The organism is Variovorax sp. Soil_C_39 (assembly GCF_057656815.1).
In genome coordinates this window covers 391,488-554,349 of record NZ_JBDGJQ010000002.1, presented here as the reverse complement: position 1 = coordinate 554,349, position 162,862 = coordinate 391,488, and the positions used below count along the sequence as shown (strand labels likewise).

Here is a 162,862-nt window from a genome sequence, read left to right as displayed (position 1 = left end):
GGTCAGGATGCCCGAGAACGAAATGTAGAACCCCAGATCGAGTGCCGCGCGAGCGACCTCGGCCGTCTCGGTGAAGCAGTGGAACACGCCGCCCGCCGCCCTGCCGCTGCCGTCCTCGCCCTCCTCCTTGAGGATCGCGAGCGTGTCGACCGACGCCTCGCGCGTGTGGATCACGAGCGGCATGCGCGTCTGCTGCGCGGCCCGGATGTGCACGCGGAAGCGGTCACGCTGCCATTCCATGTCGGCAATGCTGCGACCGCCCTTGCGCGCGTCCATCTGGTAGTAGTCGAGCCCGGTTTCGCCGATGGCCACCACGCGCGGCATGGCGGCGCGCCGCACGAGATCGTCTACCGTGGGCTCGGCGATGTCCTCGTTGTCCGGGTGCACGCCCACGCTGGCCCAGAAGTTGTCATAGCGCGCCGCGAGAGCCTGCACGTCGTCGAATTCCTCGAGCTTGGTGCAGATGCACAGCGCGCGGTCGACCCGCGCTTCGGCCATGGCGGCACGGATCTGCGGCATCTGGTCCGCGAATTCGGGAAAAGTGAGGTGGCAGTGGGAATCGGTGAACATGAAATATCGGAAGCCAAGACGGCCAATGCCAGGAATACCGCGGAACCGGCTCGGCCGGGCCGCTGGTATTGCCCCCGGTAGGGGGAGGGAGAAGCGACACGAAGTGCGCGCAGCCTGGGGGCGAGCCTAAATCGTTTGGGTCGGCCGGTCGGAGGCCATCGAGCCGCCGAGCGCCGCTTCGATGCGGGCCTTGAGCTGGCGCGACTTTTCGTCGGACGGAAAACGGATGCCCACGCCCGGCGCCCGGTTGCCGGCGGCGCGCGGCGGCGTGATCCAGGCGACCTTGCCGGCCACCGGATAGCGCTGCGGATCTTCGGGCAGCGTCAGCAGCACGTAGACGTCGTCGCCGAGCCGGTATTCGCGCGTGGTCGGAATAAAGATCCCACCCTCGGCAAACAGCGGGATGTAGGCCGCATAGAGCGCGCCCTTTTCCTTGATGGCGAGCTGGATCACGCTCGGCCGGGGCGGCATCGCGGCAGCAGCAGGTGCGGCGGGTCCAGCGGGGGCGGCAGGTTGGTTCATGGGCGGCGAGCGGCAGAGTTTAGGGTGGTTCGCGCTTCGCTCACAAGCGCTTCGAGCATGAGCCCCGCGTTGAAGGGGTGTTCGGCGGTACGCGCCGCGCTCGCGAGCGACTTCGACCAGCGCGCGAGCGCCAGGTGCGAAGGCACAGCGGGCGGCAGGTCTACAGCCTCGAAGAACCGAGGCGCGGCGCCGCTGCCGACCGCCATCAGGTCGTGGCACAGCTTCTGCAGTGCGCCGATCGCCTGGGCCGGCGCCTGGTCGGCGAGCGCGGCCACGTCGCCGCGTGCGATGGCCTTGGGCAGCAGCGACCAGGCCTTGGGCGACTGTCCGGCGCGCGCGAGCCGCAGGGCGTCGCTGGGCCGGCCGCCGGCCGCGCGGAGCAGCGCAGGGGCATCGGCGGCGGGCACATCGCGCGCGGCGAGCCAGGCTTCGGCCTCGGCGGTCGCGGGCCACGGCATCGTGAAGCCCAGGCAGCGGCTGCGGATGGTGGGCAGCAACTGCCAGGCCGCCTCGCTCGCGAGCACGAAGCGCACGTCGCCGACGGGTTCCTCGAGCGTCTTGAGCAGCGCGTTGGCCGTGATGTTGTTCATGCGCTCGGCCGGGTACACCAGCACCACCTTGCCGCGGCCGCGCGCACTGGTGCGCTGGGCAAAGCCGACGGCCTCGCGCATCGCCTCGACGCGGATCTCGCGGCTCGGCTTGCGCTTCTTGTCGTCGATGTCGGACTGAGCCTTCTCGTCGAGCGGCCAGCCCAGCTCCTGCATCGCAACTTCCGGCATCAGCACACAGAGGTCGGCATGCGTGCGCACCGCGATCGCATGGCAGCTCGGGCAATGGCCGCAGGCGCTGCCGCCCTCTTCCGCCGGCTGTTCGCAAAGCCAGGCGGCCGCGAGCGCGAGCGCCAGTTCGTACTGGCCCAGCCCCGAAGGGCCCTGCAGCAGCCAGGCATGGCCGCGCTGGCGCAGCAACTCGGCGAGCGGCCGGCGCAGCCAGGGCGACAGTGCGGAGGGAGCGCTCATTGGTGCACCCTTGGCGCTGCGCGCCTTCCCGCCAAGCGGGAGCGAGCTTGCTTGGGGCGGCCCGGCGCAGCGCTCATCGCCCGACCCCCACCGATGCCGGCGCGAACACCCCGCGCGCCACGAGCAACGCCTCGACCTGCTGCCAGACCTGGTCGCGGGTCTGGCTGGCGTCTATGCGGGCAAAGCGCGCCGCATCGGCGGCTGCGCGGGCCGCGTAGCCGGCGGCCACGCGGCGAAAGAACTCGACCGGCTGCGATTCGAACTTGTCGGGCAGCCGCGCGCCCGCGAGACGCTCGGCCGCGATTTCGGGCGCGAGGTCGAACCACAGCGTGATGTGCGGCTGCAGCAGCTGCCCTGCCGCTCCCCTGCCCCCCTGCACCCACTGTTCGAGCGTCGAGAGCACGGCGGCGTCGAAGTCGCGCCCTGCGCCTTGGTAGGCAAAAGTGGCGTCGGTGAAGCGGTCGCACAGCACCACATCGCCGCGCGCGAGCGCCGGCACGATCACCCGCACCACGTGGTCGCGGCGTGCAGCGAACACCAGCAGCGATTCGGTCAGCGGGTCCATCGGCTGTTCGAGCACCAGGCCCCTCAGCGTTTCGGCCAGCGGCGTGCCGCCCGGCTCGCGGGTGCGCACCACCGCGCGACCCTGGGCCCGGAAACGCGCCTCGATGGCGTCGAGGTGGCTCGACTTGCCGGCGCCATCGATGCCCTCGAGCGTGAGAAAAAGTCCTTCCCCGCGGCTCATTGGGGGGCCTTCGGCGGCTTGGGTTCGACACTGTTGCCACCACCCCCGCGCTGGTAGCGGTTGACGGCGCGGTTGTGCTCGTCGAGCGAATGGCTGAACTGGCTGGTGCCGTCGCCGCGCGAGACGAAGTAGAGCGACTTGCTCGACGCCGGCTGCACCGCGGCCAGCAGCGCGGCCTTGCCGGGCATCGCGATCGGCGTCGGCGGCAGGCCGCCGCGGGTGTAGGTGTTCCAGGGCGTGTCGGCCTGCAGGTCTTTCTTGCGCAGGTTGCCGTCGAAGGCGGTGCCCAGGCCGTAGATCACCGTCGGATCGGTCTGCAGCGGCATCCCGACGCGCAGCCGGTTCGCGAACACGGCCGAGATCTCGGCGCGATCCTGGGCCTTGCCTGTCTCCTTTTCGACAATACTGGCCAGAATCAGCGCGTCATCGGGCGATTTCAGCGGCAGGTCGGACGCCCGCGCCGCCCAGGCGGCTTCGAGCTTCTTGTCCATGGCCCGCATCGCGCGCTGCAGCAGCGCGATGTCGGTCGAGCCCTTCGAATAGGTGTAGGTGTCGGGAAAGAAGCGGCCCTCGGGATGCACGCCGGGCCGGCCGAGCCGGGCCATCAGTGCGTCGTCGGGCAGGCCGACGGTCTCGGGCTTGAGCTGTTCGGCCTTGGCGAGCGCGGCGCGCACCTGGCGGATGTTCCAGCCTTCGACGAGCACCACGCTCCGCGTGGCCTCTTCGCCGCGTACCAGCACGCTGAGCAGCGTCTGGGGCGTGATGCCGCGCGCCAGCTCGTAGCTGCCGGCGCGGATCTGCCGGTCTTGCCCCGAAAGACGGAACCAGAGGTAGAGCAGTTGCGGCTCCACGTCGGCGCCCGCATCGGCCACGGCCTGCGCGACGCCGCGCGGCGTGGTACCGGGTTCGACCGACAGGTCGAGGCTGGGCGCGGACAACTTGAGCGGCTGGTGCACCCACCAGAGGCCGGCGGCACCAAGGCCGAGCACGGTGAATGCGGCCAGCAGGAAGAGCGTGAGAAAGAAGCGGCGCACGGGTCCGTTGCAGTAGCGGGAGTTGGAAGAATGGGCGAGCGGATCGGAACCAATGGCCAGTGGCCTTGCGGAAACCGGGGCGGGATTCCCTGCAGGCGCGACGAAACGGCCGCGACCATGATAATTCAGCGATGACCCCTGTCGTTCTCAATGGTGTTACCGCTCTTTCACACCTCGGCGTGATCCGCGCCGAGGGTCCCGATGCCGCGAGCTTCCTGCACGGCCAGCTGACGCAAGACTTCGCGCTGCTCGGCCCCACCGAGGCCCGCCTGGCGGCGCTCTGCACGGCCAAGGGACGCGCGATCGCAAGCTTCATCGGCATCCGGCCGCAGCCCGACCTGGTGCTGCTGGTCTGCAGCCAGGACATCCTGGCGGCCACGCTCAAGCGCTTGTCGATGTACGTGCTGCGCGCCAAGGCCAAGCTCAGCGATGCCACCGGGCAGTTCGCGCTCTACGGCGTGGCGGGCACCGCGTTGGCGGCCAACGGCCTCGACGCTGCAGCCCTGCCCGGCCAACGCTCCGCGGTGGGCGAGGATGCGAGCGCGGTCTCGCTCTACCCGGCCGACGGCGTGCCGCGCGCGCTCTGGATCGCGCCGGTGGACAGCCCCGCGCCCACCGGTGCGCCGCTGGACGCCGCGCTCTGGCTCTGGAGCGAGGTTCGGAGCGGCATCGCGACCCTGACCACGCCGGTGGTCGAGGCCTTCGTGCCGCAGATGATCAATTACGAATCGGTCGGGGGCGTCAATTTCAAGAAGGGCTGCTACCCGGGCCAGGAGGTGGTAGCGCGCAGCCAGTTTCGCGGCACGCTCAAGCGCCGCACCTACATCGTGCGGGCTGATGCGCCGCTCGGCGCGGGCCAGGAAGTGTTCGCCGCAGGCGACGCCGAACAGCCCGTCGGCACCGTCGTGCAGGCCGCCGAGGCGCCCGCCGGCGGCTGGGCGGCGCTGGTGTCGGTCCAGATCTCGGCACTCGAGGCCGGCGGCCTCCGCGCGGGCGGTGCCGACGGGCCGGCACTCACGGTCGAACCGCTGCCCTACCCGCTGCTCGAAGACATCTAACTTCAGGAATGTTCCCGCGCATCCTTGCGCGATGCGATGGCTGGCGCTGCCCCGACAAGGCAGCGCCATTTTTTTTGCCTGCGCCTTGACCCCGTCTCGATCCCCGGCCCGTAGAAGCCGGACCGATCCACTACGGCCCAAGGAAATCCACCATGAAACGCAGACGCCTGCTTCCGATCGCCCTCGCCATTGCCATGGCCCCGCTTGCCGCCTCGGCCGAAAGCCCCCTGTGGCCGTACCCGGCGCCACCGGTTGCCCACCGCCTGGGCGCGCTGATGCAGGTCAGCGTGATCGACCGCGCCAGCGGCCGCGAACTTCCGCTGTACCGCCACCGGGGCGACCACTGGGTCGCCGGCCGGCCCGGCGCGCGCTATGCGATCCGCGTGCGCCATCCAGGCGGCGAACGCATCATGGCCGTGATGTCGGTGGACGGCATCAACATCGTCACCGGCGAAACCGCGGGCGTGCTGCAGAACGGCTACGTCTTTTCGGGCGGCAAACGCAGCGACATCGCGGGCTGGCGCAAGAGCGACTCGCAGATCGCGGCCTTCGAGTTCACCTCGGTCGGTGCGTCGTACGCGAGCCGCACCGGCCGGCCCGACGACGTGGGCGTGATCGGCGTGGCGATGTTCCGCGAGCGCGTGCCGCATCCGCCTGTGCCGGACGAGCCCGTCGTGCCGCAGGCCCGCGCTGCCGACAGCGCGGCGGAAGCCGCAATGCCGGGCGCCTCGGCCAAGGGCGGCCTCGCGCGGCAGGCGGCACCTGCTCCCAGCCTCGGCACGGGGCACGGCCGGCGCGAGGCCTCGCACGTGGGCCACACCACCTTCGAGCGCGCAGGTCCGTCGCCCAACGAGATGGTGCGCATCCGCTACGACAGCCGCGAAAACCTGGTGGCGGCCGGCATCATCCCCGTGCCGCCGCCGCGCTGGCCGCGCCCAGAAGGTCCGTCGGCCTTCCCTAGGTCGGACACGGGCTACGTGCCCGATCCGCCGCCGCGGTACTGAGACTTCTCAGTTCAGCGCCCGCCGCATCTCGATGTGCGGGATGCCGGCTTCCTCGAAGGGCTCGCCATGCACCTGGTAGCCCCGCCGCGCATAGAAGCGCTCGGCGCGGCGCTGCGCATGCAGGCCGATCTCGCGGTCGCCCCGCGCGCGGGCGGCGTCCTCGAGCGCCTGCATGACGGACGCGCCATGGCCGCCGCTGCGCAGCGTGCGGTGCACCGCCATGCGGCCGAGCATCGCGGTGCCGTCGACGGCGTCGAGCAGGCGGCCGGTGGCGATCACCTGGCCGAGCCGGTTGCGCACCACCGCATGCAGCACCACTTCATCGTGCGCGTCCCACTCGAGCTCCTTGGGGATGTTCTGTTCCTCGATGAAGACCGCGCGGCGCAGCGCGCCCGCACCTTCGCCGAGCGTCTTCCAGTCGCCGGTCTCCACCGTGCACATCGGCTCGCCGGCCTCGAAGCCCAGCAGCGTCTCACGCAGCGCCGCGGGCACCGGCTTCGAGGTCTGCGTGGCCGGATCGGCGAACACGTAGACCAGTTCGCAGCCGACCAGGTACTGGTCCTGGCGGAACAGCGCGCCCTCGAACACCATCGACGAATTGCCGACACGCGCGCATTTCATGCCCACGTCGATCACGTCGTCCATGCGCGCCGAGGCGCGGAAGTCGATCGTCGCGCGGCGCACGTACAGGTCGCCGCCCAGCGCCTGCATGGCCTCCTCGTACGGCAGCGCGAGCGCGCGCCAGTAGTCGGCGACGGCGGTGTCGAAATACATCAGGTAGTGCGCGTTGAATACGATCTTCTGCATGTCGACCTCGGCCCAGCGCACGCGCAGCCGATGGAAGAAGCGGAAGTCTTTTCGCTGGGGAAGGGTCGTTGTTGTCTCGGTCATGGTTTCAATGCTTCTCGGAGTGCGCGCGCGGCATCGTCCTGCGCCTGCAGTGCCTCGGGAATGGCACGCCCCATCTTAAGAAATTCGTGGATGACGCCGCGGTAGATCTCGAGGTCGACCGGCACGCCGGCCGCACGCAGCTTGTCGGCATAGGCGATGCCTTCGTCCACCACCGGATCGCATTCGGCCAGCCCGATCCAGGCCGGCGCCACGCCGTCGACGTCGTCGGCCAGCAGCGGTGCGAAGCGCCAGTCGTCGCGCTCGGCCGGTGTGTTCACGTACTGGCCGAAGAAGTAATCGATCATGGCCTTGGTCAAGAGCGGCCCGTCGGCGAAGCGCCGGTGCGAGTCGGTGTCCTGGTGCGCCGTGGTGCCCGGGTAGATCAGCATCTGCAGCGCGAGCGGCAGCCCCGCGTCGCGCGCGAGGATGGCGCACACCGCCGCCAGCGTGCCGCCTGCACTGTCGCCGCCCACGGCGAGGCGGCCGGTGTCGAGGCCGAGCCGCGCGCCCTCCTTCGCCACGAACGCGAAGGCGTCCCAGGCATCGTTCGAGGCGGTCGGAAACTTGTGCGCGGGCGCGAGCCGGTAGTCGACCGACACCACCGCGCAGCCGCTCTTCACGCTCAGCACGCGGCACAGCGTGTCGTGCGTGCGGATGCTGCCCACGGTGAAGCCGCCGCCGTGAAAGTACACCAGCGCCGGGAGCTTCTGCGCCGACGGCATTGAAGGTGCATAGAGCCGCGCCGGCAGTTCGGCGCTGTCGCGCGCGGCAATCGCGAAATCCTCGATGCGCGCCAGCTCGGGCTTGGGCACCTCGAGCACGCCGGCGCCTTTCTCGTAGGCGGCTTTGGCCTCGTCGGGGGCGAGCTGGTCCAGGCTCGGGTGGCCGGCACGCGCCATGCGTTCGACGACGCTGGCCATCTTGGCGGTCAGCGATGTGCCCGACGCGACAGCGCCAAGGGTTTTGTTCATGTGCAAGACTGGCTGCTCTTGATAGATTCGATGGTCGGCAATCGTACTGCCCCACGCACTCACGCCCATGGCCCTGATCCAATACCTCACCCAGATCCAGTTCGAATTCGGCGCGATCAAGCTGCTCGCCAGCGAGTGCGCCCGCATCGGCATCCAGCGCCCGCTGATCGTCACCGACGCCGGTGTGCGCGCGGCCGGCGTGCTGCAGAAGGCGCTCGACGCCCTCACCGACATTGAAGACGTCGCCGTGTTCGACCAGACGCCCTCCAACCCCACCGAGGCCGCGGTGCGCGCTGCGGTCGAGATGTACCGCAGCGCGCGCTGCGACGGGCTCATCGCCGTTGGCGGCGGCTCGGCGATCGACTGCGCCAAGGGCGTGGCGATCGCGGCCACGCACGACGGCCCGCTCAAGACCTACGCCACCATCGAAGGCGGCTCACCGAAGATCACCGAGCGCGTGGTGCCGATCGTCGCGGTGCCCACCACCAGCGGCACCGGCAGCGAAGTGGCGCGCGGCGCGATCGTCATCGTGGACGACCACCGCAAGCTCGGCTTCCACAGCTGGTTCCTGATGCCCAAGGCCGCAATCTGCGACCCCGAGCTCACGCTCGGCCTGCCGCCCCGGCTCACGGCCGCCACCGGCATGGACGCGATCGCGCACTGCATGGAAACCTTCATGTCGGCGGCCTTCAACCCGCCGGCCGACGGCATCGCGCTCGACGGCCTGGAGCGCGCCTGGGGCCACATCGAGCGCGCCACCAACCACGGCAGCGACCGCGAGGCACGCCTCAACCTCATGAGCGCGTCGATGCAGGGCGCCATGGCGTTCCAGAAGGGCCTGGGCTGCGTGCACTCGCTGAGCCACAGCCTGGGTGGCGTCGACCCGCGGTTGCACCACGGCACGCTCAACGCCCTCTTCCTGCCCGCGGTGATCCGCTTCAACGCGGGGGCCGAGTCGGTCCAGAAAGAGCAGCGCTTGCAGCGCATGGCGCAGGCCATGCACCTCGATTCGGCCGGCGACCTGGCCGAGGCGATCCGCGACATGAACGCGCGCCTGGGCATGCCCAAGGGCCTGGCCGAAGTGGGCGTGACGCCCGCGATGTTCGAGAAGATCATCGACGGCGCCATGGCCGACCACTGCCACAAGACCAATCCGCGGCTCGCGTCGCGCGACGACTACACGGCGATGCTCGAAGCGTCGATGTAAGCGTTTTGTAGCTGCGCTGTTCGGGGCGGCTGTTCAGGGCGGCGACCACGCCGACGGGGTACCTTGCTCCGCGAATGTCCCCCGGGCTTCGCCCTCCTCCTTTATTTCGCTGCGCAAGGCACCCCATCGGCGTGATCGTTGCACGGAGCGGGGGTTGATCAGCGATGCACAACGAGCGTGCCCTGTGCCCAGGGTACCGGGTGCTCCCCGCAGCGAAATAAAGGAGGAGCCGAAGGCGGGGGACATTCGCGGAGGGGAGTACCCGGTACCCTGGGCACCCGCCCTGAACGACAGCCATCACCAAAGCCCGCACGTCATCCACATGACATAAGCATTTCCTAGACTGTTTCCGAAGGCCTGCAACCGCAGCAGCCCCAGGTAGCCAGGGAAATCCGAATGACGCGTACCGTCCAGGTCCACACCGCACTGACCGCCGAGCAGCTCAGGTTCCGCGCGATGCGGGGACGGGAAGGCCTCTCGCAGCTGTTCGAGTTCGAGGTCGACATGGTCAGCCCCAGCTTCAACCTCGATTTGAAGAAGCTGCTCGGCACCTCGCTCACCCTCGAGATCACCGATGGCGCCACGCCGCGCCACCTCAACGGCATCGTGGTGCGCTTCGAGCTCGTGGGCCGTGCCAACGAAACCGGCCGCCACTACGTGTACCGCGCGCTGGTGCAGCCGTGGCTCTGGTTCCTCACGCGCACCACCGACTGCCGCATCTTTCAGAACAGGAGCGTGCCCGAGGTGCTCGACGAGGTGCTCGGCAAGTACGGCTTCGAGTTCGAGAAGCGCCTCACGGGCAGCTACCGCCCGTGGGAATATTGCGTGCAGTACCAGGAGAGCGATTTCGCGTTCGTGAGCCGGCTCATGGAGCACGAAGGCATCGCCTACCACTTCGAGCATTCGCGCAACACCCACATGCTGGTGCTGGCCGACGACACCGGCAGCTACGGCAAGCTGCCGGCCTACCCGCGCATCGCCTACCGCTCGCGTGACCGCGTGCTGCATGCGATGGAACCATGCATCGACAAGTGGCGTGTCGCCGAGCAGATCACCGCGGGCCGGGTGATGCTCGACGACTTCGATTTCAGGAAATCGCGCGCCTCGCTGCAGAGCGTGCGCCAGGACCCGAAGGGCCACGACCATTCGAGCTACGAAGTCTATGAATGGCTCGGCGGCTACAGCGAACACCAGCAGGGCGACACCTACGCCAAGATCCGGTTGCAGGAGCTGCAGGGCGCGCACGAACTCGCCGCGGGCCACACCAACGTGGTCGGCATGGCACCGGGCTACCTGTTCGAGATGACGCACTGCCCGCGCGAATCGGACAACCGCGAATACCTCGTCACCGAGACGCGCTACGACCTGCAGGAACCCGACTATTCCACCGGGACCACCGAGTCGATCTGCCAGTTCGACTTCACCGTGCTGCCGTCGAGCGTGCCCTTTCGCCCCGCGCGCAAGACACCGAAGCCGCGCACCAACGGCCCCCAGACCGCCACCGTCGTCGGCCCCGAAGAGATCTGGACCGACCGCTTCGGCCGCGTGAAGCTGCAGTTCCGCTGGGACCGCTACGGCCAGGCCGACGAGAACAGCTCGTGCTGGGTGCGGGTGTCGAGCAGCTGGGCCGGCGCCAACTTCGGCACCATGCACATGCCGCGCGTGGGCCAGGAAGTGATCGTCGATTTCATCGGCGGCGAGCCCGACCGGCCGATCATCACCGGCCGCGTCTACAACAACGACCAGATGCCGCCCTGGGAACTGCCCGCCAACGCCACGGCCAGCGGCATCCTCACGCGCTCCAGCAGCGGCGGCGCGGCCAACCAGGCCAACATGCTGCGTTTCGAGGACCGCACGGGCGCCGAGCAGATCCTGCTGCATGCCGAGCGCAACCTCGACGTCGAGGTCGAGGCCGACGAGACGCACACCACCGGCGGCACGCGCACCACGCGCATCGAGGGCCACGAGTCGTCCACCTACCTGAGCGGCGAAACGCGCGACATCACGGCCGGCGCCAAGGAGACCATCACCGGCGGCGACACCCGCGACGTGACCGGCGGCTTCAGCGAGACGGTGAGCGGCGGCGTCACGCAGAGCATCACGGGCGGCAAGACGCGCACCCTCAGCGGCGGCCTGAACGACACCATCAGCGGCGGCGTGAACCTGGCGATCTCGGGCGGCTTCAACGGCACCATCGACGGCCAGGAAATCCGCTTCGTGAGCGGCGGGCGCAACGACACGGTCAACACGATCAACAACGTGACCGTCAACGGCCCGTCGAACACGGTGGTGACCGGGCCCACGGTGCACACCTCGCCCGACGTGATCTTCAACACCACGAACCACATCCACAACACGACGCAGCACGTCATCAACACCAACGTCTACAACACCACGTCGAGCACCTACAACAACACGACGAACAACTACACCAACAACTCGACTGTCTACAACAACAACTATGCGACCAGCGGCGACTGGCGGCTCCATCGCATGGGTGGCGTGGGCTTCCGGTTGAGCCTGGTCGGCATGTCGCTCGACGTGTGGGGCGCGCGGCTGCAGTACTACGCGGCGCTCAACGCGCAGATCGCCACGGTCAAGATCGATGTCGCGCTGTTCTCGCTCAAGAACGAGCCGCTCGAGGTCACCGCCAGGGGGCTTTCGATCGCGAACAAGGGCATGCTCATCGCTACCGGCGGCCTGGCGGCGAAGTTCAAGGTCCTGACCTTGGTGGCCTGAGAGGCCTGGAGCGAATCGGCAACGATGGAAATCATTCTCTGGATCGTCTTCGCGGTGCTGATGGGATCGATGCTCGCGGTGGCGGCCTCGGTGGTGATCGTGGCCACACACGAGAACCGCATCTATTCGGCCGAGGCAAAGACCTGGGAGCGCCTGGCGCAGACCGGCGTGCCCGCCGAGGCCGTGGTCGAGTCGCTCAAGCGTTCCGAGAACGAGCTGACCCGCGGCGGCACGCAGGGGCAGAAGGTGTGTGCCGTCGAGCTGGCGTTGCGGCTGGTCGACAACGATGCGGCCTGGGCCGAACGGCCCGCCGTCGTGCGCACGCTGATCGACGAGAGCCTGCTGCCGCAGTTCGCGGTGCCCGGCAAGCCGGTGCACCTGCTGCGCGACCCGAACGACGCCTCGATCCTCGCCATCGACCGCTCGCGCACGCCGCTCGAGATTCCCCGCGCCTCCGCGTGAAAAGCGTCAAACCCCTGCGGCTGAGCGTGATCACGCGGCCTTTCCTGCGCTCGGGCCGGCAGCGCCTGGCGCTCACCGTGATGGGCATGATCTCGATGGACGAAAAGCCCGTGCTGCTGCCCGAGACCGAGTTCTGGAAGACGGTCTCCGAGGAGCTCGGCCCGACCGGCGCCATCGATCTCGGCATGCCCAAGCCCTGCGCCGAGTTCCTCGCCACGGGCCATGCCTATACGCACCACCAGGCCGAGAAGACCGCCTGCGCGGTCGAACTCCAGGTGGGCGCGCTGGTGCGGCAGTTCGTGGTCTTCGGCGACCGCTACTGGATCGACGGCCGCGCGAGCGCGCCGCAGCCCTTCGAATCGATGCGGCTGGACTGGACGCGCGCCTTCGGCGGTCCCGCCTGTGCCGACAATCCGTTGGGCATCGGGCACCAACCCGAACTCGTCCAGGGCCTGCAGGTGCAGCGGCTGCCCAACGTGGAGCATCCGAACCGCCGCATCGACCACCCCGGACGCGCCGTCGAACCGGCCTGCCCCGGCGCCATCGACGTGAGCTGGCCCGCACGCATGCGCCTGATCGGCAGCGACTACGGCACGCACTGGCGTGAGAACCTCTTCCCCGGCTTTGCCGAAGACATGGACTGGCGGCTCTTCAACGCCGCCGCGCCCGCGCAGCGCTGGCCGCAGGACGACCGCATCGCCGGCGGCACGCCCTACCAGATCCTCAACATGCATCCCGCCGAGCCCGTGCAGCGCGGGCGGCTGCCCGACTGGCGCGCCCGCGGCTTCATCGCGCGCCGGACCGGCGCGGGCGCAAGTGCAGAGCCCGAGCGCTTCGAGGAGATCGACCTGCGGCTCACCACCGCCTGGTTCTTTCCGCACCGCGAGCAGATCGCGCTGATCTTCCATGGCGAGACCGACATCGCGGAAGACGACGCCGCCGACGTCACGCACGTCATGCCGGCCATCGAACAGGCCGCCGAGCCGCCCCGCCCGCTCGCGCACTACCTCGAAACCCTGCAGCGGCGCAGCAATCCCGAGACGGGCGCGCTCTACACCTTCCGCGACGAGGAGCTGCTGCCGGCCGAATGCATCGGTCCGTGGATCGACCGCACCGAGCAGGACGAAGAAGAATCGCCGCTCATGCGCAACATGCAGGAGCGCGCCCGCCTGCTTCGCGAAGACATCGCACGGCAGGGCATGGCCGCGGGCCACAAGGCGCGCCACTTCAGGGAGCGCCCGGTGCCCGAGCCCTTCACCCGCATGCCCACGCTGAGCGAGCTGCCCGAATTCATGGCGCAGGCCAAGGCCTACGAGCGCGAACAGACGACCAGGCTCGAAGAGGCCCGACGCGAACTCGCCGAGCACGGCAAGGCCAATGCGGTGCAGTCGCGCAAGGTCGGCTTCGACACCGGCGAGATGGTCGAGAACGCCGGCCGCACCCAGGTCAAGGGTCCGCCGGCATTCGACGCGAAGAGCGTGATGAAGGGCATGCTCGGCATCGCGCCCGCCACGCGCAGCGCGCAGATGCCGCCCGAGCAGCAGCACGAACTCGCGCAGGCGGCCGAACGCGGGCGGCGCGGACTGATCGACATGTACCGGCTCGGCGCGCAGCACCAGACCGCGGCCGATGCGCTGGACGGCGAGCGCGCCGCCGAGGTGCGCGAGCGTGTGCGCGACATCATGGCCACCACGCGCGACCTCTCCGGCATGGACCTGACCGGCGCCGACCTCTCGGGCATGGACCTGCGCGGCGCGGTGCTGCGCCGCACCCTGCTCGAAAGCGCCAGGCTCGTGGGCGCGCAGCTCGACGGCGCCGATGCGACCGAAGCCGTGCTGGTGCGCGCCGACCTGTCGCGCGCGTCGCTGGCCGGCTGCGTGCTGCACCAGGCCAACCTGAGCCTCGCGCACTGCGCGCACACCTCGTTCACCGGCGCGGCGCTGCACGAGACCACGATCGAGAAGACCCGCTTCGACCACTGCGACTTCAGCGGCGCGCGGCTCGCGCACCTGAACCTCTTCGGCATGCATTTCGAAGGCTGCCGCTTCGACGCCGCGCAGCTCGACTACGTCACGCTGCTCGAAGGCAGCCGGCTCGTCGACTGCAGTTTTCGCGAGGCGCGGCTGCACAAGTTCGGGCTCATCTCGTGCCACGTCGAGCACCTCGATTTTTCGGGCGCTTCGCTCGAAGCCTGCGCCTGGGCCCACACGCCGGGCGACACCGGCGTGGTGTTTCGCGGCGCCACGCTGCGCACCAGCTGCTTCGTCGGCACCAGCAGCCTGCGCAATGCCGACTTCGAGGGTGCCACGCTGCTGCACTGCAGCCTGCGCGAGATGCCGCTCGATGGCGCGCGCTTCGTCGCCGCCACGCTCGACACCTGCGATCTCTCGTCGTGCGCGCTGGTCGGCGCCGACCTGAGCGCCATCGACGCGCCCGACAGCCTTTTCATCCGCGCCGACTTCACGCACGCCTCGCTCTCTGGCGCCAACCTCATGAATGCGCATCTGCAGAAATCCCGCTTCGTCGGCACCGATCTGCGCGACGCCAACCTGTTCCGCGCCGACGTGTCCCAGTCGGTGATCGACACGGTGACCGAAACCCGCGGCGCCTACCTCGAGCAGTCCAAGACCCTCCCACGCCGCGCGGCGGATCCGGTGCAATGACGCCGGAGACTCTTGCGCAGAAACTCCGCACCGGCGAACACATCCAGGGGCAGGACTTCAAGGGCATGAACTTCGACGGCCTCGACCTGCGCGGGGGCGCGCTGCGCGAATGCGACTTTTCGGGGGCCAGCCTGCGCGGCGCGCGCCTCGGGGAGTCGGCTTTCGACGCCTGCCGGTTCGAGGCCGCGGTGCTCGACGGCGCCGACCTGCAGCGCGCGGCCTTCCACCAGTGCGCATTGTCCGGCGCGCGCCTGCGCGGCGCCGCGATGGGCCGGACCACCTTCAGCGGCTGCGACCTGCGCGAAGCCGATTTCGCCGAGGCCGCGGCCGGGCTCGCCACCTTCCACCAGAGCCAGCTCCAGGCAGCAGACTTCCAGCGCGCGGACCTGACCAAGGCGGTGTTCGGCGAATCGAATCTCGCGGAGACCCGCTTCACAGAGGTGGCGCTGAACACCACCGTGTACTACCGCGCCGAACTGCGCGGCGCGCACTTCGCGGGCGCCAGCTTCCACAACGTCATCTTCAGCGAGGCCGACCTCGCGGGGCAGGATTTCTCGGGACAATCGTTCCACCTGTGCCAGTTCATCGATGCCGACCTGCGCGGCTGCAACTTCGATCGGGCGCAGTTGAGCCAATGCAACTTCAAGGGCGCGAAGCTGGCGCGCGCGGTGCTCACCGGCGTCGAGGCACCGCAGTGCCTCTTTCCCGAGGCCGACCTGCGGCATGCCGACGCGCGCGGCGCGCGGTTCGATCAGAGCCTCTGGGTCGATGCCCTGCTCGACGACGCCGACCTGTCGGATGCGCAGCTCACGCAATGCGTGTTCCACCGCGCGCACTGCCGGCGGACCTCGTTCGCGCGCAGCCATCTGGTGTATGCCGACTTCGCCTATGCCGACCTCAGCGACGCCGACATGCGCGGCGCAATGTTCCAGCGCACCCAGACCCATCGTGCGCTGCAGGCCGGCACGCGATGGAGCGACCGCCTCGGCGTGCTCGACAGCGACCCCGCGCTGTTCGAGGCCGAGCGCTTCTCGGCGGCACGGCGGCTGCGCCCGCAGCGCGCAGGCCGCGACACCTTCGGGCGTCCGCTGCCGCCTGGCGCCGATCCTTCCGGCCCTTCCGGCCCTTCCGAGGAGACCATGCCATGAACCAACGCACCGCTCGGCAGCCCGAAGCCGACCCGGCGCCCGCCGAGGCCATGCCCGACGAGATGCACGTGCTGCTGCGCCGGCCGCTGCCGGCGGCGGCATCGACCGCCTGGAACGGCAGCGCCCTCGGCACCGTCGTCGAGGCGCTCGGCAGCGACGGCTATCGCGTCGCCGCGCAGGCGGGCGGCGAGCGCTGGCGCTGCACCCGCGCCGCGAGCTGCCTGCTGCAGCCGGCCATCGGCGACACCGTGCTCGTAGCGGGGCCGGAGCGCGAGCAGCTCTACCTGATCGCGGTCGTCGCCCAGGCCGATCCGGGCCGCTCGCAGCTCGTGGTGAACGGCGATCTGACGCTGCACGCACGCAGCGGCGGTATCGCGCTGCAGGCCGACACGCAGCTCGACCTTCGCGCGACCGAGTTCAACCTGCAGGCACGGAAGGCGCAGGTCGAACTGACCGACCTGGACTATCGCGGCGCCGAGGTCCGCGTAACGACGCTGGTCGCACGCTTCGTCGGCCGCACGCTCGAGACGGTGCTCGACCGGCTGAGCGTGCTCACGCGCTCCAGCTTCCGCCTGACCGAAGAGGTCGAACAGGTGCGCGCAGGCCAGATCGACATGCAGGCGACGGAGACGATGCGCCTGCACGCGAAGAACACCCTGGTCAGCAGCAAGGCGCTGGTCAAGGTCGACGCCGAGCAGATCCACATGGGCTGAACCCGCCCCGCAACGAAGGAGCAACGACACATGTTCGCCAATGCACAGATGATGGGCGTGGACCTCGCCTTCCCCGACGTCTGCAAGACGCCGCCCGCGCTGCCGATCCCCTACCCCAACTTCGCACTCGGCCCGACCGCGATTCCGAACGCGTGGAACATCCTCTACGGCGGCACCCCGGCGCACAACATGGCCACGGTCACGCCGATCACCAACGGCGACAACGCGGGCGTGCTCATGGGCGTGGTATCGCAGACCGTGATGGGCCCCTCGCGCCACATCACCGGCGCCTTCACCGTGCTGCTCAAGGGCACGCCGTGCACGCGGATGACGAGCCTGTCGGTGCAGAACCGCTGCAACATGGTCGGCATGCGGATCGTGCCGAGCCAGTTCAAGGTCTTGGTTCTCGCCGCATAGCCCGGCGGCGCTACTCGAGCTTCACGCCCGCGCTGCGGATCACCTTGGCCCACTTGGTGGTCTCGGCGACGATGAACGCGTCGAACTCCTCGGGCGTGCTGCCCGCGGGAATGGTGCCCATCGCGTCGAGCTTTGCGCGCGTCTCGTCGCTCTTGATGATGCGCGACACCTCGTCGGACATGCGCTTGACGATCTCACGCGGCGTGCCCGCGGGCGCGATCATGCCTGCCCAGGTGCTGCCGGTGAAGCCCGCGAAGCCCTGCTCGATGAAGGTCGGCACCTCGGGCGCCGCGGCCAGGCGCTTGTCGCCCGCCACGCCGATGAGCCGCACCTTGCCCGCCTTGGCCTGGTTGATCAGGCCGGTGGGCGCGTCGAAGAAGAGCTGGATCTGCCCGCCCATCAGGTCGGTTAGCGCGGGCGCGGCACCGCGGTATGGGATGTGGATCATGTAGGTCTGCGTGAGCGACTTCCAGAGCTCGGTCGTCAGGTGCGCGGCCGAGCCGTTGCCCGACGAGCCGAAGCTCACCTTGCCCGGATTGGCGCGCGCATAGGCGATCAGTTCGCGCGCGGTCTTGAACGGCGCGTCGCTGTTGACTGCGGCCAGCAGCGGCGACACGCCCATGAGCGACACGCCCGTGAGGTCCTTCTGCGGGTCGTAGGGCAGCTTGGGATAGAGCGTGGTGTTGGCGGCATAGGCCGCGATCACCACGCCGAAGGTGCTGCCATCGGGCGCGGCCTTGGCCACCGCGTCGACGCCGATCAGGCTGTTGGCACCGGGCTTGTTGTCGATCAGCACCGGCTGCCCGAGCCGGGCCTGCAGGCCCACCTGCACGAGCCGCGCCATCTGGTCGGTGAAACCGCCCGGCGTGTACGGCACGACGATGCGGACCGGCTTGCTGGGCCAGGCAGATTGGGCGAAGGCAGGAACGGCGAGGCTGCTGCTCGCGGCGGCTGCGGCAGCGAGCGTGAAATGGCGGCGCGAAATTCTGATCGAGGACATGAAGGCGGCTTTCTCTGACGGAAGTAAACATTCATTCTCGAAGCGCAACCACGGCGCCGCGCTCAGGGTTTGCCCGCCGCGCGCAGGCGCGGTTTTCTCTTCAGAGCGGCAGCACGTCGCGCACGCGTTCCGCACCTGCGTCGAGCCAGGCCTCGAACTCGTCCGAAAGCCGTTGGGCCTCGCGCGTGGCCTTGTGCCACGCGGCCACGCGCGCCGGCGTGTCGTGCGCAAAGTGAATGAAGTCCTTGCGGTCGGGCAGCTTGCCGTTGGGCAGCGAGCGCACCCACGCCGGGTCGGGCGCGAGCACCACCATGCGGTCGAGGAAGCCGGTCGCCCGGTGGCGCCAGCGCAGGCCCTTGTCGAGCCAGCCCGGCACCACCGCGCGCTGGAAATGCGGGTACAGCACGATGCCCTCGTCCGCCGGCTGGTAGTCGAGGTGCAGGTGGTAGTCGGTGATGCCGCCGTCCCAGTAGGCGCCGCGCGGCGCGCCCGGAATGTCGTGCACTGCGGACAGCAGGAACGGGATCGAGCACGAGGCCTGCAGCACCAGGTTGAAGTTCGCTTCGCTGAGCGCATGCTGGCGCGTACGGAAGTCGCGCGTGCCGAAAGGCAGCGCAGCGCCCGGCGTCGAGAACACGCAGCGCTCGAGCCATGCGCCCAGGCCCTTGCGGTACACGCTGTTGGTGGCAAAGGCGCCCAGGTAGCCGAAGGGCGTGCGCGCCCTGCCCTCGCGCCCGAGGATGTGGCGCCCGCGCGAGGTCACCACATGGAGCCGGTAGCGCGAATGCCCGAGCACCTCGCCGATGCGTCCGCCATAGAACGTGGTCAGGCTTTCCGCAAAGCGTTCGCTGAGTTGGTGCGGACTGAGCCGCTTCTGCCCCGGCGGAATATCGAACTGCTGGCGCACGTAGTCGTGCTCGAAGCGCTCGAAGGCCGTCTGCGGATCGGCCAGGCAGGCCGTCGCGAGCCGCCAGGCGCCGATCGATGCGCCCACCAGGTCGACCGGCTGGCTCGACCGGGCAAGCCAGCGCCCGAAGATGAAGCGGTCGAGCGGCCCGAGCACCAGCCCCTTGGGCCCGCCCGCCGCGCCGGGGATCGTGCGCACGTCGTTCGGGCGCAGGCCGTGCTGTTCGATGTGCCTGCGGGCCGTGGGACCGGCGTAGATGCGCAGGGCTTTCATCGTTGCGCGAAGGGATCGAGCACCTCGACACCGAAACCCGCGAAGTCGCCGACGTTGCGCGTCACGACGATCAGCGCGTGCTGCTTGGCCGTGGCGGCGATCATCGCGTCCTCGTACAGAGTGTTCGAACTGCGATGCATCAGCTTGGCCCAGAGCCTGAAGGTTTCGGCATCCATCGGCAGCACGTTGTAGGACGCGGCAACCAGCGCGGCCCACTGCTCGATCTCGGTGGCCTTCGCGGAATCCTGTTCGCGGGTGAGTTCGATGCCGGCCTGAATCTCGCCCAGCGTGACCGCCGACAGGTGCAGGTCGGCGTCAGCGATCGGCGTCAGCCATGCGAGCACCGCGCCATGCGGGCGGGCTCTGCGCAGTTCCGAGATGACGTTCGTGTCGAGCAGGTACATGGCCGCTCTCAGCGCATCGGCGCGACCCGGCGCCGGCGCGCGTTGCCGCGCGGCGGCACCAGGAAATCGGTGCGCGCTTCCGCCGAGAGCAGCAGATCCTTGAGCGATGGCTGGGCCGTGGCATGCAGCCGCCGCCATTCCGCCGCAGGAACCAGCACGGCCGCTTCGGCGCCGCGCTTGGTCACCATCTGCGGCCCTTCGGCGAGGCATGCATCGAGAAATTCACTAAAACGCGCCTTGGCGTCTTGTACCGGCCAAGTCTTCATTGCGACCCTTCAGACTAGTTATCTGACTAGTTTAACACGGCCCGTTGTGGGGCCAGCGCCAAGTGCCGGCGTCGCTCCCAGGAAGCGGCACAAATGCACAGTTGCGATGGATGTCGCTCGGCGAAGGCGGCGCGCGCGGAATCGGTCCCGCCACCATGTCGGACCAACCACAAACACCCTCCCAGAGAGTCCATTCCAATGACCCGCTTCAGTCGCTTTCATCAAAAGGTCTATTTCGGCACGGCGAGCCATCGCACCGCCTTGCAGCATCTGCAGGACGAAGGCATCGGCCGCATCTCGCTCATCAGCGACGAAAGCGCGCAGTCCCAGGGCTTGCTCGGTGTGCTCGAGGAAAGCCTTCAGTCGCTGGGCTTGCAGTTCGATACCCACCTGGCCGATCCCACCGCCAAGTACGAAGATATCGTCACGCTGGCCGGGCGCATCAACACCCAGTCCTATGGGTGCTACATGTCGCTCGGCGGCAATTTCCTCAACTTCGTCGCCAAGTTCATCTGGATGCTGGCCGAGGATCCGCAGTTCGACGTCCGGCGGCTGAGTACCGACTTCGTGCAGGCGCAGCACGTGTCGGTGGTCCGCCGCACCGGACGGGCCATCCATGTCGCCATTCCCGCGGCCTACATGCTCGGCGGCGAGTTCGGCCATTTCGTTTTCGCAAGCTTCCGCGACGGCCTCACCAACGCCTACCTCGACGATGCGCTGCTGCCGACGCGCCTCGTGCTGGATCCGGCGCTGCTCACGACCGTAACCGCCGACGACCTGGCCGCCCAGGGCTTCGACTCCTTCACGCACTGCATCGAATGCTTCGCTCACGACGTCGACCTGCCGATCGTCAAGGCCGCGTGCCTGCAGGGCGCCAAGGCCCTGCACGACCACCTGCCCGCCCTGCTCGCCGATCAGGGCGACGTGGCCGCGCGGGCGCAGGTCCAGGCGGGCATCTGGGGCGGTAGCGTGGCGGTCAGCAACCTGTTCTCCGGCATCGTGCATTCGATGACCTCGATGTATTCGGCGAAGCTGGGCGTGCTGCACGGCGCGGCGCACGCCCTTACGCTTCCCGCCGCGATCGAATTCCTGGCCGAAGATCCGGCAACGGCCGCGCGCCTCGGCGAGATGGCGGCCCACCTGGGCATCGCCGCCGCGACGGACCCGCAGGCCGCGCACGAGCTCGCCCGCGCCACCGAGGCCTTCGCGCAGCGCATCGGGCTCGCCACGACGGTCAGCGGCGCGGGCATCGCACTCGACCGGTTCACGCGACTGCTGCCGGAGATGGCACGCGGCGCAGCCGCCTACCAGTCGACGCGGCTGATCTCGCGCCCCGCGGACGCCGCCCAGTTGCAGGCGATCCTCGAGGCTGCCGCCCGATGACGGCATGTGCTTGAATTGGTGCCATCGATCGTCACCTACCCATTCCGGCCGCCTGTGTTACGGCGGCCGGTCACGCAAGGAGCACCACCATGAGTTCGACAGAATCCGCCATCCTCGCAGGAGGCTGCTTTTGGGGCATGCAGGACCTGATCCGCAAGATGCCCGGCGTCCTGCACACCCGCGTCGGCTATACCGGCGGGGACGTGCCCAATGCCACGTACCGCAACCACGGCACGCATGCCGAAGCGATCGAGGTGGTGTTCGACCCGGCGCAGACCAGCTACCGCGCGCTGCTGGAGTTCTTCTTCCAGATCCACGATCCGAGCACCCGCAACCGGCAGGGCAACGACCTGGGCACTTCCTACCGCTCCGCTATCTATTTCACGTCGCCCGAACAGAAGGCGGTGGCGCTGGACATCATCGCCGACGTCGATGCCTCGGGCTTGTGGCCGGGCAAGGTCGTCACCGAACTCGAGCCGGCCGGCCCTTTCTGGGAGGCCGAACCGGAGCACCAGGACTATCTGGAGCGCCTCCCGAACGGCTACACCTGCCACTTCGTGCGGCCCGACTGGAAGCTGCCGCGCCGCGACAAGGCCGCCGCGCGGTAGCCTCACCTCGCCGGCTCAGGGCCTGCGCAACCCCTGCAGCTTGGCGAACGCGCTGGCCATCTGCCCCGCGGGCTGCGGCGAGTTGTCTCGGCGCGGCCCCTGCTGGCCGCGGCCTGCGCCCTCGAAGCGTTTGTCGCGCGGGCCGTCGCGGCGCGCGGGCGCAGCGTCGAGCTTCATCGACAGGCCGATGCGCTTGCGCGCCACGTCCACTTCCATCACCTTGACCTTGACGATGTCGCCGGTCTTCACGACCTCGCGCGCATCGTTCACGAACTTGTGGCTCAGCTGGCTCACATGCACCAGGCCGTCCTGGTGCACGCCCAGGTCGATGAAGGCGCCGAACTGCGCCACGTTGCTCACGGTGCCCTCGAGGATCATGCCTTCGACGAGGTCGGCAATGTCGTCCACGCCGTCGTTGAAGCGCGCCACCTTGAAGTCGGGACGCGGGTCGCGGCCGGGCTTCTCGAGCTCGCCGAGGATGTCCTTGACCGTGATGACGCCGAACTTCTCGTTCGCGAACAGCTCGGGCTTGAGCGTCTTGAGCATGTCGGCGCGGCCCATCAGCTCGGCGATGGGCTTGCCGGTCTTGACGATGATCTGCTCGACCAGCGGATAGGTCTCGGGGTGCACGCCGGTGATATCGAGCGGGTCGGCGCCGCCGCGAATGCGCAAGAAGCCCGCGCTCTGCTCGAAGGCCTTGGGACCGAAGCCCGTCACGTCGAGCAATTGCTTGCGCGTGGAGAACGCGCCGTTCGCCTCGCGCCAGCGCACCACCGCCTTGGCCACGCTGCCCGACAGGCCCGAGACGCGGCTCAAGAGCGGCACGCTCGCGGTGTTGAGGTCGACGCCGACCGAGTTCACGCAATCCTCCACCACCGTCTGCAGCGTGCGCGCAAGCTCGCTCTGGTTCACGTCGTGCTGGTACTGGCCCACGCCGATGCTCTTGGGGTCGATCTTGACCAGCTCGGCCAGCGGGTCCTGCAGCCGGCGCGCGATGCTGGCGGCGCCGCGCAGGCTCACGTCCACGTCCGGCATCTCCTGCGAGGCGAATTCGCTCGCCGAATACACCGAGGCGCCGGCTTCGCTAACCACCACCTTCTCGACTGTCATCTCGGGTGCGCCGGCCTGTGCGGCCATCTTGGCGATCAGCTTGATCAGGTCGGCCGCGAGCTTGTCGGTCTCGCGGCTCGCGGTGCCGTTGCCGATGGCGATCAGGTTCACGCCATGCTTGGCGCAGAGCTTGCCGAGCGTGTGCAGCGAGCCTTCCCAGTCCTTGCGCGGCTCGTGCGGAAACACGGTCGCGGTCTCGACCAGCTTGCCGGTGGCATCGACCACGGCCACCTTCACGCCGGTGCGGATGCCGGGGTCCAGGCCCATCACCACGCGCGGGCCGGCCGGTGCGGCCAGCAGCAGGTCGCGCAGGTTGTCGGCAAACACCTTGATCGCGACCTTTTCGGCCTCTTCGCGCAGCCGCGTGAACAGGTCGCGCTCGGTCGACAGCGCGAGCTTCACGCGCCAGGCCCAGGCCACGCACTTGCGGATCAGGTCGTCCCCCGCGCGGCCGGCATGGCTCCAGCCCAGGTGCAGCGCGATCCGGCCCTCGGCGATGCTGGGCTTGCCCGGCTCGGGCTCGACGGGCAGCGCGAGCTTGGCGTCCAGGATCTCGAGCGAGCGGCCACGGAACACCGCAAGCGCGCGGTGCGAAGGCACGCGCCCGATCGGCTCGTCGTAGTCGAAGTAGTCGCGGAACTTGGCGACGTCGGGGTTGTTTTCGTCCTTGCCGGCCATCAGGCTCGACTTGAGCAGGCCTTCGCTCCAGAGCCATTCGCGCAGGCGCTGCACCAGCACCGCATCCTCGGCCCAGCGCTCCGACAGGATGTCGCGCACGCCGTCGAGCACCGCCGGCACCGTCGAGAAATCGGGTCCGGGCTTGCCGTCGTCGAGCGTGGTGGCGGGCTGCAGGAAGGCCTTGGCCTCGGCGGCGGGATCGAGCGTCGGGTCGGCCATGAGCTTGTCCGCGAGCGGCTCGATGCCGAACTCGCGCGCGATCTGGCCCTTGGTGCGGCGCTTCTGCTTGAACGGCAGGTACAGGTCCTCGAGCTCCTGCTTGGTCGGCGCGAACTCGATCGCGGCGCGCAGTTCGGGCGTGAGCTTGCCCTGCTCGTCGATGGCCTTGATCACCGCGGCGCGGCGGTCCTCGAGCTCGCGCAGGTACGAAAGCCGGGCTTCGAGTTCGCGCAGCTGGGTGTCGTCGAGGCCGTCGGTCGCCTCCTTGCGGTAGCGCGCGATGAATGGAACCGTGGCGCCCCCGTCGAGCAGCTCGACGGCGGCCTTCACCTGATGCTCTCCCACCTTGATCTCGGCGGCGAGCTGGCGAATGATTTTCTGCATTGCTGAGTGGCGTCCCTGTCGCTGCGATCGGCCGGGCCGGTCGCGTTGGTCGAATGAAGCGCGGGAGTTTGCCATAGCGAAAAACGGCGACCCCAGCATTTTGATTTTTACCCGGGTATATTGACTGCGTAGTTTTACCCGGGCAAAATTTCGGAATGATGCTTTCACACGACTCCCGGCGCGCGCTGACGCGCCAGTACAAGGAAACGGTGCGCCCCGCCGGCGTGTTCGCCATCCGCAACCTCGAGAGCGGCCGCGTGCTCGTGCTGGCGAGCCTCGACCTGACCAGCATGATGAACCGCCAGCGCTTCCAGCTCGACCAGGGCAAGCACCCCAACCGCGCGCTGCAGCAGGACTGGACCGCACTCGGATCCGGCGCCTTCCGCTTCGAGGAATTCGCGCGCGTGAAGGAGCGGGACGATCCCACGTTCGACCGCGCGGCGGAACTCGAAGCGCTGTTCGCGCTGTGGTGCGAGGAATGCGACTGCCACGGCACGCAGGGCTACAACGGCCCCGCCAAGCGCAAGCCCTGACCGCATGCCCGCCGCGCCCATTGCGCTGTTTTTCCTGTCGCCCCGCGAGAAGCGCGGTCGGCGAAATTGTTCCCGGGTAAATTACCTCGCCACCGCCATGATTTCCAAGACCCCCGATCCTTCGACCGCCGCCTTGCCGGCCACCTTCACCGCCTTCTGCGGCTTCGAGCGCATTGCCCGCGGTTCGCGCGCCGAGGTGATCGCCGCGCTGCGCACCCGCGGCGACGCTGCAACCTGCCTCGTGTTCGACGACCACACCGGCATGCAGGTCGACCTCGACCTGCGCGACGCTGCACAGCCGCCCGAGGCCGTCATGACGGGCGAGCCGCCGCGCGGCGTGGGCCGGCCGAAGCTCGGCGTGGTCGCGCGCGAGGTCACGCTGCTGCCGCGCCAGTGGGAATGGCTCGCGCGCCAGCCCGGCGGCGCCTCGGTCGCGCTGCGCCGGCTGGTCGACGACGCGCGCCGCGTGCATGCCGGGCGCGATGCCGCCCGCGGCGCGCGCGAAGCCGCCTACGGCGTGATGACCGGCCTGGCGGGCAACCTGCCGGGTTTCGAGGAAGCCACCCGCGCGCTCTTCGCGGGCGACCGCGCCGGCTTCGAAGCGCACCTGGCCGCCTGGCCCGACGACCTGCGCACCCACCTGCACGAACTGTCCGGCCCGAGCTGGCCCCAAGAATGAACGACAAGACCGAGAACGCCCCGTCCAACCCCAGCGGCCTGCAGGGCACACCGGTGGCACCCGTCGGTGCGCCGCGCGCGCTCTGGAAGACCTTCCTGTTCTTCCTGGCGCCGATGCTGCTCAGCAACATCCTGCAGTCCCTTTCGGGCACGCTCAACAACATCTACATCGGCCAGATGATCGGCGTCGGTGCGCTGGCCGCGGTCTCGAGCTTCTTTCCGGTGATGTTCTTCTTCATCGCCTTCGTCATCGGCCTGGGCGCCGGCGCCTCGGTGCTGATCGGCCAGGCCTGGGGCGCACGCGATGCGGCCAAAGCCAAGGCCATTGCCGGCACCACCCTCACTGTCGGCGTCCTCATGGGGTTGGTGATCGCGGTGTTCGGCGGCGCTTTCACCACACCGATGCTCGCCGCCCTGGGCACGCCGCCCGACGTGCTGGCCGACGCCACGAGCTATGCCCGCATCATGCTGATCGCGATGCCGGGGCTGTTCGTCTTCCTGCTGTCCACCGCCATGCTGCGCGGCGTCGGCGACACGGTCACGCCGCTGCTCACGCTGATCATCTCGACGGCGATCGGGCTCGTCGTCACGCCCGCACTGATCCGCGGCTGGGGCGGGCTGCCGCAGCTCGGCGTGGCGAGTGCCGCCTGGGCCAGCGTGCTCGCCTTCATGCTCGCGACGCTGTGGATGGGCTGGCGCCTGCACCGGCGCAAGAGCCCTCTCGCGCCCGACCTGGCCTTCCTGCACAGCATGCGCATCGATCCGAAGCTGCTCAAGGCAGTGCTCAAGGTGGGCGTGCCCACGGGCGTGCAGATGATCGTGGTGGCGCTGTCCGAACTGGTGCTGCTCTCGCTGGTCAACAGCCACGGCTCGAGCGCGACGGCGGCCTACGGCGCGGTCAACCAGGTGGTGGCGTACGTACAGTTCCCGGCCATCTCGATCGCGATCACCGCGTCGATCCTCGGCGCGCAGGCCATCGGCGCGGGCCGGGCCGACCGACTCGGCGCCATCGCCAAGACCGCGATGCTGATGAACCTGGCGCTGACGGGCGGGCTGGTGCTGCTGGGCTACCTGTTCTCGCGCCACCTCATGGGCTTCTTCATCACGAGCGCGCCCGTGATCGAGATCGCGCAGACGCTGCTGCACATCATGCTGTGGAGCCTGGTGATCTTCGGCATGGCGTCGGCCCTGTCGGGCATCATGCGCGCGAGCGGCTCGGTGCTGGTGCCCACGCTGATCTCGATCGTCTGCCTGCTCGGCCTCGAGGTGCCGGTTGCCTGGTTCCTCAGCGACCGCATCGGGCTCAACGGCATCTGGTACGCGTACCCGGTGACCTTTAGCGCAATGCTGCTGCTGCAGACGGCCTACTACCGCTTGGTGTGGCGCAAAAAGGCGATCGCGCGGCTGGTGTAGCTGCCCCGCCCTGCCGCTCACGGGCCGCGGCGGCTCAGTCGCCGTCGAAGGCGCGCTGCACCTCGGCGATGTCGAGCTTGACCATCTTCATCATGGCCCGCATCGCGCGCGCGGCCTTGGCCGAGTCCTTGTCCTGGAACATCCGGATCATCGGCATGGGCACGGTCTGCCACGACACGCCGAAGCGGTCGGTGAGCCAGCCGCATTGCACCGGCTGGCCGCCGCCCTCGAGCAGCTTCTCCCAGTAGTGGTCGACCTCGGCCTGGGTCTCGCAATGCACGGCCATCGAGATCGCCGGCGTGAACTTGTACTCCGGCCCGCCGTTGAGCACCATGAACGACTGCCCGTCGAGCTCGAAGGTTGCCGTCAGCAGCGTTCCCTGGCGCTCGGGGTTGGTCTCGCCCCAGAGCAGCGTGTCGGTCACCCGCGAGTTCGGAAAGATCGCGCTGTAGAACTTCAGCGCGTCTTCGCCGTTGCGGTCGAACCAGAGGCAGGGAACGATCTTCTGCATGGGAATCTCCTGGACTGTTGATGATGAACCGATGAGTTCAGTATCAACAGCCTACGCGCGCTTGTCAAGCGCGGTCGCCGCGTGCGCCTTCGATCATGCGCCACGCACTCAGCGCACTGAGCACCGCGAGCCCGGCGCTCAGCAGCATCACCCAGCGAAAGCCGGCGACGAAGGATTCGGCCACCAACCGCTTGAGCGCGGCCGCGGTGTCGGCGTCGATGCCGGGCGGCAGCGCAGCGCCCGCAAGCTTGCTGCGCTCGGCCTCGAGGAAGGCCGACACCTCGGCCGAGGCGCCCATGCCGCGCAGCCCCTCGGTCAGGGTGGCATCGAAGGCCCAGGCCATGACCACGCCGAACACCGCAATGGCCAGCACCGCGGCCGCGCGCGACACCGCGTTGTTCACGCCCGAGGCTACGCCCGCCTGCTCGGGGCCGACCGCGTTCATCACCGTGGTGGTGAGCGGCGCCACGGTCACTGTCATGCCGAAGCCCAGCACCACCACGGCGGGAAAGAACCCTTGCCAATAGCTCGCGCCGACCCCGGGCAGCGCGAACAGCGCAAAGCCCACCGCCGCGATGGCGGGGCCGACGACCAGCGGCAGGCGCGGCCCGAAGCGGTCGACGAGCTGCCCGGCCCAGCCCGAGAGCGCGAACATGATGAGGATGAACGGCAGCAGCGCCGCGCCTGCCGCGGTGGCCGAGTAGCCCTGCACCTGGATCAGGTTGAGCGGAAAGAAATACAGCCCGCCGCCGAGTGCGGCGTACAGCAGCAGCGTCAGCAGGTTGGCGCCGCTGAAATTGCCGATGCGAAACAGGCCGAGCGGCAGCATCGGCGTGCGCGTCCTGTGCTCCACCACGACGAAGCCCGCGCTCGCGGCCAGGCCGATGCCCAGTGCCGCCAGCACCATGGGCGAATCCCAGTGCTGCGTCGGCGCTTCGATGAAGGCGTAGACGATGCCGCCGAGCCCGGCGGTCGCGAGCAGTGCACCGGCCATGTCCAGCCCGCCGCCGGCCGCGGCACCGCGGCTTTCGGGCACGTGGCGCCAGGCGATCCACAGCACCAGCAGCGCCATCGGCAGGTTGATGAGAAACGCCCAGGTCCACGAGAAGTGGTCGACCAGGAAGCCGCCGAGCACCGGGCCGGCGGCGGCCGTGACGCCACTGAAGCCCGACCAGATGCCGATCGCGCGGCCGCGCTCCTTCTCGGGGAAGGCAGCGCTGATCAGCGCCAGGCTCCCCGGCACCAGCAAGGCGCCGCCGATGCCCTGCACCGCGCGCGCCGCGATGAGCTGCTGCACGGTGCCCGCGAGGGCGCAGCCGACCGAGGCGAGCGCGAAGATCGCGACGCCCACGGCGAAGATGCGGCGCCGTCCGAAGCGGTCGCCGAGCGCGCCGCCCACGAGCAGCAGCGCGGCCAGCAGCAAGGCATAGGACTCGACCACCCACTGCGCCTGGAACGCGGTGGCGCGCAGATCGGCCTGGATCGCCGGCAGTGCGACGTTGACGACGGTACCGTCGATGAAGGCCATGCTCGAACCGACGATGGCCGCGGCGAGCACCCAGGGCTTCGACGCCTCGGGACAGGCGTCTTCGCGCGCGGCGGCGCCGTGCAGGATCAGCGCGTGGTCGCAGGGTGGCTTGCCGATCTGGGCCATGGGGAGAGCCTCTGCTTTACTCCTTCCCCCTCTGGGGGAAGGTTGGGATGGGAGCTCCCTGCTTGCCACCGCGCGCCGCGCCTCGATGACCGCCGCCATGCCGCCCCCCCTGCCCTCCCCCGGAGGGGGAGGGAGAAAGACTCAAGCCGGGCATGCGGTGGCGGCCGGATTCGACCGTGCCGCGTTCACGCTGCGCGCCATCGCCGCCGCCGCGGCCGCGGTCAGGCGCTGTGCGCCCTGCGCCACCGCGTCGATACCGCTGGCGACCCCCTCGCCCACCTCGAACTGGCAGGACATCGAGCGCGCCTCGTCGGAGCGGCGCAGCGTCCAGCTGAAGGCCGCGTCGACGCGGCCGCCGTCGACCGCATCGAAGCGGCGCACCTGCACCGCGATGCGCCACGCGGGCTGTGCATTCGGCCGCCCGCCCTTGGTGACGTCGACCGCGCCGAGCCGGTCGGCAATGCCGCTCGCCAGCGCATCGCGCAATTCGTTCTCGAACGACGAGGCCCAGCGGTGCTGCTCGAGCACGTCGACCTGAACGCTGCCGGCCGAGCGCCCCACCACCATCTGCGGCCGGGCGAGCCGCTCGGGCACGGCAACGGGCGCGAGCTCGACATAGATCGGCGCGGCGGTGCCGAGCGTCGAGGGCGCGGCCTCCGCGGCCGGCACCGGGCTCGCCAGCGTGTAGTAGCTGTCGGACTTGCTCGCGCAGCCGGCAAGGGCAAGCAGCGCGGCGGCCGCCGCCAGGGCGGCGCGCGAGGCGAAGGGTCGGCCTGGTTTGCTGTTCTTCATCATTTCTTCTTGTCGTCCGGTTTGCCGCGCAAAAGCGATTCGGGATGGCGTTCGAGGTAGTCGGTCAGCACGCGCACCGAGCCCGCGGCGCGCGTCAGTTCGCGCAGCGTCTGGCGCATGTCCTGCTGCAGCGGCGAGTCGTCGGCCAGCGTGCGCTCGGCCGTGTTGACGGTCTTGCGCACGTCCTTCATGGCGGCCGCGAGCTCGGGCGTGACGTCGTTGTTGATGCGGCTCACCGCCTGCTCGGCCGTGGTCAGCGTCTTGTTGAGCGTGTTCAGCGTGGTGCGCAGGTCGGCCGCGATCTGCTCGTACGGCACCTTGTTGAGCTTGCTCGCGATCTCCTGCACCTGCGACTGAATCTCGTCCAGGCTGTTGGGCACGGTGGCGAGCTCGATCGGGCTCTTCTCGAGGTCGATCTTCGCGGGCGGCGCCTTGGGGAAGAAGTCGAGCGCCACATACACCTGCCCGGTCAGCAGGTTGCCGTTGCGCAGCTGGGCGCGCAGCCCCTTCTCGGCCAGGAAGCGCAGGCGCTCCTGCTGCGAGAAGCGTGACTCGGTGCCGCGTTCGCCGGCCCGGCGCCGCAGCCGGTCGGGGTAGACCTGCACCAGCACCGGCATGCGGAACTCGCGCGCATTGCGGTCGAACTCCACGCCGATCGACTTGACCTCGCCGATCACCACGCCGCGGAAGTCGACCGGCGCCCCCGGTGTCAGGCCGCGCAGCGACTGGTTGAAGTACATCAGCAGCGTCTGCGACGGGCCATCGGGCTCCTTCATCGCGGTGGTCTCGTCGCTCGCGAGCGCGAAGGCCGCGTTCTCCTCGGCGCGCGGCCCCATGGCGTCCTCGGGCGCGCTGAAGGCAATGCCGCCGAGCAGGATCGTGGCAAGCGATTGCGTGCGCAGCGTGAAGCCGCTCGCACTGAGCTGCGCGTCGATGCCGCTGGCCTGCCAGAAGCGGGTGTTGACGCCCACGAACTTGTCGTATGGCGCATTGACGAACACGCGCATCGTCACGCCGCGGCCATCGCCATCGAGTTCGTAGGTCGCGACCTGGCCCACCTTGATGCGCCTGAAATACACCGGCGATCCCACGTCGAGCGAACCCACGTCGGCGGCACGCAACAGGAACTGCCGGCCCGTGGCGTCGCGCGTCACGATGGGCGGGTCTTCCAGGCCCTTGAATTCGCTCGCGGTCTCTTCCGACACGCCCGCATCGGCACCGATGTAGGCACCCGACAGCAGCGTGCCCAGGCCCGAGATGCCCGAGGTGTCGAGCCGCGGCCGCACCACCCAGTAGCGCGAATCCTCGGCGGTGAAGCTCTCGGCGTCCTTGCCGAGCTGCACCGTGACCCGCACGTGCGAGCGGTCGCGTGCGAGCCGCAGGCTCTGCACGGTGCCGATCTGCACGTCCTTGTACTTGACGGCCGTCTTGTTGGCCTCGAGGCCTTCGGCGGTCTCGAAGGTGAGCACGATCTCGGGTCCGCGCTCCATGATGATGCGCACCACCAGCATCACGCCCACCAGCGCGGCGACGATGGGTATCAGCCAGATCAACGATGGCAGCCATTCGCGCCGGCGCACCACGCGCGGCGGCGGAAGGCCCGGCGGCGTCGTCTGGTCGTTGGCTCTGGCTTGGTCTTCGTCACTCATGCTGTTCTTGCTTCCCGGTCGTCACTGGTTGGTTCACGTCGTTCCCGATCGGCCTGCTGCTGCTGTCGGCTGTCCCAGGTGAGCCTCGGATCGAAGCTCAGTGAGGCCAGCATGGTCAGCACCACCACCGACCCGAAGGCCGCGATGCCCACGCCCGCGTGGATCACCGCAAAGCCCTGGATCTGCACCAGTCCGGCCAGCAACGAGACGACGAACACGTCGAGCATCGACCAGCGGCCGATGATCTCGACGATGTGATAGAGCTTGGCGCGCTCGGGCCGGCGCCAGTCGCTGCCGCGCTGGGCCAGCACGGTCAGCAGGAGCAGCACCGTCAGCTTGAACAGCGGCACCAGAAAGCTCGCGATGAAGATGATCGCCGCGAGCCCGTAGGAGCCCGAGATCCAGAAGTAGATCACGCCGCTCAGGATGGTGTCGTACTGCGCGCCGAACAGCGAGCGCGTGATCATCACCGGCAGCAGATTGGCCGGGATGTACATGATGCAGGCCGCAATGAGGAAGGCCCAGGTGCGGCTCAGGCTGTAGGGCTTGCGCCGGTACAGGTGCGTGCCGCAGCGCTCGCAGCGCTCGCCTTCGGCCGCATCGCGCCACACGGCGTCGCAGTGCGGGCAGGCCAGCAGTCCCATCGAGGCGGCGGTCGCGAGCGGCGTGTCTTCGCTGTCGTCGGGTACTTCGCGGTAGAAACCCTTCACGCGCCCTCCTCCCGCGGCTCGCCGGGCGGGCGAAAGGTCATTTCCCAGAAGGCGTTGGGGTTGAACGACAGCACCGCCGTGAGCATGACCGTGAGCGCCATGAAGGCCCAGAGCGCCGGCCCGGCCACCACCGTGGCCATGCTCGAGAGCTTGACGATCGCCACCAGCACGCCGAGCAGGAACACCTCGACCATGCCCCACGGTCGCAGCATCTGCATGGCGCGCACCAGCATCGCGAAACCCGCGGGCCGGCGCTGATGCCGCAGCGGCACAAGCAGGTAGGCCAGGATGCACAGCTGCAGCAGCGGAAAGAGCAGCGTGGTGGCCAGCACCAGCAGCGCCACGATCGACATGCCCTCGCTGCTCAGCACCACCACCGCGCCGGCCAGCGTGGTCTGGCTGCGCAGGCCCTGCAGTTCGATCTCGACGATCGGGAACAGGTTGGCGATGGCGAACATGATCAGGCTTGCGAGCGTCAGCGGCAGGATGCTGCGCTGCAGGTCGCCCGGGTGCCGGTAGAGCTCGGTGCCGCAGCGCGCGCAGCACGACACCTCCCGCCGCGCGAGGCGCGCGCGCTGGAAGACCGCGTCGCAGCCCGGGCACACCACGGTTTCAGGTACTTCCGTCATGGGGTCGTACCCTAACCGATTCAGCCCGCGTGCCCCGTCGTCTTTAACCGCAGAGTGCTGAAAACTGCCGCTGCGCCGGCAAAACAGGCGGCCAGCACCAGCGCCACCACCGGCCCATGGCCGCCGTGCGGGCTCCAGATGCTGAAAACGCCGGCCAGCACCACGGCGCCGAGCGTCTGGCCGGTGAGCCGTGCGGTCCCGAGCATGCCGCTGGCCGCACCGCTTCGGTGCGCGGGCGGCGAGGTCACGATCGTGTGGTTGTTCGGCGACTGGAACAGGCCGAAGCCCAGGCCGCAGACCGCCATGCGCCAGGCGATGTCGACGTTGCCGGGATCCGCGGGCAAGGCGGCCAACAGCGCCAGGCCGAGCGCGAGCAGGCCCAGGCCGATGCCGCCGAGCAGCCCGTCGGGATAGCGCCCGATCAGCCGCCCCGCGAACGGCGCCATGGCCACGATCGCGAGCGGCCAGGCGGTGATCAGCAGGCCGGCCTCGAGGTGGCTGCGGTCATAGGCCTCGAGCAGCAGGAAAGGCAGCGCGATGTAGGCCAGCATCTGGGCGCAGAAGGCGGCCACCGAAGTGCCCATCGACAGCGCGAACACCGGGATGCGCAGCAGGTCGATCGGAAACAGCGGCACCGCGAGCCGGCGCTGCCGCCGCAGGTAGACGAAGCCGACCGCCACGCCGGCCAGCAGGATCGCCCAGGCCGACCAGTGCGCGCCGCCGCCTGCCGCTGCCGGGTCGCGCACGCCGAGCCGGTCGACGCCGAGGAACACCAGCGCGAACATCAGCACGTTGAGCGCCACGTCGATGGGCGAAAAACGCAGCCCGGCCGCCGGCGGCACGCGGTTGAACGGCAGCGACTTCAGGCCCAGCGCGAAGACCAGCACCCCGAGCGGCACGTTGAGCGCGAACAGCCACGGCCACGAGGCCACCGACAGGATCGCCGCCGCCACCGACGGCCCCGCCACCGAGGACGTGGCGACCACCATCGAGTTGATCGCCATGCCGCGACCGAGCAGCGCAGCAGGAAACACCAGCCGCACCAGCGCCGCATTCACGCTCATGATCCCCGCAGCACCGAGGCCCTGGAAGGTGCGCGCCGCGATCAGCGTGGCTAGCGAATTCGCGAACATGGCGCCGACCGAGGCCACGGCAAACACTGCCATGCCCACCAGGTAGACGCGCCGGTAGCCGACCAGGTCGCCGAGCGAGGCCAGCGGCAGCAGCATCACGAGCGTCGCGATCTGGTACGCGTTGACCACCCAGATCGCATGCGAGGCGCTGGTCTGCAGCTCGTGTGCGATGCCCGGCAGCGCGAGGTTGACGATGGTGCCGTCGAGCACCGCCACCATGATGCCGAGGATGATGACCAGCATCGCGTTGCGGCGCGCCGGCTGGGGCAGCCCGTCGACGACCTGCGGCGCCTCGCCGGCCGGTGCTTGCGTGCCTGCGGTGCCCCTCACGCCCCCTGCACCCTGCGTCCGGGCTCGGAGCGCACGCGGCCCAGCGTGAGCCAGGTGAGCACCAGCGAAACGAAGGCGCCGGTCGCCATGCCGGTGACCATCGGCAGCGGCCGTCCGTCGCTGAACAGGCCCACCACGGCCATGGCCAGTGCGCCGGTCAGCATCTGCAGCGTACCGAGCAGCGCCGAGGCCGTGCCGGCGATGGCGCCGTGCATCTCGAGCGCGAGCACCCCGGTGGTCGGGATCACCAGGCCCATGAAGCCCGAGGCGATGAAGTACAGCACGATCAGCACCCAGAGGCTGTCGCCGCCGGCCGCGAAGTAGACGAACATCGCGAGCATGGTGACGCTCGACGCCACCACGCCGAACTTCACCAGCGCCACGAGGCCATGGCGCTCGCCCAGCGGGCCGGTGAGCTGCGAGGCGCCGATGAAGGCCGCCGCATTCACGCCGAAAGCCACGCTGTACATTGCGGGCGAGAGGCCGTAATGGTCGATCATCACGAACGACGAATTGGCCAGGTAGGTGAAGAAGCCCGCCATCGCGAAGCCGCCGATGAACACCAGGCCGAGATAGTGCCGGTCGCGCAGCAGCAGCCAGTACGCGGCAAGCGCGCTGCCAATGCTGCTCTCGACGCGCTGCGACGGCGGCCGTGTTTCCTCGAGCTGCGCGGCCGTCATCGCGAGGCCCGCGACCGCCGCGATCGTCACCGCCCAGAACACGCCGCGCCAGCCTGCGACCGCGATCACCGCGCTGCCCACGAGCGGCGCAAGGATCGGCGAGACGCTGAACACCAGGATCAGCAACGACATGAGCCGCGCGGCGTCGGTGCCGGTGTGCAGGTCGCGCACCACCGCACGCGGAATCGCCATGCCCGCTGCCGCGCCCAGGCCCTGCAGGAGGCGCAGCACGATCAGCGTCTGGATGTCGGTGGCGAGCGCGCAGCCGATGCTCGCCAGCGCGAACAGCGCCAGCCCCGCATAGAGCGGCGGCTTGCGCCCGACCATGTCCGAGACCGGCCCGAACAGCAGTTGGCCCGCGCCGAGCGAGAGGAAGAACGCCGTGAGGCTCATCTGCACCGCACCGATGTCGGCGCCGAGCGTCTGGCCGATGGCCGGCAGCGCCGGCAGGTACATGTCGATGGCGAAGGGGCCGATGGCGGACAGCAGGCCCAGCAGCAGAGCCATCTTGAAGAACGGAGAAGAAGGAGAACGAGAACGCATCGCGGCAATTGTCGCCAAGCGCGGCGATCGCTGCAGGCGTGGGGTCGTCGCCGGCGCGTTCAGCTTTTTTCAGTACAGCGTGGCGCTCAGAACAACGGCAGCGTCCCGTTCGGCGTGGCGCCCTCGATGTCGAGCATCTTCAGCTTGGTCAATGCCCCGCCGCCGGCCGAGAAGCCGCCCGGCCTGTTGCCGGCCGCGAGCACGCGGTGGCACGGCACCACGGGCGCGAACGGGTTGAGGCCCATGGCCTGCCCCACCGCGCGTGAAAGGCCAAGGTCACCGAGCTCGGCCGCGATCTCGCCGTAGGTGCGGGTCTGGCCCGGCGGAATGCGGCGCGCGATCTCGTAGACGCGGCGATGAAAATCCGACACGCCGGCCATGTCGAGTTCGATGTGGCGCAGGTCGTCGTGCGTGCCGTCGAGCAGTGCCTGCACCGCAGCGATGGCGCGCAGTGCGCTCGCGGGCGGCGCGGCCTCGGCCAGCGCGGGAAAGCGCTGCCGCATGCGCCGCCGCGTGGCCTCGGCGCCGGAGTCATCCTGCGGCAATTGCACGCCGACGATCAGCCCGCGCGGTCCCCAAGCGAGGCCGCAGGCGCCGATCGCCGTGTCGAACACGGCAAAGCCCGGCGCGTTCGCGTCGTCGATCGGCAAGGCGGTGTCGTCGATGGCAGCGGTCATGGGCGCCATTCTCCGCCCTCGCGCAGCGGACGCTGGCGCGCGGCCAGCAGCGCCCCTCCCCACAGCACGATCGCCGACGCCACGAGGCCGCGCGCCAGTCCGCCCGGCCCATCGGAGATCCAGCCCGTCACGGTCGGCCCGACGATCTGGCCGAGCGCGAAAACGACCGTGAAGGCGCTGATGCCCTGCGCCCACTGCGCGTGCGGCAGGTTGTGGCGCACCAGCGCGGTGGTCGAAGCCACCACCGACAGGAACACCGCGCCGAACAACAGTCCCGAGGCCAGCGCCACCGGCACCGACGCGCTGAGCACCGGCAGCAGCGTCGCGATGCCGAGCAGCCCGTTGAGCAGCGCCTGCGGCCGCCCGCCGCGGTGGCGCTCCAGAAGCCCGGCCCAGAGCCGCGAGGACGCGATGCAGGCCAGGCCGAGCAAGGCATAGAACAGGGTCACGAACGCGGTGCCCGCACCTTGCTCGCGCAGCAGCGCAATCACGAAGGTCATGTAGCCGATGTAGCCCACGCCGAACATCCCGTAGCCCGCAAGCGCCCAGCCGAAGCGGCGCAGCGTGGCGGCGTCGCTGGCCGAACCCGGATGCGACGCAGCCGCTGCGGGTGCCGCAGGCCGGACCGGCATCGCACGCGCCGCCCAGCCCAGCAGCCCGGTGCCCGCCGCACAGGCCAGCGCCAGCGCCCACCACGCCCAGGCCCAGCCGTGCGGCTGGTCGGCGGCAGCACGCAGCACCTGCGGCACCAAGAGCGCCGACAGCACGATGCCGAAGCCGGTGCCGCCGTAATAAATGCCCAGCAGCAGCCCGCCGCGCGCGGAGCCAGCCTCGCCGAGCCGCGCGGCCATCAGCCCGCCGGCCACGAAGACCCAGGCGCTCGCGATGCCGGCCAAGAGCCGCTGCAGCAGCAGCGCGGGCGCCGCGCTCACGAAGCCGCTGCCCGCCATGAACAGGCTCGTGAGCACGGCCCCCACCATCAGCAGCCGCACCGTGCCGAAGCGGCGCATCAGCGCTGGCGTGGCGAGTGCCCCGAGCAGGTAGCCGATCGCGTTGGCGGTGTTCATGCCGCCCGCCAGCGCATAGGTCCAGCCCAGGTCGTCACGCATCGGCGGCAGCAAGAGCGCATACGAGAAGCGCGCGATGCCCAGCGAGACGGCCGCGCCCATCGAGAGCGCGAACGCGAGCCGCAGCGTGGGCGGGTCGTTCACCCCGCGTCCGGCAGCAGATGCCGCTCCAGCAGCACCGCCACATGCACCGCCTCGCGGGCCGCGCCATCGGCGATCTGGTGCCGGCAGCTCGTGCCGTCGGCCACCACGATGGCCTCGGGCCGCGCGCGGATCGCCGGCAGCAGGCTGGCCTCGGCCATCCGCATCGAGACGTCGATGTGGCGCGCCTCGTAGCCAAAGCTGCCGGCCATGCCGCAGCACGAGCTCTCGATCAGCTCGGGTTCTGCGCCGGGGATGAGCCGCAGCACCTCGAGCACCGGGCTCACCGCGCCGAAGGCCTTCTGGTGACAATGGCCATGCAGCAGGATCGGGGCGGTGGCGGGCGTGAGTGCGAGCTGGAAGCGGCCGGCCTTCAGCTCGCGCGCAATGAACTCCTCGAACAGCAAAGCCTGCTTCGCCACGGTTTCGGCCTTCTTGCCGAAGCCCATCACCAGGGCTTCGTCGCGCAGCGTGAGCAGGCACGAGGGCTCGAGGCCGACGATGGGAACGCCGGCCTCGGCCAGCGGCCTGAGCGCGTCGAGCAGTGCTTCGGCACGGCGCTTGGCCTCGCTCACCATGCCGCTGGCCAGGAAAGTGCGGCCGCAGCAATGGTGCCCGCCGCGCTTCTCGACCGTGTGCAGCGTGTAGCCGGCGGCCTTGAGCACGCGGGCCGCCGCCAGCGCGTTCTCGCTTTCGAAGGTGCCGTTGAAGGTGTCGACGAAGAGCACCGCCGCCCGGCCGCCGTTCGCCTGCACCGACAGCACGGCCTCGCGGCTGGCGAACATGCCGTGCAGGTCGGCCTTGGCGCGCCAGAAGGTGTCGGAGCGCCATTCGGGCAGCGAGCGGCGGGCCGAAAAGCCCAGCAGTTTCTCGCCGAGCCAGGCCGCGCCGGGCACCGTGTTGCGCAGGTTCATGAGCCACGGCACGCGGCTCGCGCGGTGCGCGTAGTCGGGCATGCGGGCCACCAGCCGGTCCTTGAGCGTGTGGCCATGGCGTTGTTTGTAGTGGTCGAGGAACTCGATCTTCATCTTCGCCATGTCGACGCCGGTCGGACAGTCGCGCTTGCAGCCCTTGCAGCCAACGCACAGGTCCATGGTCTCGTGCATCTCCTCGCTGGTAAAGGCGTCGGGTCCGAGCTGGCCCGAGAGCGCGAGCCGCAGCGTGTTGGCGCGGCCGCGCGTCAGATGCTGCTCGTCGCGCGTCACGCGGTAGCTCGGGCACATGGTGCCGGCATCGAACTTGCGGCAATGGCCGTTGTTGTTGCACATCTCCACGGCCTTGGCCAAACCGCCGGTGCTGTCGCCACCGGTGCCGGGCGCGGTGGTTTCCTCGGTCACCGGGTCGGCGTTCACGTTCCAGGCCGACCAGTCGAGCACCGGCTTGAGTTCGATGCGGCGGTAGGGCCTGGGTGCCGTGGGCGGCGCGAAGCGGAACAGCGAACCGTCGTCCATGCGCGGCGGATCGACGATCTTGCCGGGGTTGAAGAGGCCGATCGGGTCGAGCGCCTGCTTGATCGCGCGGAAGGCCTCGTTGATCGCCGGGCCGAACTGCCACTCGATCCATTCGCCGCGGCACAGGCCGTCGCCATGCTCGCCGCTGAAGGCGCCCTTGTACTTGCGCACCAGCGCCGCGGCCTCCTCGGCGATTGCGCGCATCTTGGCGGCGCCATCGACGCGCATGTCGAGGATCGGCCGCACATGCAGCGTGCCGACCGACGCATGCGCATACCAGGTGCCGCGGCTGCCGTGGCGCGCGAACACCTCGGTCAGCGCATCGGTGTATTCGGCCAGGTGCGCGAGCGGCACCGCGCAGTCCTCGATGAAGCTCACCGGCTTGCCGTCGCCCTTGAGGCTCATCATGATGTTGAGGCCGGCCTTGCGCACTTCCCACAGGTTCTTCTGGCGCGCCTCGTCGGGCATCTCGACCACGCTGCCGGGCAGGCCCAGGTCGCCCATGAGCTCGACCAGCCGCGCGAGCTGCGGCAAGAGCGGCGCCTTCTCGGCGCCCGAGAACTCCACCAGCAAAATCGCCGCGGGCCGGCCGATCAGCGCGGTTTCGACCGTGGGCTTGAAGGCCGGGTTGGCAAGGCTCAGCTCGATCATCGTGCGGTCGACCAGCTCGACCGCCGTGGGGCCGAGCTTCACGATGTGCTGGGCCGCGTCCATGGCCGCATGGAAGGTCGGAAAGTTGACGACGCCGAGCACCTTGGCGCGCGGCAGCGGTGCGAGCTGGAGCTTGAGGCTCTTGGTGTAGGCCAGCGTGCCCTCGGCGCCGATCAGCAGGTGCGCGAGATTGACGCTGCCGTCGGCGGTGTAGGGCCGCTCGCTCTGGTTGTCGAAGATGTCGAGGTTGTAGCCCGCCACGCGGCGCATCACCTTGGGCCAGTGCTGCGCCATGGCGTCGTGGTGCTTGCGCGCGAGCCCGTGCACGAATTCGGCAATGCCCGCCGCGCGCGCACCGAGCGTGCGCTGCGGACCGAACTCGACCAGCTCGCCGTTCGACAGCCAGGCGCTCGCGCCCAGCACGTTGTGCACCATGTTGCCGTAGGCGATCGAGCGCGAGCCGCACGAGTTGTTGCCGGCCATGCCGCCCAGCGTGGCCTGCGCGCTGGTCGACACGTCCACCGGATACCAGAGGCCGTGCGGCTTGAGCTGCGCATTCAGGTGGTCGAGCACCAGGCCGGGCTCGACGGTGGCGGTGCCCTCTTCCACGTTCAGCTCGAGCACGCGCCGGAAATGCTTGCTGTTGTCGATCACCAGCGCGGCGCCGGTGGTCTGGCCGCACTGGCTGGTGCCGCCGCCGCGCGCGAGCACCGGCACCTTCAGCTCGCGCGCGATGTCGATCGCGCAGGCGACGTCGGTGTCGTTGGTCGGCACGAACGCGCCGACTGGCGCGATCTGGTAGATCGAGGCGTCGGTGGCGTAGCGGCCGCGCGAGCCGCTGTCGAACAGCACCTCGCCCTGCGTCTCGGCGCGCAGCCGGCGGGCCAGCGCTTCGCAGGTCTCGTTGGGCGGCAGGACGGTTCCGGCTGGCTGCATGTGGCTGGCGGGATCGATGCGCATGAAGGGGGTCTCAGCTTGAAGTGGTTCGTGGATAGATTTCGCCGGCGCGCATGAGCTCGAGCACCGTGTCGCGCTTGCGCATCAGGTGCGAGACCAGCACCCGGCGCATTGCGGCCGCGTCGCGCGCGGCCAGGGCCGCGATCATCTGTTCGTGCTCTTCGACGGCGTGCTTCCACTTCGCGTCATCCTGGTTGGTGCGAAAGCGCAGCGACTGCACGCGGGCATTGATCGAGCGGTAGGTGCCCGCGAGCACCGGGTTGCCGGCGGCCTCGTTGATGGCGGTATGGATGCGCGCGTTGAGCCGGTAGTAGCCCGATAGGTCGCGCCGTGCGAAGCAAGCCATCATTTCGTAGTGCAGCGCACGCACCTCGGCGAGTTCTTCCTCGGTGATGCGCTTGGCCGCGAGCTCGCCCGACATGCCCTCGAGCATCGCGAGCACCTCGAAGGTGTTGAGCACGTCGGCCTCGGTGAGCTTCACCGCCACCGCCCCGCGGTTCGGCAGCAGATCGACCAGCCCCTCGGCCGCGAGCAGCTTGATGGCCTCGCGCAGCGGCGTGCGCGAGACGTGCAGCTGCAGGCAGAGCTCGCGCTCGTTGAGCTTGGCGCCCGGCGCGATGTGGCCTTCGACCAGCATCGTGCGAAGGCGCGAAGCAACCTGGTCGTGCAACGCGAGGCGCGAGATCTCGATGATGTCTGCGGTCATGTGTGTTTCCCTTGAATGCATTTTGAATGCAAAAAACAACAGCAACAAGCCCGACGTTTAAGGGTAAACCACAACGTCAAATCATATTTTGAATGCAAAACTTGCGGCGAAAGGACCGCCCATGCTGCAACTCGACATCCATCCCACCGGCCGCCACTTCCTTCAGATTCCTGGCCCAAGCCCAGTGCCCGACCGCATCCTGCGGGCCATGAGCCTGCCCACCATCGACCACCGCGGCCCCGAGTTCGGCGTGCTCGGCCTGAAGGTGCTGGGCGGCATCCAGCAGATCTTCAAGACCCGGCATCCGGTGGCGATCTATCCCGCCTCGGGCACCGGCGCCTGGGAGGCCGCGCTCTGCAACACGCTGAGCCCGGGCGACCATGTGCTGATGTACGAGACCGGCCACTTCGCATCGCTGTGGCAGAAGATGGCCGCGCGGCTCGGCGTCTCGACCGAGTTCCTCGCCTGGTCGGGCAAGGACGAGCAGTTGCCCACGGCCCCGAGCTGGCGCCGCGGCGTGCAGGCCGAGCTGATCGAGGCGCGCTTGCAGAAGGACACGGAGAAGAAGATCAAGGCCGTCTGCGTGGTGCACAACGAGACCTCCACCGGCGTCACCTCCGACATCGCCGCGGTGCGCCGCGCCATCGATGCGGCGGGCCACCCCGCGCTGCTGATGGTCGACAGCATCTCGGGCCTCGCGAGCGCCGATTTCCGGCACGACGAATGGGGCGTGGACGTGACCGTGAGCGGTTCGCAGAAGGGCCTCATGCTGCCGCCGGGCATCAGCTTCAACGCGCTGTCGCCGCGCGCGCTCGAGGCTTCCAAGACCGCGAAGCTGCCGCGCGCGTTCTGGGCCTGGGACGAGATCGTGGCCATGAACAAGGACGGCTACTGGCCCTACACGCCCAACACCAACCTGCTCTACGGCCTGTCGGAATCACTCGACATGCTGCTTGGCGAAGGGCTCGACAACGTGTTCGCGCGCCACCAGCGCTGGGGCGCCGGCGTGCGCGCGGCAGTCAATGCCTGGGGCCTGCCGATCCAGTGCGCCGACCCGGCCGTGTACTCGCCCGTGCTGACCGGCGTGATCACGCCCGAGGGCGTCGATGCCGATGCGCTGCGCCGGCTGATCCACGAGCGCTTCGACCTGTCGCTCGGCACCGGCCTGGGCAAGCTCAAGGGCCGCATGTTCCGCATGGGCCACCTCGGCGACAGCAACGACCTCACGCTGGTGGCGATGGTCGCGGGCGTCGAGATGGGCATGAAGCTCACCGGCATCCAGCTCGCGGGCAGCGGCGTGCAGGCCGCGATGGACCATTTCGCCAGCCATCCGGCGCCCACCGCCCAGACGATGAAGAAGGCCGCCTAGCGTCGGCGGCGCCACAGGGACCCTGGCCGGCCGCAGCGCATCGCTCGAACGATGCGGCGGCCACCACGCATCGACGACACCCAACCCCCAACGGAGACAAAGATGATGCAGAGACGTTCCCTGATCCAGGTCGCAGGTGCCGCGGCCGCGACGCTCGGCGTGCCGCGGCTTTTTGCGCAGGAGTGGCCTACCGCGCCGGTGCGCATCGTGGTGGGCTTTCCGCCCGGCGGCGGCACCGATGCGCTGGCGCGCGTGGTGGCGCAGAAGCTCGGGACGATGTGGAACCACCAGGTGGTGGTCGAGAACAAGGCGGGCGTGGCCGGCGTGCTGGCGGCCGAGTACGTGTCGCAGCAGCCCAGCGACGGCAGCACGCTGCTCATGGCGCACATCAACAGCCACGCGCTGGCGCCGAGCCTGCAACCCAGGCTGCGCTACAGCGTGGAGCGCGACTTCGTGCCGATCGTGCTGGTCGGGGTCACGCCCAATCTGCTGATCGCGAGTCCGGCGCAGAAGGCGCTCTCGGCCAAGGACATCGTGGCGTTGTGCAAGGCGTCGCCGGGCAACGTGAGCTTCGGCTCGGCGGGCGCGGGCTCGGCGCAGCACCTGGCGCTGGAAATGTTCAAGCTGCAGGCCGGCGTGGATGCGATGCACGTGCCCTACAAGGGCAGCGGGCCATTGCTCGCCGACCTGATGGGCGGACAGATCCAGTACAGCTTCGAGACCATGACCGCGGCCACGCCGCATGTGAAGAGCGGCCGCGTGCTGGCCGTGGCGCAGACGCGCGCCAAGCGCGCCAAGGGCCACCCGAACGTGCCGACGATGCAGGAACAAGGCTTCGCGGGTTTCGAGGCAACCACCTGGTATGGCCTTGCGGGCCCAGGCAAGCTGCCGCAGCATGTGGCCGACAAGGTCAACCGCGACGTCAACACGGTGCTCGCGATGCCTGACGTGCAGGAGAAGCTCGACACCTATGGCGCGGAAGACGGTGGCGGGTCGCAGGACAAGTTCAAGCAGTTCATCTCGACCGAGATCACGAAATGGGCGAAGGTAGTGAAGGACGGGAAGGTTCAGGTGAACACATGAACGCCCCCCGAAGCGCCTGCGGCGCCTCCCCCCACTGGGGGGCGCACCCGGCGGCCCGGCAAAGCCGGTTCCACGGGTGCCTGGGTTAAGAAGCTGAGAAGATCGACGACATGAACCACTCTCCCACTGCCCTCGCCGAGGCGCTCACCAATGCGCGCCGCTCCGACCAGACCCTCGACGCCACGCCCTGGCTCGACACGCTGGAAAACGCCACAGAGGCCTATGAAGTGCAGGACGCCGTCGCCGCAGCGCTCTGGTGGTTCGCCGACGAGGCCGCACCTCGCGCCTGGAAATCGGGCGGCGCCTCGCGCAGCGCGACCCTCACGCATGCGCCGCTGCCACCCGCCGGCGTGCGCACCGCCCCGGCCGATTTCGGCGACATCCACTTCCATGCGCCCGGCATCGAGGCCGAGATCGCGCTGCGCCTCGGCCGCGACGTCACGCCAGCGATGGCCGCCTCGCTCGATGCCGCCGGTGCCACCGCGCTCGTCGATGCCATGGCGGTCTCGGTCGAGATCGTCGATTCGCGCTGGCAGGACCTGGCTGCCACGCCCGCGCTGCTGCGCCTGGCCGATTCGCAGGTGCACGGCGCACTCGCGCTCGGCGAATGGAAGCCCTTCGCCGCCGTCGACTGGGCCTCGCAGCGCTGCGAGACCACCGTCGGCAGTGCCGAACCCGTGGCGCGCCAAGGCACGCATCCCCTCGGCGACCCGGCCTGGCTGCTGCCGGCCTGGCTGCGCCACCTCACGCGCCACGGCCGCACCGTGCCGGCCGGCAGCATCGTCACCACCGGCTCGTGGGTCGGCATCCTGCCGTGCGGTCGCGGCGATCAGGTCACGGTGGCGTTCGACGGCATCGGCGCGCTGCGCCTGAGCGTGTAGCGCCCACCGCCCACGCTCGCATTCGCCACCAGGAAGTCGAGCACCGCACGCACGCGCGCCGGCAGCGTGCCCGCCTTGCCGATGTAGACCGCATGGATCGGCTCGACCTCGCCGGGGTTGAATTCCTCCAGCAGCGGCACGAGCCGGCCCGCTTCGATGTCGTGCTGGACGTGATACAGCGACAACCGCGCCACGCCCGCGCCCGCGATCGCCAGCTGGCGCAGCGTCTCGCCGTCGCCCGCGCGCACCGGGCCGGCCACGGGCAGCGCGATCGCGCGCCCGTCCACGCGCAGCGGCCAGTCGGGTGTGTTGCGCCGGTAGCTCCAGCCCAGGCGGTTGTGCGCCTCGAGCTCCTGCGGCGTGCGCGGCGTGCCATACCTTTCCAGGTAAGCGGGCGCGGCCACGATCGACTGGCTGGTCTCGCCCAGGCGCCGCGCCACCAGGTCGGACGGCGGCAGCTGGCCCCAGCGGATCGCGATGTCGGCGCGCTCGTCCATCAGGTCGACGATGCGGTCGGTGAGCGCGATGTCGAGCGTGATCTGCGGATGCTGCTCGAGCAGGCGCGGCACCAGCGGCACCAGCTTGTGGTGCCCGAAGGACACGCTCGCATTGATGCTCACGCGCCCGCGCGGCGCGGCGCCCGCGGCGGCGCAGCGCTCGGCCTCCTCGAGGTCGGCCAGCACGCGCGTGCTGCGCTCGTAGAAGTGCAGCCCCTCGGGCGTGAGCTGCAGCTTGCGCGTGGAACGATGCACCAGCTGCACCCCGAGGCGCTGCTCGAGCCGCGCCACCAGCTTGCTCACGGCCGAGGGCGTCATGTCGAGCAGCCGCGCGGCGGCCGAGAAGCCGCCGGCCTCGACCACCTGCACGAAAGCTTCCATTTCGCCGGAGCGGTTGACGTCGATGCGAGGCATGGCGGGCTCTTTCTGTGAATTCAGTTCACAAGTGCGTGTAGCAGCGGCATTCTAGTCACAAGCGGGAGATGGCCGCACAGTACGTGCATCATGCCCATCGCCCTTCTCGCCCTCACCGCCGGTGCCTTCGGAATAGGCACCACCGAATTCGTCATCATGGGCCTGCTGCTGCAGGTCTCGAGCGACCTCCACGTCTCCATCACGGCCGCCGGCCTGCTGATCTCGGGCTATGCGCTCGGCGTCGCAGTGGGCGCGCCGCTGCTCACCATCGCCACGCGGCGGCTGCCGCGCAAGACCGTGCTGCTCGCGCTGATGGCGATCTTCACGCTCGGCAACCTGGCCTGTGCGCTGGCGCCGAACTACGAGATGCTCATGGCCGCGCGCGTGGTCACCTCGCTCGCGCACGGCACCTTCTTCGGCGTCGGCGCGGTGGTGGCGACCGGGCTGGTCGCGCCCGAGCGCCGCGCCTCGGCCATCGCGATCATGTTCACCGGCCTCACGGCCGCCATGCTGCTCGGCGTGCCGGCGGGCGCCTGGCTCGGGCTGCACCACGGCTGGCGCGCCACCTTCTGGGCCGTCGCGCTGATCGGCGTGCTGGCCTTCACGGTGCTCGCGCTGTTCGTGCCGCGCGTCAAGGCCGAGGCCGCGCCGGCCAGCGTGCGCGACGAACTCGCGGTGCTCGCGCGCGGCCAGGTGCTGCTCGGGCTTGCGATGACGGTGCTCGGCTATGCGGGCGTGTTCGTCGTGTTCACCTACATCCAGCCGCTGCTGACCCAGGTGACGGGCGTTGCCGAATCGGCCGTGTCGCCGATCCTGCTGGTGTTCGGCGCGGGCCTGGCGGCCGGCAACCTGCTCGGCGGCCGGCTGGCCGACCGGGCGACCATGCCCGCGGTGCTCGGCACGCTGGTGGCGCTGGCCGCGGTGCTCGGTGCGATGCAGTTCGCCATCGGCACGCCGGTCGCCGCGGTGGTGTTCGTCGGCCTGCTCGGCCTCGCCGCGTTCGCCACGGTGGCGCCGATGCAATTGCGCGTGCTCGAAAAGGCCACGGGCGCCGGCCAGAACCTGGCATCGAGCCTCAACATCGCGGCCTTCAACCTCGGCAATGCGCTCGGCGCCTGGATCGGCGGCGTGGTCATCGACCACGGGCCGGGGCTGCGCGCGCTCGGCTGGGTGGCCGCGCTGCTGACGCTCGCGGGGCTGGCGATCGCACTCTGGAGCCGCGCGCTCGACCGCCGCGAGAGCGATGGCACGACGGCGGACTGCGCCTCGGCGCGGGCCTGACGAATCCTTTTCCCTTTTTCTTCTCTCTTCCAACCACTCGAAAGCCAACACCATGGAACAACGTTTTCTCGGCCGCTCGGGCTTCAAGGTGCCCGCACTCGGCTTCGGCGCCGGCACCTTCGGCGGCCAGGGTCCGCTCTTCAGCGCCTGGGGCAACACCGACGTCGAAGGTGCGCGCAGCATCGTCGACCTCGCGCTCGGCGCTGGTGTCACCTTGTTCGACACCGCCGACGTGTATTCGAACGGCGCGTCCGAATCGATCCTCGGCGCGGCGCTCAAGGGGCGGCGCGACAAGGCCATCATCTCGACCAAGCTCTCGCTGCGCGCGGGCGACGGGCCGAACGACGTGGGCGCCTCGCGCCACCATCTGATCGCCGCGACCGAGGCCGCGCTCAAGCGGCTCGGCACCGACTACATCGACATCCTGCAGCTGCACGCCTTCGACGCGATGACGCCGGTCGAGATGGTGCTCGACACGCTCGACGACCTGGTGCGCGTCGGCAAGGTGCGGCTCATCGGCGCCTCGAACTTCTCGGGCTGGCAGCTCATGAAGTCGCTGGCCGCCTCCGACCGGCTCGGGCTGCAGCGCTTCGTGGCCAACCAGACCTACTACTCGCTGATTGGCCGCGACTACGAATTCGAGCTCATGCCGCTGGGCGTCGACCAGGGCCTGGGTGCGATCGTCTGGAGCCCGCTGGGCTGGGGCCGGTTGACGGGCAAGGTCCGCCGCGGCCAGCCGCTGCCCGAAGGCAGCCGCCTGCACGAGACCGCCGGCTTCGCGCCGCCGATCGACGACGAGCGCCTGTACCGCGTGGTCGATGCGATGGACCAGGTGGCCGAGGAAACCGGCAAGACGCTGCCGCAGATCGCGCTCAACTGGCTGCTGCAGCGGCCCACGGTGTCGAGCGTGCTGATCGGCGCGCGCAACGAGGCGCAGCTTGAACAGAACCTCGGCGCGCTCGGCTGGCAGCTCAGCGACGACCAGCGCCGGCGGCTCGACGCGGCGAGCGCGGTGCCGCCGCCCTACCCCTACTACCCGTACTGGAACGGGCAGTTCGCCGAACGCAGCCCGGTGGCGGTGCAGCAGTTGCCGGGCTGAGCGGCTCGGCCCTCAAGCGGCGACGGGCTCCGGCGCCGGCATCGCCGCCGCAGCCGCGAGTTCGTCCACCAGCCGGTCGACCGCGGCTTCGGCCTTGGCGAGCGACTGCGCCAGTTGCTCGCCGCCGAACTCGTCGCATTCGACCGCGGCCTCGTGCATGTCGGTGACGCCGATGTAGCCGAACACCGAACGCACGCTGCTTTCAGTGTGGTTGAGGTGCGCGATGCGCCCGCCGGGGTCGTAGCCGTGGTCGCCGCGCGCGCCCAGCAGGACCATGCGCTTGCCCATGTCCGCGAGCATCGGCCAATACGGCACCGCACCGCGCGCGCGGTCGAAGCCGAAGGTGCGGCCCACGCGCACGATGTTGTCGATCCAGGCCTTGAACTGCGCGGGCACGCTGAAGTTGTACATCGGCAGGCCGACCACGATCAGGTCGGCCGCGACGAGCTGGTCGACGAGCCGATCGCTTTCGGCCAGCACCTCGGCCATCCACGATTCGCGCGCCTCGGGCGGCGTGAAGGCCGCGTGGATCCAGCGCGCATCGACATGCGCGGGCGGATGCTGCCCGACGTCGAGGTAGTCGACACGGTCGCCGGGGCGCACGGCTTGCCAGCGCTCGACGAAGCGTGCGGACAGGCGGCGCGTGTGCGAGCCATGCGGATCGATGCCCGAGCGGCCCGGACGGGCGCTGGCGTCGATGTGGAGGAGGTTCAGGTGGTCGGATTTCATGGATGAGGTTCCTTGGTGCATGGGGCGCTGCCACAATGGCGACGCAGGCCTTGAATCTAGGGACGAAGTCCTTCCGCCACAAACGATCGTTTTTCCACCTATGCAAGAGATCAGCTCACCTGTTCGGCCCGGCCGCCGGTTGCCGCCGCTGCTGTCGCTGCGCGCCTTCGAAGCCGCTGCCGCACACCGGAGTTTCCAGCGCGCCGCGCAGGAGCTGTCGGTCACGCCGTCCGCCATCAGCCACCAGGTGCGCGCGCTCGAAGACTCGCTGGGCCAGCCGCTGTTCCGTCGCCTCACGCGGCAGCTGGTGCTGACGCCCGCCGGCGAACGGCTGTTCGACGACCTGCGCATGGGCTTCGACCTGCTCGAGGCCGGCATCGACAGGCTGCGCCGGCCCGCGGCCTCGCCGGCCGTCACGCTGACCACCAACACCGCGTTCGCGGCGCGCTGGGTGCTGCCGCGCATGGAGGCCTTCCGCAAGGCCTGCCCCGATGTCGAGCTGCGCCTGCACGCGAGCGACAGGCTGGTCGACCTTGCACGCGGCGATGCCGACATCGCGATCCGCTCGGGCCGCGGCAACTGGCCTGGGCTGGTGGCGCGCGAACTCATGCACGAGCGCTACGCGCCGCTGTGCAGCCCGATGCTGAAGCTCCGGCGCGTCGCCGACCTGCCGAAGCACCAGCTCATCCATTGCGACTGGCAGCCGCATGCGCTCGCGCCTGCGGTGTGGCCGCGCTGGTTCCGCGAGGCTGGCATCGCCCCGCCGCGCGGCCGCGCGATGAAGTCGCCGGGCCTGTCGTTCTCCGACGAGACGCATGCCATGCTCGCCGCGCTCGGCGGCCACGGCGTGGCGCTCCTGAGCCTCACGCTCGCCGCCGAAGAGATCGCGAGCGGCGCGCTGGTGCAGCCCTTTGGCCCCGCGCTCGACACCGGGAGCTATTTCCTTGCGGTGGCTGAAGGGCGGGAGAACGAAGCGCCGGTGCGCGCGGTATGGGACTGGATTGCGGCCCAGGCTGCGGAAGGATGAGGCTGGCTGGCGAGACGCGGTGCGCGAGAACAGCGCCAGACGCTATATTCTGGCCGCACCTCGCTTTCGCGAGGCGCGAGAAAGGATGCCCGTGCTACCGTCCGTTGTGCTCGAATTGAAACGAAGTGCGGTGCGCGAAGCGGTCGGCCGCTTCCGCACGGCGAATCCGCGCGTCTTCGGTTCGGTGCTGCATGGCACCGACCAGGAAGGCAGCGACCTCGACCTGTTGGTCGACGCGCTGCCCGGTGCCACATTGCTGGACCTGGGCGATCTGGAGGAAGAGTTGAAATCGATGCTCGGCGTCGACGTCGACTTGCTGACACCCGGCGACCTGCCGCCGAAATTCCGCGCCAAGGTGCTCGCGGAGGCACAGCCAATATGAGCGAGAGCCGCCTGCCCGACTACCTCGATCACATACAACAAGCTGCAGCCGATGCACGCAGCTTTGTACAGGGAATGGCCAAGGACGATTTCCTGACCGACAGACGCACCCAGCAGGCCGTCATCATGAGCCTCATCATCATCGGAGAAGCGGCCACGAAGGTGATGGACAGCCACGCCGAGTTCACCATTGCCCACGCCGAAGTGCCGTGGCGCAGCATGCGCAACATGCGCAATCGCATGGCTCACGGATACTTCGACGTCAATCTCGAGGTGGTCTGGGAGACGGTGCAAAAATGGCTGCCGGCTTTGCTCGAGCAGTTGGCCGCGGTGCGGCAGAAAGCCGGCACCACAGACGGCGACGGCAAAGGCGCGCAGCCGTGACCGACAGGCGCCGCACGTTGATTCGCCCGCCTTTCACCGTTCGCCCCGCCACCGCAGCCGACGCGCACGCGCTCGCCGCGCTGGCAATCCAGGTGTGGCTCGACACCTACGCGACCGACGGTGTGAACGACTTGCTCGGGCGCTATGTGCTCTCGACCTTCACGCCCGCAGCGTTCGCTGCGTGGTCGGAAGCTTCCGATGTCGAACTGCGGGTCGCGCAGGCCAATGGCCATCTCGTGGGCTATGCGCTGCTGCAGTTCGGCGCGGTGCAGCCGCTGGCACCGGCCCGTGAAACCGAACTGCGCACGCTCTACGTGCAGTCGCCGTTCGCTCGCAGCGGTGTCGGGTCGATGCTGCTGCGCGAAGCGCGCAGCGCCGCCCACGAACGCACGGGCAACGACGGCCTGTGGCTCACGGTGAACGTGAAGAACCTGCGCGCCCGCGCGTTCTACGAAAAGCACAGGCTGGCCGTGACGGGGCTGACACAGTTCGTGCTCGGCGACGAGCGGCACGACAACCACGTGATGGCCACGCCGACCCACTGATCAGCCCAGCGGCAGTTCGATGCACGCCGCCAGCGGCACCGCCGTGATGCGCTCGCTGCTGGCCACGACCACGGCCCGCCCCGGTTGCGCGACACGCCGCTCGATCGCCTGCCACAGGCCGTGGATCGAACGCGCGTCGAGCGCGGCGACCGGATCGTCCAGCAGCACCACGGGCCGCCCCGACGCGAGCGCGGCAGCCAGGCCGACCTTGCGACGGGAGCCGGTCGACAGCATGAACATCTGCTTCTCCAGGTGCGGCACGAGCGAGAAGGCCTCGGCAAGGCGCTGCCACTCGGCCTGGTCGAAACCCGCATCGCCCTCGCCCAGCAAGGCCGTGCAGGCCTGCACGCCGAGCGGGTCGAAGGCTTCCGACGCCGGCTCGCAGAAGAAGACCTGGCGCCGGTAGGCCTCGGGTTCGGCGTCGAGTGCCACGCTGTTCACGCACAGTTGACCGGCCGATGCAGGCAGCGCACCCGCCAGCACGCGCAGCAAGGTCGACTTGCCGCTGCCGGTGTCTCCGTAGAGCTGCGTGACGCCATCGCCGACGGCGATTGACCAGCCGTCGGCCAGCGCGGGCTGGTCGGGGTAGGCGAAGTGCAGGTCCTGGATCTGCAGCATGGAAGAAGTCGGGGAAAGTCTCATGGGGAACAGCGGCATCGAAAACGGCATTGAACGCGATTGTGTCGCCGCCGTCGCTCAGCGCACGCCGCCGTCCAGCGGCGACAGCCCCTTCACCCACTCGAACACCGCCGCCACGTTGGGATCGTCGCGCCGCGCCTGCGGGCACACGAGGTAGAACGGCGAGCCCTGCAGCACCGGCCCGAAGGGCTGCACCAGGTTGCCCGCGCGCAGCTCGTCGGCGATGAGTGCCAGGCCCATCAGCGCCACGCCCTGCCCCTGCAGCGCGGCCGAGACGGTGTGGGTTTCGTCGGAGAACACGGGACCGGCCGTCACGTCGAGTCCCGGCACCTGGGCCACCTGCTGCCAGGCGGCCCAGGTGCCCGGCTGGTTCCTGCTGTTCGGAACCGCGAAATGCAGCAGCGTGTGCTTCGCGAGGTCGGCCGGACGGCGCAGCTTGAGCGTCGGGCTGCAGGCCGGCGCGAAGACGGTGTCGAAGAGCTTCTCGGCCACGAGGCCCGGCCACTGGCCCTTGCCGTAGCGGATGGCGACGTCGGCCGTGAGCCCGTCGAGCGGCACCGCATCGTGCGAGGCATGGATGCGCAGGTCGAGCCGCGGGTGCGCCGCGCGCAGCGCACCCACGCGCGGCAGCAGCCAACGCGCGGCGACCGCGGGCGTGGTCGACAAGGTGATCGCGCTGCGCTCCGGCGGCGCCCGCAGCCGCGCCACGGCCTGTGCCATGGCGGCGAACGAATCGCTCAGCACCGCCTGCAGCTCGCGGCCCTGCGGCGTCAGCACCAGCTGGCGCGGCAGGCGGATGAAGAGCGCCACGCCGAGTGACTCTTCGAGCTGCCGCACCTGATGGCTGATGGCCGTGGGCGTGACCGAGAGCTCGTTCGCGGCGAGCTTGGCGCTGCAGTGCCGCGCGGCAGCCTCGAAGGCGCGCAGCGAAGCCAGGGGCGGGAGTGAGTGCAGTCGGTTCATGGATGAATTGATTTTTTAGCAGCGCAAATAAATCGTCGTTTGTCGCGCTTTTTATGCTTGGATAAATTGCAAAGCATGTCAAGAGACAGCTGAATTTCCTTCATCCACCTAGACCGGAGAACCACCATGACCACCACCCTGCTCCACATCGACGCCAGCGCCCGTCCCGGGCGTTGGGGCACCCACCTGCACGGCTCGCATTCGCGCCGGCTCGGCCACCACTTCGTGAGCGCATGGCGCGCGGCACGCCCGGACGACGAAGTGATCTACCGCGACATCGGCGCCGCGCCGCCCGCGAGCATCACGGGCGAATGGATCGCCGCGGGCTACACGCCGGCGGACCAGCGCGAACCATGGATGCATGCGGTGCTGGTGGAAAGCGATGTGCTCATCGACGAGATCCGCCGTGCGGACGTGCTGGTGATCGGCGTGCCGATGTACAACTTCGGCATGCCGGCGCCGCTCAAGTCATGGATCGACAACGTGGTGCGCATCGGCGCCACCTTCGACTACGACCGCGAGCGCGAGAACCCGTACGTGCCGCTGCTGGCCGAGCGCCACCGCCGCACGGTGCTGTTGACATCGTGCGGCAGCAGCGGCTACGGCCCGGGCGGCTGGCAGGCGCACCGCGATCTGCTGACGCCCGGCATCGCGAGCCCGCTCGCGCTGCTCGGGCTCACCGAGGTCCACAGCGTGGCGATCGAGCATGCCGAGGACCGCGACGAGGAGCTTGCGCGCTCGATGAACGCAGCGCTCACGCGCATCGAGACGCTGGTGAGCACGCTGCAGGCGCCGTGACGTGACGCGCGCTCAGCCCGCGCGCAACTGCTCGCGCAGCTTTTGCCCGATCTCGGGCCGCTCGAGGAAGGGATCGGCGGGGTTGGTGATCGACACGATGTTCTCCATGCGGCTCTTCACGTTGCCGAGCGCCTTGGGATGGCTGAACACGTAGAACTGGTTGGCGCTGATGGCGTCGAACACCTTTGCCGCCACCTCGGCCGCGCTGATCTTGCCGCTGCTCACGGCCTTGTTGCTCATGGCCTGGCCGATGAGCTGGCTCTTGGTGAGCTCGCTCTCCTTGGGCGCGTTGGGACGGTTGCGCTCGCTCGTCGTGATGCCGGTGGGCACGAAGTACGGGCACAGCAGGCTGGCGCCGATCTGGTCGGTCACGAGGTTCAGGTCCTGGTAGAGCGTCTCGGTCAGGCTCACCACGGCGGCCTTGGCGGCGTTGTAGATGCCCATGTTGGGCGGCGTGAGCAGGCCGGCCATGCTGGCGGTGTTGGTGATGTGGCCGCGCCAGGCCGGGTCTTTGGCGGCGGCTTCGAGCATCATGGGCGTGAACAGGCGCACGCCGTGTATCACGCCCCAGAGATCGACGCCGAGCACCCATTCCCAGTCGGCCACGGTGTTCTCCCACACCAGGCCACCCGCGCCCACGCCGGCATTGTTGAAGACGAAATGCGGCGCGCCGAAGCGCTCTTTCACGGCGGCGGCCAGGGCCTCCATCTGGGCGGCGTCCGAGACGTCGACCTTGCGCGCGAGCACCTGCGCGCCGGCAGCCTCGGCCTCGGCGCGGGCCTTGTCGAGCGCGTCCTGCTGCACGTCGACCAAGACGAGGTTCATGCCGCGTGCGGCGCCGATGCGTGCGCATTCGAGCCCGAAGCCCGATCCCGCACCGGTGAGAACGGCGGTCTTGCCCTTGAAGTCCTGAATCATTGCCGGTGTCCTTCTTGCGTTGAATGTCTCTGAAGCTGGAGGCGCTATTGAAATACGGAACGCGCACCGGCGCAGTCACGAAGGTGCCCGCGGATGTCCCTCGCTGCGCTTCAGGCCTCGGCCTTCTTCAGCACATAGCCGATGCGCGGAAAGTGCACATGCACCGTGCCGACGCGCTCGCTGCTGCGCGCGAGCGTGTAGTGCGTGCGCGTGGCCGCCACCAGCGTGCCCGGGGTTTCCTCGAGGCCGAAGCTCTCGGCGCGCACGGTGACGGCGCTGCCGAGCGGAATGCCATGGTCGTCCTGGAAGGTGCTGTCGGTCAGCAGCGTGTGCGGCACTGCCGCCTTGGCCGCGGCGATGGCCTCGTCGGCGGTGGACTTCTCGGGCGCGCCATGGCCGATGGCGGCCATGCGGTCCATCCAGTCGACCACCGCGGGCGTCAGGTCGAGGATGCCGCGCACCGCGTCGATGCGCCGGGTGTACCAGAGCGGGTGGTAGGCCGAGAAATCGGCGATGCACGGAACCTCGCCGAGCAGAAAGGGCTTGTCGTCGAACATGTCCGACAGGCGGCGCAGGTACGACTTGTAGGCGCTGGTGGCATCGGCCGGGCGCAGCCGCGTCATGTTGCCGGCGCTCATCTTGCCGCGGTCTTCGCCGAAGGCCTTGGCCGCTTCGGGCGGCGCCTTGGCGAACACCTCGGCCACGCCGCGGGGCTGCATGTTCCAGGCCATCGCGGCCCAGAACAGCGTGCTGTCGGCCCACTGCGCGAGGATGCGCGACATGCCCTTCTCGGGCTCCGGGTAGAGCGATGGCTCGGGCTGCAGATGCTCGAGCACGTCGGCGATGAGCGCGGTGTCGCAGTACATGTCGGCGCCGATCTGCAGGAACGGCGTCTTGCGGTAGCCGCCGGTGAGCGTCTCCACCTCGGGCTTGGGCATGATGGCCGGGATCAGCACCGATTTCCACGGCAGCTTCTTGGCCCCGAGGATGAGCCGGACCTTCTCGGAGAACGGCGAGGTGTTGTAGTGGTGCAGGATGAGTTCGGCCATCGGGGTTCCTTGTGTGCGGTCGAGCCGCGGGTGTCGAAATGGGGTGCGGAGGGTGCGCTCAGCGCGGACGCGCGCGCGCGATGATCGCGTCGAAATCGGTGCCCGTGCCCAGCATGCCGAAGGCATGGCCCCAGTCGCCGCCGAGCCGCGAGGCGCAGAACGCCGCAGCCACGGCGCCCGGCGCGGTCTGCACCAGCAGCGCAGCCTGCACCGCCAGCGCCACGTCCTGTGCCAGGCGGCGCGCCTCGGTCTCGGAGGCCATGGCCTCGATGCGCGCGGGCAGCGCGTCGGCCAGGCGGTCGAGTGCGCCCTGCTGGCCGCGCGCGGGCGCGAGTTCGGCGGCCAGCGCCGCCACCGCATCGCCCTTGCGCAGGCCGCGCAGCAGGTCGAGCGCCATGATGTTGCCGGCGCCCTCCCAGATCGAATTGAGCGGCATCTCGCGGTAGATGCGCGCCATGGTGCCCTGGCCACCCTCTTCCACATAGCCGTTGCCGCCAAGGCATTCCATCGCCTCCTGCGCCAGGTGGCTGCCACGCTTGCAGATCCAGAACTTGGCGACCGGCGTAAGCAGCCGCGCCATCAGGCGCTCGTGCTCGTCGTGCTGCCGGTCGAAGGCGCGCGCGAGGCGCAGCGCGAGCGCGGTGGCGGCCTCGCTCTCGAGCGCCAGGTCGGCCAGCACGTTCTTCATGAGCGGCTGGGCGATCAGCGGCTTGCCGAAGGCGCTGCGCTGCACCGTGTGGTCGATGGCGAGCGCCACAGCCTGCCGCATGAGCCCGCTGGTGCCGAGCGCGCAGTCGAGCCGGGTCATGGTGCCCATCTCGAGGATCTGCGGAATGCCGCGGCCCTCTTCGCCCACGAGCCAGGCGATGGCGCCGTGGAACTCGACCTCGGAACTCGCATTGGCCTTGTTGCCGAGCTTGTCCTTCAGGCGCTGGATGTGCAGCGCATTGCGGCTGCCGTCGGGCAGCACGCGCGGCAGGAAGAAGCAGCTCAGGCCGGCCGGCGCTTGCGCGAGCACCAGGAAGGCATCGCACATCGGCGCCGAGAAGAACCACTTGTGGCCCGTGATGCTGTAGCGCTCGCCCCAGGCGTCGCTGCCGTCGCGCGCCGCCTGCGTGGTGTTGGCCCGCACGTCCGAGCCGCCCTGCTTCTCGGTCATGCCCATGCCCATGGTGACGCCGGGCTTGTCATTAAGGCGCTTGAGCGCGGGGTCGTAGTGCAGGCTGGTCAGCTTGGGCCCCCAGTCGGCGTACACCGCCGCATTGCCGCGCAACGCGGGCGTGGCGGCATAGCTCATCGAGATCGGGCACAGGATCGACGGCTCCAGCTCGGTGAAGAGCATGAAGCCCGCTGCGCGCAACACATGCGGCGAGGCCGTCGGCCCGGGCGCGTCGCCCCACGGCACGCCGTGCAGGCCCGCGCCCACCGCGGCGGTCATCAGCGCGTGGTAGCTCGGATGGAACTCGACCTCGTCGACGCGCCGGCCCTGGCGGTCGTGCGTGTGCAGCGCGGGCGTGTGCGTGTTGGCGAGCCGCGCATGCGCCTGCATGCCGGCGGTGCCGAGACTGGCGCCCAGCGCCTGCAAGGGCGCCACGTCGAGCTTCGGCGCGTTGAACTTCAGCGCATCGCGCAGGGGCCGGTGGGTTTCGAAGAGGTTGTAGCCCGTGAGCGGTTCAGGTTGGTTGAACACCTCGTGCGTCATTTCCATCAGCGGCCTCCTTGCCGTGCGTTCATTCAGTGCATGTCAGATCAGCTTCACCAGTTGCTTGCCGAAATTCTTGCCCTTGAGCAAACCCAGGAAGGCATCGGGGGCGGACTCGATGCCCACGGCCACCGACTCGCGCGGCCGGAGCTTGCCGCTCGCGACGAGGCCGCCGAGTTCGGCCAGCGCCTCGGGCCAGACCTCCATGTGCTCGCTCACGATGAAGCCTTCGATCTTGAGGCGGTTGATGAGGATCAGCGACGGGTTCGCGAGCGGCAGCGGCTGGCCGTCGTAGCCCGCGATCATTCCGCACAGCGCCACGCGCGCGAAGGCGTTGGTGCGCAGCAGCACGGCATCGAAGATGTAGCCGCCGACGTTCTCGAAGTAGCCGTCGATGCCGTCGGGGCAGGCTTCCTTGAGCGCGGCGCCCATGCTCTTGACGTCGGGGTGCTGGCGGTAGTCGATGCATGCGTCGAAGCCCAGCTCGTCGGTCACGTACTTGCACTTGTCCGGGCCGCCGGCGATGCCGACCACGCGGCAGCCGCGCGCCTTGGCGAGCGCACCGAACGCGCTGCCGACGGCGCCGCTGGCAGCGGTGACCACCAGCGTGTCGCCGGCCTTGGGCGCAATGATCTTCACCAGGCCGTACCAGGCGGTGACGCCCGGCATGCCGACGGCCCCCAGGTAATGCGACAGCGGCACCTGCGTGGTGTCGACCTTCTTGAGCGCACCGGGCTGCGAGGCGTCGACCACGCTGTATTCCTGCCAGCCGCCGAAGCCGACGACCTTGTCGCCCACGGCAAACTTGGGATGCCGGCTCTCGACCACCTCGCCGGCAGCACCGCCCTGCATGACCTGGCCGAGCGGCTGCGGCTGGGCATAGCTCTTGGCATCGTTCATGCGCCCGCGCATGTAGGGGTCGAGGCTCATGTAGTGGTGGCGCACGAGCACCTGGTTCTCTGCCAGCGGCGGGGTTTCGGCGGTCACGAGCTTGAAGTTGCTCGCGACGGCTTCACCCTCGGGGCGGTTGTCGAGATGGATCTGCTTGTTCGTGGGCATGGGAAGGGTCTCCGTGGTATCGAGAACGGGATCGGGGTCAGTCGGTGGAAGGCGGACGCATTTCGTTCGCGCTCGCGGGGCCGGTGGGCAGCCGGCGCTTTACGTACTTGAAGGTGCCGGTGGCGTGGGCGCACACGCGTTCCTGGGCGTCGTAGATCTTCGCCTCGGTGAAGGCCAGCGTGGCGGTGCGGTGGATCAGCGTGCCGCGCGCATGCAGCGGGCCGACCGAGGGCTGCATGAAGCTGGTCTTCATCTCGATGGTGACCACGCCGCTTTCGGGCGACACGCTGCGCGCGGCGGCCGCCATGGTGATGTCGAGCAGCGTCATGCAGGCGCCGCCGTGGGTCACGTCGAAGGTGTTCAGGTGCTCCGGCTTGGCGGTGTAGCGGATCTCGGATTCGCCGCCCTCGAACTTCGTGAGCTCGAAGCCGAGATGGCGTGCAAAGGGAATCTGGCTCGTGTAGGAGCGGATGTTGATGTCGTCTTTGGAATCAGTCATGTCGTTTCAAATTGCCCGCGGATTTCGCGTGTGCACCCGCGGAACGGGCTCCGCCCGGCCGCTGGGTGCGCCCCCCAGTGGGGGGAGGCGCCGAAGGCGCTTCGGGGGGCGTCTCATCATGCTGCGCCCAGCACCACGCTCACGCCGCCGTCCACCGCGAGCCACTGGCCCGTGATGTGCTTGCCGGCATCGCTCGCGTACAGCAGCGTCAGCCCCTTGAGGTCTTCGTCGTCGCCCAGCCGGCCGAGCGGCGCCTGCGCCGCCATCTTCTCTTCGCCGAGCGACTTGATGAGGCCGGCGGCCATCTTGGTCATGAAGAAGCCCGGGCAGATCGCATTCACGTTGATGCCGTAGCGGCCCCATTCGGCGGCCAGCGTGCGCGTGAAGCCGATCACCGCGGTCTTCGAGGTGTTGTAGGCCAGCGTCTGCATCTCGGGCGGGTTGCCGTTGAGGCCGGCGATCGACGCGATGTTGATGATGCGCCCGGCCTTCTTCGGGATCATGTACTTTTTGGCCACCTGCTGCGCCAGGATGAAATAGCCGCGCACGTTGAGGTTCATCACCTTGTCCCAGGCCTCGACGGGATGGCTCTCGGCCGGTGCGCCCCAGCTCGCGCCGGCGTTGTTCACGAGGATGTCGATCGCGCCCATGCGCTCGAGCGTCTCGTCGGCGAGGCGACGCGTGTCTTCTTCCTTGGCGCAGTCGGCCGCGATCCAGCGCGCGTCGATGCCCGCCGCCTGCAGCTCGGCCGCGGCCTGCTCGAGGTCGTCGGCCTTGCGCGAACTCAGCATGATCTTCGCGCCGGCCTCGCCGAGCGCATGGGCCATCTGCAGGCCCAGGCCGCGCGAGCCGCCGGTGATGAGGGCGGTCTTGCCGGTGAGATCGAAGAGTTGGCGCGTGGTGCGGGCGGTCATGGGGTGGTCTCCGGTGTCGTTCGAGGGGGTCGGGGTCAGACGGTGTAGTCCATGCACTGGCGCTCTTCGCGCACGGCGCCGAGGAAGGGCTTGAGCGCGACGTGCTGCGGATGCTCTGCATAGGCTGCGAGCGCCGCCGCGTCGGCGAATTCCGAATAGAGGATCAGGTCGTAGGTGGCCTCGAGCCCGGGCTGGGCCGTGGCCACCTCGAAGCGCAGCGTGCCGGGCGAGAGCTTCTCGCAGGCGTCGAGCAGCGCCTTGGCCTTGCGCAGGTTGGTGGCCTTGTCGGCGCCTTCGGCATGTTCCTTGAACTTCCACATCACGATGTGCTTGAGCATGGCGTCTTTCGTTCCTTCGTTCTTTCGTTTTACTTGCCGTCCAGGCGGGATCGCACGTAGATGAGCACGATGCCCACCGCGGCGGCCACGGCGCCGGGAACGCCCATCGACCAGCCGATCGCCGGTTCGGTGCGGCCGATGGCAAGGCCGAGGATCACGGCGAAGAGCCCACCGTAGATCAGGATCCAGATCCACTTCTCCAGGCGGGCGTGCGGGTTCTGCGGGGTCGGGGTCGGAGTCGGTTGGTTGTCGGGGGTGGCGTCGGCCATTGTCAGAAAGCGTCCTCGGGCAAAACGGTACAGGTGGAGTCGCGGCGTTCGACCACGTTGAGCCAGGCGCCTATTTTCGGCAGCTCGTAGTGGAAGAAATAGTCCGTGGCCCCGATCTTGCCAGCAGTGACCGCCCTCGCCTTCTGCGCGTCGATCTCGAGCGCGCGGCACGCCACGTCGAGCCAGATCCAGGCCAGCACCGTGTGACCGAAGGCCTGCATGTAGGGCACGGCATTGGCGAGCGCATCGGCCGGGTCGCCCGTGGCCCAGGCCGCTTCGGTCGCGCTGCCGATGCGCTGCAGCGCGGCGCCGAGCGCCTCGGCGTGGGCGGCCAGCGCCGGCACCGCGGCCGCGCGGCCGATGGTGGCGGTGATGCGGCCGGCCAGCAGTTGCAGGCCCCGGCCCTTCTCCATCAGCACCTTGCGCCCGAGCAGGTCGGCGGCCTGGATGCCGTGGGTGCCCTCGTGGATCATGTTCAGGCGGTTGTCGCGCCAGTACTGTTCGACCGGAAAGTCGCGCGTGTAGCCGTAGCCGCCGTGCACCTGGATGGCGAGCGAATTGGCCTCGAGGCACCACTCGCTGGGCCAGCTCTTGGCAATGGGCGTGAGCACCTCCAGCAGCAGCCGGGCATCGTCGGCGGTCTGCGCCTCGCCGGTCTTCTGCTCGTCGACCAGCCGGGCGCAGTACAGCTCGAGCGCCAGCGCGCCTTCGCAGTACGCCTTCTGCGCAAGCAGCATGCGGCGCACGTCGGCGTGCTCGATGATGCGCACCTGCGGGCTGGCCGAGTCCTTGACGACGGCCGTGCCGGGCTTCTCGGGCTTCTTCACCAGGCGGCCCTGCGGCCGGGTCTTGGCGTATTCGAGCGAGGCCTGGTAGCCGGCCATGCCGAGCATCGTGGCGGCGGTGCCGACGCCGATGCGCGCCTCGTTCATCATGTGGAACATGCAGTGCAGGCCCTTGCCGGGCTCGCCCACCAGGTAGCCGACCGCGCCGGCCTTGCCGTCGACCGGGTACCTGCCCTCGCCGAAGTTCAGCAGCGTGTTGGTGGTGCCGCGCCAGCCGAGCTTGTGGTTCAGGCCCGCGAGCGCGACGTCGTTGCGCTGGCCCGTGAGCTGGCCCTGCGTGTCGACCATGCGCTTGGGCACGATGAACAGCGAGATGCCGCGCGTGCCCGGCACCAGCTTGCCGTTCTCGTCGGGAATCTTCGCGAGCACGATGTGCACGATGTTCTCGGTCAGCTCGTGGTCGCCGGCGGAGATCCACATCTTGTTGCCGGTGAGGCGGTAGCGCGGGCCGAGCGGGTCGCTTTTGAAATCGTCGCCATCGGGCACCGCGCGCGTCGCCACGTCGCTCAGCGACGAGCCGGCCTGGGGCTCCGACAGGCACATGGTGCCGGCCCAGCGGCCAGCGAATTCGTTCTTTGCGAACACTTCCTGCTGCATCGGCGTGCCGTGCACCATCAGCAGGTTGGCATTGCCGCTCGTGAGCATGTTGGAGCCGATGCTCACCGAGGCCATGGCGAAGAAGCTGTTGGCCGCGGCCTGCAGCGTGTAGGGCAGCTGCATGCCGCCGATGTCGTAGTCCTGCGCCGCACTCATCATTCCCGATTGGACGAAGGCCCGGTGCGCATCGTGCGTGGCCTGCGGCAGGATCACCTTCTCGCCGTCGAAGTGCGGCTCCTGGGTGTCGACGATGCGATTGGCCGGCGCGTACTTCTCGCGCGCAATGCGCTCGCAGGTATCGAGCACCGCGTCGAAGGTCTCGCGCGAGTGGTCGGCGAAGCGCTCGCGCTGGTTGAGCGATTCGGCGTCGAGCCAGTCGTAGAGCAGGAAGTCGAGGGTGGGACGCAGCGTCATGTCGGTGGGCGGGCAGTTCGTCGTACGGAAGAGTCCCAGCGCATGGGCGCGGCCGTGCGCAGGTTCGGTGGAGCCGCCTCAATGTAAATCAATCGTCCCCGGCGCCGTGACTCCTTCATGACAAGGCGGCCGCCGGGCGCCGGGGCCGCGGTGCTTACGCATGCGAGTCGCGCACGTGACGGAGTTGGGGCAAACCTCAAGGGCCGGCGATGCCGCGCGCACCCAGAATTTCCGCTGCCCAGCCGCAATCGCTGGCACACCGGCCCGTGACGGGCTCACAAGGGGAAAGACAAGAATGGAAATCTTCTTTCAGCAGCTGCTGAACGGCCTGACCGTTGGCGGGGTCTACAGCCTCGTGGCGCTGGGACTGACGCTGGTCTACGGCATCCTGCACGTGCCCAATTTCGCGCACGGCGCCTTCTACATGACGGGGGCCTTCGCGGGCTACTACCTCATGACGGCGCTGGGCCTGAACTACTGGCTCGCCATGCTCGGCGCAGCGGCCACGGTGGCGGTCATCGCCATGCTGGCGCAGGTGCTGGTGTTCCACCCGCTGCGCAACGCGCCCGAGCTGCACGACATGATCGCGGCGATCGGCATCCTGCTCTTCCTGGAGGCCGGCGTGCAGGCGCTCTTCGGTGCGGAGTTTCACCGCATGCAGACACCCTATGGACAGATCGTCGAGATCTTCGGCCTGACCTCGCCGCTGCAGCGCCTGCTGATCATCGCCGGCGCCTTCCTGCTGATGGGGCTGCTGCACCTGTTCTTGAACCACACGGTGCTGGGCTCGACCATCCTCGCGATGGCGCAGAACCGCGACGGCGCCGCGCTGGTGGGCATCGATGCCGGCCGGGTCACGCTGCTGGTCTTCGCCATCTCGGGCGCGCTGGCGGCGGTGGCGGCCATGCTCTATGCGCCGATCAACCTGATCTATCCGGCGATGGGCAACCTGGTGATCACCAAGGCTTTCGTGATCATCATCCTGGGCGGCATGGGCAGCTTCCCGGGCGCCATCGTGGGCGGGCTGATCATCGGCATGGCCGAGGCCTTCGGCGGCTTCTACTTCTCGACCGACTACAAGGACATCATCGCCTTCGTGCTGCTGGTGGTGATCCTCTCGTTCCGGCCGCAGGGCCTGTTCACCGGCAAGGGGGCACGCGCATGAGCAAGCTCGCCACCCGCTGGCCCTGGTTCGCGCTGCTCGCCGTGGCGCTGGTCTTTCCGCTGTTCGCCAGCGACACCTACATCATCTCGGTGGTGTCGCTCGCCTTCATCATGGCGCTCGCCGCGCTGGGCATGAACCTGATCACCGGCTACACCGGCCAGTTCAACCTGGCGCACGGCGCCTTCATGGCGGTGGGCGCGTACACCGTGGGCATCCTCACCACCGACTACGCGGTGCCCTTCTGGGTGGCCTTCGCGCTGGCCGGCGTGGTGACCGGCGTGCTGGGCTACTTCGTCGGCCTGCTGTCGCTGCGCCTGAAGGGCCATTACTTCTCGATCTTCACGCTGTGCGTGAGCTACATCATGTACCTGCTGATCGAGAAGTGGGAAAGCCTCACCCACGGCACGGTGGGGATCATGGGCATCCCGGCGCCTACCGGCATCGGCAGCCTGCAGTTCGAGACGCCGGTCGCGCAGTACTACCTGGCGCTCGCGTTCCTGGTGCTGGGCACCTTCCTGATGTCGCGCATCGTCAACTCGCTGCTCGGGCGCGCCTTCATGGCGGTGCGCAACGGCGACATGCTGGCCGAGGCGCTGGGCGTCGACCTGATGCGCACCAAGACGCTGTCGTTCGTGCTGTCGGTGATCTACGCCGGCTTTGCGGGCGCGCTCTATGCCGGGCAGGTGCGCTTTCTCGGGCCGGACGTGGCCAGCGAGGTCGTGACCTTCGACCTGATCATGTTCACGCTCGTCGGCGGCATCGGCACGCTGATGGGGCCGCTGGTCGGCACGCTGCTGGTGACCTGGATGACGCAGAGCCTGCAGTTCCTGCAGGACTACCGCATGCTGGTGTTCGGCCCGGTGCTGGTCGCGCTGGTGATCTTTTTGCCCGACGGCATCGTCGGCACCTGGCTCAAGCACAGGGCGCGGCGGCGCGCGCGCGCGTCGGCGCCACCGCCGCGCGCGGCCGGCGGCATCGAGGCCGCGGACGGCAAGTCGGAGGCACGCGGCCATGCTTGAAGTCGAGGCACTCACCAAGAAATTCTTCGGCCTCACCGCCGTGGACCAGGTATCGACGCGCATCGCCGAAGGCCAGATCACCGCGATCATCGGCCCCAACGGTGCCGGCAAGACGACCTTCTTCAACCTGATCGCCGGCACGCATGCGCCGACCTCGGGGCGCATCGTGTTCAAGGACCAGGACGTGACCGGCATGCGGCCCGACCGCATTGCGCGGCTTGGCGTGGCCAGGACTTTCCAGACCACGAGCCTGTTCGACAACGCCACGGTGCTCGACAACCTGATCGTCGGACATCGCCTGCGCACCCATGCCAACCTGTGGGACGTGCTGCTCAACACGGCCCGGCTGCGCGAGGAGGAGCGGCTGTGCCGAGCGAAGGCGATGGAGGCGCTCGATTTCGTCGGCCTGGCCCACGTGGCCAACCGCATTGCCGCGGACATCACGCAGGAGGAACGCAAGCGCGTGGCCTTCGCGCTTGCACTCGCGACCGACCCCGAACTGCTGCTGCTCGACGAACCGGCCGGCGGCGTGAACCCCGAGGAGACGGTGGGCCTGGCCGACCTGATCCGCAAACTCGTGCGCCACGGCAAGACCGTGTGCCTGATCGAACACAAGATGGACATGATCATGCAGCTGGCCGACAAGATCGTGGTGCTCAACAACGGCGAGAAGATCGCCGAGGGCACCGCCGACGAAGTCCGGCGCGATCCGCATGTGATCGAGGCCTACCTGGGAGCCGACCATGCTGCGGTTTGAAGGCGTCACGCTCAAGTACGGCAGCTTCCGCGCGCTCGACAACATCTCGCTGCACGCCGAGCAGGGCGAACTGGTGGTGCTGCTGGGGGCCAACGGCGCGGGCAAGAGCTCGATCTTCCTGGCCGCCAGCGGCATCCACAAGACGGCGGGCGGATCGATCCGCATGGGCGAGCACGACCTGACTGGCAAGCGGCCGGCGCAGATCGTGCAGGCCGGGCTGGTGCACTGCCCCGAGGGGCGCAAGTTGTTCCCCGAGATGACAGTGAAGAAGAACCTGACGCTCGGCGCCTATGTGCACCGGCGCGACAAGGCCGGCATCGCCCGCACGCTCGACGAGGTGTTCAGCCTGTTTCCGGTGCTGCTGCAGAAGCAGAACGACCCCGCCGGCTCGCTCTCGGGCGGCCAGCAGCAGATGGTGGCCATCGGCCGCGCAATGCTCGGCCGGCCCAAGGTGCTGCTGCTCGACGAGCCCTCGCTCGGCCTGGCGCCGCTGGTGGTCAAGCAGGTGTTCGACGTGATCCGCCGCATCAACGAGGCCGGCACCACGGTGCTACTGGCCGAACAGAATGCCTACTCGGCACTGGCCATTGCCGACCGCGCCTACGTGATCGAGCGCGGGCGCATCGCGCTGGAGGGCGACCGCGAGGCGCTGCTCAACAACGAGGCCGTGCGCGCGGCCTACATCGGCGCCTGAACGCCCCTTCCCTTTATTTCTTTCCGCGTACCAACCCATCCAGGAGACAGACAACAATGACCGCTACCCCTACCCGCCGCCGCTTCGCACGCCTGCCGCTGGCCCTTGCACTGGCCGCAACCTTTGCCGCCGCGGGCGCCAGTGCGCAGGAGACTGTCAAGATCGGCTTCACCGGGCCGCTCAGCGGCGGTGCCGCGCTCTACGGCAAGAACGTGGTCGATGGCATGGAGATGGCCATCAAGGAGATCAACGAAGCGGGCCTCACGGTCGCGGGCAAGAAGGTCAAGCTCGAACTGGCGGCGCTCGACGACAAGTACTCGCCGGCCGAATCCGCGATCAATGCGCGCCGGCTGGTGCAGCAGTCGAAGGTGCCGGCGGTGTTCGTGCCGCACTCGGGCGGCATCTATGCGATGCAGGCCTTCAACGAGCGCGAGAAGTTCATCGTGATGGCGTACTCGAGCACGCCGAAGATCACCGAGGTGGGCAACAAGCTCACGGTGCGCATCCCGCCGAGCTTCGTCGGCTACATCGAGCCGTTCTCGAAGTACGAGATGAAGAAGTTCGGCAAGAAGGCCGGCATGCTGCCGGCCGACCACGACTATGCCAAGGCCTGGTCGGCGCTGTTCGAGCCGGCCTGGAAGAAGCTGGGCGGCGAGGTCGTGTCGAACAACCCGATGTCGTACAACAAGTCGGCCGACTTCTACAGCGGCGTGAGCCGCGTGCTGGCCGAGAAGCCCGACGTGCTCTTCATCGGCGGCCCGTCGGAGCCGACCGCGCTGGTCGCCAAGCAGGCACGCGAGCTGGGCTTCAAGGGCGGCTTCATCCTGATGGACCAGGCCAAGGTCGACGAGATGGCCAAGATCACCGGCGGGCTCGAACCGCTCAACGGCTCGGTCGGCGTGCTCCCGGTGTCCACCGACGAGCGCGAAGGCGCCAAGACCTTCTCTGCCGCCTACCGCAAGGCCTTCGGTGCCGACCGCCAGCCGACCAGTGAATCGTCCTACAACTACACGCTGACGCACGCGCTGGCCGCGGCGATGACGCTGGCCGGCACCACCACGGATGCCACCGCGATCCGTGCCAAGCTCGGCGAGGCACTGGCGAAGCTGCCGCAGAAGTACAACGCGGGCGATTTCCGCGGCATCGACAACGTGGGCGCCACCATCGTCGACCCGGTGGTGGTGACGGTCGAGGACGGCAAGATCAAGCCGGTCAGCCTGAGCGAACTCGGCAAGTAAAAAGCGGCTGTCGAAAAAAAGCCCTTCGGCGCGCACGGCGCCGAAGGGCTTTTGTTTCTTGGGCGCCCGGTGACCGGGCCCCGGGGCTTACAGCACCTCGAACACGCCCGCAGCACCCATACCGCCGCCGATGCACATCGTGACCACCACCTTCTTCGCGCCGCGGCGCTTACCTTCAATCAGCGCATGGCCCGTGAGGCGCTGGCCGCTCACGCCGTAGGGGTGGCCCACGGCGATGGCGCCGCCGTTCACGTTCAGGCGGTCGGCGGGAATGCCGAGCTTGTCGCGGCAGTAGATCACCTGCACCGCGAATGCCTCGTTGAGTTCCCACAGGTCGATGTCGCCGACCTTCAGGCCGAGCTTGGCCAGCACCTTGGGCACCGCGAAGACGGGGCCGATGCCCATTTCGTCGGGCTCGCAGCCGGCCACGGCAAAGCCGAGGAAGCGGCCGATCGGCTTCAGGCCCTTGCGCTCGGCGTACTTCTCGTCGACCACCACGCAGGCGCCTGCGCCGTCGGAGAACTGGCTGGCGTTGCCGGCCGAGATCAGGCCGCCGGGCATTGCGGAGCGGATGCCGCTGATGCCTTCCTTGGTGGTGCCGGGGCGGATGCCTTCGTCGTTCTCGATCGTGACTTCCTTGGTGCGCAGGCCCATCACGGCATCGGCCACGCCGGCCAGCACGGTGATCGGTGCGATCTCGTCCTTGAACTTGCCGGCCTCTAGCGCGGCGGTGGCCCGCTGCTGGCTCGCGGCGCCGTATTCGTCCATGGCATCGCGGCCGATGTTGTAGCGTTTGGCCACCTGCTCGGCCGTCTGCAGCATGTTCCAGTAGATCTCGGGCTTGTGCTTGGTCAGCCACGGATCGGTCAGCATGTGCTTGTTGGCTTCGTTCTGCACGCACGAGATGCTCTCGACGCCGCCGGCCACGTACACCTCGCCCTCGCCCGCGATGATGCGCTGCGAGGCGGTGGCGATGGTCTGCAGGCCCGACGAGCAGAAGCGATTGATCGTCATGCCCGAGGTGGTGATCGGGCAGCCGGCGCGCAGCGCGATCTGGCGCGCGATGTTGGAGCCGGTCGCGCCCTCGGGCGTGGCGCAGCCCATCACCACGTCATCGACCTCGCCTGCGTCGATGCCGGCGCGCGAAATGGCGTGCTGCACCGCATGGCCGCCGAGCGTGGCGCCATGCGTCATGTTGAAGGCACCCTTCCAGCTCTTGGCGAGCGGCGTGCGGGCGGTGGAAACGATGACGGCGCTGGTCATGGTGATGTCCTTTGAAGATGGAAGGGAAACGGATGGGTTGTCATTGCGCCGGCGCGCCACTGGTGTTGCGCAGGAGCTGGTGATAGAAGCCGATCATCTCGCCGTAGTTGGCGATGGCGAGGCGTTCGTTGTTGCCGTGAAAGCGCGCGAGGTCCTCGCTCTTCATGCGGTAGGGCGAGAAGCGGAACACCGCGTCGCTCACGAGGCTGAAGTGGCGCGAGTCGGTGGCCGCTGTCATGAGGCCTGGTGCGACCAGCGCGTCGGGGAACGACTCGCGCACCGCCTGCGCGATCGCGCGGTAGCCGGCGCTGTCGGTCGGCGAGACCGGCGAGGCCTCGGCGTTGCCCGGGTAGCGCTTGATCTGGATGTCGTCGTCCGCGAGCTGGCTGCGCAGGTGCGCCTCGACGCTCTCGAGGGTGTCGCCCGGCAGCACGCGAAAGTTGACCGCCGCCTCGGCGCGGCCGGGCAGCACGTTGTCCTTGTTGCCGGCGCGCACGATGGTGAGCGCCGTGGTGGTGCGCAGCATCGCATTGCTGCTCGGGCTTTTTTCGAGCTGGCTGCGCACCAGCGGCTCGGTGAGCCAGAGGTTCGACAGCAGCACGCGGTTGATGCCGCTCATCTCGGGCGCGAGCGTGCCGAACATCTCGCCCGCAACGCCGCGGATGCCACCGGGCATCGGATGCGCTTCGAGCCGTGCGAGCGCAGCGCTCAGGCGGCCGATGGCGCTGCGGGCCGGCGGCATCGACGAGTGGCCGGGCGCGGTGTCGAGCGACAGGAAGAAGGTGGCATAGCCCTTCTCGGCCAGGCCGATCAGCGCGGCCGGCTGCGAGAGCCCGGGCAGCACGCCGTCGAGCACCAGCAGGCCCTCGTCGAGCACCCAGTCGAGCCGCACACCGCGCGACTTGAGCAGCTCGGCGATCGGCAGCGCGCCGCGCAGGCCGCTCACCTCCTCGTCGTCACCCATCACGAGGTAGACGGTCTGCTTCGGCTGGAAGCCGCTCGCGAGAAGCAGCTCGATGGCCTCCAACTGCGCGAACAGGTTGCCCTTGTTGTCGAGCGTGCCGCGGCCCCAGACGAAGCCGTCCTTGATCTCGCCGCCGAAGGGATCGACGCTCCAGGCCTTTTCGGTGCCCGGGGCGATCGGCACCACATCCTGGTGCGACATCAGCGCGATCGGCTTGGCTGCGGAGTCGCTGCCGGGCCAGGTGTAGAGCAGCGCCTTCTGGCCCACGACCTCCTTCTTCAGGGTGGCGTGGACCTTGGGGTACTGCTGTTCGAGGTAGGCATGCAGCCGGTCGAACTCGGCCCCGCTGGCGGCCGGGTCGTCGAGGCTCGACACGGTGCGGATCGGGATCGCGCCCGAGAGCCGCTTGGCAGCGGCCTCCAGGTCGATCGGCAGCTTGGGCGCCGGCGCCACCGCGAGCTGGCGCGACGGCGTGGTCCAGGTCTTGACCGCCACGGCCGCCACCAGTGCCACGAGCGCCAGCAGCAGCCCCAGGAAGATGCGTTTCAACATGGGCGGTCGAGATTCCTTTGCGGTGCGCTCAGCCGAACGACTTGCCTTCGGCGACCATCTTCTGGAGCAGCGGCGCAGGCTCCCAGAAGGAAGCGTCGTCGCGCGGGTTCTTGGCAAAGCGCTTCATGGTCTCCGTCACGTTGTAGAGGCCGACCTGCGAGGCATAGTGCATCGGGCCGCCGCGCCAGATCGGGAAGCCGTACCCCGTCAGGTACACCATGTCGATGTCGCTCGGCTTCGACGCGATGCCGTCCTCGAGGATGTGCGCGCCTTCGTTGACCAGCGCATACACCAGGCGCTGCACGATCTCTTCATCGGAGATCCTGCGCGGCGTGACGCCGAGTTCCTTGCGATGGTCCTCGATCATCTTGTTGACGAGATCCGACGGGATCGCGTCGCGCTTGCCCGGCTTGTAGTCGTACCAGCCCGCGCCGGTCTTCTGGCCGAAGCGGCCCAGTTCGCAGAGCTTGTCGGCCGTGCGGCTGTACTTCATGTCGGCACGCTCGACCGCACGGCGCTTGCGGATGGCCCAGCCGATGTCGTTGCCCGCCAGGTCGCCCATGCGGAACGGGCCCATCGCGAAGCCGAATTTCTCGATCGCGCGGTCGACCTGCTGCGGCGTGGCGCCTTCATCGAGCAGGAAGCCGGCCTGGCGCGAGTACTGCTCGATCATGCGGTTGCCGATGAAGCCGTCGCACACGCCCGAGACCACCGCGGTCTTGCGGATCTTCTTGGCGATCGCCATCACCGTGGCGAGCACGTCCTTGGCCGTTTCCTTGCCGCGCACCACTTCGAGCAGCTTCATCACGTTGGCCGGGCTGAAGAAGTGCATGCCGACCACGTCCTGCGGCCGCTTGGTGAATGCTGCGATCTTGTCGACGTCGAGCGTGGAGGTGTTCGACGCGAGGATCGCGCCCTTCTTGGCCACCTCGTCGAGCTGCTTGAACACCTTCTCCTTCACGCCGAGTTCCTCGAACACGGCCTCGATGATCAGGTCGCAGTCCTTCAGGTCGGCATAGTCGAGCGTGGTGCTCAAAAGCGCCATGCGCTGGTCGTACTTGTCCTGCTTGAGCTTGCCCTTCTTGATCTGGCCCTCGTAGTTCTTGCGGATCGTGGCGATGCCGCGGTCGAGCGCCTCCTGCTTCATCTCGAGGATCTTCACCGGGATGCCGGCGTTCAGGAAGTTCATCGAGATGCCGCCGCCCATGGTGCCGGCGCCGATCACGCCGACGGACTTGATCTCGCGCTTGGGCGTGTCCTCGGGCACGTCGGGAATCTTGGAAGCGGCGCGCTCGGCCATGAACAGGTGGCGCAGCGACAGCGACTCGGGCGTGAACATCAGCGTGGTGAAGATGCGGCGCTCTTCGGCCATGCCGTCGTCGAACTTCATCTTGGTGGCCGACTGCACCGCGTCGATGCACTTGAGCGGCGCGGGGTAGTTCTTCGACATGCCGCCGACCATGTTGCGCGTGAACTGGAAGTACGCGTCGCCCTGCGGATGACGGCATGGCAGGTTGCGCACCAGCGGCAGCTCACCTCCCTTGCCGGCGACCGACTTGGCGAAGGCCACGGCCTCCTCGAACACCGATTCGGCCGACGCCGAGAGCCGGTCGAACAGCTTCTGGCCGGGCAGCGAGGCGAGCACCTCGCTCTTCACCGGCTCGCCGCTCACGATCATGTTGAGCGCGGTCTCGACGCCGAGCACGCGCGGCAGGCGCTGCGTGCCGCCGGCACCGGGGATCAGGCCCAGCTTGACCTCGGGCAGCGCAATGCCGGTGCCCGGTGCGGCGATGCGGTAGTGGCAGCCGAGCGCGAGCTCGAGGCCGCCGCCCATGCACACCGAATGGATCGCCGCGACGATGGGCTTGGGCGAGGCCTCGAGCGCGAGGATCACGCTCAGCAGGTTGGGCTCCTGCAGCGCCTTGGGGGTGCCGAATTCCTTGATGTCCGCACCGCCCGAGAACGCCTTGCCGGCGCCCGTGATGACGATGGCCTTGACGGCGTCGTCGGCGTTGGCCTTCGACAGCCCATCGGTGATGCCGATGCGGGTCGAGAAACCGAGACCGTTGACCGGGGGATTGGTCATGGTGATCACGGCGACATCGCCGAGCACTTTGTATTCAGCCGTCATGCTGCGTTCCTTGGTGTGAGAAGAAAAGTACGAAAAAGCACGAGTGTTCTTTTCCGGGGATTTTAGGCTTTTGGCGCAGCGCAACAATGGCACGCAGTCGCTGTTGGGACAAGGGGGCGAAGCCGCAAAAAGAAAAAACGGAACCTGCGCGAAAACCGCGAAGGTCCCGCTGTCTCGCCTCGGAAGCCTAGACTTCCAGCCATTCCTTGCGGATCGATGCATCGGCGCGCAGGCTGTCGGGCGTGCCGTCGAACACGATGCTGCCGTGGCCCATGACCAGCGCGCGGTCGGAGATCTGCATCGCGATGGTGAGCTTCTGCTCGATCAGCAGCACCGAGACGCCCTTGTCCTTGAGCGTCTTGAGGTACTGCGCCACGAGTTCGACGATCTTGGGCGCGAGGCCCTCGGTGGGCTCGTCGATGATGATCAGGTCGGGGTCGCCCATGAGCGTGCGGCACAGCGTGAGCATCTGCTGCTCGCCGCCCGAGAGCACGCCGGCCTCGGTGTGCTGCCGCTCCTTCAGGCGCGGGAACATCTCGTACATGTCGTCGAAAGACCAGCGGCTGCCCTTGCCCGAGCCCTTCTGACCCAGCAGCAGGTTCTGGTGCACCGTGAGCCGCGGGAAGATGTCACGGTTCTCGGGCACGTAGCCGATGCCCATGTGGGCGATCTCGTAGGCCTTCTTGCGCAGGATGTCCGTGTCCTTCCAGCGCAGCGTGCCCTCGGCATGCACCAGGCCCATGATGGCCTTGGCGGTGGTCGACCGGCCCGAGCCGTTGCGCCCGAGCAGGGCCACGATCTCGCCCGGCCCGACGTGGAACGAAACGCCATGCAGCACATGGCTCTTGCCGTAATAGGCGTGGATGTCGTGAAGCTTCAGCATGATGTCCGGTGTCAGTGTCCCGCCTGCGCATCGGCGATGGTGGAGCCCAGGTAGGCCTCCTGAACGCGCGCGTTCGCACGCACGGCGTCCGGGGTGTCGAAGGCGAGCACCTCGCCATACACCACCACCGCGATCTTGTCGGCCAGCCCGAACACCACGCCCATGTCGTGCTCCACGGTGAGCAGCGTCTTGCCCGTGGTGACGTGCTTGATGAGCGAGATGAAGTGCGCGGTCTCGGTCTTGCTCATGCCGGCCGTGGGCTCGTCGAGCAGGATCACGCTGGCGCCGCCCGCGATGGTCACGCCGATCTCGAGCGCCCGCTGCTCGGCATAGGTGAGGTTCACCGCCTGCACGTCGCGCTTGCGTTCGAGGCCGATCTGGCGCAGCAGCTCCTCGGTGCGTGCGTTGGCATCGTCGAGGTTGGACAGGAAGCGCAGGAACGTGTAGCGGTAGCCCAGGCTCCACAGCACGCCGCAGCGCAGGTTCTCGAACACGCTGAGCTTCGGGAAGATGTTGGTGATCTGGAAGCTGCGCGACAGGCCGAGCCGGTTGATCTCGTACGGCTTCTTGCCGTCGATGCGCAGGCCGTTCAACAGCACCTCGCCGCTCGACGGTGCGAGCCGCCCGCTGATCAGGTTGAACAGGGTCGACTTGCCCGCGCCGTTCGGTCCGATGATCGCGATGCGCTCGCCGGCCTTCACGGCCAGGTCCACGCCGCGGATGATTTCTGTCTTGCCGAAGGCCTTGCGCAGCGCCTTCAGTTCCAATGCATATTGCGCGCTCATTTACGCCGCCTCCCGACGCTTGATTTCTGCTTCGATCTCTTCTTGCGCCTTGCCCCAGACGCGCACGAAGCGCCGGCGTGCCACCTCGAGCGCGGCAAGGCCGATCGCCAGGATGGCTGCGGCGCCGAGCCAGCTCGCCATGCCCGAGGTGTCGAGCGTGGTGCCGAAGAACCGCAGTTCGGGGCCGAGCGCCGAATTGAGCTGGATGTGATAGATCATCTCGATCAACGCCGCGGCGCCCACCACCACCGGCACCAGCGCCACGGCCAGCGCGACGTAGAGCAGCCAGAGGCGGCGGAACTTGCCGAACTTGGCCACGCGCAGGTTCATCATCACCAGGCTCGCAATGCCGCCCGGCGCGAACATCACCATGAACACGAACACCAGGCCGAAGTACAGCTGCCACGCCTTTGATAGTTCCGACAGCAGGATCGAGGCGAAGACCAGCAGCACGGCCCCGATGATCGGCCCGAAGAAGAACACCGCGCCGCCCAGGAAGGTGAACAGCAGGTAGCCGCCCGAGCGGATCGCGCTCAGGCTGTCGGCCGCGTTCACGATCTCGAAGTTGATCGACGCCAGCCCGCCACCGATGCCGGCGAAGAAGCCGGCGATGATGAACGCGATGTAGCGCACGCGCTGCGTGTTGTAGCCGATGAACTCCACGCGCTCGGGGTTGTCGCGCACCGCATTCAGCATGCGGCCGAGCGGCGTGCCCGTGAAGGCGTACATCAGTGCCGTGCAGACGAAGCAATACGCCGCGATCAGGTAGTAGACCTGAATCTGGGGGCCGAACTTGAAGCCGAAGAAGCCCGCGCCGTAGACGCGGTTGGTGGTGATGCCGCCCTCGCCGCCGAAGAAGGTCGGGAACATCAGCGCCATGGCGGCCACGAGTTCGCCGATTCCCAGCGTGATCATCGCGAAGGTGGTGCCTGCCTTCTTCGTCGTGACGAAGCCCAGCAGGATGGCGAAGAACATGCCGGCCAGCCCGCCCACGAGCGGGATCAGCACCAGCGGCACCGGAATCTTGCCCTCGCCGGCCAGGTTCATCGCGTGGATCGCGATGAACGAGCCCAGGCCGACGTAGACCGCGTGGCCGAAGCTCAGCATGCCGCCCTGCCCCAGCAGGATGTTGTAGCTCAGGCAGATGATGATGAGATAGCCCATCTGCGAGAGCATGGTGAGCGCCAGGCTGCTCTTGAACAGATGCGGCAGGACGATGAGCGCGATCGCGAACAGCGACCAGATCAGGTAGCGCCCGATGTTCCAGGGCTTGAAGCGGTAGTAGCGCGTGGTGGGCGTGGTGGTGGTTGCGGTCATGCGTCAGTCCTCCCGGGTGCCGAGCAGGCCCTTGGGCCTGAAGATGAGGATCAGCACCAGGAACAGGTACGGCAGGATGGGCGCAACCTGCGAGATCGTGAGCTTGAGCAGCTCGTAGCCGAAGGTCTGGTCGGTCACGGTGACGCCGAGCATCTCGAGGCCGCCGGCGAACGACTGGTCCATGGCGACCGCGAAGGTCTGGACGACGCCGATCAAAAGCGACGCGAGGAACGCGCCGGCCAGCGAGCCCATGCCGCCCACGACCACGACCACGAAGATGATCGAGCCTACCGAAGCGGCCATGGCCGGTTCGGTGACGTAGGTGTTGCCGCCGACCACGCCCGCGAGGCCTGCGAGTGCGGCGCCGCCGCCGAACACCAGCATGAAGACGCGCGGCACGTTGTGGCCCAGCGCCTCGACCATCTCAGGATGCTTGAGCGCCGCCTGGATCACCAGGCCGATGCGTGTGCGCGTGAGCAGCAGCCACACCGAGATCAGCATCAGCACCGCCACCAGCATGATGAACGAGCGCGACTTGGGGAACTGGGTGCCGTAGATCGTGAACAAGGGCCCCTGCAGCTGCTCGGGAAGGCCGTACGGCACGGTCGAGCGGCCCCAGGCGAGCTGCACGAGCTCGAGGATCAGGTACGACAGCCCGAAGGTCACGAGCAGCTCGGGCACGTGGCCGAACTTGTGCACGCGGCGCAGGCTGTAGCGCTCGAAGGCGGCGCCCAGCGCGCCCACGAGCAGCGGCGCCAGGAACAGCGCCGGCCAGAAGCCGACGATGTTGGACAGGGTGTAGGCGATGTACGCGCCCAGCATGTAGAAGCTCGCATGCGCGAAGTTCAGCACGCCCATCATGCTGAAGATCAGCGTCAGGCCAGAACTCAGCATGAACAGCAGCAGCCCGTAGCTGACGCCGTTGAGCAGCGAGATGGCAAAGAATTCGACGTTCATCGGTCTTTCGCAACAGTAGAAAAGAAAAAGGCCCGAGCGGTGACGTCGGGCCTCGACCGCTCAGCGTTCGATCAGGAGGTCGGACGCTTCATCTGGCACGTGGTGGGCGTGCTGGCCACGTAGGCCTCGTAGAACTTGACGGGTGCCAGCGTGTAGCCGGTGTTCTCGGGGCTGTACGGGTTCTTGGCGTCGGCCTTCTGCCAGCGCGTGATCCACAGGCCCTGCTGCAGCTGGTGGTCGGCCTTGCGCATCTCGACGTCGCCGTTGAAGCTCTTGAACTTCATGCCTTCCATCGCGGCGGCCACCTTGACCGGGTCGGTCGACTTGCTGCGCACGAAGGCTTCGCTGAGCATGGCGTACACCGTGTAGACGGCGGTGGTGTACATGTCGTCGTTGAACTTCTTCTTGAACTCGTTCATCAGCGGCTGGACCGGTCCCGGCGCGTTGTAGTGGCTGTAGCCCACCTGGTAGACCTTGCCGTCCGAGGCCGCGCCCATGGCGGTCGGCGTGCCGTTGGTGACGGCGTAGTAGGTATAGAACTTGACGTTCAGGCCCGAGTCGTTGGCCGCCTTGATGAGCAGCGCCAAGTCGGAGCCCCAGTTGCCGGTGATGACCGAGTCGGCGCCGGAGGCCTTGATCTTGGCGATGTACGGCGAGAAGTCGCGCACCTGCGCGAGCGGATGCAGGTCGTCGCCGACGATCTCGACGTCGGGGCGCTTGGTCTTGAGGTTGTCCTTGGCGAACTTGGATACCTGCTGGCCGTGCGAGTAGTTCTGGTTGAGCAGGTAGACCTTCTTGATCTCGGGCTGCTCCTTCATGAAGGTGGTCAGCGCTTCCATCTTCATGGAGGTGTCGGCGTCGAGCCGGAAGTGCCAGTAGCTGCACTTGCTGTTGGTCAGGTCGGGGTCGACGGCCGCGTAGTTGATGTAGACCATCTCCTTGCCCGGGTTGCGGGCGTTGTGCTTTTCGAGCGCATCGATGATCGCGAGCGCCGGGCCGGAGCCGTTGCCCTGCACCACGTAGCGTGCACCCTGGTCCATGGCCGAGCGCAGCGCGGCGGTGGTTTCCTGCGGGCTCAGCTTGTTGTCGATGCCGATGATCTCGAACTTCACGCCGGCGGCGTTCTTCTTGTTGAACTCCTCGGCCAGGAACTGGAAGGTCTTGAGCTGGTTGGTGCCCACCGCGGCCATGAGGCCCGACAGCGGATCGAGCCAGGCGATCTTCACGGTTTCGCCCTTCTGGGCCAGGGCGCCGGTGGCGGCGGCTGTGAGGATGGCTGCAGTAGCGAATTTCAGAGCGAATTTCACGATCTATATCTCCTGGTCAAAACCGTTTTGAAAGCTGCACGAGCGTACAAGCGTTTAGGGCCCCTCCCCTCAGGGAATGCCCGTAAGAAGCCGGCCGCAGGGCCCGTTTTCTATCGCGCAGGCGACACTGAAAAACCAAGGGATGCTACCCGCGGGTAGGCATTTCCTACCCACGGGTAGAACCCGGCTCGCGCATCCTCAGGGACGCTTCATCTGGCAGGTGGTCGGCGTGCTCGCGACGTACGCCTCGTAGTGCTTCACGGGCGCCAGCGTGTAGCCCGTGTTCTCGGCGTCGTAGGGGAACTTGCCGCCGGCCTTCTGCCAACGGGTGATGAAGAGCCCCTGCTGCAGCTGGTGGTCGGCCTTGCGCATCTCGACCTCGCCGTTGAAGCTCTTGAACTTCATGCCCTCCATCGTGGCCGCGACCTTCACGGGATCGGTGGTTCGAGCCTTCGCGAAGGCGGTGTCGAGCATCGCGAACGCGGTGTAGATCGAGGTCTGCACCATGTCGTCGCCCATCTTCTTCTTGAACTCGCCCATCAGGCGCTGGATCTCGCCGCCCATGTTGTAGTGGCCGTAGCCGACGGCGTAGACCCGACCGTCGGAGCCGGCGCCCATGGCAGTCGGCGCACCGGTGCCGTAGGCGTAGTAGGTGAAGAACTTGATGTTCAGGCCCGAGTCGTTGGCCGACTTGAGAAGCAGTGCCAGGTCGGAACCCCAGTTGCCGGTGATGACCGAGTCGGCGCCGGAGGCCTTGATCTTGGCGATGTACGGCGAGAAGTCGCGCACCTGCGCGAGCGGGTGCAGGTCGTCGCCGACGATCTCGATGTCGGGGCGCTTGGCCTTGAGACCTTCCTTGGCGAACTTCGAGACCTGCTGGCCGTGCGAATAGTTCTGCCCGAGGATGTACACCTTCTTGATGTCCGGCTGCTCCTTCATGAAGGTGGTCAGCGCCTCCATCTTCATGGAGGTGTCGGCGTCGAGCCGGAAGTGCCAGTAGCTGCACTTGCTGTTGGTCAGGTCGGGGTCGACGGCCGCGTAGTTGATGTAGACCATCTCCTTGCCCGGGTTGCGGGCGTTGTTCTTCTCGATCGCATCCATGATCGCGAGCGCCGGGCCCGAGCCATTGCCCTGCAGCACGTAGCGCGCACCCTGGTCCATGGCCGAGCGCAGTGCGGCGGTGGTTTCCTGCGGGCTCAGCTTGTTGTCGATGGCGATCAGCTCGAACTTCACGCCCGACGCGTTCTTCTTGTTGAATTCCTCGACGAGCAGCTGCGTGGTCTTGAGCTGGTTGGTGCCCACCGCCGCCATGAGGCCGGAGAGCGGATCGAGCCAGGCGACCTTCACGGTCTCGCCCTTCTGGGCGAACGCGGCCGTCGCGGCAAGCAGGATGGCGCAGGAGGCAGCTGAGTGGATCGCAGGATGCATGACAAGGTCTCCGTTTGAGGGTGAGGCCGCAGGGTACAAGCGCGCTTTTCGCCGCCGCACAGGGAATGCCCGCAAGCCGGGCCGCAAACCCGGCCCCGCTATCGCACGCGCGACACCTGTGCGCTCAACCCATAGGCAGCTTGTAGTCCTTCAACATTTCGCGCAGCCGGGTCTTGAGGATCTTGCCGGTGGCGCCGATCGGGATCGCCTCGACGAACACCACGTCGTCGGGAACCTGCCACTTGGCGGTCTTGCCTTCGTAGAAACCAAGCAGCTCCTCGCGCGTGACCTCGGTGTTGGGCTTCCTGACCACCGCGATGATCGGTCGCTCGTCCCACTTTGGGTGTGCCACGCCGATGCAGGCGGCCATGGCCACGGCCGGATGCGCGACGGCGATGTTCTCGATCTCGATCGAGCTGATCCATTCGCCGCCCGACTTGATCACGTCCTTGCTGCGGTCGGTGATCTGCAGGAAGCCGTCGGGATCGATGGTGGCGACGTCACCGGTCGGGAACCAGCCGCGCCCCTGCGCGTCGGGCACGAGCGGATTGCCGCCCTCGCCCTTGAAGTATTCCTTCACGACCCATGGCCCCTTGACGAGCAGGTCGCCGAAGGCCTTGCCGTCCCAGGGCAGCTCCTTGCCGTCGCCGTCGACGATCTTCATGTCGACGCCGAAGATCGCGCGGCCCTGCTTCTGGCGAATGGCGACCTGCGCCTCGGCGGGCATGGCCAGGTGCTTGTTCTTGAGCGTGCACAGCGTGCCGAGCGGGCTCATCTCGGTCATGCCCCAGGCATGCAGCACCTCGACCTTGTAGAGGTCCTGGAACGCGCGGATCATGGCCGGCGGGCAGGCCGAGCCGCCGATCACGGTGCGCTCCAGGGTCGAGAACTTCAGGTCGTTGGCCTGCATGTGGCCGAGCATCATCTGCCACACGGTGGGCACGCCGGCGGCAAAGGTGACGCCTTCGGACTCGATGAGTTCGAACACCGATTTGCCGTCGAGCGCCGGGCCGGGGAACACGATCTTGGCGCCGACGAGCGCGGCCGAATACGGAATGCCCCAGGCGTTGACGTGGAACATCGGCACCACCGGCAGCACCGCATCGCGCGCCGAGATGCGCATCACGTCGGGCAGCGCCGCGGCGTAGGCGTGCAGCAGCGTGGAGCGGTGGCTGTAGAGCGCGGCCTTCGGGTTGCCGGTGGTGCCGCTCGTGTAGCACATGCTCGAAGCCGAGTTCTCGTCGAAGCTCGGCCAGTCGTAGTCGTTCGAATGGCCGCCGATCCAGTCCTCGTAGCTCACGAGGCCCGGGATGCCGCTGTCGGCCGGCAGCCTGTCGGCGTCGCACAGCGCAACCCACTTGCGCACCGTGCTGCACTTGGCATGCACCGCCTGCACCAGCGGCAGGAAGCTCAGGTCGAAGCAGAGGATCTGGTCTTCGGCATGGTTGGCGATCCAGGCGATCTGGTCGGGATGCAGGCGCGGATTGATGGTGTGCAGCACCCGCCCGGTGCCGCTCACGCCGTAGTACAGCTCGAGGTGGCGGTAGCCGTTCCAGGCCAGGGTCGCGACCCGGTCGCTGAAGAGCAGCTGCTCGCCGTCGAGCGCGTTGGCGACCTGCCGAGAACGCGATGCGATCTGGCTCCACGAACTCTGGTGGACATCGCCCTCGACCCGCCGCGAGACGATCTCGGCGTCGCCATGGTGGCGCTCGGCGAACTCGATCAGCGACGAGATCAAAAGCGGTTGGTCTTGCATCAAACCCAGCATCTACAGGCTCCTTCTTTCAGCGATTTCAGCGGTTTCGAACATGAGGGGATTCACGCAATCTTTGTGCGTTCGCACAATGCCAGAAACCCGCACTGCGCGGACACGCTGCTGTCACATGCGCGGCCTGTCTACCGAAAGGTAGGACGCCCTCGAATGCTGAGGCCCCCCGGCGCAAGGGGTCTCGCACTCTGCCGGACAATCCATTCATGACGCCCACGAGCCAGCCTGCCGGTGCAACCGGCAGCACCGACACACTCGCCTCCTCCTCCTACCACGCCGCCCACACTGCCGACCTGGGCCTGACATGGGTGCCCGGCTTTGCCACGCTGGGGCCGCGCTTCTTCACCGCGCTGCAGCCCACGCCGTTGGTGTCCCCGACGCCGCCGTACTGGGTTGGCCACAGCGAGCGCGTCGCGCGCGAGCTCGGCCTGCCCGAGGGCTGGCGCACCAGCGCGGCGCTCGAGGCGCTGACCGGCAACATCCCGGTGGCAGGCACGGCGCCGTTCGCCACGGTGTACAGCGGCCACCAGTTCGGCGTGTGGGCCGGCCAGCTCGGCGACGGCCGCGCCATCATGCTCGGCGAAACCGCGGGCGGGCTCGAAGTCCAGTTCAAGGGCGCCGGGCGCACGCCCTACTCGCGCATGGGCGACGGCCGCGCGGTGCTGCGTTCGAGCATCCGCGAATTCCTCTGCAGCGAGGCGATGCACGGTCTGGGCATTCCAACCACCCGGGCCTTGTGCGTCACCGGCTCCGATGCGCGCGTGCGCCGCGAAGAGATAGAGACCGCCGCCGTCGTGACCCGCGTGGCGCCGAGCTTCATCCGCTTCGGTCACTTCGAGCACTTTGCCGCCAACCAGCAGCACGATGCCCTGCGGGCGCTGGCCGACTACGTGATCGACCGCTACTACCCGGCCTGCCGCGGCACCGACCGTTTCGGCGGCAACGCCTATGCGGCCTTCCTCGAGGCCGTGAGCGAGCGCACCGCCGCGCTGCTTGCGCAGTGGCAGGCCGTGGGCTTCTGCCATGGCGTGATGAACACCGACAACATGAGCATCCTCGGGCTCACCATCGACTACGGGCCGTTCCAGTTTCTCGACGGCTTCGATCCGCGCCACATCTGCAACCACAGCGACACCGAAGGCCGCTACGCCTTCAACCAGCAGCCCAACGTGGCTTACTGGAACCTGTTCTGCCTCGCCCAGGCGCTGCTGCCGCTGATCGGCGACGAAGAGACTGCGGTGGCCGCGCTCGCGTCGTACAAGACGGTGTTCCCGGCCGCGTTCGAGCAGCGCATGGGCGCCAAGCTCGGCATCGGCGTGCCGGCCGGCGACGACCGCGCGCTGATCGAGGGCGTGCTGAAGCTGCTGGCCGCGGAAAAGGTCGACTACACGATCTTCTGGCGCCGGCTGTCGCACGCCATGGCCGACGGCAGCGCCGAGCCGGTGCGCGACCTGTTCCTCGACCGCGCGGGCTTCGACGCCTGGATGCTATCCTTTCGGGAGCGGCACGGGCAGAACACCGGGCCGGCGGCGGCCGATTCGATGCTGCAGGCGAACCCCAAGTTCGTGCTCAGGAACCACCTGGGCCAGCAGGCCATCGAAGCGGCAGCACAGAAGGACTTCTCGGGCGTGGCCACCTTGCTGAGCCTGCTCGAGACCCCATTTGACGAACATCCCGGCTTCGACGACTACGCCGGGTTCCCGCCCGACTGGGCCTCCACGATCGAGATCAGCTGTTCATCATGACCACTCCCACCGACAAGACCGACGCCGAATGGAAAGCCCTGCTCGCTGAAAAGGGCGCCGAGCCCGCGGCCTTCGAGGTCACGCGCCATGCAGCCACCGAACGCCCCTTCACCGGCAAGTACGAGGCGCATTGGGACGACGGCACCTACCACTGCATCTGCTGCGGCGCGAAGCTGTTCGAGTCGACGACCAAGTTCGACGCCGGCTGCGGCTGGCCCAGCTTTTCGGAAGCGGCCGTGCCCGGCGCTATCCGCAATATCGTCGACCGTTCGCACGGCATGGTGCGCACCGAGAACGTATGCGCCCAATGCGGCGCCCACCTGGGCCACGTGTTTCCCGACGGACCCACCGAAACCGGCCTGCGCTACTGCATGAACTCGGCGTCGCTCGATTTCCAGAAGAAATAATGAAACTGCTGCTCGACTTCTTTCCGATCCTGCTGTTCTTCGGCGCCTACAAGCTGGGCGACATCTACACGGCCACCGGCGTGCTGATGGCTGCCACGGTGGTGCAGATGGCCGTCATCTACGCCATGGAACGCAAACTGCAGGCGATGCAGAAGGCCACGCTGGTGTTGATCCTATTGTTCGGCACGCTGACACTGGTGCTGCACGACGACCGCTTCATCAAGTGGAAGCCGACGGTGCTCTACGGTGCGATGGCAATCGCGCTCGCGGTGGCGCTCTGGGCATTGCGCAAGAACTTTCTCAAGATGCTGCTGGGCGCACAGCTGCAGCTGCCCGACAACATCTGGCAACGCCTGAACGTGGCGTGGATCGGCTATTGCCTCTTCATGGCGGTGGTCAACGGCTACGTGGCGGCCTACTTCAGCACCGAGGCCTGGGTCGAGTTCAAGCTCTGGGGCTACATCTTCCCGTTGGTCTTCCTGGTGGCGCAGGGGCTCTACATCTCGCCGCATCTCAAGAACGACGACAAGCCCGCCGCATGAATGCCGCGAACGTCACCGCCGACGGTCACCCGCCGCCGACCGTCCATGAGCTCGAGGCGGCGCTGCGCAAGGCGCTCGACCCCACCGTGCTCGAGGTCATCGACGAAAGCGCCGCCCACGCGGGCCACGCCGGCGCCAACGCCGAAGGCCGCGGCACCCATTTCCGGGTTCGCATCGCCTCCCCGCGCTTCGAAGGAAAGCCCCGGGTGGCGCGCCATCGCCTTGTGTATGATGCCCTCCAGATTTTCATCGCGCAGGGCCTGCACGCCATCGCCATCGAGGTGCTTTGAGTCGTCTTTCCGGTCCCTCACGCCGCACTTTTCTTCACGCGCCCGTTCTGTCGTTCGAGCGCACTTCCCCTCCAGCTGATACTCATTCCATGAAAAAACAACTCTTGCAGGCCCTCGCGGCCGCAGCGCTGATCGGTGCCATTCCCATGGCGGCAGTGGCACAGAACGCAGCCATCGTCAATGGCAAGCCGGTGCCCAAGGCGCGCATGGACGTGCTGGCCCAGCAGCTGGCCGCCGCCGGCCGCCCCGTCACACCCGAAATGCAGAGCCAGCTTCGCGAAGAGATCGTCGCGCGTGAAGTCTTCATGCAGGAAGCGCAGAAGCAGGGCCTCGACGCCACCGACGACTACAAGAACCAGCTCGAACTGGCCCGCCAGGCCATCCTGATCCGCGCGCTGTTCGAAAACCACCGCAAGACAAACGCGGTGTCCGACGCCGATGTGAAGGCCGAGTACGACAAGTTCGTCGCGGCCAACGGCGGCAAGGAATTCAAGGCGCGCCACATCCTGGTCGAGAACGAAGACCAGGCCAAGAAGATCCTGGCCGACCTCAAGAAGGGCGGCAAGTTCGAGGACATCGCCAAGAAGCAGAGCAAGGACCCGGGATCGGGCGCCAACGGCGGCGACCTCGACTGGGCCAACCCCGCGAGCTTCGTGCCCGAGTTCTCGGAAGCCATGATCAAGCTCAAGAAGGGCGAGACCACGGCCGCGCCCGTGAAGACCCAGTTCGGCTACCACATCATCCGCATCGACGACATCCGCCAGGCCCAGCTGCCGACGATGGAAGAAGTGAAGCCGCAGATCACGCAGCAGCTGCAGCAGCAGCGCCTGCAGAAGTACCAGGAAGAACTGCGCGCGAAGGCGAAGATCGAATAAGACGCGGCATCACGCTGCTTAAACTTAAAGGCGGCCCGTGGGCCGCTTTTTTCATTTTCAAGACTCAATCCATGCACCAAGCCGCTACCCGTGTGTCGAGAATCTCCATCCTGCTCGTGACGGCTGTGGCCGCATGCACGGCCGCCATGGCACAGCCTTCCAACTGGGTGCCGTTGCCGGGTGTCGGCTTCGGCAAGGACGTGACCGCCATCCAGTTCGACCCGAGGGGACTGATCGATGTCGCCAACCACAACGCGGACGACGATCGCCCCTACCCGGTGGCACTGGTGCTGGTGGATTTTTCCCGCGAACGCGACAGCGGCATGCTGGGGAGCTACCGGTCGACGGTTGACACGGTGGCCGTCGACTGCGCCGGCCGACGAGCGCAGAACCTGCAGAAGCGCCTGTACGCGCAGGCCGGCGGCAAGGAGCGCACCGCCATCATGGGCACGCTGGCGCTGTGGAAATGGGATCCGGAACAGGCAACCCATCCGGCGCTGGCCCGTCCACTCTTGGCCCAGGTCTGCAAGAGCTAGCCGACCCAATTCCGGGCGTTGCGCCAGATCTGCATCCAGGGGCTGAAGTCGTTCTTGCCGCCCGCGGTCCAGCTCATCTGGATATTGCGGAACACCCGTTCCGGGTGCGGCATCACCGCCGTAAATCGGCCGTCGGCCGTGGTGACCGAGGTCAGGCCACCGGCGCTGCCGTTCGGATTGAACGGGTACTGCTCGGTCGGCTGGCCGTGGTTGTCGACATAGCGCATCGCGGCGATGGCCTTCGTGGCGTCGCCGCGGTGCTTGAAGTTGGCATAGCCCTCGCCGTGCGCCACCGCGATCGGCAGGCGCGCGCCGGCCATGCCTGCGAAGAAGAGGCTCGGCGATTCGAGCACCTCGACCATCGACAGCCGCGCCTCGAAGCGCTCGCTCTGGTTCGTGGTGAAGCGCGGCCAGGCCTCGGCGCCCGGGATGATGTCAGCCAGCTCGGCAAACATCTGGCAGCCGTTGCACACGCCCAGTCCGAAGGTGTCGGCGCGTCCGAAGAAGCCCTTGAACTGCTCGGCGAGCCGGGGGTTGAAGGTGATGCTGCGCGCCCAGCCGATGCCCGCGCCCAGCGTGTCGCCGTAGCTGAAGCCGCCGCAGGCGACCACGCCCTTGAACTGCGACAGGTCGGCCCGGCCCGTCTGCAGGTCGGTCATGTGCACGTCGAAGGCGTCGAAGCCGGCGTCGGTGAAGGCATAGGCCATTTCGACGTGCGAGTTGACGCCCTGCTCGCGCAGGATGGCGACCTTGGGACGTGATTGCAAGATAGCGGGGGCGTTGGCGCCGCCGCCCTCACCCCTGCCCTCTCCCGGAGGGAGAGGGAGAAATACATGCAGACCGGGATCGGACGGATCGCCGGCCGCGGCATGCTCGGCATCGGCGCAGGCCGGGTTGTCGCGTTCGCGCGCGATCTTCCAGCTCACTGCATCCCACACCTGGTGCAGGTCGGCCAGCGTGGCGCTGAACACCGGCTTGGCATCGCGCCAGATCTCGAGCTTGCCCTTGCCGGCCTCGATTTCCGAACTCGCAGGCCGGGTCATGCCGACGAAATGGCTGTGGGCGCTGAGGCCATGGGCGCGCAGCACCTGCATCACGTCGTTGCGCTCGGCGGTGCGCACCTGCAGCACCATGCCGAGCTCCTCGTTGAAGAGCGCCTTGAGCGTGAGCTCCTCGCGCCGCGCGCTGACCTGCTGCGCCCAGTTCTTGGCGTCGCCGGTCTCCATGCGGCTGTCGGAGATGCCGTCGCCTTCGGTGACCAGCATGTCGACGTTGAGCGCCACGCCGACGTGGCCGGCAAAGGCCATCTCGCAGGCCGTGGCAAACAGCCCGCCGTCGCTGCGGTCGTGCATCGCGAGAATCTTGCCGTCGGCACGCAGCGCGTTCACGGCCTTGACCAGCGCGACGAGCTGCGCCGGATCGTCGAGGTCGGGCACCCGGTCGCCCGTCTGGCCCAGCGTCTGCGCGAGGATGCTGCCGGCCATGCGATGCTGGCCGCGGCCGAGGTCGATCAGCACCAGCGTGGTGTCGGGCTCTTCGGCATCGAGCTGCGGCGTGAGCGTGCCGCGCACGTCCTCGAGCGTGGCGAAGGCGGTCACGATCAGGCTCACGGGCGAGGTGACTTTCCTGGCCTGGGCGCCGTCGTTCCATTGCGTGCGCATCGACAGCGAATCCTTGCCGACGGGGATCGACACGCCCAGCGCCGGGCACAGCTCGAGGCCCACCGCCTTCACGGTCTCATACAGCGCGGCGTCCTCGCCGGGTTCGCCGCAGGCCGCCATCCAGTTGGCCGACAGCTTGACGCGCGACAGCTCGATCGGCGCGGCCAGCAGGTTGGTGATGGCCTCGGCCACGGCCATGCGGCCCGAGGCCGGCGCGTCGAGCGCGGCCAGCGGCGTGCGCTCGCCCATGCTCATGGCCTCGCCCGCAAATCCCTTGTAATCGGCCAGCGTCACCGCGCAGTCGGCCACGGGCACCTGCCACGGGCCGACCATCTGGTCGCGGTGGCTCAATCCGCCGACGGTGCGGTCGCCGATGGTGATGAGGAAGCGCTTGGACGCCACGGTCGGGTGCGAGAGCACGTCGATCGCGGCCTTCTGCAGGTCGACGCCCGTGAGCTCGAGCGGCTTGAACGTGCGGGCGACGGTCTTCACGTCGCGGTGCATCTTCGGCGGCTTGCCGAGCAAAACATCCATCGGCATGTCGACCGGCTGAACCTCGGGCCCCTCGTCCGCCACGACCAGTTGGCGCTCCTCGGTCGCCACGCCAACCACCGCGAACGGGCAGCGCTCGCGCTCGCAGAAGGCCTTGAACTGTTCGAGCGACTCGGGCGCGATTGCCAGCACATAACGCTCCTGGCTCTCGTTGCACCAGATTTCCTTCGGCGCCATGCCCGATTCCTCGAGCGGCACGGCGCGCAGGTCGAAGCGCGCGCCGCGGCCGGCGTCGTTGGTGAGCTCGGGGAACGCATTGCTCAGGCCGCCCGCGCCGACGTCGTGGATCGCAAGGATCGGATTGGCGGCGCCCTGCTGCCAGCAGTGGTTGATGACCTCCTGCGCACGGCGCTCGATCTCCGGGTTGCCGCGCTGCACCGAGTCGAAGTCGAGCTCGGCCGCATTGGCGCCGGTGGCCATCGAGCTGGCGGCGCTGCCGCCCATGCCGATGCGCATGCCGGGGCCGCCGAGCTGGATCAGGAGCGAGCCGGCCGGGAACAGGATCTTCTTCGTCTGCGTGGCGTCGATGCTGCCGAGGCCGCCCGCGATCATGATCGGCTTGTGGTAGCCGCGCTGCACGGTGTCGACGTCGCTGGCCACCGCCTGCTCGTACTCGCGGAAATAGCCGAGCAGGTTGGGCCGGCCGAATTCGTTGTTGAACGCGGCGCCGCCGAGCGGGCCCTCGGTCATGATCTGCAGCGGGCTCGCGATGTGCTCGGGCTTGCCGTAGTGGCCCGCTTCGGGCCAGAGCTTCGAGACGGTGAAGCCGGTCAGGCCCGCCTTGGGCCTGGAGCCGCGGCCGGTGGCGCCCTCGTCGCGGATCTCGCCGCCGGCGCCGGTGGAAGCGCCCGGAAACGGGGAAATGGCGGTCGGATGGTTGTGCGTCTCGACCTTCATCAGCACGTGGCTCAGGGCGCTGTCCTTGCGGTAGTTCTGCGAGCCCTGTTCGGGCACGAAGCGCTCGATCGTCGAGCCTTCCATGATCGAGGCGTTGTCCGCGTAGGCCACCACGGTGTGCTGCGGGTTCTGCCGCTCGGTGTGGCGGATCATCGAGAACAGGCTCTGCGGCTGCGCCACCCCGTCGATGGTGAAGTCGGCGTTGAAGATCTTGTGGCGGCAGTGCTCGCTGTTGGCCTGGGCAAACATCATCAGCTCGACGTCGCTCGGGTTGCGCCCGAGCCGCGTGAAGGCCTCGACGAGGTAATCGATCTCGTCCTCGGCGAGCGCGAGCCCGAAGCCGGTGTTGGCCGCCACCAGCGCCGCGCGGCCGCCGCCCTGCACATCGACCAGCGCCATCGGCTGGGCCGGCAGTTCGCTGAACAGGCTCGCCGCCTGCTCGACGGTGGCGAGCACCGATTCGGTCATGCGGTCGTGCAGCGGCCCGGCCACGGCGGCGAGCGCATCGCCATCGAGAACCGGGGCCTTGCCGATCAGCGGCGCCTTGAGCTTCAGGTGGTATTGCGTGACCCGCTCGACACGGCGCAGCGCCAGGCCGCAGTTGTGCGCGATGTCGGTGGCCTTGGAAGCCCAGGGCGAGACCGTGCCCAGGCGCGGCGTGACGACCACCGAGGCGCTGGCTTTGGCCGTGGGCGCCTCGAAGGGTTCGCCGTAGGTCAGCAGCGCCGCAAAGCGCTCGCGGGCCGCCGCGTCGAGCGCCGCGTCGGTCACCACCAGGTGCACGAAGCGCGCCGAAATGCCCTCGATGCGCGGATCGATGGCCGCAAGCTTCGGCAGCAGCTGCCGCGCACGGAAATCGCTGAGTGCGCTGCCGCCCTCGAACATGGTTACGACGGGAAGGGCTTGGGGTGCGGGCTGCGTCACGGTCGAATGGTGGCCTCGAGGGCCGCGTTGGAGGTCAGGATCGAGCGGATGGCCGCTGACTGGGGTCATCCGCGTTAACCCGGAATTTTAGCCGGGGCCGATGGGATAATTCGGGCCATGAGCATTACCTATAAAGACGCGGCGGGCATCGAAGCCATGCGCGTCGCCTGCCGCCTGGCCTCCGAGGTGCTGGACTACCTCACCCCCTTCGTCAAGCCCGGGGTCACCACGAACGAAATCGACCGGCTGGCCGCCGAATACATGGTCAAGCAGGGCACCACCTCGGCCACGGTGGGCTACATGGGCGCGAGCAGCGTGCCGTTCCCGAAGTCGCTCTGCACCTCGGTGAACCACGTGGTCTGCCACGGCATTCCCAATGAAAAGCCCTTGAAGAAGGGCGACATCATGAACATCGACGTCACCGTCATCAAGGACGGCTGGTTCGGCGACAACAGCCGAATGTTCGTGGTCGGCGACGCCTCCATCGCGGCCAAGCGCCTGTGCTCGCTCACCTTCGAGGCGATGTGGCACGGCATCCTGCAGGTGCGTCCCGGCGCCCACCTCGGCGACATCGGCCATGCGATCCAGAAGTTTGCCGAAGGGCACGGCTTCTCGGTGGTGCGCGAATTCTGCGGCCACGGCGTCGGCCAGCGCTTCCACGAGGAACCGCAGGTGCTGCACTACGGCCGCCCCGGCACCCTCGAAGAACTCAAGCCCGGCATGATCTTCACGATCGAACCGATGATCAACGCCGGCCGGCGCGAGGTGAAAGAAGACTTCAAGGGCGGCCAGTACGACGGCTGGACCATCGTCACGCGCGACCGTTCGCTGTCGGCGCAATGGGAGCACACGGTGCTGGTCACCGAGACGGGCTACGAGGTGCTGACGCTGTCCGAAGGCAGCCCGCCCCTGCCCTCGTTCGTCGCCGCCACCAAGACCTGACCCGCCAGAGCGCACCCCGGCCGTGATCGAACCCGCCAAGCTCGACGTCGCGACGCTGCGCGAGAACTATCGCGCCAGGAAGCTGGCGCTCTTCGACACTCTGCGCTTCGCACGCGCGCCGACGCGCAGCGTGCATGCCGTGCTGCGGCAGCTGTCGGCGCTGGCCGACCGCACGCTCTGCACGCTCTGGAACGAGGCTGGCTTCGGCAACGCGCTGGCGCTGGTCGCGGTCGGCGGCTTCGGCCGCGGCGAGCTGTTCCCGTACTCGGACGTCGACGTGCTGCTGCTGCTGCCGCCCGACGGGCAGGACGGCGGCGTCGAGCCGTCGCGCATCGAGGCCTTCATCGGCCACTGCTGGGATGCGGGCCTCGAGATCGGCTCGAGCGTGCGCACGCTCGACGAATGCCTGGCCGAGGCCGAGAAAGACGTCACGGTCCAGACCTCGCTGCTCGAGGCGCGGCTCGTCACCGGCGACAGGAAGCTCTTCACCACCTTCTGCGGCCGCTTCGCCGGGGCGATCGATCCGCAGGCGTTCTTCATGGCCAAGTCGCAGGAAATGCGCCACCGGCACCAGAAGTACGACAACACGCCCTACGCGCTCGAGCCCAACTGCAAGGAATCGCCAGGCGGCCTGCGCGACCTGCAGACCATCCTCTGGATGACCAGGGCCGCCGGTTTCGGCAGCCGCTGGGACGACTTGGCGAAGAACGGTCTCGCGACCCCGTTCGAGGCACAGCAGATCAAGCGCAACGAGGCCCTGCTCTCGCTGATCCGCGCGCGGCTGCACGTGATCGCCAACCGGCGCGAGGACCGGCTGGTGTTCGACCTGCAGACCGCCGTGGCGGCCACTTTCGGCTACGAAGGCGAGTCGCAGCGCAAGGCGAGCGAGGCGCTGATGCGGCGCTACTACTGGGCGGCCAAGGCGGTGTCGCAGCTCAACCAGATCCTGCTGCTGAACATCGCCGAACGGCTGCAGCCGGCCGACGAGCAGCACACGCCGATCAACGAGCGCTTCTACGAGCGCGCCGGCCTGATCGAGATCGCGAGCGACGACCTCTACGAGCGCGAGCCGCATGCCGTGCTCGAGACCTTCCTGCTCTACCAGAAGACCATCGGCGTGAAGGGCCTGTCGGCACGCACGCTGCGCGCGCTCTACAACGCACGCCACGTCATGGACAGCCGGTTCCGCAACGATCCGGCGAACCACCAGACCTTCATGCGCATCCTGCAGCAGCCCTACGGCATCACGCATGCGTTCAGGCTGATGAACCAGACTTCGGTGCTGGGGCGCTACCTGCGGGTGTTCCGCAGCATCGTGGGCCAGATGCAGCACGACCTGTTCCATGTGTACACGGTCGACCAGCACATCCTGATGGTGCTGCGCAACGTGCGGCGCTTCTTCATCGCCGAGCACGCGCACGAGTACCCGTTCTGCTCGCAGCTGGCCGCGGGCTGGGACAAGCCCTGGATCCTCTACGTGGCGGCGCTGTTCCACGATATCGCCAAGGGCCGTGGCGGCGACCATTCGACGCTGGGTGCCCGCGACGTGCAGCGCTTCTGCCGCCAGCACGGCATTGCGCGCGAGGACGCGAAGCTGATCGAGTTCCTGGTGGCCGAGCACCTCGTGATGAGCCAGGTGGCGCAGAAGCAGGACCTCGGCGACCCCGACGTGATCGGCGCCTTCGCCAAGCGCGTGGGCAACGAGCGCTACCTCACGGCGCTCTACCTGCTGACGGTGGCCGACATTCGCGGCACTTCGCCGCGCGTGTGGAATGCCTGGAAGGGCAAGCTGCTCGAAGACCTCTACCGCTACACCCTGCGCGCACTCGGCGGACGCATGCCCGACCCCGACGCGGAGGTCGAATCGCGCAAGCGCGAGGCGCTGGTGCAGCTCGCGCTGCACGCCCAGCCCTTCGAGGCGCACAAGGCGCTGTGGGACACGCTCGACGTGCGCTACTTCATGCGCCACGACGCCAGCGAGATCGCCTGGCACGCCAAGCAGCTGTCGCGCTTCGTGCCGCCGGCGAAAGTACCGGTCGACCCGAAGGCGCCGCCGATCGTTCGGGCGCGGCTGTCGCCGGTGGGAGAAGGCCTGCAGGTGGTGGTCTACACGCCCGACCAGCCCGACCTGTTCGCACGCATCTGCGGCTATTTCGACCAGTCGTCGTTCAGCATCCTCGATGCCAAGGTCCACACCACGACCAACGGCTACGCGCTCGACACCTTCCAGATCGTGAACGCCTTCGTGCCCGATCACTACCGCGACCTGATCAACATGGTCGAGGCCGGCCTTGGCCAGACGCTCACCCAGGCCGGCGATCTCCCCGCGCCGAGCGTGGGACGGGTGTCGCGGCGCGTGCGCAGCTTCCCGATCAAGCCGCGCATCAGCCTGCTGCCCGACGACAAGGCGCAGCGCTGGCTGCTCAACATCTCGGCCAGCGACCGCGCCGGGCTGCTCTACTCGGTGGCACGCGTGCTCGCGCGCCACCACCTGAACCTGCAGCTCGCCAAGATCACGACGCTCGGCGAACGCGTGGAGGACACCTTTCTGATCAGCGGCCCCGAACTGCAGGGCCAGAAGACGCAGCTCGCGATCGAGACCGAGCTCATGGACGCCCTGGAATCCTGAAACGCCGCGCGGCAGAATGCGGCCCATGGATCCACTGCTGAGCCAACTCTCGACGTCCGTCTCGTCCGCCCGCACGCTCGAAGACCTGACGCGTCCCATGCTCGAGATGCTCGAGGCGGTGACGGGCCTCGAATCCACCTACCTGACCCGGATCGACTCGGCGCAGGGCCTGCAGCACATCCTCTATGCCCGCAACGTGCGGCAGATGCAGATTCCCGAGGGGTTGGCGGTGCCCTGGGGCGACACGCTCTGCAAGCGCGCGCTCGACGAGGGCCGCGTCTACACCGACAACGTGGCCGAATGCTGGGGCGACTCAGATGCCGCCCGGCAGCTCGGCATCCAGACCTATGTGAGCACGCCCGTGCGCACCGACAGCGGCGGCCTCTACGGCACTCTGTGCGCCGCGAGCGCCCAGAGCCGGCCGCTGCCTGACAACGCCTTCAACGTGCTCGGGCTGTTCGCACGGCTGATCGGCCAGCACGTGGAGCGCGAGCAATTGCTGCAGCGCCTCACCGAGGCCAACGCCGAACTCGCCGCCCGCGCCGCGACCGACGCGCTCACGAACCTGCCGAACCGGCGTGCCTTCCTCGACGAACTGCGACGCCTGCTGGCCCAGGCCGAACGCGACGGTCGCGGCGTGGTGGTCGCCTTCGTCGACCTCGACGGATTTAAGTCGGTCAACGACCTGCACGGCCACGACGCCGGCGACGAGTTCCTCGTGGCCATGGCCCAGCGGCTGCAGGGCAGCCTGCACGCCGGCGACCTGCTGGCGCGCCTGGGAGGAGACGAGTTCGTGGCGGCGTGTCCGGGACCCGCACGCGCGAACCCCGACGCCCAAGCCGACGCGCTCGCCTTCGCCGACCGCGTGGCCGCAGCCACCGCGGGTGATTTCAAGCTCGGCCACGTCGTGCTGAGCTACGCGGGCGCGAGCGTCGGTGCGGTGGCCGTCGATCCGCGCAGCACCGGCGCGGAAGACGCGCTGCGGCAAGCCGACGCCGCGATGTACGCGGTGAAACGCGCCCGCCGCGCCAGCCTGCCGCACTGATCGGCCGGCCGGCCACTTGCCGGCTGCGCTCCCCCCTGACCAACGCTGACGCAGATCGACGCCGGATGAATCCGCTCGCCCTCCGTATGCGTAAACGTTTAGGGAAAAAACTGTCTTCTGTTCGAAGCTGTTTCCAAATTCATACGGAGCGTTCAAATGATTGTCAATCGTTAACGCATCCCAGAGAATGTGCCGACATGGAAGCAATGAATGAGTTTTTGGATCACTTCGAACGCAGGGCGTGCAGCCCGCAATGGCTCGCATTCAACCGAGCTCTGGCCGCGGAACTGAGTGCCGGGCTTCCGCCCGAAGACCGCCATCAACTCTTCTTCCGCATCGGCGAAAGCGTGGCGCGCACGCTTCCCGTGCCTCCTTGCGACACCCTGAGCGAACTCGAAGCGCAATTCAACAGCCGCTGGGATGGCATCGACTGGGGCTACAGCACGCTGCGCGAAGAGCCAGATGCGCTCGTCATCCGGCATGCCTGCAGTCCGCTGGCCATGGCCTTCGGCGCGGACGCCAGCGCATGGACCACCGGGTTCCTCGAAGGCGCCTACCAGACCTGGCTGGGCAGCCAGCGCATGCCCCCTTCACTGCAGGTGCGGGCACAGCCGGACGCCGCACAGCCTGCAGCGATGATCGAACTGCGGCTTTCGAGGTTTTCCGCATGAGCATCGACAACCCCTCTGCGGAGGACGTGGCCGGGCTGTTCCGCAAATTCGGCGGCGACTCGCAAAACTACAAGGAGTTCGCGCCGCCTGAACCGACCGGGGCCGACGGACGTGCCGCATGGCCGCTGCTCGCTGGCGCACCGCTCGAGCGGGCGGCCGAGCCGCCGTCTGCCGCACCGGCACCGGTGCCGGTCCAGGCAGCACCGCCACCACCTGTGGCGCCGGCGATCTTCCCGTCTCCCACCATACCTGCGGCAAGCTCGTTGCCCCCGGCGGACCTTCAGCGCCCCACCGAGCTGCAAGCGCTTTTTGTGCGGCTCGCCACCCCCCAGCGCACCGAGCCCGCGCCCGGTCCCATGTCACGCTGGCGCAGGCCGACGTGAGCATGGTCGTCATCCCCGTCGTTTCATCCAAGGGCGGTGTAGGCAAGACGACGGTCGCGGCCAACCTCAGCGCCGAACTCGCGCAGCGTGGCCGCCCGGTGCTGGCGATCGATCTCGATCCGCAGAACGCGCTGCGCTTCCATCTCGCCACCAATCCCCACGCCTGCGTCGACGGCCTGGCCGAAGCCGCGTCGGGCCAGTTGCCCTGGACACAGGCCATGCGCCCGGGCCACGGCGGCACGGTGGTGCTGCCCTTCGGCACGGTCGACGACGAGCAGCAGATCGGGCTGGAGCAGCAGCTTGCGCGCCATCCCGGCTGGCTCGGCGAGACGCTCGCGCGCTTCGCGCTGCCCGACGATGCACTGGTCGTGATCGACACGCCGCCCGGCGCCACGGTCTACATGCAGCAGGCGCTGCGCGCGGCAAACTTCTGCGTGGTGGCCGTGCTGGCCGACGCCGGCTCGTTTGCCACGCTGCCGATCGTCGAGAAGATGATCGAGAAATACTGCCGGCCCCGCGCCGATTTCGGCGGCAGCGCCTATGTGGTCAACCAGGTGGCGCCGAGCCGGCGGTTGAACCATGACGTGCTCGAAATGCTTCGCGCGCGCCTGCAGTCGCAGCTGCTGGGCGTCCTGCACCAGGACGAATCGGTGTCGGAGGCGCTGGCCTCGGCCCTGCCGGTGCACCGCTACGCCCCGCTGAGCCAGGCGGCACACGACTTCGCCGTCTGCAGCGACCGGCTGCTGGCACGCATCGCCACCGACCGGCGCATGGACACCCTTCGATGAACCGCCCCTCACCTTCTTCCGCACCCGGCGACGAACGCCCGCCCCGCCCTGCCCCAGCGTTCCTGCGGCTGTGGCCGGTGCGTCTGGCGGGCTGGCTGATCCTGCTCGCGGCCCTGCCGGCGCTGATCATCGCGCCGATGACCTTCGAGCAGCAGCTGGTGCTCTCGGTCGGCATCTTCGCGGTGGCGCTGTTCGTGAACCGCTTCCGCGGCCACTTCGCAGGGCTCGTCATGATGCTGCTGTCGGTGATCGTCTCCTCGCGCTACACCTACTGGCGCCTGACCGAGACGATGTACATGGACAACCCGCTCGACCTGGTGCTCGGCGTGGGCCTGCTGGCGGCCGAACTCTATGCCTTTGTCGTGCTGCTGCTGGGCTACGTGCAGACAGCGTGGCCGCTCGGGCGCAAGCCGGTGCCGCTGCCGAACGACCCGGCCCTTTGGCCGACGATCGACCTGTTCATCCCGACCTACAACGAGCCGCTGTCGGTGGTGCGGCCCACAGTGCTGGCCGCACAGTCGATCGACTGGCCGCGCGACAAGCTGAAGATCTTCGTGCTCGACGACGGCCGGCGCCCGGAGTTCCGCGAATTCTGCGAGGCCGTGGGCGTGACCCACGTCACGCGCGACGACAACCGCCATGCCAAGGCCGGCAACATCAATGCCGCGCTGAAGAACACCAGCGGCGAGTACGTCGCGATCTTCGACTGCGACCACATTCCCACGCGCTCGTTCATGCAGATAGCGCTGGGCTGGTTCGGCCGCGACCCGAAGCTCGCGATGGTGCAGCTGCCGCACTATTTCTTCTCGGCCGATCCGTTCGAGCGCAACCTCGACACCTTCGGCACCGTGCCCAACGAGGGCGAGCTCTTCTACGGCCTGATCCAGGACGGCAACGACCTGTGGAATGCCAGCTTCTTCTGCGGCTCCTGCGCGGTGCTGCGCCGCAGCGCCGTGGAAGAAGTCGGCGGCATCGCCGTCGAGACCGTGACCGAAGACGCCCACACCGCGCTCAAGCTGCACCGGCGCGGCTGGAACACCGCGTACCTCGCGCTCCCGCAGGCCGCGGGGCTGGCCACCGAAAGCCTGTCGGGCCACGTGGGCCAGCGCATCCGCTGGGCGCGCGGCATGGCGCAGATCTTCCGCGTCGACAACCCACTGTTCGGGCGCGGCCTGCACTGGGCGCAGCGCCTGTGCTACCTGAACGCGATGCTGCACTTCCTGTACGGGCTGCCGCGGCTCATCTACCTGACGGCGCCGCTGGCCTACCTGTATTTCGGCGCCAGCGTGATCCATGCCTCGGCGTCGATGATCTTCGCGTTTGCGCTGCCGCACATCCTGCACGCCAACCTCACGAACAGCCGCATCCAGGGGCGCTTCAGGTACCTGCTGTGGAACGAGGTCTACGAGGCGGTGCTGGCCTGGTACATCTTCCGGCCGACGCTGGTGGCGCTGATCAACCCGAAGCTCGGCAGCTTCAACGTGACGGCCAAGGGCGGCCTGATCCGCCAAGAGTATTTCGACACCTCGATCGCCAAGGCCAGCCTGGTGCTGCTGGCGTTGAACTTCATCGGCGTGGGCCTCGGCCTGTGGCGCCTCACCTGGGTCGATCCGCAGAACATCGGCACCGTGTGGCTCAACCTGGCCTGGACGGTCTACAACCTCATGATCCTGGGCGCCTGCGTGGCGGCGGCCAACGAATCGCGTCAGGTCCGCAGCGCGCACCGGGTCACGCTCGAGGTGCCGGCGGCGCTCTACTTCCCGAACGGCCATTCGATGCGCTGCACGACCTACGACTTCTCGACCGGCGGCCTCGGCCTGGACCTGCCGGCCGAGGTGCCGCTCGAGATCGACGAGCCGGTGGAGGTGGCGCTCTACCGCGGCGACGCCGAGTCGCGCTTCCCGGCCACCGTGCGCTTCAGCAGGGGGCGCCGCGTGGGCTTGCGTTTCGCGCCGCTGAGCTTCGCGCAGGAGCGCGCGCTGGTGCAATGCACGACCGCGCGCGCGGACATCTGGGCCGCGCGCTGGGGCAACCATCCGCGGGTGGGCATTCACCGCGTGCTCGGCCATCTGGTGCGCATCAGCGGCGTCGGCTTCAAAGACATGTTTTCCCACTACTACCGTGCCACCGCGTCTCGACTGCGCCCTTCCAAGCGCACTGCCGGAACGAAGAAGGAACCTGCGTGACGAGCCCCCTGACACCGCCGCGCCACGCGCCATCCATTCCCCGTGCCGCCGCGAGAACGCCGGGCGCGCTCCTGCTGGGCGCGCTGGCCCTCGCCGCGGCGGCCGCGGCCGGCCAGGCCTGGGCGCAGGCCGCTCCGGCGGCGCCTGCCATCGCTCCGGCGGCCGTGCCCACGCTCGCGATCCCGCCCCAGCAGCAGGCCGGCGCCGCGGGCGCCGCCACGCCGATGGCCATCCAGGCCGCCGCCGGCGGCACGGTGCGCGAACTCAACCTGACGCAGCTCGGCATCGACTACGCGATCCAGCTGCGCGGCATCAGCGGCACCGTGGGCATTCCGTTCAACGTGCGCGCCGACGAACTGGTCACAGCCGCCTCGCTGCGGCTCAACTACGCCTACTCGCCCGCGCTGATCCCCGAGCTGTCGCACCTGAAGGTGACGGTGAACGACGTGCTGGTCGCCACGCTGGCGGTGAACCGCGCCGAGGCCGGCAGGCCGCAGAGCGCCGACATCCCCATCGACCGGCGGCTGATCACCGAGTTCAACCGCATCAACCTCGAGCTGGTCGGCCACTACACGCGCGAGTGCGAAGACCCGGCGCACACGAGCCTCTGGGCGCGCATCGATGCATCGAGCACGCTCCGGCTCAATGTGGCGCCGCTGAAGCTCGCCAACGACCTCGCGACTCTGCCGCAGCCCTTCTTCGACCGGCGCGACGTGCGCCGCGCGCGCATTCCCTTCGTGTTCGGCGCCGCCGAGTCGGGGCCGCTGCTCGAGGCGGCGGGCGTTGTCTCGTCGTGGTTCGGCGCGCTCGCCGACTACCGTGGTGCCGTGTTCCCCGTCTCGCGCGGAGAGCTGCCGGACGGCCATGCGGTGGTGTTCGCCACGCCCGACACCAGTCTGCCCGGCCTGGTGCTGCCTGCGATCCAGGGGCCGGCACTGGCGGTGGTCGATCATCCGCAGGAGCCAACCGCCAAGCTGCTGCTGGTGATGGGGCGCGACGCGGCCGAGCTGCGCGCGGCGGCCGCCGCACTGGCCCTCAACAGCCGCGCGCTGTCGGGCGCCACGAGCGCGATCACCGCGTTCCAGGAGCCGCCTGCCCGCAAACCCTACGACGCGCCGCGCTGGGTGCCCAGCGACCGGCCGCTCCAATTGGGCGAACTTGCCACCGCCGCCGGCCTTTCGGTGGCCGGCTACAACCCCGACGTGGTGCGTGTCAACCTGCAGTTGCCGCCCGACCTGTTCACCTGGCGCAGCCGCGGCATCCCGCTCGACCTGCGCTACCGCTACACGCCGCGCGTGCGGCCGGACCAATCGACGCTGAACATCAACGTCAACGAGAATTTCATCGGTGCGCTGCCGCTGCGCGCAGCCAATCCAACGAGCGACCGCTGGTACAACCAACTGGCCGTCAAGCTCATGCCCGACGGCACGCTGGCCGAAAGCAAGGACATGATGCTGCCGCCGCTGGCCATGGGCGCGCGCAGCCAGTTGCGGCTTCACTACTACTTCGAACCGGTGGCGGGCCGCTGCATCCCGCAGCTCGACAACGTGCGCGGTGCGATCGATCCGACCTCGACCATCGACGTCTCCGACTTTCCGCACTACATCGCGATGCCCGAACTCGCGGCCTATGCCAACGGCGGTTTCCCGTTCTCGCGCATGGCCGACCTGTCGGAAACCGCGGTGATCCTGCCCGACCAGGCCGATCCCGCCGACACCGAGACCTACCTCGGCCTGATGGGACAGATCGGCCATGCGACCGGCTACCCGGCCTTGCGCGTCAGCGTCGGGCGCTCGGCCGAGGTGTCGAAATGGGCCGACAAGGACCTGCTGGTGATCGGCAGCCTGCGCAACCAGCCGCTGTTCGCCCAGTGGGCCGAGCGCATGCCGCTCAAGCGCACCGCCGACGCGCCTGCAGGCGACGGCGGAGCGCCGCAGTTCGCGCTGTCGCGCTGGATCGACAGCGCCGTCGACTTCGTCATCGGCGCGCGCACCCGCGAAGACCTGCCGGGCACGATGCAGATCGCGGTGAGCGACGACGGCCGCGACGCGGTGCTGGCCGGTTTCGAATCGCCGCTTCGCAGCGGCCGCAGCGTGGTCGCGGCCATTGCCGACGGCAACTCGAAGGACGCGCTGCTCAATGCGCTGATGACGCCCGACCTGCTCAAGCGCGTGCAGGGCAGCATGGCCATCGTGCGCGACGCCCAGGTGAACAGCGTGCTGGGCAGCGAGACCTACTATGTCGGCCGCCTGCCACCGGTGGCTTGGGTGCAATGGAACCTCTCGCGCAGCCCGCTGCTCCTGGCCGGGCTCATCGTGCTGCTGGCGATGGTGGGCGCGGCGGTGGCCTACGCGAGTTTGCAGATCCGCGCCCGCAGGCGCCTGGAGTGACGCGGCCCACGATGTGCGAACGGAGGCAGCAGCCATGATGAAAGACCCGAATCCCACCCCGCGTACGCGCCCCCTTTCGGACACGAGGCGCCGCCTGCTGGTGGCCGCGGCGGCCGGCTCGGCATTGGCCGGGGCTGGTGCGGCGCGCGCGCAGGCTAGAACCGCGCCCTTGCCCGCCACCTGCCACCCGGCAGCGGACTGGGCTGCTTTCGTGGCCCGCCATGTCCAGCGCGACGGCCGCGTGGTCGACTTCCACACGCCGCAGCAACATTCGACCTCCGAGGGCCAGTCATACGCGATGTTCCTCGCACTGGTGCACAACGACAGGCCGCTGTTCGCGCGGGTGCTCGCCTGGGCCGAAGCCAACCTCGCTGACGGCAGCCTCGCGAAAAACCTGCCGGCATGGCAATGGGGACGGGCATCCGACGGCAGCTGGGGCGTGCTCGACAAGAACCCCGCCTCCGATGCCGACCTCTGGATCGCCTATGCACTGATCGAAGCCGCCCGGCTCTGGGATGAGCCGCGCTACGGCACGCTCGGTCGGCGCTTGCTGGCGTTGGTGGCGCGCGAAGAGGTCATCGCCCTGCCCGGTCTCGGGCGCATGCTGCTGCCATGGTCGCGCGCGGTGGCCAGCGGTCCGGCGTGGCGGCTCAACCCGAGCTACATGCCGCTGCAGCTGTTGCGCTACTTCGAGCAGATCGACACCCAGGGGCCGTGGCGCGAGGTGGCCGACAACACGCTGCGGCTGATTGCGGCCACGGCGCCGCGCGGTTTCTCGCCAGACTGGTGCGCCTGGTCGGAAGACAAAAACGCCTTCGTGGCCGACCCCGAAAAAGGCCCCGTCGGCAGCTACGACGCGATCCGCGTCTACCTCTGGGCCGGCATGGTGTCCGAGCAATCGCCCGACCGCCGCGCGCTGCTGCGCAGCCTCGAAGGCCCGAAGCGGCTGCTCGCCGAGCGGCAGCCGATGCCGGAGCAGGTCGACACCGCAACGGGCGCCGGGCGCGGCGTGGGCCCGCTTGGCTTTGCCGGCGCGCTGCTGCCCTACCTGAAGGCGCAGGGCATGGACCAGGCGCTCGCCGCCGAACTGGCCCGGTTGCCGAACTCGCGCGCCGAGGCGCCGCCCGGCGGCACCGCGACCTCGGTGCTGCCCTACTACGAACAGATGCTGCTGCTCTTCGGCCAGGCTTGGCTCGACGGGCGCTACCAGTTCGGCCCCAACGGCCAGCTGCAAACCCAATGGAGACTGCTATGTCGATCCCCCCGCGCGGCATGAAGACGCCGCGGCAACCGCTTCGGCACCGTGGCCCGCGCGGCTTCTCCCGTTCCGCGCCGTGGCTCGCCTGCCTCGGCATGCTCGGTGCACTGGGTGCCGCCCCGCAGGCGCACGCCCAGGCCGACGCCGCTTCCGCGCTGGTCGAGCAGGGTGCCTACTGGCTGGCGCAAGGCCGCGCCGACCTGGCGGAGCAGAGCTGGCGCAAGCTCTTGACCATCGATCCGCAGTCGCCGGACGCCCTCCACGGCATGGCGCAGGTCGAGCTCTCGCGCGGCAACGCCGAGCCCGCGCGCAGCTGGATCGCCAGATTGCGGACTGCCGCACCGAACGATCCGCGCATTGCACGCCTGCAACAGCAGGCGCAGAACCCGGGCCAGGGCAGCCTGCTGCAGCGCGCACGCGGCGCGGCGCGCGCCGGCCGTGCCGCCGAGGCGGTCCAGCTCTACCGCGACCAGTTCGACAACCGCCCGCCGCCGCCATCGCTCGCGCTCGAGTTCTACCAGGTGCTCAGCAGCACCCCGCAGGGCGCCGACGAAGGCCGACGCGGCATCGAGCAGCTGGTGCGCGACTTTCCCGAGAACGCCAGCTACAAGCTCGCCCTCGCGCAGCTCCGCACCTACAGCGAGAGCACGCGCCGCGAAGGCATCCGCAGCCTGGCGGAGCTCGCCAAGCAGCCTGCAGTGGGCGCCGCCGCGCGCGCGAGCTGGCGCCAGGCGCTCATCTGGCTCGATGCGCGCGCGCCCGACATCCCGCTGTACCGGGACTTCCTGGCCGGCAACGAGAAAGACGCCGCTGTCGCTGCACGGCTCGAGGCGCTCGAGGCCGGACGCACGACCGCCGCGTCCTCGCCCGGCGTGCCGTTGGGCGAAGGCTATCGCGCGCTCGACCGTGGCGACGCCGCGACCGCCGAGGCACGCTTCCAGCAGGCGCTGCGCAACAAGGCCGACGATGCGGAAGCGCTCGGTGGCCTCGGCCTCGTGCGGCTGCGGCAGGAGCGCTTCGCTGAAGCGCAGCAGTTGCTGGAACAGGCGGCGCGCGGCGGCGGCGGCAAATGGAATTCGGCGCTGCAGAGCGCCACTTATTGGAACCTCGTCGGACAGGCCCGCACGGCGCGCGAGAAGAACGACCTGCGCGGTGCGCAGTCGCTGCTCGAGCGCGCGGTCCGCATCGACGCGCGCGAGAGCGTCGGCCAGATCGCCTTGGCCGACGTCCGCACTGCCGCGGGCGACCTGCCGCAGGCCGAACAGGGCTACCGGCGCGTGCTCGAAAGCAAGCCAGCCGATGCGCAGGCCCTGCGGGGGCTGGTCGCGGTGTTGAGCCGGCAGGGTCGCGCCGACGAGGCGCTCGAACTCTCGCGCCGCCTCACGCCAGAACAGGCCGCCCAGATCGGCAGCGGCCTGCGTGACATCCAGGTCGAACAGGCGCGCGCGCGCGCGAAACAGCAAGCGGATGCCGGCGACGCACCCGGCGCGCAGCGCACGCTCGAAGATGCGATGCTCGCGGCGCCCAACAGCCCGTGGGTGCGGCTCGACCTCGCCAACATGTATCGCCGCCAGGGCCTGGTGTCCGAGGCGCGCGGCGTGATGGAGGGGCTGCTGATGTCGCAGCCCGACATGCCCGACGCCCTGTTCGCGAGCGCCCTGCTCGCCTCGGAGATCGGCGATGCCGCCAGCGGCATCCAGTACCTTGAACGCATACCCGCTGCGTCGCGCACACGCGAAATGGCCGCCCTGCAGCGCCGGCTCTGGGCGCAGTCGCAGGCCGAGCGCGCGCAGGCACTGGCGCGACAGGGACAGGTCGCGGCCGCACGCCAGGTGCTCGGCCAGGCCGAGGCCTCGCTCAGCAACGACATGCCGGCCGAGATCTGGGGCCAGCTTGCAGGCGCCTACGCCGACGTCGGCGATGCCCCGCGCGCCTTGGCCATGAGCCGCCAGTTGCTCGCGCGCACCCCCGTACCCGGCACGGGAGACCGGCTGCTCTATGCATCGGTGCTGCTCAAGACGCGGCAGGACATCGAGCTGTCGGCCGTGCTTCGGCAGTTGCAGGGCACGCAGATGACCGCCGCACAGCGTGCCGATTTCGACAGCCTGCGCGTGGCCTATGCGCTGCGCCAGACCGATGCGCTGCGCGAGGCCGGCAACCTGGAAGCGGCCTACAACGCCGTGGCCCCGGTGCTGGCCGAGCGGCCCGAAGATCCGAAGGTGCTGGCCGCGCTGGCGCGCCTCTATGCGGCCGCACGCGACGAGAAACAGGCGCTGGCGCTCTACCAGCGCGTGCTGCAACGCAGCCCCACCGACCTCGACACCCTGTTGGCGGCCGCCGCGAGCGCGAGCGCGCTGCGCGAGCATGGCGACGCCGAAAGCTACGTGATGGCCGCACTCAAGCAAGCGCCAGACGAGGCGCGCGTGCTGACCGCGGCCGGCCGCATCTACCGCAATGCAGGCGACAGCCGCAAGGCCGAGCAATACCTGCGCGCCGCGGTGCAGGCCGAAAGCCGGCTGGCCGCGGGTCCCGGCATGGGGCCGGGCACGTCGGGCGGGCTGCCGCCTTCGAATCCGTTCGCCGGCATGACGGGCGGCGCGCCGAGCGCGGCCCTGCCGCTGCCAGTCGCCGGCGGTGGCGGCAATCCGTTTGCTCAGCGGGGAATGCAACCAGGGATGCAGCCGGTGGCGTATGCCGCGGCCTACCCTGCCGCGCCCGCGAACTTCAATCCGCCGGGCCAGCCCTATCCCGTGGCCGCGGCGCCCGGCGCGGTGCCGTGGCCCACGGCCGCGCAGCCGGCCGCAGAGGCGCCGGGCGCACGCCGCCGCCGAGGCAGTGAGCCCGCGGGCGCGAGGAACACGCGGACGCCCGCGGCGAACGCCGCGCCACAGCAGGCACCGGCCTACATCCCGCAGCCGCTGCAGTCCTATCCCGTGCCCGGCGCCGCGCCGGTCGCGCCCGTGTATGCGCAGGTGCCCACGTCCTCACCCAGCTGGAATGCTCCGTTGCGCGCTCAGCAGCCGCCAGCCGATTCGGCCGCTGCGGCCCTGCGCGAGATCGAAACGGAACGTTCGGTCAGCCTGACCGCCGGCACCGTGCTTCGCAACCGCGCGGGCGAACCCGGCCTGAGCCGCCTGACCGATTTCGAGATCCCGATCGAGGCACGCTTTCCGGTGGGCGACGGCAAGATCGTCGTTGGCGTGACGCCCACGGTGCTCGATGCGGGCTCGCCCGCGGGCGACTACGCCAGCGCCAGCCGCTTCGGCGGCGGCCCTGGCCCCGCCTTCACCGCGCTCGGCAGCGGCACCTCGCCGGGCCAGCAGAACGCGGCCGGCATCGGCCTGAGCGTGGGCTACGAAGGCAAGAACTTCGGCGCGAGCATCGGCACCACGCCGCTGGGCTTCCAGGAAGTGAACATCATCGGCAACGCGACCTTCAAGGGCAACTTCGGCGATGCCTGGTCGTACAAGGCCGACCTGTCGCGGCGCCCCGTGACCGACAGCCTGCTGTCGTTCGCGGGTGCCAAGGACGAGCGCACCGGCGAACGCTGGGGCGGCGTGGTGGCCACCGGCGTGCGCGGCGACATCGGCTACGACGACGGCACCTACGGCTTCTACGGCTACGGCGCGCTGCACGGGATCTCGGGCAAGAACGTGGCGAGCAACTCGCGCTTCGAGACCGGCGGCGGAGCCTACATTCACCTGCTCGACCGTCCTTCCAACAAGCTCACGCTCGGCCTCAACCTCGGGCTCATGGGCTACGAGAAGAACCTGAGCTACTACACCTTCGGGCATGGCGGCTACTTCAGTCCGCAGAGCTTCGTGGCCCTGTCGCTGCCGGTGGATTGGAGCGGGCGGAACGACCGGCTGTCGTGGCGTGTCAATGCGTCGCTCGGCATCCAGTCGTTCACGCAGAAACAGGCGCCCTACTTTCCGACCGACAGCAGCCGCAACAGCGCCGCCGGACAGGCCGCAGCAGAGGCCTTCAGGCTCGGGCTGAGCAACGCCATCTACACCGGCGCCTACCCGAAGACCTCGAAGACCGGCCTCGCCTACAACCTGGCAGCGGTGCTCGAGTACCAGCTCGCGCCGCGCATGTTCCTCGGTGGCTCGGTCGGGCTGAACAACGCTCAGGACTACCGGCAGTTCACGGGCAGTGTCTATCTGCGCTACCTGTTCGACGGCGCCAGCACGCTGGGCGTGCCGAGCGGCACCACGCTGCGTCCGCTGACCTCGCCCTACACGCCGCTGCTCTGACGCGAGGTGCGCGCGGCGCTCAGCGTCCTGGCGACGGCACCGGCACCGCCTGCGTGCGGTGCTGGTGCGGCCCCCAGAGCGGCACGCGCTCGAAGTCCTTCACCCAGCGCGGTATCTCGCCGGCCGCCAACGGCATCGCGATGCCGTAGCCCTGCGCGAGCGTGCAGCCCATGGCGAGCAGGGCCTCGCCGTGCGCGAGCGTTTCCACGCCCTCGGCCACGGCGGTGCGGTCCAGCGCCTTCAGCAGCGCGAGGATGCCCTGCACGATCGCCCTGTCCTGCTCGTTCTCGAGCATGCCGCGGATGAACGACTGGTCGATCTTGACCGACGTCACCGGCAGCTGGCGCAGGTAGGTCAGCGACGAATAGCCGGTGCCGAAATCGTCGATCGCCACGGGAACGCCCAGGTCCTTGCAGGCCTCGACGAAGTTCGCCACCACCGAGAACTTGCTGATTGCGGTGGTCTCGAGGATCTCGAGTTCGAGCGTGCCGGCGCCAAGGCGCGGAAAGCGCGCCAGCTGCTGCGCGAGGCGATCGACGAAATCCCAGCGCATCATGTGCTGCGGACTCACGTTCACGCTGATGGCGGTGCGCAGGCCCGCGGCGCGCCACTTGTAGGCCTGGCGCAACGCCGCGCCGATGACCCAGTCGCCCATGCGCTCGGCGAGTTCGTCGCCTTCGGTGAGCGGCACGAACTGGCCCGGCTGCAGCAGGCCGCGCTCGGGATGCTGCCAGCGGATGAGCGCCTCGACGCCGACCATGACGCCGCGCTGCATGTCGACCTTGGGCTGGTAGCAAAGAAAGAATTCATCGCGCTCCAGGCCTTCCTGGATGCGCCGGCGCGCCTTCACCAGCTGCTCGTCGACGCGCGCCTGCGGTGCATCGAAGTAATGCACGCGGCCGTCTCCGGCACGCTTGGCAAGGTAGGCGGCATGGCTCGCCTGGCGCAGCGCCAGTTCGGGCGCGAGCCCGTCGGCATCGAGCAGCCGCGCGCCCAGGCTGCCTTGCAGATCGACGGTGTGGCCGCCCCACTTCCAGGGCTTGGCCAGCTCGGCGAGCATGCGTTCGAGCACCTGGTGGCACTGCGGGCTGCCGATGGCCGCAAACACCGCGGCGAATTCGTCGCCGTTCACACGCGCGAGCACGCCTTCGCGCGGCATCTGCGACCGGACGCGGCGGTGCGCCTCTTCGAGCGCCGCATTGCCGCCGGCCATGCCGAGGCGCCGGTTGATTTCGGCAAAACGGTCGAGGTCGATGAAGCACACCACCGTGCAACGCTTGCCCTCGCGCGCCCAGCCGGCGATCAGCGGGCGGAGCACTTCGTCGGGCGGGAGGCGCTTGAAACCTGCGTCGTACAGGTCCTGCGCTGAAGAGGGTGGTGGTTGGAGCGACAAAAGTCAGTGGCTGAAAAACGCAATCGATGGGACGCGGCGTGCGGCAGCCGCTTACGTTCGCATGGGACTCGCAACACCTTGACACCGGCGAGCACCGCGAAATCATATTAGAACCCTGGGTTGGCCGGGCCGCGGCGTATGCTGCGCCGGCCGCCGCCGCCGCCTTTCTTCAAAATTCCCCGAGCCCGAGAACCCAAAGATGAGCCCTGCTACCAAGGCGCCCCGTGCCGCCGCCCTTCCCGGCCAACCGGCCACTAGCGATCTGCTGGTGAACGTGCCCCGCCTCGTGGCCGCCTATTTCAGCCACCGTCCCGACCCGTCGGTGCCCGCGCAGCGCGTGGCCTTCGGCACCTCGGGGCATCGCGGTTCGTCCTTCGACAACGGGTTCAACGAATGGCATGTGCTCGCGATCAGCCAGGCCATTGCCGACCATCGCAAGAGGCAAGGCATCGACGGCCCGCTGTTCCTCGGCATCGACACGCATGCGCTTTCCACGCCCGCCTTCGACAGCGCGGTGGAAGTGCTCGCGGCCAACGGCGTCGAGCTGATGCTCTCGCAGGACGACGAGTACACGCCGACGCCGGCGGTGTCGCACGCGATCCTGCGCTACAACCACGGGCGCACCACCGGGCTGGCCGACGGCATCGTCATCACGCCGTCGCACAACCCGCCCGAGAGCGGTGGCTTCAAGTACAACCCACCCCATGGCGGCCCCGCGGGCAGCGACGTCACCTCGGCGGTCGAGGCCGCGGCCAACGGCTTTCTGGCGAACGGCCTCGAAGGCGTGAAGCGCATGCCGCTCGAGCGTGCGCTGCGCGCGTCGACCACGCACCGCCACGACTACCTCAATACCTACGTCGAAGACCTCGCGCAGGTGCTCGACATGGATGCGATCCGCGGCGTGCCGATCGAGCTCGGCGTCGATCCGCTCGGCGGCGCGGGCGTGCGCTACTGGCCCGCCATCGCCGAGCGCTACAAGCTCGAACGCCTTCACGTGCTGCGCGAGGAGGTCGACCCAACCTTCCGCTTCATGTCGCTCGACTGGGACGGCCGCATCCGGATGGACCCGTCGTCGCCCGATGCCATGCACCAGCTGATCGGCCTCAAGGAACGCTTCGGCATCGCCTTTGCCTGCGACACCGACCACGACCGCCACGGCATCGTCACGCGCAGCGCCGGCTTGCTGCAGCCCAACAACTACCTCGCCGTGATGGTCGACTACCTGTTCACGCACCGGCCGCAGTGGCCGACGCAGGCGGCGGTGGGCAAGACGGTGGTCAGCAGCCGCATGATCGATCGCGTGGCCGCCCGGCTGGGCCGCAGGCTGTACGAGGTGCCGGTGGGCTTCAAGTGGTTCGTCGACGGTCTGGTCGATGCGTCGCTCGGCTTCGGCGGCGAAGAGAGCGCGGGCGCCACCTTCCTGCGGCGCGACGGCACCGTCTGGACCACCGACAAGGACGGCATCGTGCCGGCACTGCTCTCGGCCGAGATTGCCGCGTGCACCGGCCGCGACCCCGGCGAGCGCTTTGCCGAACTGACCGAGGCCCTCGGCCGGCCGGTGGCCAACCGCGTGGATGCGGCAGCCACGGTGGCGCAGAAGAAGAAGCTTTCGGGCCTGTCGCCCGACCAGGTGAAATCCACCGAGCTCGCCGGCGAGAAGATCGAGCAGGTGCTGAGCCACGCTCCCGGCAACGCCGCGGCCATCGGCGGCCTGAAGGTGGTGACCGAGAACGGCTGGTTCGCAGCGCGGCCCTCGGGCACCGAGGACATCTACAAGATCTATGGCGAGAGCTTCAAGGGGCCGGAGCACCTGGGCCGCATCCTCGAAGAGGCGCAGCAGTTGGTCGACAAGGCGCTGGCGGGCTGAAGGCCGCGCTCCCTCCTGTCAGCGCCGGCCCTGGCCGAGGCGCATCTCGAGCCACGCGCTGTAGCGCGAGAGCCCGAAGCACAGCGTCCAGTAGATCGCCGCGATGAACAGATAGCCCTCGAGATAGAACGGCCGCCAGGTCGGGTCGCCGCCGAGCGCGAGGCCAAGAGCGCCGGTCAGCTCGAACAGCCCGACCACGGTGACCAGCGAGGTGTCCTTCAGCGTGCCGACCACGTTGTTGGTCAGCGCAGGCACCACGAGCCGCAGCGCCTGCGGCAGCACGATGTCGCGCTGCACCGGCCAGCGGCCGAAGCCCAGCGCCATGGCGGCATCGGTCTGCCCGCGCGGCACGGCCTGCAGGCCGCCGCGAATGATCTCGGCCATGTAGGCCGCGACGAACAGCGCCAGGCCCGCGAGCACGCGCACCAGCACGTCGGGCTGCCAGCCCGCGGGCCACAGCAGCGGCAGCAGGAACGACGCCATGAACAGCACCGAGATCAGCGGCACGCCGCGCACCAACTCGATGTAGCTCGCGCTCAGCGTGCGCAACACCGGCCAGTGCGAGCGGCGCCCGAGCGCCAGCAGCAGCGCGAGCGGAAAGGCCAGCGCGAGGCCCACCACCGCCAGGCCGATCGTCAGCGGCAGACCACCCCAACGGCTGGTCGGCACGTAGTCGAGGCCCATGACGCCGCCGCGCATCAGCAGCACGAACAGCCCCAGCGACACCAGCCAGAGCGGCGCCAGCCACCAGCGCCAGGTGCGCGGCCAGGCACTGAGCACGGTGACCGCCGACAGCAGCACCACCGCGATGGCTGGACGCCATTGCGCCTCGTACGGGAAGCGGCCGAACAGCATCGGGCGCCACTTCTCGGCCACCACGCCCCAGCAGGCGCCGTGCTGCAGCGCGCGGCAGGCGTCGGCGTCGGGCCGGAACACCGCATGCAGCACACCCCAGTCGACGGCCAGCCAACCACCCCATGCGAGCAGAGCGAGCAGCGCCACCGTGGCCAGCGCGCGCAACGGCGAACCCCAGAGTTCGCTCTGCCAGGCGACGGGCGTCGCGGGGTGCCTCATTGCCAGCCCCGCAGTGCGACGCGCGCGTTGTAGCGGTTCATGACGAGCGAGATCACGAGCGACAGCAGCAGGTACACCGCCATGATGATCGCGATGCACTCGAAGGCGCGGCCGTTCGAACCGATGGTGGTGTTGGCCACCGACACCAGCTCCGGATAGCCCACCGCCACCGCGAGCGACGAGTTCTTGGTCAGGCTCAGCAGCTGGTTGGTCAGCGAGGGCACGATCACGCGCAGAGCCTGCGGCAGGACCACGATGCGCAACTGCTGAACCGCACCAAAGCCCAGCGCCTGCCCGGCCAGCACCTGACCCTGCGAAACGGACAGGATGCCCGCGCGCACGATCTCGGCGACGAAGGCCGCCGAGTACAGCGACAGGCCCGCGACGATGGTCACGTACTCAGGGCTCAGCGCCGCACCGCCGAAGACGCCGAAATTCCCGAGCTCGGGCCATTCGAGGTGCGTGGGCCACCAACCGCCCTCGCCCGCCGTGGGCCAGGGCACGTTCAGGCCGCCCTTGCTGAGCCAGACGCCCGGCAGCAGGGGCACCGGCTCGGTCGGGTCGGGCAGCAGGTTGGCGATGGCGAAGGCCAGCATCAGCAGCTGCACGAGCAGCGGCACGTTACGCAGCAGCTCGACGTAGGCGGTGCAGATGCCGCGCAGCAGCACGTGCGGCGCGAGCCGGCCGATGCCGATCAGCGTGCCGAGCACGACCGAGAAGATGGCCGCCGGCACGGCCGCGCGCACCGTGTTGACGAGGCCCGCGAGGAAGGCCCGCCACGACGGCTGGCTGGCGTCGAAATCGAGCCAGCCTTCACTGATCGGAAAACCCGCGGGCTCGGCCAGAAAGTCGAAGCCCGAGCGCACGCCGCGTGCGCGCAGCACCTCGAGCGCATGGCTCACCACCCAGACGGCACCGGCCAGCACGGCCAGCACCAGCAGCGCCTGGAGGCCCCAGGCCAGCCAGACGCCGCGGCGCGATGGCCGCCCGCTCATCGCACCGGGGGTGCGTAGATCAGGCCGCCTTTGCTCCAGAGGTTGTTGGCGCCGCGCGGCAGCTTCAGCACCGACTTGGGGCCGACGTTGCGTTCGAACATCTCGCCGTAGTTGCCCACGGCCTTGATCGCGCGGTATGACCATTCCTTGTCGAGTCCGAGCAGCTTGCCGAGGTCTTCGCCGGTGCCGACGAGTCGCTGCTGCGCGGGGTCCTTGCTGTCGGCCTTGAGCTGGTCGACGTTGGCTTGCGTGACGCCGTACTCCTCGGCCTCGATGAGCGCATTCGGCACCCACTTGGTGATCGCGAACCACTCGTCGTCGCCGCGGCGGACCAGCGGCGCGAGCGGCTCCTTGGAGATCAGCTCGGGCAGGATCAGGTAGTCGTCGGGGTTCTGCGCTTCCTTGTTGCGCAGGCCCGCGAGTGCCGAGGCGTCGGTGGTGAAGGCCTGGCAGCGGCCCGAGAAGAAGGCCTTGAACGAGGCCTCGAAGCTTTCGAACACGACGGTCTTGACCGGAATGTTCTGCGCGCGGAAGTAGTCGGACACGTTCTTCTCGTTGGTGGTGCCCGACTGCGTGCAGATGGTCGCGTTCTTGAGCTGCTTGGCGCTCGTCACCTTGAGCTTCTTCGGCACCAGGAAGCCCTGGCCGTCGTAGTACGTGATGGTGGTGAAGTTGAAGCCCAGCGAGGCATCGCGCGTGAGCGTCCAGGTGGTGTTGCGCGCGAGGATGTCGATCTCGCCGGCCTGCAGGGCCGAGAAGCGCTGCTGCGAATTGAGCGGCACGAAGTCGACTTTCTTGGCGTCGCCGAGCACCGCCGCGGCGATGGCCCGGCAGGTGTCGACGTCCAGGCCCGACCAGTTGCCCTGCGTGTCGGGCGCGGAGAAGCCCGCCACGCCGTTGGTCACGCCGCACTTGAGGGTGCCGCGCTGCTTGACCGCATCGAGGGTCTTGCCGGCAAGGGCCGGCGCGGCGGCGGCGACCATGGCGGCGGCGGCGGCAAGGGCGAGTGCGGGACGGAATCGGCTTTTCATTGGTGTGTTCTCCTCAACAGTAAGCAAAAGCCAGTGTACGGGGCCGCGCGGCGGCTTGCCAAAGAACGGCCGGTTGGATGCATATGCCGGATGCGATGGGCTTCGGTTTGCCCGCCGCATTCACTAACATAGAGGCCTCTCACAACTTCACCTGGAATCTGCACATGACCAAATCCGATGACACCGGCAAGCTCGTTCTGCGCGTCGCACTCGGCATTCTCATCCTGCTGCACGGCATCGCGAAGGTCGGCAAGGGCGTCGACGGCATCGGCGGCATGCTTGCGTCGCATGGCCTGCCGGCCGCCATGGCCTACCTGGTCTACGTCGGCGAGATCCTCGCGCCCGTGCTGCTGATCGTGGGCCTGTTCACGCGGCCGGCCGCGCTGGTCGTCGCACTCAACATGCTGGTCGCGATCTGGCTCGTGCACATGAAGGACCTTGGCGCGCTCAACGGCCAGGGCGGCTGGGCGCTCGAACTGCAGGGCATGTTCCTGTTCTCGGCGATTGCGATCGCGCTGTTCGGCGGTGGTCGCTTCGGGCTCGGCGGCAAATACAACTGAACCTGCAGCCGGCGACAAGCCGGCTTTTTTTGGCCCGTACGCGCTCAGTCGTCGTCGGCGGCGTCCAGCCCCGGAAACAGCACGTCGGTGTAGCCGAAGCGCGAGAAATCGCGCACCCGCATCGGGTAGAGCTTGCCGAGCAGGTGATCGACTTCGTGCTGCACCACGCGCGCGTGGAAGCCGCTCGCCACGCGGTCGATCGGATCGCCGTAGGGATCGAAGCCGGTGTAGCGGATGTTCGAGAAGCGCGGCACCACCCCGCGCAGGCCCGGTACCGAGAGGCAGCCTTCCCAGCCCTCTTCCTCCTCGTTGCCGACGGGCGTGATCACCGGGTTCAGCAGCACAGTGCGCGGCACGGGCGGCGCGTCGGGGTAGCGCGGGTTGACGACGTCGGTGCCGAAGATCACGAGCTGCTGGTCGACGCCGATCTGCGGTGCCGCGAGGCCCGCACCATGGACCGCCGCCATCGTCTCGAACATGTCGCGCACCAGCAGGTGCAGCTCGTCGGTGTCGAAGGCGGTCACGGGCTGCGCGATGCGCAGCAGCCGCGGGTCGCCCATTTTGAGGATGTCGCGAATGGCCATGGCGCGATTATCGTGCCGGCTTTCGCAACGCCCGCGCCGCCGTTCAGGGAGGCGTCTGCTGGCCTGGGGCTTTGCTGTCGGGCGAGGTGTACAGCCGGGAACGGCCGGTGGGCGGCGGCGTACGGTAGGCCGGCACCGGCGACACGCCTGGCCGACCACCGCCGCTGCCCACGACCGGCGGCGGCGGACGACCACCACCACCGCCCCAGCCCGGACGCCCGCCACCCTGGTAGCCCGGACGGACACCAGGGTACCCAGGACGAACGCCGGGGTAGTGCGGACGGTCGTACTGGCGGCGGTCGTAGTAGCGGCGGCCGCCGTCGTAATAGCCACCGCCCTGGATGTAGACCGGCGCCGGCACCACGACCGGATCGCCGTAGTAGGGCCCATCGGAGTAGTAGCCGCCGCCCGAGTAGTACGGGTCGCCCGGCACCGCCGCGCAGCCACCCAGCAGCGCAATGCCGCCGAGAACGATGGCAATGCCGAAAGCACGATTTCTTTGCATAGTGGCTCCTTAGTCAGCCTTTGGTGTTCAACGCCACCTTGTAGTTCCTGATGACTGCGCAGGTATGAAGTGGCGTAACCGGCGGTAACCCGCCTCGCGGGCTATGCGCCGGCGGCCGGCACGCCGTTGGCGAGGAACCCCAGCATACGCGCCTCGTCGATCACTTCGACGCCGATCTCGCGCGCCTTGTCGAGCTTGCTGCCGGCCTCTTCGCCCGCTACGAGGTAGCTTGTCTTCTTGCTGACCGAACCGGCCACCTTCGCACCTGCCGCTTCCAGCTTGTCCTTCGCTTCGTCACGGCTGAGCGTAGGAAGGGTGCCGGTGATGACGAAGGTCAGGCCCGCAAGCGGCTTCGGGGCGCGCGCGGCGGGCTCGCCCTCTTCCCAGGTCAGGCCGCAGGCGCGAAGCTGCTCGACCACCTCGCGGTTGTGGGGCTGATCGAAGAAGGTGCGCAGGCTCTGCGCAACGACCGGGCCGACGTCGTTGACCTCGAGCAGGTGTTCTTCGCTCGCGTCCATGATCGCATCGAGCTTGCCGAAGTGCTTGGCCAGGTCCTTCGCGGTGCTTTCGCCCACGTGGCGGATGCCCAGCCCGAACAGGAAGCGCGGCAGCGTGGTCTTCTTCGATGCTTCGAGCGCAGCAACGAGGTTGGCGGCCGATTTCTCGGCCATGCGGTCGAGGCCCGCGAGCGTCGTGAAGCCGAGCTTGTAGAGGTCGGGCAAGGTGCGGATCAGGTTGGCGTCCACCAACTGCTCGACCAGCTTGTCGCCGAGCCCGTCGACGTCGACGGCACGGCGGGCCGCGAAGTGCAGGATGGCCTCCTTGCGCTGCGCGGCGCAGAAGAGCCCGCCGGTGCAGCGGTAGTCGACCTCGCCCTCCTCGCGCAGCGCCTCCGATCCGCAGACGGGGCACTGGTGCGGCATGGTGAAGAGCGGGCCGCGCTCGCCCTCGGGCTTGGCGAGGCTCTCGGGCACCACGCCGACCACCTCGGGAATCACGTCGCCGGCGCGGCGCACGATGACCTTGTCGCCTACGCGCACGTCCTTGCGGCGGGCCTCGTCCTCGTTGTGCAACGTGGCATTGGTCACGGTCACTCCGCCGACGAACACCGGCGCGAGCTTGGCCACGGGCGTGAGCTTGCCGGTGCGCCCCACCTGCACCTCGATGCCAAGCACCTCGGTCATCTGCTCCTGCGCCGGGTACTTGTGCGCCACCGCCCAGCGCGGTTCGCGCGAAACGAATCCGAGCTGTCGCTGCAGCGCGATGCTGTCGACCTTGTAGACGACGCCGTCGATGTCGTAGGGCAAGGCATCGCGCTGGCGGCCGATGTTCTCGTGGAAGGCGATGAGTTCGATCGCACCGCGCGCGCGCGCCGTCTGCGCCGCCACCGGGAAGCCCCAGGCGTGGAACTGCTGCAGCCAGTCGAACTGGGTCTCGAATTGGGGCCCGCCCTCGCCGGCCGGCGTGACTTCGCCGAGGCCATAGGCAAAAAAGCTCAGCGGCCGGGCCGCCGCGATGGCCGGATCGAGTTGGCGCACCGCACCGGCCGCGGCATTGCGCGGATTGACGAACACCTTCTCGTTCTTCTGGCCGGCCGCGATCTTCTCGCGCTGGCGCTCGTTGAGCGCCTCGAAGTCGGCGCGCTTCATGTAGACCTCGCCGCGCACCTCGACCACGGGCGGAGCTTCGCCCTGCAGGCGCAGCGGGATCTCGCGCACGGTGCGGATGTTCTGGGTGACCTCTTCGCCGACTTCGCCGTCGCCGCGGGTCGCGGCCTGCACCAGCACGCCGTTTTCGTAGCGCAGGTTCATGGCGAGCCCGTCGAACTTGAGTTCGCAAACGTACTCGACCTGCGGCGCATCTTCCGCCAGGCCCAGTTCGCGGCGCACGCGCGCATCGAACGCGCTCGCGCCGCCGGGGCTGATGTCGGTCTCGGTGCGGATCGAGAGCATCGGCACCTTGTGGCGCACCTTGGCAAAGCCCTCGAGCACGCCACCGCCGACGCGCTGGGTGGGCGAATCGGGCGTGCGCAGATCGGGAAACTCGGCCTCGATGGCCTGCAACCGCTGGAACATGCGGTCGTATTCGGCGTCGGGCAGCTCGGGCGCGTCGAGCACGTAGTAGAGATGGGCGTGGCGGTGGAGCTGCTCGCTCAGTGCGGCGGCTTCGCGTGCCGCTTCGTCGCGCGTCGTCATGGGATGCCTTCCGGGAATCAGCTGAAGAGACGCCGCGCCAGCGGCGAGCCGGCGGCGAGATCGCGCGACTCCAGAGTGTCGTAGAGCTGCTCGAGGTCGGCGCCGATCACGTCCATGGTTTCTTCGCGCAGCAACTGGCCGTCGCTGTCGGTCACCACGCCGTCCATTTCGCGGGCGAGCGTGGCGGCGGCATCGCGCATGCGCTGGAACGGCTGCTCGGCGCGGTCGACCTGCGGCACGTCCAGGCTCAGGCTGAGCTCGCGGATCGCCGATTGCGCGGGGTCGTCGGCCAGCGCGGCCTGGGTGTCGAACGAAAGCCCGAGGATCGGCGGCAGCCCGGCCTCGCTCGTGGGCAGCACCATGCGGCCCGGGATGATGCCGGCCACGAAGCCCAGCCGCGCCGCGTTCTGCTGCACGTAGCCGGGGCTCCAGGCCGCATGCAGCGCGCGCAGCACGAAGCCGAGTTGCGCGTCGTGCGCGCTGGCGAACTGGTCGAGCTCGCGCGCGCGCGCCACCTCGTCGAGCATCTCGGGGATCTCGAGCGCCCCGTTCACCGCATCGGCAAAGGCCTGCGCCTTGACGACGAATTCGGAGTATTCGATCTCGTTGAGCGCCCCGGTACGGTTGGCCAGCTGCACGCCGACCTGGAACGCGCTGTAGCGCTGGCCCGCCACGGGGGGCTCCCATTGGCCCGTGTGCTCGTTCTGGCCCTCGATGGCCACGGGCTTGCTGCCCGCGCGGCGCGTCGGCGGCATGGCGGCAATCGCCGCATCGCCCGAGGCCAGACCTTCGAGCGACACCGAGGCGATCACGTCGATGAGCGGATCGAGCCCGCCGCGGCGCTCGGCCGCGGGCAGCTGGTTGGGCGCCGGCGCGGGCAGGTCCGGATCGAACAGCGGCTCGTGGCGCTCGTGGCTCGGTGCCGCGTGCGGATCGGTGCGGAGCACCGGCTCCATCCCGTCGGCCGAGGATGCGCGCCGTTGTTCCGCGTCGGACGGGTCACCGCCGCCGGCCGCGTCGGGCTGGCGCGGCGCCTGGCGGCGCGAGGTGAGTGTGTTGTAGGCCACAACGGCCGCGAGGACGAGGCCACCGAGGATGGCCAGGGCGAGAGTGAGATTGCTCATGCGCTGCCCGGCTCAAGCAGCCTCGACCATCGACACGGCCGATTCCATGTCGACCGCGACGATGCGCGAGACGCCCTGCTCCTGCATCGTCACGCCGATCAGCTGTTCGGCCATTTCCATGGCGATCTTGTTGTGGCTGATGAAGAGGAACTGGGTTTCGCGGCTCATGGCGGTCACGAGTTTGGCATAGCGCTCGGTGTTCGCGTCGTCGAGCGGCGCGTCGACCTCGTCGAGCAGGCAGAACGGCGCCGGGTTTAGCTGGAAGATCGCGAACACCAGCGCAATCGCGGTGAGCGCCTTCTCGCCGCCCGAGAGCAAATGGATGGTCTGGTTCTTCTTGCCGGGAGGCTGCGCGAGCACCTGCACGCCGGCATCGAGGATCTCGTCGCCCGTCATCACGAGCCGCGCGTTGCCGCCGCCGAAGAGCTCGGGGAACATGCGGCTGAAGTGCTCGTTCACGATCTTGAAGGTGCCGCCGAGCAGGTCACGCGTCTCGGCGTCGATCTTGCGAATGGCGTCTTCGAGCGTGCCGATGGCTTCGTTCAGGTCGGCCGACTGCGCATCGAGGAAGGTCTTGCGCTCGCGCGCCACGGTGAGCTCGTCGAGCGCCGCGAGGTTGACCGCGCCGAGCGCCGCGACTTCGCGGTTCAGGCGATCGATCTCGCCCTGCAGCCCCGTGAGGCGAACCTTGTCGACCTCGATCGACTGCGCCACGGCCTCGAGGTCGGCGCCGGCATCGTCGAGCAGTTGCTGGTACTGCTCGACGCCCAGGCGTGCGGCCTGTTCCTTGAGCTGGAATTCGGTGATGCGCTGGCGCAGCGGATCGAGCTCGCGCTCGAGTTGCAGCCGGCGCTCGTCGCTCGCGCGCAGCTTCATCGTGAGGTCGTCGTACTGGCTGCGCGCTGCCCCCAGCGAGGCCTCGCGCTCCAGCTTGAGCGCCAGCGCATCCTGCAGGCCGGCCTGGGCGGCTGCGTCGGACAGGCGACCGAGTTCGGCCCGCGCGCGCTCGTCCTCGTCGGTGAGCGCGACGACCTGCTGCGCGGCAGTCTCGATCGCGCGGTTAAGTTCGCCGCGGCGTGCTTCGAGCGTGCGCTGCGAGAAGGTGGCCTCCTGCGCCTTGCGTTCGAGGCTGCGGTGCTGCTCGCGGCTGGCAGTCAGCGCGCGGCCGGCTTCGATCACGCGCTCGTCGAGTTGGGCATGGCGCTCCTGCGCATCGGCGAGCTGCATGTCGAGCTCTTCGAAGCGGCCTTCGGCCGCGATGCGCTTTTCCTGCAGTTCCTCGAGCTGCGCGTCGACCTCGGCCAGGTCGGTGGCGAGCTGCTCGCTGCGGGCGCGCGTCTGCTCGGCCAGCTGCGTCATGCGCAGCGTCTCGACCTGCAGCCCGTGCGCGCGCGATTGCGTCTCGGCCGCTTCGCGGCGCGCACTCACGAGGCGCTGGGCCGCGTCGGCATAGGCGGCTTCGGCACGGACCAGCGCGGTGCGCGCCTCTTCGTTGATGAGCGTCTGCGCGCGCAGCTGGCGCTCGAGGTTCTCCATTTCCTGCTGACGCGCGAGCAGGCCGGCCTGCTCGGAATCGGGCGCATAGAGGTTCACGCTGTGCGAGTACACGGCATGGCCGCTTTGCACGTAGATGACCTCGCCGGGCTGCAGCGCGCCGCGCTGCGCGAGCGCCTCTTCGAAGCTCTGGGCGGTGTAGCAGCCGCGCAGCCAGTCGGTCATGAGGGCCTGCAACCCCGCATCGTTGAGCCGCAGCAGGCTCGACAGGCGCGTCAGCGCGCTGCCGCCCGCGTCCGGCGGCGCACCGGCGGGTGGCGGGCTGTAGAACGCCAGCTTGGCCGGCGGCGCATCGTTGCCGAAGGCGCGCACCATGTCGAGCCGGCTGACTTCGAGCGCGCCCAGCCGTTCGCGCAGCGCGGCCTCGAGCGCGTTCTCCCAGCCCTGCTCGATATGGATGCGGCTCCAGAGGCCCTGCATGCCTTCGAGGCCATGCTTGGCAAGCCAGGGTGCGAGCTTGCCGTCGGTCTTGACGCGCTCCTGCAGCGCGCGCAGTGCCTCGAGCCGTGCCGACAGCTCGGCATGGCGTGCGCCTTCGGTATTGACGGCCTGCTGCTTCGCGCGGCGGTCGTCGTCGAGCTGGGGCACCGATTCCTGCAGTTCGTGCAGCCGGGCCTCGGCCTCGCTCGCCGCTTCCTGTGCGGCCGCATGGTCTTCCTGCATCGCCTGCAGGCGGGCTTCGTCGGGTGCGGCCAGCGCATTCTGGTCGGCACGCAGGCGCTCGCCGCGCAGCGTGAGCTGCCGTGTCTGGTCCTCGATGTTGCGCTGGTCGGCGGCCAGCACCTGGATCTGCTGCTGCACCTGCACCACGGCGGCGCGCTGCGCATTGGCCTCGTCCTGCGCGCGCTGCTGCGCTTCCTCGAGCTCGGGCATGCGGGCGTCGTGCTCCTCGAGCTGGGCAGCCAGCAGCACGGCCTGTTCCTCGGCGTCCACGCCCTGGCCAGCCAGCGTCTCGATCTCGGCTTCGGCATCGGTGCGGCGGGTGTCCCACTGGCCGATCTGTTCGCGCAGCTGGACCAGCCGCTGCTCCACGCGCTGGCGCCCCTCGACCACGAAGCGGATCTCGCCCTCGAGGCGCCCGACCTCGGCGCTCGCCTCGTAGAGCTTGCCCTGGGCCTGGTTGACCTGGTCGCCGGCCGCGTAATGGGCCTGGCGCACCGTCTCGAGCTCGGATTCGACGCGGCGCAGGTCGGCCGTGCGCGATTCGAGGTCGTTGATCGCCTTTTCCGCGTCGACCTTGATCTTGGCCTGGTCGGCGTCGCTCTCGCTGCGCTTGAGGAACCACAGCTGGTGCTGCTTCTTGGTGGCGTCGCCCTGCAGCGTGTTGTAGCGCGCCGCCACCTCGGCCTGCTTCTCGAGCTTTTCGAGGTTCGCATTGAGTTCACGCAGGATGTCTTCGACCCGCGTAAGGTTCTCGCGCGTGTCGCCGAGCCGGTTCTCGGTTTCGCGCCGGCGCTCCTTGTACTTGGAGACGCCCGCGGCTTCTTCGAGGAACAGCCGCAGTTCTTCGGGCTTGGATTCGATGATCCGGCTGATCGTGCCCTGCCCGATGATCGCGTAGGCGCGCGGCCCGAGGCCCGTGCCCAGAAACACGTCCTGCACGTCGCGCCGGCGCACCGGCTGGTTGTTGATGAAGTAGCTGCTGGTGCCGTCGCGCGTGAGAACGCGCCGCACCGCGATTTCGCTGAACTGGTTCCACTGACCGCCGGCGCGATGATCGGCGTTGTCGAACACCAGCTCCACGCTCGAGCGGCTCGCCTGCTTGCGCGTGGTCGTGCCGTTGAAGATCACGTCCTGCATCGACTCGCCGCGCAGCTCCGACGCACGCGACTCGCCGAGCACCCAGCGCACCGCATCCATGATGTTCGATTTGCCGCAGCCATTGGGCCCGACCACGCCTACCAGTTGACCCGGCAGCAGGAAGTTGGTGGGTTCGGCGAACGACTTGAAGCCCGAGAGCTTGATGGAATTGAGACGCACGACTTGTCGGCCTGGCTTGGCAAAGCGCCAAGGTATTGATTTGTAAGGAAATTTGCACGGGCCTGCCGCTCGAGGCAGGCCGCCGCGCAAGCCGTGGATGATAACGTCAGGGGCATGAGCGATTCCTCGTTGTTTCCCCCCTCTGCCGGGCGCCGCGCCTGCCTGCTCGCGGGTGCGGCGTCCCTGTTGGGCCTCGGCGGCTGCGCCGCCGTTCGTTCGACCGAGCGAGCCCAGCCCTATGGCAACCAGGAATGGCTGCAGTCGAGCGCCAACCGCATTGCCAACCTCTCGCTGCGCGACAACCTGCAGTCGATACGGCGCGTGCAGATCACGCTGTACCGCCGCAATCCGCGCGAATGGCGCAAATCGGGCGCCAGCATGGAAGCGGCCATCCAGCGCGCCTGGGATGCGGTGGGCACCAGCGAGGCCGCGTTGCCCGAACTGCGCGGCGCCACCGGCATCGACGCCATCCGCATGGCCTTCGACACCGGCCCGCGGGGTTACCAGGGCGACCGGGTGGCGGCATTGGTAGTCGGCTGGGCCACCATGCTCAAGCAGGCCAACGGCGACACCTGGGAGCAGACCATGCTCGACGGTGTCAACGCCGAGAACAGCTACCGGGCTGCGCGCAACTTCGAGATATCGCTCTGGCTGATCGCCTCGAAGACCGGCCCCGACGGCCAGCCGCTGCTGCTGGCCACCGAGATCAGCGAACGCGGACGCAACCTCGTGGCCGACCGCGAACTCTCGAAGGTGGTGGCCCGGCTCGACCTGCTGGCCGCACAAGCCGACGAGAAGTACCGGCGGGCGGCGCTCGATTTCGGGCAGAACTGGGTCATGGGCGTGGTCATGCCGTTCTTCACGCTGGTGCCGCGCTAGGCAGACAACGGAAATATGTTTCCGAAATGGCGTTTTACGGTAATATCTTTCCGTGACCAAACAAGAGTTCATCGCCGCCCTCGCCGCCCGCCGCGACGCCACGGGCCTGACCCATGCGCAGATCGCGCAGCGCTCGGGTCTGACCGAGCGGTCGGTCCGCAATGCACTGAGTCTTGCGGGAAACCCGCAGATGTCGTCCTTGCTGGCGCTGGTCGATGCCTTGGGGCTCGAACTGCAGCTCGCGCCGAAGGGGTTTGGCGGGCAGGCCGAAGCCGACGCCGGCTATCGACCGGTGCCCACGCGTATCGGCCGCGCGGTGGGGGGGGCGGTTGCGCCGCCCACATCCTCCAAGCCGGCAGGGAAGCGCTCGCCGTGAATGTCAAGATCCTGGAGATCTCACTGGGCGCCCGCCGTTTCGGCAAGCTGTTCCAGTACGCCGACCTGTGCCGCTTCGTGGCCGAGCCCGAACTCGTCGCCGACCCGCCGGCCGAAGTGCTGTCGCTGTCGATGGTGGCCAGCGATCCCTCGGCGCAGGCCGCGCTGTGGAGCGACGTGAAGAACCCGCTGTTCAATGCCCAAGGCGGGCCGTTGCCGCCCTTCTTCCAGAACCTGCTGCCCGAAGGCGTGCTGCGCAGCCACATCGCGCAATTGCGCGGCTGCCGCGAAAACGACCATTTCGAGCTTCTGGCTGCCTGCGGCGGCGACCTGCCCGGCGCCGTGAGCGCCCGGCCCGTGGCGGTCGACCGCGGCACGCTGCAGCGGCTCATCACGCAGGACCAGGACGCGCTCGCGATGTCGGTGGTCGAACTGCCTTTGCCGCAGGGCATCTCGGTCTCGGGCGTGCAGCCCAAGCTCGGACTGCGGCGCCAGGGCGGGCGCTACGTGGCACGCACCCGGGCGGGCGCCAGCACGCGCGTGATCGCCAAGCTGCCCATGGCCGGGCGGCCGCACATGCCGCAGCTCGAGATGCTCTCTCTGCAGCTGGCGGGCGCCGCGGGTGTCGAGGTCTGCCATGCCGAGCTCGCGCCGTTGTCGGCCATTTCGGCCGAGCACAGCTACGCGCTGCCCGATGAGCCCGAATTCCTCGCGGTGACCCGCTTCGACCGCGAGGGCGCGCGCCGCATCCATTTCGAGGATTTCGCGCAGGTTCTCGCGATCGATCCGATGCACAAGTACAGCGCCAGCTACCTCGACATGGCGCTCGCGATGCGCGCCTTTCCGTCGATGGGTGAAGACGCCGTGCTCGAACTGCTGCGCCGCCTGGCGGTGAACGACCTGCTCGGCAATCCCGACGCCCACCTGAAGAATTTCGGCGTGCTGTACCCCGACGGCGCAGCGCCCCGGCTGGCGCCGGCCTACGACATCGTCGCCTACGCGGCGCTGCAGGGCGTCGAAGGCCACGCACTGCCGCTGCTGCCCGATGCCCGCACGCCGCGGCGCACGGCGCTGTTCACGCCGGCGAACATCCGCGCGTTCTGCGGCTCGGCCGGCGTGCACGAGCCGTTGGCGCGGCGGGTGGTCGCGGAAACCGCGCGCCGCGCGCGCAGCGCCTGGCCCGAAATGATCGAGGCGTCGACCTTGCCTGCGGCGTGGAAGAAGCGGCTGCAGCAGCGGCTGCAGGGGCATGCGCTGCTGCAGGGGATGGCGAAGCGGGGCAAGTAGTCGAGCGGCGGCGTCATGCCGCGGCCAACCGCCTCTTAGGCGAACAACCCCTTGTGCTGCTCCCGCAACAACGCCTTCTGCACTTTTCCCATCGCATTGCGCGGCAATTCGCCCACGACGAAGCAGCGTTTCGGAATCTTGAAGTTCGCGAGCTTTGCCTTGAGCTCTGCCACGATCGCATCGGCGTCGAGCACCGCTCCCGGCTTGGCAATGACGATCGCTACGCCGACTTCGCCGAAGTCGGGGTGCGGCACGCCGACCACCGCGCTCTCGGCCACGCCCGGCAGCTCGTTGATGTAGCCCTCGATCTCGGCCGGATAGACGTTGTAGCCGCCGCTGATGATCAGGTCCTTGCTGCGCCCGACGATCGTGATGTAGCCGCGGCCGTCGATCTTGCCGACATCGCCGGTCTTGAAGAAGCCGTCGGGGGTGAACTCTTCCCTGGTTTTCTCCGGCATGCGCCAGTAGCCCGCGAACACGTTCGGGCCGCTGACCTCGATGTTGCCGATCTCGTCGGTGGTGCAGTCGCGCCCGGCATCGTCGCGCACGCGCAGCTGCACACCGGGCAGCGCGAACCCCACAGTCCCGCCGCGGCGTTCGCCCTGCGCCGGGTTGTAGGGGTTGGACGCGAGCATGATCGTCTCGCTCATGCCATAGCGCTCGAGGATCGTGTGGCCCGTGCGCTCGCGCCATTCGTCGAAGGTCTCGATCAGGAGCGGTGCCGAGCCGGCCACGAAAAGCCGCATGTTGCGCACCGCCTCGCGCGTGAGCCCGGGTTCGGCGAGCAGCCGCACGTAGAGCGTGGGCACGCCCATGAACACCGTGGCCTCAGGCAGCTTCTCGACCACGCGCTTCGGATCGAACTTCGCAAGCCAGATCATCTTGCTGCCATTGAGCAGCGCGCCGTGCAGCGCGACGAAGAGACCATGCACATGGAAGATCGGCAGCGCGTGGATCAGCACGTCGCCGCGGGTCCAGCCCCAGTAGTCCTTGAGCACTTCGGCGTTCGACAGCAGGTTGCCGTGCGTGAGCATGGCGCCCTTGCTGCGGCCGGTGGTCCCGCTGGTGTAGAGGATCGCAGCCAGGTCGTCCGCCTTCCTGTGCGCGGCGGTGTGCTGGTCGCTGCACTGGGCAGCGACCTCGAGCAGCGTGCCGCTGCGGTCGTCGTCGAGCGTGAACACATGGCGGGTGCCGGCGGCCGTGGCGATCGGCCCGACCCAGGCGGCGTTGCGGCTGGTGCACACCACCACGGCGGGCTCGGCATTGCCGATGAAGTATTCGATCTCGGCGCTCTGGTAGGCGGTGTTGAGCGGCAGGAACACATAGCCCGCGCGCAGCGTGGCGAGGTACAGGATCATGGCCTCGACCGACTTCTCGACCTGCACCGCGATGCGGGCGCCCTCCTCCAGGCCGAGTGCGTCGAGCAGGTTGGCGATCATCGCGCTCGCGCGGTCGAGGTCGCGCCACGAATAGAACAGCCCGTTGTCGGTTTCGACGGCAATGGCGTCGAGGTCGGCGGGAAAGGCCGCGCGCAGGGCGGCGAACAGGTTGGGGTTGGCTTTCGTCTTCATGGTGCAGGTACGTCGTCGAAAATTCAGTGAATGCCGGGCGACGAAAGCGCCGATGCCTTCGTCGCCCGGCGGGTCGTCACTCGAGCTTGGCGCCCGACGCCTTCACCACGGTGGCCCAGCGCTTGATCTCGGAGTTCACGAAGCCACCGTAGGATGCCATCGTCAGATTGGGGATCTCGGCGCCGTTCTGGGTCCAGATCGCCTTCAGCTCATCGGTTGCGAGCGCCTTCTTCATGTCGTCGACGATGCGCGCCTGCACGTCGGCCGGTGTGCCCTTGGGCGCCCAGAGCCCGTACCAGGTGGTCACGGTGTAGTCGGGCAGCCCGACCTCGGCCGCGCAGGGCACGTCGGGGAACGCGGGGTTGCGCTTGGCGCCTGCCACCATCAGCGCCTTGATGCGGCCACCCTTGATGTGCTGGGCCGACGAACCGAGGCCGTCGAACATCAGGTCGACATTGCCGGCGATCAGGTCCGACAGCGCCGGGCCCGCGCCGCGGTACGGGATGTGGGTGATGAAGGTGCCGGTCTGCAGCTTGAACAGCTCGCCCGCGAGGTGGTGCGAGGTGCCCGCGCCTGCCGATCCGTAGTTGAGCTTGCCCGGATTGCGCTTGACAGCCGCCACGAACTCCTGGAGCGTGTTGGCCGTCACGCGGCGCGGATTGACCACCACCACCTGCGGCACGCTGGCCAGCAGCATCAGCGGCACGAAGTCCTTCTCGAGGTCGTAGTCGAGCCGCGGGTAGATCGAGGGTGCGATGGCATGGTGCACGGCGCCCATGAAGAGCGTGTAGCCATCGCCCTGCGCCTTGGCCGCGATGCTGGCCCCGACCGTGCCGCCGGCACCGCCGCGGTTGTCGACGACCAGCGTCTGCCCGGCCACCTTAGCGAACTGGGCCGAAAGCGGCCGTGCGAACGCGTCGGTGCCGCCGCCGGCCGGGAACGGCACGACCATGTTCACCGGCCTGTTGGGCCAGCCTCCGGCCTGCGCCCGCGCGCCGGTGCCGCACAGCACGGCAGCACCGGCCGCAGCCAGCCGCAGCACGTCGCGTCGTTGAAAACTCTGAGTCATCTGTCATCTCCTGTCGTTGTGGATTGCCGCGCCATGCGGCCGCCGGCGCCTCACGCGCCGGACTTTCTTCTTTCAGAACTCAGCCTTTTTTGAAGAACAGGCTTTCAACGTCTCCCGAAACCGCCACCTTGCCGTCGGCCAGCCAAGCACGGTGCTTGTCGATCCGCTTGAGATCGTAGAGGTAATTGACCATCAGGCCATAGGACTGTTTCAGCCCCTTGGGCGACGGGTCTCCGGCCCAGTTGAGCCGCTCGACCCGTGCGCCGTTGCCGAGATGGAAGCGCGCCACCGGATCGACCGGAGTGCCGTCGAACAGCGTGTGGCCGAGGTATTCGGCCGCGGCCTGCAGCAGCCATTGGCGCAGCGGCGACTTGGCGTCCAGCTCCGGGGCGGCAGCATCCACCGCCGCCAGCAGCCGCTCGGCGGTCGGGGGCAGCGATCCCACGAGGCGGCCGAGCTCGGCCTCCCGCTTCTCGTCGAGGCGCGGCAGCAGGGTCGATGCGTTCTTTGCAAGCCAGGCGCGGAACCCCGGAATCGGCGACAGCGTGGCAAAGGTCTTCAGGCGCGGAAGCTCTTCCTGCAGCGTCTCGACCACGCGCTTGATCAGCGAATCGCCGAAGCTCACGCCGCGCAAGCCGGTCTGGGTGTTGCTGATCGAATAGAAGATCGCGGTCGTGGCCTTCGCCGGCTGGGTCGGCACCGCGGTCTCGTCGAGCAGCGGCGTGATGCCGTCGCTGATGCGGTCGACCAGCGCCACCTCGACGAAGATCAACGGCTCGTTGGGTAGCCGCGGGTGGAAGAAGCCATAGCAGCGGCGATCGCTGTCGTCGAGCCGGTTCTTCACGTCGGTCCAGCTCTTGATGTCGTGCACCGCCTCGTAGCGGATCAGCTTCTCGATGAGCGAAGCCGGGGAGTTCCAGTCGATACGGCGCAGCTCGAGAAAGGCCACGTCGAACCAGGTCGAGAACAGGTGCTCCATCTCGGCATCGAGCGCCAGCAGGCGTTTGTCCGACTTGAGGAACGGCAGCAGCTCGGCGCGCAGGTCGACCAGGAAGCGCATGCCCTCGGGCTCGGCCGCGAAGCGCTGCAACAGGCGCATGCGCGGCGACACCAACGCCCGGCGCAGCCGGAGTTCGGCCTGACCCTCGTCGGGCGTGCCCACCGCGGCCTGGTGCTGGTCGCGCGCGGCCTTGAGCTTCTGCGGATCTGCCGCGAAATGCTCGCTCATGAGCGCCCAGTAGTCGCGCCGCTCCTCGGGCGTCGCGGCGGCATATTCGCGCGCAATCGCATGCGCCCGGCGGCCGCCCTCGACCTCGCTCACGCGCGGATCGATCACCGCCTGCAGCGCCGCCAGCACGCGGCGCAGCGTTCGCGGCGACAGCGCCTCGTCGGCCTTGCGCAGCGTGGCCTGCAGGCGCTCGGCCGTGGTGCGCTCGCTCGGCTTCGCCGCCGTCTTGGGCGCGTTGCGCGTTGCGCCCTCGGGTGCCACCGGCACCTTGCTGCCGGACTTCTCGCCAGCGCGCAGCCGCGCCTGGAACCATTCGGTCGCACTCATCGACAAACTCCAATGCTGCTGGGGGCTGCGGGTATGGCCCGGCCCGCGTCGTTCTTCATGACATCACCCTGGATTTCTGTTGCCGCGCCACCTCGCGCAGGGCCTCGCGCTGCCGCGTCAGGTGCGTGCGCATGGCTGCGTCGGCGCCTTCGCTGTCGCGCGCCTTCAGCGCCGCGAACACAGCCAAGTGCTCCGACAGGCTCTGCTCGAGCCGGCCCGGCGCATGCAGTTGCTGGAGCCGCGCGAGCTTGAGGATCTTGCGCAGGTCGCCGATCACCTGCGCGAGCCACTTGTTGTCGGCCAGCTGGATGATCGCCTCGTGGATCAGGTGGTTGGTGGCGTAGTAGTCGTTGATGCGCTTCGCCCTGGCGTGGCGCACCAGCCGCTCGTGCAGCGCATCGAGCTCGCTCAGCTCCGCATCGCTCGCATTGCGCGCGGCCTCGTAGGCGCAGCGGCCTTCGAGCAGCGCGATGACGGGGAAGATCTCGTCGAGGTCGCGCTCGGTGACCTCGCGCACGAAGCAGCCGCGCCGCGGTTCGTGGCGCAGCAGCCCTTCGGCCGTGAGCACCTTGAGCGCCTCGCGCAGCGGCGTGCGCGAGATCGAGAGCTTCTCGCACAGCGCGGCCTCGTCGAGGAAGCTTCCGGGCGCCAGTGCGCCGGCGAAGATCTGCTCGCGCAGCGTGGCGGCGACTTCGTCGTGCAGGGAGTTGGGAACCAGGCGCATGGGTTGGGTGCTTTGCGTCGCGTTGCCGCCGCGTTTACGTGTAATTTCTCATAATTACGCGTAATTGTGGGCCGCCGTCTCATGAGGCGCAAGCACCGCGCGCGGTTTTGGCGCCCGGGCTTACCCTTGCCTAAGCTGGCTGCGTCGCGCGCCTCAAGCCCGTGCGGGTTGGGGCCGCCGCGCGGCCCAGAGCCACAGGCCGATGCCGAAGAGCACCATCGGCACGCTGAGCCACTGCCCCTGGCTCAGATCGAGCGCGCGCAGGCCGAGAAAATCGTCGGGCTCGCGGAAGTACTCGGCAATGAAGCGGAATACGCCATACCCGATCATGAACACCGCCGCCACCTGCCCCTGCTTGCGCTCCTTGCGCGCATAGAGCCACATGACGATGAACAGCAGCAGCCCTTCGAGCAGGAACTGGTAGACCTGCGAAGGATGGCGCGGCAGCATCGAGCCGCTCTGCGGAAACACCATGCCCCACGGCAGGTCGGGGCTGCTGAAGCGGCCCCAGAGTTCGCCGTTGATGAAGTTGCCCACGCGTCCCGCGGCCAAGCCGGTCGGCACGCAGGGCGCGACGAAATCCATCACCTGCCAGAACGGCCGGCCGCGCGAGTGCGCGAACCACAACATGGCGCCGATCACGCCCAGCAAGCCGCCATGGAAGGCCATGCCGCCCTGCCACACGTAGAGGATCTCGAGCGGATTCGAAAGATAGAACCCCGGCTTGTAGAACAGGCAGTAGCCGAGCCGCCCACCGACGATGACGCCCATCACGCCGAGGAAAAGAATGTCTTCGACGTCCTTTCGCTGCCAGGCTGCCGTGCCGGCCAGCGAGCGGTACGGCTCATGCCGCAGGCGCCGCGTGCCGAGAAAGTAGAACAGCGCGAAGGCCGCCAGGTAGGTCAGGCCGTACCAGTGGATGGCGATCGGCCCGAGTTGCAGGGCGACGGGGTTGATCTGTGGATACATGAGCATGCGCGGATTGTGCCCGCTGAACCCGGCCGCCCTGCTCCGCTTCGGCAGGTCAGCCGGCCATCGACGTGCGTTCTTGCGTGCGCTCGCGCACGAACGCGATGAAGCGCTCGAGCGCAGGGTGCGCCGCCTGCGCGGGCCATGCCAGGCTGGTCTCGCAGGCGGGCAGCGCCAGACGCGCGCGGCCCGCGGCCTTGAACTCGTGCGCCTGGCGGTAGACGACGCCCGCGCGGCGGAACTGCATGACGCTGTGCGGCACCCAGGCCATGCCGATGCCGCCCGAAACCAGGTTGACGATGGTCTGCATCTGGATCGCCTCCTGGGCGACCTGCGGCGCGAGGCCTGCCGCGTGATAGAGGCCGAGGATCGCGTCGTGCAGCGAAGGCACGATCCGGCGCGGAAAGATCACCAGCGGCTCGGCCAGCACCTCGGCCAGCGGCACGGGTTTCGCGCGCGCCAGCCGGTGCTGGGCCGGCATGGCCAGCACCAGCGACTCCTCCTCGACCACGAGCCTTTCCAGCCCGGGCGGCGCCGCGCCCGGCGAGTGCAGCATCAGCCCGGCGTCGATCTCGCCGCGCGCCAGCGCCTCGCGCTGCACGTCGCCGGTGGCCTCGACGAGTTCGAGCGCCACTTCGGGGCACAGCACGTGGAACTCGCGCACCCAGGCCGGCAGCTTCTCGAAGCCGATCGTCGAGACGAACGCAATGCGCACCCGCCCCACCTGCCCGGCCGCCGCCGCCCGCGCACGGGCGGGCAGCCCCTGCGCGCGCGCCAGCAGTTCGCGCACGTCGGGCAGCAGCGCCTCGCCCGCCGGCGTGAGCGCCACGCGCCGCCGCGTGCGGTCGAAGAGCACGACCCCGAGCGTCTTTTCGAGCTGGGCGATGGCCTGCGTGACGGGCGGCTGCGTCATGTGCAGGCGCTCGGCCGCGCGTCCGAAATGCAGCTCTTCGGCCACGGCGACGAACTGGCGCCAGGCACGCAGGTCGATCAGGTGCTCTTTCATATGCCGAGCATATCAATGCGGGCTCGAAAATGGATTGGAAGCAATCAGTGAGAAGTCGGATACTTGAGCCTTCCCCCGCGCTCCCCACGCGCTTTCCCCACGACAGAAGAGACACGCACCATGGACACCAAGCCGATCCAGATCAACCGCCGCAGCGCCAACATCGTCGAAGGCAAGAGCCGGGCACCCAACCGCTCGATGTTCTACGCCATGGGCTATGAAGAGGCCGACTTCAAGAAGCCGATGGTCGGCGTCGCGAACGGCCACAGCACCATCACGCCGTGCAACTCGGGCCTGCAGAAGCTGGCCGACGCCGCCATCGCCGGCATCGAGGAAGCGGGCGGCAACGCACAGGTGTTCGGCACGCCTACCATCTCCGACGGCATGGCCATGGGCACCGAAGGCATGAAGTACTCGCTGGTCAGCCGCGAAGTCATCTCCGACTGCATCGAGACCTGCGTCGGCGGCCAGTGGATGGACGGCGTGCTCGTGGTCGGAGGCTGCGACAAGAACATGCCCGGCGGCATGATGGGCATGCTGCGCGCCAACGTGCCCGCCATCTACGTCTACGGCGGCACCATCCTGCCGGGCCGCTACAAGGGCCAGGACCTCAACATCGTCAGCGTGTTCGAGGCCGTGGGCCAGAACGCCGCGGGCAACATGAGCGACGAGGACCTGAACGAAATCGAGAAGCGCGCCATTCCCGGCACCGGCTCGTGCGGCGGCATGTACACCGCCAACACCATGTCGAGCGCCTTCGAGGCGCTGGGCATGTCGCTGCCCTACTCGTCCACCATGGCCAATCCGCACGACGAAAAGCAGAACTCGGCCAAGGAATCGGCCACGGTGCTGATCGAGGCGATCAAGAAGGACCTGAAGCCGCGCGACATCGTGACCAAGAAGGCCATCGAGAACGCCGTGGCCGTGATCATGGCCACCGGCGGCTCGACCAACGCGGTGCTGCACTTCCTGGCGATCGCGCACGCGGCCGAAGTCGACTGGACGATCGACGACTTCGAGCGCATGCGCAAGAAGGTGCCGGTCATCTGCGACCTGAAGCCCAGCGGCAAGTACCTCGCGGTCGACCTGCACCAGGCCGGCGGCATTCCGCAGGTGATGAAGGTGCTGCTCAACGCCGGCCTGCTGCATGGCGATTGCATGACGATCACCGGCAAGACCATCGCCGAGGTGCTGCAGGACGTGCCCGACCAGCCGCGCGCCGACCAGGACGTGATCCGCCCGATCGACAAGCCGATGTACGCCGAAGGCCACCTCGCGATCCTCAAGGGCAACCTCTCGCCCGAAGGTGCGGTCGCCAAGATCACCGGCCTCAAGAACCCGGTCATCACCGGCCCGGCGCGCGTGTTCGACGACGAGCAGTCGGCGCTGCAGGCCATCCTCGACGGCAAGATCAAGGCCGGCGACGTCATGGTGCTGCGTTACCTTGGCCCCAAGGGCGGCCCGGGCATGCCCGAGATGCTCGCGCCCACGGGCGCGCTGATCGGTGCCGGCCTCGGCGAAAGCGTGGGCCTGATCACCGACGGCCGCTTCTCGGGCGGCACCTGGGGCATGGTCGTGGGCCACGTGGCGCCCGAAGCGGCGGCCGGCGGCACCATCGCGTTCGTGAACGAGGGCGACTCGATCACCATCGATGCGCATGAACTGAAGCTCGAACTCAACGTGCCCGAAGCCGAACTGGCCAAGCGCCGCGAAGGCTGGAAGCCGCCGGCACCGCGCTACACGCGCGGCGTGCAGGCCAAGTTCGCGTTCAACGCGTCGAGTGCGAGTTCGGGCGCGGTGCTCGACAAGTTCTGAGGGGCCTCGGCGCGCGCGCAGGCAGTGGCCTGCGCCGCCCGCCGCGTGCGCTTCAGCGCCGCGGCCGCTGGCCGGCCTTGCTGCTCGGCAGCCCCATGTTGCTGCGCTGCCGGTCGATGCGCGTCTGCTTGCGCTTTTCTTCGCGCTCGACGACCTTGCGCTTGGTGTAGCCCGACCAATCAGCCCAGGCCCACCACGCCGCGGCCATGGCAAAGGGCATCAGCACGAGCCACCAGCTCCACTCGGCCACCATGCCGATCTCGAAATACTTGAGGGCCACGCCTGCGAGCCCCAGCACCAAAAACCACATGGCGAACCCCTTCGGTTGTAGTCAACGCTTCCGGTCGCCGGTGCACGGCGCTACCTACAATCGCGTTGTATCGAATGTACCCCAGCCATTAACAATTACCCCATGAAAAGACTCCTGTCCTTCGCGCTCCTGGGCCTGGGCCTGGCCGCGCCGGCCTTCGCAGACCTTGCGCTGGCCACGTCCAAGAACTGCATGAGCTGCCATGCCGTCGAGCGCAAGGTGCTCGGCCCTTCCTTCAAGGATATTGCGACCAAGTACAAGGGCAATGCGGGTGCGGTCGACATGCTGGCCACGAAGATCATCAAGGGTGGTTCCGGCGTCTGGGGACCGGTGCCGATGCCGGCCAACAACCAGGTCAGCGAAGCCGACGCCAAGAAGCTGGCCGCCTGGGTGCTGGCGACGAAGTAGCACCACCCCGAAGCGCCGCTGGCGTGCAGCGAGGCGGTCGCGGCGCTCAGGCCCGCGGATTGATGTCGGTCGGGAGCGGCCGGCGCTCGATGCGGTCTTCGAGCTGGCCGATGTGCGCGGCCACGGCGTTCTCGGACTGCTCCGAACGCTGGCGGATCACGGTTTCGACCTGGCCCAGGCGCGCGAGCAGCGCGGCATGGTTCTCGGCGTTCTGTGCCATGTGCTTGTTTTCCTGCGCCGCGAGGAAGTTGCGCAGCTCGGTGAAGCGCGAGGCCTCGGCCTTGTCGGCAAGGTCGCGCTGCGCCTGCATTTCACGGTTGTGGCGCTTGGCGTCCATCAGCACCGAGCTGTGCAGGTAAAGCACGTAGACGAGGCAAAACACGCCGAGCGCGGCCGTGAGGCCCAGCATGATCAGCCCGAGCGGCGCGGACACCGTCATGAAGCCGAGCGACATCTCGACGGGTGCCGCCAAGGTGTACCAGTTGAGCGCGGCCAGCGCCGCGATCAAGAGCACGATGACGAAAAGAAAAGCAGATCGAACGCCCATTTGGCGCCTCCTTGGTATGGATCAAACACGATGAAACCGATCCCGCGCCGATGGTGGCGCAAGACGACCCGCCGGTTGTACCTCAGCCCAAGGGCCGCGATCGGCCCCGCCCCCCACTAAAGCCTACGTCCTACAAGCAGAAAATCAGTTGATCTGTGACAACTGTTCCAGAATCGCCGGATTTTCGAGCGTGGACGTGTCCTGCGTGATCGCCTCGCCCTTGGCGATGCTGCGCAGCAGGCGCCGCATGATCTTGCCGCTGCGCGTCTTCGGCAGGTTCTCGCCGAAACGGATGTCCTTCGGCTTGGCGATCGGCCCGATCTCCTTGGCCACCCAGTTGCGCAGTTCGTTGGCGATCTGCTTGGCCTCTTCGCCGGTCGGACGCGGGCGCTTGAGCACCACGAAGGCGCAGACCGCTTCGCCGGTCACGTCGTCGGGCCGGCCGACCACGGCGGCTTCGGCTACGAGGTCGGTCTTGGACACCAGCGCCGACTCGATCTCCATCGTGCCCAGGCGGTGGCCCGAAACGTTGAGCACATCGTCGATGCGCCCGGTGATGCGGAAATAGCCACGGTCGGCGCTGCGCACCGCGCCGTCGCCCGCAAGGTAGATCGTGCCGCCCATCTCCTCGGGGAAATAGCTCTTTTTGAAGCGCTCGGGATCGTTCCAGATGGTGCGGATCATCGACGGCCAGGGCCGCTTGATCACCAGCATGCCGCCTGCTCCGTTCGGCAGGTCCTTGCCGGTCTCGTCGACGATCGCGGCCATGATGCCCGGCAGCGGCAAGGTGCACGAGCCCGGCACCAGCGGCGTGGCGCCGGGCAGCGGCGTGATCACGTGGCCGCCGGTTTCGGTCTGCCAGAAGGTGTCGACGATCGGGCAACGCTCGCCGCCGATATTTCGGTGGTACCACATCCAGGCTTCGGGATTGATGGGCTCCCCCACCGATCCGAGCATGCGCAGGCTCGACAGGTCCCAGTTCTTCGGGTGCACCTTCTCGTCGCTTTCGGCGGCCTTGATGAGCGAGCGGATCGCGGTGGGCGCGGTGTAGAAGATCGACACCTTGTGCTTCTCGATCATCTGCCAGAAGCGGCCCGCATGCGGGAAGGTGGGAACGCCCTCGAACACCACCTGGGTGGCACCGGCGGCGAGCGGGCCGTAGGCCACGTAGGTGTGGCCGGTGATCCAGCCGATGTCGGCGGTGCACCAGAAGACGTCTTCGGGACGGATGTCGAAGGTCCACTCCATCGTCATCTTCGCCCACAGCAGGTAGCCGCCGGTGGCATGCTGCACGCCCTTGGGCTTTCCGGTCGAGCCCGAGGTGTAGAGGATGAAGAGCGGATGCTCGGCATTCACCGGCACCGGTGCGCATTCGGTGCTCTGACCCTGCAGCGCTTCGGCGAAGCTCTTGTCGCGGCCTTCGACGCGGTTCCATGCGCTCGGCGTGCGCTCATACACGAAGACGTTCTTGATCGATTCGCAGCCGCCGAGCGCGATGCCGTCGTCGACGATGGCCTTGAGCGGCAGCTCCTTGCCGCCGCGCAGCTGGTAGTTGGCGGTGATCACGGCGACCGCGCCGGCGTCGATGATGCGCTCCTGCAGCGCCTTGGCCGAGAAGCCGCCGAACACCACGCTGTGCGTGGCGCCGATGCGTGCGCAGGCCTGCATCGCGATCACGCCCTCGACGGTCATCGGCATGTAGATGATGACGCGGTCGCCCTTCTGGATGCCGGCGGTCTTCAGCGCATTGGCGAACTGGCTCACGCGCGCGAGCAGTTCCTTGTAGCTCACGCGGGTCACGCTGCCGTCGTCGGCCTCGAAGACGATCGCGGTCTTGTTCTCGACCGGCGTGCCGATGTGCCTGTCGAGGCAGTTCGCACTGGCGTTGAGTTCGCCGTCGCCGAACCACTGGTAGAACGGTGCATTCGACTCGTCGAGCGTGCGGGTGAAAGGCTTGCTCCAGTTCAGGTGGCTCTCGGCCTGGCGGCGCCAGAAGCCGTCGAAGTCCTGCTCGGCTTCCTTGCACAGCGCCTCGTAGGCGGCCATGCCGGCCACGCGGGCGCCGTCGGTGGCGCGGGCGTCGGGCGGGAATAAACGGTTTTCCACCAGAACGGACTCGATGTTCTTCGATGCATTGCTGCTGCTGCTCATTGTCTTGTCTCCTGAATGGGTGCGGCCGTAATGTCGACGGGGCCACTTACGGGTCACTGACGGGTCGGCCAGGTCCGATGTTAGTTCTCAGGGTTAATACGAGTCGGCCACCCGGACACCCTAGAATCCGCGATCGTTCCCTTCCGGCCTTCCGATGTCCGCACCCGAATCCTTCGATCCCCCGACCACGCCGCGCCGGAGCTCGCCGCTGCGGCCCCTGCCCAAGCTGATCTTCGCGAGCCGATGGCTCCAGCTGCCGCTCTACCTGGGGCTGATCATCGCGCAGGCCGTCTACGTGGTGCACTTCCTCGTCGAGCTGCTGCATCTGGTGGAAGCCGCCTTCGGAAGCAAGGACGCGCTGCAGGCGCTGATCACGAGCATCGGCTACAAGACCACAGCGCCTGTCACCTCGCTCAACGAAACCGTGATCATGCTGGTGGTGCTCGCATTGATCGACGTGGTGATGATCTCGAACCTGCTGATCATGGTGATCGTCGGCGGCTACGAGACCTTCGTGAGCCGCATGGACCTCGAGGGCCATCGCGACCAGCCCGAGTGGCTGAGCCATGTGAATGCCTCGGTGCTCAAGGTCAAGCTGGCGACCGCCATCATCGGCATCAGCTCGATCCACCTGCTGAAGACCTTCATCAATGCCGACAACTACACCGACCGCGTGCTGATCGCGCAAACCGTGATCCACATCGCGTTCCTGCTCTCGGCCATGGCCATTGCCTACACCGACCGCTTGATGGGCCCGGCACCGCACAGCAGCGGCAATCGCCACTGATCGCTACCTCCCCTTCTTCGATCAGCCCGCGTTCGGCAAATCCCACGCGGGCACTTCGGTAAAGCGACCGGCCAGGAAGTCGAGCATGGTGCGCAGGGTGGCCGGCATGTGCTTGCGCGAGGCATAGACGGCATACATGCCCACCACCTGCGGCTCGAAGTCGTCGAACAGCCGCACGAGGTCTCCGCGCCGCAGCAGCGGCGCGGCCAGGTAGGTCGGCAGCATCGCGATGCCTGCGCCCGCACGCGCGAGGCACATCAGGCTGGCCGCATCGTTGGCCGAGACGTTGCCCGCGACCGCCACCGACACGGGCTCGCCGCTGCCCTTGCGCGTGAAATTCCAGAGGCTGCGCCCGAAATACGAGTGCGTGAGGCAGTTGCGCTGCGCCAGTTCTTCCACCGCCAGCGGCCGGCCCTTGGCCGCCAGGTACGCGGGCGAGGCGCAGACCGCCGAGCGGCAGTCGGTGAGGCGGCGTGCGATCAGGTTCGGGTCGATCTCGGCGGCCACGCGGATCGCCAGGTCGATGCGTTCGTCGACCAGGTTCACTGCCCGGTCGAGCAGCACCAGGTCGACCGCCACGCCCGGATGGAGCCGCACGTAGTCGGCCACCGCGTCGGCCAGCTGCGCCTGCGCGAACGAGGTGCTGGTCGTGATGCGCAGCTGCCCACGTGGCGCTTCGGCCGGGTGGCGTACGGCGGCCTGCATGTCGCCCGCGAGTTCGAGCATCTGGCGGCAGCGCGGCAGCAGCTCCTCGCCGGCCGCGGTCAGGCTCAGGCGGCGCGTGGTCCGGTGCAGCAGCCGTGCACCGGTCCATTGCTCAAGCTCCGCCACATAGCGCGTAACCACCGGGCGCGAAAACCCGAGCTTCTCTGCCGCGGCCGAGAGGCTGCCCGAATCCACCACCGCCACGAACACCCGCATCGCGCTCAATCGGTCCATTCGTACGATTCTAGGAACAAACAAGCGCGAATTTCGGAGTATTTCTTTCAAAAACAGAAACCTAAGATGCGGTGGGTCCCATCCACATCCAGGAGTCATCCATGAGCCACATTGCCATCATCGGCGCCACCGGACGCGCTGGCGGCCGCCTTCTCGACGAAGCGCTCCGCCGCGGCCACACCGTGACGGCCATCGCGCGCCACGCCAGCGCCAAACTCACGGACCGCGCGAACGTCAAGCCGATCGACCTCGACGTGCTCGATGGCGTGGCACTCGAAAAAGCCGTGGCCGGCCACGACGCCGTGTTCAGCGCGGCCCACTTCGCCACCGTGCCGCCGGCCGCGATCATCGCGCCGGTCAAGCGCGCGGGCGTGAAGCGGCTGCTCGTCGTCGGTGGAGCCGGCAGCCTGTTCGCGGCCCCGGGCCTGAAGGTGATCGACACGCCGGACTTCCCCGACGCCTACCGCGCCGAGGCCTCGGCTGGCGGCGTGTTCCTCGAGGCGCTGCGCAATGAAAGCGAGCTCGACTGGACCTTCCTGTCGCCCTCGGCCGAGTTCGTCGAAGGCGAGCGCACCGGCAAGTTCCGCCTCGGCAAGGACGACCTGCTCCTGGGCGCCGAAGGCCGCAGCTGGATCAGCTTCGAGGACTACGCGATCGCGTTCATCGACGAGCTCGAGAAGCCGGCGCATTCGCGCCAGCGCTACACGGTCGGGTATTGAAAGAAAAAAGGACCGCAAGGTTCCTTTTTTCATGCTGCTGGCGCTGGATTGCTCAACGCCCCGTCATGTTCTCCGGCACCACCCACTGGTCGAACTGCTCGGCCGTGAGGTGCCCGGAGGCGATGGCGGCCTCGCGCAGGCTGCTGCCCTCTTTGTGCGCCTTCTTTGCGATGAAGGCGGCCTTGTCGTAGCCGATGTGCGTGTTGAGCGCGGTCACGAGCATCAGCGAACGCTGCACGAGCTCGGTGATGCGCTCGCGGTTTGGCTCGATGCCCACGGCGCAATGGTCGTTGAAGCTCACCATGCCATCGGCCAGGAGGCGCACGCTCTGCAGGAAGTTGTGCGCCACCATCGGGCGGAACACGTTGAGCTCGAAGTTGCCCGAGGCGCCGCCGATATTGATGGCGACGTCGTTGCCGAACACCTGGGCGGCGAGCATCGTGACGGCCTCGCTCTGGGTCGGGTTGACCTTGCCGGGCATGATCGAAGAGCCGGGCTCGTTCTCGGGAATGCTCAGTTCGCCGATGCCGCTGCGCGGGCCGCTCGCGAGCCAGCGCACATCGTTGGCGATCTTGGTCATGCTCGCGGCCAGCGTCTTGAGCGCGCCGTGCGCGTGCACCAGCGCGTCGACGCTGGCCATGGCCTCGAACTTGTTCGGCGCCGTGACGAACGGCAGCCCGGTGAGCTTCGCGAGTTCGGCCGCCACCTGCTCGGCGTAGCCCTTGGGCGCATTGAGGCCGGTGCCCACGGCCGTGCCGCCCAGCGCCAGTTCGCACAGGTGCGGCAGCGCGGCGCGCACGTGCGCTTCGCCGTGCGCAAGCTGCGCCACGTAGCCCGAGAACTCCTGCCCGAGCGTGAGCGGCGTCGCGTCCTGCAGGTGGGTGCGGCCGATCTTCACGATGTCGGCGAAATCCCTCGATTTCTGCTCGAGCGTGCCGCGCAGCTTGGCGATCGCCGGCAGCAGCCGCTGCGTGATCGCCTCGACCGCCGCCACGTGCATCGCTGTGGGAAACACGTCGTTGCTCGACTGGCTGCGGTTCACGTCGTCGTTCGGATGCACCAGGCGCCCTTCGCCGCGTTCGCCGCCGAGCAGTTCGCTCGCGCGGTTGGCCAGCACCTCGTTGACGTTCATGTTGGTCTGCGTGCCCGAACCGGTCTGCCACACCACGAGCGGAAACTCGTCGGCGTGCCCGCCAGCGATGACTTCGTCGGCCGCCGCCACGATGGCCCCGGTCTTCTTCTCGTCCTGCAGGCCGAGCGCATGGTTGACCACCGCCGAGGCGCGCTTCACCTGGGCCAGCGCCTTGATGATCTCGCGCGGCTGCCGCTCGCCCGAGATATCGAAGTTCTGCAGCGAGCGCTGCGTCTGCGCGCCCCACAGCTTGTCGGCCGGCACGTCGATCGGGCCGAAGGTATCGCGCTCGGCACGGGTCTTGGGGGGTGTGGTCATGAAGGAAAGCTCCGCAGTCGTGAAGAAATGGCGCCGCTTGCCGGGCGCGCGGGATCGAGTATCGGCGAATAGGAATAGCTCGCATTTGCCTAAGCCTTTCCCGGCCGTGAACTGCTTCACGATAGACGCCCCGGGTTGACCCGCGTCATACTCAAAAGTTATAATCTTGGGCTTCAGTCGACCAACAAGTCATGTTGGTTGCCCTTGCACTACTCGCGGAACCCGCTTCCCGTCGCGGTGCATGGATCTCTCGCCGGGCCCGCCCGGCGAACCGGCCGGGCTTCGCTCCGGCCCCGATGCCACGTCCTGCACTTGCGGCCGATGGCGCGCCTTTTCGCGTTGCCATTGGTTTGCCCAGTCCTCCCCGGCTGAACGGCGTGGCGCTGCCGCCTGCGGGCGGCACTGTGTCCAACCTTCGCACAAGGAGCTCCGGCGTATGGCCAAGGGAATTCTCATCGACCATGTCTTCAAGGTTTTCGGGGACGCCCCCGAAGACGCGCTCGAACTGGTCCGCCAAGGGCTGAGCAAGAAAGAGATCCTCGCCCGCACGGGCCAGTCGATCGGCGTGTTCGACGCCACCTTCGAGATCCAAGCCGGCGAGATCTTCGTGATCATGGGCCTGTCGGGCTCGGGCAAGTCGACGCTGGTACGGCTGCTGAACCGGCTGATCGAGCCGACCGCGGGACGCATCGTGATCGACGGCGCCGACATCAACGAGCACTCCGACGCCAGGCTGCGCGCATTGCGCCGCAAGGACATCAGCATGGTGTTCCAGTCCTTCGCGCTGATGCCGCACATGACGGTGCGCGAGAACACCGCGTTCGGCCTCGAACTCTCCGGCACCAGCAAGAAAGAGCGCCTCGCGCAGGCCGACCAGGCGCTCGCCCAGGTGGGCCTCGCGGGCTGGGGCGACAGCTACCCCGACGAGCTCTCGGGCGGCATGCAGCAACGCGTCGGCCTGGCGCGTGCACTGGCATCGGACCCGTCGATCCTGCTGATGGACGAGGCCTTCTCGGCGCTCGACCCGATCATCCGCACCGAGATGCAATCGGAGCTGCTGCGGCTGCAGCAGGAAAAGCGCCGCACCATCGTCTTCATCTCGCACGACCTCGACGAGGCGATGCGCATCGGCGACCGCATCGCGATCATGAAGGACGGCCACGTGATCCAGGTCGGCACGCCCGACGAGATCCTGCGCAGCCCCGCCGACGATTACGTGCGCAGCTTCGTGCGCGGCGTGGATGCCGCGGCGGTCTTCAAGGCGGCCGACATCGCGCGCAAGTCGCTCACGGTGGTGAGCGAGCACCCGGAGCGCGGTGCGCGCGCGGCGCTGCAGCTGCTCGAAGACCAGGACCGCGACTTCGCCTACGTGGTGAACCCGGGCAGGCGCTTCCTCGGCGTGGTCTCGGCCGACACGCTGCGCACTGCACTCGACGGGCGTGCGGGTCCGCTCGGCCTGCAGCATGCTTTTCTCGAGGGCTTGCCGACGATCGATGCCGAGGCGCCGGTGGCCGGGCTCATCGGCCTGCTTGCGCAGGCGCCATGCGCGTTGCCGGTGGTGGCGGGCGACGGCCGCTTCTGCGGCGCGATCAGCAAGACCACGCTGCTGAGATTCCTCGACCGCGACACGCCGCCGATCGAACCCGCCGCGCCCCACGCCGCCCCTGCGCTGGCCGCCGAGCCGCACTGATTTCGAACTTCCGGAGAAAACCGAACCGATGAACGACAACACGATGTCATCCGCCCCGGCCGACACCGCCGCTGCGCCCGCCTACATCGACCCGTGGGAGGCGCTTTCCGCCGCGCCCGACGCGTCGGCCACGAGCGCTTGGCTCGATGCCCCCGCAGCCCAGGCCGCGACCGCGGTCGACCCGGCCGCCGGCGGCTTCGCGCTGCACCGGCTGTGGGACGGCTCGCTGCCCGTCGAAGCCTGGATCAACCAGGGCCTGGGCTGGGTGGTCACGCATTTCCGGCCCTTCTTCCAGACCGTGCGGCTGCCGATCGACAGCACGCTCGACGGCGTGCAGGGCCTGCTGAACGGGCTGCCGCCGCTCGCGATGATCGCGCTCGTCGGCCTGCTCGCCTGGCAGTTCGCGGGCCGCGCGATCGCCATCGGCACGGCCGTGTCGCTGCTGCTGGTGGCCATGCTCGGCATCTGGCCGGAGGCCATGGTGACCCTGTCGCTGGTGCTGACCTCGCTGGTTTTCTGCATGCTGGTCGGGCTGCCGCTCGGCGTGCTGCTGGCGAGCAGCGACCGCGCGCAGCGCGTGATGCGCCCGGTGCTCGACGCGATGCAGACCACGCCCGCCTTCGTGTACCTGGTACCGGTGGTCATGTTGTTCGGCATCGGCAACGTGCCGGGCGTGATCGTGACGATCGTCTTCGCCCTCGCGCCGCTCGTGCGCCTGACCAACCTGGGCCTGCGCCAGGTGCGGCCCGACCTGATCGAGGCGGCGCGCGCCTACGGCGCCTCGCCCTGGCAGATGCTCGTGAAGGTGCAGCTGCCACTGGCCATGCCGTCGATCATGGCCGGCATCAACCAGGCGCTGATGCTGTCGCTGTCGATGGTGGTGATCGCCTCGATGATCGCGGTCGGCGGGCTGGGCCAGATGGTGCTGCGCGGCATCGGTCGGCTCGACATGGGCCTGGCGACCGTCGGCGGGCTGGGCATCGTGCTGCTGGCCATCTCGCTCGACCGGCTGACCCAGGCCATGGGCCAGTCGCGCCGCGCCGCAGGCCGCCGCTGGTGGCACACCGGGCCGGCGGGGCTCGCGCTGCGCCTGCTGCAGCGCGCCGTGGCCCCTGGCCGCCCCGCGGCCGAACCGGCACCAGCACTCTCGGCGCAGGCGCAATGACGAAGAAGGAAACAACACGCATGAAGAACCACCACGACAAGCCACGCACCGCCGGCTTCATTGCACGCGGCCTGCTGGCCCTTGCCTTCGCGGTCACGGGGCTGGCCGCGCAGGCCAGCGCCGACCTGCCCGGCGCCGGCGTGACCGTGCAGCCGCTCAAGAGCTCGCTCGCCGAAGAGGCTTTCCAGACCCTGCTCGTGATGCGCGGGCTCGAGCGGCTCGGCTACACCGTCGAGCCGATGCGCGACCTCGAACCCGCCACCGAGCACCTGGCCATCGCCAACGGCGATGCCACCTTCATGGCCCACCACTGGAGCCTGCTGCATGCCGACTTCTACGAGAACAGCGGTGGCGATGCCAAGCTCTGGCGCAAGGGCGTGTACTCGGAGGGCGCGGTCCAGGGCTACCTGATCGACCGCAAGACGGCTGAGCAGTACGGCATCAACGACATCGGCCAGCTCAAGGACCCGGCGATCGCGAAGCTGTTCGACGCGGACGGCGACGGCAAGGCCGACCTCACCGGCTGCAACCCCGGCTGGGGCTGCGAACTCGCCATCGAAAACCACCTGACGGCCTACCAGCTGCGCGACACCGTCACGCACAAGCAGGGCAGCTATGCGGCGCTGATGGCCGACACCATCGCGCGGTTCAAGCAGGACAAGCCGATCCTCTACTACACCTGGACGCCCTACTGGGTCAGCGCCGTGCTGCGCCCGGGTTCGGACGTGGTGTGGCTGCAGGTACCCTCCTCCTCCTCGCCCGGCGGCGACGGCGTCGACACCCGGCAGCCGAACGGCAAGAACTACGGCTTCCTGGCGAACGAGGAGCGCATCGTCGCCAATCGCGAATTCGCCGAAAAGAACCCGGCCGCCGCCCGGCTGTTCGAGATCATGAAGCTGCCGATCGGCGACATCAACGCCCAGAACCTGCGCATGAGCCAGGGCGCCAACACGGCCGAGGACGTGGAGCGCCACGCCGACGGCTGGATCCGGGCGCACCAGCAATTGTTCGACGGCTGGATCGCCGAGGCGCGCGCGGCGGCCGGCGGCGGCGGCGGCTGAGATAATCGGGGGGCGTTTCCACATCCAAAAAAGACCCCCCACCATGACGACCACGATCCAGCAGGCCGACCTGATCGAATCGATCAGCGCCGCGCTGCAGTACATCAGCTATTACCACCCCGCCGACTACATCGCCCACCTGGCCAAGGCCTACGAGCGCGAGCAGAGCCCCGCCGCCAAGGACGCGATCGCGCAGATCCTCACCAACAGCAAGATGAGCGCGGTAGGCCATCGCCCGATCTGCCAGGACACCGGCATCGTCAACGTGTTCCTCAAGGTGGGCATGGACGTGCGCTGGGGCGGCTTCACCGGCTCGCTAGAGGACGCGGTCAACGAAGGCGTGCGCCGCGGCTACAACCATCCCGACAACACGCTGCGCGCTTCGGTGGTGGCCGACCCGCAGTTCGACCGCAAGAACACCAAGGACAACACGCCCGCAGTGATCTTCACCGAGATCGTGCCCGGCAACACGGTCGAGGTCACCGTCGCGGCCAAGGGCGGCGGCAGCGAGAACAAGAGCAAGCTCGTGATGCTGAACCCCGGCGACAGCGTGGTCGACTGGGTGCTCAAGACGGTGCCGACCATGGGCGCCGGCTGGTGCCCGCCCGGCATGCTCGGTATCGGCATCGGCGGCACGGCCGAGAAGGCCGCGCTGATGGCCAAGGAAAGCCTGATGGACGACCTCGACATGCACGAACTGCAGGCCAAGGCCGCGCGCAAGGAGCCGCTGTCGAAGGTCGAGGAACTGCGCCTCGAGCTGTACGAGAAGGTCAACGCCCTGGGCATCGGTGCGCAGGGCCTGGGCGGCCTGGCCACCGTGCTCGACATCAAGATCAAGATGTACCCGACGCACGCTGCGAGCAAGCCCGTCGCGATGATCCCCAACTGCGCGGCCACCCGTCATGCGCACTTCGTGATGGACGGCAGCGGCGCGGTCTACCTCGATCCGCCCTCGCTCGACCTCTGGCCCGACGTGAACTGGGCGCCCGACGAGAAGAAGAGCAAGCGCGTCGACCTCGACCGCCTCACGCCCGCCGAAGTGGCGAGCTGGAAGCCCGGCGACACGCTGCTGCTCAACGGCAAGATGCTCACCGGCCGCGACGCCGCGCACAAGCGCATCCAGGGCATGCTCGCCAAGGGCGAGAAGCTGCCCGTCGATTTCACGAACCGCGTCATCTACTACGTCGGCCCGGTCGATCCCGTCGGTGACGAAGCGGTCGGCCCCGCCGGCCCGACCACCGCCACCCGCATGGACGGCTTCACCGAGATGATGCTGGCCCAGACCGGCCTGATCGCGATGATCGGCAAGGCCGAGCGCGGCCCGGTCGCGATCGAGGCCATCAAGAAGCACGAGAGCGCCTACCTCATGGCCGTGGGCGGCGCCGCCTACCTCGTGAGCAAGGCGATCAAGACCGCCAAGGTGGTCGGCTTCGAAGACCTCGGCATGGAAGCGATCTACGAATTCGACGTGGTCGACATGCCCGTGACGGTGGCGGTCGACGCCGGCGGCACCAGCGCGCACATCACCGGCCCGGCCGAGTGGCAGAAGCGCATCGCCAGCGGCGAGTTCAAGACCATCATGATGGAAGAAGCCTGAGCTTGAGCGCTGTCGGCGTCTTCGACAGCGGTGTCGGCGGGCTCAGCGTGCTTGCCGCGCTGCGCGCCGAACTGCCGCACGAGCGCTTCGTCTATTTCTCGGATGCGGCCTACGCACCCTACGGCGAGCGCGGCGACGCCTACGTGATCGAGCGCTCGCGTGCGGTGACGGCGCGATTGGTGCGCGAGCACGGCATCAAGGCGCTCGTGGTGGCCTGCAACACGGCCACGACCGCGGCCATCCACCTGCTGCGCGCCGAGCACCCGGCACTGCCGATCGTGGGCCTGGAGCCCGCGCTCAAGCCGGCGGTGGCCGCGAGCCGCACGGGCCGCATCTCGGTGCTGGCCACGCGCGGAACGCTCGCAAGCAGCAGGTACGCGGCGCTGCGCGACACCTTTGCGGCCGGGGCAACGGTCCGCGCGGTGCCCTGCGACGGGCTCGTGAAGGCCATCGAGGGCTTCGATGGGGCAGCCATCGCGGCGCTCTGCGCACGCTATATGGCCGAGGCCGGCCCGTTCGGCGATGCGCCCGGCGAGACCGACACCGTGGTGCTCGGCTGCACCCACTACCCGCTCGTGTGGCACGAACTGCAGCGCCATGCGCCGCCGTCGCTGCGCGTCATCGACACCGGGCCCCCCGTGGCGCAGCAGACGCGCCGCGTGTTGACCTCGCTCGGTCGGCTGGCCGAGGGCGGCGAAGGCGCGCTGGTGCTCGCGGGCAGCGGCAACCTGGCCGCGCTCGAAGCGGCCGCCATGCATTGGTTGCCGCTGCCGCCGGTGGCGGCGGCAGCATGAAGCCGCGCAGATGATGCTGCGTTCCAGCCTGCGCCGCGCCCTGTTGTTGCTGCTGGGCCTAGTGGCCGCTGGCGCCACGCATGCGGCGTGCGAAAGTGGGCTGGCCGAGCGCATGCATGCCAAGCTCTACCCCGATCGATCGCTCGACGAGCGCCTCGCGGCCTGCAAGCCGTGGCCGGCATTTCCAGGACGCAGCATCGTCGTGCTGCCGGTGCCGCAGGAGGTCAGCAGCTCTGGCGCGAAGGTCTTCGATCTCGAACTGCTGCTGATCCAACGCCCCGACAACGGCAACACCGATCGCGACACCGTGGTCGCGCGCATCCGCCAGTCCGAGGCGCTCGACGAGGACAGCGCCACCGCGATCCAGGACATCCGCATCGACACCTCGCGCTACGTGCTCTCGAGCGACACGCGCGCCTTCGGCCTGCGTGTGCGCTACCGCGGCATCGCGCCGGGCAATTCGACCGCGATCGAGACGCTGCGCCTCTACGTGCAGCAGGGCAGCAAGCTGCGCCAGGTGCTGCCCGAGATCGAACTCGACCACGACAGCGGCGAGTGGGACCAGAGCTGCAGCGGTCGCTTCGAGAAGCTGCGCACCATGCTCTCGGTCGCTCCGTCGACAAGCAACGGCTGGCACGACCTGCAGCTCTCGCGCACGCGAACCCGCAGTCGCGCGCTGTGGCGCGACGATGACCAGAACTGCGCCCTGGTGTCCCTGCCCGCGCGCTTCGACACGCTGACGCTGCGCTACGACGGCGAGCGCTACCGCGTGCCCAAGTCGCTGCGCGACCCGGTGCCCTGAGCGGCGCGCAGCAGCGGCTGTCTGCTTCACGGCGCTGTCATACGAAAGCAGCACGATCCGCGGTTTGCTTGCTTGCCACACCGCGCGCCATGAACAATCCCAAAAAGCCACACGCTGCCGCCATTCCCTTCAAGCCCCTGCTGCTCGCCAGCGCCCTCGGCCTCCTGCTCGCCGCGTGCGGTGGCGGCAACGATGGCGGCGCTGCGTTCTTTCCGCCGATCGTGCCGCCCGTGGCCACCACGCCACCTGCGACCGAACCACCGCCTGCGGCGCCCGAGCCGCAACTGGTCTCCGAGGCCCGGTTCACGCCGACCGCCGGCACGACCGAAGGCTCGTCCGATGCCTCCACTGCCATCGCATTGCCCGACGGCTACATGCTCGTGGCCGACGACGAGGCCAATGTGCTGCGGGTCTATCCGCGAGCGGGTGGCGCCGCGGTGAAGGAGTGGAGCTATGAAACCGATGGCCCCCAGCTCACAAAGGAACTCGACCTCGAGGCTGGCACGCGCGTCGGCGACACGCTGTACTTCACGGGCTCGAACAGCAACAAGAAGGACGGCGACGACGCACCCGACCGTTCGCACCTCTTCGCAGTGAAGCTCGGCGGCAGCGGCGCCGGCACCACCTTCAGCTACGTCGGCGAGTTCTCGCAACTCGAAAGCCAGCTCGTGGCCTGGGATGCCGGCAACGTGCATGGCCTGGGCGCCGATCGATTCGGCTTCGTGGCCTCGGCGGCGGCGGGCGTCGTTCCCGAGCAGGCCAACGGCTTCTCCATTGAGGGCATGGCCGCCGCGCCGGGCGACGGTGCGCTGTGGCTGGGCTTTCGCGCGCCGCAGACTGGCGCCTCGCTGCGCACCCATGCGTTGATCGTGCCGCTTGAGAATTACGCCGCGCTGGTGGCCCGCACCGCAACGCAGGCAAGCTTCGGCGCGCCGATCGAGATCGACCTCGGCGGCCGCGGCATCCGTTCGATCGACAAGGGCAGTGACGGCCGCTACCTGATCGTCGCCGGCCCCGCAGGCCCGGCGAGCGCGCTCGTCGACCGCAACTTCGCGCTGTTTGCCTGGAGCGGCCGCGCGGGCGAAGCCCCCGTGGAGCTGTCGAACGACCTCGACACCCTGCGCAAGGCGACGGGCGGCAGCTTCGAATCGATCGTCGAGGTGCCCGGCCCTGTGGCCGCCGGCACCGAAGTGCAACTGCTGCTCGACAACGGCGACACGGTGTGGGCGGACCAGACCGAGGTATCGAAGGACCTTGCGCCCGCCGACCAGAAATTCGACGGCTTCGTCGTGCGCCTGGGCCAGCCCTGGGTCGACACCGCCGCGCCGGTGCTCAAGAGCGCCTCGCCCAAGGCCGACGATGGCAGCGTGGGCGTGAACGCGACGATCACGCTGAACTTCAACGAGGGCGTGCGCCTCGGTGCGGGCAACATCGTTCTGCACAAGGCCGACGGCAGCGTGGTCGAGACCTTCTCTGCCGCGAGCCCGACTGCGCGTGTCCGGCGCGCCTTCAACGTGCTGACGTTCACGCCCACCGAGCCACTGAGCGCGTCCACCGGCTACTACATGACGGTGGATGCCAACGCGATCGTCGATGCCAAAGGCAACGCATTCGCGGGCATCGCCGACACGAGCACCATCGCCTTCACCACCAGCGCACCGCCCCCGTTCGGTGCCGGCGACATCCTGTTCCTGGGCCTGAATGCCGACAAGACCGACGCTTTCGCCTTCGTGCTGCTCAAGCCGATGGATGCCGGCACACGCATCGTGTTCACCGATCGCGATCGCACCGCCGACGATGAGTTCGACGGCCTGACCAACGAAAGCGCCTATGTCTGGACCACGGACCGCAACCTCGCGGTGGGCAGCATCGTGACCATCCAGCCTGACATCAAGAACACCAATCCGATCGCCGACGTCGGCACCACGCAGGGCGCGGGCGGTGGCCTCAGCGGCACCAACGAGACGGTCTACGCCTTCGTCGGCGGCACGGTCGCGAACCTGGGCGACGGCGCGGCCGGTGCGATCAGTGGCGTGGGCGCCTACCTGGCCAGCATCACGGTGGGCCCGGCCACCGGCGCTGGCAGCATTCCCGCGGCGTTGAGCAGCACGGGCGCCGCGATCCACTTTGCGGACAAGTTCGACGTGCTCTACGACGGTCCGATGCTCCCTGCCTCCCCAACGCCGGGGGACATCGCGACCTTTGCGACGAGCGTGAAGAACACAGCGAACTGGAAGTCGCAGGCCGGCACCGGCTGGCCGCTGACCAACGGCAGCCTGTTCGGCGGCTCCTGAAGCCTACGTCCGACCTCGCAGCGCAGCCTCGCGGCCGCGCCGCATGTCGATCGGCCACAGCAGCAGCAGGCCCGCGACGAACAGCACGGCGGTCGACAGGATCGCAACACGCTGGTTGCCGCCCGTAGCCCAGGTGATTGCACCGAACATCAGTGGCCCGACGATGCTCGCGAGCCGCGTGGCAAAGGACCAGAGCCCGAAGAACTCGGCCAGTTGCGCCGGCGGCGCCAAATAGCCCGTCATGGCGCGGCCGGCCGACTGGCTCGACCCCATCGCCAGCCCCGCAATGGCCGCGGCCCACCAGAAGGCCCCCTTGCTGCCGGCCGCTGCAGCGATCACGCAGACCACGATCCATGCCACCAGCGTGCCGGCCAGTGCGAACTTGTGGCCGATGCGGTCCTGAACGTAGCCGAAGCCGAAGGCACCCACTGCGGCCGCCAGGTTGAGCACGAAGATCAGCACCATCGTCTCGCTCGCCACGAAACCGATCACCTGCTCGGCATAGATCGCGGCCAGTGTGATGGCCACGGCCACGCCGCCCTGGTAGCAGACGGTGCAGGCCAGCAGCGTCATGAAGTCGCGGTAGGCGCGCGCCTCGCGGAAAGTCGCGCGCAGCTGCTGCCAGGCGTTGGGCTGCGCGGTGCTGCGCAGACGCGGCCTCGCGCGTTCGGGCAGCAGCACAAAGGTGACGCAAGCCGCCGCGCCATAGATGGCCGCGGTGATGAGCATCGTCACCGGCACGAAGTGCGCCGCAGCGAGTCCGCGGGCTTGCGCCGAGAGCACGTAGGCCAGGCACAGGCCAAGCACCAGCATGCCGCCGATGTAGCCGAAGGCCCAGCCCCATCCGCTGACCTTGCCCATGCCCTCGGCCGTGGCGAGCTCGGGCAGGAAGGCGCCCGTGAGCGACTCGCCATACGAGTAGAAGGTGTTCGACACGATGACCAGCGCCATGGCCACGGCAACCCCCGTGGCACCCGAGAAGCGTGGCGACAGCGCCAGCGCCGCCGTTGCGATCACGCAGCCCGTGGTGGCCATCGCCAGCAGCCGCTTCTTGGCCCCATGCAGGTCGGCCCAGGCGCCGATCGCGGGCATGGTGAGCATCACGATCGCATACGAGATGCTGAGCGCCACGGTCCAGGCGAACGGCGCCCATGGTGCGCCCTTCGCGATACCGCCGACGAAGTAGGCCGCGAACACGGCCGTGATCACGACGGTCGTGTAGCCCGAGTTCGCAAAGTCGTACATCGCCCAGCCGAAAACCTCGCGCTTGCGCACGCCGGCGTTGAGGGCGGTGGAAGGAAAGAGCTTGGGGGAAGCGGCCATGCGGCGATCATCGTGCGCGCGCCGCATGGCAGGCGTGTTGCGCCCGCGCTGCGGACGCTCGCATGTCAGAAGCTGTGAATGAACTGGACGTGTCCGAGCAGGTCGTCCAGGCGCGTCCGATCGAGGCGCAAAGCGCAGTCGTAGCTTGCGCTACGGCGAGCATTTGCAACGACGAGCGGGCGGGTCTGGGCGGGCTGAGCGGGCATGGCCGGTTCGTTCGCAGCTTCTCAGTGCAGGTGGCGTGGGCGGCGGCCGCCGCCATGGCCGCCACCGCTGCCGCTGCCGCCGGTGCCCCGCGGGCGCTTGCCGATCTCGAGCGAGTTGACGAGCGCGTCGAAGCGGTCGCTGAACAGGCGGTCGATCTCGGCCACCACGCCGCCGAGTTCGGCCCCGTCGAAATGCCGCTCCATGAGGTTGACCACGTCTTCGACCAGCAGGTCGCGCTGCACCTGCATGATCGCCGCCGGGTTCGGGCCGACGAACAGCATCAGGAAGTCGTCGCGCGACTCTTCGTCGGGGTCGCCCTCTTCCTCGTCGAAGTCGGTGTCGTAGAACGTGACCTCGATCGCGGCACCGCGCTCGGACAGTTCGTTCAGCGCCATGCACATCTCATCGAGCGACTGGCGGAAGTCTTCGTCGCCGGTCACGGTCCAGCACATCTGGAGCATGTGCTCCTTCTGCTCGAAGCGGATGCCGGGCTCCTCTTCATAACTGCTCGTGGCGCCGTCCGCCAGCGACTTGGCGCCGGCATAGACCCACAGCGGCTTCAGCGCTTCCTGGATCTGGTCGAAGCCGACGTCGGACCTGAGCGGCACGTCGCCGTGAACATGGATTTCGAATGGAGCGTTGTAACGAGGCATTGTGTGCTCCCTTGTCTAGATATGGTGCCCGGAACGGGGGTCGAACCCGTATGCCCCGATTAAGGAAGCGGCGGATTTTAAGTCCGATGTGTCTACCAATTTCACCATCCGGGCCTCGGGTTGGACATCGACGATAACCCAAACGAAACGAGCCCCGGCAACGCAGGTTGGCGGGGCGATTTTCTGTGCGGGTGGATCAAACTGACCAGAGAGGATGGAGGCGCGACCCGGAGTCGAACCGGGCTACACGGATTTGCAATCCGTTGCATAACCGCTTTGCTATCGCGCCACGCTGAAAACGAAATCGAACTTGCGAAAAAAAGGGAAGCAGTGCTTCCCTTTTTCAAAACTGGAGCGGGAAAAGAGTCTCGAACTCTCGACCTCAACCTTGGCAAGGTTGCGCTCTACCAACTGAGCTATTCCCGCGTTTCGAGCCTCGAATTATAGAACACTTTTTCGGGGCTCGGCAAGCTCGACCGCTCAATGTTTGACCGAGCCCTCGGACGCCCGCCCTTCGCGCTGCTTGGCAAGCTCGGCCACGGCGGCGGCCGAGGCCGCGACTTCCTCGTCGGACAGCGGCTCGGGCATCTTCTCGAGCGCGATCTCGAGCACCTTGTCGATCCACTTCACCGGCACGATCTCGAGGCCGTTCTTCACGTTCTCGGGAATGTCCTGCAGGTCCTTGGCGTTCTCCTCGGGGATCAGCACGGTCTTGATGCCGCCGCGCAGTGCGGCCAGCAGCTTTTCCTTGAGGCCGCCGATGGCCGTGACCTCGCCGCGCAGCGTGATCTCACCGGTCATCGCGACGTCGCTGCGCACCGGGATGCCCGTGAGCGCCGACACGAAGGCCGTCGTCATCGCCGCACCGGCGCTCGGGCCGTCCTTGGGCGTGGCGCCGTCAGGCACGTGGATGTGGATGTCGCGCTTCTCGAACATCTCGTCCTTGATGCCCAGGCGGCGCGAGCGGCTGCGCACCACGGTGCGCGCGGCCTCGACCGACTCCTTCATCACGTCGCCGAGCGAGCCCGTGCGGCTGATCACGCCCTTGCCGGGCATCGTGACCGCCTCGATCGTGAGCAGGTCGCCGCCGACCTCGGTCCAGGCAAGGCCGACCACCTGGCCGACCTGGCTCTGCTTCTCGGCCAGGCCGAAGCTGTACTTGCGCACGCCGAGAAAGTCATTGAGGTTGGTGCCGTCGACCACGACCTTGGGCGTGAGCTGCTTGAGCAACAGGCTCTTGACCACCTTGCGGCAGATCTTCGACAGCTCGCGCTCGAGTGAACGCACGCCCGCCTCGCGGGTGTAGTAGCGCACGATGTCGCGCACGGCCTCTTCGGTGACGAGCAGTTCCTCTTCCTTCACGCCGTTGTTCGTCATCTGCTTGGGCAGCAGGTACTTGAGCGCGATGTTGGTCTTCTCGTCCTCGGTGTAGCCCGAGAGGCGGATGACTTCCATCCGGTCGAGCAGCGCCGGCGGGATGTTCATCGAATTCGACGTGGCAACGAACATCACGTCGGAGAGGTCGAAGTCGACCTCGACGTAGTGGTCGCCGAAGGTGTGGTTCTGCTCGGGGTCGAGCACCTCGAGCAGCGCGCTCGACGGGTCGCCGCGGAAGTCGGTGCCGAGCTTGTCGATCTCGTCGAGCAGGAACAGCGGATTGCGCGTGCCGATCTTGCCCAGGCCCTGCAGCACCTTGCCCGGCAGCGCGCCGATGTAGGTGCGGCGATGGCCGCGGATCTCGGCCTCGTCGCGCATGCCGCCGAGCGCCATGCGGGTGTACTTGCGGCCCGTGGCCTTGGCGATCGACTGCCCGAGCGAGGTCTTGCCCACGCCCGGCGGCCCCACGAGGCACAGGATCGGCGCCTTGACCTTGTCCACGCGCTGCTGCACCGCGAGATACTCGAGGATGCGGTCCTTGACCTTCTCGAGGCCGTAGTGGTCGGCGTTGAGCACCGCCTCGGCATTGGCGAGGTCGTGCTTGATCTTGGTCCGCTTGCTCCACGGCAGGCTGACCAGCACGTCGATGTAGTTGCGCACCACCGTGGCCTCGGCCGACATGGGCGACATCAGCTTGAGCTTCTTGAGCTCGCCCTCGGCCTTCTTGAGCGCTTCCTTGGGCATCTTGGCGAGCTTGATCTTCTTCTCGATCTCCTCGATGTCCGCGCCCTCCTCGCCTTCGCCGAGCTCCTTCTGGATCGCCTTGACCTGCTCGTTGAGGTAGAAGTCGCGCTGGTTCTTCTCCATCTGGCGCTTCACGCGGCCGCGGATCTTCTTGTCGACGTTGAGGATGTCGACCTCGCGCTCGAGCTGGCCGAACAGGTTCTCGAGCCGCGCCTTCACGTCGTCCAGGTCGAGCACGGCCTGCTTGTTGTCGAGCTTGAGCGGCAGGTGCGCGGCAATGGTGTCGGCCAGGCGGCCCGGATCGTCGATGCTGGAGATCGAGGTCAGGATCTCGGGCGGGATCTTCTTGTTGAGCTTCACGTACTGGTCGAACTGCTGCATCACCGCGCGGCGCAGCGCCTCGACCTCCGTGCCCTTCTCGCCGCCCTCGGTCGCCGCCAGGGGCGTCACGTTGGCCGTGAAGTGGGTCTCGCCGTCGTCGATGCGGTTCACGCTCGCGCGCTGCTGGCCTTCGACCAGCACCTTCACGGTGCCGTCGGGCAGCTTCAGCATCTGCAGGATGGTCGAGACGCAGCCTACCTCGAACATGTCCTCGACCGAGGGCTCGTCCTTGGCGGCGGCCTTCTGGGCCACCAGCATGATGCGGCGTTCGGCTTCCATCGCCAGCTCGAGCGCCTTGATGCTCTTCGGGCGTCCCACGAACAGCGGGATCACCATGTGGGGGAACACGACGACGTCGCGCAGCGGCAGCAGCGGCAGGTCGATCGCTTCGGCTGGCAGGGGGGTATGACCGGACATGAAAATCCTTTGTTTGATCAGGCAAAGATGGATGGGTGTGCGGGCATTTCAACCCTGCGCGCCCGGTCTTTGTCGAAGGCGCCGGCAGCCTTGCCGAAAGGAAGGGCCGGCGCTGCGCTCACTCAGGCCTTCTTGGCCGCCTCGCGGTACACGAGCAGCGGCGGCTTGTTTTCATCGATTGTGGATTCTTCGACCACAACCTTGTCGACGTTGGTGGCATTCGGCAGTTCGAACATCGTGTCGATCAGCGACTGTTCCAGGATCGAACGCAGCCCGCGCGCACCGGTCTTGCGGGCCAGCGCCTTGCGCGCGATGGCCTTGAGCGCCGCCGGGCGGATCTCGAGGTCGACGCCCTCCATCTGCAGCAGCTTGGTGAACTGCTTGACGACGGCATTCTTCGGCTCCGTCAGGATCTGCACCAGGGCGTCTTCGCTGAGTTCGGCCAACGAGGCCACCACGGGCATGCGGCCCACGAGCTCGGGGATCAGGCCGAACTTGATCAGGTCCTCGGGCTCGACCTCGCGGAACACCTCGGTGACGCTGCGCTGGGCCTTGCTCTTGACCGAGGCGCCGAAACCGATGCCCGAGGCTTCGGTGCGCGCTTCGATGACCTTCTCGAGGCCGGCGAAGGCGCCGCCGCAGATGAACAGGATGTTGGTCGTGTCGATCTGCAGGAAGTCCTGGTTCGGATGCTTGCGCCCGCCCTGCGGCGGCACGCTCGCCATGGTGCCTTCGATGAGCTTCAGCAGCGCCTGCTGCACGCCCTCGCCCGACACGTCGCGCGTGATCGACGGGTTGTCGGACTTGCGCGAGATCTTGTCGATCTCGTCGATGTAGACGATGCCGCGCTGGGCGCGCTCGACTTCGTAGTTGCAGCTCTGCAGCAGCTTCTGGATGATGTTCTCGACGTCCTCGCCCACGTAGCCGGCTTCGGTCAGCGTGGTGGCGTCGGCCATGACGAACGGCACGTCGAGCATGCGCGCGAGCGTCTGCGCGAGCAGCGTCTTGCCCGAACCGGTCGGGCCGATCAAGAGGATGTTGCTCTTGCTGAGTTCGACGTCCTCGCCCTTGGCCTTTTCCTTGTGGCGCAGGCGCTTGTAGTGGTTGTAGACGGCCACCGACAGCATGCGCTTGGCCGGCTCCTGGCCGATCACGTAGTTGTCGAGGTTGGTCTTGATCTCGAGCGGCGTCGGCAGGTCGCTGCGCCCCTCGCGCGATTCCTCGCCGGCGGGGAGTTCGTCGCGGATGATCTCGTTGCAGAGATCGATGCACTCGTCGCAAATGAAGACCGAAGGGCCCGCGATCAGCTTCTTGACCTCATGCTGGCTCTTGCCGCAGAACGAGCAGTAAAGCGTTTTTTCGCTGGAAGAGCCTTTTTTCTCGGCCATGGACAGATGCCTCGTTAACGGGGGTGGGACAATGATAACTAAACAAAAACGGCGTTTCCTGTGGGGAAAACGCCGTTTTTGCCTTTTGGCGCATGCGGCGCCGCGGCCGGAGTCAACCGCGCTTTGCAATGACCTGGTCGACCAGCCCGTAATCCTTGGCCTCGTCGGCCGTGAGGAAATAGTCGCGCTCGGTGTCGGTCTTGACTTTTTCGAGCGGCTGGCCCGTGCGCTCGGCCAGGATGCGGTTCATCTGGTCCTTGGTGCGCAGGATATCGCGGGCGTGGATCTCGATGTCGGTCGCCTGGCCGCGCGCGCCGCCGAGCACCTGGTGGATCATGACCTTCGAATTCGGCAGCGAGAAGCGCTTGCCCTTCTCGCCGGCTGCGAGCAGGAAGGCGCCCATGCTGGCCGCGAAGCCGATGCACATGGTGGAAACGTCAGGCTTGATGAACTGCATGGTGTCGTAGATCGCCATGCCGGCGCTCACACTGCCGCCGGGTGAGTTGATGTAGAACGAAATGTCCTTGTCCGGGTTCTCGCTCTCGAGGAACAGCAGCTGCGCCACCACGAGGTTGGCGGTCTGGTCGTTCACCTCGCCGACCAGGAAGACGATGCGCTCCTTGAGGAGGCGCGAATAGATGTCGTACGACCGCTCGCCGCGGCCCGACTGCTCGACGACCATCGGGATCATGCCGAGATTCTGGATGCCCTGTGCGCTCATGAATATGCTCCGGGAAAAAGGGTTCGTTCGCTGTTCGAATGTGACTGTACGCTTGAGTGAAATGGGGCTCGTGCCGCAAAGCACAAGCCCCATTCGCCATCATGCGTGCGGTGCCGGGATCAGCCCTGCTGCGCCATCAGCTCGTCGAACGTCACCGACTTTTCCGTGACCTTGGCCTTGCCGAGCACGAAGTCGGTCACGTTGTTCTCGATCACGACCGCCTCGACCTCGGCCAGGCGGTTGTTGTCACTGAAGTACCAGCGCACGACGTCGGCCGGCTTCTCGTAGCTCGCGGCCAGTTCGTCGACGTGAGCCTTGATCTGCTCGGGCTTGGCCTGCAGGTCGTTGGCACGCACCAGCTCAGCCACCACCAGGCCCAGGCGCACGCGGCGCTCGGCCTGCGGACGGAACACTTCCTCGGGAATCGGGGCCTTGTCGGCGTCCTTGATGCCGCGCTGCTTGAGCTCGGCGCGGGCGCCTTCGATCATGCGGTTCACTTCCGACTGCACGCTGGCGTTCGGCAGGTCGAGTTCGGCATTGGCAACCAGCGCGTCCATCACCGCGTTCTTGTTGCGTGCCAGTAGGCGGAACTTCACTTCGCGCTCGAGGTTCTTCTTGATGTCGGCGCGCAGGCCCTCGACCGTGGCCTCGGGAATGCCGAGCGACTTGGCAAGCTGCTCGTTGACTTCGGGCAGGTGCGAGGCTTCGATCTTCTTCACGGTGACCATGAAGTCAGCCTGCTTGCCGGCCACGTCCTTGCCGTGGTAGTCGGCCGGGAACGAGAGCGGGAAGGTGCGGCTGTCGCCCGACTTCATGCCGCGCACCGCTTCTTCGAATTCCTTCAGCATCTGGCCTTCGCCGACGATGAACTGGAAATCTTCGGCCTTGCCGCCCTGGAACGGCTCGCCGTCGATCTTGCCCTCGAAGTCGACCGTCACGCGGTCGTTGTCCTCGGCCACGGCATCCTGGGCGCGCTGCGCGAAGGTGCGGCGCTGCTTGCGCAGGATCTCGAGCGTCTTGTCGATGGCATCGTCGCCCACTTCGGCCGAGAGCTTCTCGACTTCGGCGTTCGCCAGGTCGTTGATCTTGACTTCGGGGAACACCTCGAACACCGCGTCGAAGGCCAGCTGGCCCTCGGGCGCCTCTTCCTTCTCGGTGATGCGGGGCTGGCCGGCCACGCGCAGCTTGGCTTCGTTGGCGGCCTGCGAGAAGGCTTCACCGACCTTGTCGTTCATGACCTCGTAGTGCACCGAGTAGCCGTAACGCTGGGCCACGACGTTCATCGGCACCTTGCCGGGACGGAAACCGTCCATCTTGACGGTGCGCGCGAGCTTCTTGAGGCGCGAATCGACTTCCGACTGGATGGTGCCGACCGGAAGGGTCAGCGTGATCTTGCGTTCGAGCTTCTCGAGAGTTTCAACGGTCACGGTCATGGTGTCTTCCTTGTGAGGGTGTGGCTGGTGCGCGGGGCCGGACTCGAACCGGCACGTTCTTGCGAACGTCAGGACCTAAACCTGGTGCGTCTACCAATTTCGCCACCCGCGCTTGCCAAATTTTTCAGGTGAATGCAAAGGCGGACGGCCCTGGTGCCCCGGCATGCCGAGACCCAAAGACCGTCCGCCTGAAATCGGTCAACCGCGCATTTTAAACGCTAATCGGACCCTGTTCTGGCGCCCGCTTGACGCGGAATGCGGCGGCGTACATTGCCGGCAGCGCCAGCAGGGTCAATACGGTGCCCACGATCAGGCCGCCCATGATCGCCACCGCCATCGGGCCCCAGAACACGCTGCGCGAGAGCGGGATCATCGCCAGCACCGCCGCCGCCGCGGTCAGCACGATCGGCCGCAGGCGCCGCACAGCCGATTCGACGATCGCGTTCCAGGCCGGCACGCCGGCCGCGCGGTCATGCTCGATCTGGTCGATCAGGATCACCGCGTTGCGCTGGATCATGCCCATCAGCGCGATCACGCCCAGCAGCGCCACGAAACCGAACGGACGATTCAGCAGCAGCAGCGCACCGGCCACGCCCGCGATGCCCATCGGGCCGGTGATGAACACCAGCAGCGAACGGCTGAAGCTGTGCAGCTGCAGCATCAGCAGCGTGAACACCAGAAACAGCATGATCGGCACGCCCACCACGATCGAGTCCGAGCCCTTGCTGCTTTCCTCGACCGCGCCCGCCACCTCGATGCGGTAGCTACCGAGTCCGGCGGCATGCCAGCCGGCTTCGATGCGGCGCAGCTCGGGCAGCAGCTGCTCGGTCACGGTGGCGCCCTGCAGGCCCTCGACCACGTCGCCCTGCACGGTGATCGCGTAGTTGCGGTTCTCGCGCCACATCACGCCGGGCTCCCAGGTGAACACCGGCCGCGCGATCTGCGTGAGCGGGATCGAACGCCCCGAGGACGTGGGCAGGTAGGCATTGCCTATATCCGAGATCGCTTGGCGCTCGTCGGCCGCCTGGCGCAGCACGATGTCGATCAGCAGGTCGTTCTCGCGGTACTGGCCCACCGTGGTGCCCGAGAACATGACCCGCGACGCCTGGGCGATGGCCTGGCTGGTCACCCCGAGTGCACGCGCCTTGGCCTGGTCGATCTCGAGGCGGATCACCTTGACCGATTCGTTCCAGTTGTCGTTCACGCCGCGCATGTTGGCATTCGCCTGCAACACGGTCTTGACCTCGTCGGCGCGCGCACGCAGCTCGGCGGGGTCGTTGCCGATCACGCGGAACTGCACCGGGTACGCCACCGGCGGGCCGTTGGGCAGCAGCTTGACGCGCCCACGCACCTCGGGAAACTCCTGCGCCAGCATCGTCGGCAGCGACATGCGCAGGCGCTCGCGCACCTTCAGGTCGCTGGCCAGCACGATGAACTGCGACACGTTGCTCTGCGGAAAGACCTGGTCCAGCGGCAGGTAGAAGCGCGGCACGCCCGACCCGACCCAGGTGCTGACCGTCTTCACGCCCTCTTCCTTCATCATGCGCTGTTCGACGCGCTTGGCGACCTCCTCGTTGGCGGCGAACGAAGTGCCTTCGGGAAACCAGATGTCGACCAGTATCTCGGGACGGCTCGAATCGGGGAAGAACTGCTGCTGCACCCGGCCCATGCCCACGATGCCGAGCGCGAAGATCAGCACCGTCGCGCCGATGGTCAGCCAGCGGTGCTGTACGCACCAGTCCACGGCGCGCCGGAAGCGGTTGTAGAACGGCGTGTCGAACAGCTCGTGCGGGGGCGCATTCGGATCGTGCGGCTTCACCTTGAGCAGCAGCGTGCCCAGGTACGGCACGAAGTACACCGAGACGATCCACGAGAGCACAAGCGCGATCACCGTCACTGCGAAGATCGCGAAGGTGTATTCGCCCGTCACCGACTTCGCCAGGCCGATCGGCAAAAAGCCCGCGGCTGTGATCAGCGTGCCGGTCAGCATCGGCTTGGCGGTGATGTCGTAGGCGAAAGTCGCGGCGCGCACCTTGTCGTAGCCCTCCTCCATCTTCCGCACCATCATCTCGACCGCGATGATCGCATCGTCCACCAGGAGCCCGAGCGCGATGATCAGCGAGCCCAGCGATATCTTGTGCAGCCCGATGCCGAAGTAGTCCATGGCCCGGAAGGTCACGGCCAGCACGAGCGGGATCGTGATCGCCACCACCAGCCCCGGGCGCATGTCGATGTACCAGCCGAAGCGCCCGCCCTTGTGCAGGCCGAGCGCGATGATGCTCACCGCAAGCACGATGGCCACGGCCTCGATCAGCACGCCGACGAACTCGTTGACCGAGTTGGCCACCGCCACCGGCTGGTCCTGCACCTGCGCGAGCTTGACGCCGGCCGGCAGTTGCCGGTCGATCTGCACGGCGGTGGCGCGCAGCGCGTCGCCGAGCGCGATGATGTCGCCGCCCTTGGCCATCGAGACGCCGAGCGCGATGACTTCCTTGCCCTGGTGGCGCACCTTGACAGCCGGCGGATCGACGTAGCCGCGCCGGATCTCGGCGATGTCGCCGAGCCGCAGCTGGTTGCCCGAGCTCCCGCGGATCGGCATCTCGCGCAACTGCTCGACGCTGGTGAATTGCCCGCCCACGCGCACCTGCACCACGTCGAGCGGCGACTGGATCGCGCCCGCGCTCTCGACCGCATTCTGCGAGCCGAGCTGCTGCAGCACCACGTTGAAGTCGAGCCCGAGCTGCGCCAGCCGCTTCTGCGAGACCTCGATGTAGACCTTCTCGTCCTGCACGCCGAACTGCTCGACCTTGGCCACGTCCGGCACGCGCAGCAGTTGCTGGCGCACGTCATCGGCCATGGTCTTGAGTTCGGCGTAGCTGAAGCCTTCGCTCTCGAGCGCGTAGATCACGCCATAGACATCGCCGAACTCGTCATTGAAGAACGGCCCCTGCACGCCCGGCGGCAGCGTCGCGCGCATGTCGCCGATCTTCTTGCGCACCGTGTACCAGACGTTCGCGACCTCGGAGGCCTCCGACGAATCCTTGATCTGGAAGATGATCTGCGACTCGCCCGGCTTCGAGTAGCTGCGGATCTTGTCGGCGTACGGCGCCTCCTGCAGCGTGCGCTCGAGCTTGTCGGTCACCTGCTCGGCCACCTGCTGCGCCGTTGCGCCAGGCCAGTAGGTGCGCACCACCATGGCGCGGAAGGTGAACGGCGGGTCCTCGTCCTGGCCGAGCTGGAAGTACGCAAAGGCGCCCAGCACCATCAGCACCACCATCAGGTAGCGCGTGAGCGGCGCATGGTCGAGCGCCCATTTCGAAAGATTGAAGCCGGCGGGCTTGTGGGCGTCGGGGGTGGCCGCGGGCTGCGTCATTTGGCGACACCCGCTGCGGCTTCCTTCTTCGTCGCCGCGACGGGCACCGGCGGCTGTGGCGCCGTCGCGTTGGCGTTGGCGACCGCGGCAGCCTCTTCCTTCGACTGGTAGATCGTGACCTTCTGCCCGGGCGAGAGCACATGCACGCCCGCGGCCACCACCGTCATGCCCGGCGTCAGCCCGCCGCCGATCACGGCCTCGTTGCCGTCGGCCGTGGCCACCTGCACCGGCTGCGAGCGCACGGTCATGGTCTGCCGGTCGAGCACCCACACCGCACTGCCCTTGCCCTCCTGGCGCAGCGCGCTGGTCGGCAGCTTGATGACCGGCGTGCCCGTGCGCGCCAGCGCCTGCGGACGCGCATAGACCGTGGCGCCGAGCGGCGGCGACGCGGCCGCGTCGATCGCCACCTTGACCGCGTACGTGCGCGTGACCGCGTCGGCACTGGCCGCCACCTCGCGCACCTCGCCCGCGAGCTCGCTGCCGCCCGACCAGCCGCGCACCGTCACCGGCGAGCCCGGCTTGATCAGCCCGGCGCGGTCTTCGGGTACCGCGAACACCACGTCGCGCGCGCCGTCCTGCGCGATGCGCACCACGGGCGTGCCGGCCTGTACCACCTGCCCGGGCTCGGCCTCGATGGCCGTCACCACGCCGGCCACGTCGGCCACCAGCGTGGTGTAGCTGGCCTGGTTGCCTTGCGATGCGAGCTGGGCCTGCGCCTGCTCGAACTGCGCCTGCGCGGACTTCCAGGTGGATTCGCGGCGCTCGAGTTCGGCACCGCTGATGAAGTTCTGCGCGCGCAATTCACGGTAGCGCTTGAGATCGGCCGCGGCAAGATCGCGGTTCGTCTGCGCCGCCGCCAGCTGCGCGCGGGCCGCATCGGCCGCGAGCCGGTAGTCCTGCGGATCGAGCTGGGCCAGCGCCTGGCCCGCCTGCACGTGCTGGCCGAGCTCGGCCTGGCGCCGCGTGATCTTGCCCGCCACGCGGAAGCCGAGGCGCGATTCGACGCGCGCGCGCACCTCGCCCGAATACTCCGGCTGGGTGTCGAAGTCGCTGGCACCGACGGTCACCACCTTGACCGCACGCACGGGCTCCTCGACGGGCTCCGGCCGCGAGCAGCCGGCCAGGATCAACGCGGGAAGCAGCAGCCAGGCAGCACTGCGCACAAGAGGAGGAAGGCCGGAGGAGGCGGTCATGAGACACCCAGAAGAAGGTCGAACCGGGCCATTACTGACCCACCGGTTAGTAATCTAGGGGAATCGTCCGGCACTGTCAATCGCCACGAAGGCGTACCCGAGAACCGCCATGCGGCTCGCGGACAATCGCCGCGTGCCCGATCCTTCCGCCCTCGCCCCCCCGCCCGACCACTACGAGAATTTCCCGGTGGCTTCGTGGCTGTGTCCGCCGCATCTGCGCGCGCCGATCGCAGCGATCTACCACTTCGCGCGCACCGCCGACGACATCGCCGACGAAGGCGACGCCTCGCCCGCGGAACGGCTCGCCGACCTGCACGCCTACCGCGAGGAACTCGCCATCGCCGCCGCGCAGCCCGCGAGCCCGCGTGCCGCTTCGCGCTGGCCCGAGGTGTTCGGCCCCCTGGCCCACAGCGTCGCGACATTCGGCCTGCCCGAGGCGCTGCTCGGCGACCTGCTGAGCGCCTTCATGCAGGACATCGAGAAGACCCGCGACGGCGGCAGCTACGCCGACCGCGCCGAGCTGCTCGACTACTGCCGCCGCTCGGCGAACCCCATCGGCCGGCTGCTGCTGCATCTGTACGGCGTGCACGACGCGGGCTCGCTCGCGCAGAGCGACGCGATCTGCAGCGCGCTGCAACTCATCAACTTCTGGCAGGACCCGAGCGTCGACCTGCCGCGCGGCCGCTTCTATTTCCCGCGCGGCGACTGCGCACGGCGCGGCCTCGCACCAGAGCAGTTCAAGGTCTTCCTGCCGCTGGCCGATGCGCCGCCGCCGCAGGAGGCGATCAACCTGGTCGCCGTCGAATGCGCCTGGGCACGCGAGCTGATGCTGCAGGGCGCCCCGCTGGTGCACCGACTGCCGGGACGCGCGGGCTGGGAACTGCGCTTCGTGGTGCAGGGCGGGCTGCGCATCCTCGACAAGATCGAGGACCTGGGCTTCGACACCTTCTCGCAGCGCCCGACGATCGGCAAGTCCGATGCCCCCGTGCTGGCATGGCGTGCGCTCCGGATGCGGAGACAATGGCCGGCCATGAAAGCGCCCCACCGATGAACCCCGAGCAGTACGTCCAGGACAAGGCCGCCGCCTCGGGCAGCAGTTTCTATTACGCCTTCCTCTTTCTTCCCAAGCCGCGCCGTGCCGCGATCACGGCCTTCTATGCCTTCTGCCGCGAGATCGACGACGTGGTCGACGAGGTCAGCGATCCCGGCGTGGCCGCCACCAAGCTGGCCTGGTGGCGCACCGAGGTGGCGCAGTCGTTCGCGGGCACGCCGCGCCATCCGGTGATGCAGGCGCTGATGCCGCATGCCGCCGCCTACGGCATCGAGGCAGCCCGGCTCAACGAGGTGATCGACGGCTGCCAGATGGACCTCGACCAGACCCGCTACCTCGACTTTCCGGGCCTCGCGCGCTACTGCCATCTCGTGGCCGGTGTGGTGGGCGAAGTCGCCGCGCGCATATTCGGCCAGAGCGATCCCGGCACCACTGCCTATGCGCACAAGCTGGGCCTCGCGCTGCAACTCACCAACATCATCCGCGACGTCGGTGAGGACGCGATGCGCGGGCGCATCTACCTGCCGGTCAACGAGCTGCAGAAGTTCGACGTCAAGGCGCACGAGATCCTGAACC

Annotated in this window: 139 protein-coding genes and 4 tRNA genes (1 of these 143 running past the window's edge); 63 read left to right on the top strand and 80 right to left on the bottom strand. The window is 68.3% G+C overall.

All coding sequences use genetic code 11. From position 1 onward, the window contains the following. The 5 genes from AC3A6J_RS06615 to mltG form a co-directional block, all read right to left on the bottom strand. Window positions 1–570 (bottom strand): TatD family hydrolase (locus AC3A6J_RS06615; protein ID WP_487859109.1); only part of this gene is annotated, 570 nt, incomplete at its 3' end. A gap of 126 nt (window positions 571–696) precedes the next feature. Beyond that, window positions 697–1,092, bottom strand: coding sequence for a PilZ domain-containing protein (locus AC3A6J_RS06610; RefSeq protein ID WP_487859108.1), 396 nt, complete (start codon window positions 1,090–1,092; stop codon window positions 697–699). Beyond that, entirely contained in the window at window positions 1,089–2,111 is a 1,023-nt protein-coding gene (locus AC3A6J_RS06605; protein WP_487859107.1) for a DNA polymerase III subunit delta', read from the bottom strand. The genes AC3A6J_RS06610 and AC3A6J_RS06605 overlap by 4 nt, the downstream gene beginning before the upstream one ends. Window positions 2,112–2,184: 73 nt before the next feature. Next, window positions 2,185–2,856, bottom strand: coding sequence for a dTMP kinase (gene tmk, locus AC3A6J_RS06600; RefSeq protein WP_487859106.1), 672 nt, complete (start codon window positions 2,854–2,856; stop codon window positions 2,185–2,187). After that, window positions 2,853–3,890 carry an endolytic transglycosylase MltG gene (gene mltG / locus AC3A6J_RS06595; RefSeq protein WP_487859105.1) on the bottom strand — a complete coding sequence of 346 codons (1,038 nt, stop codon included), beginning with the start codon at window positions 3,888–3,890 and terminating at the stop codon, window positions 2,853–2,855. Before mltG ends, tmk begins: the two co-directional genes overlap by 4 nt. A 131-nt stretch (window positions 3,891–4,021) precedes the next feature. Here mltG and ygfZ point away from each other — a divergent pair, with 131 nt between their 5' ends. Both ygfZ and AC3A6J_RS06585 read left to right on the top strand, forming a co-directional pair. Next, window positions 4,022–4,948, top strand: a complete 927-nt coding sequence (ygfZ, locus tag AC3A6J_RS06590; protein ID WP_487859104.1) for a CAF17-like 4Fe-4S cluster assembly/insertion protein YgfZ — start codon at window positions 4,022–4,024, stop codon at window positions 4,946–4,948. Between the two features lie 152 nt (window positions 4,949–5,100). Continuing rightward, the gene (locus tag AC3A6J_RS06585) at window positions 5,101–5,952 is read left to right on the top strand and encodes a hypothetical protein (protein ID WP_487859103.1); all 852 of its coding nucleotides are present in this window, start codon (window positions 5,101–5,103) and stop codon (window positions 5,950–5,952) included. Between the two features lie 6 nt (window positions 5,953–5,958). Here AC3A6J_RS06585 and AC3A6J_RS06580 read toward each other — a convergent pair whose 3' ends face one another. Next, window positions 5,959–6,843, bottom strand: coding sequence for a YbgC/FadM family acyl-CoA thioesterase (locus tag AC3A6J_RS06580; protein WP_487859102.1), 885 nt, complete (start codon window positions 6,841–6,843; stop codon window positions 5,959–5,961). After that, window positions 6,840–7,814 (bottom strand): alpha/beta hydrolase, encoded by a 975-nt coding sequence (locus tag AC3A6J_RS06575; protein ID WP_487859101.1) that lies wholly within the window; start codon window positions 7,812–7,814, stop codon window positions 6,840–6,842. The genes AC3A6J_RS06580 and AC3A6J_RS06575 overlap by 4 nt, the downstream gene beginning before the upstream one ends. Before the next feature lie 67 nt (window positions 7,815–7,881). Here AC3A6J_RS06575 and AC3A6J_RS06570 point away from each other — a divergent pair, with 67 nt between their 5' ends. The 7 genes from AC3A6J_RS06570 to AC3A6J_RS06540 all read left to right on the top strand — a co-directional run bounded on the left by AC3A6J_RS06570 (window position 7,882) and on the right by AC3A6J_RS06540 (window position 17,163). Then, on the top strand, window positions 7,882–9,021 hold the full coding sequence (locus AC3A6J_RS06570; protein ID WP_487859100.1) for an iron-containing alcohol dehydrogenase: 1,140 nt from the start codon (window positions 7,882–7,884) through the stop codon (window positions 9,019–9,021). Window positions 9,022–9,417: 396 nt separating this feature from the next. Then, entirely contained in the window at window positions 9,418–11,760 is a 2,343-nt protein-coding gene (locus tag AC3A6J_RS06565) for a type VI secretion system Vgr family protein (protein WP_487859099.1), read from the top strand. A gap of 24 nt (window positions 11,761–11,784) precedes the next feature. After that, window positions 11,785–12,222, top strand: coding sequence for a hypothetical protein (locus tag AC3A6J_RS06560; protein ID WP_487859098.1), 438 nt, complete (start codon window positions 11,785–11,787; stop codon window positions 12,220–12,222). Then, a complete protein-coding gene (locus AC3A6J_RS06555) occupies window positions 12,219–14,885 on the top strand; it encodes a DUF2169 family type VI secretion system accessory protein (RefSeq protein WP_487859097.1) in 2,667 nt (888 codons plus the stop codon). The genes AC3A6J_RS06560 and AC3A6J_RS06555 overlap by 4 nt, the downstream gene beginning before the upstream one ends. Beyond that, window positions 14,882–16,033: a pentapeptide repeat-containing protein gene (locus tag AC3A6J_RS06550; RefSeq protein ID WP_487859096.1), complete on the top strand. Its 1,152-nt coding sequence runs from the start codon at window positions 14,882–14,884 to the stop codon at window positions 16,031–16,033. The genes AC3A6J_RS06555 and AC3A6J_RS06550 overlap by 4 nt, the downstream gene beginning before the upstream one ends. Next, the gene (locus AC3A6J_RS06545; RefSeq protein ID WP_487859095.1) at window positions 16,030–16,746 is read left to right on the top strand and encodes a DUF3540 domain-containing protein; all 717 of its coding nucleotides are present in this window, start codon (window positions 16,030–16,032) and stop codon (window positions 16,744–16,746) included. The genes AC3A6J_RS06550 and AC3A6J_RS06545 overlap by 4 nt, the downstream gene beginning before the upstream one ends. Before the next feature lie 30 nt (window positions 16,747–16,776). Next, window positions 16,777–17,163 carry a DUF4150 domain-containing protein gene (locus AC3A6J_RS06540; RefSeq protein ID WP_487859094.1) on the top strand — a complete coding sequence of 129 codons (387 nt, stop codon included), beginning with the start codon at window positions 16,777–16,779 and terminating at the stop codon, window positions 17,161–17,163. Window positions 17,164–17,173: 10 nt separating this feature from the next. Here the strand turns inward: AC3A6J_RS06540 and AC3A6J_RS06535 are convergent, their stop codons facing one another. From AC3A6J_RS06535 to AC3A6J_RS06520, 4 genes are all read right to left on the bottom strand, one after another. Beyond that, entirely contained in the window at window positions 17,174–18,163 is a 990-nt protein-coding gene (locus AC3A6J_RS06535) for a tripartite tricarboxylate transporter substrate binding protein (protein WP_487859093.1), read from the bottom strand. A 100-nt stretch (window positions 18,164–18,263) separates the two neighbouring features. Then, window positions 18,264–19,343: a patatin-like phospholipase domain-containing protein gene (locus tag AC3A6J_RS06530; RefSeq protein ID WP_487859092.1), complete on the bottom strand. Its 1,080-nt coding sequence runs from the start codon at window positions 19,341–19,343 to the stop codon at window positions 18,264–18,266. Further along, window positions 19,340–19,747, bottom strand: coding sequence for a PIN domain-containing protein (locus AC3A6J_RS06525; RefSeq protein ID WP_487859091.1), 408 nt, complete (start codon window positions 19,745–19,747; stop codon window positions 19,340–19,342). Before AC3A6J_RS06525 ends, AC3A6J_RS06530 begins: the two co-directional genes overlap by 4 nt. 8 nt (window positions 19,748–19,755) lie before the next feature. Continuing rightward, window positions 19,756–20,013, bottom strand: coding sequence for a type II toxin-antitoxin system Phd/YefM family antitoxin (locus AC3A6J_RS06520; protein ID WP_487859090.1), 258 nt, complete (start codon window positions 20,011–20,013; stop codon window positions 19,756–19,758). A gap of 198 nt (window positions 20,014–20,211) precedes the next feature. Between AC3A6J_RS06520 and AC3A6J_RS06515 the strand changes: the two genes are divergently transcribed. Next, complete coding sequence (locus AC3A6J_RS06515) at window positions 20,212–21,396, top strand: hypothetical protein (protein ID WP_487859089.1); 1,185 nt, start codon at window positions 20,212–20,214, stop codon at window positions 21,394–21,396. Window positions 21,397–21,485: 89 nt separating this feature from the next. After that, the gene (gene msrA, locus AC3A6J_RS06510) at window positions 21,486–22,004 is read left to right on the top strand and encodes a peptide-methionine (S)-S-oxide reductase MsrA (protein WP_487859088.1); all 519 of its coding nucleotides are present in this window, start codon (window positions 21,486–21,488) and stop codon (window positions 22,002–22,004) included. Between the two features lie 15 nt (window positions 22,005–22,019). Here the strand turns inward: msrA and AC3A6J_RS06505 are convergent, their stop codons facing one another. Beyond that, window positions 22,020–24,395, bottom strand: coding sequence for a Tex family protein (locus AC3A6J_RS06505; protein ID WP_487859087.1), 2,376 nt, complete (start codon window positions 24,393–24,395; stop codon window positions 22,020–22,022). A gap of 155 nt (window positions 24,396–24,550) precedes the next feature. On the opposite strand from AC3A6J_RS06505, the gene AC3A6J_RS06500 reads away from it, so the two are divergent. The 3 genes from AC3A6J_RS06500 to AC3A6J_RS06490 all read left to right on the top strand — a co-directional run bounded on the left by AC3A6J_RS06500 (window position 24,551) and on the right by AC3A6J_RS06490 (window position 27,019). Further along, entirely contained in the window at window positions 24,551–24,928 is a 378-nt protein-coding gene (locus AC3A6J_RS06500) for a GIY-YIG nuclease family protein (RefSeq protein WP_487859086.1), read from the top strand. Window positions 24,929–25,025: 97 nt separating this feature from the next. Beyond that, entirely contained in the window at window positions 25,026–25,607 is a 582-nt protein-coding gene (locus AC3A6J_RS06495) for a DUF2239 family protein (RefSeq protein WP_487859085.1), read from the top strand. Beyond that, the gene (locus AC3A6J_RS06490) at window positions 25,604–27,019 is read left to right on the top strand and encodes an MATE family efflux transporter (RefSeq protein WP_487859084.1); all 1,416 of its coding nucleotides are present in this window, start codon (window positions 25,604–25,606) and stop codon (window positions 27,017–27,019) included. Before AC3A6J_RS06495 ends, AC3A6J_RS06490 begins: the two co-directional genes overlap by 4 nt. A 34-nt stretch (window positions 27,020–27,053) precedes the next feature. Here AC3A6J_RS06490 and AC3A6J_RS06485 read toward each other — a convergent pair whose 3' ends face one another. The 12 genes from AC3A6J_RS06485 to AC3A6J_RS06430 all read right to left on the bottom strand — a co-directional run bounded on the left by AC3A6J_RS06485 (window position 27,054) and on the right by AC3A6J_RS06430 (window position 41,300). Then, window positions 27,054–27,530: a VOC family protein gene (locus AC3A6J_RS06485; RefSeq protein WP_487859083.1), complete on the bottom strand. Its 477-nt coding sequence runs from the start codon at window positions 27,528–27,530 to the stop codon at window positions 27,054–27,056. Window positions 27,531–27,594: 64 nt separating this feature from the next. Then, entirely contained in the window at window positions 27,595–29,184 is a 1,590-nt protein-coding gene (locus AC3A6J_RS06480; RefSeq protein ID WP_487859082.1) for an MFS transporter, read from the bottom strand. 141 nt (window positions 29,185–29,325) lie between these two features. Further along, a complete protein-coding gene (locus tag AC3A6J_RS06475; RefSeq protein ID WP_487859081.1) occupies window positions 29,326–29,976 on the bottom strand; it encodes a PqiC family protein in 651 nt (216 codons plus the stop codon). Next, on the bottom strand, window positions 29,976–31,625 hold the full coding sequence (locus tag AC3A6J_RS06470; protein ID WP_487859080.1) for a PqiB family protein: 1,650 nt from the start codon (window positions 31,623–31,625) through the stop codon (window positions 29,976–29,978). The genes AC3A6J_RS06475 and AC3A6J_RS06470 overlap by 1 nt, the downstream gene beginning before the upstream one ends. Then, window positions 31,622–32,269 (bottom strand): paraquat-inducible protein A, encoded by a 648-nt coding sequence (locus AC3A6J_RS06465; RefSeq protein WP_487859351.1) that lies wholly within the window; start codon window positions 32,267–32,269, stop codon window positions 31,622–31,624. Before AC3A6J_RS06465 ends, AC3A6J_RS06470 begins: the two co-directional genes overlap by 4 nt. Window positions 32,270–32,331: 62 nt before the next feature. Beyond that, window positions 32,332–32,964 carry a paraquat-inducible protein A gene (locus AC3A6J_RS06460; RefSeq protein ID WP_487859079.1) on the bottom strand — a complete coding sequence of 211 codons (633 nt, stop codon included), beginning with the start codon at window positions 32,962–32,964 and terminating at the stop codon, window positions 32,332–32,334. A 20-nt stretch (window positions 32,965–32,984) separates the two neighbouring features. After that, window positions 32,985–34,340 carry an MFS transporter gene (locus tag AC3A6J_RS06455; protein ID WP_487859350.1) on the bottom strand — a complete coding sequence of 452 codons (1,356 nt, stop codon included), beginning with the start codon at window positions 34,338–34,340 and terminating at the stop codon, window positions 32,985–32,987. Between the two features lie 83 nt (window positions 34,341–34,423). Beyond that, entirely contained in the window at window positions 34,424–35,614 is a 1,191-nt protein-coding gene (locus AC3A6J_RS06450; protein WP_487859349.1) for a multidrug effflux MFS transporter, read from the bottom strand. A gap of 122 nt (window positions 35,615–35,736) precedes the next feature. Beyond that, entirely contained in the window at window positions 35,737–36,327 is a 591-nt protein-coding gene (locus tag AC3A6J_RS06445) for a methylated-DNA--[protein]-cysteine S-methyltransferase (RefSeq protein WP_487859078.1), read from the bottom strand. After that, window positions 36,324–37,496: a YbfB/YjiJ family MFS transporter gene (locus tag AC3A6J_RS06440; RefSeq protein ID WP_487859348.1), complete on the bottom strand. Its 1,173-nt coding sequence runs from the start codon at window positions 37,494–37,496 to the stop codon at window positions 36,324–36,326. Before AC3A6J_RS06440 ends, AC3A6J_RS06445 begins: the two co-directional genes overlap by 4 nt. A 38-nt stretch (window positions 37,497–37,534) precedes the next feature. Continuing rightward, window positions 37,535–40,597: an FAD-binding and (Fe-S)-binding domain-containing protein gene (locus tag AC3A6J_RS06435; protein ID WP_487859077.1), complete on the bottom strand. Its 3,063-nt coding sequence runs from the start codon at window positions 40,595–40,597 to the stop codon at window positions 37,535–37,537. Window positions 40,598–40,607: 10 nt separating this feature from the next. Then, window positions 40,608–41,300 carry a GntR family transcriptional regulator gene (locus AC3A6J_RS06430; RefSeq protein ID WP_487859076.1) on the bottom strand — a complete coding sequence of 231 codons (693 nt, stop codon included), beginning with the start codon at window positions 41,298–41,300 and terminating at the stop codon, window positions 40,608–40,610. A 121-nt stretch (window positions 41,301–41,421) separates the two neighbouring features. On the opposite strand from AC3A6J_RS06430, the gene AC3A6J_RS06425 reads away from it, so the two are divergent. The 3 genes from AC3A6J_RS06425 (at window position 41,422) to AC3A6J_RS06415 (ending at window position 44,633) form a co-directional block, all read left to right on the top strand. Continuing rightward, a complete protein-coding gene (locus AC3A6J_RS06425; protein WP_487859075.1) occupies window positions 41,422–42,669 on the top strand; it encodes a pyridoxal-phosphate-dependent aminotransferase family protein in 1,248 nt (415 codons plus the stop codon). Between the two features lie 105 nt (window positions 42,670–42,774). Next, the gene (locus tag AC3A6J_RS06420; RefSeq protein ID WP_487859074.1) at window positions 42,775–43,752 is read left to right on the top strand and encodes a Bug family tripartite tricarboxylate transporter substrate binding protein; all 978 of its coding nucleotides are present in this window, start codon (window positions 42,775–42,777) and stop codon (window positions 43,750–43,752) included. Window positions 43,753–43,862: 110 nt separating this feature from the next. Next, complete coding sequence (locus AC3A6J_RS06415) at window positions 43,863–44,633, top strand: fumarylacetoacetate hydrolase family protein (RefSeq protein WP_487859073.1); 771 nt, start codon at window positions 43,863–43,865, stop codon at window positions 44,631–44,633. Here AC3A6J_RS06415 and AC3A6J_RS06410 read toward each other — a convergent pair. Beyond that, window positions 44,582–45,544 (bottom strand): LysR family transcriptional regulator, encoded by a 963-nt coding sequence (locus AC3A6J_RS06410; protein WP_487859072.1) that lies wholly within the window; start codon window positions 45,542–45,544, stop codon window positions 44,582–44,584. The two genes, AC3A6J_RS06415 and AC3A6J_RS06410, sit on opposite strands and share 52 nt — an antisense overlap. Window positions 45,545–45,634: 90 nt before the next feature. Here AC3A6J_RS06410 and AC3A6J_RS06405 point away from each other — a divergent pair, with 90 nt between their 5' ends. Together AC3A6J_RS06405 and AC3A6J_RS06400 are read left to right on the top strand one after the other, a co-directional pair. Further along, complete coding sequence (locus AC3A6J_RS06405; protein ID WP_487859071.1) at window positions 45,635–46,825, top strand: MFS transporter; 1,191 nt, start codon at window positions 45,635–45,637, stop codon at window positions 46,823–46,825. Window positions 46,826–46,877: 52 nt separating this feature from the next. Beyond that, window positions 46,878–47,924: an aldo/keto reductase gene (locus tag AC3A6J_RS06400; RefSeq protein WP_487859070.1), complete on the top strand. Its 1,047-nt coding sequence runs from the start codon at window positions 46,878–46,880 to the stop codon at window positions 47,922–47,924. A 12-nt stretch (window positions 47,925–47,936) separates the two neighbouring features. Here the strand turns inward: AC3A6J_RS06400 and AC3A6J_RS06395 are convergent, their stop codons facing one another. Beyond that, entirely contained in the window at window positions 47,937–48,653 is a 717-nt protein-coding gene (locus AC3A6J_RS06395) for an FMN-dependent NADH-azoreductase (protein ID WP_487859069.1), read from the bottom strand. 100 nt (window positions 48,654–48,753) lie between these two features. On the opposite strand from AC3A6J_RS06395, the gene AC3A6J_RS06390 reads away from it, so the two are divergent. The 4 genes from AC3A6J_RS06390 to AC3A6J_RS06375 all read left to right on the top strand — a co-directional run bounded on the left by AC3A6J_RS06390 (window position 48,754) and on the right by AC3A6J_RS06375 (window position 50,990). After that, the gene (locus tag AC3A6J_RS06390; protein WP_487859068.1) at window positions 48,754–49,680 is read left to right on the top strand and encodes a LysR substrate-binding domain-containing protein; all 927 of its coding nucleotides are present in this window, start codon (window positions 48,754–48,756) and stop codon (window positions 49,678–49,680) included. A gap of 91 nt (window positions 49,681–49,771) precedes the next feature. Continuing rightward, window positions 49,772–50,062: a nucleotidyltransferase family protein gene (locus AC3A6J_RS06385; protein WP_487859347.1), complete on the top strand. Its 291-nt coding sequence runs from the start codon at window positions 49,772–49,774 to the stop codon at window positions 50,060–50,062. Continuing rightward, the gene (locus tag AC3A6J_RS06380; RefSeq protein WP_487859067.1) at window positions 50,059–50,445 is read left to right on the top strand and encodes a HepT-like ribonuclease domain-containing protein; all 387 of its coding nucleotides are present in this window, start codon (window positions 50,059–50,061) and stop codon (window positions 50,443–50,445) included. The genes AC3A6J_RS06385 and AC3A6J_RS06380 overlap by 4 nt, the downstream gene beginning before the upstream one ends. Next, entirely contained in the window at window positions 50,442–50,990 is a 549-nt protein-coding gene (locus AC3A6J_RS06375; RefSeq protein WP_487859066.1) for a GNAT family N-acetyltransferase, read from the top strand. Before AC3A6J_RS06380 ends, AC3A6J_RS06375 begins: the two co-directional genes overlap by 4 nt. Here the strand turns inward: AC3A6J_RS06375 and AC3A6J_RS06370 are convergent, their stop codons facing one another. Both AC3A6J_RS06370 and AC3A6J_RS06365 read right to left on the bottom strand, forming a co-directional pair. After that, complete coding sequence (locus AC3A6J_RS06370; RefSeq protein ID WP_487859065.1) at window positions 50,991–51,632, bottom strand: ABC transporter ATP-binding protein; 642 nt, start codon at window positions 51,630–51,632, stop codon at window positions 50,991–50,993. A 54-nt stretch (window positions 51,633–51,686) separates the two neighbouring features. Continuing rightward, complete coding sequence (locus AC3A6J_RS06365) at window positions 51,687–52,592, bottom strand: LysR substrate-binding domain-containing protein (protein ID WP_487859064.1); 906 nt, start codon at window positions 52,590–52,592, stop codon at window positions 51,687–51,689. A 126-nt stretch (window positions 52,593–52,718) separates the two neighbouring features. Between AC3A6J_RS06365 and AC3A6J_RS06360 the strand changes: the two genes are divergently transcribed. Beyond that, a complete protein-coding gene (locus tag AC3A6J_RS06360; protein WP_487859063.1) occupies window positions 52,719–53,390 on the top strand; it encodes an FMN-dependent NADH-azoreductase in 672 nt (223 codons plus the stop codon). 12 nt (window positions 53,391–53,402) lie between these two features. On the opposite strand, the gene AC3A6J_RS06355 is transcribed toward AC3A6J_RS06360, so the two are convergent. The 9 genes from AC3A6J_RS06355 to AC3A6J_RS06315 form a co-directional block, all read right to left on the bottom strand. Next, the gene (locus tag AC3A6J_RS06355; RefSeq protein WP_487859062.1) at window positions 53,403–54,308 is read right to left on the bottom strand and encodes an SDR family oxidoreductase; all 906 of its coding nucleotides are present in this window, start codon (window positions 54,306–54,308) and stop codon (window positions 53,403–53,405) included. 110 nt (window positions 54,309–54,418) lie between these two features. After that, complete coding sequence (locus tag AC3A6J_RS06350) at window positions 54,419–55,357, bottom strand: glutathione S-transferase family protein (protein WP_487859061.1); 939 nt, start codon at window positions 55,355–55,357, stop codon at window positions 54,419–54,421. A 58-nt stretch (window positions 55,358–55,415) separates the two neighbouring features. Then, a complete protein-coding gene (locus AC3A6J_RS06345; protein WP_487859060.1) occupies window positions 55,416–57,065 on the bottom strand; it encodes an isovaleryl-CoA dehydrogenase in 1,650 nt (549 codons plus the stop codon). 36 nt (window positions 57,066–57,101) lie between these two features. Continuing rightward, complete coding sequence (locus AC3A6J_RS06340) at window positions 57,102–58,118, bottom strand: NADP-dependent oxidoreductase (protein WP_487859059.1); 1,017 nt, start codon at window positions 58,116–58,118, stop codon at window positions 57,102–57,104. A gap of 37 nt (window positions 58,119–58,155) precedes the next feature. Further along, on the bottom strand, window positions 58,156–58,617 hold the full coding sequence (locus AC3A6J_RS06335; protein WP_487859058.1) for a PaaI family thioesterase: 462 nt from the start codon (window positions 58,615–58,617) through the stop codon (window positions 58,156–58,158). 116 nt (window positions 58,618–58,733) lie between these two features. Beyond that, entirely contained in the window at window positions 58,734–59,531 is a 798-nt protein-coding gene (locus AC3A6J_RS06330) for an SDR family oxidoreductase (RefSeq protein WP_487859057.1), read from the bottom strand. Between the two features lie 35 nt (window positions 59,532–59,566). After that, window positions 59,567–59,869 carry a Dabb family protein gene (locus AC3A6J_RS06325; protein WP_487859056.1) on the bottom strand — a complete coding sequence of 101 codons (303 nt, stop codon included), beginning with the start codon at window positions 59,867–59,869 and terminating at the stop codon, window positions 59,567–59,569. A 29-nt stretch (window positions 59,870–59,898) separates the two neighbouring features. Next, complete coding sequence (locus AC3A6J_RS06320) at window positions 59,899–60,138, bottom strand: hypothetical protein (protein ID WP_487859055.1); 240 nt, start codon at window positions 60,136–60,138, stop codon at window positions 59,899–59,901. Window positions 60,139–60,140: 2 nt separating this feature from the next. Next, window positions 60,141–61,994: an acyl-CoA dehydrogenase gene (locus tag AC3A6J_RS06315; RefSeq protein WP_487859054.1), complete on the bottom strand. Its 1,854-nt coding sequence runs from the start codon at window positions 61,992–61,994 to the stop codon at window positions 60,141–60,143. Window positions 61,995–62,289: 295 nt separating this feature from the next. On the opposite strand from AC3A6J_RS06315, the gene AC3A6J_RS06310 reads away from it, so the two are divergent. From AC3A6J_RS06310 to AC3A6J_RS06290, 5 genes are read left to right on the top strand one after another with little or no spacing between them, the layout of a single operon-like run. Further along, window positions 62,290–63,159, top strand: a complete 870-nt coding sequence (locus AC3A6J_RS06310) for a branched-chain amino acid ABC transporter permease (RefSeq protein WP_487859053.1) — start codon at window positions 62,290–62,292, stop codon at window positions 63,157–63,159. Beyond that, complete coding sequence (locus AC3A6J_RS06305) at window positions 63,156–64,178, top strand: branched-chain amino acid ABC transporter permease (RefSeq protein WP_487859052.1); 1,023 nt, start codon at window positions 63,156–63,158, stop codon at window positions 64,176–64,178. Before AC3A6J_RS06310 ends, AC3A6J_RS06305 begins: the two co-directional genes overlap by 4 nt. Beyond that, entirely contained in the window at window positions 64,171–64,935 is a 765-nt protein-coding gene (locus tag AC3A6J_RS06300) for an ABC transporter ATP-binding protein (protein WP_487859051.1), read from the top strand. Before AC3A6J_RS06305 ends, AC3A6J_RS06300 begins: the two co-directional genes overlap by 8 nt. Next, entirely contained in the window at window positions 64,922–65,629 is a 708-nt protein-coding gene (locus AC3A6J_RS06295) for an ABC transporter ATP-binding protein (protein ID WP_487859050.1), read from the top strand. Before AC3A6J_RS06300 ends, AC3A6J_RS06295 begins: the two co-directional genes overlap by 14 nt. A 56-nt stretch (window positions 65,630–65,685) precedes the next feature. Continuing rightward, window positions 65,686–66,867, top strand: a complete 1,182-nt coding sequence (locus AC3A6J_RS06290; protein WP_487859049.1) for an ABC transporter substrate-binding protein — start codon at window positions 65,686–65,688, stop codon at window positions 66,865–66,867. An 87-nt stretch (window positions 66,868–66,954) separates the two neighbouring features. Here AC3A6J_RS06290 and AC3A6J_RS06285 read toward each other — a convergent pair whose 3' ends face one another. The 10 genes from AC3A6J_RS06285 to AC3A6J_RS06240 all read right to left on the bottom strand — a co-directional run bounded on the left by AC3A6J_RS06285 (window position 66,955) and on the right by AC3A6J_RS06240 (window position 80,222). Next, on the bottom strand, window positions 66,955–68,130 hold the full coding sequence (locus tag AC3A6J_RS06285) for an acetyl-CoA C-acyltransferase (RefSeq protein ID WP_487859048.1): 1,176 nt from the start codon (window positions 68,128–68,130) through the stop codon (window positions 66,955–66,957). Between the two features lie 40 nt (window positions 68,131–68,170). Further along, window positions 68,171–69,763, bottom strand: a complete 1,593-nt coding sequence (locus AC3A6J_RS06280) for a M20 family peptidase (RefSeq protein ID WP_487859047.1) — start codon at window positions 69,761–69,763, stop codon at window positions 68,171–68,173. After that, window positions 69,675–71,777, bottom strand: a complete 2,103-nt coding sequence (locus AC3A6J_RS06275; RefSeq protein WP_487859046.1) for a 3-hydroxyacyl-CoA dehydrogenase NAD-binding domain-containing protein — start codon at window positions 71,775–71,777, stop codon at window positions 69,675–69,677. Before AC3A6J_RS06275 ends, AC3A6J_RS06280 begins: the two co-directional genes overlap by 89 nt. 187 nt (window positions 71,778–71,964) lie before the next feature. Next, a complete protein-coding gene (locus AC3A6J_RS06270; RefSeq protein ID WP_487859045.1) occupies window positions 71,965–72,660 on the bottom strand; it encodes an ABC transporter ATP-binding protein in 696 nt (231 codons plus the stop codon). An 11-nt stretch (window positions 72,661–72,671) separates the two neighbouring features. Then, window positions 72,672–73,445, bottom strand: coding sequence for an ABC transporter ATP-binding protein (locus tag AC3A6J_RS06265; RefSeq protein WP_487859044.1), 774 nt, complete (start codon window positions 73,443–73,445; stop codon window positions 72,672–72,674). Continuing rightward, complete coding sequence (locus tag AC3A6J_RS06260; protein WP_487859043.1) at window positions 73,446–74,762, bottom strand: branched-chain amino acid ABC transporter permease; 1,317 nt, start codon at window positions 74,760–74,762, stop codon at window positions 73,446–73,448. It abuts the gene before it with no gap. Between the two features lie 3 nt (window positions 74,763–74,765). After that, on the bottom strand, window positions 74,766–75,719 hold the full coding sequence (locus AC3A6J_RS06255) for a branched-chain amino acid ABC transporter permease (RefSeq protein WP_487859042.1): 954 nt from the start codon (window positions 75,717–75,719) through the stop codon (window positions 74,766–74,768). 71 nt (window positions 75,720–75,790) lie between these two features. Further along, window positions 75,791–77,026 carry a branched-chain amino acid ABC transporter substrate-binding protein gene (locus tag AC3A6J_RS06250; protein ID WP_487859041.1) on the bottom strand — a complete coding sequence of 412 codons (1,236 nt, stop codon included), beginning with the start codon at window positions 77,024–77,026 and terminating at the stop codon, window positions 75,791–75,793. 198 nt (window positions 77,027–77,224) lie between these two features. Then, window positions 77,225–78,454, bottom strand: coding sequence for a branched-chain amino acid ABC transporter substrate-binding protein (locus tag AC3A6J_RS06245; protein WP_487859040.1), 1,230 nt, complete (start codon window positions 78,452–78,454; stop codon window positions 77,225–77,227). A gap of 124 nt (window positions 78,455–78,578) precedes the next feature. After that, window positions 78,579–80,222 carry a 3-(methylthio)propionyl-CoA ligase gene (locus AC3A6J_RS06240; RefSeq protein WP_487859039.1) on the bottom strand — a complete coding sequence of 548 codons (1,644 nt, stop codon included), beginning with the start codon at window positions 80,220–80,222 and terminating at the stop codon, window positions 78,579–78,581. A 206-nt stretch (window positions 80,223–80,428) separates the two neighbouring features. Here AC3A6J_RS06240 and AC3A6J_RS06235 point away from each other — a divergent pair, with 206 nt between their 5' ends. From AC3A6J_RS06235 to AC3A6J_RS06210, 6 genes are all read left to right on the top strand, one after another. Beyond that, window positions 80,429–81,967, top strand: a complete 1,539-nt coding sequence (locus tag AC3A6J_RS06235; RefSeq protein WP_487859038.1) for a protein adenylyltransferase SelO — start codon at window positions 80,429–80,431, stop codon at window positions 81,965–81,967. After that, complete coding sequence (gene msrB / locus AC3A6J_RS06230; RefSeq protein ID WP_487859037.1) at window positions 81,964–82,374, top strand: peptide-methionine (R)-S-oxide reductase MsrB; 411 nt, start codon at window positions 81,964–81,966, stop codon at window positions 82,372–82,374. The genes AC3A6J_RS06235 and msrB overlap by 4 nt, the downstream gene beginning before the upstream one ends. After that, complete coding sequence (locus tag AC3A6J_RS06225; RefSeq protein WP_487859036.1) at window positions 82,374–82,916, top strand: septation protein A; 543 nt, start codon at window positions 82,374–82,376, stop codon at window positions 82,914–82,916. The genes msrB and AC3A6J_RS06225 overlap by 1 nt, the downstream gene beginning before the upstream one ends. Next, window positions 82,913–83,206: a BolA family protein gene (locus AC3A6J_RS06220; protein ID WP_487859035.1), complete on the top strand. Its 294-nt coding sequence runs from the start codon at window positions 82,913–82,915 to the stop codon at window positions 83,204–83,206. The genes AC3A6J_RS06225 and AC3A6J_RS06220 overlap by 4 nt, the downstream gene beginning before the upstream one ends. Before the next feature lie 89 nt (window positions 83,207–83,295). Then, entirely contained in the window at window positions 83,296–84,081 is a 786-nt protein-coding gene (locus AC3A6J_RS06215) for a peptidylprolyl isomerase (protein ID WP_487859034.1), read from the top strand. Between the two features lie 71 nt (window positions 84,082–84,152). Next, the gene (locus tag AC3A6J_RS06210) at window positions 84,153–84,617 is read left to right on the top strand and encodes a hypothetical protein (protein ID WP_487859033.1); all 465 of its coding nucleotides are present in this window, start codon (window positions 84,153–84,155) and stop codon (window positions 84,615–84,617) included. On the opposite strand, the gene purL is transcribed toward AC3A6J_RS06210, so the two are convergent. After that, entirely contained in the window at window positions 84,614–88,612 is a 3,999-nt protein-coding gene (gene purL, locus AC3A6J_RS06205; RefSeq protein ID WP_487859346.1) for a phosphoribosylformylglycinamidine synthase, read from the bottom strand. The genes AC3A6J_RS06210 and purL overlap by 4 nt on opposite strands. Before the next feature lie 156 nt (window positions 88,613–88,768). Between purL and map the strand changes: the two genes are divergently transcribed. From map to AC3A6J_RS06155, 10 genes are all read left to right on the top strand, one after another. Continuing rightward, window positions 88,769–89,593, top strand: a complete 825-nt coding sequence (map, locus tag AC3A6J_RS06200) for a type I methionyl aminopeptidase (RefSeq protein ID WP_487859032.1) — start codon at window positions 88,769–88,771, stop codon at window positions 89,591–89,593. Between the two features lie 22 nt (window positions 89,594–89,615). Continuing rightward, window positions 89,616–92,222 carry a [protein-PII] uridylyltransferase gene (locus tag AC3A6J_RS06195; protein ID WP_487859031.1) on the top strand — a complete coding sequence of 869 codons (2,607 nt, stop codon included), beginning with the start codon at window positions 89,616–89,618 and terminating at the stop codon, window positions 92,220–92,222. 25 nt (window positions 92,223–92,247) lie between these two features. Continuing rightward, window positions 92,248–93,267, top strand: coding sequence for a sensor domain-containing diguanylate cyclase (locus AC3A6J_RS06190; RefSeq protein WP_487859030.1), 1,020 nt, complete (start codon window positions 92,248–92,250; stop codon window positions 93,265–93,267). Between the two features lie 65 nt (window positions 93,268–93,332). Further along, window positions 93,333–93,938, top strand: a complete 606-nt coding sequence (gene bcsD, locus AC3A6J_RS06185) for a cellulose biosynthesis protein BcsD (RefSeq protein ID WP_487859029.1) — start codon at window positions 93,333–93,335, stop codon at window positions 93,936–93,938. Then, window positions 93,935–94,321: a BcsR/BcsP family cellulose biosynthesis protein gene (gene bcsR / locus AC3A6J_RS06180; protein WP_487859028.1), complete on the top strand. Its 387-nt coding sequence runs from the start codon at window positions 93,935–93,937 to the stop codon at window positions 94,319–94,321. Before bcsD ends, bcsR begins: the two co-directional genes overlap by 4 nt. A 2-nt stretch (window positions 94,322–94,323) precedes the next feature. After that, on the top strand, window positions 94,324–95,109 hold the full coding sequence (bcsQ, locus tag AC3A6J_RS06175) for a cellulose biosynthesis protein BcsQ (protein ID WP_487859027.1): 786 nt from the start codon (window positions 94,324–94,326) through the stop codon (window positions 95,107–95,109). Then, window positions 95,106–97,295 carry a UDP-forming cellulose synthase catalytic subunit gene (gene bcsA, locus AC3A6J_RS06170; protein WP_487859026.1) on the top strand — a complete coding sequence of 730 codons (2,190 nt, stop codon included), beginning with the start codon at window positions 95,106–95,108 and terminating at the stop codon, window positions 97,293–97,295. Before bcsQ ends, bcsA begins: the two co-directional genes overlap by 4 nt. Next, on the top strand, window positions 97,292–99,685 hold the full coding sequence (bcsB, locus tag AC3A6J_RS06165; RefSeq protein WP_487859025.1) for a cellulose biosynthesis cyclic di-GMP-binding regulatory protein BcsB: 2,394 nt from the start codon (window positions 97,292–97,294) through the stop codon (window positions 99,683–99,685). Before bcsA ends, bcsB begins: the two co-directional genes overlap by 4 nt. A gap of 34 nt (window positions 99,686–99,719) precedes the next feature. Continuing rightward, a complete protein-coding gene (gene bcsZ, locus AC3A6J_RS06160; RefSeq protein ID WP_487859024.1) occupies window positions 99,720–100,961 on the top strand; it encodes a cellulose synthase complex periplasmic endoglucanase BcsZ in 1,242 nt (413 codons plus the stop codon). Next, window positions 100,937–105,199, top strand: a complete 4,263-nt coding sequence (locus tag AC3A6J_RS06155) for a cellulose biosynthesis protein BcsC (protein ID WP_487859023.1) — start codon at window positions 100,937–100,939, stop codon at window positions 105,197–105,199. The genes bcsZ and AC3A6J_RS06155 overlap by 25 nt, the downstream gene beginning before the upstream one ends. A 19-nt stretch (window positions 105,200–105,218) precedes the next feature. On the opposite strand, the gene AC3A6J_RS06150 is transcribed toward AC3A6J_RS06155, so the two are convergent. Then, complete coding sequence (locus tag AC3A6J_RS06150) at window positions 105,219–106,592, bottom strand: putative bifunctional diguanylate cyclase/phosphodiesterase (protein WP_487859022.1); 1,374 nt, start codon at window positions 106,590–106,592, stop codon at window positions 105,219–105,221. 199 nt (window positions 106,593–106,791) lie between these two features. Between AC3A6J_RS06150 and pgm the strand changes: the two genes are divergently transcribed. Beyond that, on the top strand, window positions 106,792–108,459 hold the full coding sequence (pgm, locus tag AC3A6J_RS06145; RefSeq protein WP_487859021.1) for a phosphoglucomutase (alpha-D-glucose-1,6-bisphosphate-dependent): 1,668 nt from the start codon (window positions 106,792–106,794) through the stop codon (window positions 108,457–108,459). 18 nt (window positions 108,460–108,477) lie between these two features. On the opposite strand, the gene AC3A6J_RS06140 is transcribed toward pgm, so the two are convergent. Genes AC3A6J_RS06140 through AC3A6J_RS06130 form a run of 3 tightly spaced genes read right to left on the bottom strand, consistent with a single transcriptional unit; the run spans window position 108,478 to window position 111,559 of the window. Beyond that, the gene (locus tag AC3A6J_RS06140; protein WP_487859020.1) at window positions 108,478–109,533 is read right to left on the bottom strand and encodes an amino acid ABC transporter permease; all 1,056 of its coding nucleotides are present in this window, start codon (window positions 109,531–109,533) and stop codon (window positions 108,478–108,480) included. Next, complete coding sequence (locus tag AC3A6J_RS06135) at window positions 109,530–110,528, bottom strand: ABC transporter permease subunit (protein WP_487859019.1); 999 nt, start codon at window positions 110,526–110,528, stop codon at window positions 109,530–109,532. The genes AC3A6J_RS06140 and AC3A6J_RS06135 overlap by 4 nt, the downstream gene beginning before the upstream one ends. Further along, window positions 110,525–111,559, bottom strand: coding sequence for an amino acid ABC transporter substrate-binding protein (locus tag AC3A6J_RS06130; RefSeq protein WP_487859018.1), 1,035 nt, complete (start codon window positions 111,557–111,559; stop codon window positions 110,525–110,527). Before AC3A6J_RS06130 ends, AC3A6J_RS06135 begins: the two co-directional genes overlap by 4 nt. A gap of 164 nt (window positions 111,560–111,723) precedes the next feature. Between AC3A6J_RS06130 and AC3A6J_RS06125 the strand changes: the two genes are divergently transcribed. Continuing rightward, on the top strand, window positions 111,724–112,119 hold the full coding sequence (locus AC3A6J_RS06125; RefSeq protein ID WP_487859017.1) for a DoxX family protein: 396 nt from the start codon (window positions 111,724–111,726) through the stop codon (window positions 112,117–112,119). 44 nt (window positions 112,120–112,163) lie between these two features. On the opposite strand, the gene def is transcribed toward AC3A6J_RS06125, so the two are convergent. From def to smc, 5 genes are all read right to left on the bottom strand, one after another. Further along, a complete protein-coding gene (def, locus tag AC3A6J_RS06120) occupies window positions 112,164–112,703 on the bottom strand; it encodes a peptide deformylase (RefSeq protein ID WP_487859016.1) in 540 nt (179 codons plus the stop codon). 43 nt (window positions 112,704–112,746) lie between these two features. Then, window positions 112,747–113,208 (bottom strand): hypothetical protein, encoded by a 462-nt coding sequence (locus tag AC3A6J_RS06115; RefSeq protein WP_487859015.1) that lies wholly within the window; start codon window positions 113,206–113,208, stop codon window positions 112,747–112,749. 101 nt (window positions 113,209–113,309) lie between these two features. Beyond that, window positions 113,310–115,403 (bottom strand): NAD-dependent DNA ligase LigA, encoded by a 2,094-nt coding sequence (gene ligA / locus AC3A6J_RS06110; protein ID WP_487859014.1) that lies wholly within the window; start codon window positions 115,401–115,403, stop codon window positions 113,310–113,312. Between the two features lie 17 nt (window positions 115,404–115,420). Continuing rightward, window positions 115,421–116,527 (bottom strand): cell division protein ZipA C-terminal FtsZ-binding domain-containing protein, encoded by a 1,107-nt coding sequence (locus AC3A6J_RS06105; protein WP_487859013.1) that lies wholly within the window; start codon window positions 116,525–116,527, stop codon window positions 115,421–115,423. Window positions 116,528–116,539: 12 nt separating this feature from the next. Next, window positions 116,540–120,061: a chromosome segregation protein SMC gene (gene smc, locus AC3A6J_RS06100; RefSeq protein ID WP_487859012.1), complete on the bottom strand. Its 3,522-nt coding sequence runs from the start codon at window positions 120,059–120,061 to the stop codon at window positions 116,540–116,542. Between the two features lie 114 nt (window positions 120,062–120,175). Between smc and AC3A6J_RS06095 the strand changes: the two genes are divergently transcribed. From AC3A6J_RS06095 to AC3A6J_RS06085, 3 genes are read left to right on the top strand one after another with little or no spacing between them, the layout of a single operon-like run. Continuing rightward, window positions 120,176–120,940: a hypothetical protein gene (locus AC3A6J_RS06095; RefSeq protein WP_487859011.1), complete on the top strand. Its 765-nt coding sequence runs from the start codon at window positions 120,176–120,178 to the stop codon at window positions 120,938–120,940. Between the two features lie 52 nt (window positions 120,941–120,992). Further along, window positions 120,993–121,316 (top strand): helix-turn-helix domain-containing protein, encoded by a 324-nt coding sequence (locus tag AC3A6J_RS06090; RefSeq protein ID WP_487859010.1) that lies wholly within the window; start codon window positions 120,993–120,995, stop codon window positions 121,314–121,316. Continuing rightward, window positions 121,313–122,602, top strand: coding sequence for a type II toxin-antitoxin system HipA family toxin (locus AC3A6J_RS06085; protein WP_487859009.1), 1,290 nt, complete (start codon window positions 121,313–121,315; stop codon window positions 122,600–122,602). Before AC3A6J_RS06090 ends, AC3A6J_RS06085 begins: the two co-directional genes overlap by 4 nt. A 35-nt stretch (window positions 122,603–122,637) precedes the next feature. Here the strand turns inward: AC3A6J_RS06085 and AC3A6J_RS06080 are convergent, their stop codons facing one another. The 6 genes from AC3A6J_RS06080 to AC3A6J_RS06055 all read right to left on the bottom strand — a co-directional run bounded on the left by AC3A6J_RS06080 (window position 122,638) and on the right by AC3A6J_RS06055 (window position 129,496). Then, window positions 122,638–124,173 (bottom strand): malonate--CoA ligase, encoded by a 1,536-nt coding sequence (locus tag AC3A6J_RS06080; protein WP_487859008.1) that lies wholly within the window; start codon window positions 124,171–124,173, stop codon window positions 122,638–122,640. Between the two features lie 76 nt (window positions 124,174–124,249). Then, a complete protein-coding gene (locus AC3A6J_RS06075; protein WP_487859007.1) occupies window positions 124,250–125,242 on the bottom strand; it encodes a Bug family tripartite tricarboxylate transporter substrate binding protein in 993 nt (330 codons plus the stop codon). Between the two features lie 79 nt (window positions 125,243–125,321). Further along, the gene (locus AC3A6J_RS06070; protein ID WP_487859006.1) at window positions 125,322–126,797 is read right to left on the bottom strand and encodes a malonyl-CoA decarboxylase; all 1,476 of its coding nucleotides are present in this window, start codon (window positions 126,795–126,797) and stop codon (window positions 125,322–125,324) included. Between the two features lie 55 nt (window positions 126,798–126,852). Continuing rightward, window positions 126,853–127,521, bottom strand: coding sequence for a GntR family transcriptional regulator (locus AC3A6J_RS06065; RefSeq protein ID WP_487859005.1), 669 nt, complete (start codon window positions 127,519–127,521; stop codon window positions 126,853–126,855). Window positions 127,522–127,674: 153 nt separating this feature from the next. Further along, window positions 127,675–128,496, bottom strand: a complete 822-nt coding sequence (gene lgt / locus AC3A6J_RS06060; protein ID WP_487859004.1) for a prolipoprotein diacylglyceryl transferase — start codon at window positions 128,494–128,496, stop codon at window positions 127,675–127,677. Between the two features lie 49 nt (window positions 128,497–128,545). Then, window positions 128,546–129,496 carry a LysR family transcriptional regulator gene (locus AC3A6J_RS06055; protein WP_487859003.1) on the bottom strand — a complete coding sequence of 317 codons (951 nt, stop codon included), beginning with the start codon at window positions 129,494–129,496 and terminating at the stop codon, window positions 128,546–128,548. Window positions 129,497–129,616: 120 nt separating this feature from the next. On the opposite strand from AC3A6J_RS06055, the gene ilvD reads away from it, so the two are divergent. Then, window positions 129,617–131,311, top strand: coding sequence for a dihydroxy-acid dehydratase (gene ilvD / locus AC3A6J_RS06050; RefSeq protein WP_487859002.1), 1,695 nt, complete (start codon window positions 129,617–129,619; stop codon window positions 131,309–131,311). Window positions 131,312–131,363: 52 nt separating this feature from the next. Here the strand turns inward: ilvD and AC3A6J_RS06045 are convergent, their stop codons facing one another. Next, entirely contained in the window at window positions 131,364–131,621 is a 258-nt protein-coding gene (locus tag AC3A6J_RS06045; protein WP_487859001.1) for a TIGR04438 family Trp-rich protein, read from the bottom strand. A 102-nt stretch (window positions 131,622–131,723) separates the two neighbouring features. On the opposite strand from AC3A6J_RS06045, the gene AC3A6J_RS06040 reads away from it, so the two are divergent. Further along, window positions 131,724–132,029, top strand: coding sequence for a c-type cytochrome (locus AC3A6J_RS06040; protein ID WP_487859000.1), 306 nt, complete (start codon window positions 131,724–131,726; stop codon window positions 132,027–132,029). Window positions 132,030–132,075: 46 nt separating this feature from the next. Here AC3A6J_RS06040 and AC3A6J_RS06035 read toward each other — a convergent pair whose 3' ends face one another. Both AC3A6J_RS06035 and acs read right to left on the bottom strand, forming a co-directional pair. Continuing rightward, entirely contained in the window at window positions 132,076–132,576 is a 501-nt protein-coding gene (locus tag AC3A6J_RS06035) for a LapA family protein (RefSeq protein WP_487858999.1), read from the bottom strand. Window positions 132,577–132,720: 144 nt separating this feature from the next. Then, a complete protein-coding gene (gene acs / locus AC3A6J_RS06030; RefSeq protein WP_487858998.1) occupies window positions 132,721–134,727 on the bottom strand; it encodes an acetate--CoA ligase in 2,007 nt (668 codons plus the stop codon). A gap of 154 nt (window positions 134,728–134,881) precedes the next feature. Here acs and AC3A6J_RS06025 point away from each other — a divergent pair, with 154 nt between their 5' ends. Next, the gene (locus AC3A6J_RS06025) at window positions 134,882–135,514 is read left to right on the top strand and encodes a YqhA family protein (protein WP_487858997.1); all 633 of its coding nucleotides are present in this window, start codon (window positions 134,882–134,884) and stop codon (window positions 135,512–135,514) included. Between the two features lie 21 nt (window positions 135,515–135,535). Here the strand turns inward: AC3A6J_RS06025 and AC3A6J_RS06020 are convergent, their stop codons facing one another. Next, window positions 135,536–136,453 (bottom strand): LysR family transcriptional regulator, encoded by a 918-nt coding sequence (locus AC3A6J_RS06020; protein WP_487858996.1) that lies wholly within the window; start codon window positions 136,451–136,453, stop codon window positions 135,536–135,538. Window positions 136,454–136,554: 101 nt separating this feature from the next. Here AC3A6J_RS06020 and AC3A6J_RS06015 point away from each other — a divergent pair, with 101 nt between their 5' ends. Further along, on the top strand, window positions 136,555–137,172 hold the full coding sequence (locus AC3A6J_RS06015) for an NAD(P)-dependent oxidoreductase (RefSeq protein WP_487858995.1): 618 nt from the start codon (window positions 136,555–136,557) through the stop codon (window positions 137,170–137,172). Window positions 137,173–137,224: 52 nt separating this feature from the next. Here AC3A6J_RS06015 and fumC read toward each other — a convergent pair whose 3' ends face one another. Further along, a complete protein-coding gene (gene fumC, locus AC3A6J_RS06010) occupies window positions 137,225–138,622 on the bottom strand; it encodes a class II fumarate hydratase (protein ID WP_487858994.1) in 1,398 nt (465 codons plus the stop codon). Window positions 138,623–139,058: 436 nt separating this feature from the next. On the opposite strand from fumC, the gene proV reads away from it, so the two are divergent. The 7 genes from proV to AC3A6J_RS05975 all read left to right on the top strand — a co-directional run bounded on the left by proV (window position 139,059) and on the right by AC3A6J_RS05975 (window position 148,025). Continuing rightward, window positions 139,059–140,312, top strand: coding sequence for a glycine betaine/L-proline ABC transporter ATP-binding protein ProV (proV, locus tag AC3A6J_RS06005; protein ID WP_487858993.1), 1,254 nt, complete (start codon window positions 139,059–139,061; stop codon window positions 140,310–140,312). Between the two features lie 28 nt (window positions 140,313–140,340). Next, the gene (gene proW / locus AC3A6J_RS06000) at window positions 140,341–141,477 is read left to right on the top strand and encodes a glycine betaine/L-proline ABC transporter permease ProW (protein WP_487858992.1); all 1,137 of its coding nucleotides are present in this window, start codon (window positions 140,341–140,343) and stop codon (window positions 141,475–141,477) included. Window positions 141,478–141,497: 20 nt separating this feature from the next. Continuing rightward, window positions 141,498–142,538, top strand: coding sequence for a glycine betaine/L-proline ABC transporter substrate-binding protein ProX (proX, locus tag AC3A6J_RS05995; protein WP_487858991.1), 1,041 nt, complete (start codon window positions 141,498–141,500; stop codon window positions 142,536–142,538). A gap of 43 nt (window positions 142,539–142,581) precedes the next feature. Next, a complete protein-coding gene (locus AC3A6J_RS05990) occupies window positions 142,582–144,135 on the top strand; it encodes a fumarate hydratase (protein WP_487858990.1) in 1,554 nt (517 codons plus the stop codon). A 2-nt stretch (window positions 144,136–144,137) separates the two neighbouring features. Beyond that, window positions 144,138–144,929, top strand: a complete 792-nt coding sequence (gene murI, locus AC3A6J_RS05985; protein ID WP_487858989.1) for a glutamate racemase — start codon at window positions 144,138–144,140, stop codon at window positions 144,927–144,929. 10 nt (window positions 144,930–144,939) lie between these two features. Next, entirely contained in the window at window positions 144,940–145,731 is a 792-nt protein-coding gene (locus AC3A6J_RS05980; RefSeq protein WP_487858988.1) for a PA3715 family protein, read from the top strand. Window positions 145,732–145,820: 89 nt separating this feature from the next. Further along, window positions 145,821–148,025, top strand: a complete 2,205-nt coding sequence (locus AC3A6J_RS05975) for a DUF3616 domain-containing protein (RefSeq protein WP_487858987.1) — start codon at window positions 145,821–145,823, stop codon at window positions 148,023–148,025. Between the two features lie 3 nt (window positions 148,026–148,028). On the opposite strand, the gene AC3A6J_RS05970 is transcribed toward AC3A6J_RS05975, so the two are convergent. From AC3A6J_RS05970 to AC3A6J_RS05915, 12 genes are all read right to left on the bottom strand, one after another. Beyond that, window positions 148,029–149,348, bottom strand: coding sequence for an MFS transporter (locus AC3A6J_RS05970; protein WP_487858986.1), 1,320 nt, complete (start codon window positions 149,346–149,348; stop codon window positions 148,029–148,031). A gap of 227 nt (window positions 149,349–149,575) precedes the next feature. Beyond that, window positions 149,576–150,208 carry a DUF6806 family protein gene (locus AC3A6J_RS05965; protein WP_487858985.1) on the bottom strand — a complete coding sequence of 211 codons (633 nt, stop codon included), beginning with the start codon at window positions 150,206–150,208 and terminating at the stop codon, window positions 149,576–149,578. A 22-nt stretch (window positions 150,209–150,230) separates the two neighbouring features. Beyond that, window positions 150,231–150,322: transfer RNA gene (locus AC3A6J_RS05960), tRNA-Leu, on the bottom strand. A 101-nt stretch (window positions 150,323–150,423) separates the two neighbouring features. Next, window positions 150,424–150,497, bottom strand: a tRNA-Cys gene (locus AC3A6J_RS05955). A 61-nt stretch (window positions 150,498–150,558) separates the two neighbouring features. Continuing rightward, window positions 150,559–150,634 (bottom strand) — tRNA-Gly (locus tag AC3A6J_RS05950). A gap of 54 nt (window positions 150,635–150,688) precedes the next feature. Further along, window positions 150,689–153,127, bottom strand: coding sequence for an endopeptidase La (gene lon, locus AC3A6J_RS05945; RefSeq protein WP_487858984.1), 2,439 nt, complete (start codon window positions 153,125–153,127; stop codon window positions 150,689–150,691). A gap of 122 nt (window positions 153,128–153,249) precedes the next feature. Then, window positions 153,250–154,515, bottom strand: coding sequence for an ATP-dependent Clp protease ATP-binding subunit ClpX (gene clpX, locus AC3A6J_RS05940; protein ID WP_487858983.1), 1,266 nt, complete (start codon window positions 154,513–154,515; stop codon window positions 153,250–153,252). A gap of 112 nt (window positions 154,516–154,627) precedes the next feature. Continuing rightward, window positions 154,628–155,236: an ATP-dependent Clp endopeptidase proteolytic subunit ClpP gene (gene clpP / locus AC3A6J_RS05935; RefSeq protein WP_487858982.1), complete on the bottom strand. Its 609-nt coding sequence runs from the start codon at window positions 155,234–155,236 to the stop codon at window positions 154,628–154,630. Between the two features lie 119 nt (window positions 155,237–155,355). Next, window positions 155,356–156,669, bottom strand: a complete 1,314-nt coding sequence (gene tig, locus AC3A6J_RS05930) for a trigger factor (RefSeq protein WP_487858981.1) — start codon at window positions 156,667–156,669, stop codon at window positions 155,356–155,358. Window positions 156,670–156,694: 25 nt separating this feature from the next. Then, window positions 156,695–156,781: transfer RNA gene (locus tag AC3A6J_RS05925), tRNA-Leu, on the bottom strand. A 99-nt stretch (window positions 156,782–156,880) separates the two neighbouring features. Continuing rightward, window positions 156,881–160,042 (bottom strand): efflux RND transporter permease subunit, encoded by a 3,162-nt coding sequence (locus AC3A6J_RS05920; RefSeq protein ID WP_487858980.1) that lies wholly within the window; start codon window positions 160,040–160,042, stop codon window positions 156,881–156,883. Further along, window positions 160,039–161,235 carry an efflux RND transporter periplasmic adaptor subunit gene (locus tag AC3A6J_RS05915; RefSeq protein ID WP_487858979.1) on the bottom strand — a complete coding sequence of 399 codons (1,197 nt, stop codon included), beginning with the start codon at window positions 161,233–161,235 and terminating at the stop codon, window positions 160,039–160,041. The genes AC3A6J_RS05920 and AC3A6J_RS05915 overlap by 4 nt, the downstream gene beginning before the upstream one ends. A 109-nt stretch (window positions 161,236–161,344) precedes the next feature. On the opposite strand from AC3A6J_RS05915, the gene hpnC reads away from it, so the two are divergent. Further along, the gene (gene hpnC, locus AC3A6J_RS05910) at window positions 161,345–162,286 is read left to right on the top strand and encodes a squalene synthase HpnC (RefSeq protein ID WP_487858978.1); all 942 of its coding nucleotides are present in this window, start codon (window positions 161,345–161,347) and stop codon (window positions 162,284–162,286) included. Beyond that, window positions 162,283–162,862, top strand: partial view of a presqualene diphosphate synthase HpnD gene (hpnD, locus tag AC3A6J_RS05905; protein WP_487858977.1) — the 5' portion only. 260 nt of this gene lie beyond the right edge of the window; only the first 580 of its 840 coding nucleotides appear in the window; the start codon lies at window positions 162,283–162,285; its stop codon lies off the right edge, out of view. The genes hpnC and hpnD overlap by 4 nt, the downstream gene beginning before the upstream one ends.

Coding starts and splice junctions, on each gene's coding strand:
- AC3A6J_RS06325 (WP_487859056.1), bottom strand. CDS start 59,869: ATGCTCAAGCACATCGTGATGTGGAAGTTCAAGGAACATGCCGAAGGC.
- bcsZ (WP_487859024.1), top strand. CDS start 99,720: ATGATGAAAGACCCGAATCCCACCCCGCGTACGCGCCCCCTTTCGGAC.
- AC3A6J_RS06475 (WP_487859081.1), bottom strand. CDS start 29,976: ATGAAGAACAGCAAACCAGGCCGACCCTTCGCCTCGCGCGCCGCCCTG.
- AC3A6J_RS06480 (WP_487859082.1), bottom strand. CDS start 29,184: ATGGCCCAGATCGGCAAGCCACCCTGCGACCACGCGCTGATCCTGCAC.
- AC3A6J_RS06075 (WP_487859007.1), bottom strand. CDS start 125,242: ATGACTCAGAGTTTTCAACGACGCGACGTGCTGCGGCTGGCTGCGGCC.
- AC3A6J_RS06420 (WP_487859074.1), top strand. CDS start 42,775: ATGCAGAGACGTTCCCTGATCCAGGTCGCAGGTGCCGCGGCCGCGACG.
- AC3A6J_RS06350 (WP_487859061.1), bottom strand. CDS start 55,357: ATGGCCGAACTCATCCTGCACCACTACAACACCTCGCCGTTCTCCGAG.
- AC3A6J_RS06225 (WP_487859036.1), top strand. CDS start 82,374: ATGAAACTGCTGCTCGACTTCTTTCCGATCCTGCTGTTCTTCGGCGCC.
- bcsR (WP_487859028.1), top strand. CDS start 93,935: ATGAGCATCGACAACCCCTCTGCGGAGGACGTGGCCGGGCTGTTCCGC.
- AC3A6J_RS06400 (WP_487859070.1), top strand. CDS start 46,878: ATGGAACAACGTTTTCTCGGCCGCTCGGGCTTCAAGGTGCCCGCACTC.
- AC3A6J_RS06345 (WP_487859060.1), bottom strand. CDS start 57,065: ATGGAAATGACGCACGAGGTGTTCAACCAACCTGAACCGCTCACGGGC.
- AC3A6J_RS06530 (WP_487859092.1), bottom strand. CDS start 19,343: ATGAAAGCCCTGCGCATCTACGCCGGTCCCACGGCCCGCAGGCACATC.
- AC3A6J_RS06490 (WP_487859084.1), top strand. CDS start 25,604: ATGAACGACAAGACCGAGAACGCCCCGTCCAACCCCAGCGGCCTGCAG.
- AC3A6J_RS05975 (WP_487858987.1), top strand. CDS start 145,821: ATGAACAATCCCAAAAAGCCACACGCTGCCGCCATTCCCTTCAAGCCC.
- AC3A6J_RS05970 (WP_487858986.1), bottom strand. CDS start 149,348: ATGGCCGCTTCCCCCAAGCTCTTTCCTTCCACCGCCCTCAACGCCGGC.
- AC3A6J_RS06285 (WP_487859048.1), bottom strand. CDS start 68,130: ATGACCAGCGCCGTCATCGTTTCCACCGCCCGCACGCCGCTCGCCAAG.
- AC3A6J_RS06155 (WP_487859023.1), top strand. CDS start 100,937: ATGTCGATCCCCCCGCGCGGCATGAAGACGCCGCGGCAACCGCTTCGG.
- AC3A6J_RS06105 (WP_487859013.1), bottom strand. CDS start 116,527: ATGAGCAATCTCACTCTCGCCCTGGCCATCCTCGGTGGCCTCGTCCTC.
- lgt (WP_487859004.1), bottom strand. CDS start 128,496: ATGCTCATGTATCCACAGATCAACCCCGTCGCCCTGCAACTCGGGCCG.
- AC3A6J_RS06055 (WP_487859003.1), bottom strand. CDS start 129,496: ATGAAAGAGCACCTGATCGACCTGCGTGCCTGGCGCCAGTTCGTCGCC.
- AC3A6J_RS06260 (WP_487859043.1), bottom strand. CDS start 74,762: ATGACCGCAACCACCACCACGCCCACCACGCGCTACTACCGCTTCAAG.
- proX (WP_487858991.1), top strand. CDS start 141,498: ATGAAGAACCACCACGACAAGCCACGCACCGCCGGCTTCATTGCACGC.
- AC3A6J_RS06540 (WP_487859094.1), top strand. CDS start 16,777: ATGTTCGCCAATGCACAGATGATGGGCGTGGACCTCGCCTTCCCCGAC.
- AC3A6J_RS05915 (WP_487858979.1), bottom strand. CDS start 161,235: ATGACCGCCTCCTCCGGCCTTCCTCCTCTTGTGCGCAGTGCTGCCTGG.
- AC3A6J_RS06035 (WP_487858999.1), bottom strand. CDS start 132,576: ATGGGCGTTCGATCTGCTTTTCTTTTCGTCATCGTGCTCTTGATCGCG.
- AC3A6J_RS06435 (WP_487859077.1), bottom strand. CDS start 40,597: ATGCGCATCGATCCCGCCAGCCACATGCAGCCAGCCGGAACCGTCCTG.
- purL (WP_487859346.1), bottom strand. CDS start 88,612: ATGTTCGAGGGCGGCAGCGCACTCAGCGATTTCCGTGCGCGGCAGCTG.
- AC3A6J_RS06125 (WP_487859017.1), top strand. CDS start 111,724: ATGACCAAATCCGATGACACCGGCAAGCTCGTTCTGCGCGTCGCACTC.
- AC3A6J_RS06365 (WP_487859064.1), bottom strand. CDS start 52,592: ATGAACCGACTGCACTCACTCCCGCCCCTGGCTTCGCTGCGCGCCTTC.
- AC3A6J_RS06270 (WP_487859045.1), bottom strand. CDS start 72,660: ATGCTGAAGCTTCACGACATCCACGCCTATTACGGCAAGAGCCATGTG.
- AC3A6J_RS06495 (WP_487859085.1), top strand. CDS start 25,026: ATGATTTCCAAGACCCCCGATCCTTCGACCGCCGCCTTGCCGGCCACC.
- AC3A6J_RS05980 (WP_487858988.1), top strand. CDS start 144,940: ATGATGCTGCGTTCCAGCCTGCGCCGCGCCCTGTTGTTGCTGCTGGGC.
- AC3A6J_RS06360 (WP_487859063.1), top strand. CDS start 52,719: ATGACCACCACCCTGCTCCACATCGACGCCAGCGCCCGTCCCGGGCGT.
- AC3A6J_RS06080 (WP_487859008.1), bottom strand. CDS start 124,173: ATGAAGACGAAAGCCAACCCCAACCTGTTCGCCGCCCTGCGCGCGGCC.
- AC3A6J_RS06410 (WP_487859072.1), bottom strand. CDS start 45,544: ATGCCTCGCATCGACGTCAACCGCTCCGGCGAAATGGAAGCTTTCGTG.
- AC3A6J_RS06450 (WP_487859349.1), bottom strand. CDS start 35,614: ATGGCTCTGCTGCTGGGCCTGCTGTCCGCCATCGGCCCCTTCGCCATC.
- AC3A6J_RS06405 (WP_487859071.1), top strand. CDS start 45,635: ATGCCCATCGCCCTTCTCGCCCTCACCGCCGGTGCCTTCGGAATAGGC.
- AC3A6J_RS06305 (WP_487859052.1), top strand. CDS start 63,156: ATGAGCAAGCTCGCCACCCGCTGGCCCTGGTTCGCGCTGCTCGCCGTG.
- def (WP_487859016.1), bottom strand. CDS start 112,703: ATGGCCATTCGCGACATCCTCAAAATGGGCGACCCGCGGCTGCTGCGC.
- AC3A6J_RS05990 (WP_487858990.1), top strand. CDS start 142,582: ATGACGACCACGATCCAGCAGGCCGACCTGATCGAATCGATCAGCGCC.
- AC3A6J_RS06570 (WP_487859100.1), top strand. CDS start 7,882: ATGGCCCTGATCCAATACCTCACCCAGATCCAGTTCGAATTCGGCGCG.
- AC3A6J_RS05920 (WP_487858980.1), bottom strand. CDS start 160,042: ATGACGCAGCCCGCGGCCACCCCCGACGCCCACAAGCCCGCCGGCTTC.
- AC3A6J_RS06140 (WP_487859020.1), bottom strand. CDS start 109,533: ATGAGGCACCCCGCGACGCCCGTCGCCTGGCAGAGCGAACTCTGGGGT.
- AC3A6J_RS06220 (WP_487859035.1), top strand. CDS start 82,913: ATGAATGCCGCGAACGTCACCGCCGACGGTCACCCGCCGCCGACCGTC.
- AC3A6J_RS06460 (WP_487859079.1), bottom strand. CDS start 32,964: ATGACGGAAGTACCTGAAACCGTGGTGTGCCCGGGCTGCGACGCGGTC.
- AC3A6J_RS06355 (WP_487859062.1), bottom strand. CDS start 54,308: ATGATTCAGGACTTCAAGGGCAAGACCGCCGTTCTCACCGGTGCGGGA.
- AC3A6J_RS06135 (WP_487859019.1), bottom strand. CDS start 110,528: ATGAGCGGGCGGCCATCGCGCCGCGGCGTCTGGCTGGCCTGGGGCCTC.
- AC3A6J_RS06300 (WP_487859051.1), top strand. CDS start 64,171: ATGCTTGAAGTCGAGGCACTCACCAAGAAATTCTTCGGCCTCACCGCC.
- map (WP_487859032.1), top strand. CDS start 88,769: ATGAGCATTACCTATAAAGACGCGGCGGGCATCGAAGCCATGCGCGTC.
- AC3A6J_RS06565 (WP_487859099.1), top strand. CDS start 9,418: ATGACGCGTACCGTCCAGGTCCACACCGCACTGACCGCCGAGCAGCTC.
- proV (WP_487858993.1), top strand. CDS start 139,059: ATGGCCAAGGGAATTCTCATCGACCATGTCTTCAAGGTTTTCGGGGAC.
- AC3A6J_RS06550 (WP_487859096.1), top strand. CDS start 14,882: ATGACGCCGGAGACTCTTGCGCAGAAACTCCGCACCGGCGAACACATC.
- ygfZ (WP_487859104.1), top strand. CDS start 4,022: ATGACCCCTGTCGTTCTCAATGGTGTTACCGCTCTTTCACACCTCGGC.
- AC3A6J_RS06310 (WP_487859053.1), top strand. CDS start 62,290: ATGGAAATCTTCTTTCAGCAGCTGCTGAACGGCCTGACCGTTGGCGGG.
- AC3A6J_RS06455 (WP_487859350.1), bottom strand. CDS start 34,340: ATGCTGGTCATCATCCTCGGCATCATGGTGGCGGTGCTCGACGGCACC.
- AC3A6J_RS06095 (WP_487859011.1), top strand. CDS start 120,176: ATGAGCGATTCCTCGTTGTTTCCCCCCTCTGCCGGGCGCCGCGCCTGC.
- AC3A6J_RS06445 (WP_487859078.1), bottom strand. CDS start 36,327: ATGACCGCTGCCATCGACGACACCGCCTTGCCGATCGACGACGCGAAC.
- proW (WP_487858992.1), top strand. CDS start 140,341: ATGAACGACAACACGATGTCATCCGCCCCGGCCGACACCGCCGCTGCG.
- AC3A6J_RS06605 (WP_487859107.1), bottom strand. CDS start 2,111: ATGAGCGCTCCCTCCGCACTGTCGCCCTGGCTGCGCCGGCCGCTCGCC.
- AC3A6J_RS06610 (WP_487859108.1), bottom strand. CDS start 1,092: ATGAACCAACCTGCCGCCCCCGCTGGACCCGCCGCACCTGCTGCTGCC.
- AC3A6J_RS06315 (WP_487859054.1), bottom strand. CDS start 61,994: ATGACGCTGCGTCCCACCCTCGACTTCCTGCTCTACGACTGGCTCGAC.
- AC3A6J_RS06585 (WP_487859103.1), top strand. CDS start 5,101: ATGAAACGCAGACGCCTGCTTCCGATCGCCCTCGCCATTGCCATGGCC.
- AC3A6J_RS06525 (WP_487859091.1), bottom strand. CDS start 19,747: ATGTACCTGCTCGACACGAACGTCATCTCGGAACTGCGCAGAGCCCGC.
- clpX (WP_487858983.1), bottom strand. CDS start 154,515: ATGGCCGAGAAAAAAGGCTCTTCCAGCGAAAAAACGCTTTACTGCTCG.
- AC3A6J_RS06295 (WP_487859050.1), top strand. CDS start 64,922: ATGCTGCGGTTTGAAGGCGTCACGCTCAAGTACGGCAGCTTCCGCGCG.
- AC3A6J_RS06390 (WP_487859068.1), top strand. CDS start 48,754: ATGCAAGAGATCAGCTCACCTGTTCGGCCCGGCCGCCGGTTGCCGCCG.
- AC3A6J_RS06470 (WP_487859080.1), bottom strand. CDS start 31,625: ATGAGTGACGAAGACCAAGCCAGAGCCAACGACCAGACGACGCCGCCG.
- pgm (WP_487859021.1), top strand. CDS start 106,792: ATGAGCCCTGCTACCAAGGCGCCCCGTGCCGCCGCCCTTCCCGGCCAA.
- tmk (WP_487859106.1), bottom strand. CDS start 2,856: ATGAGCCGCGGGGAAGGACTTTTTCTCACGCTCGAGGGCATCGATGGC.
- AC3A6J_RS06320 (WP_487859055.1), bottom strand. CDS start 60,138: ATGGCCGACGCCACCCCCGACAACCAACCGACTCCGACCCCGACCCCG.
- AC3A6J_RS06015 (WP_487858995.1), top strand. CDS start 136,555: ATGAGCCACATTGCCATCATCGGCGCCACCGGACGCGCTGGCGGCCGC.
- hpnC (WP_487858978.1), top strand. CDS start 161,345: ATGCGGCTCGCGGACAATCGCCGCGTGCCCGATCCTTCCGCCCTCGCC.
- lon (WP_487858984.1), bottom strand. CDS start 153,127: ATGTCCGGTCATACCCCCCTGCCAGCCGAAGCGATCGACCTGCCGCTG.
- AC3A6J_RS06040 (WP_487859000.1), top strand. CDS start 131,724: ATGAAAAGACTCCTGTCCTTCGCGCTCCTGGGCCTGGGCCTGGCCGCG.
- AC3A6J_RS06115 (WP_487859015.1), bottom strand. CDS start 113,208: ATGCAAAGAAATCGTGCTTTCGGCATTGCCATCGTTCTCGGCGGCATT.
- AC3A6J_RS06340 (WP_487859059.1), bottom strand. CDS start 58,118: ATGCCCACGAACAAGCAGATCCATCTCGACAACCGCCCCGAGGGTGAA.
- AC3A6J_RS06520 (WP_487859090.1), bottom strand. CDS start 20,013: ATGAAGACTTGGCCGGTACAAGACGCCAAGGCGCGTTTTAGTGAATTT.
- acs (WP_487858998.1), bottom strand. CDS start 134,727: ATGAGCAGCAGCAGCAATGCATCGAAGAACATCGAGTCCGTTCTGGTG.
- AC3A6J_RS06440 (WP_487859348.1), bottom strand. CDS start 37,496: ATGGGCGCGGCCGTCTCGCTGGGCATCGCGCGCTTCTCGTATGCGCTC.
- AC3A6J_RS06025 (WP_487858997.1), top strand. CDS start 134,882: ATGTCCGCACCCGAATCCTTCGATCCCCCGACCACGCCGCGCCGGAGC.
- AC3A6J_RS06500 (WP_487859086.1), top strand. CDS start 24,551: ATGATGCTTTCACACGACTCCCGGCGCGCGCTGACGCGCCAGTACAAG.
- AC3A6J_RS06430 (WP_487859076.1), bottom strand. CDS start 41,300: ATGACCGCAGACATCATCGAGATCTCGCGCCTCGCGTTGCACGACCAG.
- AC3A6J_RS06380 (WP_487859067.1), top strand. CDS start 50,059: ATGAGCGAGAGCCGCCTGCCCGACTACCTCGATCACATACAACAAGCT.
- AC3A6J_RS06070 (WP_487859006.1), bottom strand. CDS start 126,797: ATGAGTGCGACCGAATGGTTCCAGGCGCGGCTGCGCGCTGGCGAGAAG.
- AC3A6J_RS06335 (WP_487859058.1), bottom strand. CDS start 58,617: ATGACTGATTCCAAAGACGACATCAACATCCGCTCCTACACGAGCCAG.
- AC3A6J_RS06265 (WP_487859044.1), bottom strand. CDS start 73,445: ATGAGCGCGCAATATGCATTGGAACTGAAGGCGCTGCGCAAGGCCTTC.
- AC3A6J_RS06130 (WP_487859018.1), bottom strand. CDS start 111,559: ATGAAAAGCCGATTCCGTCCCGCACTCGCCCTTGCCGCCGCCGCCGCC.
- AC3A6J_RS06245 (WP_487859040.1), bottom strand. CDS start 78,454: ATGCATCCTGCGATCCACTCAGCTGCCTCCTGCGCCATCCTGCTTGCC.
- AC3A6J_RS06215 (WP_487859034.1), top strand. CDS start 83,296: ATGAAAAAACAACTCTTGCAGGCCCTCGCGGCCGCAGCGCTGATCGGT.
- clpP (WP_487858982.1), bottom strand. CDS start 155,236: ATGAGCGCACAGGGCATCCAGAATCTCGGCATGATCCCGATGGTCGTC.
- AC3A6J_RS06575 (WP_487859101.1), bottom strand. CDS start 7,814: ATGAACAAAACCCTTGGCGCTGTCGCGTCGGGCACATCGCTGACCGCC.
- AC3A6J_RS06370 (WP_487859065.1), bottom strand. CDS start 51,632: ATGAGACTTTCCCCGACTTCTTCCATGCTGCAGATCCAGGACCTGCAC.
- AC3A6J_RS06020 (WP_487858996.1), bottom strand. CDS start 136,453: ATGGACCGATTGAGCGCGATGCGGGTGTTCGTGGCGGTGGTGGATTCG.
- AC3A6J_RS06235 (WP_487859038.1), top strand. CDS start 80,429: ATGACGCCCACGAGCCAGCCTGCCGGTGCAACCGGCAGCACCGACACA.
- AC3A6J_RS06515 (WP_487859089.1), top strand. CDS start 20,212: ATGACCCGCTTCAGTCGCTTTCATCAAAAGGTCTATTTCGGCACGGCG.
- AC3A6J_RS06190 (WP_487859030.1), top strand. CDS start 92,248: ATGGATCCACTGCTGAGCCAACTCTCGACGTCCGTCTCGTCCGCCCGC.
- bcsD (WP_487859029.1), top strand. CDS start 93,333: ATGAATCCGCTCGCCCTCCGTATGCGTAAACGTTTAGGGAAAAAACTG.
- AC3A6J_RS06465 (WP_487859351.1), bottom strand. CDS start 32,269: ATGGGACTGCTGGCCTGCCCGCACTGCGACGCCGTGTGGCGCGATGCG.
- bcsQ (WP_487859027.1), top strand. CDS start 94,324: ATGGTCGTCATCCCCGTCGTTTCATCCAAGGGCGGTGTAGGCAAGACG.
- AC3A6J_RS06415 (WP_487859073.1), top strand. CDS start 43,863: ATGAACCACTCTCCCACTGCCCTCGCCGAGGCGCTCACCAATGCGCGC.
- AC3A6J_RS06395 (WP_487859069.1), bottom strand. CDS start 48,653: ATGAAATCCGACCACCTGAACCTCCTCCACATCGACGCCAGCGCCCGT.
- AC3A6J_RS06275 (WP_487859046.1), bottom strand. CDS start 71,777: ATGACGGCTGAATACAAAGTGCTCGGCGATGTCGCCGTGATCACCATG.
- AC3A6J_RS06485 (WP_487859083.1), bottom strand. CDS start 27,530: ATGCAGAAGATCGTTCCCTGCCTCTGGTTCGACCGCAACGGCGAAGAC.
- AC3A6J_RS06065 (WP_487859005.1), bottom strand. CDS start 127,521: ATGCGCCTGGTTCCCAACTCCCTGCACGACGAAGTCGCCGCCACGCTG.
- ligA (WP_487859014.1), bottom strand. CDS start 115,403: ATGACGACGCGCGACGAAGCGGCACGCGAAGCCGCCGCACTGAGCGAG.
- AC3A6J_RS06210 (WP_487859033.1), top strand. CDS start 84,153: ATGCACCAAGCCGCTACCCGTGTGTCGAGAATCTCCATCCTGCTCGTG.
- AC3A6J_RS06330 (WP_487859057.1), bottom strand. CDS start 59,531: ATGACCGCCCGCACCACGCGCCAACTCTTCGATCTCACCGGCAAGACC.
- AC3A6J_RS06545 (WP_487859095.1), top strand. CDS start 16,030: ATGAACCAACGCACCGCTCGGCAGCCCGAAGCCGACCCGGCGCCCGCC.
- AC3A6J_RS06505 (WP_487859087.1), bottom strand. CDS start 24,395: ATGCAGAAAATCATTCGCCAGCTCGCCGCCGAGATCAAGGTGGGAGAG.
- AC3A6J_RS06560 (WP_487859098.1), top strand. CDS start 11,785: ATGGAAATCATTCTCTGGATCGTCTTCGCGGTGCTGATGGGATCGATG.
- tig (WP_487858981.1), bottom strand. CDS start 156,669: ATGACCGTGACCGTTGAAACTCTCGAGAAGCTCGAACGCAAGATCACG.
- AC3A6J_RS06290 (WP_487859049.1), top strand. CDS start 65,686: ATGACCGCTACCCCTACCCGCCGCCGCTTCGCACGCCTGCCGCTGGCC.
- AC3A6J_RS06535 (WP_487859093.1), bottom strand. CDS start 18,163: ATGTCCTCGATCAGAATTTCGCGCCGCCATTTCACGCTCGCTGCCGCA.
- ilvD (WP_487859002.1), top strand. CDS start 129,617: ATGGACACCAAGCCGATCCAGATCAACCGCCGCAGCGCCAACATCGTC.
- AC3A6J_RS06580 (WP_487859102.1), bottom strand. CDS start 6,843: ATGACCGAGACAACAACGACCCTTCCCCAGCGAAAAGACTTCCGCTTC.
- AC3A6J_RS05965 (WP_487858985.1), bottom strand. CDS start 150,208: ATGCCTCGTTACAACGCTCCATTCGAAATCCATGTTCACGGCGACGTG.
- AC3A6J_RS06425 (WP_487859075.1), top strand. CDS start 41,422: ATGCTGCAACTCGACATCCATCCCACCGGCCGCCACTTCCTTCAGATT.
- AC3A6J_RS06255 (WP_487859042.1), bottom strand. CDS start 75,719: ATGAACGTCGAATTCTTTGCCATCTCGCTGCTCAACGGCGTCAGCTAC.
- bcsA (WP_487859026.1), top strand. CDS start 95,106: ATGAACCGCCCCTCACCTTCTTCCGCACCCGGCGACGAACGCCCGCCC.
- AC3A6J_RS06045 (WP_487859001.1), bottom strand. CDS start 131,621: ATGTGGTTTTTGGTGCTGGGGCTCGCAGGCGTGGCCCTCAAGTATTTC.
- msrA (WP_487859088.1), top strand. CDS start 21,486: ATGAGTTCGACAGAATCCGCCATCCTCGCAGGAGGCTGCTTTTGGGGC.
- AC3A6J_RS06240 (WP_487859039.1), bottom strand. CDS start 80,222: ATGCTGGGTTTGATGCAAGACCAACCGCTTTTGATCTCGTCGCTGATC.
- msrB (WP_487859037.1), top strand. CDS start 81,964: ATGACCACTCCCACCGACAAGACCGACGCCGAATGGAAAGCCCTGCTC.
- fumC (WP_487858994.1), bottom strand. CDS start 138,622: ATGACCACACCCCCCAAGACCCGTGCCGAGCGCGATACCTTCGGCCCG.